Here is a 225,771-nt window from a genome sequence, read left to right as displayed (position 1 = left end):
TGTACTGCTTGACGTCCGGATCGGCCGCATAGACGGCCTTGGAGACCACGGCCGGATAGCCCGGCCCGAAGACGCGGTACCAGATGTTCTGCTGCATGCCGGTCCCCTGGTCCACGTCGAACGGCTCGTTGACCACGTCAAGGGAAGCCAGCTGTCCTTTGAAGTGCCCCACCACTGCGGAGATGTAGTCGAGCAGTGCTGCGCCGCTGGTCCGGCGCTCCGCGTCCGAGCCTGCTGGGAGTTCCTGCATCCAACGGGGCATGGCCTCCGTGAAAGCGATGGTGTGGCCGTGCACCGCCATGCCCTTGCTCCGGGCAATCGCCAGGATCGCATCAGCCTCTTCGAAGGTGTACACGCCCGGCTGCGGGGAGAGGAACTGCGGCTTCATCGCGTTTTCCGGCGTGAGCGCGCCGAAGTTTTCGACGAACTCCCGGGCATAGTCCGTGTCCCCGGTGAGGGGCCCCAGTGCCACGGCCGCGCCTACCGGGAAGTCCGGACGGGTCCTCGCGGCGAGTGCCTGCAGGCCGTCCTTTGACGGCTGGACGCCGGCTGCCGCGGCCCCTGAGGTGCGCAGGCCGGCGCTTCCCGGCGCTACCGCCGTGAGCGAGGTGATCTCGAAGTCGCCGGAATCGCTGGAAAACCCCAGCCACAGTTCCCCGGACGAGAACACCTTGCCCAGGGGGAGGGAAGAAAGGGTGTCGTTGCCGCTGGCGACGGCCAGCGTATCGCCGGAGCGGCGCACGGTGAAGGGCGCCCCCGGGTCCTTTACCGTGACGTGTTCATCATGCACCGGCACCGGCTGGGTCACGTCTTTCTTCTGCGTCCCGTCGAAGACGGCGATCTTCAGGTCGTTTCCCTGAAGGGTAAGCCGCAGGCCCGCCGGCTCCACACGGAACTCATCGGCGATGACGGGCGGCCGGTCGTACAGCGCCCAGGACGCGTCCGCGGTAACGTCCGCGAACGTTGCGCTGAGCGAAAAGTCTCCGCCGACCACCAGGTGCGTGCCGGCGAGGTTGAGCGGGGGGTTCGGCTGGCCTCCCTCCCCGCTCTGCTCCACGATGCGCCTGGCGGTGGGCGTCACCTGGAGTGCGCCGTTCCCGGCCCGGACGCCCGGAACGTCCTGCCAGTCCCCGTGCAGGAGGTCCAGCGTCACGTCGGGCTTGGGCGGGGAGCATGAGGCGAGGACGGCGAGGAGGGCGGACACCAGCACCACCGTCAGTGCGTGCGGGCGCCCGGCCATCCTTCGTCCTCTCCCCTGCTGCCAGGACCTGGTACAGCTAGGACTTGGTCCAGCGGACGTCGTCGAAGTACGCCTGCAGTCCGGAATTGCCCTGGACAATCACCTGAAGGCTCGCCTTCGCCACCGCGGTGCTGCTCGGCGAGTACGTCAGGTCCACATTGGTCACGCCGCCGGCGGAGATCCCGAGCTTCCACTGCCCGGAGATCCACTGCCCGGCGGAGTTGTATTCGTCAATGTAGAAGCCCATCTCGCCGCTGGTCCGCGCCGTGATGTTGAGGTAGCTGGCGATCTTGTAGCTGCCGGCTGCCACCGCCACCTGCGGGGAGAACAGGTGTTTGTTGGCCGTGGTGGCCGTCATCTTGACCGAGTTCACCGGGTTGGCCGGGCTCCCGTGGTTGGCTGCGTCAGCCAGGATGGTGGATGCGGAGTCTGTCCGCCATCCCGAGCCGATGCCGGCGTCAAACGTGCCGTTCGCCACGAGGTTGGGCGACGGCGTGGTGGAACCGCTCCCGAGCGTCATCATCTGCATGTTGTCCAGGTACGCAGTGATGCCGGTGCCGGTCACATAGACCTGCAGGCTGGCGGATGCCACGCTGGTGGAGCTCGGAGTGTAGGTGAAGTTCATCGACTCCACCCAGCGGCTGTTTTCCCGTTTGCGGAACTGCCCGGAAATCCACTGGCCGGCCGCGTTGTACTCGTCCACATAGAAGCCCACTTCTCCAGTGGAGATTGCCGCCACGTTGAGGAAGGCCTTGTACAGGTAGCTGTTGGCCGCCGACACCGGAACCTTCGGCGAGAACAGGTGGCCCGCAGCGGAACCCGACACCAGCTTCACGGACTTGGCAGGATCAGGGTAGCTCCCGTTGGTCCCGGCGTCCGCGGTGATCGTGGCCGGGGCGTCCGTGCGCCAACCGTCGGCGATGCCGTTATTGAACGTCGCGTTCGGCAGGAGGTTGGGGCTGCCGGTTACCAGGCCCTTGCTGACATTGACGTTCCTGATCTGCCCGGCCGCCACTTTGGTCTGCACATACGCTGCCAGCTGGTCCAGCTCAGCCGTACCGTACTGGTAGTCATCCGGGGTCTGGCTCGGCGATGTCCTGACGTCGTGGAACGTGAAGATGGCCCACGTCCTGTTGGCGATGGCCTCGTCAACCTTCGCCTTCAGCGTGGAGACCGGAGTGGTGACTTCCTGCACCGGCGTGTTGTGGAGCAGCAGGTCGCCGAGCGGCCAAATGTTGTTGCCCACGTCCGCAAAACCGCGCATCGACGTGTAGTACTCTGCGATCCGGGCGAGCGCCGACATGTCGTAGTCGCCGTAGGGCGTGGCCAGGGCAGTGGCATTGAACCCGTGGGCCGACAAAGCGGCCCTGCTGTTGGCCAGCTCGGCGTCCACCTGGGCGGCCGTCAGCTTGGTGGCCTGGCAGTCGTTGCCCACGCTGACAAGGCACTGGTGGTCAACGGTGTGCGAGCCGATCTCCCAGCCGTAGGTGTTCTGCAACTGGGTGACCTGGTCCCACGTCATATAGGGAACGTCGGTGTTGGCGCGGCAGGTGTTCGGCACGGATGTCATCCCCACGCAGTTGGTGATGACGTAACTGGTGCCGGTGAGCCCGTACTTCTTAAGGGTGGGGGCAGCCTGCGTTAAGGCACTTTGCATGCCGTCGTCGAAGGTGAAGGACACGAGCGGAGTTGGGGCAGGGTTGTCCACGGCGGCGTTCGCGGCCGCAGGGGTCAGCAGCGCGGCGGCCATGGCCCACACGGCTACCCCAAGGGTCAGGAGCCCGGCGCGGCCTCGCGCCAGGCTGGATCTGGATTTGATCATGACTTTCTCCTTCTTTCGGGTGTCGAAGGCGCCGCGTTTCACCGCCTGGTGGTGGTCACGGGCCCTGCAACTGCTCGAACGCCTGGGCAACCGGTTTCACTTGGATGCCGCTTTCGTCGATGAGCTGCAGCTGGGTTGCGAGGACGTCGCTGGTGATAGTGCTCTTGTCCGCCGCAATAGTGTTCTTCTGGGTCCCCGACGCGTCGGGGGCAGCGATCTGGTGATAGACCAGGATGAGCCAGCCGTTGGACCGAGAGGTCTCGGCGAGCGCTTCCTTCAGGGTTTCCGGCGTGGTTGCGTCGGTTACGTACAGGACCTTCAGGTCATGCGGGTTGAGGTTTTGCCTCGTGTTGATGCCGTCATCCGTCCCCCGCATGATCTTGAAGTACTTGGCCGCATACCAGTCCACCTGCGGGTCGGAGCGTCCGTACGGCGGTGCCAGGTCATCGGTGGGAAGGCCGGCCGCGGCCAGCGCTTCCTCACTCTTGCGCAGTTCCTCATCCAGGCGCTCCGCCCCCACGGAGGTGAGGTCGACGTGCTGGTAGGCATGGGCTGCAATTTCATGTCCCGCCTGGTGCAACTGCTGGACCTCGGCGCCCGTGATGAAGTTCGGCGTCTCAATCGAACTGGCGTTGACGTACTGGGTGGACTTGAACCCATGCTTGTCCAGCAGGGGCAGCGCGCGGTCGTACACGGACTGCCACCCGTCGTCGAACGTGATCGAGACCAAGGGCTGGTTCCACCGCAGCGGCCCGGGCCTGGTGATGTCCGTCAGCGAATAGTCGCGGACCGCGGTGGTCCCGTTCCCATGCGCAACCAAGGTGACCATCGCGTTGGCCGCGCCATCGGGGACCTGGAATGCCTCGCTGATGGTGGTCCACTCCCCTGCCGGCGGCACGGACTCCAGGTTCTTGAAGGTGCGTCCGCCGCCCGCAAGCTCGAACTCGGCCACCACATCCACTTCGCGGTCCGCCTTGTAGGCCGCGCCGAACCTGAAGTAGCGGTCCGGGGTCACCGCGATGGGCTGGTACTGCCACTTCGCCTCCCCGTTCTGGTAGTTTCCGATGCGGGTCCAGAGGAAGCTTCCGCGCCCGTCCTCGCCGCGCCCGGACTCCACTGTTGACGTCCCGGAGGAATAGGGGGACCAGAAGGCCGGCTGGTTCGGCTGGGTACCGGCGAATCCCGGGTTGGGGATCACGTTCGGGCCCACCGCTGCGGGTGCCGGAGGCTGGACGTCGTCCGCTGCCTCGAGGTAGGCGCCTTCCACGCGCGCGGTACCCACTGAGGCGAAGCGGAAGACGTACTCCACGGCCGCGACGGTGTCGCCGCTGTTGAACGCGTCACTCACCGTGAACGCGGTGGTCCCCGGCCGCTCCACCGGGTTCCTCAGCTGCTCCAGGCTGGCGCTGCCGTCCTTGTGGTATTTCCGCACCAGCAGCCGGAAGTCCGCTTCCGTGGTGGCGAACACCTTGAAGAAGTAGGTCTTGCCGGGAACCACGTCCACGCGCGGGCTGGTGAGGGTGACATCGCCCGAGGCGTACTGCGGGATGTTGAGCTTCAGCGCCTGGGCGCCCATCTGCCCGGGCACCAGTTCCAGGGAGGTCTTCGCATCCCCACTGTGGGCCGCGGTCCAGCCGCCTTCCGGAGCCACCGAAGTACCGGCCGACGGCGACGGGCCCGGTGCCGCCGTCGGTCCGGCAACGCCGGGAAAGAGCGCCGGGAGCAGGTTGGCTCCGGGCCGCGCCTGGGCGAAGGTTCCGATCCTGCCCGTATACATGAACCACCCGGCGGTGATCAGGAGAACCAGGACCGCGATGACCACGAGCGGATTCAGCAGGACCTGGCGGACCCGCCGGCGCCTAGGCGGCACGGCTTATCACCGCCACGCTGCCGGCCCGCTGCGGAGATTTCCACGTGTTGATCTCGGGGCGCCGCACCAGCCCTGGCGAACGGACGATGCACCGGACCGCTGCCGCGAGCTGGACCAGGTCCATGATGTAGAACAGGAAATAGGCGGTGGGCGCGTACATGCACAGCCTGGTGCGTTCCCGCGGTGAGAGGTTTTCATCCATCAGGACCGTCAGCAGCGTGTAGGCCGTGATGGTGGCGTAGGACCCGATGATCAGCGCCGGAGTGTAGGTTGCCAGCGACCAATAGACCGCGTACGTCCAGGCCAGGGGTGAGACGAGCAGCGTGAACTCGCTCAGCACGGCCGTGGGCATCCGGTAGTACGCCAGGGTGCGGCTGTACCGGCGGCTGGGGTTCAGGGTCATGCTGCGGTACTTGATGAGGTTCTGGATGCTTCCGTACTTCCAGCGGTAGCGCTGCTTGGCCAGGGCACGGAAGGTGAGCACCCCCTCGGTCTTTGCCACCACGTCCGCACCGTAGACCATGCGGAAGCGCCGGTTGCCCAGGTGGGTGATCTTCGCGCTGAGGCCGATGTCCTCGGTCACGGTGTCCGTATCGTAGAAATCCACCTTGCGCAGCACGCGCATCCGGTAGGTGGAGGCCACCCCACCCACCACGAACTCGCAGTTCAGCAGCGAGTAGAGCTTCTTGGAGCGGTAGCCGATCATGTGCTCAAACCGTTGCAGGATGCCGAGCGCCGTGGTCTCCTCCATGATCTGGACGTTCGCCGCCACGCCGGCCACGTACGGGTCGTCGAAGTAGGACAGCGCCCGGGTGATGGCCTCCGGCTGGATGACCGAGTCGGCGTCGAGCGTCATGACGAACTGGCCGCGCGCGAACCTGCGGAGCACCGAGTTGAGCGCCGCGCCCTTGCCCACGTTCCGGTGCATCCGCACGATCCGCAGGCCCATCGCGGGGTGCCGCAACTGGTAATCGCGGACCAGCCGGCCGGTGAGGTCACCGGAGGCGTCATCGGCCACGAGGACTTCGAACAAGGGGTAGGTGCTGCGCCGGATGGAGTCCAGGGTCCGGACGATCACGGCTTCCTCATTGTGGGCCGCAATGACAATGGAGACCAGCCCCGGTACTTCAGGGATGGCCCGCCGGGTCCAGGTAGCCGTCGCCGCGCACTCGGGCTGGTAGGGGGTGGGAAGCCGGATCCCGCTGAGTCCCTTGCGCCGCTGTTGCCATATGTCGTAGAAGTTGGCACCCGCCAGGTAGAGGCCGAAGTGCACAACGTACAGGATGCTGACGCCCGCGAAGAGCCAAAAGACCAAGAGCGCGATATCCATCGCTCATCTGTCCACGGAGTTGGTTGCCAGCACGTTCGTGAAGGCTTCTGGAAGCGGGACGTTGGCCGGCTGGAGCAGGTCGATGCCCGCCGCGATGGCTGGAACAACGGCGATGGCCGGCTTGACCGCGGCAACGGCGGCCTGCGCGGCGGCGGCCCCGGCCGCCCGGGCAGTCCTGGCGGCGTCAGGAAGGGCCGTACCCGTAGTAGCGGCGGCGGGGGCGTCGATGCTCGCCACTGCGATGGCTGGAACGGCGGTGCCGGCTGCCGCCACCTTGGCCATGGCCCGGCGCGCGGCACGGCGGTAGAACCGGATGCCGATGAAGCGGATGACCACTGTGAGCGTGACCAAGCCCCACAGAACAAGGCTCATCTGGGCCACGAAAGCGAGCAGGCTCTCGAACATGGCCCCGTCCCGGCCGAAGGTGGTCGCTGCAGGCACGGCGAAGGTTCCCAGGTTCGTCACCACAGGCCCTCCCCCGTTCCCCTTGAAGCTTGCGTCATTGCTGAAGGCTGCGTCATTGCCTTCCCCCTGTCTTGAGCAAGATGTCCGTCTTTGGGCTGTGGGGTGTCGCCGCCTGGGGTGCCCATGCACCAGGCGTTGGTGGAAGTTCCTGTCGTCAGCGTCATGGGAGGGCAGCGTCATTACCCTGCGGCTGACTTGATCGGGAGCGCATATGCGCTCCGCATTTTGGGGGTGGCAGGTGGCGCCTCAGGCAATCGGCGTCGCGCACAGCCCGCCCGTTTATAGGTCAAAATTACGTATTCCTGCGCAGGCCCGACACGAGTAACGGGTACTCTATAAAGATTTTTGGGGCTACTTACCGAAAGGGTTTTGGGGGGACCGCCGCCTGCCCGCCGGTCCGGGCGGAATATTAGGTAGTTTGCGCAGTCCGGTGCGGGGGCCTAGGTATCCCCCCATGGCGGGATTTCCCGGGCAACGGAAAAAGGCAGCACCCCGGCGGGGTGCTGCCTTTTTCCGTGGACCGGCTTTGCGGCTCTAGGCGTTGGCCTTGATGGCTGCGGCGAGGACTTCCAGGCCGTCTGCGAGCAGCTCATCGGTGATGACCAGCGGGGGCAGCAGGCGGATGACGTTGCCGTAGGTGCCACAGGTGAGGATGATGACGCCTTCCTTCAGGCAGGCGGCGGCGACAGCCTTGGTGAGCTCCGGGTTGGGTTCCTTGGTTCCGGCCTGGACGAGCTCGATGGCGAGCATGGCACCGCGGCCGCGGACGTCGCCAATGACCGCGGTTCCGGCGTTGTCCAGATCGGACTGCAGTTCACGCAGGCGCGCCGTGGCGATGGACTCGATGTGGCGGGCACGGCCGTTCAGGTCGTACTCCTCCATCGATCCGATCGAGGCCAGGGCTGCTGCACAGGCCACGGGGTTGCCGCCGTAGGTGCCGCCCAGGCCGCCGGGGTGCACGGCGTCCAGGAGGTCGGCGCGGCCGGTGATGGCGGACAGCGGCATGCCGCCGGCAATGCCCTTGGCCATGGTCATGATGTCCGGGACGATGCCTTCGTGGTTGACGGCGAACCATTCGCCCGTGCGGCAGAAGCCGGACTGGACCTCGTCGGCGATGAAGACGATGCCCTTCTCCTTGGCCCAGGCGGCCAGCGCGGGCAGGAAGCCCTCGGCCGGGACGATGAAGCCGCCCTCACCCTGGATGGGCTCGATGATGATCGCGGCAACCTGGTCGCCGCCGATCTGCTTCTCGATCATGGTGATGGCGCGCTTTGCTGCCTCGGCGCCGGTGATCGAGGGGTTTTCCTCGCGGTACGGGTAGCTCATGGGCATGCGGTAGACCTCGGGCGCGAACGGGCCGAAGTTGGTCTTGTACGGCATGGCCTTGGCGGTCAGGGCCATGGTCAGGTTGGTGCGGCCGTGGTAGGCGTGGTCGAAAGCCACGACGGCGTCCCGGCCGGTTGCCAGGCGGGCCACCTTGACGGCATTCTCCACTGCCTCGGCACCGGAGTTGAAGAGGACGGTGCGCTTCTCGTGGTCGCCCGGGGTGAGGCGGTTCAGCTGCTCGGCGACGGCCACGTAGCCCTCGTAGGGGGTGACCATGAAGCACGTGTGGGTGAAGTGCTCCACGGCTTCCTTGACGGCGCCCACGACGGCGGGGTCGGAGGCACCCACGCTGGTCACGGCGATGCCTGAGCCCAGGTCAATGAAGGAGTTGCCGTCGACGTCGTGGATGATGCCGCCGTCGGCGTCTGCAACGTAGACCGGGACACTGGAGGCGACGCCGGCAGCCACCACGGACTTACGGCGTTCGGTCAGTGCCACGGACTTGGGGCCCGGGAAGTCGGCCTGGACGTTGCGCTTCTGCTCCAGGCGGTAGGTGATGTCTGCTGCGGTGGTGGTCATGGTTCTTTTCTTTCTACGATTCCGGGTTTCGGCAAGCTCAACCAGCGGGGAATGGTCAGGCGTCGAGGGCGGACATCACGTGCTTGATGCGCGTGTAGTCCTCCACGCCGTACATGGAGAGGTCCTTGCCGTAGCCGGACTGCTTGAAGCCGCCATGCGGCATTTCGGCGGTAAGGAGGATGTGGGTGTTGATCCAGACGGCGCCGAAGTCCAGGTCCCGGCTCAACCGCATGGCCGTGCCGTGGTTAGTGGTCCAGACGCTGGAGGCCAGCGCGTAGTCCACGTCGTTGGCCAGGGCAACGGCTTCTTCCTCGGTGCTGAACTTCTGGACGGTGATGACGGGGCCGAACGTTTCCTTCTGCACCACGTCGTCGGTCTGCTTGGCGCCGGTGATGATGGTGGGTTCGAAGAAGTAGCCCTTCTCCCCTGCCCGGTGTCCGCCGGTTTCGATCCGGCAGTTGGCCGGCAGGTTCTCCACCACGGAGGTCACGGCGTTGAAGTGGTTCACGTTGTTCAGCGGGCCGAAGTAGTTGTCTTCGTCGTTCTGCGAGCCGGTGTGCAGGGTCCGGGTGTGTTCCACCATGGCTGCAACGACGTCGTCGTGCACGGAATCCTGCACCAGCACCCTGGTGATGGCCGTGCAGTCCTGGCCGGCGTTGAAGAACGCGAATTCGGCGATCGCCGCCGCGCTCTTCTTGATGTCCGCGTCCGCGAAGACGATGGCCGGGGCCTTTCCGCCGAGCTCCAGGTGGGCGCGCTTGAGACCCTTGGCGGCGCCGGAAGCCACCGCGATTCCCGCGCGGACAGATCCCGTGATGGACACCAGGCCGGGGACCTTGTGCTCCACCATCATGGCACCGGTTTCGCCGGTGCCCAGGACCACGTTCAGGACGCCCGCGGGCAGGATGTCGCCGGCCAGGCGGGCCAGGACCAGCGTGGACTCGGGGGTGGTGTCGGAGGGCTTCAGGACCACGGTGTTGCCGGCAGCGAGCGCGGGACCGATCTTCCAGATGGCCATCAGGAAGGGGTAGTTCCAGGGGGCCACCTGGGCCACCACGCCGATGGGTTCGCGGCGGACGTAGGAGGTGTGGCCCTCGAAGTACTCGCCGGCGGACTTGCCCTCCAGGATGCGGGCGGCACCGGCGAAGAAGCGCAGCTGGTCGGCGCCGGCAGCCACTTCCTCGGAGGCGATGAGGGAGCGGACCTGGCCGGTGTTGCGGTGCTGGGCTTCGACGAGTTCATCGCTGTTGGCCTCGATGGCGTCGGCAAGCTTGAGCAGCATCAGCTGGCGCTGGCCCGGGGTGACGTGCTTCCAGGTCCTGAAGGCGTCCTTGGCTGCCGTCATGGCCGCATCCACATCCGCCTGCACGGAAACGGGGGCCTGCGCCACCACTTCCCCGTTGGTGGGGTTGACCACGTCCAGCAGGGTGGTGCCGGCGGGGGTGACGAACTTCCCGTTGATGAAGTTCTGCAAGGTTTGGACCACGGTGTGCAACCTCTTTCGTAAGGGCCATCGGCGGCCGGGCGGAGACCAGGACGGATGGATGGAACTGCCTTGAGCCTATGCCAGCGCCCAAGCGGGGTGAATAGCCACCTGCACACCCTTGCCAAAGGGGTTTAGTGCGGTTGCCCAGCTCACGTTTATCCTTGCTTCATGGCCATTTCCCTTGCTGCCCTGGTGGGCGTGACCTCCTTGAAGCTGTCCAAGGCGGGCGTGGCGGAGACCACCTGGAACCAGGACATCAACTGGGTGGCTGTGACGGAACTGGAGGATCCGCAGCGGTTCCTCAACGGCGGGGAACTGGTGCTCACCACGGGCCTGCGGCTGCGGTCCGCGCCGGAGCAGCGGCGCTTTGTACGGCAGGTGCAGCGTGCCGGTGCGGTGGGCATCGGATTCGGCGTGGGGTTGTCCCATGAGGCGGTGCCCCCGGCCCTCCTGGCGGAGGCCAACCGGTGGGGCCTGCCGGTGGTGGAAGTGCCCTACGAGACCCCGTTCATCGCCATCACCAAGCTGGTGGCGGACGCCCAGTCGGCTGACCACTACGCAAAACTGGAACGGCTCATTGCCGGGCACCAGGTGCTGGCCCGGGCGCTGCTGACCGGCGGCGGGCTGGCAGAGCTGCTGAAGAACCTGGGCGGCATGCTGCGCACCGACGTGGCGCTGACCCAGTTCACGGCGCAGCTGTACAACAGCGGCAGCACCCACCCGTCGGCCGATACGTGGTCCAGCTACCCGGTGCCCACGGGCCGGCGGGACGCCTGCACGCTGTGGGTCCGCCAGCCGTTCGAGGACACCGGCATCATCGGTTACGCGCAGAACCTGATCAGCGTGGAGCTGAACAACATGGTCAGGCAGCGGCAGGCCCAGCGCGCCCTGTGCGGCCAAGTATTGGAGGACGTGATCCACGGGGCGCTGGAGACCAGCGAGGCCCAGCGCCGCCTGGCCGGCGTGGGCGTGAACAGCACCCGCAAGAACGTGGTGCTGCTGGCCGTGTCGGCCGCCCACGGGAAGGCGTTGGGGAGCACCTCGGTGCCGCAGGAACTGGAGAAGGCGGTCGCTGCCGTCGTGGGCAAGGACCTGGTGCTGGTGGTCAATGACGACGGCGGGACGGCGCCGGCGCTGGCACGGAAGCTGAGCGACCACCTCGCCGAAGCCGGGATCCATGCCACGATCGGCATCGGCGGGGCGTACACCAAGCCCAACGGCCTGCGCTGGAGCTATTTCGAAGCCCGGGACGCCGCCAGCCATGGGCTGCCGGTCAACGAACCGGAACGGCTCAGCCTGACATCGCTGCTGCTGGCCAGCGAGGATGTCCCGCTGGCGGACATGGCGCACGAGTCCTTGAACCCGCTGCGGGCGTTCGATGCCGCGCACGGCTCGGAGCTGATGTCCACGCTGGAGAGCTACCTGAACAACAACGGCTCGGTGGCTGCGGTGGCGGAAGAGCTCACGCTTCACCGGAACACGGTCCGGTACCGGCTGGCGCAGATCACCGAGCTCACCGGGTATGACCCCTCCGTCACTGCGGACCGGGTGCAGCTGTGGCTGGCCCTGGCCGTGGCCCGGTTGTCCGCCCGGCAGGGCAAGTAGGCCGGAAACTGCCCGGCAGGCCTCAGAGGACGCCGCGGCCCAACAGGTCGCGCGACTTCTTCCTGGCCTTCCGGTACCCGGCACGGGCCTCCAGCATCCGCTCTTCCTGCTGGTTGAGCAGCTCCGCGTAGATGCCTGCCGTGGCGGGCTCGCTGTGTTCCGCGGCGATGGCTGCCAGCAGGTCGCGGGCCACCACGGCGTCCTGGAACTGGCCCAGGATCTTCTGCTGCCGGCGGGCGGCCTTGGCTACCTTGCCCGCACGCTTGCCGTGCACCAGGGCCGCTGATTCAGCCACGTGGCGCAGCCGCTTGGCGTCTTTGCGGACCCGGTGGAGGGCAAGTTCCTGGTCCCTGCCGCGCCGCGCGCGCTTGGCCGCTTTGCGGGAGCGCTCCAGCCGCCTGGCGGCCTTGTCCACGGCTTTCGCGGCCGCCCGACGTCCCGGCGCTACCGCGTCGGCGCGCACCGGCGGGTTGTCACGGAAATCCTCAAGCTTGTCCAGGAGCCTGAAGTAGCGGCCCGACCCCAGGGCTTCCAGCAGGAGCCGGTACGCGGCGTCATAATCCCCGCCCGTGCGCTGCTCCACCCTTGCCGTGGCCCCGGCTGTGCCATCCCCGGGCTGCAGCGCGCCCAACTGGTCACGGAGCCGGGCCCGCAGGACCTCGGCGTCGCGCGGCTGGCCGAGCAGCTGGCCCAGCCACTTCAGCTCGCTCCGCAGTTTGCGCACCGGTGACGCCCGGTAGAGCTTGGCGTACGCGGCCAGGACCGAGCGGATCCGGCGCGTGGCGGACCGCATGGTGTGAATGGCCTCGGGTTCCTCATTCCGGACGGCAGCGTCGCTGGCGAGGATCTGGTCGATCTGCGCGGCCACATAAACCGTGACGACGGCGGCAGCCGGCGCACGCTTCCCGGCCAGCAGGGCAGGGGTGCCTTCGGGTCCGGCAGCACCGGCGGGCGCCTCGCCCGCGGCGGCACGCTTGCCCGCTTTGGTGTCAGAGCCCAAGGCACGGACCAGCTTCGAGGCATGGCCGGCGGGCCGGGCGCCGGCGGCTGCGAGCAGTTCCTCCACCGGGCCAAAAAGGTCCGGCTGGCCGTGGACCAGCTCCAGCTCCCATTCGCGCCACTCCTGCCTCGTGGCGTTGTCCCCGTCCGCCAGGCGTTCGGCGGTGACCTGGTCGTCCGCGAGGTCGGCGAGGTGGGCGCCGTCGGCCCCGTACAGGGGGTAGGTGGTGCGGCGGGTGTCCAGGCGCACCACCGGCACGGGGACAGCACCCCTGAGGTAGGCGTAAAGGTGGGTAAGCAGGGCGTCCGGTACGACGTCGGGACGGCCCAGGGGTGCATGCAGTTCCGTCCGCTCCTGCGGGCCTTCGCCGCCGGCCGCCGCCTGGGGCGGCAGCTTCAGGTGCCACCCCGCGTCCTTCCCGCCGGTGCGGCGGCGGAGGGTGATGCGGCGGGCGGCCAGGGCATGGGTGGGGGTGTCGAAGTACACCGCCTCCAGCAGGTCGGTGTGGGAATTGCCTGTGCGGGCCACCCCTGCGGCCTGTTCCAGGGGCGGCACCACGGCGCCGGCATCGACGTCGTACTTCTTCTCAATCTCGATTCCCCTGGAAGCCTCCACAGCCGTCCTTCCGCACCGCCTGGTCCGCGCCAGGTCCTCCGACAGTCCGTTGGCAGTCTATTGCAGGCACCGAACACGTGGAGAGGTTGGCCACAAAAGCACAAACATCAAACGTCTAACCTTTAGGCTGGTTCGTATGCCCGCCACTCCCCCCGCTTCCGTTCCCACAGCCACCCAGGCACCCGCTGCGGTGACCGGCACCCCTGCCGGCGGCACCGCCCCGGCAAAGCCGCGCTCCGCCGTCGTCTTCGGCGTCATTGCGCTGGTGCTGATCGGGCTGAACCTGCGCGCGGGCATCACCGGGGCGTCCGCGCTGCTGCACGATCTGCAGGCGGTGCTGGGCTACGGGGTGCTGGTGGCGGCAATCATCCCCTCCATCCCTACCCTCTGCTTCGCCCTTGCCGGGGCCGCCACGTCCTGGCTCACCGGCAGGCTTGGTGTGGAGAAGGCCATCCTCCTGTCCCTGGCGCTGCTGGCCGGCGGGCTGCTGCTGCGCGGCGTCCCCGCCACGGGCATGCTGGTGGCCGGGAGCGTGGTGGGTATGTCCGGACTGGCCATCTGCAACGTGGCCATGCCGTCCTTCATCCGGGAGCACTTCGCGTCCCGGACGTCGCTCATGACCGCCGTCTACACCGTGACCATGACCACCGGCGGCACCCTGACCTCGGTCGCGGTGGTCCCGCTGGCACACGCGCTCGGTTCCCCGTCCGCCGCCGTCGGCGCCGTGGGCATCGCGGCCGTGGCCGCCTTCCTGGGCTTCCTGCCGGTGGCCCTGCACGCCCACCGCCATACGGTGCGGACCACGGCCGGGCATGTGTCGCCCTGGCCGCTGCTGCGGACCCGCAAGGGGCAACTCCTCACCGCGATCTTCACCCTGCAGGCCCTGCTGGCTTACGCCCTGTTGAGCTGGTTCCCCTACATGCTCACCACCATGGGCATGAGCGCCTCGGACAGCGGACTGATGTTCGGCCTCATGCAGCTGGTCTCCGTCCCCGCGGGCATGGTGCTGATTGCCATCGGCGCCAGGCCCCGGATGCTGCGTCCGGCGTTCTACCTGGTGAGTATCACCATGGCCGTGGGAATTGCGGCGCTGCTGGTCCTCCCCGTCGCCCTGGCGGCCGTCCCCGCCGTCCTGCTGGGCTTCGGCCTGGGCATCTTCCCGCTGGTGATGGTGATGATCAGCCGCAGCGGCACCAGCACCGCCGAGACCACCGCACTGTCCACCCTGGCCCAGTCCTCCGGCTACCTGCTGGCCACCGCGGGCCCGTTCGGCATGGGCCTGCTGCACAGCGCCACCGGAGGCTGGTCCCTGCCGCTGGGGCTGCTGCTGGCACTGGCCCTGGTCCAGATCGTGGTGTCGCACATGATCACCGGCCCTGCGATGTCCGGCAAGCCCGCGGAGAGGAAGTAGCCCCATGTCCCTGAGCCCTTCCGTCCGCCCGCCGCTCGCCGCCGAGGTCACCGCCAAGCTGCGGGGCATGGTCCACTCCGGCGAGTGGCCGCTGAACCAGCGCATCCCGTCCGAACCTGAGCTCATGGCCAGGCTGGGGGTTTCCCGCGGCACCCTCCGCGAAGCAGTGAAGGCCCTTGCCCACGGCGGAATGCTGGAGGTTCGCCGGGGGGACGGCACCTATGTGCGGGCCACGAGCGAAATGTCGGGGGCCGCGCGCCGCATGTACCAGGACCACACCGAGCAGCACATCCTGGAGGTCCGGCTGGGCCTGGACACCCAGGCTGCCCGGCTGGCCGCGCGCAACGCAACGGACGACGACGTCGCCGCCCTGGGCGCCCTCCTCGCCACCCGGGACCAGGCCTGGAACAACGGCGACTACGAAGCCTGGGCGGACGCGGACTGGAGCTTCCACGAGGGCATTGCCCGGGCGTCCGGCAACCCGCTGCTGCACGAGCTTTATGCCAGCTTCGGGACTGTGTTCCACCAGGACCTGCTCACGCAGCAGCGCCGGCCGGGCTTCAACGGACTCCCCCGCGACGGCCACGAAACACTGCTCGACGCCATCGCCCAGCGGGACGAAGACGCTGCCGTTGCCAGCGTGAACCGGAACCTGAACTCATGTGCGGAGTGGCTGGCGGAGTAACGCCGCCCTGTTGGCCCCGCCCTGTCCAGCCCTTAGGCATGCCGGCGGCCCGGCACTGTGGTGCCGGGCCGTCGTCGTCCGCTTTATGCCTGGCTGGTCGCGCTAGTCGCGGCGCAGGCCCGAAAGGACGTTCTTGGGGCGCTGCATCTCGCCGTGCTTGGCGCCGAGGATGATCACCAGGGCAGCGAAGCCGGGGATGGCCCACTGCAGTGCCTTGAGCTGCTGCTGGGCCGACTTCAGCTCATCCGAGGCTGCAGCGTGCGGCTCGGTGGCACCCTCGGCACCCTCACCGGCCAGCTTCTCCACCTTCTTGCCCAGGATGCCCGAGTACAGGGTCACCGCAGCGCCCACCACGGTCACGGCCGTCTTGATGACGGTGTCGCGGGCCACGCCCTCCTGCTTGGCAATACGGCCCTTGTTCTCCCAGGCAATGGCCAGGTCCGCCACCAGGTGGGAGGCGAAGGCCGCGGTCTGGAACGGCGCCCACTTCATCCAGCCGGCACTGGAAAGCCGGGTGCGCTCTGCGGGGTCCTTGGCCTGGGCCGCTGCCCCGTTGAGCCCGATGGCGCCCATCAGGGATCCACCGAACCATGCTGCTGCCGTCAGGTCGTGAACTGAACGGGCAATGAGATTTCCTGCCATGATGTGCATTCCTAACGTTGTGGACTGGTTCCGGGTTGCCGCTGTGCCGCGGACTTCACCTGCCGTATTCCTTCGAGGTATGGTCCGCCTATGGTAAGCACACTTACTAATATTACGAAACCCCGTCCCGGAGAGGGGCAACCGCGTAATATCGTCGCCATGGGAAACACAGGGACATTGTTCGGCTGGGCCTTCGGGGACCCCGCCCGTGGAAGTGACGGCGGCTATGTGGACGGACTCCAGCGCGAGGCGCTGGGGAACGCGCGGGAAACGGCAAAGGCCAAGGGCGTTGGCGTTGTAGCCGGCTCGGAGGTGTTCACCGTCCTCAGCGCGGACGATTCCCTGGTGGAACTGGACAACGCCCCCGGCCAGCTGGTGGTCCGCTGCACCGTGCACGTGGAGGGACCCGGCGCAGAGAAGCTGCGGGCCGAAGGCCCCATGAACGGCTAAGAGATGTCCGACGGCGAATCCACCCTCAGCCAGGCAGCGGACGCTGTCGAGGAGGCGTCCAATGCCAAAGCGCTGGACGTCCTGGCCCGTTCCGGATTCGCCGTCATGGCACTGCTCCACATCATCGTGGGGGCCATCGCCATCGCCATCGCGTTCGGCCACCCCGGCGATGCCGAGGCCACCGGCGCCATCGCCCGGCTGGCGGACAACCCGTGGGGTCCCTTGGTCATGTGGGGATGCGTGGCCGCATGCCTGGGCCTTGCACTGTGGCAGGCCAGCGAAGCGACGCTGCGGGCCAGGAGCCTTCCCCGCAAGGAACGGCTGGCCAAGCTGGTGTCCTCGGGATTCCTGGCCATCGCGTACGGCAGCGTGGGGCTGACTTTCGCGGGCTTCGCGTTGGGGCAGCGCAGCGACTCGGGCGACAATACCCGGGACTTCAGCGCCAGCCTGATGGCCAACCCCGTGGGACCGTGGGTCCTCGTCGCGCTCGGCCTGACCATCCTCGGCATCGGCATCTACTTCGTGATCAAAGGACTCCGGCGCGGATTCAAGGAAGAGCTGTTCCACTTCGAGGGTACCCGCCGGGGCAGGCTCATCGACAGCCTGGGCGTCACCGGCCATGTGGCCAAAGGTGTTGCGCTGGACCTCACCGGGCTGCTGTTCATCATCGCCGCCGCCAGGCACCGGCCGGACGAATCCACCGGGCTGGACGGCAGCCTCAAGGCCCTGCAGGGCCACCCGTTCGGGCCCACCCTGCTCGTAGCCATCGGTGCAGGGTTCATCGCCTACGGGATCTTCGCGCTGATCCGGGCCCGCTTTGGCCGCATGTAGTTCAGGAGTTTGTGGGTAGGGAGAAAGTATGACCCAGCAGCTGCGCGCTAGTTCCGCCGTCGCCTCCAGTGCCGGCCAGGCCTTCGCCGGCCTCTTCCGGCTCCTGAAACTCGCCCGGCCGGACCGGCCCATCCATCCGCAGGGGCTGGGCCTGCACGGAACGTTGACCAGGACCGGCAACCCGTCCGGCCCCAGCGGCATTGACTGGCTGGACGCGCCCGGGACGGACCAGGTGGTGGCCCGCTTCTCCCGGTCCCTGGGGCTGCCGCACGTACTGCCGGACATCCTTGGCCTGGCCCTGCGGGTTTCCCCGCCCGGCGCCGGCGGACCCGCGGACGTGCTGTTTGCCTCCACCGGCTGGGGGTTGCCGGGCCGGTTCCTGCTGGTGCCGCGGCTGGATGTTGCAGGTGCCGCCATGACCACGCTGATGCCCTACCGCGGAAGCCGGGGCCCGGTGCTGCTGGGACTGCGGACGCGGATCCTCCCGCCCGGTTCGCTGGCGTCCGGGGCATGGGTGCTGGGACTGCACTGGGCCACACCGGGCGGACGCTGGCGGGAATGCGGCGAAGTGCGGCTGCAGGCCAGTGCCAGTCCCACCGACATCCCGCTGCGTTTCGATCCCCTGGAGCACCAGCCACCTGGGGCGCAGGCCTATAGCTGGACCCGGCGGCTGCGGAAGCCTTCGTACCGGGCCGCACGGCGGCCCGCACCTCCCGCCGTCGGACGTCCGCCTGAGTCCCCCGCGCCGCTCGGGAAAAGCACCACCGCAACCGGAAGGAACTCCATGTCCACCGTCTCGCAGCTGTTCAAAACCCCCTCGGCCGACGTGTGGCGGGTCATCGCCGACGGCTGGCTGTACTCCGGCTGGGTGGTGGGCGCGTCCCGGATCAGGGACGTGGACGCCGAATGGCCAAGGGTGGGTGCCCAACTCCACCACTCGGTGGGAGCCTGGCCCCTGGTGATCGACGACAGCAGCCGCGTGACCGCCGTCGAGCCCGGCCGCTCGCTGGAGCTGGTGGCGCGGGGCTGGCCCATGGGCGAGGCCAAGGTGGAGATGACACTGGAGGACCGCGGCAACCAGTGCCTGGTGACCATCGCGGAGGACGCCATCCGCGGGCCCGGCAAGATGATGCCCAAGTTCCTGCGCGATCCCTTGATTTCCGCCCGGAACCGGGAAACCCTGCGCCGCCTTGAGCTCATGGCCATCGGGGGCGCCGGGAAATAGCGCATCAGGGTTAAAGGTTTGTTAAACGCCGGAACCGCGGGACAATTGCGTCCCGCGGTTCCCGCTTTCAGCTCCCGAAGCCGGGCGTTCTCCTAGACCTGGGCGGAGACGCCGTCGCGGGAGATGTCCACCATGTCCTCGCGCGGCACCACCTTGATGCGCTCACGCTTGACCTCCACGCCGTGCGAGCCGCCGGCTTCGGTGGCCGCTGCGCCGAGGGCCAGCTCGTGGGCGTCCAGCGCCAGCCAGCCTTCCCAGCTGGTGAACTTCACACCGCGGGCGTCGAGGAGTTCGGTGACGGCGTCCTCCTGCGGCACCGAAGCCACCGGCAGGTTTTCGCGGTCTTCGAGGAGGTAGGTGACGGTCTCCAGGGCGTCGCCCTTGGTGTGGCCGATCAGGCCCACCGGTCCGCGCTTGATCCAGCCGGTGGCGTAGAGGCCCGGCACATGCTGGCCGGACGCATCCAGGACGCGGCCGCCGTCGTTGGTGACAACGCCCTTCTTGTGGTCGAACTCCACGTCCGGCAGGGCGGACCCGAAGTAGCCGATGGCGCGGTACACGGCCTGCACCGGGTAGTCCACGTACTCGCCGGTGCCCCGGGCGTTGCCGGTGCCGTCCAGCTCGGTGCGCTCGAACTTGATGCCCGCCACCTTGCCGGGGGTCTCGGCGTCGTCGTAGATCTCCACCGGGCTGTGCAGGAAGTGCAGGTGCAGGCGGCGGGACGCCTTGAGCTCGGAGACGTCCTCGGGCTGCTCGGCGATCCAGTTGGTGAGCGTGCCCACCATGGTCTTGGTCTGGTTGTTCGTCTGGATCTGGCGGTCAGATTCCTGGTCGAACTCGAAGTCCTCCGGGTACAGGATGATGTCCACGTCCTTGGAGTGGGACAGCTCGCGCAGCTCCAGCGGGGTGAACTTGACCTGGGCGGGGCCGCGGCGGCCGAAGACGTGCACGTCGGTGACGGGCGAGGCCTTCAGGCCGGCGTAGACGTTGTCCGGGATTTCGGTGACCAGCAGGTCATCGGCGTGCTTGGAGAGGACGCGGGCCACGTCCAGGGCCACGTTGCCATTGCCGATGACGGCGATTTCCTTGGCCTCCAGCGGCCATTCGCGCGGCACGTCAGGGTGGCCGTCGTACCAGGAGACGAAGTCCGCGCCGCCGAAGGAGCCCTCCAGCTCGACGCCGGGGATGTTCAGGTCCGCGTCCTTGATGGCGCCGGTGGCGAAGATGACGGCGTCGTAGTGGGTGCGGAGGTCCTCGATGGTGAGGTCCGTGCCGTAGTCCACGTTGCCGAAGAAGCGGATGTCGCCGCGGTCCAGCACCTTGTGCAGGGCGTTGACGATGCCCTTGATGCGGGGGTGGTCCGGGGCCACGCCGTAGCGGATCAGGCCGTAGGGTGCCGGGTAGCGGTCAAAGAGGTCGATGCTGACAGTCAGCTCGCCGCTCTTGACGGCTTCGCTCTTGGTGAGGATGTCAGCGGCGTAGACGCCCGCCGGGCCGGAGCCCACGACGGCGACGCGCAGGGGACGCGCAGCAGATCCTACGGTAGTGCTGGATGACACGGCTGTGTTCCTTTTCTTCTGCATCGATTGCTGAGTACTTGTCGTTTTCAACGTTCATAACGACAAGTACGGAGCAATCGATGGGTTTCAGGTGGTGAGGACGGTCTTGCGGGGGCTGTTCGGGGTGGTGGTGCTGTAGTCAGCGGTTTTGAAGTGCGGCGGCGCGAACGGGCTGACGCGCACCACGTCACCGATGACTATGACGGCAGGATTTGCAACGCCGGCCGCCTGGGCCTGGTCGGCGATGGAACCGAGCGTGCCGATGGTGACGCGCTGGTCCGGCAAATAGCCGTTTTCCACGATACCAACAGGGGTGTCTGCGGGCAGTCCGGCTTCGCCCAGCGCGGACGCGGATTCGCGGAGCTGGCCCACGCCCATGAGCAGGATGATGGTGTGGTCTGCGCGGGCCGGAACCTCGGAGAGTTCCTCGTGGCCGGTGACCACGCTGAAGCCCTTGGCCAGGCCGCGGTGGGTGACGGGAATGCCTGCGGCTGCCGGGACGGAGATGGCGGACGTAACGCCGGAGACCACCTCGACCTCGACGCCGTGCTGGCGGCAGTATTCGGCTTCCTCGCCCCCGCGTCCCAGCACGTACGGGTCGCCGCCCTTGAGCCGGACAACGCGGTGGCCCTTGAGGGCTTCCTCCACCAGGATGCGGTTGATGTCCGCCTGCGGCACCGGGTGGTGGCCGGGAGTTTTGCCCACTTCGATGACGCGGACATCCGGTGCGAGTTCGTTCAGCAGTTCGCGGGGTCCCAGGCGGTCGGCGACCACGACGTCGGCCTGGCCCAGGAGCCGGCGGCCGCGGACGGTGATGAGGCCGGTATCGCCGGGGCCGCCACCAACGAGGGCAACGCTTCCCTGGTGGGCACGGCGGCGGCGCAGCGGAAGATCGCCGGTTTCGAGGGCGGTGGCGACAGCATCGCGGACGGCCATGGCACGGCGCGGGTCTCCCCCGGCGTTGATGGCAATCTTGACGTCGTCCACCTCAGCGACCGCGGGGGTCCAGGCGGCGGACGCTTCATGGTTGGAGGCGTTGACGCACCACACCCGCTGCGCCTCGGCGTCGGCAGATACCTGGGCGTCCACCTCCGGGGCGCCCGTTGCGGTCTGGACGAACCAGACGCCGTCGATGTCGCTGGAAAGGTAAGGCCGCGCTTCCCAGGTGAGCAGTCCGGCGTCGGCCATCTCCTGCAGCGCGGGCGAGGCAACGGGGGCCACGACGGTGACCAGGGCACCGGCGTCGAGCAGTCCCTTGGCGCGGCGGACCGCAACGGGGCCGCCGCCCACCACCAGCACGGGGCGGCCGAGCAGCCGCAGCGCCGTGGGGTATATGTCCTGAATTGCCATGAATCAACGGTAGGGCGGCGTCACATTGGCCCACAAAGGGTCAGCAACACCAGTTCACGTAAGGTAACGCTGCGTCACAAAGAATCTGCCGCGCTGCCGGCGAGGAAGGTGCCGCGGTCCCGGATCAGCCGCTCCAGGTACCGGGCGAGGAAGAGGCGCTCGACGGCGCGGCCCAGGACTCCCAGCGGGGCGGTGAACTCCACCCGGTCCGTCATGATGCTGCCCCCGGCTGTGGGTACGAACTCGTGGACGTGCCGGAATGACGTGAACGGCCCCTTGACCTGTTCGTCGGTGAAGCTGCGGGGGAAGTCCACGTGGGTGATCCGGCTGGTCATGGTGAGTGGAATGCCGAAGTGTTTTGCCCGCCAGGTCACCTCCTGGCCTTTTCCGATCAGGCCCCCGGTGACGCCGCCGATCGCCCGCTCCCGTGCTTTCTGCTGGGAGTCCAGATGCAGGTCGATGCTGCGGGCCCGGTCGAAGAGCTGCTCCGCGGGCAGCGGCGACTCGGTGCGGCACTCGAAGCTGACGGTCATGGCGCCAGTCTGCCATGGAGCGATGTGGGGCGCCGCCGTCGTGGGGCAACTGAGCAGTCACTCACACTTCGCAACGATGGCACCAGAATGCGTATCTTTTGGCGCCGGCAGAGACTGGCGGCCGCGCAGTTGCAGGGTGGACTTCTTGTGGCGGGGCCAAAAGTGACGCAGATGCGTCAGGGAACAGCAGAGCCCGACGGCGGGAGGTCGCCGTCGGGCCCTAAGGGTGCGTTGGGGAGGGGCTGGGTCAGCGGGTGCTGCCGGCCAGGAGGCCCCGGCGCCGCAGGAGGCGCTTCTCGATGGGCCCGAAGACCAGCAGCTCGATGAGGATACCGACGCCGAGGATCAGCAGGATGGCAGCCATCACGATGGTCATGTCGGACAGATCGCGGCCCTGGTCCAGCAGGGATCCCAGGCCGAAGCCGATGGTGCCGCCCACAGCGATGATCTCCGCCGCCATGAGGGAGCGCCAGGAGAAGGCCCACCCCTGCTTGAGGCCGCTGAGGTAGCCGGGCAGGGCAGCGGGAAGGATGACCTGCAGCGCCATCTGCAGCCGGGACGCACCCAGCACGGTCCCCACGCGCCGGTACTGCGGCGGGATCTGGTCCACGCCGGAGATGAGGCCGTTGATGATGGACGGGATGGCGCCCATGAACACCACGAAATACACGGTGGCGTCGGTGAGTCCGAACCAGATAATGGCCGCGGGAACCCACGCCACGGACGGCAGCACCTGCAGGCCGGAGATCAGCGGGCCGAAAGCGCGTCGAAGCGGGGCAACCTGGGCCAGCAGCAAACCGACGGGAGTGGCAATGGCCACCGAAATCAGGAAGCCCACCACACCGCGCTGCAGCGAGGTCCAGATCGCCTCCTGGAACTTGCCGTCGCCCCACAGGACACCCATTTGCGCCACCACATCCAGCGGCCCCGGGACCAGGTCGCGCCGCTTCACGCCGAGCGAGACGTAAAACTGCCAGATGAGCACCAGGACCACCAGCGCGGCCACCGGCAGGAGGATGCGGCTCCAGTCGACGCGGTGCTTGCGGTCGGCGTCGGACTGCAGCGAGTCCAGGCCGGATTCGAGCTCCCGCAGGTCCTCGTGGCCGGTGGACGTCCGCGTCAGGGCGGCATGCACGTGCTCGCGGGTTTCGGCCACCTCGGCGAGCGGTGTCGGATTACTTGGCATGGCGGCGAATCTCCTCACGCAGCCGGGCGGTGATGACCCCGGTCAGCTGGCCGGCGAGCCCGGCGTCGGTTCGGTGTTCCTCGGTGACGTCCCATTCCTGGACCACGCGGCCGGGGCGGGAGGAGAGCAGCAGGACGCGCTGGCCCAGCCGGACGGCCTCCCGGACGTTGTGGGTGACGAAGACGATGGTCCGCCCGGTTTCTTTCCAGATGCGTTCCAGCTCATCGTGCAGCAGGTCGCGGGTGATGGCATCCAGCGCGGCGAACGGCTCATCCATGAGCAGCAGCTGCCGGTCCTGGGCCAGGGAGCGGGCCAGGGACACGCGCTGCCGCATGCCGCCGGACAGTTCGTGCGGTCGCTTGTCCCCTGCGGATCCCAGGTGCACCAGTTCGAGGAGTTCCTGGGCCTTGGTGCGGCGTTCGGCCTTGCCCACGCCACGCAGTTTCAGGGCCAGCTCGATGTTCTCCCGCGCTGTGAGCCACGGGAACAGTGCGGCGTCCTGGAACATGAAGGCGGCGCCGTCGCTGGGCACTTCCAGGGCGCCCGACGTCGGTGCTTCCAGTCCCGCGATGATGTTCAGGAGGGTGGATTTGCCGCAGCCGGAGGCACCAAGGAGGGCGACGAACTCGCCCTGCTTGATCTTGGCGTTGACGTCGTCCAGTACCGGGGCGCCGTCGCCGAAGCGCTTGCCCAGGTGTTCCAGTACGACTGGCATGGTGGCGTCCTTAGGTAGTGGTGGGGGTCAGTCCTGGCCGAGGCCGGCTGCGGAGATTTTGCCGGCGCCGGTGTCCTGGTTGAGCGCGGTGAGGTCGAACAGGCCGTTGATGTCGGCCTTCTTGGTGGTTCCGGCGTCCACCCCGTCCTGCAGCAGTTTGGGGTAGCTGCCGGCCAGCGGGTCGAGGGTGAAGGTGATGTTGGCGAGGGAACGGTTCAGCACATCAGCCGGCAGCGCGGCCCCGGCGGATTCCTGCAAGGCCTCATTGACCAGTGCCGCCTTCTCGTCGGCCGGTGCCGAGTTGAGCCATGCGACCGACTTGGCATGCCCGGCCAGCAGCGCCTTGACGGTGTCCGGGTGGTCGGCGGCGAACTTCTGGTTCACGATCAGGATGGTGGTGGGGAACTCCCCCGGTTTGCCGGTGGCTGAGCCGTCCCACAGGTCCTTTTCGTCCACGAGGACCTTGGCTCCGGCCTGGAGCACCAGGCGTGACGCCCAGGGCTCAGGCAGCCACGCGCCGTCGAGCTTTCCGTCCTGGAACAGCTTGAGGGTCTGGGCGTTGTCCGTGGGGTTGATGGCGACGTCGCCGCTGCCGTCCACGTTGGTTTTGTAGCCCTGCTTGGTGAGCCACGCCCGCAGGGCCACGTCCTGGGTCCCGCCCAGCTGCGGCGTGGCCAGGGTCTTGCCCCGCAGGTCCGCGGCGGAGTTGATGCCGGGCTTGACCACCAGCTGGGCGCCGCCTGCCGCGGCTCCGGCGATTACCCGCACGGACTGGCCCTGGCTCTTGGCGAAGGAGTTGATGGCCGGGTTCGGGCCGATGTAGGCCGCGTCGATGGCCCCGGCGTTCAGGGCCTCGATGGCTGCCGGTCCGGCGTTGAAGGTCTCGGTGCTGAGCCTGGTGCCGCCCAAGGCCTCGGCCAGGAACCCTTTTTTGACCCCGACCAGGGCGGGTGCGTGCGTGACGTTGCCGAAGTACCCCAGTTTCAGCTCTGCGGCCGGGGTGGGCTCGGCGGCCTGCGCCTCGGTGTTGCGGGAGATGTTGGACGCAACAATGGCTCCGACAGCGATCAACAGGACCAGCCCTATGGCCAAGGCAGCCTCGACGGCGCGCCTGCGCGTTGGGACCGCGCTTTCGCCTGCCACGATGCGGGTCATCCCGGGCTTGGAACTAGTCATTGTTTCACCATAGGGAGTGGCCCAAACCCGTTCAACGAAGCGGAAACGGGGGGTCACGCACGTTCATCCAGCGTCATATTCCGCCGCACTGCTGCCCGGTTTCGCAAAATCAGTTGCCTTTGACGTTGACCAACTGCCGCAGCTTGTGCCGCACCGTCACCAGGTCCGCGGCGTCCCGCATGACCTGGTCGATCGGCTTGTACGCGGCCGGGATCTCGTCGATGAAGGCCTCCGACGCCCGGAACTCGATGCCCTTCATGGCCCGCTTCAGTTCCTCCAGGGTGAAGGCCTTCCGGGCTGCGTTCCGGGAGTATTCGCGTCCGGCCCCGTGCGGGGAGGAGTTCAATGAGGCCGGGTTGCCCCGGCCTTCCACGACATACGACGCCGTTCCCATGGACCCGGGGATGAGTCCGGGATCGCCGTGCGCGGCTTTGATGGCACCCTTGCGGGACACCCAGACGGGCTTGCCGTAGTGCGTTTCCTGCTGCGTGAAGTTGTGGTGGCAGTTGATCCGTTCGCGTTCCCGAACCGGCCCGCCTACCCAGCGGCTGAACTGGGCAGCCACCCGGTCCATCATTTCCTCCCGGTTCAGCAGTGCGAAGTGCTGGGCCCACCGAAGCTCGGCGATGTACCGCTCGAACTGGGGCGTGCCCTCGTCCAGGTACGCGAGGTCCGGGTCGGGCAGGTATATCTGGTTCTTCCGGCTCACCTGCCGGGCCACTCCGATGTGGTGCTGGGCGATCCTGTTGCCGATCCCGCGCGAGCCCGAATGCAGGAAGAGCCACACGCCGTCGTCCTCATCCGCGGAGATTTCGATGAAGTGGTTCCCGGAGCCCAGGGACCCCAGCTGCAGCTCCCACTTGGGAACATACTGGGCCGGGTTGAACCCGGCGTTGGCGGCCCGCCGCGTCAGCTCCGCAATCCGGGGCTCAGCCGTGGGCAGCACCTGCCTGTTGTTGTGCCCGGCCGAGAGCGGGATGGCCCGCTCGATGTCCTCGCGCAGACGCTTCCTGTCCTTGGGCAGGTCCTTCACGGAGTACTGGGTGCGCACCGCGATCATGCCGCAGCCGATGTCCACGCCCACGGCCGCCGGGATGATGGCACGCAGGGTGGGGATGACGGAGCCCACGGTGGCTCCCTTGCCCAGGTGTGCGTCAGGCATCAGCGCCAGGTGGGGGTAGATGAACGGCAGGGCCGCCGTCATCACGGCCTGCGCGCGGGTCTTGTCATCCAGGATGGACGCCCAGTTGAGAAGCTTCGGGCTGATGGTTTCCATGTCCGCCTCCCGCCGCGGTGACCAGGACTAGGGTAAGTCCTAGGCTAAACCCGCGCTTCGAATGGAGATGCAGCAATGGTCAGTGTCCAGACGGATATCCACATCGACAGGCCGCGTGAGGAAGTCGCGGGCTTTGCGGCGAACCCGGAAAATGCGCCCCGGTGGTACGTCAACATCCACAAATCGCAGCGGCTGGACAACGGTCCCCTCGGCCCGGGCTCGAAGGTGGCGTTCACTGCGAAGTTCCTGGGCCGGGAGCTCAACTACACCTACGAGTTCGTGGAGTACGTCCCCGGCCAGAGATTGGTGATGCGCACCGCCCAGGGCCCCTTCCCCATGCAGACCACCTACACATGGACGGACGACGACGGCGGGACGCGCATGACGCTCGGCAACAGCGGGAGCCCCTCGGGTTTCTCCCGCCTGGCCGGCCTGATTATGGAACCAATGATCCGCCGGGAGACCCGGAAGGACCTGCAGAAACTCAAAGCAATCCTTGAAGGTGACAGCCGGCGCCGGCCACCCGCGGGCGAACCCCAGTAGGAACTTACGCGGGGGCGGTGAGGCGGTGCCGCGGCGCGCGGGCGGCGGCCCGGGCAACCACCAGGCGCCGCAGGTTGAACCAGCAGAACAGCGCGAGCCCCAGGTACAGGGAAAGTTCCATCACTTCGCCATACTCGGAGATGCCGTAGTCGGGTGAGGGCCACACCAGCAGGCGGAAGAGGCGGTAGGCCGCCGCCAGCCCGAAGGCCGGCACCACGCACAGCGGCGGAACCAGCAGGTGTGCAGATTCCAGGTGCTTCCAGCGGCCGCGGACGGCGTTCCACACCAAGGGAGCACACGCGCCGTAAAGGCTTGCCAGCAGCATGGCTGCGGGTACCAGTTCCTGCACCCCGCCGATGTTGTGCACGGTGGTCTCGCCTTGGCGGTTGATCGCTTCCATTTCTTCCGGTGTCTGCCAGCCGAAGATGCGTTGTCCCCAGGAGATCTCCTCCCCGGCCAGGAACCAGACGCCGGCGGCGACCACGCCGTAAAGCAATGCCATGATCTTGTGCCCGGTTCTGGAGAGGCGGAAGGCCAGGAGGGGCAGGAAGATGCCTGCAGCCACCAGTGAGAAGAACTGGAGCCACTCGACCAGGGAGTCCTCATCAAGGAGCCAGATGAACAGTGGCGGGTGCAGGACGGTGGCCGCGGTTGCGAGGGCGATGCCCAACGGCAGCAAAGCGATGATCAGCGCTCGGCGCGGGCGAATTCCCCACTCGCGGGCGTCGCGTGCGAAGCGGATGGCGGCTTTGGTGTTCCACCGGTGGATGGCAGGCATCGTGTCCCCCTCAACGAACAGGCCGGAACCTGGAATCGCGGCACCGGCGAAGCGATCCCTGAGCTTCCCATGCCACCCGCGGCCACGAAAGGTTCGGGGGGAACCTCTGCGGGTTATTGTGCGGATTACCGCAGGCCCTCGAAATCGCCGAAAAGACTGCGGGGCCGCCGTAAAATTACGGCGGCCCCGCAGGGTTTCAGCGATCTGGGCGGAACTAGATGCTGTAACGCTCGTCCTCGTGGTCGCCCGGGTGGTCCTTGACCAGCCCGGCGGCGAGGGTGTTCCCATCGAGCGGGTCGATCACCAGGAACGCGCCCGTGCGGCGGTGGTGCAGGTAGTTCTCCAGCGGCAGCGGGGCGGCGAGGCGGAGCTGAGCGTGCCCAATGTCGTTGAGCTCCAGGCTGGAGGCACCCTCAAGCTTGAAGGTAGCCAGGTCCAGCTTGCCGGAGACACTGCGGACCATCGCCTGGACGGTGCGGGTGCCGTGCTTGACCAGCACCTTCTGGCCCTCGCGGAGCGGCTTCGGGGACAGCCAGCACAGGGCGGCGTAGAGGTCGGCGGAGGCTTCGCGGACCGTTCCGGCGGCCGTGATGGTGTCACCGCGGGCGACGTCGAACTCGTCCGCCAGCCGGATGGCCACGGACTGCGGGGCGGAGGCTTCCTGCAGGGAGGAGCCGGCGAAGTCGATACCCACCACGGCGGTGGTCCGCGGCGACTGGCCCGGCGTCAGCACGGACACCTGGTCCCCCACCTTCACCGAACCTTCGGTGATCTGGCCGGCGTACGCGCGGTAGTCGCGGTACGCTTCCACGTCCAGGCCGGCGGCGACGGCGTCGGGAGCCAGGGCGCCCTGCGGCCGGATGACCAGCTGCACGGGGAAGCGGAAGCTCTCCAGGTGGCTCTCGAGCTCATCGGCGGCGGGAAGGGTCTCGAGGACCTCCAGCAGCGCGGGGCCCGTGTACCAGGGTGTGCGCTCCGAGCGGTCCACCACATTGTCGCCGTCGAGCGCGGACACCGGGATGACCAGCAGGTCGCTGATTCCGTCCGAGCCCAGGCCCAGTTCGCGGCCCACCTGCTGCACGTCGGCTTCGATGTCGCGGAACACGGACTCGCTGAAGTCCACCAGGTCGATCTTGTTCACGGCCACGATCACGTGCGCCACGCGCAGCAGCTGCAGCACGGACAGGTGCCGGCGGGTCTGCTCCAGAACGCCCTTACGGGCGTCAATGAGGACGACGACGGCATCCGCAGTGGACGCGCCCGTCACCGTGTTCTTGGTGTACTGCACGTGCCCGGGGCAGTCGGCCAGGATGAAGCTGCGCTGGTCGGTGGCGAAGTAGCGGTAGGCCACGTCGATGGTGATGCCCTGTTCGCGCTCGGCGCGGAGACCGTCGGTCAGCAGGGCCAGGTCGATGCCGCCCTTGTCCCCGCCGAACCCGCGGTCCGCGGAGGTGCGGGCCACGGCGTCGAGCTGGTCAGCCAGGATGGCCTTCGAATCGTGGAGGAGGCGGCCCACCAACGTGGACTTGCCGTCGTCGACCGATCCTGCCGTGGCAAAGCGGAAGAGGGTGGTGGGCAGGGCTGTTTCCAGGTCCGCCGGGAGAACTGCTTCGGTGGTCATTAGAAGTACCCGTCCTTCTTGCGGTCTTCCATGGCGGCCTCGGAGATGCGGTCATCTGCGCGGGTGGCGCCACGTTCGGTCAGGGTGGAGGCGGCAACTTCGACCACGACGTCTGCCACGGTGAAGGCGTTGGACTCCACGGCACCGGTGCAGGACATGTCCCCCACGGTGCGGTAGCGGACGGTCTTGGTGATGACTTCCTCATCGGGGCGGGGCTGGGACACTTCGCCCACTGCGCGCCACATGCCGTCACGGGCGAAGACTTCGCGCTCGTGGGCGTAGTACAGGCCGGGCAGCTCGATGTTCTCGCGCTCGATGTACCGCCAGATGTCCAGCTCGGTCCAGTTGCTGATCGGGAACGCACGCACATGCTGGCCCACGGTGTGGCGGCCGTTGTAGAGGTTCCACAGCTCGGGGCGCTGGTTGCGCGGGTCCCACTGGCCGAACTCGTCGCGGAGGCTCAGGATGCGCTCCTTGGCGCGGGCCTTGTCCTCATCGCGGCGGCCGCCGCCGAACACGGCGTCGAACTTGTTCTGCTGGATGGCGTCCAGCAGTGGGACGGTCTGCAGTGGGTTGCGGGTGCCGTCGGCGCGCTCGGCGAGTTCGCCGCGGTCGATGAACTCCTGCACGGAGCCCACCACCAGCTTCAGGCCCAACCGCTCCACGGTCCGGTCACGGAAGTCGATGACCTCGGGGAAGTTGTGGCCGGTGTCCACGTGCAGCACGGGAAAGGGGACCTTACCCGGCCAGAAGGCCTTGGTTGCCAAGTGCAGCATCACCACGGAGTCCTTGCCGCCGGAGAACAGCAGCGCGGGCTTCTCGAATTCGGCAACAACCTCGCGGATGATGTGGATCGCTTCGGATTCGAGGGTGTCCAGGCTGGACAGGCGCGTGGATACGGCGGCGTCGGTCACCTGGGTCTCCTCGGTAAGTGAAGTGCTCATACGTGTAGTCCGCATTCTGTCTTGTCGGATCCTGCCCAGCGGCCGGCGCGGGGGTCTTCGCCGGGCGCCACCTTGCGGGTGCAGGGCTGGCAGCCAATGGAGGGGTACCCCTGGGAAAGCAGCGGGTTGACGGGCAAAAGGTTGTCGTCCGAGTACTGGACCAACTGGTCGAACGTCCACGCTGCCATGGGGTTGACCTTGACCAGGCCGTTCTTCTCATCCCAGGTGACCAGCGGCGTGTTGGTGCGGGTGGGGGCTTCGTCGCGGCGGACGCCGGTGAACCACAGTTCGTAGCCGGCGAGGGTCCGCTGCAGCGGGGCCACCTTGCGGAGGGCGCAGCACTGGGCGGCGTCACGGGCGAAGAGGTCCTTGCCCAGCAGCCGGTCCTGCTGCTCCACGGTGGTCTCCGGGAGGACGTCCACCACGTTGACGCGGAGGTTCGCGGCTACCTCGTCACGCGTGGCGTAGGTTTCCGGGAAGTGGTAGCCGGTCTCCAGGAACAGGACGTCGACGCCGGGCATCTGGTCAGCGACCAGGGCTGGCAGGACGGCGTCGGCCATGGAGCAGGCGACGGCGACGGCGGGCAGGTCGAAGTTGCGCTCCACCCAGGCGATCACATCGCGGGCGGGGGCGTCCCAGCCGAGCTCGGCGGCGCCGGCCTCGGCCAGGGCCTTCAGCTCTTCCTGGGGCCGCTTGGCCGGTGCGGGTGCGAGATGCTTTGCCATTACTGGAGTGCCTCCTCATCTGCTGCGTGGGCCCATTCGGCGAAGGTCTGGCCTTCGGCGCGGTCGGCCACGAACCGGCGGACCACGCGCTCCACGTAGTCGGGCAGGTCGTTGACGTAAACCTTCAGGCCGCGGACGGTGCGTCCCAGCCCGGCTTCCTCGCGGTCATTGTTGGCCAGCCCGCCGCCCAGGTGGACCTGGAAACCCGGGGAGGGGTCGCCGTCGGGCGTTGGCAGCATCATGCCCTTGAGGCCGATGTCCGCGGTCTGGATGCGGGCGCAGGAGTTGGGGCAGCCGTTGATGTGCAGCGACAATGCCTGCGGCAGCTGGCCCGAACCGGCGAGGTCCGCCAAGCGGCGCTCGAGTTCGGCAACGGCGGTGGCGGCCGTGTACTTGGTCTCGACGATGGCCAGCTTGCAGTATTCGATGCCGGTGCAGGCAATGGTGCCGCGTCGGAAGACGGACGGGCGGGCGGACAGGCCCAGGCCGTCCAGTTCGGTGATGAGCGGCTCCACCTGGTCCTTCTCGACGTCCAGCACAACGATCTTCTGGTGCGGAGTGGTGCGCAGCCGGTAGGAGCCGCGGGCCTCCAGGGTGTCCGCCAGCTTGACCAGGCCGGAACCGGAAAGGCGGCCTGCGATCGGGGTGGCACCGATGAAGAACTTGCCGTCCTTCTGCTCGTGCACGCCCACGTGGTCGCCGGGGGTGGCGGGCTTGGGCGCGGCGGGGCCGTCGGCCAGCTTGTAGCCCAGGTATTCGTCCTCGAGGATCTGGCGGAACTTCTCCGGACCCCAATCGGCCAGCAGGAACTTCAGGCGGGCCTTGGTGCGCATGCGGCGGTAACCGTAATCGCGGAAGATGCTGGTCACGCCCAGCCACACGTCCGCGGCCTGGTCCGGCTTTACGAACGCACCGAGGCGCTTGCCGAGCATCGGGTTGGTGGACAGCGCGCCGCCCACCCAGAGGTCGTAGCCGGCGCCTAGCTCGGGGTGTTCAATGCCCACGAACGCGCAGTCGTTGATCTCATGGACCACGTCCTGGCTGGGGTGGCCGGTGATCGCGGTCTTGTACTTGCGGGGCAGGTTGGACAGCAGCGGGTTGCCGATGAACCGCTCCCCCAGCTCGGCGATGAGCGGGGTGGGGTCGATGATCTCGTCCTTGGCGATGCCGGCCACGGGCGAACCCAGGATGACGCGGGGCACGTCGCCGCAGGCTTCAGTGGTGGACAAGCCCACGGACTCCAAGCGGTTCCAGATCTCCGGGATGTCTTCGACCCGGATCCAGTGCAGCTGGATGTTCTGGCGGTCGGTCAGGTCGGCGGAGTCCCGGGCGAAGTCCACGGAGATCTGGCCGATGACGCGCAGCTGCTCGGTGGTAAGGGCGCCGCCGTCGATCCGCACGCGCAGCATGAAGTACTTGTCTTCGAGCTCGTGCGGCTCCAGGGTGGCGGTCTTGCCGCCGTCGATCCCCTGCTTGCGCTGGGTGTACAGGCCCCACCAGCGGAAACGGCCGTGCAGGTCCTGGCCGGGGATGGCGTCGAAGCCTTCCTTGGCGTAAATGGTCTCGATACGCTCGCGGACGTTCAGGCCGTCGTCTTCCTGCTTCCAGGTTTCGTTGGCATTCAGCGGCGTCTTGCCGTCCACTTTCCACTGGCCATGCGGCTTCGCAGCGGGGCGGGACGGGCGGGCGGGGCGCTTGGGGGCAGCGGAGTCCGCCGACGCTCCGGCTAGAGCTGTATCAGTCATGCATCGACTGTAGGGCGGCGCCGAATACCGTCACAAAGGCCCGGAAACGCTAAGTCACCTAGGGAAATATTTCGTCACGAAACGCTGGAGGGCCTTGAAGAACCCACCCTGCTGTGCATCGGCGGGAGCCTTGTCCGGGGCTTCGGCGGGGGCCGCCAGGGGTGCTTCCGTGGGCGTTTGGTTCATGGCGGCGACGGCGGCGTCGTACCTGTCGAGCGCGATCTCCGCGAGTGTCGGGGAGGGCAGCAGGGGCTGGGTCACGACGTCGGCACCCGCCTTAGCCAGCTGGTCATGGAAGAAGCCCGGCGCCAGGAGATACGAGGCAATCACCACCCGGCCTCCGACGTCGACCGCTCCGGCGGACTCCCCCGCCCCGGCACCCCCGGCGAGCTCTTCGCGGAGCATGGCGACGGCGTCGGGCACCGACGGCTGGGCGGAGGCACCGTAGGCGGCCACCATCCGGTTGGACCGCAATGCCTGCAGCTGGCCCAGCAGCTCCTCGACGCTCACTGCTGCGTTGGGGTTGGACGAGCCCGCCGCCGCCAGGACAATGACGTCATTGTCGGTAGTGCCGGCCTCCCGCAGCCGCTGGTCCAGCAGGGCCGCGAGGCGCGGGTCCGGGCCAAGCGGCGCTGCGGCGGCACTGCCCGGCCGGCTCTTCACGGCCCGGGCGATGTCGACCTTCACGTGGTAGCCGACGCTCAGCAGCAGCGGCACCACCACGGCAGCCTCCCCGTCCGGCAGGCCGGCCACCACATCCACCAGATCCGGCTGCTGGACGTCCACATAGGCTTCCCGGACATCAAGGCCCGGGCGCAGTTCCGCGATGGCGGCGCGCAGGGCATTGACCTCCGCGGCCCCCTGTGTGTTGGACGTCCCATGGGCACAGGCGATCATGATGGGGCTGTTCATAGGGGCTAGCGTAACGTTGGAGCCGCCCTGTCCGCCCTCTTTGAAATACCGGGACGCCCCATGACATTCGCCTTTGACAACTCCCCGGTCTGGCTGGACCTGCTGGGCGTGTTCTTCTTCGCGGTATCGGGCTCGCTGCTGGCGGCGCGGAAGCAGATCGACATTGTGGGATCCCTGCTCCTGGCCTCCCTGGTGGGCCTGGGCGGCGGCGTGATCCGCGATGTCATCCTTGTCATCGTTCCGGCGGCGTTCACCAACCCGGCGTATCTGGCGCCGCCGCTGCTGGCCACAGTGCTGGTGTTCTTCCTGTTCTCCAGTGTCCAGCGCTACACGTCGCTGCTGGTCCTGTTCGACGCCGCCGGCCTGGCCCTCTTCTGCATGACCGGCACGCTCAAGGCGCTGGCCACCGGCCTGAACCCGGTGGCGTCGGTGCTGCTGGGGGTGACGACGGCGGTGGGCGGCGGCCTGCTCCGGGACATCACGGCCAACGAGGTACCCGAACTGTTCAACCCCAAGGACATCTACGCACTGCCGGCCTTCGTGGGATCCTCGCTGACGGCAGTGCTGTGGGTTCTTGGCGTGTTCAACGTGCTGACCGCAGCCGGCATTGCCGCCCTGGTTTTCACGTTCCGCGTCCTTGCCTGGCGCCGCTCCTGGCAGGCGCCGCTTGCCGTCCGCGGCTGGCAGCGCAGGGCAAGCGATTCAGGGCTGTGACGTTCGCTTCCATGTCATTTTGGGAGCGCCGCGATTAGCTAGGATATGAGCATGACTGACATGTTCCTCGAGAAGTTCCGCGCGCTTGTTCCAAAGTATCTCGAGGACGAATGGCAGGAAGCGGATGGCCTGACGCCCGAGGAGCTGGACAAGGCCCTCGCGGAGCACCAATTCGAGATCCCCCTGGTCCTGCGCGAGTTCTACCTTGCACTGGGCGGCTGCGAGGACCTCATGGAGGCCTACCACTACTTCTGGGACCCCGAAGAGCTCGAGGTCGACGACGAAGGCTTCCTCATGTTCCTCGAAGACGAAGAGGAAGCGTTCACCTGGGGCTTCCGGGTGGGCGACCTCAGCGTCCCGGACCCCATCGTGTACCGCCGCAACAATGCCCGCGGGCAGTGGAAGTCCGAGGAAGGCACCTTCTCCGAGTTCGTCTTCGACATGTTCGAGTGGGCGTTCGAGGACGAAGAGGAAGAGTAAGGGCTCCCCGTCGGCCGTTGACGTAAATGCGTCACTTATGGACTGGACCTTGAGATGTGCCCCTGCGTTTGCAGGGGCACTCGCCGGTTAACAGCCCATAAATCACGCAAACAGGTCGCCAAGCCCGCTGTTCGTCGGCTCCGCCACACCCGCAGCACCGCCTGAACCTCCGCGACCATGGCCTCGGCCGGTAGATAACGACCTCATAGTAGTAGCGCAACACCAGGTAGCCCCCAACTATGCTCCGGTTGTTGCGCCGCTGGTCCCGCTTGATGGACTTCGGCTCGAAATGCGTTGAGCCATCCGTCTCCACCACCAGGCACTCCTCGACCAGGAAATCCACCTCTCCAACTCCGGCAATGTAGACATGCCGCCGAACCCGTACTCCGGCCCGCGCGAAATGGACATTTGCGAGTACCTCCAGCACGGAGTCCGCGCGGGGAATCACCAGGTCCAGCACCGCCCTGGCGCGCCCGTTGCGGCGTCCCTGGCAGCGCGCGTAGAGGAAATCGCGCGAGATGTCACCGGCGCCCACAGCCGACTGCACCATCACCAGCGCCTCCAGCTCCGGCAGGCAGTGCACGGCATGAACAAGCACATCGGCGAGCCCCAGCACGGGCAGCCAGGGATGCCGCGGATGCTTGGGCCGGCCGTGGTCGACGACTCCGGACGTATGGGCGGGGTGGCTCCGGCTTAAGTGCAGGCCTGTTGGGCCGTTGAGAGTCCACAGCCGGTAGATGGGGGCGGCGGACAAACACGTGAGCCGCCCGCCGGCTGCCAGAGCCCCTGCCACCCGTCCGTCGCCGGGCAGCGCATAGACACCGCGCCGGGTTCTGACCACAACGCCCAGCGCCACAGCCTGTCCCACCAGGGTCCGCGTGAAGCCGGCCCTTTGCAGTTCAAGAGAGCGGGCTGCTCCCCCGCGCCTGGCCAGGTAGTCGCAGATGTCCATCCCTCATCGTGTCCGTGCGCAGCCCGCGCACGAACCAGAGGATTCTGTCCATGTGGATAACGCCCGCCGAATCGCTGACGCAATTGCGTGATTTCTCGGCTGCGCAGGCTGCCTGTCCCGCGTACTGAAGGGGTGCGGGACCTGCGTGGCCAGCTAAAAATCACGCAATTGAGCGAGGACGCAGCCACAGCCGGCGGAGCACCCTGAAAAATCTTTGACACCACCAGTTACAGAGGACTTGCGTCTTATGACAAACCTGTCATAAGCTATTCACGGATCCGCTAAACGCCTCCGGCGGGTCTGATGCGAACGGAGAGATAGCCCCGGTTCACAGCAGCTTCGGTTGTTGAGGACCGGGGCTATCCCGTTAAGCCCGGCTGCCCCGGCCGGATCGGCACAACGAAGAAGCCCGGCACCTCCGCAGCTGGATCAACCAGAGGTCCCGGGCTCCTAACGAACAGTAATTAGCTGGCGCGGTCCACCACAGCCAGCGCGAAGTTGGACAGCGACTCCTTAACCACGCCCTCCGGCAGCGGAGCGAGGGCATCAATGGCTTCCTTGGCCCACTGCCGTGCCACCACCCAGGACTCGGCGGTGACAGGGTGCTCGCGCAGTCCGGCCACGGCGGCAGCCAGCGCCTCGTCGGAGGACAGGTCGCCGTCAATCAGCTTCAGGAGGTCGACGGCGGACTGGTCGCCATCAACGGCAGCCTTGCGCAGGAGCAGCACCGGCAGGGTGGGTACCCCTTCGCGCAGGTCGGTTCCCGGGGACTTGCCGGATTTGACCTTCACCCCGGTGACATCGATGACGTCATCGGCGAGCTGGAAGGCCACGCCCACCTTCTCGCCGTACTCCACCAGGACGTCCTCGTAGGCCTCGTCGGCGCCGGAGAAGATGGCACCGAACTGGCCGGAGGCGGCGACCAGTGAACCGGTCTTGTCGGCGATGACGGACAGGTAGTGCGCCACCGGATCCTCGTCCGGCCGCGGACCGACGGTCTCGTGCAGCTGGCCCAGGCACAGGCGTTCGAAGGTGCGCGCCTGGATGCCGAGTGCGCGGCCGCCGAGCTCGGACACCAGGATCGAGGCACGGGCAAAGATCAGGTCACCGGTCAGGACGGCGACGGAGTTGCCCCACACCTCGTGAGCCGTGGGAGCGCCGCGGCGGAAGGGCGCGGAGTCCATGACGTCGTCGTGGTACAGGGTTGCCAGGTGCGTCAGTTCCACCACGACGGCGGCCTGCACCACGGCGGGCAGGGACGCGTCACCGAGGTGGGCACACAGCAGCGTCAGCAGCGGACGGATCCGCTTGCCGCCGGCCTCCACCAGGTGGCGCGACGTTGCGTCAGCCAGGGGATCCGAGTTGGCGATGGCTTCGCGGAGCTTCTTCTCCACCTTGGCCAGGTTGTTGGTGATGGCCGGGCCCAGCTCGGCATCCCCCGCGATGGCCGCAAAGCCTGCAGGGAGTTGAAGTCCCGTGGCGATGGCGGTGGTGTTGAGGCTGGGTTCGGAGTCCGGCAGGCCGTGCCCGGCGTGCGTCCAGCTGTGGTCTGCGGAGTTGGTCACGGGTTAACCCTAACTTTTTGTTGCGGATACCGCTGGTTCGGAGCTGACGGGGTATTGGATGTGGCCGGAACCAGTGATTCCAGGACGCGGATCACCCGGTCCTCGAAGCCCTTCGCGGCGGGATCCGTGAGGTTGGCAAGGAGCCGGACCACGAACCGCATCAGCACCGGGATGGGCATGCCGGTGCGCAGTGCGAGCTTCATGACGGCAGGCTTCCCGATCAGCGCGGCGAAGGCCCGCCCAAGCGTGAAGTGCGAGCCCCACTGGTTCCGCACATAGTCCGCGTACCGCGCAAGGTGCGCATCGGCGTCATACGTTCCGCCTGAAGCAGCCGTGCGTGAGGAGGCGTCGATGATGAACTCGGCGGCGAAGCGCGCGGACTCCATGGCGTAGGAGATGCCCTCGCCGTTGAAGGGCGAGACCATGCCGCCGGCGTCGCCCAGCAGGAGCAGGCCGGGCGAGTAGTGCGGGGTGCGGTTGAAGCCCATGGGCAGGGCTGCGCCGCGGATTTCGCCCACCTGGTTCTCCGGCCTGAAGCCCCAGTCGGCGGGCATCCCGGCGGTCCATTCGCGGAGGACCTGCTTGTAATCGAGCTTGCCGAATTCCTTTGAGGAGTTCAGGATGCCCAGGCCCACGTTAGAGGTGCCGTCGCCCACGCCGAACACCCAGCCGTAGCCGGGCAGCAGCTTGCCGTCGCGGCCGGGGAGCTCCAGCCAGCCTTCCATCCAGTCGTCATCGGTGCGCGGGGAGGTGAAGTAGGTGCGGACGGCGACGCCCAGGGGGCGGTCGTCACGTTTCTGGATCCCAAGGGACACGGCGGTGCGGGTGGAGTTGCCGTCGGCAGCGAGGACGACGTCGGCGCTGAACTCGCGCGTCTCCCCCGTCTTGCGTCCGGCCCCGTCCAGGAGCGCCGCGCGGACGCCCGTGACGCGGCCGGCGTCGTCCCGCAGGGCCTCGGTGACGCTGTGCCGCTCAAGGATTGTGGCCCCGGCCGCCTCCGCATGCCGCGCCAGCTCCTCGTCGAAGCCCAGGCGCGTGCGGATCAGCCCGTACTGCGGAAAGTCGGACACCTCGGGCCAGGGCAGCTCGACGGTGCGGCCGCCGGCGATCAGGCGCAGGCCCTTGTTCCGGCGCCAGCCCTCGTTCTCCGGGTGCGGCAGGCCGAGCTTCTGGATCTCGCGGACGGCACGCGGTGTCAGCCCGTCACCGCAGACCTTCTCGCGCGGAAACTGCGTCTTTTCCAGGACTGTGACCTCGAGGCCGGCCTTGGCCAGGTAGTACGCGGCGGTGGATCCGGCCGGACCGGCGCCGACAATCAGTACCTTCACAGGTCAGCGGACAGTGTTGCGGCGCAGCTTGGCCACCGGGCCCTTGTGCGCAGCGATGGCGGCAGCAGCGCCGTCGGGCGAGGAATCGGCAGGCTTGAACGCGCGGTGCACGGCCACGATGCCGCCGGTGAGGTTGCGGTAGGTGACCTTCTCCCAGCCGCTCTCCTGCAGCCATGCGGCCAAGTGGTCCTGGTCCGGCCAGGCGCGGATGGATTCGGCGAGGTAGACGTATGCGTCCGGGTTGGACGCGACCTTGACGGCGATGGCCGGCAGGGCGCGCATCAGGTATTCGGTGTACATGGTGCGCCACAACGGAACCACCGGCTGCGAGAACTCTGCGATGACCAGGCGGCCGCCGGGCTTGGTGACGCGCAGCATCTCGGCCAGCGCCTTCTTGGGTTCGTTCACGTTCCGCAGCCCGAAGGAGATGGTGGTGGCGTCAAACGTGTTGTCGGCGAACGGCAGGTTGGTGGCGTCACCGGCAATGAAGTCGATGTCAGGGCGGCGGCGCTTGCCCACCTTGAGCATGCCCAGGGAGAAATCGCAGGCCACCACGTCTATGCCGGCGTCGGCATACGGTTCGCTGGAGGTACCGGTTCCGGCCGCGAGGTCCAGGACCCGCTGGCCCTTGGAGACTTCCATGGCATCCACCACGATCTTCCGCCAGCGGCGGGTCTGCCCCATGGAGAGGACATCGTTGACGACGTCGTATTTAGGTGCGACGTCGTCAAACATCGTGGCTACTTCGTCCGGACGCTTATCCAAGGATGCTCGGTTCACCATGACATTGTCTCAAATGTTCCTGACGGTGCTGACCAGTACGGATTCGACGTGGCCAGGGGCGGAAAGTTACTGCGAAGTACTGTGAATTACTGTCGGGGGTACTGTTGATCCATCATGACGAGCACGTTCCGCACCCTGACGGTCCCCCTGGATGGCAAAGCATTCCCCGGGGGACTGCCTTCGTTTCTGGTCCGTGACGATGTCCTCTGCTGGACCCGCCGCGAAGCCGGGCTGGCCGGTTTCGGCGAGATCGCACGCTTCACCGCCACGGGGCCGGACCGGTTCCTTGAGGCGGACATCTGGTGGCGGCACCTGGTCCTGGAGGCCGAGGTGGCGGATTCCGTGGAGTTGCCCGGCACCGGTCCCGTGGCTTTTGGTTCCTTTGCCTTCTCCAAGACGTCAGCCCACGAGTCACGGCTGATCGTGCCGGAGATCGTGGTGGGCGTGCGGGACAACCAGGCATGGCTCACCCAGCTGACGTTCGACGGCGGCCCGCTCACCGAAGAGACGGCCCTCGCCGCGCTGGACCGCTGGCTCGGCGGCGGTTCCGACGCTGCCTCCGCCACGGAAGGCACGACGCCGGCAGCGGACCCAGCCGGGGACGCGTCGGTTGGTGACGTGCCCGGCCAGGCGCGCGGCGCCGTCGTCCGCCCCCTCCCACTGGCAGCCGGCGCAACGCTGAACACCGGCTCGCTCAGCGAGGAAGCCTGGATGGAGGCCGTGGCCGCCGGTGTTGCCGAAATCCGCACGGGCGCACTGGAAAAGCTGGTGCTGGCCCGGGACGTCGTGGCAACTATTCCTTCCGGCGTACATGCCGCAGACGTGCTCCGCGAGCTCGCCGCCAGGTACCGGGAATGCTGGACCTATGGCGTGGACGGCCTGGTAGGGGCCACGCCCGAGATGCTGATCCAGGTGGAGGGTCGGACCGCCCAGGCCCGCGTGCTGGCCGGCACCCTGGACCGCCGCGATGCGCACGGCGAGGACGGCCCGCCGATGGACTACGCCACACGCGTCCTGGCCGGCTCGGAGAAGCAACGGCATGAGCATGAGATCGCCATCCAGTCGCTGACCAAGCAGCTGGCGCCGTTCTCCGAGGCGATGAATGCCCATGATGAACCCTTCATCCTGGAGCTGCCCAACGTCTGGCACCTGGCCTCCGACGTCAAGGCCGAGCTCACCGAGGTGGAAGGCCACGTGCCCACCTGCCTGGCCCTGATCAACGCGCTGCACCCCACCGCCGCGGTCTGCGGGACGCCCACACTGGTGGCCGGTGAACTGATCCGCAAGCTGGAGCACCTGGACCGCGGGCCGTACGCCGGGCCGGTGGGCTGGCTGGACGCAGCCGGCAACGGAGAGTGGGGCATTGCCCTGCGCGGCGCGGTCATCGAGTCCCCCGAAACCGTGAGGCTGTATGCCGGCTGCGGCATTGTTGACGGCTCGCAGCCGGAGGCCGAACTGGCCGAGACCTGGGCCAAGTTCCGGCCAATGCTGGAGTCCCTGGGCATCAGCAGCTGAGGTTCTTTTTGCGCCTTCCTAGGTAGGAGTCTGGGATGACAGACGACTGCTGCTCTGGAAGGCTTGATTTTGTCACCGTTACAGTTATCCAATAGTGAAACTTAGTTGCGTGTGACGTACCTCTCTTGTTGAGCGTTACACTATAAGCCGCGTTAGTACCTCATAGCCCCTGCAACAAAAGGTAAGAAATGCAGACTCCCCGTACCCTCCTGGGCACTTCCAAGCTGACCGCCGCCACTATGATCGCCATCAGCGCCCTGGCCCTCTCAGCATGCACCAACGCCTCGGAAACGGGTCCCTCGAGCGCGGCCACCTCGTCGGGCAGCGCCAGCGCCAGCTTTGATCCCACCACCGTCAAGAAGGACGACGCCCTGGCCGCCATGGTCCCGGACGCCATCAAGTCCAAGGGCACCATCACGGTCGGCTCCGACACCAGCTACGCCCCCGCCGAATTCCTCGGTACGGACGGCCAGACACCCGTCGGCTACGACGTGGACATCGCCAAGGCCATCGGCGCCACCCTGGGACTCAAGGTCCAGGTCCAGACCGCAGAGTTCACCGGCATCCTCCCGGCCCTCGGCCCCAAGTACGATCTTGGCATCTCCTCATTCACCATCAACCCGGAGCGTCTGGGTGCAGTGAACATGGTCAGCTACTTCAACGCAGGCACCGCCTGGGCCGTGAAGAAGGGCAACCCCAACAAGTTCTCCCTGGACGACGTGTGCGGCAAGTCCATCGGTGTGCAGACCGGCACCGTCCAGGAAGATCCGGACCTGGCCGACCGCAACAAGAAGTGTGTTGCTGACGGCAAGAAGCCCATCGACATCGTCACCCTGAAGAACCAGACGGATGTCACCACCCGCCTGGTGAACGGCAGCATCGACGCCATGGCTGCCGACTCCCCCATCATCGGCTACGCCCTGACCCAGACCAACGGCCAGCTGGAGAAGCTGGGCGACGTCTACGACTCCGCTCCGCAGGGCATCGCCGTGGCCAAGGCTGACACCGCCTGGGCAGAGGTCATCCAGAAGACTGTCACCAAGCTGATGGAAGACGGCTCCTACAAGAAGATCCTGGACGGCTGGGGCAACTCTGAAGGCGCCATCACCAAGTCCGAGGTCAACCCGGCGGTCAAGTCTTGAGTTTTCGCGTTACCGACGACAAGTCAGGTGTGCACATGGACGGCCAGCATAAGGACGACGCACCGGTACTGAACAAAGCCGTGCCGGTGCGGCACCCGGGCCGATGGATCAGCGCGTTCATCATCCTGGCGCTGGTCGTTCTGTTCCTGCAGAGCCTGTTTACCAACCCCAACTTCCGCTGGGATGTGGTGGGCACCTACATCCTGGACGTCAAGGTGGTCCAGGGCGTGGGCTGGACGCTTCTGCTGACGGTCACCTCCATGGTCCTGGCCATCGTCCTGGCCATCCTGCTGGCGTTCATGCGCCAGTCTGACAACCCTGTGTTCCGCTGGTCCAGCTGGGTGTGGGTGTGGTTCTTCCGTGGAACACCCGTCTACACCCAGCTGGTGCTGTGGGGCCTGATTTCGGTTCTGTACCCCAAGATCAGCGCGGGCGTGCCGTTCGGACCCGAGCTCTTCAGCCTGGACACCGCGGCAGTCATCAACGCCACCGCGGCAGCCATCCTCGGCCTCGGCCTGAACGAATCGGCCTACCTCGCGGAAATTTTCCGCGCGGGCCTGAAGTCCGTTGACCGCGGGCAGATGGAGGCGGCCGAGGCATTGGGCATGGGCAAGACGAAGATCATGTGGCGGATCATCCTGCCGCAGGCCATGCGCGTCATTGTTCCGCCCACGGGCAACGAAACCATCGGCATGCTGAAGACCACCTCGCTGGTCCTGGCCGTGCCGTTCACCTTGGACCTCACCTTCGCCACCAACGCCCTGGCCAACCGGACCTACCTCCCGGTTCCGTTGCTGATCGTGGCCGCCATTTGGTACCTGGTGATCACCAGCATCCTGATGGTGGGACAGCACTACATTGAGGCGTACTACGGCAAGGGCGTCGACAATCTCGCGCCGGCGGGCAAGCCAGTGGCCAAGTCGGCCCGCGTGGCCCTGAGCCAGGACGGCGGACGGTCAATAGAAACGGACTTCCCCGAGGAGAGTGCACGATGACCGTCACAGCAGAGAAGCCGCTGGTCAAGATCGAGGGCCTCCACAAGTACTACGGGCACCACCATGTACTCCGGGGCATCGACATGACCGTGAACCAGGGCGAAGTGTCGGTGGTGATCGGGCCGTCGGGTTCCGGCAAGTCCACCATGCTGCGCTGCGTGAACCTTCTGGAGAGCATCAGCGCCGGCCGGATCTCCGTGGGTGGCCAGCTGATCGGCTACCGCGAGGTCAACGGCAAGCTCCACGACCTCAAGACCAAGGAAATCGCCGCCCAGCGCCGCGAAATCGGCATGGTGTTCCAGCGGTTTAACCTGTTCCCTCACAAGACCGCGCTGCAGAACGTCATGGAAGCGCCGGTGCACGTGAAGGGCCAGTCCAAGGCTGCCGCCCAGAAGCGTGCGCTGGAACTGCTGGACCGCGTAGGGCTGGCGGACCGTTCCGGCCACTACCCCTCCCAGCTCTCCGGTGGCCAGCAGCAGCGCGTTGCCATCGCCCGGGCCCTGGCCATGGACCCGGAACTCATGCTGTTCGACGAGCCCACGTCCGCCCTGGACCCGGAGCTGGTGGGCGATGTCCTGAACGTGATGAAGGACCTGGCCAAGTCCGGCATGACCATGATCGTGGTGACCCACGAGATCGGCTTCGCCCGCGAAGTGGGTGACACGCTGACCTTCATGGACGGCGGTGTGGTGGTGGAGTCGGGCGATCCCCGCGAGATCATCGCCAACCCGCAGCATGCGCGCACCAAGGAGTTCCTGGGCCGCGTGCTCTGACACGGTTCCTCACTTTCGACACGCAAATGCCCTGTCGCCGCCGGTATATCGGCAGAGGCAGGGCATTTCCGTGTCACAGCGGATTGTGCGCGTCGGCAGCTACTGCCCCGACAACACAGCCTCCACGGCGGCAGAAACTGCTTCCTTGATCCGGGCGTGGAGCTCCCGCAGCGCCCCGCGGTCCGCGCGGACCTCCACGATGCTGCGCCCCTGCACAGGCCGGCCCAGCACCTCGGCGAGTCCCGCCGTCGTACTGACCAGGGAATGCCCGACGCCGTACGCCGCCGCGAGTGCCGCGATGTCCACCGAGTGCGGGGTGCCAAAGAGGCGCTCGACGGCGTCTCCGTAGCGGCCGCCTTCCTCCACTCCCCCGTGCTCGAGCAGGCTGAAGATGGCGCCGCCGGCGTCGTTCAGGACCACGATCCGCAGGTCCGGCTCTTCTTCCCCCGCGCCGAGGAGGAGCCCACCGGCGTCGTGCAGGAAGGTCACGTCGCCCAGCAGGACAGTGGTCTGCTGCCGGCCGCCCAAAGCGATGCCGGTGGCGGTGGAAATGGTGCCGTCGATGCCGGCCAGGCCCCGGTTGGCGTACACGGTGGCGGCTGGATCCGCGGCGGGAAGTCCGGCGAGGTCCACGTCGCGGATGCCGTTGGAGGAGCCGAGCAGCAGCTGGCCGCGCGAATGCTTCCAGACCAGCGAGGCCACCGAGGGGCCGGTGGCAGCGGGGTCGGCGGACACCACCTGGTCCAGTGCGTGCTGCGCGGCCGATCCGGCAAGCAGCCACGTGTCCAGCCAGCTGGAGCTGCCGCGGCCGGCGAATCCGGCGAGGTCCGCGAGGTTTTCCAGCGGCAGTTCGGTGCGGCGCCCGGGCTCGTACCAGGCGACCGGAACCGGCTGGTACAGGGCCGATTCGACGTCGGCACTGGCGAGCAGCGCGGCCACCGGACGGGACAGCGTGGGCCGGCCGAACAGCACCACGCGTTCGATCGGTTGCGCGGAACCGGCCCGGAAGTGCTCCAGCAGCAGCCGGTACGGGCCCACGGCGTTTGGACCGAAGCGGGAGTTGGAGGATGGCTCAGCGAGCAGCGGCAGGTTGTGGGCGCGGGCAAATGCTTCGGCAACCGGACCGGCGTCGTGCCCGGCGAGCACCACTGTGCGCCGCTCGGGCAGGGTGTCCGGCGCCGCCGGCAGGTTCATGACCAGGGGCTCGGATCCCACCCGGTAGCGCTGCCGCTCCACGGCGTCGGGCAGCCGGTCCCCGGGGGCCGGAACCAGCGGGTCGCGGAACGCGAGGTTGAGCTGGACCGGGCCCGGCGCAAGGTCCGGGAATGCGCCGGTGGCTGCGGAGAGTCCGGTCTGGACGGCCCGCTCTGGGTTGCTGCCGGCGGGAACATCGGCGGCGAACCGGACGTGCTCGCCAAAGAGGTCCGGCTGCACCGTGGTCTGGTTGGCCCCCGTTCCGCGCAGCTCATCGGGCCGGTCTGCTGACAGGACGATCAGCGGGACGGCGGCATGGTTGGCTTCCATCACCGCGGGCATGAGGTTTCCGACGGCGGTTCCGGACGTGGTCAGGACGGCTGCGGGCGAGCCACTGGACAGGGCCAGGCCAAGCGCGGTGAATCCTGCGGAACGCTCATCGATGCGGACCAGCAGGTCCACCCGGCCCGCGGCGGAGGCCTCGGCGAGGGCGTATGCCATTGGCGCCGACCGCGAACCCGGCGATACCACCACGTGCCGCACGCCGCCGTCGAGCAGGACGTCGACGGCGATCCTCGCCGCAGCGAGCGCACTCAGCTCAGCGTCGGGGGCGTCAGGGCTGCCCAGCCCGGGGGTGTCCGGAGTTGGTTCGTTCAACGAAGTCACCAACCCAGTTTGCCACCCTCCAACGCCCCATCACCTCCTTCCCCAATCCACCACACGCCCCATCACCTCCTTCCCCAATCCACCACACGCCCCATCACCTCCTTCCCCAATCCACCACACGCCCCATCACCTCCTTCCCCAATCCACCACACGCCCCATCACCTCCAGCCCCAATCCACCACACGCCCCATCACCTCCTGCCCTGATAGGCCCGAAAGGTGATGGGGCGTTCCCGAAAAGGGGGCTAAAGGTGATGGGGCGTTCCCGGAAAAGGGGCGGGACGTGATGGGGCGTCGGGAGAGAGCGGAAGCTCACACGAGTTAGGTAAACTGCACCCAAGCAAGAGATCCCAGCATCCGAAGGACGACCATGAAGCGCAAGGCCACCGCCCTCGACGTCGCCAAGCTGGCGGGCGTTTCGCGCAGTGCCGTGTCGCTCGTGCTGAACGGACGCGGCGACGGAAACGTGGCCCTGGAAAGCCAGCAGCGGATCCGGGAAGCGGCGGCAGCGCTCAACTACTCCCCCAACAAGATCGCCCTGAGCCTGCGCAACCAGCAGTCGCGCATCATCGGAATCGTGTCCGACCAGGTGGTCACCAGCCCCTTCGACGGCAACATTATTGCCGGCGCGGATGCGGTGGCCCGGGAACACGGATTCGTGACCGTGGTGATGGACACCGAGCTGGACGAGTCCCGCGACGAGAGCGCCGTGGAAACCCTGCTGGACCGCCAGGTGGACGGCCTGATGTACGTGACCGTGGGCCTGCGGCCGCTTCATGTGCCCGCAAACATGGCCCGCGTCCCGTCGATCCTTGCCAACTGCTTCGATGACCGGCCGGAGGCAGGGCTTCCGGCCGTGATTCCTGACGAAGTGCGCGGCGGCCGGGAAGCGGCGGAGCACGTAATGTCGCTGGGCCACCGGGACATCGCGTTCCTCGCCGGCGACTCCCTGACACCCGCGGCGCCCCGCCGGATCGAGGGCTACCGTGCGGCCTTCAGCGGCGCGGGGATGCCCGTCAACGAGGACCGCGTCATCCAGGTGGGCTGGGACATCGACGCCGGCTTCCACGGGGCCATGAAACTCCTCGAAGGCGTGGAACCGGCCGCCCGGCCCACCGCCATCCTGTGCGCCAACGACCGCCTGGCTATCGGTGTGGTGCTGGCCTGCTACCGGCTGGGCCTGAGCGTCCCGCAGGACGTGTCCGTCATGGGGTACGACGACGAGTTCCGCATCGCGAAGGCCATGGTCCCGGCGCTGAGCACCATGGCCCTGCCGCTCCGGGAGATGGGGGCCGCCGCCATGGCGTCGCTGCTCGCCGAGGTGGGGTCTGCACCGGAGGGAACGTCCGACGACGACGGCCCGGCTGCCGCCGCCGTCTCCGGCACCGCAGGGGAAACGATGGTTCCTTGCCGGTTGGTGGTCAGGGAATCCACCGGCCCGGTCCCGGCCGGACGCTGACCACGCCGCGGCCGGGACCCGCCGGGCCGGTTTGGAGGGGGCTACGCGGGCCTGGCCAGGCTCCAGACGTCCGCCGTTGCCCCTGCGGGAAGGCTCAGTTGCCACTCCTCCCCCACAGCCGGGTAAGCACGCAGCGTGGTTGCCACCGACCCGGAACGGTACACCTCAACCAGGGAGGCATCCACGAACATTCGCAGCTCCTCCCCCGCGTCGACGCTGCCGCTGAAGACCACCTGCCGGCTTCCGTTCCCCACCAGGAGCAGCTCCACAGCACCGCCCATTCCTGCGGTGACCACAGCCTCGGCGAAGGCAGGCAACCGCACCGTCCCGGATGCCTGGCCGGCGAGCAGCTCTCCGCGATAGGCATCAATTTCCGGGGCTGGGCGCACTGCCAGGGCGCCGTCCACAATCGACAGCTCGCGCGGGAAGGTCAGGACTCCGGCCCACCCGGCGGCGTCGATCTCTTCCTGGCTGCGGCCGCGGCGCCCGTCCCGCCCCGGGCCTTCGTTGGCCCATCCCCACAGCAGGGCCCGGTTTTCCAGGGACACCACCTGCGGAGCGTAGAAGTCGCGGCCCAGGTCGGACTTTCCGCCGGTCCGCGGCGTGAAGACGGGCAGCCCGGTGGCGGGGTCCTCGGCCAGCGATCCGATCAGGTGGCCCACCCCGTTGGCGTGTTCGTGTGAGTCGCCGGCGAGCCAGAGGGAGAACATCATCAGCCAGGTGCCCCCGCCCGGGGCATCGTTGTCTGGCACCTGCACCAGCTGCGGGCACTCCCAGATCTCGGCCGGCGTGAACGTAGCGGCAACCGGGTTCTCCGAGGTCAGCCAGATGCCCTGGTACTTCCAGTCGGACAAATCGTCCACGGTGTAGAGCAGCAGGGCGGCGTGCCCGTTGGCCAGTCCGGCGCCCTGCATGGCGTACCGCTTGCCGTTGAAGCGGAAAATGAACGGGTCCCGCACGGCGGTGACCTGTCCGTCGGCGGGCATGGTGGCGGCCACGTGGCCTGCCTGCTCCCAGTGGATAAGGTCCTCCGAGCCGCGGGCGATGACCACCTGTGAGTGGCCCCCGTCGCCGCGGACGCCGGAGTACGCAGCGGTGGAAACACCGTCGTCGTCCGTGACCACCCCGGTCCAGCAGCCGTACTCGTCGGGGCCGCCGTCCTGCGGGCGAAGCGCCACGGGGTGCTCCTCCCAGCGGACCAGGTCCGCCGAGCTCACATGTCCCCAGGCGATCCGGTGGTGCCGGGCCGAGTCCGGGTTGTACTGGAAGAAGACGTGGTACCGGCCATTGACGAAGCTGATGCCGTTGGGGTCGTTGATCCAGCCCTGACCGGGGCGCGGGTGGAAGCGGGGGAAGGCGGGGTCGGGGTGGGCGGCGGCAACGTCGTCGAAGGTGACGGTGCCGGGGTGGACGGCGGCGAGGTCCGGGGAGGTCATGGAACGGCCTTTCGGGCTGGAGGGAAGGAGGTTTACTTGCCGGTTCCGGCCGTGAGGCCGTCCTGCAGGGCGCGTTGGCCGAAGATGAAGACCACCAGCGCGGGGATCATGGACAGGACTACGCCCGCCAGGACCACCGAGATGCTGCCGGTGCCCAGGTTTCCCTGGAGCGACACGAGACCCAAGGGAAGCGTGAAGTTCTGTTCGGAAATGGTGAGGATGAGCGGGCGGAAGAACTCGTTCCAGTGGAAGTTGAACGCGAGGATTCCCACGATCGCCATGCCGGGCATCGCCAGCGGCGCGTACACGGAACGGAATGTCCGCCACGGGCTGGCGCCGTCGATCGAGGCGGCTTCGGCGAGTTCGGCCGGCAGCCCCATGAAGTACTGGCGCATCAGGAACGTGCCGAATGCCGTCGGGATGGCCGGCAGGATCAGGGCGAGCAGGGTGTCGGACAGGCCCATGCCGCGGATCAGCATGAAGACGGGGACGATCGTCACCTGCACGGGTACCATCATCGTGGCCAGCACGATCGAGAACAGCGCCCCGCGTCCGCGGAATTTCAGGTGCGCGAACGCGTAGCCGGCCAAGGCGGCGGAGACCATCTGGCCCACCGCGATTATTCCGGTGACCAGGGCGCTGTTGAGGACCAGCAGGAAGATATTCAGCTGCTTGAATACCTCCCCGTACGAGGTGAAGTCCGGGTTCCAGGGTATGAACGACGGCGGCAGCTTGAACGATTCCGACGGCGACCGCAGCGACGTGGACAGCGTCCAGAGCACCGGACCGAGCGTGAGGGCGGCCGCGAGCAGCAGCAGGAGGGTCCGGACGGCGAAGCTCCAGTTGAACTTCTTCCGGTTGGGCGTGGTGACGGGGAGGCCTTGGGAGAGCCGGGGTGAATGTCCGGCCAGGCCGTGGTCAGTTGTGGTTGTCATGGCTGGCCTTACTGGTAGAAGACGAATCGTTTGCTGAGCCGGAACTGTGCGGCCGTGATGGCCATGATGATCAGCGTGAGCAGCACGCCGATCGCGGACGCCTGGCCGAATTCGAGCCGCTGGAACGCCGATTCGAAAATCACCATGACGGCGGTGCGGGTGGAGTCGCCGGGACCGCCGCGGGTCAGGACGTAGGGCTGGTCGAAGACCTGCAGGGCGCTGATGATGGCCATGACGGAGGCGACGAGGGTGGTGGGGCTCAGCAGCGGCAGCGTCACGTGGAGGTGCTTGCGCCAGCCGGTGGCGCCGTCGATCGCGGCAGCCTCATATGTCTCGACCGGTATGGAGGCCAGGCCGCCGATGAACAGGAGGAAGGAGAAGCCGAAGTTCTGCCAGACGTACACCAGGATCACGACGGCGGCCGATCCGCCCGGTGTGGTCAGCCAGGGTACGGCGGGGATGCCCACCAGGGACAGGAACCAGTTGACTACGCCGAACTGTTCATTGAAGAGGTACCGCATGAAGATGGACACCGAGGCGGCGGACAGGATCAGCGGGAAGAAGAACGCGGACCGGAAGAACACCCGCAGCCACGCCGGCATCTTCTCCTGCACCATGACCGCCAGTGCCAATGCCAGTCCCAGCTGGAGTGCCACGGCCACCACCACGAATACGAGGGTGTTCAGGAAGGACACCCTCACGGTGGGGTCCTGGACCACCTCCGAGAAGTTGTCGAAGCCCACAAAGCTGGGGGCCGAGATGATGTCCCAGCGGAAGAAGGCCAAGACAACCGAGGCCACGATGGGGACCAGGGTGAACAGGCCCATGCCCAGGATGGTGGGTGCCAGGAAGATCCAGGCCAGCCAGCGCTGGTTATGCCTGGCTCCGCTGCGGCCTCCGGCGTTGTAGGCACCGCTGGTGCCGCCGACGCCGCTGGTGCGGGCCGTCGTCGTACTTGCCCGGCCGGCCGCCCGCTCGGGCCGTTCCCGGGGCGGGGTGGTGGTGCTCATGACTGCCTCCTCAGGGCAAGTTCAAGGTCGCGCTGCATGGATGCGAGGGCCTGCTTGAGCTGCTGCTCGTCCCCGCTGACGGCAAGGGATACGTTCTTCATCAGGGCCGTTTCGACGGCGGCCTGCTGGGGTGGTGCCGGGATGGGGCCTGTGGTGGGGAACCGGTCCAGGGTGTCGTAGAAGACCTTCCAGTGGGCGGGGCCCTTGCCGGCGTACAGCTGTTCGTTGACCATGGAGCGGCGCGCCGGCGTGGTGATCGGGTTGGGGAAGATCAGTTCCATTGCCTCGCGGCTGGAGCTGAACTTGATCCATTCCCAGGCGGCGTCCTTGTCCTTGGCGGTCTTCATGATCGCGTAGCCGGCGGTGCCAAACTGGTGGCGCTGGGTCTTCCAGCGCGGGAAGAACTGGACGTCGAAGTCGTTGGCGCCCATGCCGGCCTCGTGCAGCCCCTGCACCCAGTAGCCGCCGGCGGGAGTGGTTCCAATGCGGTTGGAGGCGAACAGGCCCACCAGGGAACTGCCGCCGCCTTCTTCCGGCCGGACGCCCAGTCCGTCCTTAACCAGGCCCCGGAGGTAGTCGAAGGACTCGAACACGCGGTCGTCGTTGGCGTTCGGTTCCAGCCACTGGTAACCGCCGGAGCGGAGGCTGCGGGAGGGGTCGTTGGCGTAGAAGCCGTCCCAGAGCCAGTCGCCGCCCGCGGACCTGGTCTCCTTGAGGAAGCTGGTGTCGTTGGCGTAGAGCCACGGCACCACGCCGCCGAAGAGCCTGTTGGTCCAGTAGTAGGGCGTGAAGTCAGAGGTCCGGGCCTTGCGCATCGCGGCGAGGCTGTTGCGGAAATCGATGTGGGTCCAGTCGTCCGCTGGCCGGTCCAGGCCTGCCTGCGCAAACGCGGCGGTATTGTAGTACATGTTGGCCGCGTTCCAGTCCATGGGGAGCTGGTAGAGGCTGCCCTTGTACATGAAGGCTTCCACCAGGCTGGGGTGGACATCATCGAAGAATTCGCGCATGTCCGCGGCGTCGCGGCGGATGTATTCGTCCAGCGGGTGGGCCAGCTTTTCGGCGAACAGCTGGGCGCCCTCGGTGGCTACGTACACCACGTCCGGCGGCGTGCCCGCGGCCACCATGGTGAGGATCTTGGTGAAGAAGTCTTTCCAGTCCACGGCCTGGATGGCCTGGACCTTGACCCGGATGTCCGGGTGGAGGCGGGTGAATGCGTCGATGGCGCGCTGGCGGGCGGCGGCGTCCGCGGCGGTGCCCATGATGGCGATGCTGAGGCTGTTGTCTCCGCGGCCCGGAATGTCCGTTCCGGAGAGCCGCGGCCACGACGCCACGGTTGCTCCGATGATTCCCGCGCCGAGGGCACCAAGGGCAGTACGGCGGGTGATGTCCCGCAGGTGCCCGTTTATGGCTCCGGTCATGTCATTTCCTTCCTAACACGTGTTAGGAACTGTAGATGACGGACCTAACACGTGTCAAGCATCACATGGAGCGCTTCCCCGGCAGCTGGGTAAGGCGGGCGTTTAACCCCGGAACGCCCGCCCACCGTTCCGCCGGAAGGGGCAGAAAGTGAGCGGGCGTTGATGGAAAAGCGGCCAAAAGTGATGGCGCGTCCCCGGAAAGCCGGCCAAAAGTGATGGCGCGTCCCCGGAAAAGCGGCCAAAAGTGATGGCGCGTCCAGGATGGGCGGGGGTTAGCCGCGGAACACCTGGACCACTGAGGGACGGGGCGCGCGCACCTGGCCGGGTGCCGGCGTCGTGCCTGCCGGGACGTAGTCCGGGAAGAACGAGTGCGGCGCCTCGAAGGTGCCCTCCTCGCCCGGGTGCTGCACGGAGACGAACACGGTGCGCTCGTCATCGTGGATGACCGGGCCGCAGGTTTCGGCGTCGCGGGGAACGGAAAGGAACTGCTCCACCTTGCCGCGCTCGGCGCCGTCCAAGGTGACCTTGAAGAGGCCGTCGTTGTAGCCGATGCCGGAGGGGGCGCCGTCGGTGGAGATCCAGAGGTTGCCCACGGAGTCGAACGCCACGTTGTCCGGGCAGGAGATGGGCGAGACCTTGTCCGCCGGGTAGCCGGAGAAGTAGGTGACATCGCCCTGCGCCGGATCGCCGCAGACCATCAGGAGGGTCCAGTTGAACTTCGTGGAGGTCTGGTCGCCGGTTTCGGTGATTTCCACGATGTGGCCGTCGCGGTTTTGCGTGCGCGGGTTGACCTCCGTGGCGCCTTCCTTGGTGCCGGTGCCGCGGTCGGAGTTGTTGGTGCAGACCACGTAGACCTTGCCGGTGTGCAGGCTGGGCTGGACGTCCTCGCAGCGGTCCATCTTGGTGGGGCCCACTTTGTCCGCGGCCAGGCGGGTATACACCAGGACCTCTTCGACGGACATGCCGGGGACTGCCGACTTTCCACCGACCACCAGGGGCAGCCATTCGCCGGTCCCGTCAAACGCGCCGTCGGACGGAAGCGCCCCGGTCCCGGTGATCTCCGCGGCGGGCGAGTTGCCGGTGAACTTGGCAACGTAGAGGTCGCCCTCGGAGAGCAGGTTCATGTTGTTCCTGCGGTCGCCTTCCACGTACTTGTCCTTGGAGACGAACTTGTAGAGGTAGTCGAACTTCTCGTCGTCGCCCATGTAGGCCACCACGTGGCCGGATTCCGCCACGATCACGTTGGCGCCCTCGTGCTTGAAGCGGCCCATGGCGGAGCGCTTCTTGGGGGTGGAGGTGGGATCGAACGGGTCGACTTCGACGATCCAGCCAAAGCGGTTGGCCTCGTTCTCGTAGCCGGCATTGCGGGTGTCGAAGCGGGGGTCATCGAGTTCCCACTTGCGTGCCGTGGGCTTGGCGGTGAGGCCGTAGCGCTTGTCGCTGGCTGAGGTGCCGCCGGCGACGAAGTAGCCGTTGAAGTTTTCCTCGCCGGAGAGGATGGTGCCCCAGGGGGTGGTGCCGCCGGAGCAGTTGCCGAACGTGCCCTTGATGGCGCGGCCGGACGGGTCGGCCACGGTCTTCACCAGCGCCGAGCCGGCAACCGGGCCGGTCAGTTCGTAGGTGGTGTTAGAAAGGTAGCGGCGGTTCAGCGGCGCGCCCTTCACGTAGTTCCACGGCTTGGTGGTGTTCTTGCGCTCCAGCTCCACCACGGCCAGGCCGTGTGCGGCGCGGCCGATGGCACGGGTTTCCACAGGGTCGTAGCCGGCCGGCACCATGATGTTTTCGTTGGTGTACTCGTGGTTGGTGAACAGCACCGCGCGGCGGCCCTTGCTGCCCGGGATTTCCACGATGTCCGTGTAGTCGTTGTTGTAGCCGAACTGGCGGGCCTGGGCTGCTGCCGTCTGGTTGTTCAGGTCGAACTCGGGGGAATCGCTGAACAGCGGGTCGCCCCAGCGGATGATCGGCTGCCAGGTGAAGCCCTCCGGCACGGTGAAGGCGTCGACGGCCTTGTCGACCGGCTTGATGGCCGTGAACTGAAGCTTGGAGTTGCCGAAGCCTTCCTTGGCGGCCTTGGACAGGCCCGCGGCGGAGGCAGGTTCGGCGGAGCTCACGGCTGAACCGAGGGCGACGGCGAGCGCACCGGCGGCGCCAAGGCCCAGGGCGGCGCGGCGGGACAGGGTCGCGGAGGCGATGTCGCGGAAGTAGCTGTTGGAGCTGGTGTTGCAGACGTCGCCGGCGCAGGCGTTGTCGCACTTGAGCGCACAGGTGACGGGGCTGCGCTTGCCCTTGGTATGGCCAAGCATGGGCAGCAGGGTGAACTTGCGGGCGGTTTCAGACATGGGGAACCTTCCAAGGAATCTCTCTGGGGTGCCCGATCACCCTTCCAGCCGCTTCCTACAGGAACCCATCCAGTTGATGAAGTTAGGGTTAACCACCCGTGACCTGCAGGAACGTTGCCAAATCCCTCATCGACTGCTGCGTAATTGTCGTTGTGGAGCCCCACAACGACAATTACGCAGCAATCGATGGTTTAGGCGGGAAGAAGGCGCGGGCCGGCAGCAGGAGCCCGGTCAGCGAAAGGGCGATGAAGACCATCTGGTGGATGTGGTCGTCGCCCGGAGGGAGGTTCCCTATGAGATGCGCCGCCCAGAAGAACGGGTAGAACCAGAGCGCGTACCAGGCCCATCGTTCACGCCGCCGGTAGGGCACCAGCACGATCAGCACACCGAAAAGGCCCAGTCCCGCCGAAGCCAGCCCGTCCGCCCGGTACAGGCCGGCGGAAACAGGGCAACCACCACACCGAACACCAGGATGCCGGCGCTGACGGCAGCAAGGCAGAGCCAGCCCACCCGCATTGTCAGCTTCTCCCCGCGCACGGCGACACCCTACCTACTCGGCAATCGACGGGGTGAGGAGGGCGTGGACGCGGCGGAGCCGGTCCAGCCACCAGTCCCGCCGCTCAGCGGGAGCCGCTAACCGCTCCAGCAGCCCGGCGTCGGCGGCCACGTCGCGGAGGCGGATGGCGCCGTCGTCGGCCACCAAGGGGTCCAGCGTGATATCCGATTCGAACAGCGACACCGTGCCCAGGCCGCAGGCGTACGGCAAGTCCGGCAGGGCGGCGGCCAGCGCCAGCCCGGCGCGGATGCCCACGGACGTGTCCAAAGCTGAACTGACGACGGCGGGAAGTCCGGCCTGTGCCACGATGTCCAGGGCGCGCCGCACTCCCCCAAGCGGTGCCACCTTGACCACGATCAGGTCCGCCGCGCCCGCCCGGGCCACGCGGAGGGGGTCGGTCTCCCTGCGGACACTCTCGTCCGCGGCGATCAGCACGGGAGTTCCGGCGTCACGGAGCCGGGTCCGGACCTCGGCCAGGCCTTCGATGGACGGCACCGGCTGCTCTGCGTACTCAAGCCCCACCGGCGCCAGCCGCGTCAGTGCCTCCACGGCGCCCGGAACATCCCACCCGCCGTTGGCATCCACGCGGACGGCAGCATCCGGCAAAGCGGCGCGGACGGCGTGAAGCCGTGCAACGTCGTCGTCCAGTGACTGCCCCTTCTCGGCCACCTTGACCTTGACGGCGTCCACCCGGCCGAACCGCGCCAGCACGTCCGCAACCCGGTGGGCGGCGACGGCCGGGACCGTGGCATTGACCGGAACCGACGTCCGCAGCGGGGCCGGGAAACCCTGCCACCCCGCCTCGATGGCGGCAGCCAGCCAGCGGGAGGCTTCGGCGTCGCCGTACTCCGGGAACGGGCAGAACTCGCCCCAGCCCGCGGGACCCTGGAGCAGGAGGGATTCGCGCTGCATGATCCCGCGGAACTTCACCCGCATGGGCAGGCTGACCACGCGGGCTCCCGCCAGCAGTTCCGCCAGCGGGGGAACTGCTTGGGGCGGGTTGGCAGGAGCGGGCGGGAGACCGGGGTTGGGCATGCCGTTTACTGTACGCGGCAGGCCGGGTACGGCCTGGTCACTCCCGCACCACCCGGATGGTGCCCAGCGACGGGTCGGCCGGATCGGGCAGGACCATCCCGGCCTTTAGCCCCGATTCCAGGTACTCAATGACGGCTTCGTTGATCCTTTCGCCCGGAACAACCACCGGGATGCCGGGCGGGTAGGGCGTGATCTGCTCGGCAGCGACCCGTCCCACAGCTTCCCGGGCGGGCACATCCTCGCGGGGACCGAAGAAGGCGTCCCGGGGAAGGGCAACCGTTTCCAGTTCCAGGTCCGACGGCGAGGGCACGGAAACCTCCGGCGGGGCCGGAAGTGACGGGGCGGCGTCGATAAGGGCCCGCAACGCCCCCAGCAGCCGCTCCGCCGAGGCGTCGTCGTCGGCCATGGACATGGTGGCCATGATGCGGCGGTGGTCGCTGAGCCCCATGTCGATCCGGCAGTTTTCCCGCAGCCAGTCCGCCGCCTGGTAGCCGCTGATCCCCAGTCCCGAAAGGTCCATGAGGATCTGCAGCCGGTCCAGGTCGTGCGAGGATTCCTCGGCGAGGAGCTCGTCCTCGAGCACATGGATCCCGGGGAGCGCGTCGATGTCGCTGCGCAGCCTCCTGGCCAGGCCCAGGGCGTTGCCAAGGAGTTCGGTTCCGTGCTGGACCATCTGGCGGCGCCAGCCGTCGATGGCCGAGTACAGGATGGCGTTGGGGCTGGTGGTCATCAGCAGGTCCGCGCACTGGGACAGGTGCGTGGCGTCCACCAGGTCCCCCTGGACGTGGTAGACGGAACCCTGCTCAAAACCGGCGCCCATCTTGTGCACCGACACCACGCAGACGTCGGCTCCGGCGCTCATTGCCCAGGTGGGCAGGTCCGCGTGGAACGGCAGGTGTGCACCCCAGGCCTCATCAACGATCAGGGGCTTCCCGCGGTCGTGGCAGATCTTCGCGATGGCGGCGATGTCCGCGCAGGTGCCGTAGGGTGTGGGGCTGACGATCAGGGCGCCGGCCGCATCCGGGTAGCGTTCCCACATCTCCTCCACATCCGCGGGTGACGGCGGGTGGGCGATATGCAGGTTGGGGTCCCAGCGCGGCCGGATCCAGCGCGGCTGGATGCCGGAGAACACCAGTCCGGCCGTGATGGATTTGTGGGCATCGCGGCTGACCAGCAAATCACCTTTGCCGGCGGCCACGGCAATGACGGCTGCCTTTACGGACAACGAGCTGCCGCAGGTGGAGAAGAAGGCCTGGTCGGCGCCCACGGCATCAGCCATCAGCTGCTCTGCCTTCTTCAGGTATCCGCCGGAAGAGGAGCGGTCGTCCAGCCCTGCCGAGGCGAGGACGTCCGCGCGGAAGGTGTCGGCCCCGAGGATGTCCCTGACGCGGGGATCCGCGCCGCGGCCCTGCCGGTGGCCGGGCGGGGTGAAGCCGTAGCGGTCCAACTTGTGATAGCTGTCCAGTGCGTCCAGCAACGGCGCTTCGTTGTGGTCCATGCTGTTGTTCCTTCCGTTGGATCGGTCAGTAGGGTCGCGGTACGGGTTTCAAAGGGGCGCGTACGACGGCGGCAGTACCGTGCGGCGGCCGGGCTACGCTCCGGTGAGGGTCGTCCAGACGCCCACGGCGCCTGCCACCACCATGACTGCGGCGGTGAACCAGCCCAGCGTGGCTGCGAGCCTGCCGTTGCGGTACTCGCCCATGATGGCTTTGTCCCGTGAGATCAGCATGGTGACCACCAGGAACGGGGCTGCGGCAATGCCGTTGACGGTGGCGCTGAAGACCAGGAGTCCGATGGGGTCGGAGGAGAAGAAGCTGATGAGGACACCGGCCACAATGCCCACCCCCAGCAGCGTGTAGAACAAGGGGGCGCGCCGCGGGCTGAGGTCAAGGCCCCAATCCCTGCCGAGCAGGCCGGCCAGCCCCGCTGCCCCGGAGGCTGCGAGTACCGGAACGCCGAGGATGCCGGTGCCGATGAAACCGGCGGCGAACAGGACGGTGGCGGCCGGCCCCACAACAGGGTCCAGCGCCTTGGCCACGTCGGCTGCCGTATTGACCTCGGTGCCGTCCCTGCCCAGGGTTGCTGCCGTGGCCGCCATGATGGAGAACATCACCAGGACCGAGAAGACCATGCCGATGAAGACGTCGGCCCGGGCCTTCCGGAGGGTGTGGGCGGCGGCGGCAGCATCGGGCCGGTCCTTCAGGCCCACGGCCTCGTCACCGCCGTGGTCCTCGGCCCGCAGTTCCTGGACCCGGTGGGCGCTCTGCCAGAAGAACAGGTACGGCGAGATGGTGGTGCCCAGCACGGCGACCACCAGGCCAAGGTATTCAGGGGCGAAACTGAACTTCATGCCCAGCATGCCTTCAAGGACGTCGGGCCAATCCACGTTGGCCACGAACAGCACCGCGACGTACGCCAGCAGGGTGAGGCAAAGCCATTTGAAGACCCTCGCAATGAAAGCAAACGAACCGCTGATGAGCGCCACGGCAATCCCGATTCCCGCTACAGCACTCCAGAGGTGGTCAGGGCCGGCGCCAAGCATTTGCATGCCCTGCCCGATTGCCATGAGGTCCGCTGCGGCATTGAGGATGTTGCCCACCAGCAGGGCGATGATGAGTACGGCGATCACCACCCGCGGGCGGCGGGTGAACTTGCGCCGGGCCAGCCTGCCCAGGCTTTCGCCGGTAGCCAGCGCGGTCCGGTCGCAGATCTCCTGGACCGCCATCATCATGGGCAGGACCACCGGCGCGGTCCACAGCATGCTGTTGGAGAAGGTGGCGCCGGCCTTTGCATAGGTGGCAATCCCCGATGGGTCATCGTCCGCGGCACCGGTCACCAGGCCGGGGCCGAGGAGTGAACTGAAACGGCGCAGGAGGGACCTGCGTGCTGCGCCAGGGGCCGTGCCCTCAACGTGGGGTGGCACGGTGGTTTCGGCCTTGCTCATCCGGTCTTCTCCGCTCGCGATCGGCTGCCAAGCCCCCCACTACTAAGCAAGCTTAGGATTCGTAGCCCATGGTAGGGCATGAATCTGGGAAGAGCGTTTCAGGAAAGGCGGCTCAGATCCATTTGTTGTGCTTGAACGCCAGGTAGAGGACCAGGCCCATGGCCACCATCAGGCCCAGCGCATACGGGTAGCCGTAGGTCCAGGCCAGCTCGGGCATGTTGGCAAAATTCATGCCGTAGATGGATGCCACCAGGGTGGGGGCGAACAGGATGGCGGCCCAGGAGGAGATGCGCTTGACCTGCTCGTTCTGTTCAAAGCTGGACTCGGTCATGCGCTGCATCTCGTCATTTTGCCGCTGCGCCACCAGGGCGGCGTTGACGGCGAGCGCGTTCTGGAGCAAGGCGCGGAACGAAGCCACCCGTTCGTTGAGCCGGATGACGTGGTCCAGGACGTCCCGGTAATGGTCCCTGAGTTCGGTGGCCTGATCGCGGTCCGGGGTTCCGGCCATGAGGGCCTGCAGGATTCCCGCGAGGGGACTCGTGGCCCGCTGGAAGGTGATGACCTGGCGGGACAACTCGTAGATCCTGCGGGACACATCGGGGTCTGCGCCGAAGAGGTCGTCCTCGATTTCGTCAATGTCGTTTTCCAGGCCGGCCACCACGGGCTCGTATTCGTCCACCACCTGGTCCAGGATGCCGTACAGCACGGCATCGGGTCCCAGAGCCAGGAACTCCGGCATGGCCTCCATGCGCCGGCGGACCTTGGCCAGGTCCGGCGACTCGGCATGCCGGACGGTGACCACGTACTCATCGCCGACAAAGACGTGGATCTCGCCGAAGTCCACCTTCTCGACGTCATCCCGGTACCGGGCCGGCCGGAGGACCAGGAACAAGCACTCCCCGTAATGCTCCAGCTTGGCCCGCTGGTGGCCGGCGAGCGCGTCCTCGATGGCCAGGGCGTTGAGGTCGAATTCCTCGCCCACGGACTGCAGTTCTTCCGCGTCCGGCCGGTAGAGGCCGATCCACGCCATCCCCTCGCGCTGGCGGAGCAGGAAGTACGTCTCGTCAAGGTCTTCCGGGTCCTCGGTGCGCAGCCCGTTCACGTAGACGGCGTTGTCGATGATGGTCACCGCTCCCCCTCCCGCTCGCGCTCCCATTCGTCCAAAAGTGCCGGCATCCGCGCTTTCAGGAAGCGGTAGAACCTGGCCATCTCCGCCACCCTGGCGCGTGCCGGGGAGCCCTCCGGGAGTGTTTCCGCCGTCGCATCGGTCAGTGCCGCCAGCTTCTCGTAGACGGGACTGTTGCGCATGGACACCACGTACCACTCGTCCTCGTGCAGGGCATAGAGGTCGCGGCGGCTGCCGGGCTGCGAGATCCGGTGCACAAAGCCCACGGTCTGCAGGTACCGGACGGCGCCGGACACCGCGGCGGCGCTGGCGCCCAGCCGGTCCGCGAGTTCGGCGGCCGTGAGGCTCCCCTGTTCGGAGGACACCAGCGCCAGCAGCGTCCTGGCGGGCATCTTGGGGAACCCTGCTGCGGCGAACGCGGCCGCAGTCCGTTCGGCCGCGGCGGCGGTGGACGCCGCGGTGGCCAGCGTGTCCCTGGCAGCCGCCACCTCAGGGCCGGCGCTCATGCCGAACCCACCTCCCGCCGCCGCATCACCGCAACGGCCAGCGCGGCGGCAAAGGCGGAAATCAACAGCATCCACCATGCTCCGCTCCAGTCCGTCGCGTCGCCGCGGGGCACTGGTGTGTGGGCGAACGGCGAGAGGTCGCGCAGGCTTTGGTCAATGCCCAGCATGGCCCCGAAGATTCCCAGCATCACCCCAAGGGCCAGCAAGGCCCAGCTGGCGGCGATGGTGGCGGCGGGCCACAGGACAAACACCAGTGCCGGAACCGACAGGTAGATCAGTGCCGCCGGCAGCTGGGCGGCGGCGGTCTGCCAGAGGGCGTCGGCAGGCATGGATTCATCGCCGGTGCCGGTGAGAGTGGCCCACGCGCCCACTCCGGCCAGGCCCACCACCAGCACCACGGCAGCCCCGCCGAGCAGCAGGTAGCCGGCCAGCCACCGGACCCGTCCCACCGGGGCGGACAGCAGGAGTTCAGCGGTCCCTGCCGCTTCCTCCTGCCGCAGCCTGATCACCGCCTGCAGGGCGCACGCGGCAGCCAGGACCCCGGCCATGGAGAACAGCACCGACACCATGAGCTGGGTGAGTGAGGTTCCCTGCGACTGGAGCATCGCGCGCAGCATCGCCGTGATGTTGGTGTCCGGGGTGTCGACGGCGGCAATCGCCTTTCCGAGCGACCCCGCCAGCAGGCCCAGGGCCAGGCCGCTGAAGCCCCAACCGATGATGGATCCCGCCTGCAGCCGCAGGGCAAGGGCCACGGGACCGCTCAGGCCCCGCCGGGCGGCTGCCCGTCCCGGCAGCGCTTCCCAGACGCTGGCCCCGCTGTCGCGCGTGCCCAAGAGGAGCCACGCCCCCGCGAGGCAGCCTGCGCCCAGCCCCACCGGCAGCAGCAACGGCCAGCCACGGTTGCCCGAGTACGCAAAGGTCTGCTGGCCCCAGCCGATGGGTGAGAACCAGCTGGCCGCCCCTTCGGTCATCGTGGTCCCGCTGGCGCCGGGCGTCCCCGTGGCGTCCCCGATCCCGCGCAGGACGTAGGCCAGGACCACCAGCGCGGCGGAGACGCCGTTCGCTCCGCGTGAGGTCCCCATGAACTGGGCCACCAGCAGCCCCACGCCCAGGAAAGCGAGGCCGACGGCGCCCGTCGCGGCGCCGGCGAGCAGGGAACCCTGGGGCTCCAGGCCCTGCGACATGAACCCGGCAAAGACTGCGAGCGCCACCAGGATGTTGGCCGTGATGCCGTGCAGCAGGGTGGCGGTGTTGGGCAGCAGCCGTCCGGCAGGTGTGGCGGCCACCATTTCCGCGCCGCCGCTTTCCTCGTCGGCCCGGGAGTGGCGTACCGCCAGGAAGGTGCTCATCAGGCCTGCCAGCAGGGCGATGAACGCGTAGATCAGGAAGAACGTGAAGGCGCCCTGGTCTGCGCCCCGGGGCAGGCCGCGCAGCATCAGGATGGCGGGCGTGGCAATGGCCACCTGCAGGATCTCGGTCCGGCTCGCCACGTTGCCGTAGGTCTGGGTGACGGCGGCGGCCGCGAACATGGCAAACGCACCGATGGCCACCACCCAGCTCAGCAGCTGCCAGCGGTCCCGGCGGATCCGCTGGCCCCAGAGGACCAGGAGGACGCCCATGTCAGCTCCGCCCCCTCGCGCCCAGCAGGTGCCGCCGGGAGCCGTGGGTGGATTCGGAAGGCGTTTCGGCCCCGGTTTCAGCGCCCAGCGAGGTATCCCCGTAGTGCCGCAGGAAGAGCTCTTCCAGGGACGGCGGGACGATCGTCAAACCTTGCACGCCCAGGGCGCCCAGGGCGGGAAGCACCTCTGCGATCCGGTCCGAGTCCGCGCTGAACCGGACCCGCCCGGCGTCGAGCGCCAGGTCATGCACCGCACCCAGCCGGGCCAGGGCCTCCGGGTCCAGCCCGTCCGCGGCGAAGGAAACTTCCGACCTGGTGAGGTGCCGCAGCGAGTCCAGCGTGCCGCCGTCGACAATCCTGCCTGCCCGGATGATGCTCACGCGCTGGCACAGCACCTCCACCTCGGAGAGGATGTGGCTGGACAGCAGCACGGTGGCCCCGCGGTCGACGGCGGCGAGCAGCTCCCGGCGGAACACTTCCTCCATGAGCGGGTCAAGGCCGCTGGTGGGCTCGTCCAGCAGGTAGAGCTCGGCTTCGGTGGCGAGGGCGGCGATCAGCGCAACCTTCTGCCGGTTGCCCTTGGAGTAGGCGCGGCCCTTCTTCGCCGGATCAAAGTCGAACACCTGGCACAGGTGGTCCTTCCGCCGTCGGTACGCGGCACCGTCCGCCGCGCCGCCGCGCAGCCGCGACAGCAGGTCGATGGTTTCACCGCCGGAGAGGTTGGGCCAGAGCCGGACGTCGCCGGGCACGTAGGCCAGGCGGCGGTGCAGTTCCACGGCCTGGGTCCAGGGCTCGTATCCCAGGACGGTGGCAGAGCCGGAGGTTGCCCGCGCCAGGCCCAGGAGGACGCGCAGGGTGGTGGACTTTCCCGCGCCGTTCGGGCCAAGGAATCCGTGGATCTCCCCGCGCTGGACTTCCAGGTCCAACCCGTCGAGGGCCCTGACGTGGCCGAAGTGTTTGTGCAACCCCACTGTTTGGACAACGGTATTCATGGTCCAAGTCTTAGAAGTTTTCACAACTTTGTGAAGGTACTAAAGTCCCAGCTATGACCCCCGACGGATCCGTGCCAGGCGCGCAGGCCACCCGCTCGTCAACGGCACCGCTGTATGCGGCGGGCTTCGTCACGGCTTTCGGCGCCCACAGCATCGCGGCGGGGCTGGGCGCGCAGAGCGAAAACATCGGCCTGACCCTGCTGAACCTCGGTATCCTGCTGGCCCTCTACGACGTGGCGGAGGTGTTCCTCAAGCCGGTCTTCGGCGCCCTCAGCGACCGCATCGGCGCCAAACCTGTCATCGTCGGCGGCCTGTTCGCCTTCGCGGCACTGTCGCTGATTGGCCTCGGCGCCGCCGATCCGTTCATCCTGGCCCTGGCCCGGCTGGGACAGGGGGCCGCAGCGTCGGCCTTCTCGCCGTCGTCGTCCGCCATGGTGGCAAGGATGGCCCGCGGCGGAAAGGCCGGGACCTACTTTGGCCGGTACGGGTCCTGGAAGAGCCTTGGCTACATCATTGGGCCGCCGCTGGGCGCCGGCCTGATCCTGGCCGGCGGGTTCTCCCTGCTGTTCGGCACGCTGTCAGCGCTGGCGGCGGCCACGGCCGTCTGGGTGCTGGTGTCGGTGCCGCACCTGGCGCCGCTGCCGCGCAAGCGGTATACCGTGATGGACCTGGCCCGGCAGGTGGGCGAGCGCCGTTTCCTGGTCCCCACGCTGGTGCTTGCCGCCTCGACGGGTGCCCTGGGTGCCGCCGTCGGCTTCCTCCCCGCGCTGGCCACCCGCCACGGCCTGGACGCCTTCGCCGGGACGGCGGCAGTGAGCGTGGTGGCACTGGGCTCGGTGCTCACCCAGCCGTGGATCGGCCGTCTGCGGGACCGGCACGCCGTCACCGACAACAAGGGCACGACGACGGGCCTGCTGCTGATTGCCGCGGGCATCGCTTTGGTGGCGGCCGCCCCGGGAGTGGTCACCATCTTCCTTGCGGCTGCACTGGTTGGCTCGGGCATCGGCGTGGCCACCCCGCTGGGGTTCGCGCACCTGGCGGACACCACGCCGCCGGAGCGGATGGGCCGGACCATGGGCTCGGCCGAGCTGGGGCGCGAACTGGGCGACGCCGGCGGACCACTGCTGGTGGGCGCCATTGCCACAGCCACAGCCCTGCCGTTCGGGCTGGGCGCGTTGGCACTGCTGGTGGCCGCCGCCGCCGTCCCGCGGCTGGACCCTGTCAAGCCCACCGCCTGAGCGGCCTTCCAGCTTTTTGTGTCACCCTTAATCGCGATGACTTCCTCACGGCAACTCTCCATCAGGACTCCGGCACGGCCTGCCCCGGGCTCGGCGTTCCTGTTTGTGCTGTCCACGGTGGCGTGCATTGCCGGGCTGGTTGCCACCTATTACTTCTTCGTCCAGACCACCACGGGCCAGTTCATCGATGAGTCCGCGCTGGTGGAAGCGGTGGAGATCCACGGGCCCGCGGGCAAGGCCGCCACCCAGTTCCTTGACTGGCTGCCCACCATCTCCCTGGTGATGGCCGCCGTCGTGGTCCTGTTTGTCACCGTGATCCGGCGGCACTGGGCGGAGGCCGGGATTGCCGTGGCCGCGTGCATCGGCGCGAACGTGGCGACGCAGATGCTCAAGGACCTGCTGCCGCCGCGCCCGGACAAAGGCGTGCTGACCCTGGAACTGAACTCGTTGCCTTCCGGCCACACCACGCTGGCGGCGTCGGCTGCCGCCGCGGTGTTCCTCATGGCGTCGCCGCGCTGGCGACCCATGGCCGGCTTCGTTGGCGGCTCCTTTGCCATAGCGTCCGGGGTGTCCACCCTGATCAACCAGTGGCACCGGCCCGCGGACGTGGTGGCGGCGTTCCTGCTGGTGGGTGCCTTCATGATTCCGGCGGGCTGGCTGATCCTCCGGCGCGGGTCCTGGAACGAGTGGGACGGGTTCGGCGACCACCTCGGCTCGGCCCGGATCTGGCTCACGCTGCCGGTGCTGATCGGGCTGGGTTCGGCCGGGGTTGCCGTGTATTCACTCATCCGGATTGCGCCCAGCCCGTGGCAGGAAACCAGCACCACCAACTACTTCTGGGCCGGCATCTCGCTGATCGTCATCGCGGGATACCTGGCCACGGTGGCCACCACGTCGCTGTTCGCGTACGCCGCACGGCGGCAGGGGGCGCCCAGGCGGTAAACCCCTCACCCGGGCGCTTCCTCCCCCACTGGGCACACGTGTCAGTTGCCCTCGCCGAGGTCCGTCGTATCCAACTGGGCACTGTCACGGCCGATGCTTTCCTGCATGGCGGCGGCGAGTGACAGTTCGTCCAGGTAACGTGCGGCGGGCTGCCCCGTGGCCTGGGCCAGGCGGTCCAGCGTGGCCAGGTGCTGGCGTGCCAGCTCGATGGCCAACTGCTCAACGATGTTGGGCCCGTTGCGCACCACGAGGTCGCTGAGGTAGGCCTGGAGGCGGCCCGCAGGCATGCCCTGGCTCCGGGCATCCGCGGCGACGAGCCGGGTGAGGGCAGCCGCGGCAAGCGCGGGTTTATCGCTGAAAAGTTCCATGTCGCCCCCTAGTGGCAAAACAGGCTCGGATGGGAAGCGCCCGCATGCGTGGCAACAATGTAGCGGTTCCGCGCCCGGCCCGTAAGGGTCATGGGCCCTAAGTTATTGGTGGGCCTGGGACTCCGTTTGGGCGGGCAATGCCCGGCCCTCGTCCCGCGCTCACGCAAATCGCTCTTTATCGAGGAACGCCTTCAGGATGGCGCCCCGCGCTAGCTCGATCCAGCGTCCTGCCGGGAAGTCTTGCGGCAACCTTGATGCATTGGAGTGCCGCAACTTGATCGGCGCGGTGAATAGTTGCAGGTGCCAGGGCGGCGTTTTGAAGTGGGCGCCACCCGGCACTCCCCTCCCCGCCCTTTCCGTTGAGGCGCGCGGCGACCCCGTTTCAGGAACTGAGGCGCTTGCGCAGGAGGCAGAATTCGTTGCCTTCGGGGTCCTGCAGGACGTGCCACTGTTCGTCCCCGGTCTGCCCCACGTCGGCCGGCCGGGCACCAAGGGCCAGCAGCCGTTCCAGTTCGGCGTCCTGGTCCCGGTCCACCGGGTTGACGTCGATGTGCAGGGGAAGCCGCCCCACCCGCGGGTTGCTGCTGGCGCTCAGGATGATGGTGGGCTGCAGGCCGCCGAACCCGGCGTCAGCCGGACCGATCTCAATCATCCCGTCCTCCCTGTCCAGCTCGACATAACCAAGGACGTCACCCCAGAACCGCGCAAGCAGTTCCGGGTCGTCGCAGTTCAGGACCAGTTCACTGATTCGGCATGACATGGTGCCAGTGTACGGATCGCCTCACGCCACCGGCCGTACGGACACGAGGGAAGGCACAACGGCGGCACACACCTTCCGCTGGCCCCCGGCCCGACGTCCGTCCCCGGCGCACCCGGTCCCCTCGACGCGGAAATGCATCCGCGACCTGCATCCTCCCCAAACACCCAAATTGCCAGCTCGGCAGGAGACGGTGCCACTGCATGGGGGGATGCAGCGGCACCTTCTTCCGCCGAGCTGGCGGGTGGAAAGCTCAGGCACAGTAGATCTTCTTGTTTCCCGTGCCGATCTCCAGGCTCACCTTCACGTACGCGGTGGCCTGGGCACCGCCTGCGAATGTGGCCACGATCCTGACCGTCGCCGGGGTGGTGGTGACCTGGGTGAAGATCGCGGAGTCTCCAAAGAGCGATACGCTCCCGGAAGTACCGAACGGGCCAGCCAGGTCCGAACTTGCCCCGTAGACCCCGTTGGTTCCGGCTGCCGAGAAGGCGAGTTTCGTTGGAGTCTCGGAGAATCCCGAGTAGGCCAGGGATACGTACTTGTTCGCGTTATCTACGTTGCTGCAGACGGGGGTGTTGAACACGGGTGGCGGCCAGGTTCCGGAGGCAGTAACCGTCATCGACGCCGTCGCGCCCTGTTGCCAGAGTGCCGACGCCGTGGCGCCGCCAACACCCAGCAGCACCGTGAGCACGAAGGCCCCGACGGCGGGCGCCGCACCTGGGAGGTCCCGGAACCGTGCCATTTACCCAGCCTCGGCAGCCGGGGTATGGCGCTTGCGGGTCTTGCGGACGGATTTGTAGAGCGTGATGGCTCCGTAGCCGATGAGGGCGACGGCGGCGATGACGGTCCACGTTCCCCGGTCGGAGTTCCCCAGGAAGTTGGCCACGAAACCCACGTACGGGACGGCATAGAACAGCCTGCCTTTGACTTGGATGGCACGCACCGGATTGGGATCGTTGGCGCCATTGTTGTCACCCTTGGTAATCAGCGTCTTCTCGCCCTGTTGGGTGGAACCGAAGCCCACAATCCGGTGTGTTTCCACCTCCGGCCGGCCGGAGTACAGCTGGAACGTGATGACGTCGCCGTACTTGAGCTCTTCAAACGGCACCGGCTTCATCACCATGAAGGTGCCTGGCGGATACTTCTGCGCCATGGACTTGGTGAGGATCGTGTAGGTCTGCGAACCCGTCGCCACCGGCACCACAATCAGGACCAGGGCGGCGAACAGCGCCACCAGCATGGCGGCCATGCTCAAGAAGCGTCCGACGGCGGCCCAGACGGCTTTGCGTTTGCTTCCTCTTGCTGGCGTGGTTGCCGCAGTCCCGGTCCACTGCTTTGAGGGTTCGGCTGCGCCGCCAAGCAGGCGTTCGGTCAGGTCAGCAGCCACTGGGTACCCCGCAGAGCTGACGTGCGGTGAGTGTGGTTTGGATTGTCACTGCTTGTCCTTTCACTGTTGATGGAGTGCCGGACACGAGGCTGACCTGGAAACAGAAGACGGTTGACCCTGCCTTGGCGACTGTGGGCGAGACGAGACCGGCCGCACCAATCGCCGTGTAGCCGGTGGCGGTGCTGCATTCGGTGGGTGACGCTGCCACCTTTGCGTTGACGATGATGTAGGTGGCAAGGGCTCCCCCGTTGAGGTTCGCCACGCTCGGTTGGCTTGCGGTGAGGGCGGTGTTGAATTGGCCGCCGGCGTTGGTGTTGTTGGTGACCACCACGCCCCCGTAAACCGATGTGCCCGGCCCCAACGTTCCCGCGGGAGACAAGGTCAGATTTGCCGAGGTCTTCCCGTCCGCAAGCGTCATGTTGGTCGTCGCACCTGTGTTGACCGCCTGGAGGGCCATATCGAACGATGCGGACGTGATGGTCCCCGGGGAGGCCGACGCCGCCGCACTCCACAATGCATAGGTTCCCTGTACCGTGAACAGGCCCAGGACCACTGCCAGGGCGGTCAGTGCCGCCGCCTGCAGCCTGCGCTTGGTGCGCATGGTCCCTCCTGGTTATGGTCCTGTCGCCTGCTCATTTATGCGGGTGGCGGTAGAGCCACCCGCATCCATGGACTACGCGCCTGCAGGGAGCACCTGGGAGAGGGTGAACTCGACGTTATTGAAGTTGTAGGTCTTGTTGACGTCAACCCGGTCCTTCGTGCCCGACTTGAATTCGAACGTGATAGTCGCAGTGACCTTCTTCGAAGTGGTGAGAGGATTCGCCACAGCATCAGTGCCAACAGTGAGGACCGGCGCAGAGACATTGACGCTGTCCCCGACGAATCCGTTAGTGGCATTCGCGCCGCTTGCCGTGATGTTCGCGGCCATTTTGGCTCCCGTGAGCGTGACGTCCAGATCCTGCTTGAACGTGAGCAGGTCGCCGGGAACTACCAAGTACGAGCCGTCCTTAATCTTGGCGGTGATGTCCACGCCGGCCCGGTCGGTCCAGACGCCCGGAGCGCTGTTCAACCCAACCTTCAGGTCGCCTGAGACGATGTTCCCGGGAGCCGCGGTTGCCTGGTCGTTCCATGCGGCCAGGGTTCCCCCGCCGCCCAGCAGCAGTGCTGCGCCCACGGCGATGGCAGCGGTGCCCTTGATCAGAGTGCTGTTCTTCATGATGTGTCCCCTCAGACTTGGTTGGCGTGCGGTGGTCTAACTGAGGACCACTTTGCCGGGCCTACCTCAGGAAGCGGGGAGGAAAAACGTCAACAAAAGCTCAAGGTATTTGAAAGTTCAACCGAGGCCTGACCTGCGCTTCTATCCCAAATACTGCTGTTGGCGCCTCGCCTGCCGGGGCGCCGCGGCAGCTACTGGTGCCGGCCCATCTCGGCGTCAAGAATGTCCAGGGCGTTGGCACGCATGGCACTGAACGCCTGGTCCGGCGGGAGACCCGCCACATCCCGCAGCCAGACGTAGGGTTCAATCCCGGCAACCGCACGGAGCCGCACGGCAAGCGCAGGGATGTCGATCCCGGATCCGGCGGCTTCCAGCGGAGACAGGGCGTCGCGGTACCAGCCCACAGCCCGGCCCCCGCGAAGAGTGGGTCGGGCGGTCCCCGGGGTAAGGGACAGCCGCAGCGATGCCCGCAACTGCGGTTCCCAGGCCCGGATGAACTCGAAGTGCGCGTCCAGGGTGCGCACCAGGCGGGCACGGACGTCCGACGGCGGCTCCTCGCCAAGCAGCGACGCCAACCCGGTCTCGGGGAGGGCCGCGTGCAGGAGGGCTTCCTTGTCCGGGAAGTACCGGTAGGCAGTCGTCCGCGAAATCCCGGCGATGGCGGCGACTTCGGCAACCGACGGATCCTGCCCGTCCTTCAAGAGGTCCCGGAGCGAGGACACCAGTTCTTCCCGGGTGCGCGACTTCTGCCGGGTCCTGCCGGTCTCCAGATATTCTTCATTGTGGCGTACGGACACAGGATTTATGATACAGACGTACCGTTATGGTACGGATGTCCCACAAAAAACTCACCTAGGGGTTCCCGTGGCCGATCCCATTGCAGTGAATCCGCAGCACTACCGACTCGTCTTCGAAAACGACCGGGTCCGCGTCCTCGAGTACAGCGACGGTCCTGGAGACACCACCGGCACCCATTCCCACCCGGACAGCGTGATGGTCACACTCAGTTCCTTCGCCCGCCGCCTCCGGTCAGGGGACCGTGAAGCGGACGTCGAGCTGCAGGCGGGGCAGGCACGCTGGCTGGACGCGCAGGAACATTCCGGCACGAACACCGGCTCTTCCCCGACCCACTGCCTCTTTATCGAACTGAAGGAACCCCGTCGGGAGAACCCAGGCGTGGATGAGCAGGCCGCCCACACAGGCCGCCTTGGTCCTGCTGAATCCTAGTCGTCGGGCAGCCCCCTAGGACCGGTCCCCTGCCAGCAGCAGCCTGCACCAGGCATCGGCCAGCCACTCAGCGAACTGCCGGGGACCCCACCCCCGCTGGTCCACCAGGAGCACCCAGTACTCGGGCCCGTTCATGCTCCAGACCGCATCGGCGAGTTCGGCCGCGGGGCGGTCCGTTCGCAACTCCCCGGTGGCGGCGAGGTCCCTAACAAACAGCCGCATGTTTGCGGCACGGCGGTCGGAAATCTCGATCCACAGCGCAGCGCAGTCGGGATCAGTGCCGGCGGCGTCGCGCAGCGCCAAATAGACCGGCGCCAGGCGGGGCTGGATGCCGGCCAGCGCGTGGGCGTAGATCGAGATTTTCTCGGACGCTGCCTTCGCCTCCCGCAGGCGGACCACGTAGTCCCGTTGTTCAGCGGGCACGGCCTGGCCGGTGCCCGAGATGGCCGCTTCCACCACCTCCCGCAGCAGGTCCGGCTTCCGACCGATGGTCGCATAGATGGTGTCGACGGCGACTCCGGCCCTCCGCGCAATGCCCGCCACCGTAGTGGCCCGGTACCCCTCCCCCACGAAGAGCTCGCGGGCGGCGGCCAGCACGGCGTCGCGGGTGGCGGCCGCCTGCTCCTTCCGCAAGGGCGAGTGGTAGCGGCGTGCGGGGGCATTGACTTCACTCATCGCCGGGCCTAGCCTTAATTCATCCGAATACTATTCGGATGAATTATAGCAGGAAGCCCCGGACAGCAACGCAGGGTGTCAACGCAGCGGAACAGGGGACGGAAGGGCAGGGCATCATGTCAGAGCACTTCGACACCGTGGTGATCGGCGGCGGCCAGGCAGGCCTGGCAATGGGCCACCACTTGTCCCGCGCCAAGCGTTTGTTCGTCATCCTCGATGAGAACCCACGGACCGGAGACAGCTGGCGCACCCGCTGGGATTCCCTCAGGCTCTTCACCCCTGCCCGGTACGATGCCCTTCCCGGAAGCCGCTACCCTGCCCCGCCCTGGTCTTACCCGTCGCGTGAAGAGTTTGCCGAGTACCTCAGCAGCTACGCGGAGAAGTTCGGGCTGCCGGTCCGGAACAACGTTCGGGTCAACCGCCTCAGCCACAACGGAAACAGCTTCGCCATCGAAGCCGGCGGCCTATACCTGGAAGCCGACAACGTGGTGGTGGCACCCGGCTGGGACAGAACACCCAACGTGCCGGCCTTCGCACGGCAGCTCACCCCGGACATCAAGCAACTCACGGCGGGAAGCTACAAGAACCCGAAGGACCTCGCGCCGGGCCCCGTCCTGGTGGTGGGGGCCGGCAACTCCGGCGCGGACATCGCCCTGGAGCTTGCCCGCAGCCGCACGACCTACCTCTCCGGCCGGCACCCCGGCGAGATCCCCTGGCCCATCGACGCCGTGGCGGCCCGGCCCCTCACCCTCGCTGTCTTCTTCGCGTTCTCCCACGTCCTCAACCTCAACACTCCCGCCGGCCGGAAGGCCCGCCCGCAGATCCTTGCCCACAGCGGGCCACTGGTCAGGGTGAAGAACCGGGACCTGGTGCGTGCCGGCGTCGAACGCGTCCCCAGGACGGAAGGCGTCCGGGACGGCCGGCCGCGGCTGGCAGACGGACGAACACCGGACATCGCCAACGTCATCTGGTGCACCGGCTTCCGGCCGGACCTGGCGTGGATCGACCTGCCGGTGTTCGGCCCGGACGGCGAGCCGGACCACGCCCGCGGGGTGGCCAAAGCCCAGGCGGGACTGTACTTCCTGGGAGCCACGTTCCAGCAGTCGCTGGCATCCTCCATGGTGCACGGCGTGGGCAGGGACGCAGCCTTCATAGCCCGGTGCATCGCCGCCAAAGCGCCAAGCGGATCAGGGACAACGCAACTGCCCGGGGACGTCAGGCCGGAAGGTTCAGCTGCTCCACAATGATGCGGGCGGTCGCGGGGTCGCCGAGGATGCGGAAATGCCCGGCCACCGGCAGCTCGATGTTGGTGGCCCCGGGCAGGACGCTCCCCTCCGGAATGTGCGGATCGAACGGTCCGTAGAGCGACGTGATGCGGCTGTTGATGGCCAACTCGCGGGACATCTGGAGGGTCAGGGCGTTCCGCGGCGAGAAGATCCGAAGGCTGGGCAGCAGCATGTACCGGGCGTAACGCGAGCCGGAAAAGGGCGAGCACACAGCGATCATCCGGTCGATCCGGTGCTCGGGATCCAGGGACAGCATGGTGTACTTACCGATCAGGCCGCCCTTGCTGTGCGCCACCAGGATGGCATCGCGCAGCCCCGCCTCCTCCAGGTGCTGTGCCACCAGTTTGGCGGCGTCCGGCACCTTCAGTTTGTTGCGTTGGAGCACCGTGACCACATGCACCGGATGCCCGGCGTCGTGGATGGCCTGGATGAGCGGCATCATGAACTGCCAGTTTTCGTACACGCCGGGGATGATCACCACAGGCGGGCGGGTGCCGTTGCGGAAGGACGCCGGCTGCACGCGCGAGAGGAACCCGCGGACCTGCCAGCCCGCGGCGTACACGTAGTCCTGCGCCCACCACACAGCCTTCTGCAGCGGACTGATGCGGGCAGCGGCGCCGGGATCACTCATGAGTCGAGAATAACCTCGGCGGGGCGCCTACCCACCAACCGGGCCCGCAAACACGCCTCAGTAGTTGCGGCGGTGCTTCAGGCGGGGAATCACGACGGCGAATACGGCCGCCGCGGCGAAGCCCAGGACGCCCGTGGCGGCGATCCCCGGACCCAGGGAGGCGAGGGCCGTCACCCCGGAGAGGAGCACCGGTCCCCCGGTGGAGCCAGCGTCCGCCATGAATCGCCAGAGGCCCAGGAACTGTCCCCGACCGCGGTCCGGTGAGAAGTCGGCGCCCAGGGTCATCACCAGCCCGGAACTGATGCCGTTGCCAAACCCGATCAGCAGCGCAGCCAGCAGCAGCCCCACAAAGGACCCGGTCAGCGGAATGAGGAGCAGCGCTGTCCCCATGAGCAGCGTGGATGGAACCGCCACCCACTGCCGCCCCTTGCGGTCCATGAGTTTTCCCGCCGGGTAGAACACCAGCATGTCGATGGCGCCGGACAGCCCGTAGATCAGGGACGCTGAGGTGGCATCCATACCCAGGTGGTCGGACCAGAGCGGGATCACCACTTGCCGGGAGGACCGCAAGGCGCTGAGCAGCAGGATGCCCATCCCCAGTGAGAGGAACACGCCGGCATGGGACACCGCGACGCTGCGGAGCGTGGGCTGGGGGCCTGCGTCCGCGCCCAAGCGGACCTCCGGCGTCGTAAGGTCCGGGATGGTCAGGGATAGCATCGCGGCTGCCGCCATGGCCACCACCCCCACCCAGTAGGCGCCGGCGATGCCGAAGAACTGCATCACCGCTGCCCCCGCAAAGGGGCCGATGAAGACCCCGATCCGGTTCACGCCGCCCAGCGTGGACAGCGCGCGGGCGCGGAATGCCACGGGCACGGCCTCGGTGAGGTACTTTTGCCGCGCCAGGCCAAAGACCGCACCGGACATCCCGACGACGGTCATCGCCACGGCGAGGAGCCATAGTCCGTTCGGGGCGAGGGAGGAAGTGGCGGCGGCCGCCAGGGCCAGGCCGGCGGCGACGGCGGCGCCCACGATGGACCAGCGTTCGCCGAAGCGCAGGGTCACCAGGGAGGCGGGCAGGTTGAAGAACCAGGACCCCAGTCCGATCAGGGTGACGATCAGGGCTGCCACCGCCACCGAGGCGCCCAGGTCGCGGGCAGACAGTGCCACCACCGGGAGGATGGCGCCCTGCCCGATTCCGAAAAGCAGTGTGGGGCCGAAGGCGGCCACCGCAATACTGCGCAGGTTGAAGGGCTCGGGGTCATCCGGGGAAGTCATCAGATTTATCCTATGACCGCCGGATCCGCACCCCCTTCATCGCCGGCTGTCCGCGGCGCCTCCGGCGTCTTAGCGGGCCCGCGGCTCGAGCCCGGCAAGGGCACGGAGCAGGTTGACCAGCTCAACAATGGCGCCGATGACCGAGCCCACGATCCCAAGAACCAGGAGCACCCTTACCACAACGGGCCAGCCGGACCAGCTGGTGCCGAAGTCGAACGGGAAGACCTCCCAGAGACGCATCATGGCGGCCACGCCGACGCCCATGACCACCAGGTTTCCCAGTGCCAGCAGTGCCCTGGCGCGAATCACCGCGCAAACCAGGTTCACGATGATGCCCGCGATCAAGGAGGCATTGATGAGGTCCAGGGCGCGGGGCATGTCCGCCGTCAGGAACGGCAGCACCCGCCACCCGGGCCAGACGTTGATCCCGTACAGCAGCAGGGCGTTGACTATGGCAGAGCCAATGCTGCCGCTACGGCTGATGGTCCTGTCCGCCATGCCCACCAGCGTGGCCCGGAGGTTAGCCTGCGGGAAGTGCCGAAGGTCCCCTGAGCCGGGCTCAGTAACCGGCCAGGAGTTCGGCGGCCTTGCCGTCCGCCGCCGCGTTGACCAGTTCCTCTGCGACGATATGCAGTTTGGTGTTGGCGTGCTGGCTTCGGGTGGCCAGGACCTGGAAGGCCGCCTGGCCGTCCACACCCCGCAGTGCCATGACGATGCCTTTGGCCTGCTCAATGAGGGCCTTGTGCCCGTACGCACCCTCAATCGCTTCCTCCGCCGCGTGCTGGGATTCGATGCGCAGGCTCTGGGTCACGTCCACCATGAATCCGCGGACATACTCCACCTGCCCCGACGGCTCTGCAACGGCCTGGACCGCGGAGAAGACACGCCGTTCCCTGCCGCGGACGTCTATCACCCGGTGGAGCAGCGCCCCTTGGCCTCCGCCGTCCATCAGGTTCGTCCAGAGGGCACGGACCGGCTCCCGGTCCAGCGGGTGCTTGTGGGCCATGAACAGTTCCCAGGTAGGCACTACGTCGCCCTTCTTGAGCCCGTGGATGACGTACATGCCTTCGGACCATTCCATCTTTCCGGAGGGGACGTGCAATTTAAAGGTCCCCGAGGGACACTGCGCCGGAGGCTGGAGTGGAAAGAGATACGTATCCAGTTTTGACCACATATTGTCCTTCTCAAGTCAGCCGAACCCAGCCGGGGTGCACGGCACCACCCTAACTTTACTTGCCGGCCATATGTCACTTTCCATGGCAGGCTCCCCAAAATTGTGGGGGTCACAAAGGGCCCGGCGAGGAGTAGCGTTCGCCTTATGGGGTGCTGAAGCGCGTCCCAATCCAAGGGGAGGTCAGTTCATGGGTGAAGTATGGATCCGCACGCTGGGCAACGGGCTGGTCCGGTCAGACCGAGTCACCGAGATTTCATCCACCCGGGGATCCCTGCACGAGGACCGCGGGTATTCACTGAAAGTCATCGTGGACGGCAAGGGCCACGTACTGATTGACGACGGCGGGCTGCAGGGTTCGCTGCCCGAGCGGCTGGAATATGCCAGGCACATGGAGGACGCCCTGCTGCTGGCCATCGACGAGGCGCGCGAAAGCGACGCGTCCATGGTGATCTCGTACGAGCCGGAACGCGAGCGCTGGTCATCGGCCCCCGTTTCCGTATTAACGGGAAGACTCCCCGAAGTCGTCTGACCTGGGGAGCGTTCCCGCTGCACACTGTTCAGCTGTGGGTCGGCTCCTCCACCAGCGCCGTGGCGATGCTTGCGGCATCCTCCAGCGCGGCCAGGAAGCGCTCGGCGTCCAGGGCAGCGGCGCAGCCGGTGCCGGCGGCGGTGATGGCCTGCCGGTAGCGGTGGTCCACGGCATCGCCGCAGGCGAAGACGCCGGGCAGGTTGGTGCACGTGGTGGGCGCGTCCACCTTGATGTAACCTTCGTCGTCCAGGTCCACCTGGCCTGCCACGAGTTCCGTGCGCGGCAGGTGGCCGATGGCCACGAAGATGCCGGTGGCGTCCTGGTGACGGGTCTCACCGGTGCGGGTGTCCGTGAGGGTGACGCCGCTGACTTTGCCGTCGCCGTGAATGGCGGTGACGGCGGAGTTCCAGGCGAAGCGGATCTTGGGGTTGTCCTTGGCGCGCTGCGCCATAATGCGGGAGGCCCGCAGTTCGCCCTTGCGGACGACGACGGTGACGGACTTTCCGAAACGGGTCAGGAAGGTTGCCTCCTCCATGGCGGAGTCGCCGCCGCCCACCACAATGATGTCCTGTTCACGGAAGAAGAATCCGTCGCACGTGGCGCACCAGGAGACGCCGTGCCCGCTGAACTTCTTCTCCTCCGGCAGGCCGAGCTCCTTGTAGGCGGAGCCGGTGGCCAGGATGACGGCCTGGGCCTCGTAGGTCTCCCCGCCGCCGGTGACCACGCGCTTGACGGGACCTTTCAGGTCGACGGACGTGGCGTCGTCGTACTCAATGCGCGCGCCGAACTTTTCCGCCTGCTGCTGCAGCCCGTCCATCAGTTCGGGGCCCTGGACGCCGGCCGGGAAACCTGGGAAGTTTTCCACCTCGGTGGTGTTCATCAGCGCGCCGCCGGCGGTGACGGAACCGGCCAGGACCAGGGGGTTCAGTCCGGCACGGGCGGCGTAGATGGCGGCGGTGTAGCCCGAGGGGCCGGAGCCGATGATGATCAGCTGTTCTTTGCTCATTGCGTGTCCTTCGGTGGCGGTACTGCGGTGCGTCCGCGGGCTGCGCGGGCAGGAGTCAGGTGGTCAGTAGATCTGTGCGTGCCCTGATCACCCCGTCCGATTGTTTCATTGCTTGGCGGGCCACGGCCAAGCCGCCGTCCGGGCTGCCCACTGGCGAACCCCAAAGTGATAGGAAACTGCGGTCGATGTAATAAACGTCACTGTGTTGCGCACGTCACATCGGTTGCCTAATCTGGTTGAGGCCTAAGCAAACAGGCCATGCAAGAAGCTGCAGCGTCGCAGCCAATGCCGGGGAAGGCTTTACATCTTGAACTCTAAGCTGAACATCGTGGTCCGGATCGATCTGGACCACAGCAAGGCCCAGGTGATTGCAAAGGGGCATATCACCATCCACAGCATCAACGCCCTCTACGTAGTGGCAAAGCGCGCCAACTCCCTCAGGGGAGGCCTGGACCTGGAGCTCGATATCTCCAGCGCCTGGGTGGATCCGGAAGCGCTGGATATGCTCCACGCCGCTTCCGAGAGCGGGCAACTGCCAGCAATGATCGATCCGGACCAGGCACCATGCACCATCAGCGTGCTGGCCGACCGCCGGCATCCACGCACCGCGCCGTCCCGCCTCGCCGCATAGGACTCCCGGCCGCTCGCCGCGCCCATGCTTCGGGCCAGAGCAGGCCGCCAACCACTTCTTCCACCGCTCCAACAACCCGAAGTGCAGCTGCATCTGAACAGACGGATGGCTGCACTTCGGGGCTGTGCGGAGCCCCCGGGCCCCCGCGGGGCCCAAAACTTACATCAGCGGTGATCCGCCATCCAGGAATTCCCGGAGCTCCACCGCGCTCAGGCCGGCAGCCCTGCCCAGGGCCCCCTCCCCCGCGCCGTGCTTCGAGGCGTTCCTGACTGCATTCCCGAACTGCTCCTGCGCAGCGTCGAGCTCCCACTGAAGGCTCTCCACCCGTGCCGAAGCCAGCCGGACTGCTTCCAGGGGGTCGCCGGCCGGGCTGCCGTCCTCCGTGTAGCCGCAGGTACAGGACCATTCCGATGCACCGAGCTCAAGCGGCGCCCACCCCAGGGACGCGATCGGAACCGGGCCGGAGGTCATTGCCACGCCGCAATGGAAGGGTGCGGCCGGACCGTCAAGGTCCATGGCCGGCGCCGGACCGTCCAGCAGCGCGGACACCGGGGATTCATCGAACGCACTGGGTGCAGTCGGCTGGAGTTGAAATTCGTCATCGGCCTGGACGTGGATCCGTTGTCCCGCTGCCTGAGGTTCAAGTACTGCAGTCATGCGATCCGCCATCCGATAGTTTCTAAACAATGTAGCTAGTCTAACTAGGATTAGCCGCTTGTCTAGCGCAAGCCCACCACGTCACCGGGTACCACCGCATCCACAGCCTCGCGCATGCAACCCAGGAAGTGCATCACCGCTTTGATCTCCTCCACCGACAGCGACTCGGCGGCCTCAAGCATGCGCTTGTGCATCTGGTTAAGGTTGTGCCGCACCTCCTCGTCGGCACCGGGCGTGGGCCGGATGATGACAGCCCGCCGGTCGGAGGGGTGGGGCTCACGCGTCACATGGCCGGCTGCCACCAGGCGGTCAACGAGGCTGGTCATGGACGCGGAGGTGATGCCCAGGCGGGCCGCAAGCTGGGTGGGGCGGATGCCAACGCCGGCAGCTTCCGCATCGATCAGGTACCGAAGCGCCAACAGGTCGGTCTCCCCCATCGCGGCGGAGGAGCGGGTGCGCCTTCTCATGGCACTTTCAGAGGTCCGGAACTCCCTGAGGGCGTTAATGACGTCAACAGCACCGGGCTGCGCGCCCTCGCGGGGTGGGTACCAGTAGCCTTCGCTTGCACCGTGCGGGTTCATGCGAATTCCTTCGATATCCTACTTGCTTGGCCGTCTAACAAACCCATCGTAGCCCACTTGCCGCGGCGGTGGCTCCACGGGTCAACGGCCGAACGGGTACCCGCGGAGGGCCTGCAGGAAAAGTAGAGTACCGGCTACTCGTGCCGCTGCCGCGCGGGCCCAATAGGTTTTTGTGCAACCCCCAAGGCAGTACGGCCACGGGGCAATCGCAGATGGGGGTGCAGGGTGGCTTTTGGCCCGGCAGATAATAAGGGGCCCGACCGGCAAGGGTTCCTGCTGGATTTAGTGACAGGGGCCGACGGCGAGGCAGAGTCCCTGCAAAAACTCGCCGGCGCAGCGGCCCGCTGGATGAGCACCACGGCGGGCACGCCGGTTGAGTGCGCAGCCGTGCTGCACCGGCAACGGTCCTGTACCGTCACAGCCGGAAGCACGGCGGGCACCGCCGCCCTTGCAGCCTCGGAGGACGAGCACGTGGACGGCCCCACGGCACTGGGCTCCGCCTTGGCCGCTCCGACAGTGATCGGCCAGGCAGGCGCACGCTGGCAGGCCTACCGGAAGCGGTTACTGGAGCACGGCCTCGGCGCAGCCCTTGCCCTCCCCTTGGAACTGCAGCCCGGCTCGTCCGCGGCCCTCGTTTTCCTGGGCCCACCCGACTACGGTTTCCCCGCCAGGATCCTCGCTGACGCGTCATGGTTCGGCGAGGTGGCATCGCAGAGCCTGAAACTGGCCCTCGACGTCCACGGCGTGATCCGTGCGGGTGACAACCTCAAGCAGGTACTGGAGAGCAGGACCAGCATAGACGTTGCCTGCGGCGTGCTGATGGCGCAAAACCGCTGCTCCTACGCCGAAGCCTTCAGCAGGCTCGCCGGCACCTCACGGAACCGCAACCTGAAGGTGCGCAGCGTGGCAGACGGCATCCTGAAGGCGATGCCCAGTGGTGCGCCCAGAACCCGTTTCGAACCCCCGGCGATTGCCTAGGAACTGCTGCGCACCTTCCTTGTGGTCCGCGGGAGCTATGCCTGGTGCCGCGACCGCGCCCTGATAAGTCCGGCCGCCACGAGTCCTGCACATCCGAGTGAAGCCAGCATGCCGCCGAGAGCCACGATGTAATCGGTGATGGTCATTGTCCTGCGCTCCTTCCGTCCTGCCTCCGTACTGCCTGATCCGCCCAAACTACGCGGCGAAACTCAGTGTTCGCTGAAGAATCGCCAGCAGCTTTGGTCAAGATCCGGTCACGGGGCATGCGGAAATCCACATGGTTTAGGCGTGCAATCTTTCCTTTATCACGGTGTTCCGTATTATTCATGCATGTGGACTAAACAAAGCCAGAGCTTCTGCCCCACCTGCGGCAGGACCACCAATCACGTCACCCACTTCCAAAAGGACGACGCCGGTTCCCTGGTTGCGGACGTTCGCTGCGCTGAATGCCCCGAGGTCGCCGGAGCGGTCGCCTAGGAAGGTTCGTTCCCCGAAGACTGCAGCCCCGGGCGCACGGCATGAGGACGGACGACGGCGAAGATCACCATGGCGGCTGCCTGCACTGCCGTGACGGTGATGGCCAGGGCAGGGATTGAGTACTCGTACAGCACACCGATGAGGAAGCTCCCGGCCAGCCAGGCGAGGCCGTAGCACGCAGTGAACATTCCATAGGCGCTCCCCCGCCGTGCCGCCGGAGCCAAGCCCGCCACGCCTGCCCGCATGGTGCTTTCCTGGACGCCCATGGCCGCTCCCCACACCAGCATGCCCGTGACCGCGAGCGCCGTGTTGTTGCTAAAGCCCAGCCACGGCACCGCAGCCGCCAGGACGGGCAGGACCAGGAGGACTTTCAGCCCCACCCGGTCAAAGAGCCAACCGGAGGCCAGGGCGGCCACGGCGTCCACTCCCATGGCCGCGGCGTAGAGGACAGGGACCACCGCCGGCGGGAGGAGCCCGGTGGCCACCAGGTGGAAGGACAACAGCCCGAACGTTGCATAGCCGAACATGGTCAGGCTGCTGAACGCGGCATACAGCCAGTACTGCCGGGGCATGGGAACAGCCTTCACGGAAGCGGGACCGGGTCCGCCAGGAGCAGGGAGCGCGGTGGCCGGTGATGCGTCCGCCGCCTCGTAAACGGCCGGCTCCGGGACCCTTCGCCGCAGCCGGAAGAGAATCAGCATGGCCGCCAGGCCTGGAACAGCAAGCAGCAGGAACCCCGGACCATAACTGCCCGACAACGCCAGGGCCACCCCCACCAGCAGCGGCCCCAGCAGCGCTCCCACCTGGTCCAGCGCCTCGTGCAGTGCGAACGCCTTGCCCTGGCCCAGCGCCGAACCTGCCTCGGCCAGCATGGTGTCCTTCGCCGGGCTCCGGACGGCCTTGCCCAGCCGTTCCGCCAGGACCAGGAGGCAGGCAACCCAGAGCGCGTCAGTGATTCCCAGCAACGGCACGGACACGGCCGTCAGCGCGTACCCGCTGATCGCCAGTGCCCACCGCAGCCCGGGCCTGTCCGCCAGCCGCCCGAACACCAGGCGAAGGACCAGGGCCACAGCCTCCCCGGCGCCGGTGACCACGCTGACCAGGAGCGCGGACGCGCCCAGCGCACCGAGGAACGGGCCGGTAACACTCCGTGCGCCCTCGTACACCATGTCCATCAGCGCGCTGATGATCCCGAAGACCAGGATGAAGCGGATGGCGGTCATGGGCGCCGCGGGAACGCTCCCGGCGGCGCTAGCGCTGGTGGGCATACTCCCGGACCTGCTTCACCGCACGATCAGCCACGGCACCATTCTGCCCGCCACCGTTCTGTCCGGCACCGTTCTGTCCGGCACCGTTCTGCCTGGCACCGCGCGAGCGGGCCCGGCGCACGCGGGCGCCGCGGCGCACGGGGGGAACAGTTCCTTCCGGACGGGTCACGGCAAGGATCACCCCAATCCCGGCCAGGGAGGAGACCATGGCTGAACCGCCGTAGGAGATGAACGGAAGCGGCACGCCGATCACGGGCAGCAGCCCGCTGACCATGGCGATGTTGATCACGGCCTGGCCCAGGATCCACGTGATCACGCTGCAGGCCACGGTCCTCGAGAACGTGTCCGTGGTGCGGGCAATGGTCTTGAACACGGCAATGGCCAGGATGGCGAACAGGCCCAGCACCAGGAGCGAACCGGCCAGGCCCAGTTCCTCGCCGAGGATTGAGAAGATGAAGTCGTTGTGGGCTTCCGGGATCCAGTTCCATTTCTGCCGGCTCTGCCCCAGGCCCACGCCGAACCAGCTGCCGGAGGCCAGGGCATAGGCGCCGTGCTGCGCCTGGTAGCCCATGCCCTGCGCGTCCTCGTCGGAGCCCATGCCCAGCCAGGAGGAGATCCGGCCCATCCTGTTGCCGCTGGTGGCTGCGAGTACCAGGGCGCCCGCCGCGCAGATCAGGCCGGCCACGGAGAACACCTTCATCCGCACGCCGCCGTAGAACATGGTGGCGGCGAGGATCATCATGATGATCATGGTGGTGCCAAGGTCGTGCCCCAGCGCCACGATGCCCATGATCAGTGCTCCGGCTGGTCCCAGCGGGATGACCGCGTGCTTCCACTGCCCCAGCAGGGCCTGCTTCCGGTCCAGGATCCCGGCGCCCCAGACAATCAGCGACAGTTTGGCGAACTCGGACGGCTGCGCGGTGAAGCCTCCCACGCTCAGCCAGTTCCGGTTGCCGTTCACGGACATGCCCAGCGGCGTGAACACCAGCACCAGGGCAAACAGGGAACCGATCAGCAGCGGCCAGCCCAGCCAGCGGATCCGCCGCACGGACATGCGCGCCAGCACCAGCATGATCACCACGCCGGCCACGGTCCACATGGCCTGCTTCAGGGGAAGATCGTACGGATTGTTTCCTGCCGCCACGGATTCCACGGACGACGCCGATGCCACCTCCACGAGTCCGATCGCCGAGAGCGTGAGGACCACCGCCAGGATCAGCGGCCGGAGGCGTCCCGGGGAGTCGTCCTCCAGCCACACCGCCAGTTTGCCCAACCCGCGCCGGGCAGGACGGCCCGTCCCGCGCTGCTTTTGTCCTGTATTCATCTGTCCGTTCCTCAGCCTGCACACCAGGGCTTCCCCCATGGCCGGGCCCACCTCCGGGGCGGGTACCGCCGAGAAGAAAGAGTACGCCCCTGCGCCCGGTGCACGGCACCGGGACACCCGCCAGCCCAAGTGTTCTGGGCGAATTGCCAGCTTGGGCGTGTAGCGTAGCGGAAACCTGTCCCCTCCCGAAGGTCATTTTGTCGTGTTCGGTTCCAAAAAATCCCCCGGCCCGGAACAGGAAGCCGCCAGCCCCGCCGCCTACCCAGGCCAAGGCGAGCTGTACGCGGCCAGTTCCCGCCGCCGTCGCCCCTTCCGCCGTGCCCCGCGCTGGGTCAAGGCCGTCACCGCACTGGTGTCGGTGCTGCTCCTGGGCGTCCTGGCGTTCGGCGGCTACTGGGCTTGGCGCCTGCAGTCCAACATCAGCACCTCGGAGCTGACCGCCGGCGGCCAGCGCACCGAGGGCGCCGTGAATGACAGCACCGACCGTCTGCAGATTTTGGTGCTGGGCTCAGACACGCGGGAAGGCAACAACAGCCAGTTCGGCACGGCGGACCAGTCCTCCGGCTACGGGCAGTCGGACGTGATGATGCTGCTGGATATCTCGGCGGACAACAAGCACGTCAACGTCATCAGTTTCCCCCGTGACCTGCTGGTGGACGTGCCCGCGTGCACGGATTCCAAGACCAACCAGAAGTATCCCGAGCAGAAGAGCGCCATGATCAACAGCGCCATGGCCCAGGCCGGCATCGGCTGCGCCGTCGACACGGTGAACAAGCTCACGGGCCTGGAAGTGGACCACTTCATGATGGCTGACTTCAACGCCGTGAAGGAGCTCTCCAACGCAGTGGGCGGCGTGGAGGTCTGCGTCACCGCCGCCGTCAACGATCCCGATTCGCACCTGACGCTGCCCGCTGGCAAGTCCCAGGTGCAGGGCGACCAGGCGCTGGCGTTCCTGCGCACCCGGCACGCCTTCGCCAACGGCGGAGACCTGGGCCGCATCCAGGCCCAGCAGGGCTTCCTGGCCTCACTGAGCCGCAAGCTCAAGTCCGAGGGAACCCTGGGCAACCCGCAGAAGACGCTGACCATCGCCGATACCATCACCAAGAACCTGACGGTCGATTCGGGATTGTCCTCCATCCCGTCGCTGCTCACCATCGCCAACCGGCTGAAGAACATCGATCCAGCCAACATCAACTTCATTACCACCCCCACGGTGCCGTCGCCGCAGGACCCCAACCGGCTGACCCTCGATGAACCGGCGGCGTCCAACTTCTTCGCCGCCCTGCGCAACAGCCCGGACCTGAGCCAGCCTGCCCCCGAGGCGCCCACGGAGACGCCCGCAACACCCGCCGCCCCGGCCTACGACAAGTCGCTGCAGCCGGTCTCCATCGCCAACGGCACCGGGGTCACGGGCCGGAGCAACGCGATTGCCGGCCTGCTCTCGGATGCCGGTTTCACCAAACTGACCAAGTTGCAGGCCCAGGCGCAGAGCCAGACCATGGTCTATTACTCCGCCGGGTTCGAGGACGTCGCTGCCGATGTGGCAGCACTGTTCGGCCTGCCGGCCACCAGCGTCCAGCAGGTGGCGAACATCCAGGGCGTGCAGCTGTACGCCGGCACGGACTTTGCCACCGGCGACAAGCCCGCTGCACCGCCGTCGTCCGCTGACTCCTCCGGCAGCGTGGTGGCGCAGACCGGCAGCGACCAGACCTGCCAGTCAGCCAACCCCACCGGCTACTAAACCAGCCCACGCAAGGGATCCATTTTTGCCTGAATACAGCAACGGCTGTACTTTGGGAGGATGCAGACACTCACCCATGCGCCCGTGCTGGCCCGCTTCGGCTATGCGGTCTCGGACCCCACCCGTGCGCGGGTGCTGTTGGCTCTTGCAGAGTCGCCGTCCTATCCCTCGGACCTGGCGGACAGCCTGAAGGTGTCCCGCCAAAGCATGTCCAACCACCTCACCTGCCTGCGTGGCTGCGGCCTGGTGGTTGCCGTGCCGGATGGGCGGCGGAGCCGGTACGAGCTGGCGGACGCGCGGATCGGTCATGCCATCAAGGACCTGCTGAACGTTGTCCTGGCTGTTGACCCTGCGTGCTGCGCGCCTGACGGGGAGTGCCTGGCGTGACCGGGGCACCTACTGAACCCAGCACGGATCGCCGGCGGATTCTGACCCGGCGGATCAGGCTCTTGGCAGCAGCCACCATCACCTACAACATCATTGAGGCCATCGTGGCACTGTGGGCCGGCGGCGCGGCTGATTCCTCCGCGCTGATCGGCTTCGGCCTGGATTCCGTGATCGAAGTGGCCTCCGCCGTGGCGCTGTCCTGGCAGTTCTCTGCCAAGGACCCCGAGCGGCGCGAGCATCTGACGCTGCGAATCATCGCCGTTTCCTTCTTCGCCCTGGCCGCCTTCGTGGCGGTGGATGCCATCCGGTCGTTGGTCGGGGCCGGGGAAGCGCAGCATTCGGTGCCGGGCATCATCATTGCGGCATTGAGCCTGGCCATCATGCCCATCCTGTCCTGGGCGCAGCGCCGTGCCGGGCGGGAACTTGGCTCCAGGACGGCTGTAGCGGACTCCAAGCAGACGCTGTTGTGCACGTACCTCTCCGCAGTGCTGCTGGTGGGCCTGGTCCTGAACAGCAGCCTGGGCTGGTGGTGGGCCGACGCCGGAGCAGCACTTGTCATCGCCGCCATTGCCGTCCGTGAAGGCATCAACGCCTGGCGCGGGGACTCCTGCTGCGCTGTTCCGCCCCGCGTGGACGCGTTGGAAGAAAGTACGGGCTGCTGCCCGGGCTGCTCCGCGTCCAGTCCCGCGTCCGCTTCTGCCGTCGGACAGCCCCTGGGCCTGCCAACCTTCAGGAAAGACGGGTTTTCAGGCAGCGGACAGAGGACCAGCGGCACTTAGCCTGCTGACGCCCCTACGGATGCCCGGGAAGGGCCGGCGGAGGAAGGCACGACGGCGGGCTCCAGCTTCCGGTTCGCCCAGAGCCGGAGCGGCCGCTCAACGAAGCGGAAGGACGCGTACGCCAGCAGCACGGTGAAGGCTGCGGTCAGGGCGATGCGGAGCGGAAGGGCCGGGATGAGGGGCATCAGCAGCAGGTAGACCGGCAGGTGCCAGAGGTACATGGCGTAGGAAAGATCGCGGCCCGGGCGGGCCAGCCAGGGATGGCTGAGGATGCGCGACAGGAAACCGGCAGGCTGCAGGACCAGCGAGCCGATCAAGACGGCCGAGATCAGCGCGAGCGCCGTGGGGCCCACCGTCCAGAACGTGTTGAACCAGGCTCCGGGGGTATCGGGCTCCTTCAGCAGGAACAGCGCGGCCACCAGGGCCAGGCCGGCAAGCGGGGCACCCCAGCGGGCCACCGATGCCATGGCGTTGTGCAGCCGGGAACCCTGCCGCACCGCGGTGAACAGCAGCGCCAGCGCGCAGCCGATCAGCAGTTCGTCGGCCCGGGTGTCCGGGCCGTTGTAGATGCGGTCCAGCGGCTTGCCCGCGTTGACCAGCAGGAACCGGTTCAGCACGAAGCCTGCGGCCAGGGCCACGGTGGCGATGGCTGTGGTGCGGACCTTCCAGAACCGGAGCATCACCAGCAACAGCAGCGGCCACACCAGGTAGAACTGCTCCTCCACGGCCAGCGTCCACGTGGGGCCCAGGGTTTCGCCGGCAATGGAGTCGCCGAACATGCCAAAGTGCGCCAGGTTCATCACGTAGCCGGCAGCGGGTAGGACAAACCCCGCCTGCCCGCCCCAGCCTGAGTCGGGAAACACGACGCCTGCCGCCACGATCACAGCGCAAAGGGTCAACAGCGCCGGCCAGAGGCGGGCCAGGCGCTTGGCGTAGAAGATGCCCAGGTGCAGCCTGCCGGTGGCGATCCGTTCCTTCATGATCAGCAGCGTGATCACAAAGCCGCTGAGCGTGAAGAACACGTCCACGCCGATGGAGCCACCCGGCATGGACTCGGTTGCCGTATGGAAGAAAAACACGCCGGCAACGGCGATGATCCGGAGCCCGTCCAGGGCATGCTTGCGCCCGGCGAGGAGCCCTGTTCCGGGCGCCGCCGGACCTGCTGGTGCTGACAAATTTGCGCTGCTTGACCTCAAAACCACTAAGCAAGCATATATAACGTTTCCATAACTGCGCTGTACGGCAGCTGGGCGGCGGCTGGCAAGAGAGGGTCCAGAGCGCCCTTGTGGAGGCTGGCCGCCGCTTCTACATTGAAGGCATGGTGGACCAGGACATGGCAGAAGACCTCGAAGAGCTTGTGGACCTCATCGCCGGAATGGAGGACATCAAATCCGTCCTCGACGACCTCACCGGATATGCGGCGGCCACCATGACCAGCACCACGGGAGAGCCCATCGAGTGCGCCGTTACCCTGCACCGCCGCAAACGCACCGCCACCATCGGCGGCAGCAGCAGCAGGGCCGTGGTGCTGGACCGGATTGAACAATCGCTGGGAGACGGGCCCTGCATCGAGGCCCTCGAAACCGGGGTTCCTGTCCTGCTGGATGACGTGTCCTCGGACCCGCGGTGGCCTGAGTACCGCACGGCGCTTTCCGCCGCGGGCGTCGCCAGCTCGCTGGGCGTACCCATGAAACTGGATAACGACGCCGGCGCGGTCCTCGATTTCTTTGCTCCCGTCAGCGGACTCTTCAGTGAGCGGGCGGTCGCCGACGCGGCGAGGTTCGGCGACATGGCGGGCAAGGCGCTCCGGCTGGCCGTGCGGATCGCATCAGCGGAGCAGCGCGCCGACAACCTGAAAGCCGCGATGGACACCAGGACCGTCATCGACCTGGCCTGCGGGATCATCATGGCGCAAAACAAGTGCACCAAGGACGAAGCGTTCGACGTCCTCCGCAGCGCCTCCAACAGCAGGAACCAAAAGCTCAACGAGCTCGCCGAGGGACTGGTGAACCGCTTCTCAGGCCGCAAGGATGCGAAGGCCCACTTCGACGACTGAAGAGTCCGTGGCCCGGGGGCCAGCGACGCTGCTGGTCCCCGGAGTGTAAGACGGGATGTGGCCCACCCCCGAAAATTGGATACCCTGGGCCACATCCGCGTCGGCTTCACGGACGGTCACATGCCTGGGAATGGTTGGCCAGCGGCCCGGAGCGAGTCGGGGTGGCGGTGGAGAAGGGTTCCTTAGGCAGCAACAGATGGGCCGTCTGCCTGACCCGGGGATCAGCCTAACAAACCCGTGCCGCCGGGCAATAGGGTGCGGTCCCGCAGTTTTTGCTCAACTTCCTGCGATTAATGCATCCGTGGCGCCCGGATGGCTCATGAACGCTTCACCGCCCCAATTTGCCGAACCACGTGCCGAGGGCCTCGGTGAGCCCGTCCGCTGATCCCTCGCCCACCCAGGCCACGTAGCCGTCGGGCCGGACCAGGACTGCCGTTGGCGGGGCAACCGCGCCCAGCACGGGAAGCTGCCACGCGCCGTCGTACGTTGCCTTGACATGCTGCACGTATTTGGCCCATGCGCCAGGTTCCAGCCCCGGGCCACCGAATTCCAGCAGCACCGGACGGCCCCGGTGCAGTAACCCGTACACCCTGGCCGGCCCGGCGCCAGTGGTGATGTCCAGGTCCGGCATCCGGCGGCCCAGCAGCGGGTGGCCCGGACCCAGGTCGTAGGCGACGTCGAGCCCGGTGATGAGTGCCGCGATCGGAGCTCCCGCACCGTCAACGCGGAGCACCTCGCCGAGCAGGTCGCGCAGGGCTTCCTGCCGCGGATCGGACTTCTGAAAGAGGGACTGGGCCATGGTGTACTTGAGCGCCCGCTCCCCCGCCGGGTGGCGCTCCGCGTGGTAGGTGTCCAGCAGCCCGGCGCCGGAGATGCCCTGCAGCACCTGCCCCAGCTTCCAGCCCAGGTTGACGGCGTCCTGCAGCCCCAGGCCGATGCCCAGCCCGCCCGTGGGTGAATGGACATGGGCGGCATCACCGGCCAGCAGCACCCGGCCCTTCCGGTAGGACTCCGATTGCCGGGTGGCGTCCGTGAAGCGCGACAGCCACGTGGGGCTGTGGACCCCGAAGTCGGTGCCGAACACGTCCGTCAGTGCCTGGCGCAGCTCCGCCAGGGTCGGCTCGGTGGCCGGGCCGAGGGAGCCTTCGGTCACCACCACCCGGACCACACCGCCGCCCATCGGGTACAGCCCATGAATACCGCGCCCGTCCACCTTCCCCTGCTGAACGGGTTCCCCCGCCACCTCCACCTCCGCGATCAGGCTGCTCCGCGTCGCGTCCGGACCCACCATCGGAATGCCCGCCGCCCGCCGCACCATGCTGCGGCCGCCGTCGGCACCCACGACGTAGCGGGCACGCACAGGTCCGCCGGCGGCAAGCTGGACCTCCACGCCGTCGTCGTCCGCCGAAACTCCGGTGACCTCCACGCCGCGCCGGATCTCCACGCCCAGCTCCTCCACCCACGCCAGCAGCAGCCGCTCGATGTGGTTCTGGAACAACGCCAGCGTGTAGGGGTGGCGCGTGGGCAGCCCGCCCAGGTCCAGCTGTGTGTTGCCGAAGGAGGCCGTCTGGACAGTCTTCCCCGCGGCGAGGAAGCGCTCCGCGATGCCGCGCTGGTCCAGCAGCTCAATAGTGCGCGAATGGATTCCGCCGCCGCGCGAGCCGGCCAGCTCCTGGGAGGCCCGGCGCTCCAGGACAACCGCGTCCACTCCCGCCAGCCGCAGCTCCCCCGCCAGCATCAACCCCGTGGGCCCGCAGCCCACAATCACCGCATCATGCATACCGTCCCCGTTCTGTTCGACGGCCAGTATGCGGCCGGGCGGGGGCCTTGCGGCAAGGCCCCCACTGCGAGGTACCTTGGAAATGCGGGGAGATTTTGCGTGCTGTTGTCGATTTGTGCGTCCCGTGCACGTCGTATGGGTAGGAGCCCGGTGAAGGGGCTCTGCACAAACGGCAAAGGAGCATGACATGTCCAAGTATTTGATCCTGATCTACCAGGACGAGGCCGTGGCCCGGCAGGCCGAAGGGGAATCCATCAGCGCCAGCTATCAGGAGTTCCAGCAACGGCGCGGCGCGTCCCTGCTCGGCGGCGCAGCCCTGCATCCCTCCTCCACGGCGACGTCAGTCCGCCGCGACGGGGCCGGCGGGTTCCTGGTCACGGACGGCCCGTTCGCCGAGTCGAAGGAAACCCTGGGCGGCTATTACCTCATCGAGGCAGCTGACCTCGATGAGGCGCTTGAGATCGCCATGGAAGTTCCGGCCGGCGTCGGAGTTGAGGTGTGGCCCGTACGGGTGGCGAACTGATGCCGGAGGCCGCCAGCCCGGAGGTTGCCGCGGCGGTCGCTGACGCGCACCGCCGTGAATGGGCCTTCGTCCTGGCGGCCACCGTCCGTGCTGCCGGCAGCATCGATGCCGCCGAGGAAGCCGTCCAGGAGGCGTACGCCAGCGCGTTGGCCACCTGGGGAACGAGCGGCATTCCCCGGAACCCGGGGGCGTGGCTCACGGTGGCGGCACGACGGCGGGCCCTGGACATGCAGCGGCGTGCGGCCACAGCGCAACGGGCGCTGCCCAAGCTGCTTGGGCGGGAGGATGACGACGGCGGCCTGCCGGACATGGCGCCCGAAGAGGTCACCGACGACCGGCTCCGGCTCATCTTCACCTGCTGCCATCCAGCCCTGGCACTCGACGCCCGGGTGGCCCTGACGCTGCGGCTGCTGTGCGGGCTGTCCACGGCCGAGGTGGCACGGGCGTTCCTCGTCCCCGACGCCACGATGGCGGCCCGCATCACCCGTGCCAAGAAGAAGATCGCGGCGGCCAATATCCCGTACCGGGTGCCGCCGGCAGGCGAGCTGCCCGGGCGGCTGGATGGCGTGCTGTCGGTGGTGTACCTGGTGTACACCACCGGGCACACCGCTCCGTCGGGCGCTGACCTGATGCGCCGGGACCTCGCCGACCGCGGGCTGGAATTGGCCAGGATGCTGCGCGTCCTGCTGCCCGGGGACCGCGACGTGGCCGGACTCCTGGCCCTGGTCCTGCTCACCGGGGCCCGCACGGACGCTCGGGTCGATGACCAGCATGACGTGGTTCTCCTGGAGAACCAGGACCGGTCCAAGTGGGACCGGCAGGCCATCGCGGAAGGCGTGGCGCTCCTGCGGGAGTCACTTGCCGGACGGCCTCCGGGGCGTTTCGCCCTCATGGCGGCGATCGCAGCCGTGCATGACGAGAGCCCGTCCTGGCTGGACACCGACTGGCAGGAAATCCTGGGTCTCTACGACTTGCTCATGGACAGGTGGCCGTCCCCGGTGGTCCGGCTCAACCGCGCCATCGCCCTGGGGTTCGCGGTGGGTTACGCGGATGGCCTGGCGGAACTTGACGTCCTGGGAGGCGACCCTCAGCTGGCCCGCTACCCGTATCTGGCTGCCGCACGCGGGGATTTCCTGGTCCGGCTTGGCCGCCCGGAGGAGGCACGGGTGGCGTTCGAGGAGGCGCTGATCCTCACGGACAACGACGCTGAACGCCGGTTCCTCCATGGCCAGTTAGACGAACTGACTGGTTAGCGCCCGGTAAGGAGCCTGTTACACAACAAAGGGAAGGCCCCTCCTAGGAGGGGCCTTCAACGTAGTAGTCATTTGTCTTCTGATATCGGTCAGCGGTGATGCGCAATCCCCCTTCCCGGACGCCCCCGGCGCCCATCCGGACTATGACGCGTTCCACTTTAATAAGCTGCTGCCAGTGCGTAAAGACCCTAATCAAGAAAATAAAGCACGACGGCGGTGGGCTGGGCGCTGGAAAGAGGTCTGGCGACCGCGGCTCCTTTGTTCTATAACTAATAGAACAAAGGTAAGAAGGTGAAGGGCGTTGATCCTGAACGTCGATCTGGCTGCTGATCTGCCGATCTACCAGCAGATCCGGGACCAGATCGTGGAAGCAATCGCACACGGCGCACTGACCGAAGGCAGCCCGCTGCCGCCCACCCGGACGCTCGCCGCCGATTTCGGCATCAACTTCCACACCGTCAACAAGGCCTACGATCTCCTTCGCCAGGAGGGGCTGATCCGTCTCAGCCGCGGTACTGGGGCTGTAGTGACCGCGGCGGCCACCGACCAGCTCCTTCCGTCCGACTGGACCGCGAGGGCCAGGACGCTCCTGGCGGAGGCCGTGGCCCGCGGAATGCCCGCCGACGACGTGCTCCAGGCCTGCCGGACCCTGCTCGATTCATTTGGTGCCGCGGATCAGGAGGACACGCGATGATTGTTTCCGCCGTTCTGGGCTTTGTACTGCTGGGGTTGGTTCTCCTGCTGGCATTGGTGCTGCCGTCCGTCACCAGCAACACCATCCCCTTCGGAGTCCGGATCCCGTCCCGGTATGCCGCCGATCCGGTCATCACCGGGCAGGCGCACTTGTACCGGCGGCGCGTCCTGATCTGCGGGGGCATCATTGCGGCAGCCGGCGTGATCAGCGTGGCGGTGACCGGGCAACCCCTGCTGCTGCCGTTGTCGGTACTGGTGCTGGTGGCCACCTGGTACGGCTGCTTCTTTCTGGCCCACCAGGAGATCCGGTCAGCGAAGCTTGCCGGCGGCTGGTTCGAAGGCCTGCACCAGGGCATCGCCGTGGACACGGAACTAAGGACCAATCCCCCGCGGTTCCCCTGGCTCTGGTTGGCACCGGCCGCGGTCATCACGGCCTCCACCGCCGTGATTGGCATCCTGATGTACCCGTCCATGCCCCAGACCCTCGCCGTGCACTTTGGCGCCAACGGTGTCCCCAACAGGATGGAAGCGAAGTCGGTGGGGGCGGCCTTTTCCCTGGTCTTCCTGCAGCTGGGCCTCACAGCATTCCTGGCGGGCATTGCGGCGGCCATCGTCCGCAGCAGGCCCGACCTCGACCCGGCGCGCCCCATGGGATCCTCGCGCTGGGCCCGGCACTATATGACATTGGGCGCCAAGGCCCTGCTCGGACTGGTGGCCATGATTGATCTGGGCCTGTTGGGCTCGTCACTGCTGATGTGGACCGGAACGGTGACCCGGTGGGCGCCGCTGGTGATCGTGATCCCGGTCCTGGCTTCCGTGGCTGCAACCGTTGCGGTCCTGGCCAGGAACAACAGGGACCGCAGCGAAAATGGGGAGGACACGGGCCTGACCCACCGCGACGATGACAGGTATTGGCGCGGCGGTCTGATCTACGTCAACCGGGAGGACCCGGCGCTGCTGGTGCCCCGCCGGTTCGGCATTGGATGGACATTGAACTTCGGGAACCCCAGGGCCTCGATGTTGCTGGCTGGAGTGGTTGCGCTGATCGGCTTGGTGCTTGCCCTTCGCTTCGGCGGCTGAGGTCATACAGCGGCGGCATCCGCCTCGAAACGGCGGAAGCGGCCGTCACACACTGCGCTGTCACGGTGGACGCTCAGCAGCCAACCTTCGGCCATCATGATTCCGACGTTATTTTCGGTGGCTCCGCTGAAGAAGGTTGCGTTCATGTAGTCGTAACTTGTTCCGGATTTCCCTGATGGAAGCCGGGGTCGCGCGGCAAGTTCGCCCGAGGGATACCTGCTGTGACCCCTAATTTCACTTGCCTGAACTTTCTGAATTGCTGCAATCCGTCGAATTTCGAGAAACTCCCGTTGCGCACCAGCCCCATGAAACGCCCCTGCACCAGTATCTCCACACGGTTCCTGATGTTCACCAATCACTTCAATCTACTCAGTGAACATCCCAAGCTGAACATCCCCTAATTTCCAAGACAGGTAGGCAGCCCACACCCCCTAATTTCCAAGACAGGTAGCCAGCCGATATTCCCTTGATTGACCACTCGGCCTAAGTTATTCCCATTCGACGAGGCCGTCAGCAGACGGGCACGTAGCTTTCATCGCCAGGGTGTGAAAAAACAGAGCTGTTTATCATCCCGCAAAGGCTTAAATCGAAAGTATTCCTCAAGCCGCGGGGAACTTTAACTCACGCACTTTAGAGGAGCATCATGCCTAATTACCGAAAGGTTGTCTCGCTAGGCACTGGATTTCATTGTCCGGCAAGCCGCTACGGGTTGAAAGTAAGTTCCTTATGTAGTTCCACTGAAGCCAATAGGGTGCTTGCGCCGATGGCAAGCCCACCTGTTGCGTGGCAGTGCCACGGACCGAGCCTGCACCGCCTCTATGTATAAGCACATGCCTAACGGAAGCCGCATTGTCGCCCTGGTTCCTGCTCACAACGAAGAGGCGCTTATCGTCGCCGCTATCCGCGGCTTGCTCAAGCAAACGGTGCCCCCGAACGAAATCGTCGTTGTGGCAGACAACTGCACTGACGGAACCGTTGCCGCAATTGGAGCCTTACATCACCCCAAGGTCGTTGTCATGGAAACATCCGGGAACCAACATAAGAAAGCTGGAGCGCTCAACCAGGCACTCGCTGTTCTACTTCCCGGTCTGCAAGATGACGATGTCATCCTCGTTCAAGATGCGGACAGCATTTTGAACGACGACTTCGTCCAGAACGCTGCCAGACACCTGTTCGCGGACAAGGGCTTAGGTGCAGTTGGGGGAACATTCAGGGCGGTCCCATGCGTCAAGGACGCATCACCTATGACGCGTTTCCTGGTACATCTCCAGGATAACGAGTACGCACGATATGCCCGTGATGTTCGTCGTCTTCAGGGAAAGTGCTTAGTGGTAACCGGGACGGCAGCAATGTTTCGTGCGGGGACATTGCGAAGAATCAGTGCAGCCCGAATACAGGGGACGTTGCCACCTGGCGACAGTAATGGTGGCGTGTACGACACAACGGTCCTAACCGAAGACAACGAGCTGAGCTTCGCAGTCATGACGATGGGAATGCGGATTTCCGCGCCAAAAGACTGTTTGCTCATAACCGATGCAATGACGACCTGGTCGCAGTTGTGGGCCCAGCGCCTGCGCTGGAAGCGGGGAGCTGTTGAAAACTGTGTTCAATACGGATTTACTCGCGTCACGGCACCCTACTGGTGGCGGCAGGCTCTAAGCATCGCTGGAGTTCTTGTGACGGCGGCCTACATCGGCTCCCTTATCTGGTCCCTTGCCTTCACGGGCGCTATTGTCGTCCTTCCGTTCTGGCTGGCAGTCACTGGGATCTTTGTAGTCGAAAGGGCTGTGACCTTGAAAGACAAGGGGCTCTGGCGAAGGGTTCTCGCAGCCACAATGTACGAGCTTCCGTACGACCTATTCCTACAGGCAACTCATGCACGCGCATACCTGGATAGCGTGCTGAAAACCAAGAAAGTCTGGTGAGTCATGTACAACAACCCAACTTCCGCACTGAGCGCAGGGAGCGTCTCAGCATCTGGAGCCATCATGGCCAGCGGCGCCGACGCCTTTTGGGCAGTTCTGGCAGGATTCGCTATTTTCGCAGCAACCACTGCTGTCTGGCGCATAGTCCCAAGAAAGGAAGGCTGAATTCATTCAGATGTTCCTCCGCGTCAGCCGAGTCAGGAGTTGATTCAGGTGGATTCAGAAGGGAAGCAAGGCCATCCCCGGTTGCTGACTATTGCAGAAGTTGCTTCTGTGACGCGACTTTCCACGGCCACGGTGTATCGCTTGGTACAAGCAAATAGAATTCATGCCTTTCGGTTTGGACGGTCTTATCGCGTGCCGGAGATCGCGGTGGACCAGTACATTGCCCACTCAAGTATCTCCGAAAATACTCATCGATCATCGACCCGCCGCTTTGATGAACGCTAGGGATGCACCGCCGATGCCACTCCGGCGCGCCCCCGCTCAGAGCGAAACGCGCTACAGCGTCCTTCCCCAGTCCCAGGCGCTATCACTGCTCGAAATATATACATCATATTTCTTGAGATGTCTAAGGAACATATGAAACTTCAACTGCCTGCAACCGGGTTCTTAGACCTTGTACAACGGCTGCGCCGCAGATCGAAATCACTTGCCCTTGCCTGCGCTGCCAGCGCACCACGCGTGGCCGCACAGGTTGTCGTAACTGTTGGAGCAGCAACACTTTTGGTCATCGGGGCTCTGCACGCCGCAGGCTCTCCAGGGGGGCAACAAGTGGCAGCAAACCCTGGGCCCGCTGGGGATTTTACGTGGAAAGGGTTCAACTGGAAGAAAAGGGACTGGAATGGTCCACCACAATACAATGAACGTTTCGACGCAAATAATGTGGGCGATCCTGACGCAAAGGGCTTCATTTCGCTCAAGATTACTAATTCGTCTGGCAAGTCGCCCACCGCTGCAGAGTTCCGATCTACGCGCCGAGGATTCGGCTATGGAACATATACCGTGACGGTTGAGAAGAACATAAATCAGCTGCAAAAAGAGGTGGTATGGGGCTGTATGTATACCTACGACCCAGATGTGATCCCCGGATACACCGAGATAGACCTTTGCGAGGCTTCCGCTTGGGGGGGAGGTGGAACTTACGGTGTGTCCTGGCCCGTAACACAGGGACACGGATACTGGCTCGACGCTACGAAGCCTAACGGCGAGGGAAACCGGAAAGTTGATTTTGAGGTCTTCGATAGCCTCATCCTCACTCACAAAATGGTGTGGGAACCTGGAAAGCTCACATTTGAGACATACGCCGGTGAGACTTCAAGCCATCGTTTAGTCCGGCGCACTGTACTGGACGGGCCAACCGTGCCTCAGCCCTCCAAAGAAGCTGTCCATTTTAATTTGTGGGTAATCGACGGAGGTGGGGGCAATCCGGACACGGTAAAACCAGAAACTGTCGTCGTTCGAGACTTTTCTTTCATTCCTTCCTCAAGATGAATATGGCATATAGATCGCCAAAGGCTGGACAGAGGTTTCTTCCCCCTAAAGTTCGTACACACACCATAAGGAGCACAGCCAGTGAGGCGCCAGCTTGTATTCTCCTTTATCTTGGTTCCTCTCATCGCGCTTGGATCGCCCTCCGGCACTGCGACCGAGGTTGGGAAACACCCCAGTTTTCCGGGCAACGGAGGCTTCTCACGAGGGCTGGTGAGTGTAACCTTCGACGATGGATGGGTTAGCCAATACGTCAACGCTCACCCAGTACTGCGAGAAACGGACATACCGGCCACCTACTACATCACTTCAGGTTGTGTTGACGCTGACCCAGCATGTATGACGCATGAACAGATACGCACCCTCGAAGATCAGGGGGATGAGATCGGTTCGCATTCCCAAACCCACCCTCATATGCCCACTCTGTCCGCAGCGGAGCGCAACGTAGAACTGGCTGACAGCAGGACCACTCTGCGCCGTATGTTCGGGCCAACAGTCGCAGCCAACTTCGCTGCTCCCTTCGGTGAGTACGACGATCTCACAATTGGGGCAGCGAAACGCTACTACGGCTCGCAACGCACAACAGACAGCGGATTCAACACCAAGGCCGGATTCAATCGCTACAGGCTGGTCGGGCAAAATGTCCTGGCGCACACGCCGTCTGACTTGGTCAGAGGTTGGATAGAGAGCGCAAAAGCTAACGGCTACTGGTTAATATTGGTCTACCACGAGGTAGGTGAAAACAGGAACGGCGGAGTTTTTCACATTGATACCGCCACATTCAGGGACCAAATGCTAGCTATAAGAAACAGCGGTTTAGCTGCTGTGACAGTGGCTCAAGGCCTCGAAGAATCCACCTTTCAACTCATTGGGAGTGACCGTCAGCCTCCGCAATGACTCCCGTTTTGGCATGCTCAATCGGGGACTTCGTATGCGACCGCCAGAGTGCTTTATGTGACGCACAGCGCTTCAACGTTCCAACAAGTAGCTCAATCATTTGTCTACACCCCTAGATGTCCGCCAGGAGGGACGTGGGGTTTTCGATGGCATCGGCCACGAAGCGGAGGAAGCCCCCGGCCGTGCCGCCATCGCAGACCCGGTGGTCGAAGGTCAGGGTCAGCTCGGTGACCTTGCGGACGGCCAGCTCCCCGTTGACCACCCACGGCTTGTCGATGATCCGGCCCACGCCGAGGATGCCCACCTCCGGGTGGTTGATGATCGCCGCTGAGCCATCGACGCCGAACACGCCGTAGTTGTTCAGCGTGAACGTTCCGCTGCCCAGCTCAGCCGGGGTCGCCTTGCCGTCGCGCGCCACCTGGGTGAGCCGGCGGATCTCCGCATCCAGCTCCCTGGCGCTGAGCTTCTCGGCCCCGCGCACGGAGGGCACCACCAGGCCGCGGTCGGTCTGCGCCGCGAAACCCAGGTTGATCCCGTCGAAGGCCACGATATCCTGCGACCCGTCGTCGGCAGTCTCAATGCGGGTGTTCAGTTCCGGATACTTCTTCAACCCCGCCGTGACGAACCGTGCGATGAAAGCCAACAAACCCGGGACCTCCACACCGCTGGCTTTCATCCCCTCGCGCAGCTCCATCAGGGCCGTGGCGTCCACATCAACCCAGACCGTTGCTTCCGGGATCTCGGACCGGCTGCGGGCCATGTTCGCGGCAACGGCCTTGCGCACGCCGCGGACAGGCGTGCGGGCCGCGACGGCAAGACCCGTCCGTGCGTCGCGGCCCTGGGCTTCGGCGGACTCAGCAGGACGCACCGGTGCTTCCACAGGTGCTCCACCCGGACCGGCAACCGGGGCTGCGGCCGGTGTGGCTGCAGGCGCGGTTGTCCGCAGGGCGGCCTCCACGTCACGGCGCATGATCAGTCCGCTGTCACCGGAACCCGAAATGTCCCCCAGATCCACGCCATGCTCCCGCGCCATCCGACGGACCAGCGGAGAGATCACGGCGCCAAGCTTTCCGGGCACCCGGGTACGCAGGAGGGCAAGCTCGTCTTCCTTGGACAGGCTGACCGGCGTGGTCTCGGCAGGCTCAGCCACGGCCACGGAAGACTTCCGGGCACGGGTGCGTCGCACCTGGCCATGGCCGCCGGGAGTTCCATACCCGATCAAAACATTTCCAGATCCAGCTTTTTCTTCCTCCCGGTACGTTTCCGCCTCAGCCGACGCGGATGATGCCGCCCCGGGAGTGGCATCTAAGGAACCGGACGAGGGACCCGATGCGAGCTTGCGAGCATTGGGAAGTCCGGTGCCGCTGTCGGAGCCGGCAGCATCGTCCGCAGGACGAATGCTGCCCGGCGAAGGGGCGGGGGCGGCATCATCCGCGGCCCCTCCCGAAGGCACCAGTTCCGGCAGAGGCGTCACCGAGATCAGCGGCTTCCCTACGTCCAGGGTCTCCCCCGGCTTCCCGTGCAGCTCGGCCACAATCCCGGCATACGGAGACGGCACCTCCACCGCGGACTTGGCGGTTTCCACCTCGGCGATCGGCTGGTCGACGGCGATCTCATCACCAACAGAGACATGCCAGGCCACCAGTTCAGCCTCGGTGAGGCCCTCACCCAGGTCCGGCAGCAAAAATACGCGTGGTTCGCTCATGGTCAGTTCTCCCACTGAAGGTCGTCAACGGCGTCGAGGATGCGGTCCACGCCGGGCAGGTAGTACTTCTCGAGTTTGGGCGCCGGGTACGGGACGTCGAACCCGGTCACGCGGCGGATCGGTGCAGCCAGGTAGTGGAAGCAGCGCTCCTGCACCCGGGCCACGATCTCGGAGGAGACGGACGCGAAGCCATGCGCCTCCGCGATCACCACGGCGCGGCCGGTCTTGCGCACCGATTCGCATACGGTCTCATCGTCGAACGGGACGATGGTCCGCACATCGATCACTTCCAGCGAGCGCCCCTCCAACGCCGCCGCCTCGGCGGCAGCCAAAGCAGTAGGCACGGACGGACCGTACGCAATCAGCGTCGCGTCAGTGCCGGGACGCGCGACGGCGGCCCTCCCCTCCGAGGTGCGTCCCGCCGTCGTACCTTCCTCATGAAGGCGCCGCAGCTCACCCAAGTCCACTGAGTCCTTGGTCCAGTACATCTTCTTCGGCTCCATGAAGACCACCGGGTCGTCGGAGTCGATGGCCTCGCGGAGCATGCGGTAGCCGTCCGCGACGGTGGCCGGGGTGTAGACCTTCAGCCCGGCGGTGTGGGCGTAGTAGGACTCGGAGGAGTCGCAGTGGTGCTCCACTCCCCCGATCCCGCCGCCGTACGGAATCCGGATCACCATGGGCAGCTTGACCATGCCGCGGGTACGGTTGTGCATCTTGGCCACGTGGCTGACGATCTGCTCGAACGCCGGGTAGGCGAACGCGTCAAACTGCATCTCGATGACGGGCCGCATGCCGTTGATGGCCATACCCACGGCCATGCCCACGATCCCGGACTCGGCCAGCGGGGTGTCGAAGCAGCGCTGTTCGCCGAACGTGGCGGTGAGGCCGTCGGTGATGCGGAAGACGCCGCCCAGGAGCCCTACGTCCTCGCCGAACACCAGGACGGAGGAGTCCGCGGACATGGCGTCGGCGAGCGCCGTGTTGAGGGCCTTGGCCATGGTGACCGGCTGCGGGCCGGCGGCCTCCGCGGACGCCGCTGCCGAGGCGGCCGCACGGGCGGTGGCGGCGGAAACGTTCCCGTTGGCCTCGGACGAGGTGGTGATGGTGGGGCTCACTTGCCGGCCTCCTTCGAATCAGTGCCTGCTGCGTCGCGGGCCAGCTCGTCAGCGAGCATGGCGGACTGTTCCTTCAGCTGCGGGGTCTGCACCGCGAACACGTGACGGAAGAGCTCCTGCGGGTCCACGGGCACGTCCTCGCCAAGGCCCTCGCGCAGCTGCGCGGCAACCGCCTCAGCGTGCGCGGCGATCCTCGCCTCGCCGTCGTCGTCCAGCAGCCCACGGTCCGTCAGGTAAGTGCGCATCCGGTTGACCGGATCCTTGGCCCGCCACTCCGCAACCTCGGCGCTTTCCCGGTAGCGGGTGTCGTCGTCGGCATTCGTGTGGGCCTGCATGCGGTACGTGTTGGCCTCCACCAGCAGGGGGCCGGAGCCTTCCCGGGCCAGTTTCACGGCGCGGTCCAGGACGGCGAGGAGTGCCACCACGTCGTTGCCGTCCACGCGTTCGCCCGCCATGCCGTAGCCCACGGCCTTGTGCGCGAGCGACGGCGCCACGGACTGGTGTGCCAGCGGCACCGAAATGGCGTACTTGTTGTTCTGGACGAAGAAGATGACCGGCAGGTGGAAGACGGCGGCGAAGTTCAGGGCTTCGTGGAAGTCGCCTTCGCTGGTGGCGCCATCGCCGCACATGGCCAGCACCACAGTGTCCTCACCGCGCAGCTTGGCGGCGTGGGCAACGCCGACGGCGTGCAGCAGCTGGGTGGTCAGCGGGGTGCACTGGATGCCCACCTTGTACTTGAGGGGGTCGTACCCGCCGTGCCAGTCACCGCGGAAGATGGTCATCACCTGGACGGGGTCCACGCCGCGGGTCATCACGGCCACGGCATCGCGGTAGGTGGGGAACATCCAGTCGCCGTCGGACAGGCACAGGGCGGCGGCCACCTGGCAGGCTTCCTGGCCGTGGCTGGAGGGATAGACGGCCATGCGGCCCTGCCGGACCAGGGCGGAGTTTTGGTCATTGACGCGGCGGCCGACGACGAGTTGTTCGTACGCGGCGAGAAGTTCCTTGTCGCCGGGCACGGGGTATTCGTGGCCGGGCTGGGTGCCCTGCTCGCCCTTGGGTTTCAGGCTGCCGTCCGGGTCCACCATCTGGATCTGGTGCCGGGCGGGGAGCATGTAGTCCTCCACCGTGATGCCGAACTTCTTCACAGCTTCCGTCAGCGCATTGTCTGGCGCTGCGGTGCTGGTGGTGTCCGGCGCGGTGTGGTCTGCGGAGATCGTCATTGGTCCGTCCTTCGGTAGCCACTATTCCCTCCCAGTATTGTCCTGACGCAGGTTTCGTATCCAGCACCTGCGCGAATCGTGGAGAAGCTGCTCAGAACTGCCTATTATGGGAGACGATTTGTAACTGTGACGTGGATTACCGACGGGAGTCGTGGACAAAATGCCGGGCAAAGATGCTGCTGCCGAGGTTCCGCTGGACGAGATTGACCGCCGCATCATTGCCGAGCTCACCCGGGACGGCCGGATGTCCGTCACTCAAGTGGCGGAAAACGTTCACATCTCGCGGGCGCATGCGTACTCGCGGATCGCCCGGCTGACCGGCGACGGGGTGCTGACCCGGTTTACGGCGCTGGTGGATCCCATCAAGGCGGGGCTGAAGTCCTCGGCCTACGTGACGCTGAAGCTGAAGCAGGATTCCTGGCGTGAGCTCCGCGACCAGCTGGGCGCCATCCCGGAGGTGCACCACATCGCGCTGGTGGGCGGCGACTTCGACGTCATCCTGCTGGTCCGGGCCGTGGACAACATCGACCTCCGCCGGGTCATCTTCGACCAACTTCAGACCATGCCTGGAGTCCTGGACACGCAGACGTTCCTGGTGTTCGAGGACGTGGATACGCGGTAGAAAATTCAGCGCCCAGGTCAGTACTTATTCCCGAAATTGATGTTCCAGGTGCGCAAGATTTCCTCAATGTGAGCGCTCCATAGCAGTACCCGAAGTCAGCGGGGACTACTACTTGGATTGCCCCTTTCCGCCTTGAGTCTGCACGGTGTGGGAAGAATCTTCCACGGAATTGCAGCGCGGAGAACGCAGGTAGTGGCAGCGCTTACCGAGTACCCGGCTTCTTGAGGTTTCAGAAACTCAAGTACCGGTACGTGTTGTTGCTCCTTTTCGCTCCGGCAAATATTGGGTCATCGATCCACCGGAAGGCACCTGGATGGAGCCACCAATGGGGGAACGGGTTCTCAACCACACATTCAAGGAGTCTCTCCATGCGCAAAATGACCAAGAAAAACAAGATCGCCGCTGTTGCCCTGTCCGCGACGCTGCTGGCAGCCGGCGGCGGCGCCGCATACGCCTACTGGAGCACCACCGGTTCGGGTGGCGGTTCAGCTGTCGCTTCGTCCGGCACCACGACGTCCACTATCAAGATCACTGCAGCCTTTGCGGACGGTTTGACGCCTGGTGCCACCGAGGACATCACCTACACCGCAACCAACCCGAATTCCTCAAGCACCACGGTGACCTTGGACAAGGCCGTGGTCAGCGCTGACAACGGGTGCGACGCCAGCTGGATCACTGCCTCGGTGCCGACCAACACCACGACTATCGCCGCCGGAGCCACTGAGACGCTCGGTGCGGGCAAGCTGGTCTTCGCTGACACTGCCGGAAACCAGGATCTCTGCAAGGGCGCCAAGATCACCGTAGCGGTCACCAGCCACTAGGCAAACAGCGGGCCGGGGGCGGTGCGAATCCGCCCCCGGCTTGCCGTCATTTGCACCGAAGAAAGAGGGGCACAGGGTGCACGAGCAGGACGGGCATGCGCGGCGTCGCAGGCGGATCGGTATCAAGGCAGCGCTGGTGGCGCTGGTGCTGCTGCTGGCGGGGGCCGGATCGCTGATTGCGGCGGCAAACAATCCAAAGCCCGGCATTACGGTGCAGGTCTCCCCCGCAAGCCAGTCCGTCCAGCAGGGCCAGTCAGCCTCCTACACGGTCACGGCCACCTCTACTGGAGGCTTCAGCGGCGCAGTCAACCTGGCCGCCGCGGGACTTCCGGCCGGGGCAGCGGGTGCCTTCACGCCGTCGTCCATCACCCTCAACTCCGGCAGCAGCGCAACGGCCACCCTGAACGCCACCACCGCCGCGACCACACCGGCGGGAACCAGCTCCATCACCATCACCGCGGCAAGCGGCAAGGTCTCCGGCAGCGTGACGGCCAGCCTCACGGTGAACTACAAGATCTCCAGCTCGTTCTCGATGACGGCCACCCCTGACTCCGTCAGCATGCCGCCGGGAGCCACCGCCGTCTACACGCTGCAGCTCAGCCGCAACAACTTCACCGGCCCCGTCACCTTCAGCGTCCTGGGCGGAATGCCGGCGGGAGCAACGGCGTCGTTCTCGCCCAGCCCGGCCACCGGGACCTCCACCACTCTCCAGGTGGCCACCATCAGCGCCTCCCCCACAGGATCCTCCAGCCTGTACCTGGTGGGCACCGGCAAGGACTCCTCCGGGAAGGCGCAGTACGCCTACGCGAATGTCCAGTTGGTCCTGGACTCCACCATCAAGCAGTTCGGCATCTCCGGGAACGTCCCCGGAACCCTGTCCCCCGGCACGTCGGCCGGACTGAACCTGCAGATCAGCAACCCCATCAACAAGCCGCTGTCGCTGACCAACCTCTCGGTCGCCGTCGCGGGCGTCACCCGGAGCGCGGCCGCCGTGGCGGCCAACCTGCCCTGCACGCCGGCCGACTTCACCGTCACCCAGTACAGCGGCCCCTACCCGCTGGCCGTACCGGCCACGGGCGGTTCGCTCCAAGGGCTCAACGTCGCCCAGACTGCGTGGCCGCGGGTGGGAATGCTGGATACCTCCACCAACCAGGACGGCTGCAAAGGCGCCACCCTCCAGCTCAGCTACTCAGGATCAGGACAGGGGAACTGAGATGACCAACACCAGCAGAGGCCGGGGCCTCAAGGCAGCTGCCCTCGCAGGGCTCCTGGCCACCGCCGGCGCCGGAACCGCCTACGCCTACTGGACTGCGTCCGGGACAGGGGCAGGATCCGCGGCCGCCGCCACCATGCAGGCCGTCACCGTGGACGCCCTCGTCGCCAGCGACAACCCCAAGACCGCTCTCTATCCTGGCGGCAGCGCCGACGTCGTCCTCCGCCTGACCAACCCCAACCCGTACTCGGTGCAGGTGTACAGCGTGACCGGCAACGGCCCCGCGGCGGCCGACCCGTCGCACCCCGGCTGCACCACCACCGGCGTCAGCTTTACCGGGACCGCCGCGCCGCTGTCTCCCGCCACATACGTTCCCGCTAATTCGTCAGCACTCATCACCCTCCCCGGAGCGGCCGCCATGGATACCACCTCGCTCGCAGCCTGCCAGGGCGCAACATTCAACCTCCCCGTCACGGCGGAGGTCCGGAAATGAGCCTCGCCATCCGCAACGCGTCCCTCTTCACCGGCCGCCCATCCCGCAGGCTGGCCTGGATCATCACCGCGGTCCTGCTCCTGCTCGGCACGGGCACCGCGGCCTACGCATTCTGGGCCTCCACCACCAGCAGCAACAACGCCATCGCCGCAGCCGACGCGCTCTCACCCGGTTCCAAGCCCTCGGTCACCGCGAGCAACACGTCCCTGACCGTCACCTGGGCCAACGGAACCACCGTCAACGGCCGTCCCGCCACCGGCTACACCGTCGCCCGCTACTCAGCAGCCACCGGCGGGACCGCCATCCCGGCCACGGGCGGCTGCGCGGGAACCGTCACCACGCTCACCTGCACCGAGCAGAACGTCCCGGGCGGCACCTGGTACTACACCGTCACCCCGGCCATCGCGCTCTGGACCGGGGCCGAGAGCCCGCGCAGCAACGGCATCAGCAGCGATGCCACCGCGCCCACAGCATCAGCCACGGTTTCGCCCACCCCGAATGCGGCCGGCTGGAACAACACCAGCCCCGTCACCGTAACCATCTCGGCCGACGACGGGACGTCCGGTTCCGGCGTCGCCTCCATAACGTACGCGGTCGACGGCGGCGCGCAGCAGACGGTGAACGGCGCCGTCGCCACCATCCCCGTCACCGGCGACGGGACGCACACTATGTCCTACTTCGCGACGGACAAGGTGGGCAACGCCGGGTCCGCGCAGAGCCAGACGGTTAGGATCGATACCCAGGCGCCGGCTGCTCCGGCCTTCACCACCGTTCCCGCCTACGTAAGCCAGGCGACGGTTTCCGGGGTGACGGTCAGCGGCACCGCCGAAGCTGGGGCCACGGTCAACCTCGTAGCCAGAGATGGCGCCGGGCATTCAGTGCCGGCGACGGCCACCGCTGCGCTGGGCTCCTGGTCCGTCAAAGTTGACCTGACCAGCCTGGACCAGGGCACCGTTACCTATTCGGTCACCGCCACGGATGCCGCCGGCAACACAGGCCCCGTCAGAACGGCCACGAGCGCGAAGGACACCGTCGCCCCGTCCCCGGCGGCTGGCGTGGGCGTGCCCACCTACGTCTACACGGGCAACGTCTTATCCGTCCCCGTCACCGGCAGCGCCGAAGCCGGGTCTACGGTGACCGTAAGCGCTGCCGACACCGTCGGCACCACCCCTGTCACGGGCACCGCCACTGCTTCCGGAACTGGTGCCTGGTCGCTGAACCTGAACCTGGGAACACTGGGCCAAGGGGCAATCACCTACACCATCAACGTCGCCGACCCTGCGGGCAACACCAGCAGCGCTGTCACTGCATCGGACACAAAGGACACCGTGCTGTCCCTAAAGCTCAATCCCCTGCCGACGATCTTTTCGGGCAACGTGAAAAACTACCCGGGCAGCGGCACCACCGATTCCGGTTCCACCGTGAACCTCACGGTCACCGACTCGGCCACGGGCGTCCCGGCAACCGCATCGGGCTCCGCCTGGACCACGCCCGCATTGGACCTCTCCAGCCTCCGGGACACCTCAACAAGCAATCCAATCGTCACGGTGACGGTCACAGCCACTACGAGTGACGCCGCGGGCAACACCGCTTCTGTCAGCGCCACTGTCACCAAGGACACCGCCGCGCCGTCCGTCACAGGCGTTGTCCTCACCAACGGCGGGCCGAAGCAGAATTCCGCGGACAAGGGCGACACCCTGACCATCACGTACTCCGAGGCCCTGGATCCGGCCAAATTCTGCACCAGCACCAGCGGTGCCACCACCTTCAACGGCATCGCAACGCTGTCTGACAACAACCTGAACGACACCCTCAGCTTCTCAACGACCGACTGCACGGGGCTCAACATCGGCAACATCTCACTGGGCGGCAACTACGTTTCGGCAACAGCCACCTTTGGGCCCAACGGTAACGGATCCGGTGGGGCGTCCACTCTTACGTGGAACCCCACTGCGAAGACGTTCACCATCAAACTCGGGAACTCTGCCAACGGCAGCACCCTGCAGAATGTGACCGCGGGGCAGCCCTCCTATACGCCGTCGTCGAACCTCACTGACGTGGCGGGCAACGCGGCCGTACCTGGACTGGGCACCTGGGGAACTTCAGGTTTCTGACGGTCCGGGCCGCAGGAGGATGCCATTTATCCGTGGGAGGAACCGCCGCCCCAGTACTGGAAGCTGTCATAGCAGTGGCGGGAGCAAAATGCCGCCGATGGAGATGGGGGCAGGGCCATCCCGCAATACCTGCACTTTGGCTTGGATCGCAGGATCTGCTTCACGATTTTCAGCATGAAAGAACGGTAGGTGCCCGCCCCGCAGATGTGACCAGTAATCAATACTTCAATCCAGATTGCCGCCATACCTACAGGGCTCCTTCCGCGTTGGCGGCCGTGGGAAAAGTGAGGCGACCTTGATGCATTCTTGAGCAAATCCAAGCCCACCCTTGAGGCGGTCCGGGCAAAGTGATGCCCAAGGGGACGGAATGCAGCGTTGCTGCAACTGGGTACTGGGGCCCAGTCAACCGCACCCCGCGTCGGCTACTGCCGATGGTCTCAGACGCCTGGCGGCACCACCAGTGGCGCCGCCAGGCAACCCATTCCACGTTCACCACGGACCAGGGGCCGGCGGCGGAGGCAACGGATCAGCGTCGATTCGAATAAAGCTGCCGGCCCCCACTTTTACCCGGCGCCCGAAGTGGGCGCCGGCGCCGGGGTCTCGCCCGTCCCGTAGTCCGTGCCGGGTGCCGGCGTCGCATAGCCAACTGACGACGTCGGCTGCGGGCCTTCCGTATATTGCCCCGTCGGCGGCGTGGCCACCCCAGTCGGAGCTGGGTCAGGAGCGAAGGTTTCTGCCGGTACCCCCGCCGGAGCGGACTGGTTACCAGGGGACGATGATGAGGTAGGACCAAGGCCGGGTCCGCCGCTGGGGACGGAGGTGGCTGGAGACGATGCCCCGGAAGTACCCCCGGCAACCGAAGCACCCTTGACGATGGCCGTGATCTGTTCCTTATACCCGTTGAGCGTGGCCTGGATATCGGAGAGCGGTACGTCGCGGATGTTCCGCCCGTATTCGGCGATTTTGGCCCAGAGCGCTTCGAGCTGCTTTTTGCTGTCCCCGTCCAGCGGCCCGTCAAGTGTCAGGACCAGCTGGCTGGCCAGGGCGTAGGTGAGGCAGTCCAGGCAGTTGTAGTTGGCCGCCGCCGAAAGGTTCTGTGGCACGATCACGTCCGTCTGTCCCACCACCAGCACCACCTGGAACCCTACGGCCACCGCCGCGCAGCCCGAACAATTGGCGAAGGCGTAGGCCTCGTTGGTGGTGGTGACGGGCTGGCCATCCTCGGCCCACACGAGGGCGAACGCCACGCTGTACTGGACGGAGCCGTCGGTGGTGTTGACGGCGAGCGCCTGGTTCCCGTCACTCTCGGGGGCAGCCGGCCGGTCGAACGGGAACACCCAGGAGGGCGCCGCAGCAGCGGGACCTGCATCGGAACCGCCGCCGGAAGATGGAGCGGCGGAAGAACCCGCCGGGACCAGCACCATGCTCAGCTGCGGGTTGTCCCGGGTCGGTTTCGCAGCCCCGGCGGGCCACAGCACAACGGTTCGTCCGGCAGCGCCCTGCCGCAATGCCGCGCCGTCGCGCGCGGGAAGGATTGCCCGTGTGGCATCCCCCAGCGTCCCGCGTTCATAGGCCTGTACCGGGCGGTACGTCCCGCCGTCAGGCCACCATGCCCAGGCGAGGCAGCCCAGAAGGACTGCCACGGCGGTCATCGCAGCGGTGCGCTGCAGGGCCTTGCCGCGGGTTTTCTGCCAAAGCCCGGTAACCAGCTGCCGCAGCAGCCGCGCCACAATATACAGCACGCCCAGCACCGGGACGGCCACCACGATCATGGCCAGTGCCCGCACGGCCACGCCCAGGAAGTCCCCGCTGGCGAGCGACGCCGAGAGCGCCTCCTGCTGTTTGCCCACGCTGGCCCAACCGGTGGCCAGCAGCCTCGGCAGGGACAACACCATCATCACCATGCTGAACAGCAGCACCGGCACCGTGACCAGGACCCAAACGGTGACCACGGCCCGCGCCCACGGTTTCAACACCTTGCTTTCCGGGTTTCCCCACCGCCACGGAAGGATCCCCAGAAGGGTCGGCTTGATCCGCTGGAACAGGTCAGGCACTCCGGTGGCGTCGGCCAGGATGTGGTAGCCGTCGTATTTCACCAGCGGGATCAGTTGCCGGACCATCTGCAGGATCTGCGTGACCACCACCAGCAGGAGCGCGTCGAAGCCGGTGGCCCACCACAGGCCCATGATGGCCACCGCCACGATGGCATTGAAGTACAGTCCGCCCAGGTCGGTGCGGATCCTGCCGCCGCGGCCCAGCCGGTACGAATCCGTGACGTCCGTAAAGAACGCGGGCCACAGCAGGTACAGCCCCGCTCCCATGGCTCCGGGCGTCGCCCCGCCCTTGCGGGTGGCTGCGGCGTGGCCGAATTCGTGGAACCCGGCGGAGAGGATGGTGACCGCGAGGATCAGCAGCAGGAGGGCCGGCTGCTCGAAGGCCTCGTGAGTGGCCGAACCCAGTCCCTTCACCATGAGCACCCACCAGCACGCGGCAAGGAACGCGGCCGTCACGGCCACCACGATCAGCGGATTGAAGAGCACGGCGAATGGCGCCGTGATCCGGCGCGTGCGCTCGGGGTCGGAAACGACGTAGCGGAACCGCAGGCCCAGCAGCGGGTTCGCCTTCTTGACCTCGGGCTGGCTGCCGTCGGCGAGCCGGAGCAGGCCCATTGGCAGCAGCTGGGAGTCCATCAACGTGCGGACGTTGTCTGCGCTGACCAGGCGCCCCGAGCCCTCGCTGGCGTGCTTGGCGATAGCGTCAAAGTTACGGGTGCCGTCGGCACCCTCCAGCACCAGGTACAGCAGCCGGGTCAGCTGCAGGGTCTGGCCGTCGGCGCGGCGCACCAGAGCCGGCGGCTCCCGGTAGCCGGAGCCTTCCGCTGGGCCAAGCAACTGCACGCCGTCGGCCAGGGCAGGAAGGTGGGCACCCGCCGTCGTGATGGTCCGGTCCGGCGGGTCCTGGGAAAGGGCAGCGGTCGACGACGGCGGGCCCGCCTGGGAAGGCGGGCCGCCTTGGGTCTGGGTCATCTGGGCTTACTGCTGCAGGTCGGACTGCTGGCCGGCCGCGGCGTTGGCGGCGCCGTCGATGTGCTGCGAGATGGTGGCGCTCTGATCCGAGATGGCGTACGCCTGGCTGTCGATGGAGCCGATGTTGGCGGCCACGGCCGCGTCGATCGGGGCTGCAACGTTGGCGTTCGCCGCGACGGCACCGTTGATGGGCGCTGCAATGGCGGCGTCGGCATCGAGGTTAACGTCCACGTTGAGCAGGTTCCCGTTCAGTGCGCCGGCGGCGTCGGTCAGGCCACCGGTGCTGGTGGGATCCGTCACGGCGCCTGCCCCGCCGTCCGTGGTCCCGGCGTCGGTGGTGCCCGCGTCCGCGGTGCCGTCGCCCTGGCCGATCACGCTGTCCTGGGTGGAGTCAGCGTTGGCGTCGGCCGTGATCCCCTGGTCAATAGCAGCGTCCTGGCTGGACAAAGCCTGCGCGTCCGAGCCAAAGGACAGGATGTTGGCTGACGCGGCGGCGTCGATGGGCGCGGCCACGTTCGCATTGGCGGCGACGGCCAGGTCAATCGGGGCCGCAGCGTTGATGCCCAGGTCCAGGTCCGCGTTCAGGTCCAGGACGGATGCTACTTCCTTGTCCGGCAGGGCGGTGGCCTGTTCGGACATCAGTTCATCATCGGTAAGGGGACGCATTTCGTTGTCCATGCTTAGAGACCTCCGGTGCCGCGCGGGTGCTCTGCCCCCAGCGGGCAGCCCGCGCCCCACAATGGTAAGCATGATTAGTAGTTTTGCGAAGCTATCCGGGACAGCTTTGCACCGGCCGGCGCAGGCCGATGACCTGCGGCGATAGCGTCGGAGCACCAGGAACACGATGGCAGTCCCCGCATTGAGGCCGTTCCTGGACTCCCGCGGGACGGGCGGAACGGGGAACGTCAAGAAGCCCGGAGGCGGCCTCTGGCGGGAACTGCGGCACCTCCTTAACGCGCCGCCTCACCTCTTCAGGAAGCCTTCAGGACCTTTACTCAAATCATTGGATGTTTATTAATCGATTCAATGGTCCGTTCTTGATGTAGGGCCTTTATTGTCGTGTCCGGGCCGCTCCTCCCTGGAGCGGAACGCGTTCCGCGCACCCAAAAGCTTCCGGGTTTCCCCGCAGGGGTCCACCCGGGTTTGACCGGGGCCGGCGGCGGTGTGTGCCCTCCTGAGACCAGGGCGCATCCCCCCAGTCGCCGTCGGCCCCCCAGCTCCTGGCCACCATCCACACCCCTTACGCTTCACGACGCTGGCGTCACCCCCTGCCCTGGGCGCGGCTGATCGGCCGCGCGTGTTCCCGGGGCAACAGGTTTCGCAGCTCCCGCCTGCCGCCCGAAGGAAGACATGACGTCACTGAAACATCTGCTGCAAGACACCTATGCCCGCCAAATGTTCGTGTTCGTTGTTGTCGGCCTGGCCTTGTCCGCCATGGTGCCGTTCGGCAGCAGGTTCCTTACCGGCGGCTCACCCGTCCTTGTCCTGGCGGCGGCAGTGCTTCCCCTGCTGCTGGCGGTAGCGCTCATCGTCACGCCCCGGATCTCCAAGGCAGACCAGCAGGCCGCAGGCGGTTCCCAGGAACGCCTGGGCGCGGCCCTGCTCCTGTACCTGTCCCCGGTGCTCCTGCTGAACGCCGTCTACCCGCTGGTGAGTCCCGCCATGGCCGGCATCAATGTTGCAGGGGTGCCGCTGACCTACGTGGTCCTGGCATCGTCAGTCACCGTGCCGTGGCTGGCCCAGGCTGCGTGCCTGCCCATCTACCGCGTGCTCGGAGACCTCATGGCCGAGCGCAACCTCGGGGAGATCACCCGCCGGTTCTGCCAGAACTGGCCGCTGATGTTCGTCCAGTCCCTGCCACTCGTTGCGGTGTTCGCGGTTCCCCTGTGGCTGGCCACCGGCTGGTCCTGGGACGCCATGATGCACTACGTGGTCCTGTGCGTCCTGCACCTGCTCTTCGTGCAGTCACTGGTGCTGGCCAACGTGGCCAACCGACGCGGCTTGTGGGCTGCCGCCTGGTCCGGCTACGCGGCCGCACTGTTCCTCGCTCCTGCCGCCTGGTGGCTGCCGCCTGTGGTCGGAACCGCCACGCAGCTCGTCGCCATGCGCTCGGGCCTGCGCCACATGAGCATCACCAAGCACCTGGGCGCACGGGTGTTCGGTGCTGACCTGGTCCGCGGCCTGCTCATGGGTGCGGTCCTCTGGGCTGACAAGTATGCGCTGTTCCTGGTGACAGGCGGGGCATTCCAGGTTGTGGCTGTCTTCGCGGCCATGCTCCCGGCAGTCATCGCCTACAACTTCTACTTCGTCCACCTGGCACCCGGCGTGGACCGGGCCCTCGGCAGGCTGCACAAGGACATCGCCACCGCCCCGGTCAGCGTCCTGAAGGGCAGCTCCAGCCGGCTGGTCCGCGTCCTGGACCGCTCGGTGGTCCTCACCGGAGCCATCGCCGGGCTGCTGACCCTCTCGGTGTCGCTGGCAGTGTCCGGCCTGGACCCGGCCAACACGTTACTGACGGTTGCCGCCGCCCTGGCCTCGTGGTCCTTCATGATGCTCACGCTCCTGAACTACGAGCTGGACTTCATCGGGGAGAAAATCACGCCCCAGATCCTCGGCGCCGTGCACCTTACCGTGTGCATCGCAGCCTTCGCCGGCGGAGCCCACCTAATCGGCACCTCGGTGCACTCCGCCAGCTACCTGATCCTGGGGGCCGCTGACTTCGTCCTCATCGCCGTCGGCTGGACGCTCTACAAGCGGCACTGGAGCCAGCCCGAATACACCCTCTTTTGGCGGCACGCCACCACGTGGTGACGCGGCTCCCGCCACCGCACGTCCCTCAGTCAGTCCGAAACTCTTGAGCCTTCAGAACACCAGGTGAGGAAACAACCATGTACTCGACCCTTAAGAACCTAAAGACCCGCTGGAACAGCAACCCGGCCCCGTCAGTGCTTTCGGCGGGACCGGCAGCCGCCCCGGCGCCCCGCGATGTCGAGTACCAGGACGTAGACGTGGCCATCGTGATGGAGTCCACCTACCCCTACCTCAAGGGCGGCGTCTCGGCAGTGGTGCACGACATCGTCACGCACAACCCGGACCTCAGCTACGGCATCATCCACATCACCTGGGACTCCAGCGCGCCGCTGACGGACCTCTACGGCATGCCCGGGAACGTCCGCTGGGTCCGGACGGTCTTCCTCAGCATGGAGGAACACCGGCACGACTACATGTCGGTGACCGTCAAGGACCTGGGCATGGACACCAAACAGCGCGAAGAACTCTCTCACCGGCTTTTTGACGCCATCTACGCCCTGTCAGAACACGGCGAAGTGGAGCCGCTGTGGGACCTGATTGACGAGGGCCTCAACAAGCGGACCCGGCAGTACCCCCTGTGGGCCCTGCTCGGATCCCGGGAATTCATGCAGGCCCTGCAGGACCGCATGCCGCAACTGAACCTGCCGTTGGCCGAATCCTTCTGGGTGCTGCGCAACTTCTTCTCCCTGGCCTATGCCATCACCGGCGAGACCATGCCCCGCGCCAAGGTCTACCACGCACACACCACCGGGTACGCCTCGCTGCTGGGGGCCGCGGCCGCCCGGGACCACGACACCGCCTTCCTGCTGACCGAACACAACCTGTATGTCCGGGACACCGTGAACACCCTGCTGGACCGCAACATGGCCCTGTCCATCACGGCCGACGATTACCGGCTCTTCGACGTCACGGCGGAACAGCGCGCCTGGATGGCGTGGTGGACGGAAATGGGACGCTTCTGCTACCCCAGCGCCCGGCTGATCACCTACCTCTACCCCAGCGCCATCACCGAGGCAGCCCGCCTGGGAACGGACATCGACAAGTCCGTGGTGGTGCCCAACGGCATGGTCATCGAGGAGTTCGACGGGAAGTACCGGGCGCGCCGGCAGGTCCTGGAAAACCTCCGGCAGGACTCCGCGGAGCACGTCTGGCGCCTCGTCTACATCGCCCGCGTGGTGCCCATCAAGGGGCTGCTGGACCTGCTTTCGAGCATGGAGGTCCTCACGCAGCGCGGCTATCCCAACCTGCACCTGGACGTCCTGGGCCCCACCGAGCACGTGCCCGAATACTACGAAGCATGCCTGGCCAAGATCCAGGCCCTGGGCCTGCAGGACAAGGTCACCATCCACGGCACCGTCAACGTCCGGGAGATGCTTGACCAGTTCGACCTGCTGGTGCTCCCCAGCTACAACGAGGGCCAGCCCATCGTCATCCTGGAGGCCATGGCCGCCGGCATTCCCACGGTGGGCTCCGATGTTGGCGGCGTAGCCCAGCTCATCGCCGATGACCTGCTGACCACGGACGGGAAGACCATCGGCGCCTGCGGCGAAACGGTGACCCCGGGCAACGTGGTGCAGATGGCGGACGCCGTCCAGGCCGTCATCGGCAACCTGGACGCCTACGGCGAATATGCGGCCAACGCCCGCACCCGCGTGCAGGAGTTCTTCCAGATGCACGAGGTCATGTCGTCCTACAACCAGATCTACCGCGCCCTGGGCGACCTGCCGGTGGTGGAGCCGGCTGCGGCGGACGTAACCGCAGCGGACATGGAAACCGTGGACGAACTGCCCACCGAAGCCCTCACCGTGGTGCCGCTGTGACCGGAGTGGGTGCGTGGATCCGCTACGGCGATCCCATCTCTCCGGCGCAGATCGATTTCGCCGCTGAGCACTACCGCGCGGCCATCCTCCAGCCGTGGGAGCTGGACGCGGCAGCCGAGCTCAAGCGCCGCCGCCCGGACATGACGGTGCTCTGCTACAAGTGCTTGTCTTCCACCCGTGCCTATGAACCGGGGCCCATCTTCAGTTCCGGGGTGACGTACCGGGAGGCAGAGGACGACGGCGGCACATGGTTCGCCACGCGGCTGGACGGTGCGCGCATCGAGTGGAACGGCTACGGCGGCCATTGGCAGATGAAGGTGTGGGACCCGGAGTACCGTGCCCGCTGGGTGGAGAACGTCACCAGCGAACTGGCCGGCTCTCCCTTTGACGGCGTGATGGCGGACAACGACGTGTTTGACGACTACTACGGCATCCGGCCGCCGGTGCAGGACGCGGCATCCATGGCCGACTTCCGGGACGGCCTGGACAAACTGGTCCACGCTGCGGGGGCTGCATTGAACGGCGTGGGCAAGGTCCTGGTGCCCAACATCGCCGAATCCCGGCGCCTGCCGGGCCGCTGGGATTCCCACGCGGCGTACGGCGGCGGCTTCGAGGAGGTGTGGCTGGGCTACGGGCCGGCGAACCTGTTCGATCCCCGGACGGCCGAGGCGCAGCTTTCGCAGGCAGACGGGCCCGGAATTTCCATCCTGCGCGTCCCCACCGACGGCGACGACGCCCACCCCAACTTCCGGTATGGGCTGGCGGCGTTCTGGATCTTCGGCGGCGGCGCGGGTTCCTACACCGCGACCGGCCACGACGACTACAGCCGCACCCAGCACATCGAGGAACTGGACTGGCCTCTTGGGCACCCCGAGGGGCAGCCCCAGGGGCGCCGGCACGTATGGTCGCGGACCTTCAGCGGCGGCTGGGCGGCAGTGAACTTCAACAACGACGGCCGCAGCCGGCGCCGCATCAAAGTCCCTTCCGGGCTGGTTGATGCCGCCGGGCAACCGGCACCCCACCACGTGGTCCTGGCCCCGCAGAGCGGGGTTGTCTATCAGCGAGGGCAGAGACATTAAGGTTCTAGTTACCGGCGGCGCCGGGTACATCGGGTCCCACACCATCCTCCAGCTGCTGGAGGCCGGGCACCACGTCACGGCGGTGGACAACCTCAGCAATTCCCAGATGGAGTCGCTGCTGCGCGTCCAGAAACTCGCCGGACGCAGCCTGGCCTTCCACGAGGCCGACATCACGGACCCCGCCGCGCTGGACCGGGTGTTCGCGGCCGCCGGGGCTGAGGCGGTGATCCACTTCGCGGGTTTGAAGGCCGTGGGCGAATCGGTGTCCCAGCCGCTGCGCTACTACCGGAACAACGTCACCGGGACGCTGAACCTGCTGGAGGCCATGGACGCCCATGACGTGCGGACCCTCGTCTTCAGCTCCTCCGCCACGGTGTACGGGAGCAACCCGCAGATGCCCCTCAAGGAGGACAGCAGGCTGGGGGCCACCAACCCCTACGGCCGGACCAAGCAGCAGATTGAAGAGATCCTCACGGACGTGCAGGCCTCCGACGGCCGGTGGCGGCTGGCCCTCCTCCGCTACTTCAACCCGGTGGGCGCCCACCCGTCCGGCCAGATCGGCGAGGACCCGCAGGGTCCCCCGAACAACCTCTTCCCGTACGTCACCCAGGTGGCAGTGGGCCGCAGGGACATGCTGAACGTCTTCGGCGGCGACTACCCAACATCCGACGGCACCGGGATCCGCGACTACATCCACGTAATGGACCTCGCCGCCGGACACCTGGCGGCACTGGATTACCTCGCTGCCCGCGAGGGGGTCCACACCTGGAACCTGGGCAGCGGCAGCGGCCACTCCGTCCTGGAAATCATCCGCGCCTTTGAAAAGGCTGCGCAGACTGCCATCCCCTACAGCCTGGCGGAGCGGCGCCCGGGAGACGCCCCGGTCAGCCTGGCGGATCCGACGGCGGCCTTCCGCGACCTGGGGTGGAAGGCTGCGGAGACGCTGGAGAACATGTGCGCCGATGCCTGGCGTTGGCAGCAGAACAACCCGAACGGGTACCGCGTGGAGGCGGCAGCCAGTTAGCAGCCGGCGGCCGCGGCTTGGCTGTGGTCGGTGTCAGGCTGTGGTCGGCGGTCAGGATGCGGGGAAGTAATTGCGCCCCAACGTCAGCCACCCGGGCAGCGTCCGGTCCTGGTCAGCGTTGGCAAAGCGCAGCGGGACACCGTTGGCCAGCGGGTTCACGGGCCGCAGCACCAGCGTGTAGTAGCCGGCGGGGAGGCCGCCGGTGCTGAGGGGCGCCCCCAGCGTGGGTGCCATGCCCGGTTTGATCGAGGTGAGCCGCCAGGAAGTGGTCCAGGTCCTGGCGATCTTCCCGTCGCCGCCCACGGCAGCCACCTGCACCGGCCAGTCATAGTAGAACGGCGCAACCCCGGTGTTGCGGATGGTGACACTGAGGTCACTCTGGCCCTTCACGGCTCCTGGGGCCAGGGAGAAGCCGGTGGCTTGGAACCGGTAGCCCAGCGACTGGGACGCTGCGGCAGCATTGCTTTGGGCAGCCCCTGAATACGTTGGACTGAAGGCGTACTGGTTGAGCAGCCACGAGGCGTGGGTTGCCGCCACGCTCCCCGGGAAGTCCTTCTGGGCCGGGTCGGCCACCCAGGGGCACGGGACGGCGTCGAAAAGGCAGGGCTGCAGCTCGGGGCGGAGTTCGCCGCCCACCGGCTGGGTGAGCCATTTGCCGGTTGCGCCGGCCTGCTGCAGTTTGTCCACGAAGCTCCAGCCGGTTCCGGGCATGGTTTCGGCGGCAAACGAGTCGTCGTGGTAGCCCACGCTGAGGCTGCTGTTCGCGGTGGTGGGGTACCGCACCTGCAGCTTGGTCCTGGTGAAGGCGGCCGTGTAGGCCTGCAGGACAAGTTGTTGCTCGGTGGCCGAGGCAGACCAGTTTTCCGGCGAGGCCCACCCGTCGTGGGGGTAGGTGTGCCATTCGCCCCAGAACCCCAGCAGGCCCGCCTGGATGAAGCCGATGCGCCGGTCGCCGTCGTATTTTGACCCAAAGGCCGCGATGAAGCTGTCCAGCGCCTGTGCCATGCGCGGGTCGTCGTAGTCGGGGGAAACGCTGATGCCCTGGTTGCCGTAGTCGGTGTAGGAATGGGTGGCCAATCCGGCGTCCAGGAGGTATTTGGGAACGCCGGTTGGCTTGCCGGGGTAGTCGAGGTAGAACCTGAAGACGGCCTGGTGCCCGCGGGCGGCAATGGCGTTCAGCCGGGATTCCAGGGCGGACCAGTCGTAGGTGCCGGGTCCCGTGACCACTGCGTTCACCGGAATGTAGAACCATTCCATGGAATAGGGCAGGGAACCGTACTTCCCGGTGTAGGGGACAAAGCCCTGCAGCGGGTTGCTGGCCGGCGCCGGACCGGCCGCCAGGGAAACCCACTCCCCCGGTTTGATGTCTGCGGCTGTCGCGCTGGGTACAGTACCGGCGGAAGGGATGGTGAGGGATATCAGCCCTGCCAACAAGGACAACGCCGCGGCAGCGTTGGCTATCCCTTTGGCCTTTCCGCGCGGGCGGACAATATTCGGAAACGGAACAGCACCCAGCCTGTGCAACGCTTTCACTGAAGCTTCTTCCTAAGGGCGGTGCCAGGGCACCTGCGAGACCAAGAACTGCACGAAAGTCGCCCGGTGCGACGGCGCTAATTCAAACTGAAAACGCAGGGCTCCACAAGTGGCCAAGGGGTTTTCGTCATTTCTCAACGCGCCCCGGTCCCCAACACGATGAGCCTTCCGGCCTGCCGATGGTCCTTCCTGGCTGGGCCATGGCCCAATTTTTCAATCGGTTCGTGGTCCGGCAGCAGCACTGATGGAGGGACGCTGCCCGGACCTGTAGGCAGAGGCTATGACGGGTTCGAGTTCGTCCATCACCGTATGGTTCCCGGGGAGCACCACATGGGCCAGAAATTCGGATTCGAGTGTTGCAACACCGGCTGCCGCCGCTGCGAGTTTGGCGTCGGTCGACAGGGCGAAGGCGTGCCAGAACCTCCGGGCATCGAGTTCGAGCACTTTTGCGCTAACCTCCTTGCCGGGGACGTCGGACACTCCACCCGGAACAGCAGGGCTTCGCTCGGTCTGGGGCAATGAAAGGACAATCCGAAATTGCCTCCCGCTGGCTCTGAACGAGATGGCGTTGAGGTGGCCACGTTGGCTGAAGAGAACATCGGTTGCCCCGAAGTCAAGAAGCGAGCGTTCCACGTGTTCCCGCGAAGCTCCAACACTGAAGGAATCACCGCGCGTGTAAAAACTCCGGGAATCGTAGGTTGCCATACTCCAACTATGCCCCGCCCGGCCCCCTTTCGGTCACAGGGGCCTCGCCCAGTACGTTAATGGCTGGGACCCCGGCCCGGTTTGGGTGGCCGGGGTCCCGTGGGTTTAGGGCTGTACAGAGTCGAAGAACCGGTAGGTCGGCTGTGCCGGGGACGGTTCTTCCTGGCGTGTTTTGGACCGGATGAACTCGATGTTTTCCGGTGACAGGACAGTTTCGCCGTGACTGTCAGAATCAGCGTCCTCTCCGGATTCGGCATTTATTTCCGCCGAGATGGTCCGGGGCAGAATTACACAACCAGGATTGTCGAGGAGCCACTGCTTGCTGGCCGGGGACAGCCGGTGCCAGTACTTCTCAAGGTGCATGGAAGTCATTGTTTCCTTTGCGGGTTTGGGTTCGTGCGGAGACTTTGAGGAGGCGCGCCTATGCGCGTGTCCGTACTGTCGACTCCGCGGTGCTGGTTACGGGTGTTAGTCGAAGTGGATTTCTGCCGCGGATTGACGGATAGCTTCAAGTCGTTGTTCCTCAAGCAGCCCCAGGGCATCCAGTTCTTCAGACCTGTGGGCGCGCTCGGCTTCGGTCTGCACGGAGATGTCCCTCAGTATCGTGCCCACGAGGTGGGCAAGCCCTGACTTGAGGTCCTGCAGATTGGTGTTGGTGATCAAAAGGCGGCGGTCGGAGACCCGCAGTTCGACGTCGCTGTACCCTTCCTCCGCCAGGCGCTTGGTGACGCTCTTGTCGTGCAACAAATCGAGTTCCCGCGGCTGGGGTCTGCGGGAAAAAACGACGGGGACGGTGTACCGGGAGGCGGCCGTTGCCGTACCGAGGTCGTGAGGCAGGGCGGAAGCGAGGACGCCGCTGAGCGCGAGGCGCCCCTCGACGTGGACAGGCTGTTCTTGGGTGGTGGTCATGGCATTGCGCCAACGTTTCTTGGAGATGCACTGTCAGAACCGCAGAGACGGGCGGATCGACTGTGACTGGGGTTCAAGGGACCCGAAACCGGGCCCCTATAAGGGGAGGGCACGGGCTGAAGGGCCGGCCTGCGTAGCAGGACGGCCAGGGCCGCCCTCGTTGTCCCAACTCATCACCACGTGTTCAGCGCAGTGACGGGATGTCACAGTCGCCGATGTGCCGGCGGCGCACGCGGAGTTGGTTTCATTGCCCGGGAAACCGGATGTCCAGTCACGGCGTCCCGATACTCTGACTGTACGCCCTCGTGGGCCGCGACCGGTCAAAACCCACCAATCAGTTCTGTCCGCTTCCAAACCCGGGCCTGCCCCTGGCTACGTCCCGTTCCCACAATCCACAGACACAGCAAGGGTGCCCAGGGTCAGATAACAGCCAGGGCGCCCGTCGCGCTCTCCACCAGCACCTGCGTGGCCGCTGGAAGGTGGATGACTTCGCCGTCGATCTGGCAAGGAACAGCATCCCGCGTTGTGAAGGAATAGCTGCTGACGCTGGGCTGGTGGCCCAGTCCCAGCGTCACAGCCCGCAGGGTCATCAGCGCCATCTTCCAGCGCCCGGCATGCGGCAGCGTCACGACCTCGAACAGGCCATCGTCGGGGCTGCCCATCTCGCTGACCGTCCCGTACTTGGCCATACGCGAAATGTTGGCGAGGATCAGGCTGTCGAAGCGCGCGGTGGCCCCGTCTGCACGGACAAGTTCAAAGGGCCTCAACGCAGAGAGTGTGCGGGCGACGGACAGGAGTTCGAGGATTTTCCCCTTGCCGCCCCGCTCGATGCCGATCGCCATCAACGGTGTGAGCCCGAAACCTATGTAGGAGTGGGCGTACTGAATCCGCTCGCGGTGTTCCCCGCCGAACGTCATGCGCAACAGGTCGATGTGGCGGACCGGGCCTTGGCGGACGGCCTCCGGCAACGGCGGCGCGGGCATGCTGCGGTGATGGTCATTGGCGTTGCCTGCCGCAACAACAGTGCACACCGCCCTGCTGCCGGGAACGTCCATTACCCCGTTGACGACCTCGTGGTATCCGCCATCACCACTGACGGAAACAATGAGAGGGGTTCCCTTCGCCGCCACGGAGCGTGCAAGGTCACGGGCGTGCCCGGCAAACTCCGTTGGCAGCAACTCAATCGGCAGCCCCGGCAATGCCGCAGTCAGACCCTGTTGTAATTCGTCGATCCTGGCAACCATGCCGGGCTTACCCGGATTGAAGACCAGGACTACCCGATCAAAACGGTCCACGGGCGCCCGCTCACTCGACATAGCCGCCCTTCCAACCGCTGTCACCCAGATTCTGCTCCGGCAGAGGAGTGCCAGTGGGAAACTGTCCGGCCCCTTAGTTCTGGCCCCGCTCGGGAGCGTTGTCAGTGCCCCGCGGGGTTGGCATTGAGGTGGTGGCCTCAGGCCCATGCACGTTCGTCGGTCGTTCCTGCAAGAGTCTAACGGCGTGAGGCCGGGCGCGGGTAGCCGCCAGGGAATCAGCAAGTCGCATGGCGTCCAATAAGAGCATTCTGTTGGACGGCGGAACACTGCCCGCCTCGCTGGTGCAGATAACCAGCGCCGCGGTGACTTCCGCGATCAGGTCTGTGTCACGGCTGCGCCGGTACTCCTGTGCGAGGTCCCCTGTGTGCTCAAGTTCCCCGGAGACGAGCACCGCGACCTCGGTTCTGCGCGACATGTCGAATTTCATCAGCACCGATGAGACCATGTTTTTCACGGTCTTTTCGGCCAAAAACATTTCCTGGCCGATCTGGCCGTTGGTCAACCCCCGGGCAACCCCGCCCGCCACCTTCATTTCCTGCTTTGAAAGCATTCCCAACCGGGCGTCGGGCCCGTTCGTTCCGTCAGCCTGGATCGGAGCCAGGATGCCGTTCTGGAAACGACGGCTGTAGGCTGTGTACCCCTGGATGGCCCGCCGGATCAGCCTGAGCTGCTCCTCATTGTCATCCTGTTGTGACAGACACCCCCATGCGCCGGCCAGGATGGCCCCGATCAGCACCGATTCGTCAGTTTCACCCGTCATCAGGACACACCGGATGCTGGCATCGGCAGCTGCGATAGTTCGGCAAAGCCCGGCACCGGAACCATCGGGAAGATCATCGTCGATGATGGCCAGATCCGGGCGTACCGCAGGGATCCGCCGCGCCGCCTGGTGAGCAGACGCCGACTCACCGGCAAGGCTGAACCCGTTAACCTCCAGCAGCCTCCGCAAACCCCGCCGGACGAGCTCTTCGCCAGTCACGACATACACGCTCCCAGAAGAAGCCGCTGAACCGGGCTTATGGCCAGTCGCCATATTCGCTTCCGTTCATTCGCCCTTCGAAACCCCAAAGGCGCTTGTTAGTCTCCTGCTGCCACTCTGGCCCACCACTAAAAAGGAGAACAGCCACCTGCCCCACAGGTATCTGTTGGAAAAGCGAACGAACTTGCCGACTCACTTACAGGCTAGCCCCATAAGCAGAGTCCCAGCACCCCGTCCGGAACGTTATTTAGTTCTCCTGGTCCATGGGTGCTGCCAGCCGGTAGCCAAATCCGTGAACTGTCTCGATCCAGCGGGGCTTTGCTGCACTGTCGCCCAGTTTCCTGCGCAAATTGGCGATGTGCACCTGGATTACCTGTTCATCCGGGGCACGGTCCATGGCGTCGTCCACGCTTTGTCCCCCGCGCATCGACTGGGCAAGGTCTTCCTTGCTCAGAACCACCCGCCCGTTGATGAGGATGGTGTTCAGCAGCTCGAACTCGGAGGCGGTAAGTCCGCGAATTTCCGCCCCGTCCACGCTGACGGTCCTGGTGGAGACGTGCAGGTGCAGGCCGTTGTGGGCCAGGGCTGCAGGGCCGTCCTGGACATCAGGCGGCGCGTCCGGGCCGGTTGCCGGCGCCGGCTGCAGGGACGAGGCCGTCAGGTGTGGAGTGTCGGTGCGGAGCCGGGGGCGCCGCAGCAGTGCCTCCACCCGGTACCTCAGCTCGCGGGCGCGGAAGGGTTTGGTGAGGTAATCGTCGGCGCCGGCCTCCAGCGCCAGGATGGTGTCCAGTTCCTGGCTGCTGGCTGTCAGGATCAGCACGTAGGCATTGCTGAATGTACGGATGCGCCGGGTCACTTCAAATCCGTCGATGTCCGGCAGTCCGAGATCAACCACCACCACTTCGGGGCTGTGTTTATTGACGGCGTCAACTCCGGCCTGCCCATGGTCGAATGCATGGATGCCGAATCCTGCCTCACGCAGAATTCCGGACACCACAACACTGATGTCCGGATCGTCCTCCACAACCACTACCGTCCCGCGCTCCAACAATTCCCCCGATCAAATCCTTGGCCAAACCCGGCTGATTTCCGCAGACAACAAATTCCAAAACTTAATGTGCCCGCGGCCAAGCTCTTTTTGGCCCTTTTCTACGGTAGTAGGCATTCGAAGCCGTGCATGTGGCGGATCGGTCCAAAGTTATGCAACTCACGCAATTCGTCATTTCCGCCTGTCCCGCGCCCCTGCGCCGGCGCATGCCGGAGCTCCATCGAATTGCAGAATAAGGGCATTTGCCGGGGACGGGCCCCCGTAGTGGCTACCTGTCTTCCGGGAGGGGACTACTTGCCCGCACGCGCACTCACACCATGAAGCCGCAGGTCAACCGGCAGTTTACCCAATGGTAAGCAGGGTTACTACGCAAGCGAAGTTGATGACGTGGCGGCCGGGCAAGATGGCGCCCCTACCTGCCCTGGCCCATCCTGGAAGGGGTCTCCGCGTCCACGTTCCGGTTGCTGGGTAATTGCTGGGAGCCGCCGCAGGAGGGGGATAAGGAATGGCCATATTGAATACTGGTGCATTTGAGAATCGCCGTGGTTCAATGGCCACTGTGCCCCACGGCACAATGAGGCCCCAACGAGCACCAGGAGGACAGACAGTATGGCTGGAATCAACGCGAAGTTCGACAAGGAATATCTCGACAAGGGCATCGATGATCTGGCTAAAGCGCCGGTGGAGGCTCTGAAGGGACTGTCCGAGAGCGACGCCCAGAAGCTCAAAGAGGCCCTGAATATCAAGACCGTCAAGGATCTGGGCACCAACAAGTTCTTCATCTGGGCGCACTCGGTCGCCAAGCTCGCGGAGTAGCGCGCCCCCTCGCAGTTCGAAGCAAAGCCCCTGGCCTCCACCAGGGGCTTTGCTGTTTTAACCCCGCAGCCAGCGCTCCGGGCCTCCTCCACATCCTGAAGTTGATTACCCGCCCATGGGGGTGGTTCCTTACAGTGGAGGGTGGCAACCGTAAAGGAAAGGGTGGCGAGTGGCATGAGTGCTCCGTTCCGCGTCCCCCGTGCCATAGCGTTCACCGCAGCCATGTTCGCCCTTGCCGCGGGAGCCCACGTTCTCGCAGGGGGCCTGCTGCCGCAGCCGGCCATCGTCGCAGGAATCGCAGCGCTGGTCCTGGCGCCGGTCACGATCCTGTCAAAGACCAAGATCAGCATGCCCGCGATGATCGGCCTCCTGGGCTCCAGCCAACTGGTCCTGCACTGGGCCTTCGACGCGTTGTCGGTGTCCGCTTCGTTCACTCCCACCGCCGGCAGCCACGTCCATGACGCCTCAGCGGTGTCGCCTGCGGGCGCGGCCCTGATGCCGGACCATGCCGCCGTACCGGGCGCCCTGATGCTTGCCCTGCATGCCGCGGCAACCCTGGCCACGGCGTTGGTCCTGGCCAAGGGCGAAGCAGCCGTCTGGGCCTTGGCCGCCTGGCTGCGGCCACTGGTCCGTATCCTGTCCGCCGCCGCCATTCCTGAGTGGCCGCACCTTCCCGCGCCGGCCGCCGTCGTGATTCCGTCCCGGTGGCGGAACCTGCGCCTGCCTGCGCTGCGCGGGCCGCCGGCCGTCCACGCCGCAACCTAACGCGGCTTCCGACTTTCCGCGCCGCCCCCACCTGCCCACAGGCACCTGCCCCTGGCAGGCATGGGCGGGCCGCGTTGTCCCTATTTTTTGCGCCGCCGCCGTACGCGGTCCTTTTTGGCGCACCCTTTGGAAGGCTTGCTTTGAACACCTCATTCCGCCGTACCCTCAAGTCCCTCACCGCCGCCGCTGCCACCGCGGGAATCATTGCCGCAGGCGCCACCGCCGCGTCCGCCCACGTGAGCGTGGACCCGGATGAGACCGCCGCGAACGGCTACTCCCACCTGACGTTCAACGTCCCCAACGAGTCCCCCACCGCGAAGACCACCAAGCTCGAGGTCACGCTGCCCACCGATACACCGTTCACCTCCGTCTCGGTCAAGCCTGTGGAGGGCTGGACCGCACAGGTGGTCACGGGAGACCTTCCCAAGCCGGTCACGGTGGCCGGTGCCACTGTCACCAAGGCGCCGGTCTCGGTGGTCTGGACCGCGGACGATGCCCACCAGCTGGGCCAGAACCAGTATCAGTCCTTCTCGCTGTCCGTGGGCCGGTTGCCCGCCGAGGGCACCAAGGTCACCCTGAAGGCAGCCCAGAGCTACACCGACGGCAGCGTGGTGAAGTGGGACGAAGAGAGCGCTGAGGGGCAGCCGGAGCCCAAGCATCCGGCCCCGTCCTTCGTGACAACGGCCGACGACGGCGCTGCCGCCGCCGGTGCGTCAGCGGCACCGGGCGCCGAGGCAGTGTCGGAGACGAAGCAGGTCTCCACCGACGCCACGTCCGTGTGGGGCCTGGTCCTGGGCGCGGCAGGCTTCGTGCTCGGCGCAGCGGCCCTGGGGCTGGTCCTTGCCGGGCGCCGGACCCGCACTGCCGGCAAGTAGGGCGGGAAACCGAATGAAGACAACGTCCCGCAAGAGCCCGGCGGCGTGGCTGGCATGGGTGCTGCTGGCGCTCACCACAGCGGCGTTCGTGCTCGCTTCATCGGCACCGGCGCAGGCGCATGACTCCCTCGAATCCAGCAACCCGGCCGATGGTTCCACGGTCAGCGCGATGCCGGCGAAGATCGAGCTGACCTTCGACCACACCCCGATCGCCATCAACTCGATCGTGCGGGTGGAGGACGCCACCGGCACCGACCAGGCGGACGGGCCGGTTCAGATCGTGGACAACCAGGTCAGCCAGCCGGTCAAACCGGGTGCTCCCGAAGGAAAGTACACCGTGGTGTGGCGGGTGGTGTCCTCCGACGGGCACCCCATCGAGGGAACCTTCACCTTCACAGCCGGCGGACCGAACACCGCACCCGCCGCCGCCGTTGCCACGCCTGCTGCTGCGGCGAGCTCCGGGCTGCCGGGGCAGCTGGTTGTGGTGGGGATCGTCGCGGGCGTGCTGGTCATCGGACTGCTGGTTGCCGGGGTCATGATCAGGCGCCGGCTGCGGAACCCGGAAAACAAGGCCTGATAATGGCCAGCGCCGGCACGGCAACCGCCAGAAATGTAGCCGTGCCGGCGCTCCTCGGCTTTTGGGGCGTGCAGCGTTAGGGTGGGCCTTGCCCGGTCCACACCTGCACACATCAGGAGTCCCCATGCCCAAGCCCACTATCGCCCCCGGTGATCCCTGCTGGATCGACCTCATGACGTCCCGCCCGGAAAGGTCCCGCGAGTTCTACACCCGGCTGTTCGGGTGGACCTATGAAGAGGGCGACCAGGAGACATACGGCGGCTACATCACGGCCTTCGCCAATGGATCGCCGGTGGCCGGGATGATGAAGAACGACGACGACTCCGGATATCCCGACGTCTGGACAACGTACCTGCGCGTAGAGGACATTCACGCCACGGCGGAGGCGGCGCTGGCCGCGGGCGGCCAGGTGCTCATGCCGCCCATGGAGGTTCCCGGACAAGGACACATGGCGATGATCGCGGACGTGGGCGGAGCAGCAGTTGGCGCCTGGCAGTTCGGCGGCCACACCGGATTCCAGTCCACGGGCGAACCCGGGACCCCGTACTGGCATGAACTCCACACCCGCAACTACGCCCCGTCCGTGAAGTTCTACCAGGACGTCTTTGGCTGGGATACCGACGTCATGAGCGACACCGAGGACTTCCGCTACACCACGCTGGGGTCCGGACGGGACTCCCGGGCCGGCATCATGGACGCCTCCAGCTACCTGCCGGAGGGGGTGCCGTCCAACTGGCAGACCTACTTCGCGATTGAGAACACCGACGCGGGCGTTGAGATCGCCACGTCACTGGGAGGCCAGGTGGTCCACCCCGCCGAGGACACCCCGTTTGGGCGCATTGCTGCCCTGACCGACCCCACAGGTGCACTGTTCAGGATCGCCCAGCGGTAGGTCCGGGTTTCCTCCGGTCCTGCAGGGGGTAAGGTCTGTCCATGATCCAGGCTGCGGCCGTGTCCGCGCTGACGTCCTATCACTGGCTCGGGATTCCCATCGCCGCCGCCGGCGCCGTCCTGCTTGCCCTGGGAACGCTGTTCCAGCACCGCGCCGTGGAAAACCAGCCGGCGGCATCCGGACGCGCGGCAGGCAGTATGGGCGGTGGCCGCCTCCAGGCGCTGGTCCGGAAACCAGCGTGGCTGGCCGGGACGGCGATGCTGGGCGCCGCGATCCTGCTCCAGCTGACCAGCCTCCGGTTCTCGCCCCTGATCGTGGTGCAGCCCATCGGTGCCGTGGCCCTGGTGGTGACCACGCTGGCCACCGCCCGGATGACCCGCAGGTCCCCCGGGCGCCGGGCGCTCACCGCGGTCGCCCTCTGCGTTGGCGGGGTGGGGGTGTTCGTTGCCGTGGCGGCGCTGTCCGCGGAGGACGTGGAGATCAGCGACCGGCACCTGGTGACCATCCTGATCGTTCTCGCCGTGGTCCTGGTGTGCGTGGCCGTGGCCTATCTCTTGTGGCGGCACCGCTCAGGTGCCGTGGTCTTCACCGCCGGTGCCGGGATCCTGTTCGGGTTCGTCGCGGCACTGGCCAAGACCGTGATCGCCCGGCTGTTCCAGGGCGACTTCGAATGGCTGTCCCTGACCTGCCTGGCGGGGCTGGTCATTGCCGGGCTGGCCGGCAGCTTCCTGGTCCAGAACGCCCACACCCGGGGCACGCCCGAGCTGGTGGTGGCCGGGCTGACCGTCATCGATCCACTCGTCGCCGTCGCCATCGGCATCACCATCCTGGGCGAGGCGGACGCAGCCCCGCCGCTGGCGATCGTCCTGTTCCTCCTGTCGGGGGCCACCGCCGTCGCCGGTGTCCTGCTGCTGGCTACCGTCAAGAAGCCCGTCGAGCCAGGAATCATGCGGTAACACCACCCAGGGTTTTATTCGTGCTCGCGGACGTATTCCTCGGGGCTTACATCCTGCGTTTCAATCCCCGCGGCATGTTGTGATTCGAAAATGCTGAACGCCAGGCCCAAGCGGTGCCGCAGCTCCAGCGACGCGTGCTGCCGGAAATCGGTCAGGCCTTCACGTTCCTCCTCTGCCATGTGGTCGCCGTTGGCTTCATTGGCCTTCGCCACCGCCGCCCACCACTGCGGAGTACCCGTTGGGTGCTTGGAAACGTCAGCGATGGCGTCCCGGATTTCGTTGTGGTCGTGGATGGCATCGGTGGTTTCGTCCTCGGCGGAGTCTTTTCCGCCTGCGCCCTTCCCCAGTTCCAGCAGTTCCGGGTAGAAGAGCTCCTCTTCTGCCTTGGCATGGACTTCCAGCAGGATGCGCATCCGCTTCCACACCGCTTCCAGGCTGGATGTTTCGCTGGTATGCATTTCATCGAGCAGGGCGAACAGGCGGCGTTGCTCGTGGTGGTCATTCAAAATCACTTCAACGATGTCCAATGGGGATCCTTTCGCAGGGCAGGTACGCAACAACCCTTACCCCCAACGAGCCCATCTGCCACCACCTGCCACCCGTCGGAACACGATTCCCAGCGCATTCCCAGCAAACAACCACGGATGCGGGCCGCCCGCTGGGTACGTCTTCGCCGAGACGCTGATAAGAACCACGCAGGGAGGACGAGACATGGACGCACTGCCCCTGGCGGTACTGCTCCTCATTTTCGCCGGTGCCGCGGCGGTGATCTGGGTGGCCGGCATCCAGCTGTCGAAACAGACCGATGTCCTGGATGACCGGCTGCACCTTGGTTCGGCGTTGGGCGGCCTGATCCTGCTGGCCATCGCCACCAACCTGCCGGAGATCGCCATCACCGTCAGCGCTGCCCTGTCCAACAACATCGGAGTGGCGGTAGGGAACATTTTGGGTGGCATCGCCATCCAGACTGTGGTGCTGGTGATCCTGGACGTTTTTGGAACCAAAGGCACCGATCCGCTCAGTTACAAGGCGGCGTCCCTGACCCTGGTCATCGAAGCCGTCACGGTCATCGCGGTGCTGGGCGTGGTGATCGCCGGCAGCCAAATGCCGGGCTCGCTGGTGGCCTTCCGCCTGACTCCTGCCGCGGTGCTGATCGCCGTGATCTGGATCCTGGGGCTGGTCCTGGTCCAACGCTCCCAAAAGGGGCTGCCCTGGCACCAGCAGGGCGACGCCCCCGGCGGGCAGGACCAGCCCAAGGGCCACTCCAAGAAGAAGTCCGCGGACAAGAGCCGGCACATCAGCACGGCTAAGTCAGCCCTGATCTTCACTGTGGCGGCGCTGGCAACCCTGGGCGCCGGCGTCGTCCTTGAGCGCAGCGGCGATGCCATCGCCGGGCATATCGGTCTATCCGGCGTCCTGTTCGGCGCCACCTTCCTGGCCCTGGCCACGTCCCTGCCCGAGATCTCCACCGGCCTGGCATCCGTGAAGCAGGGCGACTACAAGCTGGCCTTCAGCGACATCTTCGGCGGCAACGCGTTCCTCCCGGTCCTGTTCCTGGTGGCGGTCCTGATCACCGGCAAACCGGTCCTGCCCCAGGCGCAGGCGACGGACATCTACCTCACGGCCCTGGCGATCCTGCTGATTCTGGCCTACCTGCTGGGCCTGCTGTTCCGCCCGAAAAAGAAGCACCTGGGCATGGGCATGGACTCACTGGTGGTCCTGATCCTGTACCTCGTGGGAGTCGCCGGACTGTTCGCCGTAGCCACCATGTCCTGACCGCCGGATCCGGTATTCACGCCACGAGATCCAGGCGATGAAGATGCCCAACGCGGTGAGGACATAGACAGCGCCAAACAACGACGCCGGCCCCGGGAGATTTGCGATCAGGTGCACCAGGCTGTTGGCCAAGAAGTCCGCGCACTCAGGTCGAGTCCATGATTGAGACGGTGTGCGTTTGAATAGGCACGTAAGTGGTATTTCTCATTACCCAATCGCCCGGCCTACAGTTGCCGGGTGCTGCAGAGTTGCAGCGCGTTGAAGATCCCCCGGATTTATCTGTGGCCCGTGAAGCCTCCGGCTCCGCGTGAAGGCCTGGATGTGAAAGAGAGTCAATGGTGACTAGAACCGCATATGACGTCCAGGACGTCATCGACAACACACCTATGGGGGTGAAGCGCTGGACCACCGTGGTGTTGTGCTTCGTGATCGCCCTCCTGGACGGGTTCGATACCCAGTCCATCGCTTTCATTGGGCCCGCCATCGCCGATGACTTCGGCCTCCAGGCCACGGATATGACCTGGGTTATTACCGCCAGCACGATCGGCATGTGCCTCGGCGCCATGACCCTTGGCACCTTCGGCGACAGAATCGGCCGGAAGAAGACCATCCTGCTGGCGCTGATCATCTTCGGCGTCTTCTCCGTGGCCGGCGCCTTTGCACAGACCCTCGAGCAAATCGTCATCCTGCGCTTCCTGATCGGGCTGGGCATGGGCGGCGCCACGCCCGCACTGCTGGCGCTGACGGCCGAGTTCAGCCCGAAGAACCGCCGCGGCACCTTCATGACGCTCGTCCTCCTGGGACTTCCGGGCGGGGCCCTGCTGGGCGGCCTGGTGGCTGCAGCCTGGCTTCCGGTCATGGGCTGGCGGGGCATCTTCCTGGTGGGCGGCCTCCTGCCCATGGCCCTGCTGCTCGTCTGCCTCAAGATGCTGCCCGAATCACCGGTGTTCCTTGCCACCAAACGCACCCCGGCGGCCCAGGCGCAGGCACGGAGGATCATGGAGTCCATCTCCGGAGAGCCCATCGACGCGGACGCCGAGCTGTTCACCGAGGACCGGAAGGAGGAGCGCAGTTCAATCGGGGCCCTCTTTTCCCGGAAGTACCGCATGGTCACTGTCGCCGTGTTCGCAACGTATCTTCTGAACTGGATCGCCTGGTACCTGCTGCTGCTGTGGATGCCCACGGCATTGAAAACCCTCGGCCTCGCCGCTTCGCAGGCAGCCATGGGAACGGTGACCGTCAACGGCGCCTTCATCCTCTTCGCAATCCCGCTGTCCATCATCCTGCCCAAGGTCAACCCCCGCACGCTGCTGCTGGCCATGTTCGGCGCTGGCATCCTCGTGGCCATCGGCCTCGGGCTGGCGGGATCCAACTTTGGCCTGGTTTTTGTCCTGATTGGTTTGGCCGGGTTCGGCATCGGAGGCCAGCAGCTGGCGCTGAACTACCTGATCGCAAACGCCTACCCCACTCAGCTGCGTGCCACGGCCACGGGATGGGGCATCGGCATCGGCCGCCTGGGCTCGATCGTCGGCTCCGCACTGGGCGGCCTCATTCTTGCCGGGCTAGGTGTTGCCGGCTACTTCATGGCACTGGCCGTGCCGTTGGTCCTGGCAGCAGTAGCCACGCTGCTTGTGCGCTCTTCGCCCGCATCCCGGTCCGTGGATGCCGCCCAGGCAGCTGCTCCGCGCGAAAGCGAGCCGGCAACACCCGGCACCTAAGCGGTCAGGACGTTTGCGACGCCGCCGCGGACGGATCCAGGTCGGCGAGCGTGAGCGGGTGGGCAGGTTGGTCCGGGAACGGGAAGGTGCAGGTCACCGCCAGGTCCGGACCAACGTGGACCAGCTCCCCCGGTGCCAGGGGACGCCAACCGGGATTGTGATCCATGGGTTCGGTGGCAAAGAGCACTGAACGGGATCCGGATAGTTCGGTGCTTCGCGAGTGGATCCGGTGGCTCCGCGCATCCAGCGGTGCCGCCGGGGCCGGCTCCGCCGACGGATCGCGTTCCAGGATGAACAGCGGGTGGGTTGCCGGGTAGCGGAGCGCCCAGAGATCGGTGGCCGTGGTGACGATGAGGTTCAGGGCCAGCACGGGGAGCTCCGCAGCGATCCAGCCCACGGCGCGTGCGATGCCTTCCGTCACGTTCCCGCCGGCCCGGCGGCTCTCCCCCGTGATCAGGGCGAAGAGCCGTTCGCTGTCGGTCTGGCCCTGCACCAACCCGGCCACGCCCAGCTCTACCAGCCGCGCGTCGAGCCGGTCCAGCCCGTGGAAGGCGCCGTTGTGGGCGAACAGCCGCCCGTCCTGCTCGAACGGGTGCGTGTTCACCAGGGTGTGTGCGCCCGTGCTGGCGTACCGGACGTGGGCCAGGAAGGTGGTGCTGACCAGCTGCCGTGCCTCCCGCGCGAAGGCGTGGTCCTCCCATGCGGCGAGCGCCCGTTTGCTGACCCGCGCGCCGCCGTCGGCCTCAAACGTGCCGATCCCCGCGCCGTCGGGCTCCCTCCTGCTCTGCTCGGACAGGCTGTCCGGGGCGTCCAGCAGCCAGAAGGTGGCGCGGACGGGCCGGGACCCGGCGTGGAGCCCGAACAAACGGCACATGTGCGCTCCTTGGACAAAGCTAGTGGTGGAATGCTTCCTTCTGCTGCTCCGTGGGCATGGGCGCCGTCAGCGCATCCAGGTAGGCCACTTCCTTCTGGAGGTCGGCCAGGAAGCTGGCGGCGAGGTCGCGGGTGAAGCCGTTGCGGACCACGATCCGCTGCACCGTGATGCTGCTCATCCCGTCCGGCAGCGGATAGGCCGGGACCAGCCAGCCGTTCATGCGCAGGCGCTCGGAGAGGTGGTGCAGGTTCCAGTTCTTGGTGTGGCCGTCGGTGAGCTGCCAGGCGAAGACCGGGATGTCGGAGCCGTCGCTCCAGAGGGTGAAGGCGTCCATGGCGCCGATCTCGTGGGACAGGTACCGGGCCACGTCGCGGCAGCTGGCCTGCACGGACCGGTAGCCGGCAAAGCCCAGCCGGAGGAACAGGTAGTACTGCAGCAGCACCTGGGCGCCGGGCCGGGAGAAGTTCAGGGCGAAGGTGGGCATGTCCCCGCCCAGGTAGCTGACGTGGAACACCAGGTCTTCGGGGAGCGCCTGTTCGTCCCGCCACACAATCCAACCGAGGCCCGGGTACACCAGCCCGTACTTGTGGCCGGAGGTGTTGATGGAGGCCACCCTGGGGAGCCGGAAGTCCCACACCAGTTCCGGCTGCAGGAACGGCGCCACCATGGCCCCGGATGCGCCGTCCACATGGATGGGGATGTCCAGGCCGGTGCTGGCCTGGATGGCGTCCAGCGCGGCGGAGATCCGTTCCACGGGTTCGTAGGCGCCGGTGTAGGTGACGCCCAGGATGGCCACCACGCCGATGGTGTTCTCATCCACGTAGCGTTCCAGGTGGTGGCCGTCCAGCGTGGGGTGGTCGGCGGACACGGGCACGTAGCGGGCTTCCACCTCGAAGTAGTTGCAGAACTTCTCCCAGCACACCTGCACGGCGGAGCTGAGGACAATGTTGGGTGATTCGGTGGGCTGTTTGGCGCCACGACGGCGGTGTTGCCACCGGCGTTTGAGCGCCAGGCCACCGAGCATGCATGCCTCGGAGGAGCCAACGGTTGAGGTGCCGACGGCGGCGGCAGGGTCCGGGGCGTTCCACAGGTCCGCGAGCATGCGCCAGCACCGGGTTTCGATCAGCGCCGTCTGCGGGTATTCGTCCTTGTCGATCATGTTCTTGTCGAACGTTTCGGCATACAGCTGGGAGGCTTCCCGTTCCATCCAGGTGCCCACGAACGTGGCCAGGTTCAGGCGGGAGTTGCCGTCCAGCATCACCTCGTCGTGGACCACCTGGTATGCGGTGCCCGGCAGGGACTCCCCGTCCGGAATGGTGAAGCGCGGGAAGATGGTGGACTCCCCCGGCCGGCTGAAAAGGGGGTTTAGCTCAACGCTCGCCTCGGGCTCATGCCCTGCGCTCCGGTGTGACCTGGCCATGTCCGCTTCCTTCGCCCGCCGTCGTGGCAGGCTTGCGCCTGCCGTTGCAGATCCGCTGTTCCCAGCACTCCGTATTATTCATGCGCGCGGGGAGAACGGCAGCAGGCACGGCGTTGATATCAATCCAAAATCCGCTGTTCGCGGCTTGAAGACTTTTGCTTGTTCTTACAACCGAAAAGGGCTTGATAGCATCACTAGGCTCCAGTATCACAATTTTCCGCGAAAGTAGACCCATGCCGCGAATCCCGCAGTCCACGACGGCCGTGCTGAACACAGCCCGGCCGAGGCTTCTCCTCCTCGACTGCCTGCGTCTCACGGCGGCCATGGGGGTGGTGCTCTACCACTACACAGCTTTCGCCGGCTCGGAATTCTGGGGTGTTCCTGCCAGGGAACTGTTTCCGCGCCTGTCTGGAATCACTGCTTACGGTGCGCTGGGGGTCCAGCTGTTCTTCATCATCAGTGGATTCGTGATCCTCATGTCTGCTTACGGGCGGTCTGTAGGCCAATTTGCCGCTTCCCGCATCTCCAGGCTCTTCCCGGCCTATTGGGCTGCCGTGATCCTGGCGGCAGTTCTGCTTCTCGTCATCAGCCCCGGGAACCTGAATACGGTGTCTTGGGCTGATGCCGCACTCAACCTCACCATGCTGCAGCAGGCCGTCAATGTCCCGTCCTTGGACGGGGTTTATTGGACCCTTTGGGTCGAGTTGCTGTTCTACGTGACCATTGCGTTCTTTCTCTGGCGCGGGATGACGGAGCGGAAACTGCTCGCATTCATTTTTCTCTGGCCACTCCTTGGGTTGCTCTCCATCCAAGCGGACGCCGAAATGGTTCAGGCACTCCTCATACCCGTTTATTCGCCGCTTTTTGCCGTCGGCATGGGCATCTACCTGATCCATGCTTATGGGCATAACCTGGTTCGTTGGCTGGCCGTCGCCGTCAATGTCCTGCTCTCCTGCCACCAGACATCGGTGGGTTTCCTCCCCGCCATGTCTCACAGCACAGGCCAGGACCTTTCGCTTGGGGTGATGTGGCTGGCGATCCTGGCCTTCGTCGCTGTTGTGGTTCTGATCACCACCACCCCGCTGCGCCACCGCGGCTGGAAATGGATGAGCGTGGCCGGAGCGTTGACGTACCCCCTGTACCTGGTCCACGAGATGTGGGGCTGGTGGATCATCAGGACCGTGCATCACGCCTTGGGCCCTTGGCCTTCCGTTGCCCTCGCCGCGGCCTTCGCCGTCACGCTGGCGTGGCTAATCCACAGACTGATCGAGCGGCGCTTCGCATCACCGTTCAAAAAGGCCCTCAGCCGCGGGCTCTCACCGGCACCAGCTCATCCCGATCGATCCCTGAGCGACGCAAACGCAACGCCGGTCATGAGCTCTTCCTTAAGCTGAAGGCCATGGACGATCGCGCTAGGTTTCCCCTTGGCGATGATGCGGGCTCCACGGAAGACACCGGCGACTGACCGGGCCGGCGGAAAGTAAAACGTGCCGCCGCCTCAACTTGGGGGGTTATGAGGCAGCGGCACTGCATCCAAGGTACTCCCAAGCACACCCGATCAGCCGGGATCCGGCCGTCACGACCAAAACCTTGACGAATTTTTTACGCCGCGGTTTCACGTCCGGCACTCCGCACCATTGGCGCGCTGGAATGGGCGGCAGCATGCACAGCGCCTGCACAGGGCCGCCCTAAACCGGTGACAGGCAGGGCCCCGATGCTTGGTGTATTCCCTCCAGCGGGAGGGCCAACATCTAAGGAGCCCCCATGAAAAACAGCATGAAGTCAACGCTGGCCGGCCTGGCCCTCGCGGCAGCGATCGGCGGCGGTGCCCTGGCAACCACGGCGTTGCCGGCGAATGCCGCCAGCAGCGACTCCAGCCAGGCGGGCTCGAGCCAGTCCACGGCCCAGGCGTAGCCGCGCGACGAGTCGGAGGGCGGCCACCAGGCCAACGGGATCACGGAAACGCTGCTGACGGGTGATTCGGCAACGAAGGTCACCGACGCCGCGCTGGCCGCCAACCCCGGCGCCACCATCCAGCGGGTGGAAAACGATGCCGAAGGTGCCGTGTACGAGGCGCACATCATCACTGCGGACGGCACGCGCGCCACCGTCTACCTGGACGCTTCCTTCACCGTGACCTCCACGGAAACGGGCGGTCCTGGCGGTGGCATGAAGGGCTGACTAAACGCGTGCGGAACGCCGGATGATGCTGATCCGGACGGCAACTCCCGCGATAACCATGAAAACTCCCAGGGCCATGAGGGTCCAGACGGGGACGGAATCGGCGTCGATGTTCTTGTAGCAGACGGCCGCCGCCCCGATGCCGGCCTTCTGCAGGCCGATCAGTTCCGCCGCGTGGCTCTCCCGCAGGAGCGGGCTGCCGCAGAGTGGGCCCGATGGCTGGAGTCCGATGACGAAACCGAGGATGTACACGTCCAATCCGGCAGCAACAATCCACATCCACATCCGCCGCCGCCATAGGCCTTGGTTCCCGGCGGTGGTGGGCTTCGCGGAAGAATGGTGCATTGCCATGGTTCGAGCATAATCGGCCCTCGAGACGGGCGGGTAAGGACCGGGTGAAAGTCAGAGCCTGCATTCAGCTTTTCCCCAGCCTGCGCTCTTACAGTGAACCCGTGCCGGTCCATGCAGTCGGGCCTGGGCGCACGCGCAAATTGTGGAAGGACACACCGTGGTGAAGCCATCAATCCCGTCAATGAAGACCCGCATCGGAGTCGGAGCGGCAGCTCTCCTGGCCGCCGGCGCCATGGCCGCGGCGGGCGTGGGTGCCGCGTCCGCATCACCCAGCACAACGGCGCCGGTCTCGGCCGCCTCACCCTCCCATGCCGCCACGGGCGGGGCAAACGCGGCAAAGGGCGCCGGAGGACTGCAGGCGTTCCTGAGCCTGGACGCGGACAGCCCGCAGGCTGCCGGGGACCGTGCGGCCAAGGCAGCCGCAGCCCTGGTCAAGCACCCGCAGCTGTTCGCCAAGCTGCCCGCGGCCGTGCAGGCGGACGTGACCACGCTGAAGGATGCCGCCCCGGCGGACCGGGTGAAGGACGCCTACAAGATCAAGACCACCGCCCTTTCCGGCGGCTACGGCGCCGAGATCCAGAAGCGCGCCGAGGCGCTCGAGAAGACCGCCACCGGCCTGGCCGGCCTGCGCCAGGAGCTGCGGACCGCGTTCAGCTCAGGCAACCCCGGCGCCGGGCTGCAGCAGGTGGCCGACCAGCTCATCAGCCACCCGAAGGTGTTCGCCAAGCTCCCCGCGAATCTGCAGGCTGACCTGACGGCACTCAAGAACGCCGCCCCGGCAGACCTGGACGCCCAGGCGAACAAGATCAAGGACACCGCGCTGAACGGTGGCTACGGTGCCAAGGTGCAGAAGATGGCGGAAGCGCTGCAGAAGAAGGCCGCCACGCCCAGCACGTAGGGACGCGGCGCAGGGAAAGTTCGACGGCGGGTCCCCGGCTGAGGCCGGGGACCCGCCACGCGTCGCCGCATTACCGCGGTGCAGCAGGAATCGTCCAGTCACTGAAGTGCTTGGACCGCGGCAAAATGCCCTAACTGTCCGGTGGCTCGACCCTGAAGATCGGTGTTCAGATCCTAGGCCGCAGTTTGGGCAGCTTCACCCTGGTAGGCAAGTCTCTCGGGAAGTCGGTCGTCAATTCGGCGAACACTTCCCCCACCATCCTCGCCCGCTTCGAGTCCTTGAGTACCGGTCACATAAATCATGACAAATTCCTTGTCAGAGAGAAGGAAGGCCCCGCAGCATTGTGACTAGCGCGGGGCCCTCTGGTCTTCTCCACTCAACTGATGAGTACGTGTGAAGCCGACCTGGTCAACTGTAATGCAGTAGAAACGGAGTTCCCAAAATCCGGTAGTTTACCGCCGCATCACAATGATGACTACCGGTACCCGTCCACAATGGCGGCAGCGATCTCCTTGTAAGCCCGCCGCGTCTCGGGCTTCAGCACATCAAGAGTCACCAGGTCACCGTCTGCAACGCCGCGGTCGTGCGGTACCGCAATCAACTCACGGCAAATCCCAGCCAGATGTTCCTCGATGGCGTCCTTGTCCACGCGGGAAGAGACCTCGTCCTTGTCCGTGATCACCACGATCGCGTTGCGGGCCAGATCCTCGTAGCCGTGGCTGGCCAGCCAGTGGAGAGTGCTGCGGGCACGCTTGGCGCCTGACACCGCGTAGCCGGCAGCAATCACCAGGTTGTCTGCCGACTGCAGGATCCCGCTCATCGCGTTGTGGGTCACGCCGGTGCCGCAGTCGGTCAGCGCCACGGAGTAGTAGCCGGAAATGAGCTTGCGGATCCGTAGGTACTCCTCAGCCGTCAGCGAGTCCGAGACCTCTGGGTCCTGCTCCCCCGCGATAAGGTGCAGCCGGCCGGCGTGGTGCATGTAGCGTGCAAGGGCCGTCAGAGAGTCGATGGACTCGATGTTTTCCAGCAGGTCCGTGATGGTGCGCGGACTTGACTGCTGATAGATGCCCTCACCCAATGCCCGCTCCACGAGGTCACCCGAGTCGGGGTTGGCGTCAATGGCACAGGGCGCGTCGCCGCGGTATTCGGCTAGGGTCAGGCCAACGCCTACCGTGGTGGAGGTCTTGCCGATGCCGCCCTTGAGGCTCAGGATCGCCGTGTTGTAGCTGCCCTGGAGCTGGCGTGAGATCCGGCGGCCCAGCTCGTCCTCTTGGCGTTGTTTGGGGCCTGGTCCCAGGTTCCAGGCGCCGCCGGTCAGCTTGTAGAGGGCACCGCGGATGCCGCCCTTGGGGCGCGGCTTCTGCTCCTTGACGAACAGGCCGGGCGAACTAATGAAGTCCGGCATAGGGCTGTCAGCGATCGCGTCGGCTACTGTGGGCCGGCCGCGGCGGAAGGCTGGAGCCTCGGCAGGGACGTTCGACGGCAGCTCGGCAGCCTCGGGGGCAACCTCACTGTGGGTCGAGAACGACATCTCGGGAGCAGAAGCGGGAACGGACGCGATGGGTCCCGGCGCGGGCGGTGCTGGGACCGGTGCGGCCGGAGCACCGGGAGCAGCAGAGGCTGGCGCACGGGACGGCTTGTTGGCGTCGGCCGCGGCGGCGGCTTCCGCCCAAGAGGATCGGCGTGTCACCGGCTTACCGGGTTCGCTGGTGCTGGACATTTCAGGGGTTACTGTTGGCATGGTTCCTGTCCAGGCATCCTGCGCTGAGCCTTCGGCACGACGAAGATCGCGGCGTCGGCGCAGCTGCGGCTGCCCTGCATCCTCTGCTTGGGCGCCTGCATTCTGATCCGCCGGTTCTGGCATGTCTGTCCCCCCGGACGTTTCGGCAAACGGTTCTGCGGCACTGGTTCAATGAGTAAGTCTAGGGGGTCCGGCGGAAGGCCCTGCCAGGTATCCGCTGGTCAGTGGTGGATGAGCGCGGCCGACACCACTGCTGCGGTGAGCACCAGGAGAACTGCGAGGATGGCGTGGCTGACCCACCTGGGACGGCCTTTGTGGGGGTTTATGTCGACATATGGCATATTCAGCGTGGATAACCTTTGGTGCGAACCGGGCGGGGATAAGGAGTGCGCGGCGCTTGAGCCACAGCACTTGATTGAGGACGGCGAAGAGAACGGGCAATGAGCCCAGTAGCGCGTTCAGTGCCAGGGCGTAGTCCATATAAGCCTTACCTGCCTCGATTGGGAAGTAGTCTTTCTGTTCCCGTACTCGCTGAACTCAATCACGAGTCATCGTACTTGACAAATTTCGTCAAGGGCCGGAAGGTAATTGCGCCACAGATGACCGGCTCAGCAATACATTTCCAGGACGCGGGATTGGGTGGTGGCGACACTTTGAGGAAGCAGCAGGTGCGTCTGAGACTGGGCTGAAACCGCAGTCAAGTAAGGGCTGAATTACGGTCCCGGCATTAGTCCTTAGCGCCGCTGCCAACCCGCGTGACATTGTTCTAATAGCTGACCCACTGCCGGCCGCTGTTCCTGATTACTACTGCTAGGAGCCCGTGCAGGAGACACCGACGGCAACATCGGCAGCCACACTTCGGACTGTCGGGCTGCACTCGAGCAGGTCATTGCCGGCACTCCTCGCACCGGGGACATCTGCCACAACGAGTCAGGCGGGCACGTGGCGACAGTCACCAGCCTCGGAAACCGCCAATGTCACCCTGGGAGGGGGGCTAACCGACGCTGACAGGGTTCCGGCTGACCAGGGAGGACGAGTAGTTCTTGCGGCCCAGCGCCGGCTTCTCTACGAAGTTCCACGACGCTGCGGCGATTAGCATGGACCCAACCAGAACTCCAGTGACGAGGACAGTGCCCGGGACATCCCAGTTCCGGGCACCGACCGCCACGAGTGTGTTGACTACGATCATGTGCCAGATATACGTGCCGAAACTCAGGTCACCTATCCGGTCCGTGATGCCCCTGAATGCACGGGGCGCATTATAGCCGAACCAGATTGCAGCGTAGGACAGCGGCAGGGCGGCAAGGCCCGTCATGATCGCACCGATGCCGGAGCCGCCATTCTGGGGCAGGTTGATAATCACGAAGTAAGCCGCCGTGCAGACGAGGGCGAACCAACCGCTCTGCCGGACCTTATCCCAGTAGCGCGACCAAAAGATCCCAATCACGAAGTACCAGAGGAACGGCAGGAACGTCACTCCGAACAGCTTCCACGCCATCGCTGAGGCGTCGGCGCCACCAGTTAGGCCATAGATAGCCAGCGCACCGGCGGCCAGCGCACCGGCGGCGACGAGCGCACGGTTCCACCCGACCCTGGCCGCAAGGATCACAAGCAGCGGCACAACCACGTAGAAGGACACCTCAACCGGGATTGTCCATAGGCTCCCGTTCAGCACTCCGATACCGAAGTCACCAAGCGATCCCGGACTGTAAACCGGTGCCAAGAATAGGTTGCTACCAGCGAAGATTGCGAAGTCGAGGGATAGTAGCGACTTGAACGTGAGCGCCCCCGTGGCGAGCAGGAACACGACCGTGACGGCGAAGTAGGCGTAGAGCGCCGGCACGATCCTCAGCGCCCGGTTCCGGTAGAAGTCCCGCCAAGGCCTTGCCTCGCGGTGGCACTTCTCCGCTGAGCGGATGATGAGGAAGCCGCTGAGAATGAAAAACAGCGACACCCCCCCGTGGAACCATGGCCCGGCGTCCTTGGAATGCCAGAGGAACGAGGCGTCCAAATGGATGACTGCGTGATGGATCAGGACCATCACCGCAGCGGCAAGGCGCAGGAAATCAAAGGCGTTTGCACGCGAAGTTGTTTGCAACTCGGGTCCCCCAGAAGAGTTCAAGTATTGGCCCAAGTCTACAAGCGGCGCGTAGCGCCCTGCTTAGCTCGGACCTTGGACGCACGGTTCACCCAATCCCGTGCCGCGACCATGTTCGGCGCTTCCTTGCGCTTAGCTGGACCGTTATTTCCAAGGACGAACGCCAGCCCGAGCACAACCCACATCAGCTTCTGATCGTTAATGTCGCCTGACACCATCGCGTTTGTCAGGGCGAACGCTAAAAGGCCGAGGAACGTGGCAAGTGCGGGTGTCGTTGCATGTTTCTGCATCCGGCGGATGGCAACGATGACAAACAGGAGGAGCAGTGAACCGATGATCCAGCCGCCCTCCACATAGCCTTCAAGGAAGAGATTGTGGGCGTACATGCGCCGGTCGCCGTTTGTCATCTGGCTCACGTCGGCAAATTGCGGGAATGATCCCCACCCGATGCCTTGCGGGTGCGCGCCAATGATGGAGAAGGCTCCGTCCCAGATTTGCCCACGGGCCACAGTGGAGGCGTCTTCATCACCGTTAAGGAAGGACAGGACCCGTTCGGATCCTGCGGAACCGTCCTGAATGGAGTACCATCCGGCCGCGCCTAGGGCCAGCACCCCAGCCACCAAGGCCCGTACCCGGTACTTACGGAAGACAGGCGCGAGAGCAAGTGCCGCAACCACGCCCACAACAACGGCAAGCACAGGGCCACGGCGGCCGGACGCAAAGATCATCAGCAGCAGCCCACTTGCAGCCGCAAACATCGCGAACCGCCAAATGACCTTGGTGCCCTTCGCAAACGCCAGAACGAGAAGGACAACCACACCGGTCCCCATGAGCCGGGAGATACTGATCGGACTGATGTCGGAGAACGCCGACCCTGTCAAGGATTCAAGAGCACCAGCCTGGTAGGACATGACGCCCACGACTGCCGAGAGCACGACCAGCGTGATCAAGAACAACCGGCGCTGCTGTTCGGTTCGGAGGATGAAGAACGGAGAGGCAGCGGTGATGAGGGTAAACGTGAAAAGGGTCAGGACCTTCTGCATCCCATAAGGGGTCGGCGCAATCATGAATGCAGGGAAAAGGAAACACCACCACAGACCGAGTATGACTAGGATGCGGGGAGTGGGCCCCTTGGTGAGGAACATCAGCGCAGAACACCCTGCTGCCATGGCGGCAGTCAATAGCGTCAGGTCTACCGGTATCCAGCTCATCGCAGGCAGCGATTTGACCTGCCCTGCATAGGTCAGAACGGCTAAAGCGATGGCACCAATGAACTCCAGAAAACGCCCCAATGGACCATTCCCCCCTTGTTTTGACCGACACCCAAGAGTACCCGCTCGCCAGCGCCCCACAGGGGTCGGACAAATCCGGTAAGCACTACCCCTAGCGCGACCTGGCCGCCCATGGCACGGTGCACGCGGTGAAGGCAGGGCGTCCTGACTCGGGGAGGCAAGAAGCCTCAGCATTCCCTCAAGGCGGGCGTTGTGCTATGACGCGTTCTGACTGCTGCCCCAGTTCTCCTGCAGGCGCTTGATGAACCAGCGGGACTGCTCCGGCCCGTACGGCAGCACTGGGATAGCCTTGGTGGCGTCGTTAGGGCTGTCACGGATGGACTGCTGGGCCTGGCGGACGGCAGTGCTCATTGTGTTGGCCATGGTCTTGACGAACTCGTCAGTGCAGGGCTTCCCATGTCCGGGGATGAGGAATTCGTAGCGGTGGCGCAAGGCTGAGAGGTGCCGAAGTGCGTCTGCCCATTCCTCCGGATAAGAGTCCTCGAAGGAGGGGTGGGATCCCTGTTCCACAAGGTCCCCGACATAGAGGGTTGTGGAAGTGCCAACCAAAAGGTCGCCGTCGGTGTGGCCGCGGCCCAGGTAGAACAGAGTTGCGGTCAGGGCCCCGAGGTCGACGAGGACGGGTTGATCCTTGACAACGGCGTTGGGAACCACGATCTCGACGTTATCCCCTTCCCCGGCGGCCATCTCAGGCTCCAGCGTTCCAACGTGTTGGCGCTGGACGTCACCGTGCTGGTGGATCTCCCTCGCACAGTTCTGGTGCGCCCAGAATTCGGTAACGCCGGCTTCGGCGAAGACGGCGTCACCGAAGAAGTGGTCGTAGTGGGCATGGGTGTTGACGACGACAAGGGGCAGGTCTGTCTTTTCGCGAACTGCATTTAGGATCTCGCGCCCCTGACGGGGCCCGCTCCCGGTATCGAGGACCATGGCGCGCTCTGAGCCGACGATCAGGCCCGTGTTCAGCAGAGATCCTTCTGTGACCAATACATAGTTATCAGCGCCGACTTGGAGCCATCCCGACATTGTTTCTCCGTACCTCCGGCAAAGCAGCGTGCGTTCCCTTAGATGACCGATTGTACCCACTGGGCGAGGACGCGGTGGGAGCCATGCGTGCTGGGACCGATTCACTTTGACCCTCATCCGGCCCCCATCAGCGGCATGAGAAATCTTCCCTGGACCGGGCCGAGTTCAAGGTGGGAGGCAGAGATAGGCGCTAATGGAGCGCTGAACAGCACGCCCTTGCAGGACTTCTCATTGCCTTCCGTCCTGCGGGTCAATCGCCAACTCATTGAGCTTCACCCATATGGCGTGCATAAAGGTGTCACAGGTCTTCGTCACGGTTGCAGATCGTATCCCCCGACCGTCCCAGCGTTCGACAAATATCGCGCCGGAGTGGGATCGGGTAATGAAGACATCGTCGGCTACCCAAGCGACCCCGTTCGAGTACCCGAACAACGCGTCTCGATGAGTCTTTGAGGACAGAACTTCTGCCGATGTGTACCGCTTATGAGCTTCCATGCCGAAAAACTATTACCAAGTCTGGAGCGCCGCACGAGTAGGTGGTACTCATCTTTAGACAACACAACCCCTGCTGAGAATGTGAAGGTGGCACAAACCGTTGCCGACAACCCTCGTTGGATTCCTCAGTACCGGGATGGTGAGTTCGTTCGCGCCGCCTTTCGTTCAGCGTGCGCCCTGCTCACAGCGCCTATAAGGCGGCCATCGCACTCGCAGCACCACCCAACGCAGGTGTAAAGAGCTGTGCGGGCATATTAAGTAGCCGTCCGGGAGCGAACTAAGCCACCTGCTCACGCTCATCTAGTGACTGTATGCTGCAGAAGAAAGAGCCGGACGGCTCCCCTTGCAGGGCGGAAGGAATATGATCATTTCCCCGAGGGCCGGGATCAGAGGTGCTTGCAGACGCGGGCTCATGTCGCCCCTATTGAACAAAGGGCGATTGAAGAAGGCAGGTTGGAATGCGGCCGCCGGGGCCGTTACTTTGGTCCTGGGCCTGTGCGTACTCGCAAACCATTTGTACGTTATTCCCAGTGTTGATAAGCCAACATCCTCCGACGTACTTTTCGTGCTTGCGCCTTCGTACGATCGCATTTCGCTAGCAGAAAACATGATGGAGACTGGTTTTGCCGAAACTCTTGTCGTGTCCAGTCCTACCTCGTCAGAGTCAGGACGACCAGCAATCTGCGATGAGAAGCTTAAGTACAAAGTCATATGTTTCTCGCCCGAGCCCATCACCACTCGGGGCGAAGCTCGGGCGCTGCGAACTCTGTCCCAGGAATACGGGTGGGACACGGCCAGTGTCATAACAGCAAGATTCCACGTGTCGAGGGCCCGCCTAATCTTCCAGCGCTGCTTTGCTGGCGACTTAAACATCATCGCAATAGACACGACGATGCCAGTTCTATCGCTACAGGACCCGAAGCGGACGTGGCTTTACCACTTTGCCTACGAGACTGGCGCGTTCGCGAAGGCAGCTATTGACCCAACCTGCTGAGGACGATAGCCGCGGGCAGACACCGCCAGGAGTTCAAACTTGATCCGAGTATCCAGCCTGACTACTTCAATTTACAGCCGGAAGAGTCGTCCTGGTGCGAACCGGTTATTCGACGGTGACGCTCTTGGCGAGGTTGCGGGGCTGGTCCACGTCGTAGCCCTTGGCTGCGGCGAGTTCCGCGGCGAAGATTTGCAGCGGGACGGTGGTCAGCAGGGGCATCAGCAGGGTGGGGGTCTCGGGGACGTAGAAGACGTACTCGGCGTAGGCCTTCACGGCTTCGTCGCCTTCTTCGGCGATGACCAGGGTGCGGGCGCCGCGGGCGCGGACTTCCTGGATGTTGGAGACCACCTTGGCGTGCAGCGAGTCACGCCCGCGCGGGGACGGGACCACCACGAACACGGGCTGGCCTTCATCGATCAGCGCGATGGGGCCGTGCTTGAGCTCACCGGCGGCGAAGCCTTCGGCGTGGATGTACGCGATTTCCTTGAGCTTCAAAGCGCCCTCGAGGGCCACGGGGTAGCCCACGTGCCGGCCCAGGAACAGCACGGACTTCTCGTTGGCCATCGACCGGGCCAGCTCGCGCAGCGGGCCGGCGTTGTCCAGGATGGTCTGGATCTTCGCGGGGATCTTGTTCAGGTCCGCCAGGACGTCCTTGATCTGGCCCGAGAAGATGTTCCCGCGCAGCTGCGCCAGGTACAGGCCCAGCAGGTACGCGGCCGTGATCTGGGCCAGGAACGCCTTGGTGGAGGCCACCGCGATCTCCGGGCCCGCGTGCGTGTAGAGCACGGCGTCGGATTCACGCGGGATGGTGGAGCCGTTGGTGTTGCAGATCGAGATGGTCTTCGCACCCTGTTCCCGGGCATACCGGACAGCCATCAGGGTGTCCATGGTCTCCCCGGACTGGGAGATGGAGACCACCAGGGTCTTCTCGTCCAGGATCGGGTCCCGGTAACGGAACTCGTGCGCGAGCTCCACCTCGGTGGGGATCCGGCACCAGTTCTCAATCGCGTACTTCGCCACCATGCCCGCGTACGCGGCGGTACCGCAGGCCAGCACGATGATCTTGTTGACCTGCTTCAGCAGCTCCGGGTCGATCCGCAGCTCATCCAGGGTCAGCTTGCCGTCCAGGTCCGACCGGCCCAGCAGGGTCTGCGCGACGGCGTCGGGCTGGTCATGGATTTCCTTCTCCATGAACGAGGAGAACCCACCCTTTTCCGCCGACGCCGGATCCCAGTCCACGTGGTATTCCTTGCCCTGGGCCGGGTTGCCAAAGAAATCAGTGATCGTGACGGTGTCGGCGGTGATCGTGACGATCTGGTCCTGGCCCAGCTCCACCGCGCGGCGGGTGTAATCGATGAACCCGGACACGTCCGAACCCAGGAAGTTCTCCCCCTCGCCCAGGCCCACCACCAGCGGTGAGTTACGGCGCGCGGCCACGACGACGTCGGGCTGGTCCGCGTGCACGGCCAGCAGCGTGAAAGCACCCTCAAGGCGCTGGCACGCCAGCTCCATGGCCCGGGTCAGGCCACCGTTGGCGGTATCCCCGCCCAGCTGGTTGCGCAGAATGTCCGCCAGCAGCGCCGCGGCGACCTCCGTGTCCGTCTCGGACAGGAACGTCACACCCTTCTCCAGCAGCTCAAGCTTGAGCTCAGCGAAGTTTTCAATGATGCCGTTGTGAATCACGGCGAGCTTGCCGCCATCAGCCAGATGCGGGTGCGCGTTGCGGTCCGTCGGACCACCGTGCGTCGCCCACCGCGTGTGGCCAATACCGGTCAGGGTCTCCGGCAACGGCCGGGCCTCCAGCTCACCAATCAGGTTGCTCAGCTTCCCCGACTTCTTCCGCGACTCGATAGCCCCCTGGGACACCACAGCCACACCGGCAGAGTCATAACCGCGGTACTCCAGACGCCGCAGCCCCTCCAGGACAACATCCAACGCACTGTGACCATTAATTGCACCGTCAACCGAACGGCCTACGTAACCCACGATTCCACACACAAGGCAACACCATACAGCCTGCGTATCCAAGGCAGAATTACAGTGACGTCGATACTCGGCGACGGCCTCCAGCAATCCCGACAACGCACCTTTTCGGCAACTCGTCGGTAGAGGTCTTTTACACGGGCCTCACGATCAATCGCTGTCTTCATCTCACGTAACTGTGGAGTTGGACTCGTCATTTGTCCACCGGTGCGGTAAGGCCTAAAGCTCCGAGCCGGCACCGCCTGAAGATCGAGTCTGAGAGCAAAAGGTTAGACTGAAGTATCGTGTAAGGAAGTGCCTAGGAAGCAGGAACAGTAATTGCGGAGTAAAACTAATGCCACCTTCCGCTCTGTCGAAACAGATCAGTGGATGCTCGAAATTTCGGAGAATGCCTCTGAGACCTCACCCCTCATCTGCATCCCCACAATCCACCCCAGAGGCGATCAAAGAGTCCTAAGGTGCGCACAGGCGGCCCTTAGATGCGGGTACAGAGTTAAGTTTTTTTGGCTCGGCGAGGGGAATGCAAGCACTGATCCAATTGCTGCTGAAGAAATTTTCAGTCGCGCGACATCCTTCAAGCAACGCCTCATCCAGCTTCCTAGGGTTGCACTTCGAGCCCACAAAGAAAATGCGCAAGCTTGGCATATTCACGACCTCTACATGCTTCCAATTGCATTAGTCTGGGCCACCCTAACAAGGGGCCGCGTCGTTTACGATGTCCACGAGTATTATTCATCCTACTATGTCTCAAAAATATCGGCGCCAAAGACCATTAAGACGCTCGCCAGTAAAATGATTGACAATTTTCAAGTGTGGGCCACGAAGCGTATTGGCGGAGCGAACGTTGTTGCTACCGCCATGTCGGTCAAATACATTAACGCTGGGGCTCCGGTTTCCATATCTCCAAATTTTCCTTTAAGGAAAGCTTACGACAAAGCCACATTTGCCAATGATATGGAACGCTTCCGGCGAGTAATTCATACAGGCACCCTAAGCGAACCCTACGGTATGAAAAGCATTGTGGACCTTGCCGTACTTTGCGAACAGCGCGGCTATGAAATCGCCATTGACCTCGTGCGAAGGTTTCCCAATGCACACCAAGAGAAACTCTTCGTGGACTATGTCAACGAGCGCGGACGCCCAAGCAACCTACGACTGATCCCGGCGGTTACTGCCGATAAGATTCCCTCACTTCTTACTCCATATGGAATCGGACTGTCCATGATCACAAAAACGGGCCAAAACGATCTTGCCGTTCCAACCAAACTATATGAGTACGCCCTGATGGGGCTTGCTATAGTGGGTACCGACAGAACGGCCCAGAAAGAATTTGTCGAGGAGCACGCTATCGGTAGATTGTGCGGGGAGCAAGATATTGAAGGTCTTGCAGATGCCATTTATCTATTCAGCCGCGCGGAGCAAGAACAAATCGTCAAAATTGAAGAGGCGGCCGCTTTGGCGAAGACTAAGCTCTTCTGGGATGACGGACCTGAGGCTGACGTTCAAAGACTCCTGGCTGAGATCTTTCCCCCCGCTCAGTTTGATGAGGCGGGAAATCGCGGCTAGACGGCGCTCGGGGAAGTTCGCTGCTCTCCGCCACCCCTCAATACAATTACTGCGTATGCGCAGTAAAATAGGGTCAGGACGATCGAGGCCGCCCAGATCATTGCCACAGGGTTCCGCGAGAGAGCAGCTGTTGCCGAAGTAACTGCCAAGAGCCCCACAAGCCGACTGGCATCCCAAAGGAGTTGGTGCCGCGAACGCCCTTGCAATACCAGCAACAATCCAAAGGGGCCAATTACGACTTGGGCGGCCACCATGAGTCCCATAGCCGATAGATAGTCTCGCGACAATGACCAGTCCCCTCCTAAAACAAATTCGAGCCAATTCTTCGGAACTACCAACATCGCTATAAATGCCAGGCATCCGAGTGGTGAGAGACGAATAAGCCACCGTTTGAACTCAAGTCCTACTGAATGTCCCTCGCGTATAAGCTCAGACATGCGACTGATGACGACCGGGCTAAGTGATGCAACAATCAATGCCGCTGGAGCAAGGCCAATCCGCTGGGCAACGGTGAGCTGACCAGTGACTTCAACACCGAAATATGCTTGGGTAAGGAGCGGGTACATCCACACTGTGCAGATGTTTATGAGGGCTGCAACCACCAGTACCGATGCCTGTCGGAACAGTTGACGTTTTCGAGGGCGCCGATTCCAGCCAGGTTTCTCAGGCTCGAAGGTATCTGCCCTGCGCAAAAAGAGCATTTGTGCTGTCACGCTAAGAATGTACCCAGCAGCGATCCCCAGTTGCATTCCGAGACTCGTGATGGCCGAGATTCCGGAGGCAAGTTGAATCCCAGTTTGCCCTGCACCTTGGAGAGCTTTCGCTGTGGGAATACCCTTGAGATTCTTCCTTCGTGCGGCAATCTGCATTAGTAAGCTAACTCCTGCAAGCCCCAGCACAGTTAGGCCAAACAAAAACGCATTTAGCATGTCGAATCCAGACACAATCCAGAAGGCTAATACTGCAAAGCTGGTCGTTATCGCAGTGGAAACGAGTGCGCAGTGAATGAGCCATGTTACTGCTCTTCCTTCAGCGGCCGGGATTAGGTTTTCAAAACGAAAAGTTGCCACAGTACCTAAAATACTTGCAGCCGCCAGGAAGGTGCCTGATACCCCTATTTCATACGGCGAGTACAGACGCGTCAACAATGGGGTGCTCACTAGCACGATGCCTTGACCGAAAGCGAGCCCCAAAAATATATGGAGGCTCGGCAGTCGGCCCCACAAAGCCCCTATCTTTCTCATTTTTTCAACTTTCCTAGGGGCGGCCTCGCATACCTTCGGCAGGGATTTACACCATAGTCAAAACGACAGGTCCGCTGGCGCTCGCGGATCAACATGAGTAAAAGCGTCGTATGCTAGAAATACGGGTGTATATCTCGACCAATGACTTGCAAACGAGCAGGCGCCTAATCGTTGGGCGCTGGCTGAACAACTTATTTTCAGGCAGGTACCCTTCTTTAGCCGAGTGGCTCTATGTCTACCACGCGCCGAGTTACTGCCGACTCGAGGACTGCTTCAGCTACACGCAGTGTGTTCAAGCCGTCTTCCATTGTCACAATGTCGCTGCGTATACCAAGCACTGCATCCCGGAACGCCTCATGTTCGGTTCTGAGCGGCTCCGGCTTCGCAATTGCCAAGCGGGTCACGTTGCCCTCCGAAACGCCCCTAAATGCCGCCATGGAATCCCACTGAGTGGCAACGGTTCCGTTTTCGAAAAATGTCAAATCCGCAGTCAAGGTGTCAGCAACAAAGGCGCCCTTTTCGCCAGTTACTATTGTCAGCCGTTCTTTCATAGGCGAAAGCCAGTTGACCAAGTGATTGGTTATGATGCCCCTTGTAAGATGACCCGTGGCAGCAACCATATCCTCATGCGCTCGACCGCTGCGAGTTGTCGTCCGGGCAAAAATGGATTCAAATTTGCTCCTGGCTAGCCATGCCGTCAGGTCGATGTCGTGAGTTCCTAAATCCTTAACGACACCAACATCAGCAATACGGGCAGGAAAGGGCCCTTGCCGGCGGGTAGCAATCTGGTAGACCTCGCCCAATTCACCCGCTTCAATTCTCGCCCGCATTGACTGTAGCGCTGGATTGAACCGTTCGATGTGTCCGACGGCTCCTACAAGGTCTCTCGCCTTGAACGCTTCCACCAATCGCTGCCCCGCCTGGACGGTCGAGGCGATGGGCTTTTCAATAAGGGCGTGGATGCCGGCCTCTGCCAATGCCAGTCCAACCTCTTCGTGAAGCCCGGTTGGGACTGCGACCACTGCCATATCAATACCAACGGCGACCAGCTCGCTAACGGAAGAGAGGACCCTAAGATTTCCCGCAGCACCATGAACATCCCCCTGTCCGTCCGCTACCCCTACGAGCTCTATTCCTTCTACTTCCCTGATCACACGAGCGTGATGACGTCCCATCATGCCTAGACCCACAAGACCAACTCGTAGATTTGTCATTACGAACCAGCCTCGACTAAGGCATTTACCGCGGTGACGATTCTCTCCAAATGTTGCGAGGTTAGAGATGGGTGAACTGGCAGTGAAAGAACTTCTTTAGCGGCAAGTTCTGTGTTGGGTAGGTCTTCCTGTCGAGCGAACGACGGCAAGCGGTGATTGGGGACTGGATAATATACACCCGAGCCAATGTTGTACTCGTCTCGTAGGGCCTTAGCCAGGCCGTCCCTGTCTTCCGGCACACGGATGGTGTACTGATGGTAGACATGCTCCGCCCCCTGCGCCACTTTAGGGAGACCGACCCCGCTCAGGTTCTGAGACAAGAACTCTGCGTTCGCCTGCCGTTTCTTGGTCCACGCCAGAACTTTTGTAAGTTGAACTCTCCCAATGGCGGCATGGAGATCAGTCATGCGAGCGTTAAACCCCACGAGTTCGTTTTCGTACTGCTTGTGCATGCCCTGGTTGCGGAGAAGTCGCAGGCTCCGTACAACATCTTCGTCCGCTGACGATACCATTCCGCCTTCGCCCGAAGTCATATTTTTGGTCGGGTAAAGACTAAACATTGCGAATTTCCCAAAGGTGCCCACCATGTTCCCCTCGAAACTAGCCCCATGGGCTTGTGCGGCATCCTCGTAAATATCGATTCCATGCTCATCTGCCAACGATAAGAAGCTGGGCCCATCAAACGGATGGCCGTAAAGGTGGACCGGCATAATGCCCTTTGTTCGCTCGTTGATGAGTGATCTCGCATGATGAACATCCATCGTGTAGTGGTCCAGCTCGATGTCTGCGAAGACCGGCGTCGCACCTGTGAGGGCCACGGAATTAGCCGTCGCGGCGAATGTGAAGGAGGGGACAACGACTTCATCCCCCGGTCCCACGCCGGCGGCAAGGAGGCCGAGGTGGAGACCGGAAGTACCTGAATTCACGGCCACGGTTGGACGTCCGTCGAGCAGTACTTGCGAAAACTCCTTTTCGAAAGCAGCAACTTCTTCCCCCTGCGCGAGCATCCCTGATGCCAGGACAGAGTCAACTGCCGCCCGTTCCTCTTCACCGATCAACGGCCTAGCCGCCGGTATGAAGTCCTCAGTCATCATTCCTGTTCCTGTACCTCTCTCAACGTTTCTCCGTCTTCGACATATCTGTCACCAGTGGAAGGACAGACCCAAAATTGCTCATGAGGGAAAAGAACCTGTCCGGCTTTACCCACCCAGCCGCGTCTTTTCGCCGGTACACCGACCATCAGGGCAAAAGCTGGAACGTCTTTCGTTACAACAGCACCGGCTGCGATAGTCGCCCAGCGTCCTATGGTTAGCGGAGCCACACAGACCGCCCGCGCACCGATAGAAGCGCCCTCCCTGACAATGACACCGACTGGCAACCAATCATCCGAACTCTTCTGTGATCCATCTGGGTTTACAGAACGCGGGTATGTGTCGTTAGTAAGAACTACACCTGGTCCAACGAAGACCCCGGACTCTAGCAAGGCGGGTTCGTAGACCAGCGCGTAATTTTGGATCTTGGTGTTCTGGCCGATGCTAACTCCGGGGCCAACGTAGGCTCCTCGTCCAACTATGCAGTTTTCACCGATTAATGCTCCCTCGCGCACTTGGGCAAGGTGCCAGACTTTTGTTCCGGCCCCGAGCGTCACCGCCTCAGAAACATCAGCGCTCGGGGCAATGCTTGTCGTCATAGTGATCCTCTTGTGAAAAATATGTGTCGAATCTGTACCGGGTACGCATGATGGGGTCGCTTCAGAGCTGGCCAATCACACGATACGTCGCACTCTTCCAATTCTCTTTCGCACTCACACGCCGGCCGTCTACGACCACCTTGACGCCAGGCAAATCGGTTTCGGTTAGGTGTCGGTATTCGGCGTGGTCTGCCTGTATCACGGCGGCATCCACCGGTTGCCCGAGGGTGTGGGCTCGAAAACCCATCTTTTCTAGTTCCTCATCGTTGTAAAGAGGATCATGAACTGAAACAGAGGCACCTCTTGCTTCAAGGGAACTAACAGTGTCAAAAACTCCCGAGAAAGCAGACTCCTTTACACCGCCCCGGTAGGCGGCGCCCAGAACAACGACCTTTTGGTCCTTCAACTCCCCGTACGCACCCTCCAGCAAACCGACGGTATATTCCGGCATGCCAGCATTTGCTTCACGAGCAGCGCTAACCACCGTCGCGTGAGGATCGTTCCAGAGATAGAGTCTCGGGTAGACAGGAATGCAGTGCCCTCCAACAGCGATACCCGGAGTATGAATGTGGCTATAGGGCTGAGAGTTAGCGGCCTCGATCACACTATATATATCGATGCTTTTGGTAGCAGCGAAACGTGCGAATTGGTTCGCTAAACCGATATTCACGTCGCGGTAGGTTGTCTCGGCCAGCTTCGTCAGCTCGGATGCCTCCGCGGAGCCCAAGTCCCATACGCCGTTGGGCCTGCCCAAGTCATGTCGTTCATCAAAGTCCAAAACGGCCTCATAAAATGAGACAGCTTTTTCAGCCCCGAGTTTGGAAAGACCTCCAACGAGCTTGGGATACTTTCGCAGATCCGCGAAAACCCGCCCGGTGAGCACACGCTCGGGCGAAAAGACCAGATGAAAATCCCGGCCCTCGACCAAGCCTGAACCAGCTTCTAAAGCTGGTTTCCATCGAGTACGGGTCGTTCCAACAGGCAGCGTAGTTTCATAAGAGACCAAGGTGTCTGGGCGCAAGTACTTTGCCAGCTCCGCCGTCGCATCATCCATCCACGTGAAGTCCGGCTTGGCATCTTTGTCGACGAAAAGTGGTACCACCACGACAACTGCGTCCGCGTCTGGGACGGCGTCTGCATAGTCCGTAGTAGCTCGAAGGTTTCCATTCCCCACCACTTCGGCTAGCTTCTGCTGTAGGTGCGCCTCGCCTGGGAACGGTTCGAGCCCAGCATTTATGAGATCGACTGTCGTTCGATTCACATCGACGCCCACGACTTCATGGCCCTTGGACCCAAACTGCACTGCCAGTGGCAGCCCGATCTTTCCTAATGCAATCACTGCAATTTTCATAGCTTGACCCGCTTTCATTGATGCAAATTCGATATCCGCGACTAGTCAGCATCTAGCGTGCGGGAACGCCTTTCACTATGGACCCAGGAGCAACATCCCTAACTACGACGGCACCTGCTCCAACAACGGCACCAGCTCCGATGCGGAGTCCTTGGAGGACTACAGCACCCGCACCTATCAAGACGCCCTTTTCGATCTCGACATCCCCTGAAATCACAGCACCGGGGTTCACGGACACAAAATCAAATATCTTGACGTCGTGACCGATAACAGCGGCTGGATTCAGATGCACGTGCGCTCCCAATGTGACATTGGTTGAAATCTGTACGCCGGCGCACACGACAGAACCCGCACCTATCGCTGAAGCAGAGCCCACCGCCGATTTCGGGTGAACTAGAGCGATGCTCGACATACCGAAGTCCATAAGTCGGCCCGCAACAAGCTCCCGCACGCTTGGCTTTCCTATTCCTACAACAAACATCGCATCGCCGTGAGCAGAAGGCAGATCTTGAACAGGGCCCAGGTAGGTGTATCCCTGGCGTGCGAGAGCCGCGAGGTGTACCTGACTTGGTCGATCATCGACAACTCCAAGCAAGTCAAGCTGTAGCTCCTCGCCGTCGCCATTGATAGCCGTTACTACATCAACTGTTTCTCGACCAAAGCCCCCGACGCCCGCAATGACAATCCGCTGCGCATATCCCGATTCTGCATGTTGGGCATTCTCTTCGACAGGGCATGAGAGGTTCCCTGCATACAAGAAGTTGGGTTTGCTAGGCACCTGCACGCCGTATGCCTGTGCGTTGGAGATGGCTATGAGACGTTGACCTTATGAAGTTGAAGGCACGTCGAGAGGCATCATTGATGGAGTATTCAGCGGGGACTGAAGGTGGTCCATCTGCGTCGAACTGGGCAAGCGTGACCCGAACTGAGTCAATTATCGCGGCCGTGCTTAACCCGGTAGTTATGATCCCACCCACGTCCAAAGACTCGGGCCGCTCAATGAAATCACGCAAAGTAACTGCAGGGAATTGTAGAAGGAGTGACTCTTCACTGATCGTTCCACTATCCGATAACACCAGCCGTGCAGACTTTTGAAGGCGGACGTAGTCATTGAACCCAAAAGGCGGATGAAAACGAAGCCCGGCTTTAAGATCGTCTGACTGAGTTTCAAGGCGTAGTCGTGTGCGAGGATGGGTTGAGATCAATACCGGCAGATCGTAGGCTTGCGAGAGCGCGTTCAGGGCTCGAAGTACTTCTTCCAATCTCGCCGGGTTGTCCACGTTTTCCTCGCGATGAAGGCTTACAAGGAAATATTGTCCCTCCTGCAAACCTTGGTCAGCCAGAACGGTACTCGCTTCGAAGGCTGCAGCATTCGCCTCGAGAACCTCGCGCATCGGAGACCCGGTAAGCAGTATCCGAGAAGGATGGATACCTTCGGCTAGTAAGTTTCGACGCGCGTGCTCTGTGTACACCAGGTTGTAGTCCGAGACATGGTCTACCAAACGTCGATTGACTTCCTCCGGAACGTTCTCATCGAAGCACCTGTTCCCGGCTTCCATGTGGAAGACAGGGATCTTGAGCCTTCTCGCCATAACGGCTGAGATACAGCTGTTGGTATCCCCGAGAACGAGCATGGCATCCGGCTTTTCTTGAAGCAAAACCTTCTCCACGGAGGACAGAATGGAGCCCAAGACCGCGCCCAGCGAGGTGGTGTCCGCGTTCAAGAAATAGTCAGGACGTGGCAGTCCCAGGTCCTCGAAAAATACTTCATTAAGTTCATAGTCATAGTTCTGGCCCGTGTGCACCAAAACATGCTCAGTAAAACGATCCAGTCGACGAATGGTAGCAGCGAGTCTGATAATCTCCGGCCGGGTCCCGACTACAGTGAGAACCTTGAGCTTGTCGCTCTGCTTAGTCATACGTCCTCCGCAAAAGTATCCGGTGATTCAGGGTCGAACAATTCATTTATCCAAAATGCGGTGTACAAGATATCAGTGCCTATATTCGTGATGCTATGGGCCCACATCGTGGGCATATCGATAGCAACGGGCTGTAGCCCATCAACCTTGACTCGAATTACCTCATCGTCAAATAAACGACGTAAGGAGATCTCGCCGGCGCCAGACAAAACGGTAAACCGCTCGATCTTACGGAGGTGAAAGTGCTGACCGCGTGTAACCCCCGGAACTGTGGTGGAGAAGGACGTTTGACCGGAGCTCAACTCAGACTTTACTATCTCAAAAAAAGAACCGCGTTTGTCTGCATGCCGACTAAGCCCGAATACCCTGTCTTCGGGGCGTAAATACGACCTATACGTATTAAAGATGTCACGATCGAATGCTGTATTCAGCTTGGGGATAGTGCCGTCTCTATAGGTATCTGCAACAGTTTTGAGATGCGAAAGCAGCTCACTTACATATAACTCGACAACGCATGAACCCATAGAATCAAGTCTGCGTACACCAACGGCCAGTTCAGCGGCGTGCTGCGCATGCATGAGGGAAAGTAACTTGTCTCCCTGGATCTGGGGCTGCTCTCCGCGGGCCAGCAAGTGACAGAATGTAGCAGTCACAGAGTTGTAGAAGGGCTTTCCGTGTTCACCAAATAGGTTGGGTAGCTTTAGATCAACGAACTCTACTCCCAGCCTGTCAGCGGCCTCTCCTAAAAGTCTCCCGGCCTCTTCTTTTGCAACGCCATAAACGCTTCCGTTACCAGCTTGAATAGAGTTAGCGTAAACGACTACGGAAGGCGGTATTTTGCAGCGTGTCAGAATTCGCACCAATTGCTCAGCGAATCTGACGTTACCGCTGGCCACTTCGGCTTCGGTACCTCTGTTGACGCCAGCCAAGTGAATGAGACGGTCAGCACCGTCCAGCCGACCGAGTGCCTCGTCTTCGTCGAATGCATCTCCAACTAAGACTGCATCTACTTCTTGACCCAAACTGTGAAGCAAGGCGCGGGTGTGGAAGCCCAAAAAACCGCCAGCACCGGTTAGCGCGGTGCGAGACGACCCCGTCATGCTATTGGCTCAAGTCTTTTGACGAGATTTGCCGCCTTCAGTTCATCCCGAACTTCCGGCAGCGTTAGCAGAAGCTTTTCAATCTCAGGAACGGTCAACTGATTCGTCGTGTGAGAATCATAATCAGCATAAGCAGCCTGCTCCCGGACGCCCTCGGTAAAGTAGAGCTTGTAATTCAGGTCGCGCTTATCCGCCTTAATCCGAAAGTATTCATCAAGGTCCTCTGCGCGCGTTAGCTCCTCGCGTGTTGCAAGGGCTTCCGACGCCTTCTCAGCATGCCTGGTTCCTATAACTTCGATATCCGGAGCTACTTCGAAGAGGTTGCAGATGGCCGTAGCAAGGTCACCAATTGTTGAGGCGGGCGCCTTTTTCACGAACAGGTCGCCCTGCGAGGCATGGTGAAATGCGAAGTCTACGAGATCGACAGAATCTGCAAGGGACATCAGAAACCGGGACATGGAAGGGTCCGTAATGGTGATCTTCTTGCCGTGCTTTATCTGACGAATAAATAGCGGAATCACCGATCCGCGTGAGTACATTACGTTCCCGTAGCGAACACACGACACGACAGTTTCAGTGTCAGGATTGTTTAGGCCGTACGACTGAGCAACCTTCTCCATAAGGGCCTTGGTCATACCCATTGCGTTCACCGGGTAAACAGCTTTGTCTGTTCCCAAGCAAACAACAGACCGCACGCGGTTAGCATCCGCGGCGCGAACTACATTTTCGCTGCCCGCAATGTTCGTCCTAACAGCCTCCATTGGAAAAAACTCGCACGAAGGCACCTGCTTTAACGCGGCTGCATGGAAGATGAAGTCAACATCCCGGCTGGCTCGGTAGACGCTGTCATAGTCACGCACATCACCGACGTAGAATTTCAACCTTGAATCACTCATTTCGTGACGCATGGCGTCCTGTTTGGCCTCGTCACGACTAAAAATTCGAATTTGTTCGACATCGCTTGCAAGAAGTTGGGCAGCGACCGTGTGGCCAAAAGAACCGGTGCCCCCGGTAATTAGCAGCTTCTTGCCCGAATAATCACTACGACGCATTTGCTCGTTCCTCAAACTTCCGACTCAGGGTCCTGGTTTTCTTGTTTTCATCTGCAACCGTCGACAGACGGGCGATAATCTGATCAGTGCCGCTACGGGCACTAAGTTCATCTCGATAAAGCTGTTGCGCCCTTCGGGACATGGAATGGCGCTCGGCAGGGCGCTGCGCTACTGCAGCTCGAAACGCCTGGGCTAGCGACGAAGGATCCTCAGGTTCCGCCACGAAGCCCACCTCGTATTGTCGACAAATTTTCGCGAGGTCACCGCCCACTGTTGTGATCACCGGAACTCCATGAGCCATCGAGGCCTGGAACTTGGAAGGGATCGTCATTCGGAAAACGTCCCGGTTCTTTAGGGTGACTAGTTGGAAGTCAGAGCTCTGATAGACCTCCGGCATAGCCTTCGCATCGATCCGGCCCATGAACGTCACGTTGTTCGCACCCAATTGTCGGGCAAGCGATTGCACCTCCCCTTGAGCAACTCCTGAACCATAGATACTCACGCGGATTTTGAGCTCATTTTGAACCGAAGCGGCAGCGCGAACGATGGTTTCGACGTCCTGCATCGCTCCTATGTTTCCTGCGTATACGAAGTGAAGAGGCTCGTCTGTAGCCCCTGCAGCGGCGGGGGGGATTGAATCTGCGTCAGAGACATGCCAGTTGTAGGTAACGCTTACTTTGTGAGCAGGTACTCCCCTGTCGACTAGGGCCCGTTTCATACCCGGGGAAATGACGACTATGTGGCTTGCATGGTCATACAGCGGCTTTAGTCCGGAACCGATGGCACTCTGCAGCAGCCGGCGGAGGATTTCCGGTCTCACCATCCCTGAATCGACTACCGACTCGGGCCACAAGTCTTGTATGTGAATGACGTAGGGCACTCGCCGAGTGACCTTTAGGAGCAGGGCGGCTACGGCCGCGGTCATCGGCGTTCCGTAGACGTACACAACATCACATGAACGCAAAAACCCACTGCGTCGAGTGGAGCTAAGCGCGAAACTGAGAAATGAACAAATTCTTTTAACGGCGCTTCGGTCATGACTCAGGAAGCTTTTTACTCGAAGCACATCCGCTTCTTCGCGAGATTCGAAGGAGGATCCTAGTGGTTTGAATCCAGGATAGATCTCACCCGTCGGGTAACTTGGATAACCCGTCAGAACATTCACTTTTGAACCAGTATGGACGAGCGCCTCTGCGAGTGTTTTTGGTATGAGCACAGGTTCAGGATCGTACCATTGCGAAACAATTCCTACTAACACGCGTTCTTCCCCACTACACGTCCTGCGCTTCGCTATGAGCGGATCTTCTCTGGAATTCTGGCATTGTGACGCTCCCATCAGCTGATATGCCGTGGCGACCGACTACAGATTTAATAGTCAAAAATAGAATATGCAAATCCATCAGAAGCGTTCTGTTATCGACATAGATAACATCTAAGCGAAACTTCTCATCCCACGACAACAGATTGCGACCTCTTACCTGAGCCAGGCCGGTTATACCAGGGCGCACAAGATGGCGACGGCTTTGCTCGGGCGTATATCTATCCAAGTAACTGACGAGCAGTGGCCGCGGACCCACCATGCTCATGTCGCCTTTGAGAACGTTCAGTAGCGTAGGAAGTTCATCGAGGCTTGTCGATCTGAGAAAGATACCGAATCGAGTTAGGCGTTCCGCGTCGGTCACACGTCCACTTGAGGCATCGACTGGCATCATGGTTCGAAACTTCATGAGCATGAAGGTTTGACCGAAGCGCCCGGGGCGTTCCTGTTTGAAGAGAACAGGTCGGCCTAGCTTACGCCAAACGAGAGCGGCCACCACCATCTGGACAGGGGCAGTGATGATCAGACCGGTGGCCGATAAGATGACGTCAGTTAACCGTTTTGCACTCTCAGACAACGGATTGCGCGGAGACGTATTCACTTACGATGTCTCTCAAAGAAATCCGTCAGAGCTTGGGTTACAACCCTTATGCTTTCTGGCCTGAGGGCAGAGCCGCTCGGCAACGTAAGACCGTTCCTAAAAAGCCGCTCGGAAGTTCCATTCGACAGGGAACGGAATGACTCAAAGACAGGCTGTAAGTGCATGGGCTTCCACAGCGGTCGGCATTCTACATTGGACACTTCTAAGGCCTCTCGAAGCTCAATGGGGGAGAATCCCGCCACTTGAGGATCAATCAATAACGAGGTCAACCAGAAGTTGTCATCGTCATCCCTGTCTCCCCCAAAAATGGAGACACCGGGAACCTCAGCCACGAGCTGTCGGTACGTATCGCGATGCTGCCTGCGCTTCTCAATCATGCTGTCCAGCCGGACCAGCTGAGCTCTGCCCAGGGCAGCCAACAGATTGCTGAGCCTGTAGTTATACCCAACCTCTGTATGTTCGTAATGAACTACCGGCTGTCGTGCTTGAGTGGCAAGGTAGCGGACTCTCTCTGCAACTCTTCCGTCATCAGTCAGGAGCATACCGCCCCCTGACGTGGTAATGATTTTGTTCCCGTTGAACGAAAAAATGGCTATGTCGCCCCACGCACCCGCAGGGCGCCCTGCATGTAGTGCCCCCAGGGATTCCGCAGCATCGGCGATGAGCGGAACACCATACCTGACGGCTAAAAGTTCAAGGGATGTGTAGTCCGCGGATTTGCCGAGTAGGTCGACAGAGACAATTGCTCCAACCCTCTCTCCTGAATCCGTGAGCACCTTAAGCGCATGCTCAAGTAGTACTGGATCGATATTGCCGCCGTCTTCTAAAGAGTCGATGAAGTATGGTTCGGCCCCTGTGTACATGATGGCGTTCGCTGTCGCGGCAAACGTCATCGTGGAGGTAAGAACCACGTCTCCTGGTCCTACTCCCTTGGCCAACAAGGCCAGGTGAAGTGCAGCTGTTCCCGAGCTGAGGGCGACTGCAAAGCGACGCCCCACCCTGGACGCCACTTCTCCTTCAAATGAATCAACGTCGGGACCCAACGGCGCTACCCATCCAGAGCGCAAAGCCCGCAGTAAGTACTTTTCTTCAAGCTCCCCGATGTCAGGAGAAGACATGAGAATGCGTTCACTCATTGGATGTTCCTATCGATGAAGCTGAGTAAGGCTTAGACGCAGTAGTCCTCCGAAGGCTCGTTTTTTCCCATTTTTCGTGGTCGAGACCATATGGACTGAGAGGGGGAACCTCAGTATGGGTGATTTGCGGATGAAAGGGACGATTGTCGTGCTCGGTCTCCCCCATGAGCTCCTCGTGCAACTTCTCGCCTTCCCGTAGGCCCGTGAAGACAATGTCTATTGCGCGCCCGGACATAGAAATCATGCGCCGAGCAACGTCCAGAATCTTGACAGGTCTTCCCATGTCCAAGATCAGGACCTCACCGGGGCGGCCTATTGCGCCAGCCTGGATTACCAATTGGCAAGCCTCGGGGATCGTCATAAAGAATCTAGTAACTTCTGGATCAGTAACAGTGAGAGGCCCCCCCGATTCAATTTGCGCGATGAATGTCGGGAGCATCGATCCTCGACTACCGATCACGTTGCCGAAGCGTACGGACAGGTAGTTTTCACATGACTCCGCTGCTGCCCATGCAGTGAGTCTTTCGGCGACTCTTTTGGAGTGGCCCAAGACACTGGTAGGGTTGGCTGCCTTATCCGTAGAGATGTTGATGAAGGTCTTGACGCCTACGCTTCTGGCTGCTGACAGTACGTTCAACGTGCCGATCACGTTCGTCTTCCAAGCCTCTTCTGGATACTGCTCAAGCATCGGAAGGTGCTTCAGCGCTGCGGCATGAAATACGACCTCAGGACGGCGCCGACTAAAGATTTCTTCGAGGGAAGGGGTGTCGCGAATGTCGGATAGGACAACATCATCGCTATCTAGTAGTCCATGACCGGAAATGCTCATCTGAGCGCCGTGCAGACCCGACTCATCCCGGTCCAACATGATCAACTCCGAGGGCGAGAATCGGGACAACTGGCGACAGAGCTCAGAGCCAATAGACCCCCCTGCTCCTGTCACAAGTACTCTTTTACCAGCAATGTACCCAGCAATGGATTCGACTTCCGTGTCAACAGGGTGACGGCCGATAATGTCTTCTATCGCGACATCCCGCAGATCGGCGAGCCTCATACCGCTCTCGAGTATTTCCGACAGTAGCGGTAAAACCATCATTCGTAGACCGGCTTTGTCGGCGCGATCTGATATCCCCCGGATGAATTCCGCGTCTGCGCGCGCAATGCAAAGAACCAAAGCGACCGCTCCCGTTTTTTGGGCTACGTGGTCCAGATCAGCCGCACCCCCTAGAACGGGTACGTTGGCTAGACGTAGACGACGCTTGTGAGGGTCATCGTCGATGAGACCCACGGGAAGGTACGGGGAAGACGGATCACTTAACATCCTCTTGACCAAGTACGCGCCGGTTTGTCCTGCGCCGTATATCAATGTCGGTTGAGCTGATTCCAAAGGCCGAGTACGCCGTTCAGAAAGCAACCTTTGCACGTATCGACTTCCCCCCATGAGGACAAATACGAGTGGCATCGCGACGAGGGCCGTACTTCGAGGCAGTCCAGCCGGCGTCAGAAGGAAAAAATTTACTCCGAATAGTACTGCGGACACAGCTACGACCGTGGCCAGGAGAGTTTGTGCTTCGTGGAAGGCGCCGTGCTGGTGTCGGCCTCTATAGAGAGCCAATGTCCATCCGAAGAGAGCCTGGAAGATGGCCGCCAACACGGCCAGAATACCTACCGAACCCCAACTAATTCGGTCCGCCACGAAATCGAAGCGAAACAGAACGGCGAAAGCGATGGCAATAATCCAAGCTTCGGCGTCTACTGAATATTGAAGTACGCGGAAGGCCCAGCGCTGCGGCCGGTCAAGGTCGGCCTTTGGGCGTCCAGCCACCACTGTTGATCCCATTAGAGATAGTCCCCCATATGTATTTCCATCCAACGCATGCCGGTTCGCGGCAAGGTGGAAGAGCGTGGGGTTGCTTGAAATCAATCAGCCCTCGGCAACTGCCACCGGGCGGCACTAAGGCCCGTCGTCCCCCTGCTGCTCTGTCCCAGAACATTAAAGCACCTCACAGGACAAGCTCTGTCAGCCGGCGATTGTGGGCGATATTATTTCAACAAGCTGGAGCCTTGCCGCCTAAACTGCAGATTGTGTCAGATGACAGTCAAACTTGGCGGTTTGCTACGCCATGCAACAGGATCTGTTACTGCCGTGACGAAGTCACTTTCGATGCTTTCGGTATTCGTGGGTCAGGAATGATGGGGTCGGCGGGGCGCCCGCTCCATAAATCGTGTCGGCCAATTGTGACCGAAACCTCGTGAGCCTGCTTCCGATCCCGCTTCAGCCCTCGTCGACATGTGCACCGTAGTCGGTAGTTACAAGCTTGGGCCGGTTGGATCCTGAAGTACCCAGTCCTGGACCGGGTGGAGATTGTCTACTACCCCTGCTTGCGTGCCGGTTTCGTTCACTCTGCGATGGACCACCGATACGCCCCCAGACGGTGTAAACGGGTAGGATACCGAGTAAATATGCCATAAACCACATTGAGAGGTGGCCCCCCCTTTGGAGCTGAAAGACTACTGGCGCGTTTTCCGGCGAAATTGGATGGTTGTTGTCTCAGGCGTGCTAATAGGGCTATTAGGCGCGGGTGGCGCCACTATTCTCATGCGGCCTACGTATCAGTCCGACACGAAGCTCTTTGTGGCCCTCCAGAATTCAGAGACCGTAACCGAACTTCAGCAAGGCAACGTCTTCACGCAAGCCCGTGTCCAGTCTTATGTCAAGACTGTGAGGACCCCCGTTGTCCTTCAACCTGTTATCGAGGCCCTAGGTTTGGAGACCACTCCTGGCGCGCTTGCGGGGAAGATAGCCGCGACCTCAGATGTCAGCACCGTCTTGATAAGCATCTCCGTCACAGACGAGTCACCGGTACAGGCGGCGGCTATCGCGCAGGCGGTCAGCAACAGTCTTATCAATGTGGTAGATGAGCTGGAAAGGCCCTCAGTAGGAGGAAGGTCGCCAGTCAAGCTTTCGATCATAACGCCTGCCACTGCCCCCGCCAGTCCCACTTCACCTAACGCAAGGCTAAATCTTGCCCTAGGAGCGCTCATCGGCCTCGCCGTCGGTTTCGCTGTAGCTACGCTCCGGGCACTCCTTGATACTCGGATTCGGGGCGAAGACGATCTGCGACGAGTATCGGCCGCTCCCGTACTTGGAGGTCTCAGCTACGACGCGGACGCCACGAAGAAGCCCCTGTTGACGCAAACTGCTCCACAGAGCCCTAGAGCTGAGTCCTATCGTCAGCTCCGTACAAACCTTCAGTTTGCCCACGTGAGCCATGAGTCCAAAACTGTTTTGGTAACCTCCTCTGTCCCTGGTGAAGGGAAAAGCACGACGGCCACAAACCTGGCGATCGCGCTAGCGCAGTCTGGCCAAAGCGTGGCTCTAGTGGATGCCGATCTTCGGCGTCCGATGGTAGCGGAGTATCTTGGTCTTGAGCGAGGAGCGGGCCTAACCACTGCACTCATTGGCGCAGCAGATCTCAGCGACCTTCTCCAGCCATGGGGCTCGGATAACTTGTATGTACTGGCCGCGGGGCAAGTACCGCCAAACCCAAGTGAGTTACTGGGTTCACTAAAGATGAAACAACTCATTAACGAGTTGGAAAGCGACTTTGACGCCGTTGTCATAGATGCTCCGCCTCTTCTCCCCGTTACGGATGCCGCCGTCTTGGCCCAGCAGGCCGGCGGAGTCGTAGTCGTGGTCGGTGCCATGAAAGTCAGGACTACTGAGCTCCAGAAGGCTTTGGATGCCCTCGATATGGTCAAAGCCGATTTGCTCGGGATAGTGCTCAACCGGCTTCCGGCCAAAGGCCCCGATGCTTACTCATACAGCTACCAGTCCTACGAGAGTGCGAAATCATCACTCAAACCTGGACCACGAGCCCATTCATATGCTGAAGAACGTCAAACTCTCCAGCAGGAAGCCATCGACCGAGAAATAATGCGGGGAGAAGCTCGCCAAGCCTCACATTTCCCGGCCGGTGGCAGCCGAGACCGCAGTGTCCGCTAGTGATATGACTGCCGGCCCCCGGGATGTCGGTAGGGCAAAAACCTCGCTCGACAAGAGTGTGCCCTCTCGAAGAAGATCCAAAAGCCCTCGTAACCTAACTTTGAAGCGGTTTCTTGTGGCACTTTGCGCCCTGGCCATCATGCTTGCGCTCGGGTCCGCTTGGCTGGCGCACCGCGCGAACGAGGTGCGGACCGAACTAACTGCCGTCAGTAGTCTGTTTCCCGAGCTAAAGTCCGCTCTACTGGCAAAGGACCCCGGGGCGGCATATGACACGCTGGAACGAATCCGTCGTCACTCTGAAGCGGCCCAAATAGCGACCGCAGATCCAGTGTGGACGTCCGCAGGCGCTCTCCCGTATATCGGCGCAAATTTTACTTCACTCACTGAGGTGGCGCTCTCAACTAACGACTTGATCGCCGGCGCAGGTGAGCCTCTACTTGGTGCCTTCAATGCGTTGGATTGGACGACACTCTCGCCGATGCACGGCAGAGTGGATCTCACGCCCCTTGTCTCAGCCTCGCCTTCCATATCTACTGCCGCTAACACTGTTCAACTCACGTACGAACGTCTCTCGGCAATCGACCGCTCGCAGCTCGTTCCTCAAATCTCGGAACCTCTTAGTCGCGCGCTCGGCACCTTGGACAACTTCCGAATCCCCCTGCGCGCCGCAGCTGACGCTTCACGCGTCCTTCCGAGCATGATGGGTTCGGACGGGCCAAGAGAGTACCTTCTATTGATCCAAAACAATGCCGAGTTACGAGCTACGGGAGGATTGCCGGGCGCATTGGCGCAGCTTCATATCGACAAAGGCGTCATGCAACTTCGCAGCGAAACCAGCGGCGCTTCGCTCGGAAGATTTCAGCCCCCGGTATATATGGATCCTGCTGAACGCTCCATATATACAGACAGAGTGGGCACGTTCATCAGCGATGTTAACCTAACCCCGAACTTTCCTACGGCGGCATCAGCTGCGAAGGCAATGTGGGAGCAACGATATGGAGAACATATCGACGGCGTAGTCGCCATCGATCCAGTGGTGCTAGCTCATCTCCTCGAATCATCTGGCCCCATCCCCGTCGCGGCATCTAAAGGTCAAAGGGAAGATACTGCCAAGTTACCCTCAGCGCTTTCGGCTGATAACGTCGTTCAGGTACTCCTTTCCGATGCATATTTGAACATCGCCGATAACTCCAGCCAAGACGCGTATTTTGCTGCTGCGTCGAAGTCAGTATTTGATTCTTTATCTTCGGGAAAGATTTCTGGTGAAGGACTAGTGCAAGCACTAGTGAAGAGCGCACAGGAAAACAGACTCTATGTATGGAGTGACCATAAAGAGGAACAAGAGGTCTTGAAGTCTAGTGCTGTAGGCGGTGCAGTCTTAGGGGCAACTGCAGGGGGAGCTTCCTTCGGCGTCTACTTCAACGATGGCACCGGAGCGAAAATGGATTATTACGTCCGCCGAGAGGTGCAGCTCATCAAATCCTGCTCTGAGGATGGATACAGCAACTATGTTGTCAGGGTCAAGCTCACGAATACAGCCCCTTCCAACGCTGCTGTGGTTCTACCGGAAGCAGTGACAGGCGGGGGTAGATACGGTGTGTCGCCAGGCTCTGTCCAAACGAATATCGTTGTTTACGGGCCGTCACAATCTCTGCTGAACGGCGCCAGCCGCGACGCTGAACAAATCAGCTTCGGTTCCTATACCCACAGCGATCGCCCGGTCGGCATCGTGACAACCAAGTTGAGTCCCGGACAAACGGGTGAAATTGAGATGAAATTTGTTAAGGTAGTTCAATCTGCCCTTCCCTCGCTCGTGGTCACACCAACAGCGCAGCCCGTCGACCAAGTGAAACTGCCGGTGCAAGTTGCGGAGTGTGAGTGAACGCGAGAACGTTACGGCCAGCCGAATGCTCTTTATGACATTGCTGTCATAGCTCATTCGATGATAGATTCTGCTGTGGTACAGCACCGTGTTTCCGCGAATGGTCTCTTGCGGAGAGGTTTCCTCAAGATGCGGTCAAACAAAATTTAAACGTCTCCGGGGGGACACATGAAAAAAACACTCGCAACACTCGCGCTTGCTGGATCTATTGCTCTTATCGGCTCCGCGCCGGCAATGGCTGCAACATACCCGCCGCTTCCGCCGCAGGCAGCCGTTTCTGACGGCGTTGTTGGACCAGGCGAAACTTTCGTTTTCCGCGGACGGGGCTTCCTTGCCGGGGAAACATTGACCATCCGCGTGACTCCCGGACAGGCTCCTGCATCCAATGGAGCAAACATTGCCGGTAGCCGCGCTGTTGCTGCGCGCATCAGCGTGGTCACGGAAGGACAGACTCTGAGCACCACCGCGGACGCACAGGGCGCTTTCGCTCTTCCGATCGCTATCAACGAGGCAGGTACGTACACGCTCACGGCAACGGGTAACACCTCGGGTGTCACCGTTGGACCCGTTACGGTTACCGTTGCAGCCTCTTTGGCTAACACCGGGGGCAACGCCGCCGGCGGCGCTCCTCTGGCCAACACTGGCGGCCTGGCGAACACGGGTGCAGACGCAAGTCTTCTTCTGTGGGGGGCGGCGGGCGTTGGTGCCCTGGGCCTGGGCGCAGCAGGCGTGATCTTGGTTCGTCGCAACAAGGCAGGGACTGCTGCATAGCACCAGCGCTATACAGCACCATGAAAGGTGGGTGCTTCTCCCGACACGGAGAAGCACCCACCTTTTGCTCTATGTGATATCAATTTGATGTATGGGAAGACATTGGCGCAAAGAACCGCAGGTGTACAACTTCTTTATCCCACTCCCCCGGCGCCAAATGCTGCGCTATGCACTTTTTGTCCTTTTGGCCGTATCTGCACTCGGGACGGCAGCATTCGCCGTTCTACGGACCACCTAGCTCTCGTTTGAGACTCCTCAACAACCATCGTCTTTGGCAACTGGTCCTCGCAGCGATGGCCATACCCTTGGCCTTCATCGCGTTTTGGCCATCACCGGTGGACAAACCAGTGTCAGGGCAACTTGCAGGAGTCCTCAGTTTTCTCCACCAACACAACGTTCCCCTCTGGTTCAACTACCAATTCATAGAGGCTTCAGCCAACGTCGCGCTCTTTATGCCCGTCGGATTCGTGGCTGCGCTAGCATTTCCGGCCAAACGCTGGTGGCAAATTGGCGCTTTTGGTCTGCTGGTTTCTGGCTGCATCGAGCTCGGTCAGCTCTGGTTTCTTCACGACCGCTTTGAAAGCCTGTCAGATATCGTTACCAACACATCAGGAGCTGCCGCCGGGGCACTGCTGGCCGCCTGGGCCACGAAAAAGGGAAGGCCCACCACCTTTCGGCAGCAGGCCTCCCCAGAGCGCTAGGAGCTGATTTAGCCAACGAAGCTCTTCATCCAGGTTTTCAAGTCCTCACCGAATTCCACTCGCTCGGAAGCGAGCGTAATGACGGCCTTCAGGTAACTCAGCTTGTCGCCGGTGTCGTAACGGCGGCCCTTGAACACTACGCCGTATACACCCGAGCCTTCACCGTCGCCGGCAGCGAGCGTCTGAAGGGCATCGGTCAGCTGGATCTCGTTGCCGCGGCCGGGCGCGGTGTTCTCCAGAACGCTGAACACAGAGTGGTGCAGCACATATCGGCCGATCACGGCCAAATTGGACGGCGCCTCTCCGACGGCCGGCTTCTCCACCAGGCTGTTGACTCGGACGTAGTCCTCACCCTCGACAGCAGTAATGTCCGCGCAGCCATAGGCACTGATCTGCGACGGATCGACCTCAATGAGCGCGATCACCGAACCGCCGGTCTTCTGCTGCACCTCCATCATGGTGCCCAGCAGGTTCTCCGCCTCATCGATGAGGTCGTCACCTAGAAGCACCGCGAACGGCTCGTCGCCCACATGCTGCTGGGCGCAGAGCACAGCGTGGCCCAGGCCCTTCGCCTCGCCCTGGCGAACGTAGTGGATGGGGCCCAGATTGGAGGCGTACTCCACCATCCCCAGTTTGTCCCTGTCCCCCTTGGCCTCCAGCGCAGCCTCCAGGCCGGGCTCGCGGTCGAAGTGGTCCTCCAGCGCACGCTTGTTGCGGCCCGTGATCATCAGTAGGTCTGTAAGGCCTGCGTCAACCGCTTCCTCCACCACATACTGGATGGCCGGACGGTCAACCACCGGCAGCATTTCCTTCGGCATTGCCTTGGTTGCGGGCAGGAAGCGAGTTCCCAATCCGGCAGCAGGAATGACGGCCTTGGTAATTGCTTTCCGCTTAGTCATAGCTGAACCCTACAAATCAGCAGCGGACAAAGGCAATTTCTTGCCCGTGAACTTCGGCTCGCGCTTCTCCTGGAACGCGCGGAAACCCTCTGCATAGTCCTCGGTCTTGCAGAGCCGCGCCTGTTCCTCGTTCTCCTCCTGCATGGCCTGCCACAGGCCCAGCCGCTGGTCGCGGATGTGCGCCACCAGCTCCTTGGAGGCGACAAAGGCGCCCGTGGCGCCGGCAGCAACCCGCGAGACAATCGCCCGCGTCGACTCCAGCAGGGAACCAGCAGGCATGGCGCGGCTGAACATGCCCTGCGCCACCGCCTCAGTTCCCGAGATCAGGTCCGCCGTGTAGATCAGGTCCAGCGTCCGGTGCATGCCCAGCCGCTCAGTGAAGTACCAGTGCCCGCCCGAATCCAGCGTCGCCCCCAGCTTGGCGAACGGCGAGCCGAACTTCGCGTTCTCCGCCACGTACACCACATCCGTGGCCAGCAGCAGCCCCAGCCCCACACCCAGGCAGGCGCCCTGCGCCGCAGCGAACGTCGGCGCCGGGAAAGCGGCCATCTTTTTCAGCAGAGGCTCCACCAGCCCGCCCAGGTACGCGGCGGCGTCGTCATTCTCCGGGGTAACCCCGGCGATGTCCCGGCCCGCGCAGAACGCCCGTCCCTCTCCCCTCAGCAGCAGCGCCCGCACCTCACCGCGTGAGGCGGCGGCAGCAGCGTCGTCGTACGCCTGTGCTAAATCCCGCAGCGCCTGCTCATCCAGCGAGTTCAGCTTGTGCGGCGCGTCCAGCACTACCTCGGCGATGCCGTTGCTGATGGAAAGGGAAATCATGGGGCTCCTTCTGGTGAAAACGGATTAGACGTCGAAGTCGACCGTGACTTCCTTGCTGGTGGGGTGGCTCTGGCAGGTCAGGACGTAGCCCTTGTCCAGCTCATCCTGCTCCAGCGCGTAGTTCTCGTCCATGGTCACGCTGCCGGTGACCACCTTGGCCCGGCAGGTGCCGCACACTCCCCCGGCGCACGCGAACGGCACGTCCGGGCGCACCCGCAGCGCCGCGTTCAGGATCGATTCGCGGGCGTGCGTGGGGCTGGCCACCTCGCCCTGCAGGCCGTCCAGCTTGAACGTGATCTTGTACGTCTCCTTGGACTCGTCCACCACCACGGGACGGCCGGCGTGGCCCTCCGGGCGGTCCGGCTTGCCGGAGGTGAACAGCTCGAACCGGACGTTCTCCGGCTTCACGCCGCGTTCGGCCAGGGTGTCCCGGCACAGCTGGACCAGCTCGAACGGGCCGCACAGGAACCACTCGTCCACATCGTCCGCGTGCAGGGCGGTGCCCAGCAGCTGCTGCAGCTTCTCCGAGTCGATCCGCCCGGAGAGCAGCGGCGCGATCCGTTGCTCGCGGCTCAGCACGTGGTGGATGGCCAGCCGCTGCGGGTACTTGTCCTTCAGGTCCGCCAGCTCCTCCAGGAACATCACGTCCATGGCGGCCTTGTTGGCGTAGATCAGGTCGAACCGGGTCTCCGGGTTGGCGGCCAGCAGCGTCCGGGCGATGGCGATCACCGGGGTAATGCCGGACCCGGCTGCGATGGCAACGAAGTTCCCCGCCTCCCCCGCGAGCTCCTCCGGGTGGTTCATGGAGTTCATGACGTTCTGGTCCACGGCCACGCCGTCCCGGCCGTGCTTGGACACGAACGCGCCCATGGGGCTCATCACCTCAAGGGTGTCCCCCGCCTTCAGCTCGGCGTTGGCCCACGTGGAGAACAGCCCGCCCAGGTCCTTCTTGATGGCCACGCGGATCTCGCTGGTGCCGTCCGCGAAGCTGCGCGGCTCGGCGCAGATGGAGTAGCTGCGGCGGATTTCCTTCGGCTCGCCGCTCTCATCCGGCAGAGTGGTGCGCAGGGCCACGTACTGGCCGGGCAGGTAGTCGAACTTGCCGGCGAGCTCGGCCGGCACATGGAAGCTGACCTCAATGGCATCGTCGGTGAGCCGGCGCACCTCCTTCACCTCAAGGGTGTGGAAGGACGGACGACGGCGGCCGGTCACCTCAGCCTCTTCGGCGGCGGTCTGGCGGACAACAGGCATGGGGGCTTCCTTACAGGACTTTGAAGTAGTCGAACGGTTCCTTGCAGTCCTGGCACACATACAGCGCCTTGCAGGACGTGGAACCGAAGCGGGTGAGTTCCTTGGTGTTGAGGCTGTTGCACTGCGGGCACTTCACGGCCAGGCTCAGCCGGATGGGGCCGGAGTGGCCGCCGGCCCGGGAGTTGCCGCTGGGCGGGGCGATGCCGTATTCCTGCAGCTTCTGCTTGCCGGCCTCGGTCATCCAGTCCGTGGTCCACGCCGGGGCCAGGACCAGGTCCACGTGCACGTCCCCGTACCCTTCCTTCTTGAAGGCGGTGTGGAGATCGTCACGGATGGCGTCCATGGCCGGGCAGCCCGAGTACGTGGGGGTGATGGTGACAGTAACCTCGCCGCCCGCCACGTCCACCTTCCGCAGGATGCCCAGGTCCGCGATGCTGAGCACCGGGATCTCCGGGTCCACCACGGTGGCCGCGATGTCCCACGCCTTCTGCTCCGGGGTGCGGGTCCGGGACTCAAAATCCGAGATGTACACGGCAGTCACCAGCTGGCCCCGGGATGCTCGCGGGCCAGCACCTGCATCTCCGCGAGGATGTAGCCCAGATACTCGGAATGCTTGCCGTACCGGCCGCCGCCCGGGGCTGCGGGCACGTCCGGGACCTCGATTTCGGCTTCGGCCAGGACCTCGGCGATGAGGCGGTCAAAGTCTTCCCGCAGGCTGGAAGGCGCGACGGCGGCACCCGCCTCAGCGAGGCGCTGCGTCAGGTCATCGTCCTGGAACAGTTCGTTGACGTACGGCCACATGGTGCGCAGGCCGTGGATCATCCTGGTGCGCGATTCGTCCGTGCCGCCGGCGAGGCGCAGGACCCACTGGGTACTGTGGTCGCGGTGGTAGTCCACTTCCTTGACGGCCTTGGCGGCGATGGCGGCCAGGGTGGCGTCCGTGGATTCGGTGAGGCGGCGGTAGAGCTCGTACTGGTAGTAGCTCACCACGAACTGGCGGGCGATGGTGGCCGCGAAGTCCCCGTTGGGCTGCTCGAACAGCTGCACGGAGCGGAACTCGTGCTCGCGGCGGAAGTAGGCCAGGTCATCTTCTGACTTGGCCGTGCCGTCTTCGGTGGGCATGCCGGCGCCGGCGTAGGTGAGGAAGCTGCGGGCGTGGCCCAGCTGGTCGAGGGCGATGTTGCCCAGGGCGATGTCTTCTTCGAGCTCCGGTGCACGGGAGATCCAGTGGCCCAGGCGCTGCGCGAGGATCAGGGCGTCGTCGCCCAGGCGCAGGGCGTACTCCGCGACGTCTTCGGTGGGCTTGGCCAGGCCGGTCTTGACCTCGAGCGCGATGTCCTCCGGGCGGAGGGCGTTGCCGGGGGTGATCCGGGTGGCGGAGGCGTTGGAGTCTCCGCCGGCAACACCGGTGGAGATGTCGCCGTGGCCTTCAGTGTGGGTGGAGCTCACAGGTGCTTCACCCCTTCGCTCTTAGTGTAGTACGTGGCGTGCCGGTAGTCCTTGCCCTGCGGGGACTCGAAGAAGGAGCCCTTGGAATCGGGGTCGCTGGCGGCGATGGCGTCAGCGGGGACCACCCAGATGGAGACGCCCTCGTTGCGGCGGGTGTAGAGGTCCCGCGCATTCCGGAGGGCCATGGCGGCGTCCGGTGCGTGCAGGGAGCCGGCGTGGACGTGGCTCAGGCCACGGCTTGACCGGACGAAGACCTCCCAGAGGCCCCACGTGGAGCGGTCGTGGTGATCCGGCGCCGGGCTGGCTTTGGGGGCTTCGCGGTTGATCTCGACTGCACCGCTTGCGGGGGTTTCCGGGTTGCCGTGGGGGCTCATGCTGCGTATTCCTTCGTCTTCTTTGACTGTTTTGCTGCGTAGGCGGCTGCTGCCTCGCGGACCCAGGCGCCGTCGTCGTGCGCTGCCCTCCGGCGCTCAAGGCGTTGGGCGTTGCAGGGGCCGCGGCCGGCCAGGACTTCGTGGAACTCATCCCAGTCCAGCGGACCGTGCTCCCACTTCTTGGTGTCCTCGTTGAAGCGGATCTGGTCATCGGGGAGGGTGAGGCCCAGGACCTTGACCTGCTCCACCATCATGCCCACGAACCGGCTGCGGAGCTCGTCATTGCTGAACCGCTTGATGTTCCAGGCCATGGACTGCTTGGAGTTGGGAGAATCGTCATCCGGCGGCCCGAACATCATCAGGGCCGGGGCGTACCAGCGGTTCACGGCGTCCTGGGCCATCTGCTTCTGCGCGGGGGTGCCGTTGGAAAGTTCCAGGAGGATCTCGAAGCCCTGGCGCTGGTGGAAGGACTCTTCCTTGCAGACGCGCACCATGGCGCGGCCGTAGGGGCCGTACGATGCCCGGCACAGCGGGACCTGGTTGCAGATGGCTGCGCCGTCCACCAGCCAGCCGATGGCGCCCATGTCCGCCCAGGTGCGGGCCGGGTAGTTGAAGATGCTGGAGTAGCGGGCCTTGCCGGCAATGAGGTCGTCCATCATCTTGTCCCGGGACTGGCCCAGGGTTTCCGCGGCTGAGTAGAGGTAGAGACCGTGGCCGGCCTCGTCCTGGACCTTGGCCATGAGGATGGCCTTGCGCTTCAGGCTGGGGGCGCGGGAAATCCAGTTGGCCTCCGGCTGCATGCCGATGATCTCCGAGTGCGCGTGCTGGGAGACCTGGCGCAGGAGCGTCTTGCGGTACGCCGCCGGCATCCAGTCGCGGGGCTCGATGCGCGAGTCCTCGGCGATGATCCGGTCGAAGTGGGCCCGGCCTGCGGCGTCCTCTTCCGGGGTTAGCTCAGCCGGCACTGACTGCAAGTTCTGCGCTGCCATGGTTGCTCCTATGCAAAGACCTGTCGGGCGTCTCGGAATTATTTACCGACCGTTCGTTCAGGATATGCGGGAGCGTGTGCGGGCGTCAAGCGTGTCCCCCTCTTTCAACGCCCCATCACCTCCCGCCCCCTTTCCGCCAACGCCCCATCACGTCCCGCCCACTTTCCACCAACGCCCCATCACGTCCCGCCCCCTTCCCACCAACGCCCCATCACGTTGCGCGCGAAAGGCGCGGACCGACGTCGTACGTTCCCCCACTTCACCTGCAGCCCCCTGCACTGTCGACACCGATACTCGCCCACGCCGGCAAATATGGGGTGCGCGAATGAGTCTGCGCAGCGGAAAGAGGCGGTGCCTTCGGGGAGCCAGTTTCCCAGGAAGGATGAGCCGGGCCGGCCCTCAAGCGCCAGACTGCGCGAAAGCCGGAGCTCCGGGATTATTTCTTCCAGGCCCGCCCGGGGGTCTTGGACAATGTAGCGGCCACAGCCAGGGCACCGGCCACCTGCACCACACCAAGCGTCCGGGTCAGGCCCGGGCGCTGCTTGAACCAGCCCAGCAACGGAGCCCAGGGACCGAACTCCCACCGTGCGCAATGCTCCACCGGGTACAGGGCGGTCAGCACGCCGTCCCCGATCTCCGCCATGACCAGCGACTCCACGACCCGAACGTCCATCAGAATTCCTCCCGCGCCTGGTCCGATCCCGACTGATCGGGCCCTTGGAAACAGTGTGCGGCGGGCAGCCACGGCAGCTTAGGGCTGAAAGCCCTGGATGGGGCCGGCCCGCGCCAATTCGAAGCGGACGTTCATCACGGAGGCGGGCACTTCTTAAGCCTTTCTTAAAGCCCCAGGGGGAAAGTGGAAAGACGGGCCGGACAGCGCCCCACGCCACGCCTCCCCAAGGAAAAAATGCACCGATCAGCCCACGATGACCGCCTGAACCAGCACACCGCGCCCACGGCACCCCCGGCCGTCGGCACCCAGTTCAGGGCACTCCCCCAGCCCCGGCACTGGCTGCCCGTGGGCGTAATGCTGGGCGCCGCCGTCGTGGTGCTGGGCCTTGCCGTGCAACTGGTCCCCGGCGACACCACCGCAGAACTGGGCGTTGACCAAAACCTCAGCCTGCACCACGTAGCCGTGCTGACCGCGGTGGCGATGGGGATCAACCTGCTGTTCGGCCCGGTGGTGGGCCTGCTCCTGATCGCGGTCACAGCCCTGGCCATCTGGCTCTTCCGGCGCGACCTGGTGACTGCCGTTGCGTTCGGGCTCACCGCGTGCTCGGGCTGGGTGGCGAGCGAAGCTTTCAAGCTCCTGTTCGCCCGGCAGCGGCCCAACCCGGCGCTGCTGTTCGACCCGCTGGCACCGGAAACCGGATCCAACAGCTTTCCCAGCGGGCACGTCAGCTTTGCGGTGGCACTGGCCTTCGCCCTGTACTTCCTGGCCCGCGGGACCCGGTGGGCCAAGCCGGTTGCTGTGGCCGGGGCCGCCATGGCGCTGATCGTCGCCTGGTCCAGGCTGTACGTGGGGGTCCACTACCCCACCGACGTCGCGGCCTCCTTCTTCGCCGCCAGCGCCGCCGCCGTCCTGCTCGCCGGGCTCTGGAACCGTTTTGCCCCCGCCCTGGTGGAACGCGTTCCCGCCAGGATCCTCCGTCCCTCCCGCCGGGCGTAAGGAGCAGCCATGCACAGCCTCCTGACATCCCTGGCAGCCTCCGGCCCGCCGTCGTTGCTTGACCCCGCCGGCCTGCTGGAGGGCTTCGGCCCGGCCGCGCTGGGCGTCATCGCCGCGATGGTGTTCATCGAATCCGGCGTCCTGTTCCCCTTCCTGCCCGGCGACTCCCTCCTCTTCACCGCCGGCCTCCTGCACCAGCAACTGAACCTGGCACTGCCACTGCTGATCGGCGTGATCACCGCAGCCGCGGTCGGCGGCGACCAGGTGGGGTACCTGCTGGGGCGCAAATTCGGCCGACGCTGGTTCAAGGACGATGCCCGCATCCTCAAAACCTCCCACCTGACCGTCACGGAAGAGTTCTTCCGCCGCCATGGAGGCGCCGCCGTCATCCTGGCCCGCTTTGTGCCCATGGTGCGGACCTTCGCGCCGGTCACCGCCGGCATTGCCCGCTACGAATACAAGGCGTTCACGCTCTGGAACATCGTGGGCGCCCTGGCCTGGGCGACGTCCGTGACCCTCCTGGGCACGTGGCTGGGACACTACGAGATCATCGCCAAGAACATCGACGTCATTGCCGTGGTGATGGTCCTGGTCTCCGTGGTGCCGTGGATCGTGGAGTACCTGAAGCGCCGGCGGAAGAACCGGCTGGCCGCCGCGGAACAGCCCAGTGACGAAACTCTGGAAGCCGCTGCGGAAGAATAGGCGGCATGACAACAGGTGAGGGGCTGGCCCTGCTGCTGGTGGAGGACGATCCCGTCCTGGGTCCGCTGATTGCCGAGCTGCTGGAGCCCGACTTCACGGTCCGGCTCGCGGCGAACGGGCAGGAGGGCCTGCACCTGGGGCTGACGCAGCCGTGGGACGCGATGGTGATCGACCGCGGCCTGCCCGTCATGGACGGGATCAGCCTCATCACCGCCCTGCGGGCCAAGGGCATCGGCACGCCCATCCTGATCCTCACCGCACTGGGCGACACCAACGAAAAAGTCCGCGGCCTGGACGCCGGTGCCAACGACTACCTGACAAAACCGTTCGACGGCGGCGAGCTGGCTGCACGCCTGCGCGCACTGACGCGCAGCTACGGTCCGCCCGCGGGACAGGGTGCGCCCGCCGGGCAGGTGGGCATCGGCACCTGGGAATTCCACCCGGCGTCGCGCGCTGTCCGCTCCCTGTACGGCGACACCGTCTCGCTGACCGCAAAGGAAGCCGAGGTGCTGGCCGCGCTGGCGTCGGAGCCGGACCGGGTGTTTACCAGGGACGAACTGCTCGCCGCGCACTTCCAGGGGACGGACCAGCCCGGCGTGATCGATACCTATGTCCACCACCTGCGCCGCAAGATCGACAGGACCGTGATCCGCACCGTCCACGGCGTTGGCTACCAGATCGGCAACCCCTCATGACTGCTCCCGGAACAGGCACCCCGCCTCCTGCCGCCGGCGACCCGGACCGGGACATCCTGCGCCGCGCGTCGCTGAAGGTGGCACTGCGGATCAGCGCCGGGGTTGCCGCGCTGGTGCTCATCCTCCTGGCCGCCGCCACCGCGTTCCTGATGTACAAGCTGGCCCATCCGGTCCTTCCCGGCGCCACCGAGCCCGGGAAGCCCTACACCTACCTCGATTCCAGGGACCTGATCGAGGGGATGATCCTTGCCGGCCTTGGAGGCGTGGTGCTGGCCGGCGTGGTGGGGTGGCTCAGCGCGCGCAGCGCCATCCGGCCCCTGGGGGAAGCACTGGCCCGGCAACGGCGGTTCGTCCAGGATGCCAGCCACGAACTGCGGACCCCCCTGGCCATCCTTGACACCCGCATCCAGCTGGCCCAGCGCAAAGCCGAACCCGGATCCGAACCGGCGCAGGCCCTGGCGAAGATCCGGGAGGACGCGTCCACGCTGACCGGGATCGTAAACGAGCTGCTCCTGGCGGCGACCGCGGCCGAGCCCGGACCGGAGCTTGCGCCAGCGGATGTGGCTTTGGCTGCCGGGTCCGTGGCCGGCAGCCTTCAGGATCTTGCCCGCCAACAGGGCGTCCGGATAACGTTCGACGGCGGCGGGCCGGCTTTGGTGCGGATTGATCCAAGTTCGTTCCGGCGCGCCGTGCTGGCCCTGGCGGACAACGCGCTGGGGCACACGCCGGCGGGCGGAAGCATCACCATCTCCACCGCGGTTGAGGGTTCCCGCGCGCTGGTCCGGGTCTCCGACACCGGATCCGGGATCAGCGGCGTGGACCCGGACCGGATCTTCGACCGGTTTGTCCGCACCGGCCGGACCGGTGACGCGCATGGCCGGCGGAGCTTCGGGATCGGCCTGGCCCTGGTCCGCGAAATTGCTTCCGCGGCAGGCGGCGCCGTGAAAGTGGTCCGCACCGGGCCGGACGGGACCACCATGCAGCTGACGCTTCCCCTGGCCCGGGACTGACGCTTTCCGTCTCGCGGCGTGGCCCGCTTTTCCATCATCCTGGCGCGGAAACCCTTGACTCGAGACGCTTGACCCGAGAAGCTGAGCTGCCCCTTGGCCCGCCACTGAATGGAGCACTGCGATGACCAAGACCCAGGAAACAGGCACCGTGTCCACCGTGGTGTCGCCCGACGGCACCTCCCTCAGCGTCGAGCGGATGGGTACCGGACCCAGCCTGGTCCTGGTGGACGGGGCCTTCTGCGGCCGGAACTTCGGGCCCTCGCGTGCGCTGGCGAATGCACTGAAGGATTCCTTCACCGTCTACTTTTACGACCGGCGGGGACGCGGGGACAGCGGCGAGACGATGCCCTATGCCACCGAACGGGAAATCGAGGACCTCCAGGCGGTACTGACCGAGGCAGGCGGCAACCCCTACGTATACGGGATTTCCTCAGGCGCCGCCTTGGCCCTCGAAGCGGCAGCAGCGGGAGTCCCGATGCGCGGGCTGGCCACCTACGAGGCGCCCTACACCGGCGTGCAGGGGCCGGACGGCTCGCCCGGAAGCCACCGCGAGCACCTGGAGGCGCTGCTCAGGGACGGTAAACGCGGCAGCGCCGTGTCCTACTTCCTGGTCAAAATGGTGGGCGCACCGGCTTTCCTCCCCTACCTCCTGCGCATCATGCCCGGAGTGTGGAAGAAACAGACGGCGGCCGCGAACACCCTGCCGTACGAAACCCGGGTCACCAACAACTTCACGGCGCCGGTGGAAAGGCTCCGCACCATTACCGTGCCCACCCTGGTCATGGTGGGCGGGAAGGCCGCCGGCCCCATGGCCCAGGGGCAGAAGACCATCGCCGGCGCCATCCCCGGCAGCGAACACCGCGTCCTCGAGGGCCAAACCCACCAGGTTTCGGCTGCTGCCATCGCCACCCAGCTCAGGAGTTTCTTCGACGGCGGCAAGTAGCCCGCCCGGGTTACTCCCAACGCCCCACCACCTCCCCCCCCTTCCTCCCAACGCCCCATCACTTCCCGCCCCCCTTCTCGCCAACGCCCCATCACCTCCCGCCCCCTTCCCACCAACGCCCCATCACTTTCCAGACCTGCGGGCCGCGCGGGGGAATGAACGCAGCGGTCGTGAGGATGCGCGTCGTCAGCATGGCTGGGCCACGCCGGTTATGCGGTGGAGAACCGGTTGTATGGGTCAAGGGCCGGCAAGTAGCCCGCAGGGGTTGCTTCCGCCGCGGGAGGCCACGGGGCTAGCCTGAACCATGGCCACCGAAGGGCCCGGTCCCGGCCTGCAGCTGCAGGCGGGGCTGCAACCCGAGCTGCGCGCGCTGCCCGGCCTGCTGAGGGCACTGGGCATGCTGGCCATGACGCACGCGGAAGTGCAGCTCGCCACCGAACGAGCCCTTGCCGACAATCCCGTCCTGGAGCGCGCCGAGGGCCACCCCTGTCCCGGGTGCGGCCGGCATGTGGCGTCCGGAACCTGCTTCCGCTGCCGGGGCCAGTCGGGCGTCTCGCAGTTCCGTGATGGCCCCGAGCCGGCCGTCAATCCGTTCGCATCGCTGGAAGCAGACGCAGGCGTTGAAGTCCACCCGGACTGCCGGCACGCGCTGGACCTCGTGCTGGCGCACCTGACCTCCCGCGGACTCCTGGACTGCGAACCGGAGCAGATCGCCCGGCAGCACGGCCTGCGTCCCGACCAGGTGTACGAGGCCCTCCGCGCCATCCGGGCCGTGGGCCCGCCAGGCATCGCCTCCACCAGCGTCGTGGAGCTGCTCGCCATCCAGGCCGAGACGCTGGTGGACGCCGGCGAGGCTCCGGACTGGCTCCCCCACCTGGTGCGCGCGCACCTATCGGACCTCGCCGCGGGAAGCACCGCCGTCGTCGTCCGTGCCATGGGTCTTCCCGAGGAACAGGTCCTTGCCGGACTGGCCATGGTGAGGGAGCGGCTGCGGCCCTTTGTGGCAGTGGACACCGGTGCCACTGCAGCCGGCGTTCCTACGGCGGACGTGTTCCTGTACCGCCGGCCGGACGGGTCCCTGGAGGTGGAGGTTCCCGCGAGCGCCTGGTTCGGCCTCCAGATAGTGGACCTCTCCGCCGGCCTCCCCGCGGCCTCCGGGGCGAAGCAATGGCTGACGGACCACGAACTGGCTGCCCGGCGGCTCCTGTACCAAATCGACCGTCGCGCCGGCGCCCTCCTCCGCATCACCGAATGCGCCGTCGCGCACCAGAAGGACTTCCTGGACCACGGCGACGCCGGACGCCACCATCCCTTGACGCGGACCGCCGTCGCGCAGGAAATCGGGCTGCATCCTTCCACGGTGAGCAGGGCCGTGAGCGGCAAGCGGCTCCGTCTGCCCTCCGGAACCGTCACCGACCTGGCCTGCCTCTTCGGGAAGGGCATGGCCGCCCGTGCCGCACTGCAGGAGTCCATCGCGGCGGCCGGCGCTGCCTCCGACGAACAGCTCCGCGCCGAACTGGCCCGCAGCGGGTTCGTCATCGCCCGCCGGACCGTGAACAAGTACCGGCGCTCGCTCCAGCTGGACTCGTAGGCGATCCCGCAGGCACCGCAGGCAACCGCGAATTCCTTTTCGCGCCGGCGAAATCCGGTTCGGGCCAGCGCTGCCGGCCGCCGCCGTTTCTCCCCCGCTTCCGCCCCGCCTGAGCCCCGCCCGGGTTGGCACGAATTGTGCAGTAAGAGGGTATGCGGTGTTCCGCGGTGGTGCCTCCCAGGGCACCTGCAACTCCGGAAAGGAAATACTCATGCACGACATCGATAGGGCACTGTTCGAAGGCCAGGACGAGGGCACCTGGGGCGAGGTGATGGATGAGGGGCCCGGCTACTCCTACGAGGACGAACAGTCACCCTTCCAGGGCGAAGACGCCAGCGAAGCCGGGGGGCTCTGGGGCGAGGCCGACAGCCAGGAAACCGACGAGCTTGCCCTCGCCGCCGAACTGCTCGAAGTCACCGACGAGGACGAGCTGGACCAGTTCCTGGGCGACCTGGCCCGGAAGGCAGTCTCGGCTGCCAAGGACTTCGCCGGGAGCGCGGCGGGACAGGCCGTGGGCAAGGTCCTCAAGTCCGCCGCCCGGAAGGCCCTCCCGCAGCTGGGCCAGGCCGTAGGCAACTACTTCGTTCCCGGCGCGGGCGGGCAGGCCGGGCGCCAGGTGGGCAAGTGGCTCGGCAGCAAGTTCGAATCCGGGCTCCAGCTGGAAGGCCTGTCGCCGGAGGACCGCGACCTTGAAACCGCCCGCGCCTTTGTCCGCTTCGCAACCTCCACCGCCCAGCGCGCCGCGGCCACGCCCCGGAGCATCCCCGCTGCCCAGGCAGCACAGCAGGCAGCCACCGCCGCAGCCCGGCAGCACCTCCCCGGCCTGCTCGGCCGCCCAGGCCAGAACGGCCCCGGCCAGTCCGGCCGGCCTGCCAGCGGCCGCTGGATCCGCCGCGGCCGCAACATCGTGATCCTCAACGCACGCTAACCACCCGCCACCACCCAACCCGAAGGACATTGCCATGAGCACCAACTACTACGAGACCGAGTCCGCACCCTGGGCGCAGGAAGACGAAGACGAAGGGAACTTCAGCGGCTACGAGGGCGGATCCGACCGAGAGGAAAACGTCGAAACCGAGCTGGCCATGGAACTCCTCAGCCTCAACTCCGAGGACGAACTGGACCAGTTCCTGGGCAGCCTGGCCCGCAGCGTGGTGAAGAACGCCTCCCGGTTCATCAAGTCACCCATCGGCAAGGCCCTGGGCGGCGCCCTCAAATCCGTCGCCAAGACGGCGCTGCCCATTGTGGGAGGTGCCATCGGCTCCTTCGTCGCTCCCGGCGTCGGGACCGCCATTGGCAGCAAGCTTGGCTCCATGGCCGGCGGCCTGCTCGAGGCCGAGGAAGCCGAAAATATGGACGAATCAGAGGCTGAGGAAGAGGCCGCCCGCCGCTACGTCCGGTTTGCCCGCGCCGCCTACCGCAACGCCGCACGGACCCCCGTCTCGGTCCCGCCCAACGCGGCCGCCCGCGCCGCGGCCACCGCCGCCGCCCGCCGGTACGCCCCGTCCCTGCTCCGCGCCCGCCAGGCAGCCCGGCGCGGGACCCGCAACTACCGCGGCGGCGGCACCCGGATCTACAACACCCAGTACTCCGGTGCCGTGTGGGGCGCCCCGGACGAAGGCTGGGACAGCCAGCAGGACGGCAACGGCAATTCCGGGAGCGGCGCCGACGAAGGCCGCTGGATCCGCCGCGACGGCCGCGTCATCCTCCTGGGGATATAACCTGCCGGCGGCTGACGGCAGGCTATCGGGATGGAAACGAACACCATCAGCACCGCGCTCATCGAGAGCGAGGCGGACGGCCTGGTGTCCCGGCTGGACCAGATCAAGCCGTTCGTCATGCAGGAAACCATGGTCCTGGCCGCCGCACTGCCCCGGGACGCCCAGCTGCTGATTGAACGCTTCCTCCACGCCGGACGCCACGAGCTCCGGGTCCAGGTTGCCGAGTTCCTGGACTGGCTGCATGGCGACGGCAGGACCGCCAGTCCCGCCGAACAGCAGCGCCGGTTCGTCCTGATCCGCCTCCAGTTCAACGTTGTGCTGGCCCAGTTCGACCTGTTCACCGAGGTGGTCACCCAGCGCAGCGAGCACTCCACCGGCGTCTGGCTTTCCGGGCTGGACATCCTGGCCCAGGACGCCTTGCGGCTGGACGGAAACCACGACGACGGCGACGCACGGCTGGTGGTCTACCTCGCCAGGGGTGCGGGTGCTGCCATCCGGCGGGCCAAGACCCGCCTGCCCGGCGGCAAACCGAACCCGGTGGGGATCATCAGGCTGCCCCGGGAGCGGATGGTGGGCAGCGGGATCGCCTCCTCCCTGGCCCACGAGGTGGGCCACCAGGGAGCGGCGCAGCTGGACCTGGTGACGTCCCTCCGCGCTGAGCTCGACCGCCGTGCACAGCAGGACCCGGACGGCGGCTGGGACGTGTGGTCCCTGTGGATCAGCGAAATCGTGGCGGACATGTGGTCCGTCGCCACCGTGGGCATCACCTCCACCGTGGGCCTGCTCGCGGTGGTCAGCCTCCCCCGCTACTTCGTCTTCCGGCCCGGCGGCACCGATCCGCATCCGATGCCCTACCTCCGGGTGCTGATCTCCGCGGCGCTGGGCGACGCCCTCTACCCGCACCCCCAGTGGCGCGGGCTGGCATCCGTGTGGCGGGCCATGTATCCGCCCGCCGGGCTGCCGGCGGAGCACCTCGCCTGGATCGGCAAGTGCGAGGCCCACATCGGCAACCTGGTCTCCCTGCTCATGAACCACCCCGTCCCGGCGGCCGGCGGCCGGAAACTCGGCACCCTCTGGCCCACCCGCGAACGGCGGCCCGAGCGGCTGCTCCGCCTGCACCAGGACTGGGGCGGCGACTTCGGGGTCATGGCCCGGCAACGGCCCGCACTGGTGTTCGCGGTCCTGGGCCAGGCCAAAGCCGCCGGCCGCATCACCGCCGAGGAGGAAAGCTCGCAGCTGTCCTCGCTGCTCACCGCATGGGCGGTCCGCAGCAGCCTGGACGACATGGGCGCCCCCGCACCCCTGGCCGGCAGCCCGGCACACCACCCCACCACACCAGCACTAACAACAAGGAGATAGCCATGGATTTCAATCGACGGCCGGTTGCACCGGTGTATGCCGGACAGGATGTGGGAATCCGTTTCCAGCTGGAAAGCTCGGACCCCCTGGGCGACTACAACTTCCAGGTCCTGGACGAACGGGGCAGGAGCATCCCCATCGGCGGGAACAAGGGCGGCATTTTCACCAAGACCATGAGCCGGGGCAAAGCGTTGGAGCTGAAGGTACGGCTCCCCGACCCGCTGGAATACCGGGTGCGGTTCCGCCCCAACATGCGCGGCATCGTGGGGAACTGGACCATCATCGACCGGATCGACGTCCAGGCACCGGACTCCGAACCGGTCATCAAGGTGGCCCTGGAGCCCAACGCCGCCCCCAACAGCGGACACGCCCAGCTGTGGGACTTCATCTCCGGGGTGGCCGGGAACCTGACCTACACCAACTTCGCTGCCTTCGCGAAGACCAAGGCAAAGACGTTCGGCTCGCTCCCGCCCTTCGGCGGCCTCACCTACCAAAACCTGCACGCGCTGTCCGTGGAATTCATCTCCAAGGGCGCCCTGGGGAACAAGTTCGATCCGCTCCGCAAGAAAGGGTCCGGATGGGGGCCCGCCAACCACAGCGCCCAGGCCATCCCCCTGTCCTACGTCAGCGACCAGGACAACGACCTCGCCCGGCCCTTCCCGGACGGCATCCCGAACGGCCAGTACCCGCTGGAACAGGTGCCGTTCGTCGAGCTGATTTACGTGTACTGGCTGGAGGAAGGCATGCTCTTCCAGTCCCTGAACAGGATCCTGGCCCGCTTCCAGAACCGGCGGTCACAGCCGGACGGGGACCCGCTCTCGCGGCTGGCCGTCAGCCCGCTGCTGCCGCTGCGCGGGCTCCTGTGGGGACTGGCCGAGGCCGAGAAGGACAGGCTCTCGCTGCGCCGCCGCGCCGCGGAGTACGAGTACCAGTACGGCCTGCAGCTGATCGGCCGCGCGATTCCCCCGGCGGAACTGCTGGTGGAGCGGCGGACCCAGTTCCTGGACGCGTTCCACAGCCTGCTCAATGCCTGCCATCGTTACTACAAGGAGTTCAGCGACAAGACCGTGGACGCGGACGCGTTCCCGCTCCTGAGCAACCTGCAGGAACTGCACCTGGTCCTGGCCGCCGGCGCGAACAACCAGTTCGCCGACGTCTCGCTGTCCGCCCGGATTGAGACCCTGGACGTGCAGTGGATGCTGGCCCAGCCGGAAATGCGCGAGTTCCTGGGCGGCCGCACCATGGTCCCCTACCAGGAAGAGTGGATGGGCCGGGTGGACACCATGAAGCTGATGCAGGAATGGTCCGACGCCAGCGTGACCCACTTCTACGACCTGGCCGTCCACGGAGAGCAGCTGCTGCTGTCCGTGCGGCATGGCCGGTGGAACGAGTCCGGCATGACCAGCGACGACGCCAAGAACTGGGCCCTCAAATGGAAGCCGTCCGTCCAGCGCTACATCCACGCCTACCGGGCCGTCACCGGGGTGGACCTCAGCGAACGCGTGGACACCACCATGCCGTCCGCGCTGCTGCAGCGCCGGCTGGCCCGGAAGCTGGTCCGGTACTAGGACATGGCCAGGTCAGGAAAGGGCTAGGTACAGGAGATGGCCGGGTCACCGGGCGGAACGGATTTCACGTCCGCACTGTTCCTGGGCCAGCACCACCCCAGCACCGGGCTCACCCCGTGGGCGGAGTTCACCACCGGAGTGCCCGCCGCGCTGGGGGAGCTGCCGGCGGCCGCGGAGCTGGCCTCCCTGGTTGCCGCGCAGCAGCATGCCGACGGCGGCCTGGTGGCCAGGTCGGCGCTGCACGGAATGATGGATGTACTGCAGTCACTCCCCCGGCCCGGGGATGTGCTCCTGGTGGATGAGGGAGCCTACCCGTTGTCCCAGTGGGCGTGCCGGGCATCCCTCCCCCGGGGTGTGCGGGTGGTGACGTACCCCCACTTCCGGCCGCCCGCCGTCGTACCTTCCAACGGACCGGCGCCTTCCGCCAAAACCTGGGTGGTGACGGACGGATGGTGCCAGGGGTGCGGGCGCCCCGCACCCCTGGCCCAGCTGCAGGCCATCGCCGCGAAGACCGGCGGCCAGGTGATCGTTGATGACTCCCTGGCGTTCGGTGTCCTGGGCCGGACATCCGGTCCCGGCGGCTTCGGTGACGGTACCGGCACGGCACGCTGGCTGGGCCTGTCCCACGACCGGCTGCTGTGGCTCGGTTCGCTGGCCAAGGCCTACGGCACGCCCGTCACGGTGATCACGGGTGACAGCACCACGGTGGGGGTGGTGGCCCGAAGCGGCGGGAACCGGATGCACAGCAGCCCGCCGTCGGCGGCAGACCTTGCCGCCGGGATCGGGGCCCTCCGCAGCGGCGGCCTCCCCCGGTTGCGGCGGCGGCTGTGGCGGCTGACCCTCTGGCTGCGGACGGCGTTCGCTGATCTTGGCCTTCCGCCGATGGGGCTTCCCTTCCCCATTGTCGGAACCCGGGTGGGCTCCCTGCCGCTGGCACGCCGGTGGCGGACCGCGCTCGCTGCCCGGGGCGTGCAGGCGCTGGTGCAGCTTCCCCGCTGCCGGCCCGGCGCCGTGCTGTCCGCCGTGGTGCGCGCCGACCACAGCCAGGCCGACCTGGACCGGCTGGTGCGGGGACTGGCCGCGGTGACGCGGGACAGGCGGGCGGCCTGATGATCGTGGATTCGCACATCCATGTGGGGACCGCCGGTGTACCGCTGGGCCCGGCCGGCCCCGCCGCTTCCTTTGCACTGTGGCGGAAGCGGGCTGCCGCCGTCGGAATTTTCCGTGGTGTGCTGATGGCCGCGCCGGGTGGCACCTACGCGGCCGCCAACCGGGCCGTGGCGCAGCTTGCCCTGAGGGAGCCTGGCGGGTGGCTTTGGTATGTGTTCGTCAATCCCGTGGCCGACCGCGGGCGGGTGGGCGCCATGGTGGCGGCCGCCCACGCGCGCGGCGCCTGCGGGATCAAGGTGCACTGGTCCGACGGACCCGCAACGGATGAGGTAGCGCTGGCCGCGGAACGCCATCAGATGCCGGTGCTTTTTGACCCGGGCGGGGACGTGCAGCTGGTCTGCCACCTGGCCGGGCGGCATCCCGGGGTCGCCTGGATAGTTCCGCATTTGTCGTCCTTCAACGACGACTGGCGCGCCCAGAAACGGCTGACCGATGCGCTGGTCCAGCTGCCCAACATCTTCACGGACAGCTCAGGAGTGCGGTACTTCGACCTGCTGGAGGAGGCCGTGGCCCGGGCCGGATCGCGGAAGGTGCTGTTCGGCAGCGACGGACCGTACCTGCACCCCGCGCCCGAGCTCGCCAAAATATTCGCGCTGGAGCTGCCGCCGGCTGACCGCGACCTCATCCTGGGCGGCAACGTCCTGAGGCTGACGGGACCGGCCCGGAGCGGGCGCTGCTGCACCGATGCAGGACAGGACAGGAGGAAGAAGGCATGGCTGTAAATGTGCCGGCCGCGGGTCCGGAGCCGATCAGGGCGCCGGGGATGGCCGAGATAAAACCGGACAACGGGCCGGCGATCAGGGGCGGCCTCAACCAGTTGCGCGCCTACCTCCGGCAGAGCGAGGCCGCCCGCCGGGCGGGGCCTGGCAGCAGGACGGCACGGCCCGCATGGATGGCGGGCAACGAGCCCCGGCGGGAATCCGTGTGGTTGATTACCTACCGGCCCTGGCCGCCCGGGCTATCGCCCAGCCAGGTGCGCATCTTCGCCCACGAAATCGCCGGGGACCGGCTGGTGGCCAGGACCAGCAGGGATGACCGGCTGCCGGCCACGAAGGACCTGGTGAAGTCCCGCCGCGAACTGCCGCCCGTCCAGCTGGCAAAATTCATTCCGTTTCCGTCACCGGACAAGCAGCCGGACATGTTCGGGCTCGCCGTGGAGGACCTGGTCCGCCAGCAGTTCGGCAGGATCTATAAACGTGCCAACTACCGGGGCCGGCTCCCCGGACGGAAGGGGCCGGACGTGCTCTGGCGGGAGCTTGGGGACCTGTTCCGGGAACTCGCCGAGGAGACCGGCGACGGGTACTGGCACGAGGTGGCGGAGGAGCTGGACCGCGGGGCCTAGCCGGAGCTAGGCACCGCCGGTGTCCGTCCTGCGGGCCTGCCGCTGCTGGACGGCACGGTCCGTGAGCCCCAGCATGGTGGCGGCCGAATGGACGTTCCCGCCGCTCCGCTCAACCGCCACAGCCACGGCCGCCTCCGCCGCGCGTTCCTTGATGTCCCGCAGCCCAAGGCCGGCGTCAACTGCCCAGGCCACCGCCCTGGCGAGCGGATCGACGGCGAGCGGATCGACGGCGCCGGCCGGGCCGCCGTCGTACGCGTTCTGTCCCTGATCCGCTCCCAGGTGCCCTGCCTGCGGCCTGTCCTCGCGGGGAAGGTCGCCCGGGGTAATGGCCCCGGGCCCGACGTGCCGCGCCGCGATGCGGAAGGCCAGCTGCCGGAGGTCGCGCAGGTTGCCCGGGTAGCTGCGGCGGAGCAGGACATCCTGGACGGCCGGATCCACGTCCGGATCGGTCCGGGCGCCGGTGGCCTCGCGGCAAAAGCGGGCGAAGAGGCAGAGGATGTCCTCCAGCCGGTCCCGCAGCGGCGGCATGGTGACCACCGAGGCCGCTATGCGGTGGTAGAGGTCGGTGCGGAAACTACCGGCGGACACTTCACGGGCGAGGTCGCGGTTGGTGGCGCAGATCAGCCGGAACTTGCTGTGCAGCCACCTGTCGCCGCCCACGCGTTTGTAGGTGCCTTCCTGCACCACGCGGAGCAGCTCGGGCTGGAGTTCCAGGGGGAGTTCGCCTACCTCGTCGAGGAACAGGGAGCCCTGGTCGGCACCGGAGCAGGCGCCGGTCCGCACGCTCACCGCGCCCGTGAAGGCACCGCGTTCGTGGCCGAACAATTCGCTGCCCATCAGCGTGGGGACGATGGTGGTGCAGTCCACCACCACCAGGTTGCCCCGCTGGCTGCTGACCGCGTGGGCCACCCGGGCCGCCAGCTCCTTGCCGGTCCCCGTCTCCCCCTGGATCAGGATGGGTGCATTCCCGAACTTCGCGGCCACCACCAGGTCCCGGAGCGCGGACCGCAGCGCCGGGCTTTGCCCCGCCAGCTTGTCCCGGACGGCAACAGAGTCGATCACCGTTTCCACGTCCTCGATCCGCTGCAGCCACGCCGCCACCGGCTCCACCTGGCCGTGCCAGGCCATGCATTCCGCCGCACCCGCCTCAAGCACCGGCCAGGGTTTCAGCCTTCCGTCCGGCGGCCCGAACACCAGCACCCTGCACCTGCCGTATTCCGCCATCCCCAGGGCCGAGACCAGGTCCTGCGACTGCGCCGCGGCAAAGATGATGCCTGCGGTGGCGGCAGTTTCTGGAGCATCCGCCAGCTGGAGGGGGACGTGTGCGGCACGGAGGGTTTCGATGGCCTCCCTGGCCCAGGCCTGCCGGCCACTGAGGTCCATTACCCACGGCATAGAGCCCCTCGCAGATCCGCTGCCGGCACTTCGCCTGCGCAACGAAGCTGACCATGCCCGGCGTTACAGCCCCGTTACTGCCACTGCTACTGCCGCGGCGCCAGAGGATCTTGCGCCAATCTTTCAGGAAAAACCGCGGGTTGCTGATGGTTTTTCACGCATGATCAGGGTCAACGGATGAGGAGTCAGATAACACCATGACCGACCACAGCGTCCCTGACGGGCCCGGGATCCCCGCCAGCGGCGGCACCTTGGTGATCCGCACGTGGACCGAGCCCGACGGCGAACACGGCTTCCGCGCGCGTGTCACCTACAGCGAGGGGTCCGGGCAGCACGGCAGCCTCTCCACCGTGGACCGGGAGGAAGTCCTCCACGCCGTGCGTCAGTGGCTGGCTGCCCAGGACGGGTGAAAACCGCGCGGGTGGATACCCCGGCTGCACGGCGTCGATGAGTTTGGTGAGCGCTTCCGATGGCAGGACGCCCAGGTCCCTGCGCAGGGCCGTCGTGTAGTTCCCGTAGGCGTGCAGAGCGGAAACAGGGTTCCCCATTTCCAGTTCCGCGGTGACCAGGGCCCGCACGGCGCTCTCATAAAGGGGTTCGATTTCCAAAGCAGCGCCCGCCGCTTCCGCAGCGCCGCCGCAGTCCCCCGCCTGCAGCAGTGAACGCGCCAGGAGCGTCAGGGCGCGCAGCCGGTCCTGGTGCAGCCGGCTTTGCTCGAACAGCACCCAGTCCTCGTACCAGCCGGGCAGCAGCTCGGCGTCCCGCAGGTCCAGCAGAGCCCTGGTGGCTGCCCCGCTTCCTGCCGGACTGTCCTGAAGCAGGGCCCGCACCCGGTACAGATCCACCTGTACCGACGGGTCGAGGGCCAGCACCGGTCCGTCCTTCACCAGGATCCCGGGGATCTGGCGCGTTGCCAGGTGGACGCTGACCCTGAGGCTCTCCAGTGCCCGGGGCTCGGGGCAGTCCGGCCAGAGGAGCCCGGCAACGTAGTTCCGCACCCTGGGGCCGCGGATGGCAAGCGCGGCGATCAGGCGCTGCTGGCGGACGGCAACATGGACAATTTCTCCGTCGCGGCGCAGTTGCCAACACCGGAGCAGGTCCAATTCCACATGTCCACAGCCACCACCGCCCACGGGACACCTCAGCCGGGTTGAAGTACCTGAACTACGTAAAAATGAGGATCCTCAGCTTGAAAATGAATGTCAATGTAGCGGCGCCCCTAATCGGGTTGGGAGGGCGCGCTCTCGAAAGCTGCCCGTGACGCGCCATCACCTCCTGCCCTTTTTCCTGAGACGCCCCATCACCTCCTGCCCCTTTCCCTGAAACGCGCCATCACTTCTGGCCCCTACCCCGGCAATCTCCCATCACCCGGCGTGCGAAAGGCGCGGGCCGCCGTCGCACTTTCCTGCCGGGCTGCCCGCGCCTGACGCCTGTACCTAAGCCGCCCGCCTCTTCGGCACGGTATGCGGCTTCGGCACGGCCACAGCCTCAGTGGCCGGAGGCGTTTCACCGCCGGCGCGGCCCGGAGGTGTGGATTCCTGCAGCCGGGCCCGGGCGTCGAGGACGTCGCCGATGAACCAGTCGTAGATCAGCACGCCGATCACACCACCGACCACCGGGCCCACGATGGGAACCCAGAAGTACCAGCTGAAGGCCCCGTCCACTGTGCCAGGCAGCGCCGTTTGGCCCCATCCGGCCAGCCATGCGAAGAGCCGCGGCCCGAAGTCGCGGGCAGGGTTGATGGCGTAGCCGGCGTTGGCGCCGAGGGAAATGCCGATGGCGGCGACCGCGAGCCCGATCATGAACGGGCCCAGGTTCGCCTGGACGGCGGTGTTGCGCATATCGATGATGGCCACGACGAAGATGACCAGGAACGCCGTGCCCACAATTTGGTCAATCAGCGGGCCCGTGGGGTTGCCGTTGAAGTACGGTGCCGGGAACGTGGCGAAGATGGAGTAGCTGGCCAGCCCCTTCGCGTCGGCGCGGCCGGTGCCGACGGCCTTGTTGTAGGCGTCGATGGCGTTGTAGTAGAGCAGGTATACCAATGCAGCCCCGGCGAAGGCGCCCACCACCTGGGCCGCGATGTACGGCCCTACCTTGCGCCAGGGGAACTTCCGGCGGACGGCGAACGCAATGGTCACGGCCGGGTTGATGTGGGCGCCGCTGACGCCGCCGGCCACGTAGACGGCCAGCGCCACGGCCAGGGCCCATCCCCAGGCAATGAGCAGCCAGTCGCCCGCGGCCATGAAGATGGTGGTTGAGGTGGCGGCGCGGCCGGATCCGGGCAGCGCGGCGACCGCCATGGCCACCACGCCGTCGCCGAACGCAATCAGCACAAAGGTGCCCAGGAACTCGGCAAGGAGCTCGCCCCAGGTTCCACCCAGTTGTTTAAGTCCGCTGCCGTTGCGGACGGCATTTCGTAGCGGACTGATATCACTCATCGCGCGTACCTTCTTTGCGATTTTGGCTTTGTCCTTGGCTTCATCCGGACGGATTGACAATCCGGGTACTTTTATGCTACGCCGAAAGTGTCCCTAGGCAACAGTCTGAAGAAACGGCAGCCCCCATAGGCTCAGGACCGCACCCTGGAGACATGGAGTTCGTTCGAAAGGCAAGATCATGAACGACAACGGCAGCATCGACAAAACCCCGGTCCCGGATGAGGCACCTGAGGAACGTGACCTGCGCGGACGGTACGTCGAAGGCAACTTTGGCAAAGCCGGTGCCCAGCGCGGCCGCCATGCTGAAGACGACGAGGGCCAGTACATCGAAGGGGACTACGGTCCCGCGGGCAGCGAAGGCGGACTGCCCGAACCCCTGGGCGACAGGACCGTGGGAGCCGGACGCTACGTCAAGGCCGACTACGGCCAGGCCGGCCCGGTGCCCGGCCGGACCGCGGCTTCCGAAACCGGCCGGTACCCGGAAGGCGATTACGGCAAGGGCGGCGCCGTGGATCCCACGCGCAAGCCGGGCACCCATGACGCCCACGCGGAGCCTTAGCACCTGACGTTGGATCGCGGCCTGCTTGCCTGCACAAGGCGGGCAGGACGCTCTGGTGTGGACCGGCGTCGTACCTTTCGCCTCCTACCTCGTCAGTTGCCTTCCATTACGTCCATTTGAGTTAGGTTAGCCTCACCTTCTAAAGTGCTCCGGTGACGTTAGAGACAAAGCTCGCCGGAGTCCCCTTCGCGGCCAATCTGGCAAGGTTCGGGGACCGCGTTGCCGTCAGCACCGGCAGCGCGTCGCTGAGCTACCGGGAACTGGGCCGCCGTGTGGAGGAAGTGGCCGCCTCCTTCGGGTACGGCCGGCGGCTTGTCGCGTTGCAGGCCGACAACACGCTCCCGGCCCTGGTTGCGTACCTGGCCGCGCTGTCCTCCGGAAATCCCCTGCTGGTCCTGCCCACCAGCCCCGCAGCCGCGGAAGCGCTCACGGATGCCTATGATCCGGACATCGTGGTCCACACGGGGAACGGGCAGGCACTACTGGACGTGCGCCGGGACGAAACGCTCCACGATCTGCACCCTGAACTCGCGCTGCTGCTCAGCACCTCCGGGTCCACCGGTTCACCGAAGCTGGTCCGCCTGTCCGCCGACGGCATCCAGGCCAATGCCGCCGCGATCGCGGAATACCTGCAGTTGCGCCCCACTGACAGGGCCGCCACCACGCTCCCCCTCTCCTACTGCTACGGGATGAGTGTGGTGAACAGCCACCTCCTGGCGGGAGCGTCGCTGGCCCTGACCGATCTCTCCGTGGTGGACCCCTGTTTCTGGGACCTGGTCCGGGCGGAGAGCGTCACATCCTTCGCCGCGGTGCCTTACACGTTCGACCTCCTGGACCGCGTGGGCTTCGCGGACATGGACGTGCCCAGCCTGCGCTACATCACCCAGGCCGGCGGACGGCTTGCGCCGGAGCGGGTGCGTTCCTACGCGGAGCTGGGCCGGCAGCAGGGGTGGGACCTGTACGTGATGTACGGGCAGACGGAGGCTACCGCGCGCATGGCCTACCTGCCGCCGGACCAGGCATTGGAGCATCCGAACGCCATCGGCGTGCCGGTGCCGGGCGGCTCCTTCCGGCTGGAGGCTGTTCCCGGGCTGGATGCCTGCGAACTCGTCTACAGCGGCGCGAACGTGATGCTGGGGTACGCCGGACGGCCGGCGGACCTCAGCCTGGGCCGCGTTGTTGACGAGCTCCACACCGGGGACCTTGCCCGGCGCGGCGCGGACGGCCTCTACGAGATCGTGGGCCGGCGGAGCCGCTTCGTGAAGATCGTGGGACTCCGGGTGGACCTGGGGCAGGTGGAGCGGCAGTTGGCGGACCTCGGCGTGACCGCGGCCGCGGCAGGGTCCGACGATGCGGTGGTGGCCGCCGTCGAAGGCGACCACGATTTGGGCCTCCTTGCCAAAACCCTGGCGCAGGACCTCGACCTGCCGCGCGCCGCCGTCGAACTTCACCCCGTGGAGGCCATCCCGCGCCTGGGCAACGGCAAACCGGACTATCCTGCCGTCGCCGCACTCGCCGGCGCAGGGGCAGCGGCCGGTGAAGGCGGAGGGGACGACGGCGGCCCGACGGTCCCGGACGCGGGCTCCATGGACGTGGGGCGCATCTTCGCCGAGGTGCTTGAGGTGGGCAGCGTGTCCGCCACGGACACGTTTGTGTCCCTGGGCGGCGATTCCCTGTCCTACGTGGCGGCGTCCATCCGGCTGGAGGATGCCCTCGGGTACCTCCCCGAAGGCTGGCACCTGATGCCGGTCTGCGAACTGTCGTCCGCGCGGCACCGGATGCGTCAGGCCGTTGCGCCTCCCGAGGGCCGCGCCGGAACCAATAGAACGCGGCGGCTGTTCGCGCCCATGGAAACCGGGATCGTGCTGCGGGCGGTGGCGATCGTTGCCATCGTCTCAACGCACATCGGGTTCTTCCACTGGCAAGGCACCGCGCACGTGCTCATGGCCGTGGCCGGCTACAACTTTGCGCGCTTCCAGCTCGCCGGCAGCCGCACGGAACGGTTCCGGCGGCACCTGCGGAGCATCGCGCGGATTGTGGTGCCCAGCGTGGCGGTGATCGGGCTCGCGTTCGCCGTGACGGACAAGTACGCGTGGCACAACCTGTTCCTGCTCAATACGCTTTTGGGGCCTCCGGGGTGGAGCGACTACTCCCGCTTCTGGTTTGTGGAAATCCTGGTCCACATCCTGATCGGGCTGGCTTTCCTGCTCGCGGTCCCGGCGGTTGACCGCGTGGTGCGGCGATGGCCGTGGGCGTGTGGCGTGGCCCTGGTGGTTGTGGACATGCCGCTGCTCTTCGGCCTGGTGGACAGCCGGTACCCGGGCCAGGGGCCGGTCCTGTGGCTGTTTGGCCTTGGCTGGGCAGCCGCCGCCTCCCGCACGGTGTGGCAGAGGTCGGCCGTGACGGCGCTCGCCTTCCTGACCGTTCCGGCCTCGTTCGACAATCCGTACCGGAGCGCCACCATCCTGGCGGGCTGCCTGCTTCTGCTCTGGCTGCCGGCCCTCCGGGTGCCCCGCGGGCTGCACCGGACCACGGCTCTGTTGGCCAGCGCGTCGCTGTACATTTACGTCACCCACTGGCTGGTGTACCCGCTGTTCGAGTCCGTGGACGTTGCGGAGCCGCTTGCCAAGGGGATTGCCGTGCTGGCGTCGGTGGTGTGCGGGATCCTCTACTGGGCGGTGGCCACGCGGGCAATGGCTGCGGTGGAGCGGCACCTGAAGGGCCGGCGTGCGTTGCCGCCCCGTATTGCCGTGGGCCGTGAAGCACCAGCAAAGTAGAAGGCATGGATGACGTCACCGGCACCATCGAGCTCTCCGGGAAACTGCTGCACCTCAAGTGGGAGCACGGGGACGTGGTCACCGAGCGCGACGCGGAGGCGCTGATGAAGCGCGCCAAAGTCCTCAGCGCAGGCCGCACCCTGCCGCTGCTGGTCGAGATGACGGGCGTGGCGTGGATTGACCAAGGCGCACTGAAAGCTTTCGCCGGCACCTGGCCCCTGACGCGCGCGGCTGTGGTGGGCACCTCCCCCGTGGACCAGACCATCGCCGACTTCTATACCGGGCGGCACAAACCAGTGCACCCCACCCGGTTCTTCACGTCCATGGACGAGGCAATGGCGTGGCTGGAGGAAGAACACCGGCCGTAGGTTCTGCAGCCGCCTTCAGCTGTGGCCGCGTCTTGCCTGCGTCCCGGGCTCCCCGGCTGCGGGCTGCGCCCCTCCGCCCGGCGCGGCTGCGCGCTGCGTCGCGGCCCAGCTGGCCAAGACCTTGAGCGCATCCTCCGAGGGCGTGCCGGGCTCGGCCGTGTAGATGTTGATGCGCAGGCCCGGGTCCGCGGGAAGCTCCATCGCCTCATAGGTCAGGTCCAGGTCCCCCACCACCGGGTGGTGCAGCCGTTTCCGGCCCGTGCGGTGGTACTTCACATCGTGCCGCGCCCAACGGACCCGGAACTCCTCGCTGCGCGTGGACAGCTCGCCGATCAGGTCCGAAAGGTCTTTGTCGTACGGGTTCTTCCCGGCCGTGGAGCGCAGGACGGCCACAATGTCGTCCGCGCTGCGCTCCCAGTCGCGGAAGAACCCCCGTGCCTTCGGATTCAGGAACGTGAACCGTGCACTGTTGGGCGGGGTGCCGGCGTCGGCCATCATCTCCAGGTACAGGGCCCGGCCCAGCTCATTGGAGGCCAGGACGTCGCCGCGGTCGTTGCGGACCCAGGCGGGCGCCGTCGTGATCGCGTCGATCACCCGCTGCACGCTGGGGCGCACGGTCAGGGGGCTCCGCTTCCGCCGCACCCGCGGGGCTGCGGTGGCCGCGCGGGCCAGGTCGAAAAGGTGGGCCGTCTCGGCGTCGTCCAACTGCAGTGCCCGCCCCAAGGCCTCCAGGACGCTGTCCGACGCGCCCGAAAGGTTCCCCCGCTCCAGCCGGATGTAGTAGTCGATGCTGAGCCCCGCAAGCATGGCCACCTCCTCCCGCCGGAGCCCCGCCACGCGCCGGTTGCCGCCGTACGCCGGCAGGCCCGCCTCCTCCGGGGTGAGCCGGGCGCGGCGGGAGGTCAGGAATTTCCGCACGTCCTCGCTGTTGGTCATGCCCCCCACGCTACGCCCCGGGCACCAGACGAAGGAGGGACTGGCAAGCCCTCCCACAAACCCGCACGCCGAAATAGCGTGGAGGCATGGAACTGAAACTCAACAACGGCGTCACCATGCCCGCACTCGGCCTGGGCGTTTTCCAAAGTCCCCCGGAAGAGACGACGGCGGCCGTCCAGACAGCGCTCGAGGTGGGCTACCGGCACATCGACACCGCCGCCGCGTACGGCAACGAACGCGAGGTGGGCGAAGGGATCCGCCGGGCCGGCCTGCCGCGCGAAGAGGTGTTCATCGAGACGAAGGTCTGGGTCAGCGATTACGGCTACGACCAGGCCCTGCACGCGTGGGACAAGGCGGCGGGCAAGCTCGGCGTGGAGCAGCTGGACCTGTTCATCCTGCACCAGCCCGCGCCGGACCGGATGGAAAAGACCATCGCCGCGTACAAGGCCCTGGAAACCCTGCTCAAGGACGGGCGGGTGCGGGCCATCGGCGTCAGCAACTTCATGCCGCACCACCTTCAGCAGCTGCTCGCCGAGACGGACACCGTCCCCGCCGTGAACCAGATCGAGCTGCACCCCTACTTCCAGCAGCGGGAGGTCCAGTCAGCGGACGCGGAGCACGGCATCCTGACCCAGGCGTGGTCGCCCATCGGCGGCATCACCTTTTATCCGGGGTGGGGCGAGAACCGGAAGAACGTCATGCGGGACCCGGCGATTGCCGCCGTCGCGAAGGCCCACGGCAAGACGCCCGCGCAGGTGATGCTCCGCTGGCACCTGCAGCAGGGCCGCTCCGCCATTCCCAAATCCACCAACCCGGCCCGCATCGCGGAGAACTTCGACGTGTTCGGCTTTGAGCTGTCCCCGGCGGAGCTCCAGACCATCGACGCCCTGGATACCGGCGTCCGCAGCGGACCGGACCCTGACGTGGCCCGCCCGGAGCGGTTCGCCATGGTCATCCCGGAAGCCTAAAGGAGAAGCAACAATGGAATACCGCCCGCTCGGCCGCACCGGTGTGCAGGTCAGCCCCCTCTGCCTCGGCGCCATGATGTTCGGCCCCTGGGGCAATGACGACCGCGCCGACGCCACCCGCATCATCCACCGTGCCCTGGACGCCGGCATCAACTTCATCGACACCGCGGACGTCTACTCCGGCGGGGCCTCGGAAGAGATCGTCGGCGAAGCGATTGCGGGTAAGCGCGACGACGTCTTCCTGGCCACCAAGTTCTTCATGCCCATGGACGAAAAGGACCCCAACCAGCGCGGCGGCTCGCGGCGCTGGATCATGCGGGAGGTGGAGAACTCACTGCGCCGGCTCAACACCGACCACATCGACCTCTACCAGGTCCACCGGCCCAGCCCGGACACCGACGTGGAGGAGACCCTGGGCGCCCTCACCGACCTGGTCCGGCAGGGCAAGGTCCGCTACATCGGCTCCTCGTCCTACTCCGGCTCCCAGATCGTGGAGGCGCAGTGGGCGTCCCGCGAGCGCAACCTGGAGCGGTTCGTCACTGAGCAGCCGCCGTACTCCATCCTGGCCCGCGGCATTGAGGAAGACGTCCTGCCCACGGTCCAGCGGCACGGGATGGGCACCCTGACCTATAGCCCGCTCGCCGGCGGCTGGCTCTCCGGCCGGTGGCGGAAGGACTCCCCGTCCCGGCCCACCTCCAGCCGCCGCCCCAGCGCCCGATTCGACATGACCCAGCCGGCCAACCAGCGCAAGCTGGACATCGTGGAGGAGCTCGCCCAGGTGGCCGAATGGGCAGGCGTGACGATGATCGAGCTGGCCATCGCGTTCGTCATCAACCATCCCGGCGTGACCTCGGCCATCGTGGGCCCGCGCACCATGGAGCAGCTGGAGTCCTACCTCCCGGCCGCGGACACCGTCCTGGCACCTGCGGTGCTGGACCGCATCGACCAGCTGGTGGCCCCCGGCGTCACGGTCAACCCGGACGACAACAGCTACGGCACCCACGAACTGACAGCACGCGCACGACGGCGGCACCGGGCTTAGGTGCCCGGCTCCGCCTTACTACCCACTACTCCCCTATGAAAGGAAAACCCATGGCAACGTGGCTCATCACAGGCTGCTCCACCGGACTTGGCCGGGCACTCGCGGAAACCATGCTCGCATCCGGGCACAACGCCGTCGTCACCGCCCGGAACGTCGAGGCGGTCCAGGACATCATTGCCGGCTTCCCCGACACCGCACTCTCCCTCTCCCTCGACGTGACGGACAAGGCGCAGATCACCGCGGCCGTGAAGGCAGCCGAGGAGAAGTTCGGCAGCATCGACGTGCTGGTGAACAACGCCGGCTACGGCTACCGCGCGGCCGTGGAGGAAGCGGACGACGCCGACATCCGCCGCCTGTTCGACACCAACTTCTTCGGCGCAGTGGACATGATCAAGGCCGTGGTCCCCGGCATGCGCGCCAACAAGTCGGGGTCCATCCTGAACATCTCCTCCATCGGGGCGCGCATCACGCCGGCCGGCTCGGGCTACTACGCGGCCACCAAGGCAGCGCTGGAGGGCATGTCCGGATCGCTCCGCAACGAACTGAAGCCGCTGGGCATCAACGTCACCGCCATCGAGCCGGGCGGCTTCCGCACCGACTTCGCCGGCCGCTCGCTCACGCAGTCCGCGACGGCGATCGGTGACTACGCGGACACGGCCGGCAAGCGCCGCAAGGAAGTCGACACCGCCCACGGCAACCAGCCCGGGGACCCGGACAAGGCAGCCAAGGCGATCCTCGCCGTCGTCGATTCCCCCAACCCGCCGGGCCTGCTGGTCCTGGGCACGGACGCCTTCGGCGCGTTCGGCATGGTGGCGGACGCCCAGCGTGCCGAGCTGGACGAGTGGCAGGAGCTGAGCACCAGCACGGACATCACCGACTAACCCAACTAGGTCGCAGTTGTTGTCGTTCTGGGGCGTCAAAACGACAACAACTGCGACCCAGTTGGGGAACTGCAAACCCTGGGCCGCAACGAAATCGGGCATCGCAAAATCGAGTAGCCACTACTCATGACAGGGCGCACGCCCGGTGCGAGAGTGAATTCCTCACGTTCCACCACTCCGCAAGAGGAACCAGCATGGCAGCCAAACGACGTCGGTCAGCCGGCAAGGGCGGGGGCGCAGTCGGGTGCGCCCCCTTCCTCGTCCTTATCGTCGTAGCGCTCATCATCCAGTACTGGTGGGTGCTCCTCATTGCTGCGGGGGTGGTTGCGCTGACCGTGGCGCTGGTCCGCTCCGCAAATGCCCCGGCACGGCCAGCCCAGATGCCGCCGCCCAGGCCGCAACCCGTTGTGCCTCCGCCCCCGGCGGTCCCCAGCGGCGAGGAGCTTACGGCCCAAATGCGTGCCCACAAGCGGATCAGTCGCGTGCGGGACATGCAGGAATGGGACTACGAGTGGATCCGGCTGGCCCACCCCGGGAAGAGCGTCCGCGAAGTCAACGACATCGCGAACGCCCATTTCGCCCGCGGCCGTTCCATCGGCATCAACTGGGGTGACCCGTCCGCTCCCTAAGGCACGCCTACACGTCCGCCGGCTCGCTGCTGCGGCCGTGCTGCAGCCCGGTAGCGAACCCGATCGTCACCGGTACCGGCGCCGGGGCGGAGCAGCAGGTGTCCGCGGCAGCATCCCCGGCATCGTCCGGGATGCTGGTGGAGCACACGCCGGTTTCCGGAAGTTCAAGTTCGACGGCGTCCGCGGCTGCGGTGTCCCCGGCCAGGGCGGCGGCGATGGAGCGGACCTGCTCGTACCCGGTGGCCATGAGGAACGTGGGCGCGCGGCCGTAGGACTTCATGCCCGCCAGGTAGAAGTCCTTTTCCGGCTGCTCAAGGATCCGGGCGCCGTGGGCAGGAACGGTGCCGCAGCTGTGGAAATCCGGGTCGATCAGCGGGCCCAGGGCCTTGGGTGCCTCGACGGCGGGGTCCAGGTCCAGCCGCAGCTCGGACAGCATGGCCAAATCCGGGCGGAACCCCGTGGCGGGAATGACCCGGTCCACCGACACGGACCGGCCGTCCGCCGCGTGCACGGTCAGGGCGTCGCCTTGAACGTCGATGGACGCCGTGTGGAAGCTGGTCAGGAGCCGGACAGCGCCGCTCTCGACGGCGGTGCGGAGCCGGGCCCCGAGCTGGCCGCGGGCGGGCAGCTGGTCGGCGTCGCCGCCGCCGTAGGCCCGGGCCGGGGTGGCGGCGCGGATGGCCCACAGGACTTCAGTGCCGGGGTTGGCGCGGGCCACGCGGGCCAGGTCCAGCACCATGTTGGCGGCCGAATGCCCGGAGCCGATGACCAGCGTGCGGCGGCCGGCAAAACCACCAGCGGAAACGTCCGGCAGGGGGCCTGTGACCAGCCCGGCTGCACGCGCCTCGGCCTCACCCGGAACGGCAAGCCCGGACGAACCCAGCGGCGCCGGGCTGCTCCAGGTCCCGGACGTATCAATCACGGCGCGGGCCAGCACCTCGGTGACCTGTCCGCCGTCGTGCCCTATGCGCAGGAGGAACGGGGCACTGTCCCGGCCCTGGCTGCGGCCCTTGTCCATGCCCTGCCGGGTGACCGCCACAACCCGAGACCCGGTCCGGATCCGGTCCTTGAGCTCCGGCGTCGCGGCAAGCGGCTCAAGGTATTCGGAGACGATCTGCGACCCGTACGGCAGCGCGGTGGGCCGTGGAGCTTCCCAGCCGTGGCGCTCCAGCAGCCGCACCGAGGCGGGGTCCAGGTTGTACTTCCAGGTGGAGAACACGCGGACGTGCCCCCATTGACGGATGGTTGCCCCGACGGCGGGACCGGCCTCGAAGACGAGCGGTTCCAGCCCGCGTTCCAGCAGGTTCGCGGCGGCGGCCAGCCCCACGGGACCGGCTCCGATCACGGCAACGGGGAGGGATTCCAGGGATGCCATGGCGTCAACAACCTTTCAGGCCGAAGCAGGGATAAGGGAGGCAATGAGGGATTCGACGCGGGTCTTGATCTCGTCGCGGATGGGCCGGACGGAGTCCACGCCCTTGCCAGCGGGGTCCTCCAGGACCCAGTCCTCGTAGCGCTTGCCCGGGAAGTAGGGGCACTCGTCGCCGCAGCCCATGGTGATCACCACGTCGGAATCCTTCACGGCCTCAGTGGTGAGGACCTTGGGGATCTCGGCAGACATGTCGATGCCCACCTCGGCCATGGCCTCGACGGCGGCCGGGTTGACCTTCTCGGCCGGCTGCGATCCGGCGGAGCGGACCTCGATGGCGCCCTTGGACAGCGTGGTGAGGAAGGCGGCCGCCATTTGGGACCGGCCCGCGTTGTGGACGCAGACGAACAGGACGGAGGGCTTCTGGCTCATGAGAGCACCTTTCGGTCAGCCGTGGCGACGGCGGGAGTTGCGAGGGGTGGGTAAAGGAACCGGACCAGGACGTACCCGGCGGCGCCGCCCAACAGTTGGGCGAGGATGAAGGCAGGGGCCGACGACGGCGCGATGCCGGCGAAGGTGTCCGTGACCGTCCGGGCGATGGTCACGGCGGGGTTGGCGAAGCTGGTGGAGCTGGTGAACCAGTACGCTGCGGTGATGTAGCCGCCGACGGCGAAGGCGACCCGGTCTGCCCGGCCGGAGCGGACGGTGCCGAAGATGACCACCAGAAGCCCTACGGTGGCGATGACCTCGCCCAGCCAGAGCGCGGGACCGGTGCGGACGTGAGTTGAAAGCGTGACCGCGTCCAGCCCGAACATCAGGTTCGCCGCCACGGTGCCGGCCAGGCCGCCCAGAACCTGGGCGGCCACTAACGCCGCGGTGGTCCCTGTATCGATCAGGCCCAGGGCCCGTTCCACCAGGGTCACCACGGGGTTGAACGACGCCGAGACCGGCTGGAGTGCCACGATCAGGGCCACCAGCGCGGCACCCGTGGCGAGGCTGTTCTGCAGAAGCTGCAGCCCGGCGTCGTCCGGTGAAAGCCGCGAGGCCATGACGCCCGAGCCCACCACCGCCATGACCAGGAACGCGGTGCCCACGAACTCCGCAGCAGCTTTGCGGCCCAGCACACTCACGCTGCCTGCCCGCCGATCAGGGCCGCCAGGTTCTGCAGCGCCTCGGTCCGGGCCCGGTAGTAGACCCACACGCCGCGCTTCTCCCGGTCCAGCAGCCCCGCCTCGTGCAGGATCTTCAGGTGGTGGCTGATGGTGGGCTGGGACAGCTCGAAGGCATCGTTCAGGTCGCAGACGCAGGCCTCGCCGCCCTCATGGGAGGCAACCAGGGACATCAGCCGCAGCCGGACAGGATCGGCCAGCGCCTTCAGCAGTGGGACGACTCCTTCCGCTTCCGGCTCGGTCAACGGCTCGCGCGCAAGCGGCGAGCAGCACGCCGCGGCTTCCACAGGGGTCAGCTTCAGGGACATAGACACACATAAATATTTACATTCATCTATGTCTTTGGCAATCCCCATATTTTCCCGCTGATTACGCTCTTCCCTTGCGGCGCGCGGAGAAAGGACAAATAGGATGGCCCGTAGATTTACCGGCCGGAGATGAAGGGCGCCACCATGATCGAGATCCTGAACCCCGCTGAAGTGGCCCGCGCCCGGGAGACCGGCGCCCTGGTGGCGGACATCCTGCAGGCCATGAAGAGCCGCGCCACGGTGGGCACCAACCTCCTGGACATCGACCAGTGGACCAAGGAGATGATCACCGAGGCCGGGGCCGAATCCTGCTACGTGGACTACGCCCCGTCGTTTGGCCGGGGCCCGTTCGGGCACTACATCTGCACGGGCGTCAACGATGCCGTGCTGCACGGACTCCCCCACAACTACGACCTGGCCGACGGCGACCTGCTGACCCTGGACCTCGCCGTCGTCAAGAACGGGATGGCCGCCGACGCCGCCATCAGCTTCATTGTGGGCGAATCACGCCCGGCGGAGAGCGTGGCCATGATCGAGGCCACCGAGCGGGCACTGGCCGCCGGAATAGCCGCCGCGGGGCCGGCCGCGAAGATCGGCGACATCTCCTACGCCATCGGCCGGGTCCTCAGCGATGCGGGATATCCGGTCAACACGCAGTTCGGCGGCCATGGGATCGGGTCCACCATGCACCAGGATCCGCACGTCCCCAATACGGGGCGGCCGGGCCGCGGCTTCAAGCTGCGGCCCGGGCTGCTGCTGGCACTGGAGCCGTGGATCATGGCGGACACGGCAGAGCTGGTAACGGACGACGACGGCTGGACCCTCAGGAGCGCCACCGGCTGCCGGACGGCGCACACCGAGCACACCATCGCCATCACCGAGGACGGCGCCGAGATCCTGACCCTGCCCTCGCGGTAGGAGCTGTTCCGTCCCCACCACGTTCACCTCGGGCATCGACCAACCGCCGCCTCCTAAAATGGGGAGGTGAACCTTTCGCATCTCGGCGTGCCCGTCGGGCCGATGATTCGCGTCCATGGCGGGTTCGCCAACCGGATGTACCGGCTCGACACTGACGATGGGTCGTTCGCGGTGAAGGAGTTGAACCTGGTCGATCGCCGCTGGCCCTATCGCATCAAGGACGTGCTCCGGTTTGAGCGGGCCGCCTTCGCTGCCGGCATTCCGATGCCAGAGCCGATTTCGGCCGACCACAACACACTCGTTCACCGATGGGTCGATGGCGGGAAGGCCGAAGCGCCGGTGTCGGCGAGCTACGCGTTTGAGATCGGTGAGATTCTCGCGCGTATCCATTCGCTTGACGTCGCGTGGAGCGACGCGTTGATCGAGGAGCAGGCGTCAAGGGACTGGGCTGAGCTCGCCGTCCAGGCGGCGGCGACCGGACAACCGTGGGCTGCAGAGCTCGCCTCCCAGGTCGAAACGTTCCTCGCGATTGCCCGCTTCGTTGACACCTGCAATCGGCCAGGCCCAGTCGTTCTGACGCACAGAGACATCCAACCGTGGAACCTGCTGGCTCGAGAAGGCCGGCCGGTGGTGCTCGACTGGGAACTCTCGGGGATGCTCGACCTGTCCGGCGAGCTCGGATCGACCGCGCTGAGCCTTGCGAAGGGGCCCGGCGTCGATGACATCAGGCCCGCCATTTTCCGCTCGGTTCTCGACGGCTATGTGGCAGGGGGCGGAACGCTGCCGCCGCCGGGTCCAAGCTGGTTTGCGTTCATAATCGGCGGCTGGCTGGGGCACACGAGGTGGAACATCCTCCGGTGCCTCGCCGGTGTTGAGGCAAGCACCGGGCCAGACCTCGCGCTGTCGCATGAGTCCGTGCGCGACGGGGTGCGCGGCCTCCCCGACTTGTTCTGCCGGCTTCCGGATCTCGAGGCGTTGCTGGGGTGACGTGAACTGCGCCGCCGGCAATTCCGCATGCTTCGATCACCCCTGCGCCGCAGCAGGTGAGTCGGCTATCGCGTGCTGAACCTGGGCGGACGCGGCGCAGAGATCCTGACCCTGCCCTCGCGGTAGGAGCTATTCCATCCCCACCACGCCGCTGCGGCGCTCCAGCAGCAGTGTGTCCTGCCAGTGCCCGGCCTTGGGGCCATGGCTGATCTGCGCAATCCGCTCCCGGGTCCCCACCACCCGGAAGCCCAGCTTTTGGTGCAGCGCCAGGCTGGCGGCGTTCTCGGGAAAGATGCTGGACTGGATGGTCCAGATGGCCGCCGCCTCCGTGGATTCGATCAGGGCGGCCAGCAGGAGCCGGCCCACGCCCCGGCCCTGGGCCTGCGGGTCAACATAAATGGAGTGCTCCACCAGGCCCCGGTACACCTCGCGGGAGGAAACCCGGGACACGGCGGCCCAGCCCAGGACCCGCCCCGCATCCTCGGCGACGATCCGGTGCTCAGGCAACCGCACGCCGTCGAACGCTTCCCAGGTGGGCGGCTCGCTCTCGAACGTCGCCTCCCCCGTGGCGATGCCGGCGGCGTAAATTGCGTGGACGGCGTCCCAGTCATCGGGGCACATGGGGCGGATGGTCACGGGGCTGTCCATGGATCCCATTATGGTGTGGCGCCCGCGGGCCACCGCCCAGGCAGGCGGCGGCGTAAAAAATTCGTCAATAAAACAGCCCGCCCGCCCCGATTCCACCCGTGCGGCCCTTTGATGGAGGCATAGGAGCCAGGGAGGGCAGATGCGGTGGGATGAGGAGCCAGCGGACCGCGGCAGGGTCAAGTTCGCCGCGTCCGCCGACGCCGTGGAGGGCTACGGCGGACGCGGGCTGAACGGGCGCGCCCTTCATCCTGTGGCCGGCTACACCTTCCCGGACCAGGACGGGGACCCGTGGTGGGTCATCTTCCAGCCCTGGCCCTCAGCCGGCCCGCATCCGCACCGGGTTCCCGGCGACATCCTTGCCTGCAACGATTCCTACGGCGACATGGTGCACGTTGTGGTGCTAGCGGCAGGCGTCTGGGAGGACGACGCCGAGGCAGCCTTCAGCGCGAACGCCCCGTCCAGCCTGGCTGACGCCGCCCGGGTTGCGGCCGCGGTGGAGCCCATCAGCCCACGTGGACCCAGGGCCGCTGGGTGACGTCCGGTACGGCCTCGCGCAGCACCTCACGGGTCACCGGCGCGATCTCGCCCTCGCCCAGGAACAGGAACCGCACCAGGTTGGTGATGGGGTTGCCCTCGGTCCAGCGGAAGTAGATGTGCGGCATCAGGCCAGTGACGTCCCTGATGTGCAGCAGCACGGAGGCGATGGTGTTGGGCACCACCGGACCGTGGACTTCCAGGATGTGGTACCCGTGCCGGTTCACGCCGCGGACGTGCAGTTCGGTTTCGAAATCCGAGGAGTCGTCCACGACGACCTCCAGGAACAGGGCGTCACCTGCCAGCGGGAGATGGCTGACCTCGATGGCTGACTCGAGTTTGTCCCGGTAGGCCTCCGCGGACATCCGCAGCGGCTCGTGGGCGATGATGGCGATGGGCCCGTCCAGGGCGCTGGACATGAACTCCAGGGCCTGCTGGTCCAGATGAACCCGGGTCGCATGCAGCTCGAAGGAACGGCGGACCCGGGACAGCAGCGAGATGACGATGATGCCGAGGATGAAGATGGCGGCGATCCGGATGCCCTCGGGCCGTTCGAAGATGTTGGCCACCGTGGTGTACGCGAACACGACCGAAATGACGCCGAAGCCCACCGTGAGGTTCCGCTGCCTCCGCCGGCGCGCCGAGAGCGTGACGGCCACCGCGGCGGAAGTCATCAGCACCAGGACGCCGGTGGCGTACGCGCCGCCCTGGGCGTCGACGTCGGCGTTGAAGATGAAGGTGATCAGGAAGCCGATCAGGGTGAAGACGAGGACCAGGGGCCGCACAGCCTTGGCCCAGGCCGGAGCCATGCCGTAGCGCGGGAGGTACCGCGGCACCAGGTTCAGCAGCCCTGCCATGGCCGAGGCGCCGGCGAACCAGAGGATGCCGATGGTGCTGATGTCATACACGCTGCCGAAGCCCACACCCAGGTATTCGTGCGCCAGGAAGGCCAGGGCACGGCCGTTGGCCTGGCCGCCGGGCTGGAATTCCTGTTCCGGGATCAGAACCACGGTGATGAAGCTGGTGGTCAGCAGGAAAACGCTCATGATCACAGCGGCGGTGGTGAGCATGCGCCGGGCGCCCCGGATGCGGCCTGCGGGGTTCTCCTCCGTGTCGTCCTCAGCGCCCCGCACCTGCGGCATCACGGCCACGCCGGTTTCGAAGCCGGAGAGGCCCAGGGCCAGCTTGGGAAACACCAGCAGCGCGATGGCCACGGCCATGACCGGGTTTCCGTGCGACACCCACAGGTTGGTCCACCAGTCCCCCGTGGCCGCGGGGTGCGTGAGCACCTGCGCCAGGGTGGCGACCACCACCACGGCGTTCAAGCCCAGGTAGAGAACCACCAGGACCACCGCGACGCCGATGGCTTCCTTGAATCCCCGCAGGAACACCGCTGCCAGCAGGGCCAGCAGGAAGAGCGTCACGGGGACGTTCTGGGTCTGGAGCCAGCCCGGCGCCACGGGATTGCCCAGCAGGTGCGCGGTGGCGTCGGCGGCCGAGAGGGTCATGGTGATCATGAAGTCGGTGGCGGCGAACCCCAGGAGGACCAGCACCAGGAGCTTGCCGCCCCATCGGGGCAGCAGCCGCTCGAGCATGGCTATGGAGCCTTCACCGCGGGGGCTTTCCCCGGCGACCCTGCGGTACACCGGCAGGGCGCCGAGCAGGGTCACCGCCACCAGCACCAGGGTGGCCAGCGGGGAGATGACCCCTGCGGCCAGCGCGGCGATGGCCGGCTGGTAGCCCAGGGTGGAGAAGTAGTCCACGCCCGTCAGGCACATGACCTGCCACCACGAATGCTTCTTCTCGTGCTGCGTCGGCACGCCGCCGGGACCCGGGTGGGCGCCCTTGCTGTCCTGCAGCCCAAACAGCAGCCAGTCCTGGAGCGCCTTCCTGCCGTGGGCGTGGGGCGCGGACGGATCCGCCGGGGGCCTGCTCAACGTGGTCATGTCTGCCTTTCCGCGCTGCCCTTTGCATCGCGACCCTTGCGAAGCTAGCACCGGCCAAAAGGGCGGGAGCGCCGAAAAGGCATTTCTTAATGATTCCTTGACGCGTGATCTACGACGCAGTGCGGTCAGTAAGCTGGCGGCATGCCAACCCTCGCCGCGCTGCTGCCCACCCTGGTGGCCGTTGCCATCCTGGCGGCACTCACGGTGGGCATCCTGTGGGGCGCGCGGACGCCGTCGTACCTCTCCCCCGCCCTGGCCATCCTCCGCGGCGCGGCCCAGCTGGCGGTGATCAGCCTGGTGCTGGGCGGTGTCATCACGAGTCCCCTGTGGGTTGGGGTGGCCCTGCTGGTGATGTTCAGCGTGGCGTCCGTGACGGCGGCGCGCCGGCTCACGTGGTCCTGGCGGCGCTTTGCGCTGGTGGCGGCAACCATGGCCGCGGGCATCCTGGTGACGCTGGGGGTCGTGTTCGGAACGGGCGCCATCGAGTTCTCCCCGCGGTACGCGCTGGCGGTGGGCGGAATCGTGATCGGCAACTCCATGACCATTGCCACCCTGGCCGGCCGCCGCTTCTTCGAGGCAGTAGTGGAGCAGTGGGACCAGGTGGAGGGCTGGCTGGCGCTGGGCGCAACACCCCGGCAGGCCACCCTGATCCAAGCCCGGCAGGCGGTGCATTCGGCGTTGATCCCGTCCACGGACCAGACCAAGACCACCGGCCTGGTCACGCTGCCGGGCGCGTTCGTGGGCGCCATCTTCGGCGGCGCCTCACCCCTGGAAGCGGGCCGGTTCCAGGTGGTGGTGCTCGCCTCGATCATGGCCGCCGGGTCCATCACCGCGGTGGCGCTGATCCGTTCGCTGGGCAACGTGAAGGTCCGGCCCGCGGCGCCCTAGCAGACGGGCGCCGCGGAACTGCTGCGTCAGCCCTGCTTGACCAGGGCCGCTTCCAGGCTGATCTTCACCTTGTCGCTGACCAGCAGGCCGCCGGCCTCCAGCGCAGCGTTCCAGGTGAGCCCGAATTCCTTCCGGCTGATCTCTGTCTCGGCGGAGAAGCCGGCCCGCGTGGCGCCGAACGGGTCAACGGCAACGCCGGTGAACTCGACTTCCAGCTCGATGGGCCGGGTGACGCCCTTGATGGTGAGGTCCCCGGTCAGGGTGTACTCCTCGCCGTCCCCTTCGATGGAGGTGCCGCGGAAGGTCATCTCGGGGTACTTCTCGACGTCGAAGAAGTCTTCGCCGCGTACGTGGGCGTCACGGTTGGCGTCGCCGGAGTTGAAGCTGGCGGTGGATACCGTGGCGTGCACCGACGAGTCCGACAGGGACTGGCCCACGCGTGCCTCGGCCTGGGCTTCGGTGAAACGGCCCCGGACCTTGCTGATCCCAGCATGGCGGACGCTGAAGCCGATCTCGCTGTGGGACATGTCCAGGGTCCAGGTACCAGGCGTGAGTTCCTTGGGAAGGGTCATGGCAGTTCTCCTTACTCGTAGGGCCGCAGGCTCAGCCGCCCGCTACAGGCGCAAGACTGCGGATGCCCCTAAATATTCCCCCCAAAACCCACACGGAAAACAGGGCCGTATGAACCGGAAGGGAACTTCCGGCGTATACATAAGCGTGGCTCTACGATTACTGACCGCCCTGGCGCTGTTCATTGATGCCGGCGTCCACCTCTTCCTGGCCCCGGGCTACCAGAACGCGCAGCCTGGCACTGTCAGCCAGGGCACCCTGTTCGTGCTCGAAGCCGCCGCGGCGCTGGTGGCCGGCGTCTATGTCCTGGTCCGCGGCAGCAGGGCTTCCTATGCCGTGGCCCTGGTGGTTGCCCTCAGCGCGTTCGCCGCCGTCGTGCTGTACAGGTACGTGGACATCCCGGCCATCGGACCCATACCCGCCATGTACGACCCCGTCTGGTTCTTCTCGAAGACCCTCAGCGCTGTTGCCGAGGGAGCCGGCGCGGTGCTGGCCTTCGCCGGCCTGGTCCGTGGCGGCAGCAGGAGAACGTCCGACGACGGCGCCAGGCTTCGGGCCCGGCGCCGCCGCCCGTGACCATCACCCCCGCCGTTGTTAGCATGCAAGGGGAGGTGGCACATGGGCGCGGCTGAACGGGCGGTGCCGGATGCGTTCGGCGCCGTTTCCATCTATGTGCTGTCGGCCCTCTGGCTGACGTCCCTGTCCCCCACCGTGCCGGTCCTCCAGCTGGCCGGACTGTGCGCGGGCGCCCTGGTGGCCGTGGCCGCCGCCGGTTCTGTCCTGCGCCGTATCCCCCGGTTCTCAACGCCGGCAGACCGGGTCACCCTGCTGCGCGCCATCCTCGTGGCCCTGTGCGCGGTGCTGGCCGTCCCGCAATTGTTCACGGGCCGCCGCGCAGACCTGCTCCTCCCCGTCCTGGGCGGCGCCGCGTTCCTGCTGGACGGGCTGGACGGTGTGGTGGCCCGGCGCACCGGAACCTCGTCGCCTGCCGGGGCGCGGTTCGATTCCGCCACCGACGCCGCCCTGGTGCTGGTACTGTCCGTTGCCGCCGCTCCCGTGGCGGGCCCCTGGACGCTGGGCATCGGGGCCATGTACTACGCGTTCGTCGCCGCGGGGCTCGTCCGGCCGCACCTTCGGGTGGCGCTGCCGCCCAGCGCATCCCGCAAAGCCATTGGCGCGTTCCAGCCCTTCGCGCTGCTGTTCGCGCTCCTCCCCGGGGTCCCTGCGGTTGCCGCGGCGTCGGTACCGGCACTCGCCCTGGCCCTGCTCGCGTTGTCCTTTACCCGCGACGTGGTCCAACTGGAACACCGGCACCGCGCCGGACTCCAGGGTGTGCCGGCCGCGGTTGCCTAGTTGGTGTGGGTACGCTGCCGCCCGGTCGCGTCACAGCAGCCCGTCCCGTTACAGCAGCCCCGCGGCGGCGAAGCCTCCGGCAGCGGCGGCCACGGCGGCCGCTGCCGTGCCCAGGGCGTTGAGGAGGGCCAGGCCCGCGCGGCCGGACTGGACCAGGCGGACGGTTTCGAAGCTTGCCGTGCTGAAGGTGGTGTAGCCGCCCAGGAATCCGGTACCGGCGATGGCCTGCAGCTCGGGCGGCGCTGCATGCATAATCACGGCGCCGGCCACCAGGCCCAGCAGGAACGATCCCGTGACGTTGATGGCGATGGTCCCTACCGGCAGGGCGGTCCTGATCTTGGCGCGCACCAGGCCGTCGACCATGAAGCGGGTGGCAGCTCCCAGCCCGCCGGCGAGTCCCAGCAGGATGATGGCCAGGGGGCTCACCGGTTTCCCTCCTTCGGGGGGCCGGCTGTGCGTGGCCGGGAGCTGGTCCGGGCATGCTGGGCTGCTGCCAGCCGGATGCCGGCCACGGTGGCCACGGCTCCAACCAGCACGGAGGCTGCCACATAGATGATGGCGTCTGCGCTGCGGCCGGCACTGAACAGGGTGGTGGCTTCCACGGCCAGGGTGCTGTAGGTGGTGAAGGCGCCCAGAAAACCGGTGCCCACCAGCAGCCGGACCAGCCGGAGCCGTCCAGCGTCAGGGCCCCGGCGGACCAGTGCCTCAAGCAGGGCACCCAACAGGAACGCCCCCGCCAGGTTGATGACCAGGGTGGGTACCGGCCAGCCGCCCGGCGCGGGCAGGATGCTGCCCAGCCCGTAACGGGCCAGGGCGCCGAAGGTGCCGCCAAGGATGACCACCAGGACGAATCCGGGGTGCAGGTGGACCGGCCGGTGGATGCGTGCCTCGCCCAGCGTGCCTTGGTCTGCGCCGGCGGCTGCTGTGGTCCTGGGGACGGGCTGCTCCATCAGTGGTCCGCTTTCGGCTGGTGCCTGGGGTGCGGGGCCAGCGGGACCACCAGGACGGGCCGGTGCTGGCGGTGGGTGAGATGGACTGCCACGGATCCCACGAGCAGTTCCTCCAGCCGCGCCCCGAGTCCGCGTTCCCGGGTGCCCACCACAATGACGGACGCGTCAGTGGTTTCCGCCAGCCGTCCCAGCGCCCTGGCAGGGTCCCCGGCCAGCGTCACGAAGGACCAGTCGATCCCTGTGGCGTCCAGGGCTTCGCGGAGGTGGCCGGCGATGGAGGCGCTGATGCCTTCGATGTCGTCATCAATCCCGTCGGGGTCGATGGGGCGGGCTTCCACCCTGCCGTCGGGCTCTTCAGCCAGGTAGGTGGTGACGTCCACGTAGGCGCAGACCAGCTTCACGCCCAGGCTGTACGCCAGCTCGGCGGCGCGGTGGGCGACGGCCAACGGCTGGCCCGGAACCACCCCCATGAGTACCGGGCCGCTGATCTTCTGAGGAACGTATGGCATGCCGCCGGTACGGGGGTGTGGTTTCTCGGGCTCAGTCATGCGTTCTCCTGTTCGGGGTGGGGCAGGAAGACTGGGCCGGGTGCGGGCATGGGTCACCTGCCTTCGTTTCAGCAAAGGCAGGAACCATTAGCCAGGCGGCGGTTCGAAGACCGTGCAGTTGCGCGGGTCTTCCGGCGGGATCCATCACCGTGCACAGAGACTACAGGCATTCCCGAGGCGTCCGCCACCGTGACGGCAGCCCAGGTTTACGGAGCGCCGGCGAGGTGATCCAGGATTGCTGTTGCGATGGCATCCGGTGAGTCTTCGGTGGGGATGTGCTTGCCTTCCACCTGAACGAGGTCCGCGTTGGGAATCTCGTCCATGTACCGGCGGGCAAACGCTATTTTCTGGAAGTCGTCGTCCCGTCCCCACACCAGGCGCGTGGGTATGGCCGCTTCCTTGAGGGCAGGCACCAGTTCCAGGGTGTACCGGGAATCCGCGGCCGCTGCCATGGCCATCCAGGAACGCGCGCGGGCCGGGGATTGCCAGGGTGACAGGTAGTCCGCCAGCTCCTCGTCGCTGAAGGTGCGGCTGGCACACGCCTGGGTGGACTTGCGGCGCGCGGCGAGGAGATCCTCCCCGCTGGTGTTCCTGCGCACGGCGGGGTCCCGGAAACGTTCGACGGCGGGCACCGGCCAGGAATCGAACATGACAGCGTTCATGAGGACCATTTTGCGGACCCTCCCGCTGGTGGCCGCGAGCTGCTGCGCCACGCCACCGCCGATGTCATGGGCGGCGACGTCGAACTGCCCCACGCCCAGGGCATCCGCGGCGTGGAGCACTGTCTGCGCGAGGGCAGGGACCGTGGCCTGCTCGACGGTTAGTTCTCCCCCGCTGCGGCCGAACCCCGGAAAGTCCAGTGCGTAGCAGCGGCTGCGTTCGCCAAGTGCCGGCAGGACGGGCTGCCACACGCGGCTCCAGAAGGTGCCGTGCAGCAGGATCAACGGCGGGGCGGCGTCATCCCCCGCGGCAAGGTAGGACAGCGGAACGCCGTCCACCTCAACAGTGCGGCGCTCGACGGCGTGTGCTGCCATGGGTGGTCTCCGTTTCCGTGCGTGCGGGTTGTGCCTACGCGGCGAGTGCCGGCGGCAGCGCGGTGAGCGCCGGGATGACGAAGTCCGGGGCCTGGAAGTACGACGGGTAGCGGGCGCCAGTCCGGTTGATCCAGGCAGTCCGAAGTCCGGCCCTGGCTGCGCCGTGGATGTCCCAGGGGTGCACGGCGACCAGCAGCATCCCGGCCGGATCCGCCCCGGCCGACGTTCCCGCATACTCATACGCGGCCTTGGCCGGCTTCCAGGCAGGGGCGTCCTCCACGGAGAGGAGGAGCTCGAATTTGTCCCTGACGCCGCCGGCAATTAACAGCTTGTTGGTGTTGGCCGCCGCACCGTTGGTCAGGGTTACCAGCCGGTGCCCGGCGGCGGCCAGGGCCCGGATGCCGTCCGGGACATCCGGGTGAAGGGAGAGGTTCTGCATGGCAGCCATGACGCGTTCGACGGCGGTGTCCAGGTTCCCGGAGACCCCTTCGGCTGCCAGCAGGGTACGGAGTGCGTCGGCGCCGATGGCGGCGAAGGCCGTGTTGTCCCCGCTGGCGGTGAGGGCGAATCCGTCCCGCAGGAGCGTGGCGAACCAGAGTTTGGCCAGTTCGCGGCGTGCCCCGACCTGAGCGAATGCTTCCCCGAGCGGGGCCATGTCTGAGAGGGTCTCGTTGACATCAAAAACGATGACCAGTGGTGCCGGCATAAGTTCCCCCTCCTCTTCCGCGTGCGGTTCCCGCGTGCTCCTTCACAAGCGCGCGCGGGTTCCCCTGATATCTACCCAACATTCCGGGACGCTACCCAAATAATCCGTGCGCCATGGAATATGGGCGTCACGGATATCTATGGGTGTCGCCAGAGGGGGCCACTGCGGGGCGGCCGGTGACTCCTAGGCTCCTGCTTGGCCCAGGCTGGCGAGGGCCTTGCGCAGGCGGGTGCCGGCGTCGTCCGCCACTTCCTTGACCGAAGGGGCTTCGCTGAGCTGCACCATGGTCTGCGGGTCGATGGCCTCAACGGTCGTCTCGGCGGCATCAGCCGCCCGTCGCACCACCACGTTGCAGGGCAGGAGGGCCCCCATTTGGGGTTCGGCGGCGAGGGCGCGGCTGGCAAGGGCGGGGTTGCAGGCCCCGAGGATGACGTAATCCCCGACGGCGTCCGCGGCTTCGGCGCCAAGCTTGGCTTCGAAGGTGGACCGGACGTTGATTTCAGTCAGGATCCCGAACCCCTGCGCGGCAAGGGCCTCGCGCGTGCGTTCCAGCGCTTCGGCCCAGGGAAGGGAGACGGTGGTGGCCAGGGTGTACGTCATGGTGCTCCTCAAATGTGCAGGCGGTCCGGTGTTTCGGCGGGCTGGTTAGGCGAGGGAGAGGAAGAGCTTCTCCAGGTCCTTCCGGTCCATGGTTTCGTCCTTCTGGACGATGCACTGCTCCAGCCCGGTGGCGATGATGGCGAAGCCGGCCCGGTCAAGGGCCTTGGACACGGCCGCCAGCTGGGTGACGACGTCCTTGCAGTCCCGGCCTTCCTCGAGCATGCGGGTGACGGCGGCGAGTTGGCCCTGGGCGCGCTTGAGGCGGTTGATCACGGGTGTGAGTTCGGTTGGGTTCAGTTCCATAAGGGGGTCTCCATCGATGAGGTGCTGCCCCAACTATATACCCCCATGGGTGTTTTGACTACCCCCGGGGGTATCTGTAATACTCGGTGGGGTATTCACCCGACCCCTTCCGAGAGGCCACTTATGACTTCCCCCTCCAAGGCAACCGCCGTCACCGCACTCGCCCCCGACACCCTGCAGTCCTGGATCAAAGAGCACCAGGACCTCGTGGTCATCGACGTGCGGTCCGCCGCTGAATTCGAATCCATGCACATCCGCGGCTCCTACAACGTGCCGCTGCCGCTGCTCTCCGAGCACACCGACGAACTCGCCGCCAGGCTGGGGTCCCGCGTGGTCCTGGTCTGCCAGTCCGGCGTCCGCGCCGAACAGGCCCGCCAGCGCATGGCCACCGTTGGCCTGGACACCGCCTACGTGCTCACCGGCGGGGTTCCCGGCTTTGCTGCCGCCGGCGGCGACGTGGTCAAGGGCAAGGACCGCTGGGACCTGGAACGCCAGGTCCGCATGGCCGCAGGCTCGCTGGTCATGCTGGGCCTGATGGGGGGCAAGTTCGTTTCCCCCAAAGTCCGCATGCTGGCCGGCGCCATCGGCACCGGGCTGACGTTCTCGGCCGCGACCAACACCTGCGCCATGGGCAAGGCCCTCTCGGCCATGCCGTGGAACAAGGCCGCCCAGGAACCCACCCGCGAAAGCGCCATCCTGCAGCTTCCCGTGCAGACGGCTGAAGAGGGCGCTGCGGCATGATCCCGGCCCTGGGACTGGGGCTCGTCGTCGGCGTCGTACTGGGCGTTGTGGGCGGCGGCGGGTCCATCATCGCCGTTCCGGCCCTGGTGTACGGCGTGGGCATGAGCCCCGCCCAGGCCATTCCCACCTCACTGCTGGTGGTGGGCATCTCCTCGCTGGCAGCCCTGCTTCCCCGGACCCGGGAGGGCTTGAACTGGCCCGTGATCGCCATGGTGGGCGCCGCCGGCATCCCGGCAGCCTGGGCCGGAGCGGCCGTAGGCAAGCTGCTGGACCCGAACATCCTGATGCTGGCATTCGCCGTGATCATGGTGGCCGCGGGCATCCGGATGCTCAGCAAACCCCGCGAAAGCGAAGGCTCCTGCAGCACCGGACCGCACCGGGCCTTCCGGTCCTGCGCCCCGAAGGCCGTGGGGGTGGGCCTGCTCGTCGGGTTCCTCACCGGGCTGCTTGGCGTGGGGGGCGGCTTCCTCATCACCCCCGCGCTGACCATCTTCCTGGGCCTGCGCATGAAGCAGGCCGTTGGAACATCTTTGGCGATCATCGTGGTCAATTCCGCCGCAGGGTTCAGCGCCCACGCGGCCGGCTACACCATCGACTGGGCCACCACCCTGGCGTTCGCCATCCCGGCCATCGTGGGATCGGTGGTTGCCGCCCGGTTTGCCCGCCACCTGCACGACAAGCACATTCGCATCTCGTTTGCGGTACTCATCTTCGCCGTCGCGGCGTGGGTCACCGCCGGCACGGTCACCGCCTGACCCATCCATAGAGGAGAACACCATGGGACTGATCGATTCCCTCAAGAAGGCCTTCAGCAAGCCCTACAAGACAATCTCCGTAGCGCAGGCCAAGGACCTCCTGGGTTCCGGGGCCACGCTCATCGACGTCAGGTCAGCGCAGGAATGGCGGACCGGCCGCGCGCCGCAGGCCAAGCATGTCCCCCTGGACAGGCTGCAGGCCAGCACCGCCGGCATCCAAAAAGCCCGTCCGGTGATCGCCGTCTGCGCCTCCGGCGTCCGCTCGGCCTCAGCAGCCCGGCTCCTGGCCGCCAAGGGCTACGACGCCTACTCGGTGCGCGGCGGCATGGCCGCCTGGCGCCAGGCCGGCGAACCCGTCCGCTAGGCAACCACCACCGCTTTAACACCAGCCAAAAACCACTTCGAAGGAGAAACACCATGGCTGAAATCACCATCACCGAAGCCGAACAGCGCCGCTCCACCGCCCGGATCCTCGACGTCCGCGAGGACTTCGAGGTCGCCGAGGGCATGATCCCCGGCGCCCTGCACATTCCCATGGGCCAACTGCAGGCCCGCCTGGGCGAGCTGGATCCGGCCGTCCCCGTGATCGCCGTATGCCGCAGCGGCAACCGCAGCGCCGCCGTCGCCGATGCCCTCAACGGAGTCGGCTACAAGGCAGACACCATGGCCGGCGGCATGACCGCCTGGACCCGCGCCGGACTCCCCACCACCTAGCCCCCGGCCGCAGGGCACCCACCCCCAACCGCCCGAAAGGACACGACAGATCATGGCAACCATCGACATCACCGACCAATCCTTCGCCCAGACCCTGGAGGACAACGACATCGTCTTCGTCGACTTCTGGGCAGCCTGGTGCGGCCCCTGCCGCATGTTCGCCCCCACCTATGGCGCCGCCGCCGAACGGCACCCGGACACCACCTTCGCCAAGGTGGACACCGAGGCCGAACAGGCCCTCGCCGCCGCAGCGAACATCACCTCCATCCCCACCCTGATGGCGTTCAAGGACAAGACCCTGGTCTTCTCCCAGCCCGGAGCACTCAACGCCACCGGACTCGAGGAAGTCATCCAGGCCGTGAAAAACCTGGACATGGACAAACTCCGCACCGAAGCCGGGCACCAGCACGCCTGACCCACCATGGCGGCCCAGACAGTCGCATACGCCCCGTTGCGGGATACCCCCCGGGGTATCTATACTGATTGCAGAACAACTTCCCAATCCCCTTTCCCGAAGGAGAGCACCAGATGCTTATCGAGCGCATTTACGACGAAGACCTCGCCCAGGCCAGCTACCTGATCGGCTGCCAGGCCAAGGGTGCAGCGATCGTGGTGGACGGCCGCCGCGACATCGCCGTCTACCAGGACCTGGCTGCGAAGAACGGCATGAAGATCGTGGCCGTCACCGAGACCCACATCCACGCCGACTACCTCTCCGGCACCCGCGAGCTGGCCGCTGCCACCGGCGCCAGGATCTACGTTTCCGGCGAGGGCGGGCCCGACTGGCAGTACGAGTTCGACGGCGAGCGGCTGTACGACGGCGACACCATCGCCCTGGGCAACATCAGCATCAAGGCAGTCCACACCCCCGGACACACCCCGGAGCACCTGTCCTTCCTGGTCACCGACGGCGCGTTCAGCGACCAGCCCGGCTACCTGCTCTCCGGAGACTTCGTCTTCTCCGGCGACCTGGGCCGGCCCGACCTGCTGGACGAAGCAGCAGGCGGCATCGACACCCGCTTCAAAAGTGCCAAGCAGCTCTTCGCCAGCCTGCGCGACAAGTTCCTCACCCTGCCGGACTACGTCCAGGTCCACCCGGCCCACGGCGCCGGCAGCGCCTGCGGCAAGGCACTCGGTGCCATCCCGTCCTCCACGGTGGGCTACGAACGCCTCTACGCCTGGTGGGGCCCCTACATGGCCGCCAACGACGAGCAGGGCTTCATCGACGAGCTCCTGGACGGCCAGCCCGACGCGCACGCCTACTTCGGCCGCATGAAGCGCGAAAACCGCGTAGGCCCGGCCGTCATGGGCGAACGCACCCCGCTGCCCGAGCTCTCCACCGAAATCGTCGCAGCAGGCCTGGCAGAAGACACCCTGACGTTCATCGACACCCGCTCCAACGCCGAGGTCCACCAAGGCACCGTGGCCCGGTCCCTGAACGTCCCGGCCGGCAAGTCAGTAGCCAGCTACGGCGCCTGGGTGGTCAATCCGGAGACGGACAAGAACCCGCTGGTGCTGCTGGCCAAGGACCAGGAGCAGGCCCAGGAGATGTGGGACCACCTGGTCCGCGTGGGCATCGACAACGTGGCCGGCTACGTCACCGGGATCGAGGGACTGCCCACTTTCACCCCGAAGCTGATCCAGCCCGAGGACCTCGAAAAGTTCGACGCCGTCATGATCCTGGACGTCCGCAACAAGACCGAGCACAAGGCCGGGCATGTCCCGGGTTCGTACCAGCTCAGCGGGGGCCGCGTCATGTGGCACCTGGATGAACTCCCCGCCGGCGGCACCATCGTGTCCTACTGCCAGTCAGGCGTGCGGAACTCCGTAGCTGCCAGCGCCCTGCGCCGTGCCGGGTACGACGTCGTCGAACTCGACGGCAGCTACGCCGCATGGAACGCCTGGCAGAACAGCGTCCCCGCCGTCTAACCAGGCCACCCGCAAGACCACCCGGGCAGGACCCCCCTCCTGCCCGGGCTTCCGGCCCGGGCGCGTCCCCCTCCTGCCCGGGCCACCCTTTTGCCCAAAACAGAACGGAAACCACCGATGCCCGGCACAGCACTCCCCCGCCGCAGCATGGATGCAACGCCAGCAGTGCTGGGCCTGCGGCAGAACCTGGCGCAGTTCATGCTGCTGGTTGCCGTCAATGCCCTGGTAGGCGGCACGCTGGGCCAGGAACGCACCGTCCTGCCCCTGCTGGCCTCCCAGGAATTCCACCTGGACCTCTACACGGGCGCGCTGACGTACATCCTGGCCTTTGGCCTGTCCAAGGCCGCGATGAACTACTTCGCCGGCACGCTCTCCGACCGGTACGGCCGCAAGCCGGTCCTCATCGCCGGCTGGCTGGCGGCTGTTCCCGTGCCGCTCATGCTCATCTTCGGCCCGTCCTGGGGCTGGATCGTAGCGGCCAACGTGCTGCTGGGCATCAGCCAGGGCCTCACCTGGTCCACCGCCGTCATCATGAAAATGGACCTCGTTGGCCCCAGGCAGCGCGGCCTGGCCATGGGCTTCAACGAGGCCGCGGGCTACCTCGGGGTGGCCGCCACCGCGCTGGCCACCGGCTACCTGGCCACCGTATACGGCCTTCGCCCCGCACCCTTCCTGCTCGGAGCCGCCTACATCGCGCTCGGCCTGGGCCTGACGGTCCTGGCCGTCCGGGAAACCTACCACCACGCCAAAACCGAAGCGGCCCGGCACGTCACGGGCCAGGACAGCGCCCACGCCGGCCTCACCACCGGCCAAGTGTTCACCCTCACCAGCTTCAAGGACCGTTCCCTGTCCGCAGCCAGCCAGGCCGGCCTGGTGAACAACCTCAACGACGGCCTGGCCTGGGGCCTCTTCCCCGTCCTGTTCGCCGGTGCCGGGCTGAGCCTTGGCCAGATCGGCGTCCTGGCCGCCGCCTACCCGGCGGCCTGGGGTGCCGCGCAGCTGGTCACCGGCGCCGCCTCCGACCGCTGGGGCCGCAAATGGTTCATCACAGCCGGCATGCTGGTCCAGGCCGTGGCCCTGGGAATCGTCGCATCAGCCCACAGCTTCGGACCGTGGCTCGCGGCCGCCGTCGTCCTGGGCCTCGGGACCGCCTTGGTGTACCCCACCCTGCTGGCCGCGATCGGCGACGTCGCCCATCCTGCCTGGCGGGCGCGCTCCGTGGGCGTGTACCGGCTCTGGCGCGACGGCGGATTCGCCGTGGGCGCACTCCTCTCCGGCATCCTCGCCGACCTCTACGGCATCCCCGCCGCCATCGCCGCCGTCGCGGTGCTCACCGCAGCCTCCGGCGTGGTGGTTGCCGTGCGGATGCGCGGGAACGACCACGCCGGCTGAGGGCTGTCCGCCGAAGTCAGCCCGCGGGGGCAACGAACCGCCGGATCTCCGCCGCCATCCGTTTGGCCTGCGTCCAGTGCAGGTAGTGCCCGCCGTCAAGGGGCAGGACCTGGTGCCGGCTGACGTTCTTCAGCAGCTCCTCAGCAGCGGCCGTTTTGGCAGCAGCCCTGCCATCCTTTTCATCGGCGATGAAGGCCAGGACAGGCAGGTCATCGGGATAGCCGACGCCCCGGAGGGCAGCCGCGTTGTTGGCGATGCGGGCGGTTTCATCGGCCACGGCGGCATTGCCGAAGTTCCAGATCGCCATGGTGCGCATGCGCTGGAGCTCCTGGTGCGAATAGGCGCTGCCGTCCGGCTCCACCAGGCCCGGCGCAAGGGTGGCTACCGCGCGGACCAGTCCGGCCGCGCCCAGCAGCTTCACCCAGTTGATGCCGGGCTCCGGCTCCGCCACCGGCTCATTGCCGGGCTTGGGTATGGTCGCGTCGATCCCCACCACCGCAGAAACTTCCGGACGGTACCGGTTGGCGTAGTCCAGCATGTAGAACCCGGCAATCGAGTGGCCGGCCAGGACATAGGGCTGCCGGACCTGGAGCTTTGACAGCACCTCATGAAGCTCGTTGCTGATGTGCTCGTTGGTCCGGGCGCTGGCTTCCAGATCGCTGTAGCCATAGCCAAACCCTTCCACCACAACGACGTCGAAGTCGCCGAGTTCCCCGATCAATGGGGCGAAGTCCAGGCCGGGCGCCGCTGTTCCGAGACCACTGAGCAGGATGATCGCCTGGCGGCCGCCTGCGGTGGCGGCCCCGCCGTCGCTCCCGTTCCGGACCACGTTCAAGGAGCCCCCGGCCACCGCGACCCGCTCGCCGTAAGGCGCGGTGGTAGCCTTCTCCCGCTGCTCCAGGAGCAGGTTGGCGGCGGTTGAAACGAGGACCAGGCCAAGGATAACCAGCGCCGCGATGCCCAGGCGGCGGGGCCAGCGCCGGCGCCTCCGCCTCGGCTTTACCGGGTTCTCCACCTGGCGTCACCCGTGCCCGGCGACGTACATGACCAGCCCATCCACGGTGGCCACCGCCGGATAGTCCGCCTCGGGGATATCCACTCCGGTGGCCTGCGCGATGACCTCCACCAGGTGGAGGAAATCCAGCGAGTCCAGTTCCAGGTCCTGGCGCAGCCTTGCCCCGCCTTCCAGGTCTTCGGACTCGACGTCGGGGGCTACTTTGCCGATCGCCGCCGCCACTGCCTGGCGCGCGTCCTGTTCGTTCACGGTTCCTCCTCGCTACGGGGTTGACGGCTCACAGCTTCCCCGGTTCCTGCAGCAGCTCGTCGATGCGGGTCAGGAAACGGCCGCCGCGGAGCCCGTCGCTCACCCGGTGGTCGGCGGACAGCGTGGCGATGGCGGCATGCCGGATGCCCAGCATCCCGTGGTGTGCCCACGGCTGCTCCAGGACCTTGCCGAAGCCCACCATGGCAACCTGCGGCGGGTAGATCACCCCGTACACGCTTTCGACGCCGAGATCGCCCAGGTTGGTCACCGTGATGGTGGGGTCGGCCATCTCCGCCCGCTGCAGCCGGCCCGCCCTGGCGCGGCCTACCAGGTCGCGCAGCTGGACCATGAGCTCATCGAGCGTCAGGGTGTCGGCGTCGTGCAGGGCGGGGGCCACCAGGCCGCCATGCCGGAGGGCCACCGCTACGCCGAGGTGCACACTGCTGCCGGGATGGAAGGCGCCCTTGGTGAAGAAGCCGTTCATGTCCGGCACCTCCTTGGCCGCGAGCGCCGTGGCCTTCAGCAGCAGGGCCGACGGCACCAACCGGGCTGAGACCGGCCGCTGCTGGTTGGCTGCCTGCATCCACGCCATCGCCGCCGCCAGGTCCAGGGTGGTGGACAGGTAGTAGTGCGGGATCTCCTTCTTGGACCGGGACATCAGTGCGCCCACCGCCTGCCGCAGGCTTTCCGCCTTGCCACCGGCCGCCGTCGGGCGTTTCAGCGTGGGCGCCTCTCCGGCGTCGTGCAATGGTTCCGGTGGCTGGGCTTCCGGCTGTTGAGCCTCCGACGGCGGCGCTTCCGCCGGCTTTTCCGCGCCGGGTTCGCTGGGTGGCATTTCCGTGGACGGCCGTCCCCTGGGCGGGACAGCGGCCAGCACGTCCTCCTCCGTCACCGCGCCGCCGGGACCCGTCCCCGTGATTCCCGGCAGGTGGACGCCGAGCTCCGCGGCCAGCCGCCGGGCCAGCGGCGATGACCGCACGCGGCGGGTTTCGTCCCGCCCCGGCGCTTCCGGCTGTTCTGCTTTCTCCGGACTCGTTGGGGTGGCTGGAGCAGCCGCGGCGCGTTCGACGTCGGCCCTGGTCACCTCGCCATCCTCACCGCTGCCGCTGATGCGTCCGACGTCGACGCCCAGGGTGTGCGCCAGGTGCCGCACCGGGGGCGGGGCCTTGGTGCCCGGCTCCGGTTCCGGTGGCGGGACCTCTGCCGCCGGCGGGACCTCTGCCGGGGTGGCGGTGATCCTGGCGATGGGGGTGCCTACGTCCACGGTGTCGCCGATGTCCACCAGGAACTCGGCCACCACGCCTTCCTGGAACGACTCGATGTCCATGACGGTCTTGTCCGTGTCCACGGCCGCCACGAGGTCGCCCTTGTGGACGTAGTCCCCGGGTTTGACCAGCCACTCCACCACCTTGCCGTGCTCCATGTCCGCGCCCAGGGACGGCATCCGGAACTCATCCACCGGCGCCCACGGCCCTTCGTGCGGCGGCCATGACCCGTTCCACCGACGGCAGCGCCGCCTGCTCCAGGTGCTTGGCGTAGGGGACGGGGACCTCCAGGCTGCACACCCGCTCCACGGGGGCGTCCAGGTCGAAAAAGGCCTGTTCACAGATCCGGGCCGCGATCTCGGCGGAGATGCTGCCGCTGCGCCAGCCCTCGTCCACCACCACGGCCCGGTGCGTCCTGGCCACGCTGTCCATGATGGTGTGGGCGTCCAGGGGGCGCAGGGTGCGCAGGTCGATGACATCGGCGTCGATGCCCTCCCCGTCCAGCTGTTGCGCGGCCTCCAGCACCAGGGGCAGTGTTCCGCCGTAGGTGATGAGCGTGATGGCGTCCCCTTCGCGCAGGACCGCTGCCTTGTCGATGCCCACGGCGCCGGCATCGTCGTCGAGCTCCCCCGCGACGTTGTACAGCGAGCCGTGCTCGAAGATCAGCACCGGGTCCGGATCCTGCAGCGCGGTCCACAGCATCCCGCGGGCGTCCGCCAGCGTGGCCGGGGCCAGGATGCGCAGCCCCGGGATGTGCGCGTACCAGCCTTCCAGGCTGTGGGAGTGCTGCGCCCCCAGCTGGCGGCCGGCGCCGGTGGTCATCCGGATGACGATGGGCACGTTGAACTGGCCGCCGGACATGTGCAGCAGGGTGGCGGCGTTGTTGATGATCTGGTCCAGCGCCAGCAGGCTGAAGTTGACGGTCATGATCTCGACGACGGGCCGCATCCCGCCCAGCGCCGCGCCGATCCCCGCGCCCACGAACCCGGACTCGGAGAGGGGTGTGTCGCGGATCCGGTCAGGCCCGAATTCCTCCAGCAGGCCCAGGCTCACGGCGAAGCTGCCGCCGTACCGGCCCACGTCCTCGCCCATGAGGAACACCCGTTCGTCGCGCGTCATGGCATCACGGAGGGCCGCGCGCATGGCTTCCCGGTACGTGGTTTTCATCCTGCAGCCCCGCCTTTCCCTGCTGTCGTGCCCTGCTCCTCCGGACCCCCGCCGCCTGCGCTGCCGTCGTCCGGCCGGTCGCTGTAGACGAACCGGCTGAGCTCGGACACCGGCTCCGGTGTTCCGTTCTCGGCAAAGCCGACGGCGGTGCTGATCTCCGCGTCCACTTCCGCCTGCAGCGCGGCCCAGTCTTTGTCCGGGAGCTGGCCCGCCGCCTGCATGGCGGACTGCAGCAGGCTGATGGGGTCCCGTTCCATCCACCGGGCCACCTCGGATTTCTCCCGGTACAGCTCGGGATCGAACATGGAGTGGGCGCGGAACCGGTACGTGCGCAGCTCCAGGAAGTGTGGGCCGCCGCCGGCCCGCACGGCATCCACGGCGCGCCGGGCGGCCTCCTCGACGGCGAGGACGTCCATGCCGTCCACCGCCCACGCCGAGATCTCGTAGCCGGCGGCTTTGAGGGCGATGTCCGTCTGGGATTCGGAGCGGCCCAGGGCGGTGCCCATGGCGTAGAGGTTGTTTTCGCAGCAGAACAGCACCGGCAGCTGCCACAGCGCGGCCAGGTTCATGCTTTCATGGAATTCGCCTTCGGCCACGGCGCCTTCGCCGAAGAAGCAGACGGTCACCCGTTGGCGCCCGGCCATCCGGTCCGCGAGGGCCAGGCCGACGGCGAGTGGCAGCCCGCCGGCCACGATCGCGTTACCGCCGTAGAAGCGGGTGGCGGCATCGAAGAGGTGCATGGAGCCGCCCCGGCCCCGGCAGCAGCCCTCCGCATGGCCGTACATTTCGGCGAGGATGGCCCCGGCGGAGACGCCCCGCAGCAGGGCGTGCCCGTGTTCGCGGTAGGTGGCCACCACGGCGTCTTCCGGTTCCAGGGCTTCCATCACCCCTGCCGCCACGGCTTCCTCGCCGATATAGACGTGCAGGAAGCCGCGGATCTTGGCGGCACTGTAGAGCTCGATGCATTTTTCCTCGAGCCTGCGTACCCGCAGCATTTGCCGCAGCAGGTGCACGGCGTGCTCCGCGTCCGGGATGCCCCGGCTCCTCAGCGTGGTCATGGCTGGTCCTTCAGAGGTACGGCAGCCCCTGCCGGGGATTCAAGCGTTGAGGTGTCGCCTTCCGGGAGACCGAGCTCGCGGGATTTCAGGAGCCGGCGCAGGATCTTGCCGCTGCGCGTCTTGGGCAGGGTGGTGGTGAAGGCCAGCAGCCTGGGTGCCACGGCGGCGCCCAGCCGTTTCCGCGCGAAGCCGATGATCTCCAGCTGGAGCTCCTCCGTGGGCTCGTTGCCGGGTTTGAGTTCCACGAAGGCCTTGACCACCTCGCCGGCCACGGGGTCCGGCACGCCGATCACGCCTGCTTCGGCCACGGCCGGGTGTTCCATGAGGCAGCTTTCCACCTCGAAGGGGCCGATCAGGTGGCCGGAGGACTTGATGACGTCGTCGCCGCGGCCCACGAACCAGAAGTAGCCGTCGCCGTCGCGCTTTGCCAGGTCGCCGGTGAGGTACCAGCCGCCGGCAAAGCAGCGCCGGTAGCGCTCCTCCTCGTTGAGGTAGCCGCGGAACATGGACGGCCACCCGGGGCGCAGCGCCAGCTCGCCCATGGTGTCCGGCCCGGTGACCAGGACTGCCTGGCCGTCTTTGACGATGGGTTTGCCGTCGGCGTCGCGGGCCACCAGGGCCGCCTCGATGCCGGGCAGCGGCCGGCCCATGGAGCCGGGCCGGATGTCCATGGCCGGGTAGTTGGCGATCATGATCCCGCCGGTTTCGGTCTGCCACCAGTTGTCGTGCACGGGCAGGCCCAGGACGTCCTGGCCCCACACCACGGCCTCCGGGTTCAGCGGCTCCCCCACGCTGGCGATGAAGCGCAGCGCTGACAGGTCATGGCCCGCGGCCCGCCCGGCGCCGGCCTTCATGAGCATCCGCAGCGCCGTGGGCGCGGTGTACCAGACGGTGACGTGCTGCTCGGCGAGGATCCGGT

Annotated in this window: 221 protein-coding genes, 1 pseudogene and 1 riboswitch (2 of these 223 cut by a window edge); of the genes and pseudogenes, 94 read left to right on the top strand and 128 right to left on the bottom strand. The window is 65.7% G+C overall.

All coding sequences use genetic code 11. The annotated features are described in order from the left end of the window. The 7 genes from MRBLMD1_RS02185 to MRBLMD1_RS02155 all read right to left on the bottom strand — a co-directional run. A protein-coding gene (locus tag MRBLMD1_RS02185; RefSeq protein ID WP_364397121.1) for an endo-1,4-beta-xylanase crosses the window boundary here: on the bottom strand, positions 1–1,240 show its 5' portion. 443 nt of this gene lie to the left of the window's left edge; 1,240 of the gene's 1,683 nt are visible here — the first part of the coding sequence; the start codon lies at positions 1,238–1,240; its stop codon lies off the left edge, out of view. A gap of 37 nt (positions 1,241–1,277) precedes the next feature. Then, positions 1,278–3,062, bottom strand: a complete 1,785-nt coding sequence (locus tag MRBLMD1_RS02180; protein ID WP_364397118.1) for a polysaccharide deacetylase family protein — start codon at positions 3,060–3,062, stop codon at positions 1,278–1,280. A 55-nt stretch (positions 3,063–3,117) separates the two neighbouring features. After that, positions 3,118–4,932, bottom strand: a complete 1,815-nt coding sequence (locus MRBLMD1_RS02175) for a polysaccharide deacetylase family protein (RefSeq protein WP_364397115.1) — start codon at positions 4,930–4,932, stop codon at positions 3,118–3,120. Further along, positions 4,922–6,262: a glycosyltransferase family 2 protein gene (locus MRBLMD1_RS02170; RefSeq protein ID WP_364397112.1), complete on the bottom strand. Its 1,341-nt coding sequence runs from the start codon at positions 6,260–6,262 to the stop codon at positions 4,922–4,924. The genes MRBLMD1_RS02175 and MRBLMD1_RS02170 overlap by 11 nt, the downstream gene beginning before the upstream one ends. A gap of 3 nt (positions 6,263–6,265) precedes the next feature. Beyond that, positions 6,266–6,730 carry a hypothetical protein gene (locus MRBLMD1_RS02165; RefSeq protein WP_224026736.1) on the bottom strand — a complete coding sequence of 155 codons (465 nt, stop codon included), beginning with the start codon at positions 6,728–6,730 and terminating at the stop codon, positions 6,266–6,268. A gap of 531 nt (positions 6,731–7,261) precedes the next feature. Continuing rightward, positions 7,262–8,632, bottom strand: a complete 1,371-nt coding sequence (gene gabT, locus MRBLMD1_RS02160; protein WP_364397109.1) for a 4-aminobutyrate--2-oxoglutarate transaminase — start codon at positions 8,630–8,632, stop codon at positions 7,262–7,264. Between the two features lie 55 nt (positions 8,633–8,687). After that, on the bottom strand, positions 8,688–10,118 hold the full coding sequence (locus tag MRBLMD1_RS02155) for a gamma-aminobutyraldehyde dehydrogenase (protein ID WP_224026738.1): 1,431 nt from the start codon (positions 10,116–10,118) through the stop codon (positions 8,688–8,690). Between the two features lie 168 nt (positions 10,119–10,286). Here MRBLMD1_RS02155 and MRBLMD1_RS02150 point away from each other — a divergent pair, with 168 nt between their 5' ends. Further along, positions 10,287–11,723 (top strand): PucR family transcriptional regulator, encoded by a 1,437-nt coding sequence (locus tag MRBLMD1_RS02150; RefSeq protein ID WP_364397105.1) that lies wholly within the window; start codon positions 10,287–10,289, stop codon positions 11,721–11,723. A 22-nt stretch (positions 11,724–11,745) separates the two neighbouring features. Here the strand turns inward: MRBLMD1_RS02150 and MRBLMD1_RS02145 are convergent, their stop codons facing one another. Further along, positions 11,746–13,338: a CYTH and CHAD domain-containing protein gene (locus tag MRBLMD1_RS02145; protein WP_159631188.1), complete on the bottom strand. Its 1,593-nt coding sequence runs from the start codon at positions 13,336–13,338 to the stop codon at positions 11,746–11,748. A gap of 136 nt (positions 13,339–13,474) precedes the next feature. Here MRBLMD1_RS02145 and MRBLMD1_RS02140 point away from each other — a divergent pair, with 136 nt between their 5' ends. After that, positions 13,475–14,749: a CynX/NimT family MFS transporter gene (locus tag MRBLMD1_RS02140; protein ID WP_307492532.1), complete on the top strand. Its 1,275-nt coding sequence runs from the start codon at positions 13,475–13,477 to the stop codon at positions 14,747–14,749. Between the two features lie 4 nt (positions 14,750–14,753). Next, positions 14,754–15,434, top strand: a complete 681-nt coding sequence (locus MRBLMD1_RS02135; protein ID WP_364397101.1) for a FadR/GntR family transcriptional regulator — start codon at positions 14,754–14,756, stop codon at positions 15,432–15,434. A 102-nt stretch (positions 15,435–15,536) separates the two neighbouring features. Here the strand turns inward: MRBLMD1_RS02135 and MRBLMD1_RS02130 are convergent, their stop codons facing one another. Further along, a complete protein-coding gene (locus tag MRBLMD1_RS02130) occupies positions 15,537–16,076 on the bottom strand; it encodes a hypothetical protein (RefSeq protein WP_159631182.1) in 540 nt (179 codons plus the stop codon). A 159-nt stretch (positions 16,077–16,235) separates the two neighbouring features. Here MRBLMD1_RS02130 and MRBLMD1_RS02125 point away from each other — a divergent pair, with 159 nt between their 5' ends. From MRBLMD1_RS02125 to MRBLMD1_RS02115, 3 genes are read left to right on the top strand one after another with little or no spacing between them, the layout of a single operon-like run. Continuing rightward, positions 16,236–16,526: a hypothetical protein gene (locus tag MRBLMD1_RS02125; RefSeq protein WP_159631180.1), complete on the top strand. Its 291-nt coding sequence runs from the start codon at positions 16,236–16,238 to the stop codon at positions 16,524–16,526. A gap of 3 nt (positions 16,527–16,529) precedes the next feature. Further along, a complete protein-coding gene (locus tag MRBLMD1_RS02120) occupies positions 16,530–17,357 on the top strand; it encodes a DUF1206 domain-containing protein (protein WP_159631178.1) in 828 nt (275 codons plus the stop codon). A gap of 28 nt (positions 17,358–17,385) precedes the next feature. After that, on the top strand, positions 17,386–18,582 hold the full coding sequence (locus tag MRBLMD1_RS02115; RefSeq protein WP_364397096.1) for an SRPBCC family protein: 1,197 nt from the start codon (positions 17,386–17,388) through the stop codon (positions 18,580–18,582). A 92-nt stretch (positions 18,583–18,674) separates the two neighbouring features. On the opposite strand, the gene MRBLMD1_RS02110 is transcribed toward MRBLMD1_RS02115, so the two are convergent. The 7 genes from MRBLMD1_RS02110 to MRBLMD1_RS02080 form a co-directional block, all read right to left on the bottom strand. Further along, on the bottom strand, positions 18,675–20,141 hold the full coding sequence (locus MRBLMD1_RS02110; protein ID WP_364397093.1) for an FAD-dependent oxidoreductase: 1,467 nt from the start codon (positions 20,139–20,141) through the stop codon (positions 18,675–18,677). A gap of 87 nt (positions 20,142–20,228) precedes the next feature. Continuing rightward, entirely contained in the window at positions 20,229–21,491 is a 1,263-nt protein-coding gene (gene cobA / locus MRBLMD1_RS02105; RefSeq protein ID WP_364397090.1) for a uroporphyrinogen-III C-methyltransferase, read from the bottom strand. Between the two features lie 74 nt (positions 21,492–21,565). After that, positions 21,566–22,024 (bottom strand): SRPBCC family protein, encoded by a 459-nt coding sequence (locus MRBLMD1_RS02100; RefSeq protein WP_159631172.1) that lies wholly within the window; start codon positions 22,022–22,024, stop codon positions 21,566–21,568. 247 nt (positions 22,025–22,271) lie between these two features. Further along, a complete protein-coding gene (locus MRBLMD1_RS02095) occupies positions 22,272–23,210 on the bottom strand; it encodes an ABC transporter permease (RefSeq protein ID WP_159631170.1) in 939 nt (312 codons plus the stop codon). Continuing rightward, a complete protein-coding gene (locus tag MRBLMD1_RS02090) occupies positions 23,200–23,925 on the bottom strand; it encodes an ABC transporter ATP-binding protein (RefSeq protein WP_364397085.1) in 726 nt (241 codons plus the stop codon). Before MRBLMD1_RS02090 ends, MRBLMD1_RS02095 begins: the two co-directional genes overlap by 11 nt. A gap of 27 nt (positions 23,926–23,952) precedes the next feature. Then, a complete protein-coding gene (locus MRBLMD1_RS02085; protein WP_364397980.1) occupies positions 23,953–25,080 on the bottom strand; it encodes an ABC transporter substrate-binding protein in 1,128 nt (375 codons plus the stop codon). A gap of 130 nt (positions 25,081–25,210) precedes the next feature. Beyond that, complete coding sequence (locus tag MRBLMD1_RS02080; protein WP_364397082.1) at positions 25,211–26,377, bottom strand: RtcB family protein; 1,167 nt, start codon at positions 26,375–26,377, stop codon at positions 25,211–25,213. Between the two features lie 75 nt (positions 26,378–26,452). On the opposite strand from MRBLMD1_RS02080, the gene MRBLMD1_RS02075 reads away from it, so the two are divergent. Continuing rightward, entirely contained in the window at positions 26,453–26,920 is a 468-nt protein-coding gene (locus MRBLMD1_RS02075) for an SRPBCC family protein (RefSeq protein ID WP_364397079.1), read from the top strand. 4 nt (positions 26,921–26,924) lie between these two features. On the opposite strand, the gene MRBLMD1_RS02070 is transcribed toward MRBLMD1_RS02075, so the two are convergent. From MRBLMD1_RS02070 to MRBLMD1_RS02045, 6 genes are all read right to left on the bottom strand, one after another. Beyond that, positions 26,925–27,698 carry a hypothetical protein gene (locus MRBLMD1_RS02070; RefSeq protein ID WP_275179708.1) on the bottom strand — a complete coding sequence of 258 codons (774 nt, stop codon included), beginning with the start codon at positions 27,696–27,698 and terminating at the stop codon, positions 26,925–26,927. A 214-nt stretch (positions 27,699–27,912) separates the two neighbouring features. Then, positions 27,913–29,319 (bottom strand): sulfate adenylyltransferase subunit 1, encoded by a 1,407-nt coding sequence (locus MRBLMD1_RS02065; protein ID WP_364397075.1) that lies wholly within the window; start codon positions 29,317–29,319, stop codon positions 27,913–27,915. After that, positions 29,319–30,263, bottom strand: coding sequence for a sulfate adenylyltransferase subunit CysD (gene cysD / locus MRBLMD1_RS02060; protein ID WP_224026752.1), 945 nt, complete (start codon positions 30,261–30,263; stop codon positions 29,319–29,321). Before cysD ends, MRBLMD1_RS02065 begins: the two co-directional genes overlap by 1 nt. Continuing rightward, positions 30,260–30,988 (bottom strand): phosphoadenylyl-sulfate reductase, encoded by a 729-nt coding sequence (locus MRBLMD1_RS02055; RefSeq protein WP_224026753.1) that lies wholly within the window; start codon positions 30,986–30,988, stop codon positions 30,260–30,262. The genes cysD and MRBLMD1_RS02055 overlap by 4 nt, the downstream gene beginning before the upstream one ends. Continuing rightward, positions 30,988–32,733 (bottom strand): nitrite/sulfite reductase, encoded by a 1,746-nt coding sequence (locus MRBLMD1_RS02050; RefSeq protein ID WP_364397071.1) that lies wholly within the window; start codon positions 32,731–32,733, stop codon positions 30,988–30,990. Before MRBLMD1_RS02050 ends, MRBLMD1_RS02055 begins: the two co-directional genes overlap by 1 nt. A 54-nt stretch (positions 32,734–32,787) precedes the next feature. Beyond that, a complete protein-coding gene (locus MRBLMD1_RS02045) occupies positions 32,788–33,645 on the bottom strand; it encodes a sirohydrochlorin chelatase (RefSeq protein ID WP_364397068.1) in 858 nt (285 codons plus the stop codon). 60 nt (positions 33,646–33,705) lie between these two features. On the opposite strand from MRBLMD1_RS02045, the gene MRBLMD1_RS02040 reads away from it, so the two are divergent. Both MRBLMD1_RS02040 and MRBLMD1_RS02035 read left to right on the top strand, forming a co-directional pair. Continuing rightward, on the top strand, positions 33,706–34,359 hold the full coding sequence (locus MRBLMD1_RS02040) for a trimeric intracellular cation channel family protein (RefSeq protein ID WP_224026756.1): 654 nt from the start codon (positions 33,706–33,708) through the stop codon (positions 34,357–34,359). Positions 34,360–34,410: 51 nt separating this feature from the next. Next, the gene (locus MRBLMD1_RS02035) at positions 34,411–34,839 is read left to right on the top strand and encodes a hypothetical protein (protein WP_159631150.1); all 429 of its coding nucleotides are present in this window, start codon (positions 34,411–34,413) and stop codon (positions 34,837–34,839) included. 31 nt (positions 34,840–34,870) lie between these two features. Here MRBLMD1_RS02035 and MRBLMD1_RS02030 read toward each other — a convergent pair whose 3' ends face one another. The 4 genes from MRBLMD1_RS02030 to MRBLMD1_RS02015 form a co-directional block, all read right to left on the bottom strand. Beyond that, positions 34,871–35,791, bottom strand: a complete 921-nt coding sequence (locus MRBLMD1_RS02030) for a DUF559 domain-containing protein (protein WP_364397063.1) — start codon at positions 35,789–35,791, stop codon at positions 34,871–34,873. Between the two features lie 464 nt (positions 35,792–36,255). After that, positions 36,256–37,356, bottom strand: a complete 1,101-nt coding sequence (locus MRBLMD1_RS02025) for a polyprenyl synthetase family protein (protein WP_159631146.1) — start codon at positions 37,354–37,356, stop codon at positions 36,256–36,258. Next, entirely contained in the window at positions 37,353–38,684 is a 1,332-nt protein-coding gene (locus MRBLMD1_RS02020; RefSeq protein ID WP_159631144.1) for a geranylgeranyl reductase family protein, read from the bottom strand. The genes MRBLMD1_RS02025 and MRBLMD1_RS02020 overlap by 4 nt, the downstream gene beginning before the upstream one ends. Positions 38,685–38,687: 3 nt before the next feature. Further along, positions 38,688–39,464 (bottom strand): demethylmenaquinone methyltransferase, encoded by a 777-nt coding sequence (locus MRBLMD1_RS02015; RefSeq protein WP_275179967.1) that lies wholly within the window; start codon positions 39,462–39,464, stop codon positions 38,688–38,690. A 117-nt stretch (positions 39,465–39,581) separates the two neighbouring features. Here MRBLMD1_RS02015 and MRBLMD1_RS02010 point away from each other — a divergent pair, with 117 nt between their 5' ends. The 4 genes from MRBLMD1_RS02010 to MRBLMD1_RS01995 all read left to right on the top strand — a co-directional run bounded on the left by MRBLMD1_RS02010 (position 39,582) and on the right by MRBLMD1_RS01995 (position 43,892). Further along, complete coding sequence (locus MRBLMD1_RS02010) at positions 39,582–40,982, top strand: isochorismate synthase (protein ID WP_364397059.1); 1,401 nt, start codon at positions 39,582–39,584, stop codon at positions 40,980–40,982. A 188-nt stretch (positions 40,983–41,170) separates the two neighbouring features. Then, entirely contained in the window at positions 41,171–42,124 is a 954-nt protein-coding gene (locus MRBLMD1_RS02005) for an ABC transporter substrate-binding protein (RefSeq protein ID WP_159631138.1), read from the top strand. Between the two features lie 35 nt (positions 42,125–42,159). Then, positions 42,160–43,119: an amino acid ABC transporter permease gene (locus MRBLMD1_RS02000; RefSeq protein ID WP_159631136.1), complete on the top strand. Its 960-nt coding sequence runs from the start codon at positions 42,160–42,162 to the stop codon at positions 43,117–43,119. Continuing rightward, complete coding sequence (locus MRBLMD1_RS01995) at positions 43,116–43,892, top strand: amino acid ABC transporter ATP-binding protein (protein WP_141182203.1); 777 nt, start codon at positions 43,116–43,118, stop codon at positions 43,890–43,892. Before MRBLMD1_RS02000 ends, MRBLMD1_RS01995 begins: the two co-directional genes overlap by 4 nt. A 99-nt stretch (positions 43,893–43,991) precedes the next feature. On the opposite strand, the gene menD is transcribed toward MRBLMD1_RS01995, so the two are convergent. Beyond that, positions 43,992–45,743 (bottom strand): 2-succinyl-5-enolpyruvyl-6-hydroxy-3-cyclohexene-1-carboxylic-acid synthase, encoded by a 1,752-nt coding sequence (gene menD / locus MRBLMD1_RS01990; RefSeq protein WP_201302501.1) that lies wholly within the window; start codon positions 45,741–45,743, stop codon positions 43,992–43,994. 378 nt (positions 45,744–46,121) lie between these two features. Between menD and MRBLMD1_RS01985 the strand changes: the two genes are divergently transcribed. Then, positions 46,122–47,210, top strand: a complete 1,089-nt coding sequence (locus MRBLMD1_RS01985) for a LacI family DNA-binding transcriptional regulator (RefSeq protein ID WP_364397054.1) — start codon at positions 46,122–46,124, stop codon at positions 47,208–47,210. A gap of 41 nt (positions 47,211–47,251) precedes the next feature. Here MRBLMD1_RS01985 and MRBLMD1_RS01980 read toward each other — a convergent pair whose 3' ends face one another. The 14 genes from MRBLMD1_RS01980 to MRBLMD1_RS01915 all read right to left on the bottom strand — a co-directional run bounded on the left by MRBLMD1_RS01980 (position 47,252) and on the right by MRBLMD1_RS01915 (position 63,125). Beyond that, positions 47,252–48,646, bottom strand: coding sequence for a glycoside hydrolase family 32 protein (locus MRBLMD1_RS01980; RefSeq protein ID WP_364397052.1), 1,395 nt, complete (start codon positions 48,644–48,646; stop codon positions 47,252–47,254). A gap of 32 nt (positions 48,647–48,678) precedes the next feature. Beyond that, positions 48,679–49,581 (bottom strand): carbohydrate ABC transporter permease, encoded by a 903-nt coding sequence (locus MRBLMD1_RS01975; protein WP_159631128.1) that lies wholly within the window; start codon positions 49,579–49,581, stop codon positions 48,679–48,681. Between the two features lie 8 nt (positions 49,582–49,589). After that, positions 49,590–50,591 carry a carbohydrate ABC transporter permease gene (locus MRBLMD1_RS01970; RefSeq protein WP_224026765.1) on the bottom strand — a complete coding sequence of 334 codons (1,002 nt, stop codon included), beginning with the start codon at positions 50,589–50,591 and terminating at the stop codon, positions 49,590–49,592. Next, the gene (locus tag MRBLMD1_RS01965; protein ID WP_224026766.1) at positions 50,588–52,009 is read right to left on the bottom strand and encodes an extracellular solute-binding protein; all 1,422 of its coding nucleotides are present in this window, start codon (positions 52,007–52,009) and stop codon (positions 50,588–50,590) included. Before MRBLMD1_RS01965 ends, MRBLMD1_RS01970 begins: the two co-directional genes overlap by 4 nt. A gap of 272 nt (positions 52,010–52,281) precedes the next feature. Next, positions 52,282–54,348 carry a PhoX family protein gene (locus MRBLMD1_RS01960; RefSeq protein ID WP_364397047.1) on the bottom strand — a complete coding sequence of 689 codons (2,067 nt, stop codon included), beginning with the start codon at positions 54,346–54,348 and terminating at the stop codon, positions 52,282–52,284. A 172-nt stretch (positions 54,349–54,520) separates the two neighbouring features. Next, positions 54,521–54,733, bottom strand: a complete 213-nt coding sequence (locus tag MRBLMD1_RS01955) for a hypothetical protein (protein ID WP_364397045.1) — start codon at positions 54,731–54,733, stop codon at positions 54,521–54,523. Further along, the gene (locus MRBLMD1_RS01950) at positions 54,727–54,885 is read right to left on the bottom strand and encodes a hypothetical protein (protein ID WP_364397042.1); all 159 of its coding nucleotides are present in this window, start codon (positions 54,883–54,885) and stop codon (positions 54,727–54,729) included. The genes MRBLMD1_RS01955 and MRBLMD1_RS01950 overlap by 7 nt, the downstream gene beginning before the upstream one ends. Positions 54,886–54,898: 13 nt before the next feature. Then, positions 54,899–55,939, bottom strand: a complete 1,041-nt coding sequence (locus MRBLMD1_RS01945) for an o-succinylbenzoate synthase (RefSeq protein WP_364397040.1) — start codon at positions 55,937–55,939, stop codon at positions 54,899–54,901. Positions 55,940–55,976: 37 nt separating this feature from the next. Continuing rightward, complete coding sequence (locus tag MRBLMD1_RS01940) at positions 55,977–57,437, bottom strand: aminotransferase class I/II-fold pyridoxal phosphate-dependent enzyme (protein WP_364397037.1); 1,461 nt, start codon at positions 57,435–57,437, stop codon at positions 55,977–55,979. Positions 57,438–57,530: 93 nt separating this feature from the next. Then, positions 57,531–58,883: an Nramp family divalent metal transporter gene (locus MRBLMD1_RS01935; RefSeq protein WP_364397035.1), complete on the bottom strand. Its 1,353-nt coding sequence runs from the start codon at positions 58,881–58,883 to the stop codon at positions 57,531–57,533. Between the two features lie 112 nt (positions 58,884–58,995). Beyond that, entirely contained in the window at positions 58,996–60,012 is a 1,017-nt protein-coding gene (gene corA, locus MRBLMD1_RS01930) for a magnesium/cobalt transporter CorA (protein WP_159636203.1), read from the bottom strand. Beyond that, positions 60,009–60,515 carry a GbsR/MarR family transcriptional regulator gene (locus MRBLMD1_RS01925; RefSeq protein ID WP_224026770.1) on the bottom strand — a complete coding sequence of 169 codons (507 nt, stop codon included), beginning with the start codon at positions 60,513–60,515 and terminating at the stop codon, positions 60,009–60,011. Before MRBLMD1_RS01925 ends, corA begins: the two co-directional genes overlap by 4 nt. Then, the gene (locus MRBLMD1_RS01920) at positions 60,512–62,134 is read right to left on the bottom strand and encodes an ABC transporter permease (protein ID WP_364397032.1); all 1,623 of its coding nucleotides are present in this window, start codon (positions 62,132–62,134) and stop codon (positions 60,512–60,514) included. Before MRBLMD1_RS01920 ends, MRBLMD1_RS01925 begins: the two co-directional genes overlap by 4 nt. A gap of 1 nt (position 62,135) precedes the next feature. Next, positions 62,136–63,125 carry an ABC transporter ATP-binding protein gene (locus MRBLMD1_RS01915; protein WP_275179725.1) on the bottom strand — a complete coding sequence of 330 codons (990 nt, stop codon included), beginning with the start codon at positions 63,123–63,125 and terminating at the stop codon, positions 62,136–62,138. 53 nt (positions 63,126–63,178) lie between these two features. Between MRBLMD1_RS01915 and MRBLMD1_RS01910 the strand changes: the two genes are divergently transcribed. Both MRBLMD1_RS01910 and MRBLMD1_RS01905 read left to right on the top strand, forming a co-directional pair. Beyond that, entirely contained in the window at positions 63,179–64,363 is a 1,185-nt protein-coding gene (locus tag MRBLMD1_RS01910) for an MFS transporter (RefSeq protein ID WP_364397029.1), read from the top strand. A 36-nt stretch (positions 64,364–64,399) separates the two neighbouring features. Beyond that, entirely contained in the window at positions 64,400–65,305 is a 906-nt protein-coding gene (locus MRBLMD1_RS01905; RefSeq protein WP_364397027.1) for a phosphatase PAP2 family protein, read from the top strand. Positions 65,306–65,346: 41 nt separating this feature from the next. Here the strand turns inward: MRBLMD1_RS01905 and MRBLMD1_RS01900 are convergent, their stop codons facing one another. The 7 genes from MRBLMD1_RS01900 to MRBLMD1_RS01870 form a co-directional block, all read right to left on the bottom strand. Further along, positions 65,347–65,673 carry a hypothetical protein gene (locus MRBLMD1_RS01900; RefSeq protein ID WP_364397024.1) on the bottom strand — a complete coding sequence of 109 codons (327 nt, stop codon included), beginning with the start codon at positions 65,671–65,673 and terminating at the stop codon, positions 65,347–65,349. 382 nt (positions 65,674–66,055) lie between these two features. Then, complete coding sequence (locus MRBLMD1_RS01895; RefSeq protein ID WP_159636221.1) at positions 66,056–66,433, bottom strand: VOC family protein; 378 nt, start codon at positions 66,431–66,433, stop codon at positions 66,056–66,058. 250 nt (positions 66,434–66,683) lie between these two features. After that, positions 66,684–67,172 carry a hypothetical protein gene (locus tag MRBLMD1_RS01890; protein ID WP_364397020.1) on the bottom strand — a complete coding sequence of 163 codons (489 nt, stop codon included), beginning with the start codon at positions 67,170–67,172 and terminating at the stop codon, positions 66,684–66,686. Beyond that, positions 67,173–67,817 carry a signal peptidase I gene (locus tag MRBLMD1_RS01885; RefSeq protein ID WP_364397017.1) on the bottom strand — a complete coding sequence of 215 codons (645 nt, stop codon included), beginning with the start codon at positions 67,815–67,817 and terminating at the stop codon, positions 67,173–67,175. Continuing rightward, a complete protein-coding gene (locus tag MRBLMD1_RS01880) occupies positions 67,807–68,418 on the bottom strand; it encodes a hypothetical protein (protein WP_364397014.1) in 612 nt (203 codons plus the stop codon). Before MRBLMD1_RS01880 ends, MRBLMD1_RS01885 begins: the two co-directional genes overlap by 11 nt. A gap of 72 nt (positions 68,419–68,490) precedes the next feature. Then, positions 68,491–69,033, bottom strand: coding sequence for an alternate-type signal peptide domain-containing protein (locus MRBLMD1_RS01875; RefSeq protein ID WP_159636233.1), 543 nt, complete (start codon positions 69,031–69,033; stop codon positions 68,491–68,493). A gap of 191 nt (positions 69,034–69,224) precedes the next feature. Continuing rightward, the gene (locus MRBLMD1_RS01870) at positions 69,225–69,830 is read right to left on the bottom strand and encodes a TetR/AcrR family transcriptional regulator (RefSeq protein ID WP_364397012.1); all 606 of its coding nucleotides are present in this window, start codon (positions 69,828–69,830) and stop codon (positions 69,225–69,227) included. A 67-nt stretch (positions 69,831–69,897) separates the two neighbouring features. Between MRBLMD1_RS01870 and MRBLMD1_RS01865 the strand changes: the two genes are divergently transcribed. Beyond that, complete coding sequence (locus tag MRBLMD1_RS01865) at positions 69,898–70,260, top strand: cytoplasmic protein (RefSeq protein WP_159636239.1); 363 nt, start codon at positions 69,898–69,900, stop codon at positions 70,258–70,260. A 15-nt stretch (positions 70,261–70,275) separates the two neighbouring features. On the opposite strand, the gene MRBLMD1_RS01860 is transcribed toward MRBLMD1_RS01865, so the two are convergent. Next, positions 70,276–70,935 carry a TetR/AcrR family transcriptional regulator gene (locus MRBLMD1_RS01860; RefSeq protein WP_364397009.1) on the bottom strand — a complete coding sequence of 220 codons (660 nt, stop codon included), beginning with the start codon at positions 70,933–70,935 and terminating at the stop codon, positions 70,276–70,278. Between the two features lie 38 nt (positions 70,936–70,973). Between MRBLMD1_RS01860 and MRBLMD1_RS01855 the strand changes: the two genes are divergently transcribed. Then, positions 70,974–72,182, top strand: coding sequence for a flavin-containing monooxygenase (locus MRBLMD1_RS01855; RefSeq protein ID WP_364397007.1), 1,209 nt, complete (start codon positions 70,974–70,976; stop codon positions 72,180–72,182). Here the strand turns inward: MRBLMD1_RS01855 and MRBLMD1_RS01850 are convergent. From MRBLMD1_RS01850 to MRBLMD1_RS01835, 4 genes are all read right to left on the bottom strand, one after another. Next, positions 72,151–72,852 carry an esterase/lipase family protein gene (locus MRBLMD1_RS01850; RefSeq protein ID WP_224026787.1) on the bottom strand — a complete coding sequence of 234 codons (702 nt, stop codon included), beginning with the start codon at positions 72,850–72,852 and terminating at the stop codon, positions 72,151–72,153. The genes MRBLMD1_RS01855 and MRBLMD1_RS01850 overlap by 32 nt on opposite strands. A 57-nt stretch (positions 72,853–72,909) precedes the next feature. Further along, positions 72,910–74,127 carry an MFS transporter gene (locus MRBLMD1_RS01845; RefSeq protein WP_364397004.1) on the bottom strand — a complete coding sequence of 406 codons (1,218 nt, stop codon included), beginning with the start codon at positions 74,125–74,127 and terminating at the stop codon, positions 72,910–72,912. 69 nt (positions 74,128–74,196) lie between these two features. Then, positions 74,197–74,625: a hypothetical protein gene (locus MRBLMD1_RS01840; protein ID WP_364397001.1), complete on the bottom strand. Its 429-nt coding sequence runs from the start codon at positions 74,623–74,625 to the stop codon at positions 74,197–74,199. 61 nt (positions 74,626–74,686) lie between these two features. Beyond that, positions 74,687–75,208, bottom strand: a complete 522-nt coding sequence (locus MRBLMD1_RS01835) for a PAS and ANTAR domain-containing protein (protein ID WP_364396998.1) — start codon at positions 75,206–75,208, stop codon at positions 74,687–74,689. A 280-nt stretch (positions 75,209–75,488) separates the two neighbouring features. Here MRBLMD1_RS01835 and MRBLMD1_RS01830 point away from each other — a divergent pair, with 280 nt between their 5' ends. Next, positions 75,489–75,830: a hypothetical protein gene (locus MRBLMD1_RS01830; RefSeq protein WP_159631106.1), complete on the top strand. Its 342-nt coding sequence runs from the start codon at positions 75,489–75,491 to the stop codon at positions 75,828–75,830. Between the two features lie 28 nt (positions 75,831–75,858). Here MRBLMD1_RS01830 and trxB read toward each other — a convergent pair whose 3' ends face one another. Next, positions 75,859–76,836, bottom strand: a complete 978-nt coding sequence (trxB, locus tag MRBLMD1_RS01825; RefSeq protein WP_159631104.1) for a thioredoxin-disulfide reductase — start codon at positions 76,834–76,836, stop codon at positions 75,859–75,861. A gap of 307 nt (positions 76,837–77,143) precedes the next feature. On the opposite strand from trxB, the gene MRBLMD1_RS01820 reads away from it, so the two are divergent. After that, positions 77,144–77,467: a hypothetical protein gene (locus tag MRBLMD1_RS01820; protein WP_159631090.1), complete on the top strand. Its 324-nt coding sequence runs from the start codon at positions 77,144–77,146 to the stop codon at positions 77,465–77,467. Between the two features lie 159 nt (positions 77,468–77,626). On the opposite strand, the gene MRBLMD1_RS01815 is transcribed toward MRBLMD1_RS01820, so the two are convergent. Both MRBLMD1_RS01815 and MRBLMD1_RS01810 read right to left on the bottom strand, forming a co-directional pair. Then, the gene (locus MRBLMD1_RS01815) at positions 77,627–78,124 is read right to left on the bottom strand and encodes a hypothetical protein (RefSeq protein WP_275179740.1); all 498 of its coding nucleotides are present in this window, start codon (positions 78,122–78,124) and stop codon (positions 77,627–77,629) included. Between the two features lie 62 nt (positions 78,125–78,186). Beyond that, positions 78,187–78,705 (bottom strand): MarR family winged helix-turn-helix transcriptional regulator, encoded by a 519-nt coding sequence (locus MRBLMD1_RS01810; protein ID WP_159631088.1) that lies wholly within the window; start codon positions 78,703–78,705, stop codon positions 78,187–78,189. A 285-nt stretch (positions 78,706–78,990) separates the two neighbouring features. Here MRBLMD1_RS01810 and MRBLMD1_RS01805 point away from each other — a divergent pair, with 285 nt between their 5' ends. Both MRBLMD1_RS01805 and MRBLMD1_RS01800 read left to right on the top strand, forming a co-directional pair. Then, positions 78,991–79,683: an ANTAR domain-containing protein gene (locus MRBLMD1_RS01805; RefSeq protein WP_236560739.1), complete on the top strand. Its 693-nt coding sequence runs from the start codon at positions 78,991–78,993 to the stop codon at positions 79,681–79,683. Positions 79,684–80,013: 330 nt separating this feature from the next. Next, positions 80,014–80,160: a hypothetical protein gene (locus MRBLMD1_RS01800; protein WP_159631085.1), complete on the top strand. Its 147-nt coding sequence runs from the start codon at positions 80,014–80,016 to the stop codon at positions 80,158–80,160. Here the strand turns inward: MRBLMD1_RS01800 and MRBLMD1_RS01795 are convergent. Next, positions 80,157–81,428, bottom strand: coding sequence for an MFS transporter (locus MRBLMD1_RS01795; RefSeq protein WP_236560738.1), 1,272 nt, complete (start codon positions 81,426–81,428; stop codon positions 80,157–80,159). The genes MRBLMD1_RS01800 and MRBLMD1_RS01795 overlap by 4 nt on opposite strands. Beyond that, positions 81,412–82,752, bottom strand: coding sequence for a putative lipid II flippase FtsW (gene ftsW, locus MRBLMD1_RS01790; RefSeq protein WP_236560736.1), 1,341 nt, complete (start codon positions 82,750–82,752; stop codon positions 81,412–81,414). The genes MRBLMD1_RS01795 and ftsW overlap by 17 nt, the downstream gene beginning before the upstream one ends. Positions 82,753–82,954: 202 nt before the next feature. On the opposite strand from ftsW, the gene MRBLMD1_RS01785 reads away from it, so the two are divergent. The 3 genes from MRBLMD1_RS01785 to MRBLMD1_RS01775 are packed head-to-tail and all read left to right on the top strand — an operon-like array spanning position 82,955 to position 85,659. After that, on the top strand, positions 82,955–84,493 hold the full coding sequence (locus MRBLMD1_RS01785; RefSeq protein ID WP_224026797.1) for an LCP family protein: 1,539 nt from the start codon (positions 82,955–82,957) through the stop codon (positions 84,491–84,493). A 60-nt stretch (positions 84,494–84,553) separates the two neighbouring features. After that, positions 84,554–84,880 (top strand): ArsR/SmtB family transcription factor, encoded by a 327-nt coding sequence (locus tag MRBLMD1_RS01780; RefSeq protein WP_275179743.1) that lies wholly within the window; start codon positions 84,554–84,556, stop codon positions 84,878–84,880. Beyond that, entirely contained in the window at positions 84,877–85,659 is a 783-nt protein-coding gene (locus MRBLMD1_RS01775) for a cation diffusion facilitator family transporter (RefSeq protein WP_364396989.1), read from the top strand. Before MRBLMD1_RS01780 ends, MRBLMD1_RS01775 begins: the two co-directional genes overlap by 4 nt. Here MRBLMD1_RS01775 and MRBLMD1_RS01770 read toward each other — a convergent pair. Then, positions 85,656–86,834, bottom strand: a complete 1,179-nt coding sequence (locus MRBLMD1_RS01770; protein ID WP_364396986.1) for an acyltransferase family protein — start codon at positions 86,832–86,834, stop codon at positions 85,656–85,658. The two genes, MRBLMD1_RS01775 and MRBLMD1_RS01770, sit on opposite strands and share 4 nt — an antisense overlap. Positions 86,835–86,944: 110 nt before the next feature. Here MRBLMD1_RS01770 and MRBLMD1_RS01765 point away from each other — a divergent pair, with 110 nt between their 5' ends. Beyond that, positions 86,945–87,715, top strand: coding sequence for a GAF and ANTAR domain-containing protein (locus MRBLMD1_RS01765; RefSeq protein ID WP_364396983.1), 771 nt, complete (start codon positions 86,945–86,947; stop codon positions 87,713–87,715). Between the two features lie 328 nt (positions 87,716–88,043). Here MRBLMD1_RS01765 and MRBLMD1_RS01760 read toward each other — a convergent pair whose 3' ends face one another. Further along, positions 88,044–89,495, bottom strand: coding sequence for an FAD-dependent monooxygenase (locus MRBLMD1_RS01760; RefSeq protein WP_364396980.1), 1,452 nt, complete (start codon positions 89,493–89,495; stop codon positions 88,044–88,046). A 187-nt stretch (positions 89,496–89,682) separates the two neighbouring features. Here MRBLMD1_RS01760 and MRBLMD1_RS01755 point away from each other — a divergent pair, with 187 nt between their 5' ends. From MRBLMD1_RS01755 to MRBLMD1_RS01740, 4 genes are all read left to right on the top strand, one after another. Beyond that, positions 89,683–90,018: a YciI family protein gene (locus MRBLMD1_RS01755; RefSeq protein ID WP_364396977.1), complete on the top strand. Its 336-nt coding sequence runs from the start codon at positions 89,683–89,685 to the stop codon at positions 90,016–90,018. Continuing rightward, on the top strand, positions 89,994–91,271 hold the full coding sequence (locus MRBLMD1_RS01750; protein WP_364396974.1) for an RNA polymerase sigma factor: 1,278 nt from the start codon (positions 89,994–89,996) through the stop codon (positions 91,269–91,271). The genes MRBLMD1_RS01755 and MRBLMD1_RS01750 overlap by 25 nt, the downstream gene beginning before the upstream one ends. 301 nt (positions 91,272–91,572) lie before the next feature. Further along, positions 91,573–91,965, top strand: a complete 393-nt coding sequence (locus MRBLMD1_RS01745; RefSeq protein WP_364396971.1) for a GntR family transcriptional regulator — start codon at positions 91,573–91,575, stop codon at positions 91,963–91,965. Then, positions 91,962–93,044, top strand: a complete 1,083-nt coding sequence (locus MRBLMD1_RS01740; RefSeq protein ID WP_364396968.1) for a DUF1648 domain-containing protein — start codon at positions 91,962–91,964, stop codon at positions 93,042–93,044. The genes MRBLMD1_RS01745 and MRBLMD1_RS01740 overlap by 4 nt, the downstream gene beginning before the upstream one ends. Positions 93,045–93,046: 2 nt before the next feature. Here the strand turns inward: MRBLMD1_RS01740 and MRBLMD1_RS01735 are convergent, their stop codons facing one another. After that, entirely contained in the window at positions 93,047–93,190 is a 144-nt protein-coding gene (locus MRBLMD1_RS01735; RefSeq protein WP_364396966.1) for a hypothetical protein, read from the bottom strand. 684 nt (positions 93,191–93,874) lie between these two features. Here MRBLMD1_RS01735 and MRBLMD1_RS01730 point away from each other — a divergent pair. The 4 genes from MRBLMD1_RS01730 (at position 93,875) to MRBLMD1_RS01715 (ending at position 97,357) form a co-directional block, all read left to right on the top strand. After that, positions 93,875–94,969 carry a glycosyltransferase family 2 protein gene (locus tag MRBLMD1_RS01730; protein ID WP_364396963.1) on the top strand — a complete coding sequence of 365 codons (1,095 nt, stop codon included), beginning with the start codon at positions 93,875–93,877 and terminating at the stop codon, positions 94,967–94,969. A 213-nt stretch (positions 94,970–95,182) separates the two neighbouring features. Next, positions 95,183–95,419, top strand: a complete 237-nt coding sequence (locus MRBLMD1_RS01725) for a helix-turn-helix domain-containing protein (RefSeq protein ID WP_364396960.1) — start codon at positions 95,183–95,185, stop codon at positions 95,417–95,419. Positions 95,420–95,536: 117 nt separating this feature from the next. After that, on the top strand, positions 95,537–96,463 hold the full coding sequence (locus MRBLMD1_RS01720) for a glycoside hydrolase family 16 protein (protein WP_364396957.1): 927 nt from the start codon (positions 95,537–95,539) through the stop codon (positions 96,461–96,463). Positions 96,464–96,544: 81 nt separating this feature from the next. After that, complete coding sequence (locus tag MRBLMD1_RS01715; protein ID WP_364396955.1) at positions 96,545–97,357, top strand: polysaccharide deacetylase family protein; 813 nt, start codon at positions 96,545–96,547, stop codon at positions 97,355–97,357. 112 nt (positions 97,358–97,469) lie between these two features. On the opposite strand, the gene MRBLMD1_RS01710 is transcribed toward MRBLMD1_RS01715, so the two are convergent. Genes MRBLMD1_RS01710 through pdhA (MRBLMD1_RS01700) form a run of 3 tightly spaced genes read right to left on the bottom strand, consistent with a single transcriptional unit; the run spans position 97,470 to position 101,400 of the window. Continuing rightward, the gene (locus tag MRBLMD1_RS01710; protein WP_364396952.1) at positions 97,470–99,062 is read right to left on the bottom strand and encodes a dihydrolipoamide acetyltransferase family protein; all 1,593 of its coding nucleotides are present in this window, start codon (positions 99,060–99,062) and stop codon (positions 97,470–97,472) included. A 2-nt stretch (positions 99,063–99,064) separates the two neighbouring features. After that, positions 99,065–100,177: an alpha-ketoacid dehydrogenase subunit beta gene (locus MRBLMD1_RS01705; protein ID WP_364396949.1), complete on the bottom strand. Its 1,113-nt coding sequence runs from the start codon at positions 100,175–100,177 to the stop codon at positions 99,065–99,067. Further along, entirely contained in the window at positions 100,174–101,400 is a 1,227-nt protein-coding gene (gene pdhA, locus MRBLMD1_RS01700) for a pyruvate dehydrogenase (acetyl-transferring) E1 component subunit alpha (RefSeq protein ID WP_364396946.1), read from the bottom strand. Before pdhA (MRBLMD1_RS01700) ends, MRBLMD1_RS01705 begins: the two co-directional genes overlap by 4 nt. A gap of 160 nt (positions 101,401–101,560) precedes the next feature. Here pdhA (MRBLMD1_RS01700) and MRBLMD1_RS01695 point away from each other — a divergent pair, with 160 nt between their 5' ends. The 5 genes from MRBLMD1_RS01695 (at position 101,561) to MRBLMD1_RS01675 (ending at position 106,663) form a co-directional block, all read left to right on the top strand. Then, entirely contained in the window at positions 101,561–102,022 is a 462-nt protein-coding gene (locus tag MRBLMD1_RS01695; RefSeq protein WP_275179969.1) for an Lrp/AsnC family transcriptional regulator, read from the top strand. A 368-nt stretch (positions 102,023–102,390) separates the two neighbouring features. After that, complete coding sequence (locus MRBLMD1_RS01690) at positions 102,391–102,843, top strand: hypothetical protein (protein WP_224026811.1); 453 nt, start codon at positions 102,391–102,393, stop codon at positions 102,841–102,843. Between the two features lie 76 nt (positions 102,844–102,919). Then, positions 102,920–104,056 carry a hypothetical protein gene (locus tag MRBLMD1_RS01685; RefSeq protein WP_364396943.1) on the top strand — a complete coding sequence of 379 codons (1,137 nt, stop codon included), beginning with the start codon at positions 102,920–102,922 and terminating at the stop codon, positions 104,054–104,056. Position 104,057: 1 nt separating this feature from the next. Further along, positions 104,058–104,549 (top strand): hypothetical protein, encoded by a 492-nt coding sequence (locus tag MRBLMD1_RS01680; protein WP_364396940.1) that lies wholly within the window; start codon positions 104,058–104,060, stop codon positions 104,547–104,549. After that, on the top strand, positions 104,546–106,663 hold the full coding sequence (locus MRBLMD1_RS01675; protein WP_364396937.1) for a beta strand repeat-containing protein: 2,118 nt from the start codon (positions 104,546–104,548) through the stop codon (positions 106,661–106,663). The genes MRBLMD1_RS01680 and MRBLMD1_RS01675 overlap by 4 nt, the downstream gene beginning before the upstream one ends. A 563-nt stretch (positions 106,664–107,226) precedes the next feature. On the opposite strand, the gene MRBLMD1_RS01670 is transcribed toward MRBLMD1_RS01675, so the two are convergent. After that, positions 107,227–109,689, bottom strand: coding sequence for a hypothetical protein (locus MRBLMD1_RS01670; protein WP_364396934.1), 2,463 nt, complete (start codon positions 109,687–109,689; stop codon positions 107,227–107,229). Positions 109,690–109,695: 6 nt separating this feature from the next. Beyond that, positions 109,696–110,367, bottom strand: coding sequence for a peptidoglycan-binding protein (locus tag MRBLMD1_RS01665; RefSeq protein ID WP_364396931.1), 672 nt, complete (start codon positions 110,365–110,367; stop codon positions 109,696–109,698). 672 nt (positions 110,368–111,039) lie between these two features. Here MRBLMD1_RS01665 and MRBLMD1_RS01660 point away from each other — a divergent pair. The 4 genes from MRBLMD1_RS01660 to galE all read left to right on the top strand — a co-directional run bounded on the left by MRBLMD1_RS01660 (position 111,040) and on the right by galE (position 116,423). Further along, positions 111,040–112,500 carry a hypothetical protein gene (locus MRBLMD1_RS01660; RefSeq protein ID WP_364396928.1) on the top strand — a complete coding sequence of 487 codons (1,461 nt, stop codon included), beginning with the start codon at positions 111,040–111,042 and terminating at the stop codon, positions 112,498–112,500. Positions 112,501–112,577: 77 nt separating this feature from the next. After that, a complete protein-coding gene (pelF, locus tag MRBLMD1_RS01655; protein WP_364396925.1) occupies positions 112,578–114,320 on the top strand; it encodes a GT4 family glycosyltransferase PelF in 1,743 nt (580 codons plus the stop codon). Continuing rightward, a complete protein-coding gene (locus tag MRBLMD1_RS01650) occupies positions 114,317–115,399 on the top strand; it encodes a putative glycoside hydrolase (RefSeq protein ID WP_364396923.1) in 1,083 nt (360 codons plus the stop codon). The genes pelF and MRBLMD1_RS01650 overlap by 4 nt, the downstream gene beginning before the upstream one ends. Continuing rightward, positions 115,395–116,423, top strand: coding sequence for a UDP-glucose 4-epimerase GalE (gene galE / locus MRBLMD1_RS01645; RefSeq protein ID WP_364397978.1), 1,029 nt, complete (start codon positions 115,395–115,397; stop codon positions 116,421–116,423). Before MRBLMD1_RS01650 ends, galE begins: the two co-directional genes overlap by 5 nt. A 51-nt stretch (positions 116,424–116,474) precedes the next feature. Here galE and MRBLMD1_RS01640 read toward each other — a convergent pair whose 3' ends face one another. The 7 genes from MRBLMD1_RS01640 to MRBLMD1_RS01610 all read right to left on the bottom strand — a co-directional run bounded on the left by MRBLMD1_RS01640 (position 116,475) and on the right by MRBLMD1_RS01610 (position 122,916). Beyond that, positions 116,475–117,956: a DUF4832 domain-containing protein gene (locus MRBLMD1_RS01640; RefSeq protein WP_364396920.1), complete on the bottom strand. Its 1,482-nt coding sequence runs from the start codon at positions 117,954–117,956 to the stop codon at positions 116,475–116,477. A gap of 213 nt (positions 117,957–118,169) precedes the next feature. Then, positions 118,170–118,661: a hypothetical protein gene (locus tag MRBLMD1_RS01635; protein WP_159631023.1), complete on the bottom strand. Its 492-nt coding sequence runs from the start codon at positions 118,659–118,661 to the stop codon at positions 118,170–118,172. 105 nt (positions 118,662–118,766) lie between these two features. Next, the gene (locus tag MRBLMD1_RS01630) at positions 118,767–119,033 is read right to left on the bottom strand and encodes a hypothetical protein (RefSeq protein ID WP_224026821.1); all 267 of its coding nucleotides are present in this window, start codon (positions 119,031–119,033) and stop codon (positions 118,767–118,769) included. 96 nt (positions 119,034–119,129) lie between these two features. Further along, a complete protein-coding gene (locus MRBLMD1_RS01625; protein ID WP_364396916.1) occupies positions 119,130–119,570 on the bottom strand; it encodes a hypothetical protein in 441 nt (146 codons plus the stop codon). Positions 119,571–119,989: 419 nt separating this feature from the next. Then, positions 119,990–120,886, bottom strand: a complete 897-nt coding sequence (locus MRBLMD1_RS01620) for a diacylglycerol/lipid kinase family protein (RefSeq protein ID WP_364396913.1) — start codon at positions 120,884–120,886, stop codon at positions 119,990–119,992. A gap of 73 nt (positions 120,887–120,959) precedes the next feature. Further along, entirely contained in the window at positions 120,960–121,865 is a 906-nt protein-coding gene (locus MRBLMD1_RS01615; protein WP_364396910.1) for a response regulator transcription factor, read from the bottom strand. 247 nt (positions 121,866–122,112) lie between these two features. Further along, positions 122,113–122,916: a response regulator transcription factor gene (locus MRBLMD1_RS01610; protein ID WP_275179777.1), complete on the bottom strand. Its 804-nt coding sequence runs from the start codon at positions 122,914–122,916 to the stop codon at positions 122,113–122,115. Positions 122,917–123,522: 606 nt separating this feature from the next. Here MRBLMD1_RS01610 and MRBLMD1_RS01605 point away from each other — a divergent pair. The 6 genes from MRBLMD1_RS01605 (at position 123,523) to MRBLMD1_RS01580 (ending at position 127,794) form a co-directional block, all read left to right on the top strand. Continuing rightward, positions 123,523–123,729, top strand: coding sequence for a hypothetical protein (locus MRBLMD1_RS01605; protein WP_159631017.1), 207 nt, complete (start codon positions 123,523–123,525; stop codon positions 123,727–123,729). Positions 123,730–123,903: 174 nt separating this feature from the next. Further along, positions 123,904–124,494 (top strand): hypothetical protein, encoded by a 591-nt coding sequence (locus MRBLMD1_RS01600; protein ID WP_364396906.1) that lies wholly within the window; start codon positions 123,904–123,906, stop codon positions 124,492–124,494. A 140-nt stretch (positions 124,495–124,634) separates the two neighbouring features. After that, positions 124,635–125,369 (top strand): YcnI family protein, encoded by a 735-nt coding sequence (locus MRBLMD1_RS01595; RefSeq protein ID WP_364396903.1) that lies wholly within the window; start codon positions 124,635–124,637, stop codon positions 125,367–125,369. Between the two features lie 13 nt (positions 125,370–125,382). Further along, positions 125,383–125,946, top strand: a complete 564-nt coding sequence (locus tag MRBLMD1_RS01590) for a copper resistance CopC family protein (RefSeq protein WP_364396900.1) — start codon at positions 125,383–125,385, stop codon at positions 125,944–125,946. Positions 125,947–126,070: 124 nt separating this feature from the next. Beyond that, the gene (locus MRBLMD1_RS01585; protein WP_224026828.1) at positions 126,071–126,838 is read left to right on the top strand and encodes a VOC family protein; all 768 of its coding nucleotides are present in this window, start codon (positions 126,071–126,073) and stop codon (positions 126,836–126,838) included. Between the two features lie 41 nt (positions 126,839–126,879). Further along, positions 126,880–127,794, top strand: a complete 915-nt coding sequence (locus MRBLMD1_RS01580; protein WP_364396897.1) for a DMT family transporter — start codon at positions 126,880–126,882, stop codon at positions 127,792–127,794. A 14-nt stretch (positions 127,795–127,808) separates the two neighbouring features. Here the strand turns inward: MRBLMD1_RS01580 and MRBLMD1_RS01575 are convergent, their stop codons facing one another. Continuing rightward, on the bottom strand, positions 127,809–128,321 hold the full coding sequence (locus tag MRBLMD1_RS01575; RefSeq protein WP_364396894.1) for a hemerythrin domain-containing protein: 513 nt from the start codon (positions 128,319–128,321) through the stop codon (positions 127,809–127,811). Between the two features lie 184 nt (positions 128,322–128,505). Here MRBLMD1_RS01575 and MRBLMD1_RS01570 point away from each other — a divergent pair, with 184 nt between their 5' ends. Next, entirely contained in the window at positions 128,506–129,570 is a 1,065-nt protein-coding gene (locus MRBLMD1_RS01570; protein WP_364396891.1) for a sodium:calcium antiporter, read from the top strand. A 338-nt stretch (positions 129,571–129,908) separates the two neighbouring features. Further along, positions 129,909–131,288 carry an MFS transporter gene (locus tag MRBLMD1_RS01565; RefSeq protein ID WP_364396888.1) on the top strand — a complete coding sequence of 460 codons (1,380 nt, stop codon included), beginning with the start codon at positions 129,909–129,911 and terminating at the stop codon, positions 131,286–131,288. A 4-nt stretch (positions 131,289–131,292) separates the two neighbouring features. Here the strand turns inward: MRBLMD1_RS01565 and MRBLMD1_RS01560 are convergent, their stop codons facing one another. Further along, positions 131,293–132,162: a class II glutamine amidotransferase gene (locus tag MRBLMD1_RS01560; protein WP_364396885.1), complete on the bottom strand. Its 870-nt coding sequence runs from the start codon at positions 132,160–132,162 to the stop codon at positions 131,293–131,295. Positions 132,163–132,181: 19 nt separating this feature from the next. Continuing rightward, positions 132,182–133,582 (bottom strand): glutamate decarboxylase, encoded by a 1,401-nt coding sequence (locus MRBLMD1_RS01555; RefSeq protein WP_364396882.1) that lies wholly within the window; start codon positions 133,580–133,582, stop codon positions 132,182–132,184. A 263-nt stretch (positions 133,583–133,845) separates the two neighbouring features. On the opposite strand from MRBLMD1_RS01555, the gene MRBLMD1_RS01550 reads away from it, so the two are divergent. From MRBLMD1_RS01550 to MRBLMD1_RS01540, 3 genes are all read left to right on the top strand, one after another. Further along, complete coding sequence (locus tag MRBLMD1_RS01550) at positions 133,846–134,976, top strand: acyltransferase family protein (RefSeq protein ID WP_364396879.1); 1,131 nt, start codon at positions 133,846–133,848, stop codon at positions 134,974–134,976. 370 nt (positions 134,977–135,346) lie between these two features. After that, a complete protein-coding gene (locus MRBLMD1_RS01545) occupies positions 135,347–135,496 on the top strand; it encodes a hypothetical protein (protein ID WP_364396876.1) in 150 nt (49 codons plus the stop codon). A gap of 126 nt (positions 135,497–135,622) precedes the next feature. Next, positions 135,623–135,763 carry a hypothetical protein gene (locus MRBLMD1_RS01540; protein WP_364396873.1) on the top strand — a complete coding sequence of 47 codons (141 nt, stop codon included), beginning with the start codon at positions 135,623–135,625 and terminating at the stop codon, positions 135,761–135,763. Here the strand turns inward: MRBLMD1_RS01540 and MRBLMD1_RS01535 are convergent, their stop codons facing one another. Beyond that, positions 135,764–136,114: a hypothetical protein gene (locus MRBLMD1_RS01535; RefSeq protein WP_364396870.1), complete on the bottom strand. Its 351-nt coding sequence runs from the start codon at positions 136,112–136,114 to the stop codon at positions 135,764–135,766. A 157-nt stretch (positions 136,115–136,271) separates the two neighbouring features. Between MRBLMD1_RS01535 and MRBLMD1_RS01530 the strand changes: the two genes are divergently transcribed. Beyond that, positions 136,272–137,012, top strand: a complete 741-nt coding sequence (locus MRBLMD1_RS01530; RefSeq protein ID WP_364396867.1) for a hypothetical protein — start codon at positions 136,272–136,274, stop codon at positions 137,010–137,012. A 475-nt stretch (positions 137,013–137,487) separates the two neighbouring features. Here MRBLMD1_RS01530 and MRBLMD1_RS01525 read toward each other — a convergent pair whose 3' ends face one another. The 5 genes from MRBLMD1_RS01525 to glmS all read right to left on the bottom strand — a co-directional run bounded on the left by MRBLMD1_RS01525 (position 137,488) and on the right by glmS (position 146,653). Continuing rightward, a complete protein-coding gene (locus MRBLMD1_RS01525; RefSeq protein ID WP_414703653.1) occupies positions 137,488–138,876 on the bottom strand; it encodes a MinD/ParA family ATP-binding protein in 1,389 nt (462 codons plus the stop codon). An 871-nt stretch (positions 138,877–139,747) separates the two neighbouring features. Next, on the bottom strand, positions 139,748–140,851 hold the full coding sequence (locus tag MRBLMD1_RS01520; RefSeq protein WP_364396862.1) for an acyltransferase family protein: 1,104 nt from the start codon (positions 140,849–140,851) through the stop codon (positions 139,748–139,750). Between the two features lie 38 nt (positions 140,852–140,889). Further along, the gene (locus tag MRBLMD1_RS01515; protein WP_364396859.1) at positions 140,890–142,143 is read right to left on the bottom strand and encodes an O-antigen ligase family protein; all 1,254 of its coding nucleotides are present in this window, start codon (positions 142,141–142,143) and stop codon (positions 140,890–140,892) included. Positions 142,144–142,338: 195 nt separating this feature from the next. After that, positions 142,339–143,166 (bottom strand): MBL fold metallo-hydrolase, encoded by an 828-nt coding sequence (locus MRBLMD1_RS01510; protein ID WP_364396856.1) that lies wholly within the window; start codon positions 143,164–143,166, stop codon positions 142,339–142,341. Positions 143,167–144,760: 1,594 nt separating this feature from the next. Then, positions 144,761–146,653, bottom strand: coding sequence for a glutamine--fructose-6-phosphate transaminase (isomerizing) (glmS, locus tag MRBLMD1_RS01500; protein WP_364396850.1), 1,893 nt, complete (start codon positions 146,651–146,653; stop codon positions 144,761–144,763). A gap of 645 nt (positions 146,654–147,298) precedes the next feature. On the opposite strand from glmS, the gene MRBLMD1_RS01495 reads away from it, so the two are divergent. Further along, positions 147,299–148,204 carry a hypothetical protein gene (locus MRBLMD1_RS01495; RefSeq protein WP_364396847.1) on the top strand — a complete coding sequence of 302 codons (906 nt, stop codon included), beginning with the start codon at positions 147,299–147,301 and terminating at the stop codon, positions 148,202–148,204. Here the strand turns inward: MRBLMD1_RS01495 and MRBLMD1_RS01490 are convergent. The 14 genes and pseudogenes from MRBLMD1_RS01490 to MRBLMD1_RS01425 all read right to left on the bottom strand — a co-directional run. Then, positions 148,201–149,364, bottom strand: coding sequence for a lipopolysaccharide biosynthesis protein (locus MRBLMD1_RS01490; protein ID WP_364396844.1), 1,164 nt, complete (start codon positions 149,362–149,364; stop codon positions 148,201–148,203). The two genes, MRBLMD1_RS01495 and MRBLMD1_RS01490, sit on opposite strands and share 4 nt — an antisense overlap. 299 nt (positions 149,365–149,663) lie before the next feature. Continuing rightward, complete coding sequence (locus MRBLMD1_RS01485; protein WP_364396841.1) at positions 149,664–150,662, bottom strand: Gfo/Idh/MocA family oxidoreductase; 999 nt, start codon at positions 150,660–150,662, stop codon at positions 149,664–149,666. Continuing rightward, positions 150,662–151,753, bottom strand: coding sequence for a DegT/DnrJ/EryC1/StrS family aminotransferase (locus MRBLMD1_RS01480; RefSeq protein ID WP_364396838.1), 1,092 nt, complete (start codon positions 151,751–151,753; stop codon positions 150,662–150,664). The genes MRBLMD1_RS01485 and MRBLMD1_RS01480 overlap by 1 nt, the downstream gene beginning before the upstream one ends. Then, on the bottom strand, positions 151,753–152,352 hold the full coding sequence (locus MRBLMD1_RS01475; protein WP_364396835.1) for an acyltransferase: 600 nt from the start codon (positions 152,350–152,352) through the stop codon (positions 151,753–151,755). The genes MRBLMD1_RS01480 and MRBLMD1_RS01475 overlap by 1 nt, the downstream gene beginning before the upstream one ends. A 61-nt stretch (positions 152,353–152,413) precedes the next feature. After that, positions 152,414–153,703 carry a nucleotide sugar dehydrogenase gene (locus MRBLMD1_RS01470; RefSeq protein ID WP_364396832.1) on the bottom strand — a complete coding sequence of 430 codons (1,290 nt, stop codon included), beginning with the start codon at positions 153,701–153,703 and terminating at the stop codon, positions 152,414–152,416. 52 nt (positions 153,704–153,755) lie between these two features. Then, complete coding sequence (locus MRBLMD1_RS01465; protein ID WP_364396830.1) at positions 153,756–154,481, bottom strand: NeuD/PglB/VioB family sugar acetyltransferase; 726 nt, start codon at positions 154,479–154,481, stop codon at positions 153,756–153,758. Continuing rightward, positions 154,474–155,622 (bottom strand): non-hydrolyzing UDP-N-acetylglucosamine 2-epimerase, encoded by a 1,149-nt coding sequence (wecB, locus tag MRBLMD1_RS01460; protein WP_364396827.1) that lies wholly within the window; start codon positions 155,620–155,622, stop codon positions 154,474–154,476. Before wecB ends, MRBLMD1_RS01465 begins: the two co-directional genes overlap by 8 nt. Further along, positions 155,619–156,722: an NAD-dependent epimerase/dehydratase family protein gene (locus MRBLMD1_RS01455; RefSeq protein WP_364396824.1), complete on the bottom strand. Its 1,104-nt coding sequence runs from the start codon at positions 156,720–156,722 to the stop codon at positions 155,619–155,621. Before MRBLMD1_RS01455 ends, wecB begins: the two co-directional genes overlap by 4 nt. Next, the gene (locus MRBLMD1_RS01450) at positions 156,719–157,774 is read right to left on the bottom strand and encodes a polysaccharide biosynthesis protein (protein WP_364396821.1); all 1,056 of its coding nucleotides are present in this window, start codon (positions 157,772–157,774) and stop codon (positions 156,719–156,721) included. The genes MRBLMD1_RS01455 and MRBLMD1_RS01450 overlap by 4 nt, the downstream gene beginning before the upstream one ends. Then, complete coding sequence (locus tag MRBLMD1_RS01445) at positions 157,764–159,110, bottom strand: glycosyltransferase family 4 protein (RefSeq protein ID WP_364396818.1); 1,347 nt, start codon at positions 159,108–159,110, stop codon at positions 157,764–157,766. The genes MRBLMD1_RS01450 and MRBLMD1_RS01445 overlap by 11 nt, the downstream gene beginning before the upstream one ends. Next, positions 159,046–159,693: a sugar transferase gene (locus MRBLMD1_RS01440; RefSeq protein ID WP_364396815.1), complete on the bottom strand. Its 648-nt coding sequence runs from the start codon at positions 159,691–159,693 to the stop codon at positions 159,046–159,048. The genes MRBLMD1_RS01445 and MRBLMD1_RS01440 overlap by 65 nt, the downstream gene beginning before the upstream one ends. After that, positions 159,690–160,829, bottom strand: coding sequence for a DegT/DnrJ/EryC1/StrS family aminotransferase (locus MRBLMD1_RS01435; RefSeq protein ID WP_364396812.1), 1,140 nt, complete (start codon positions 160,827–160,829; stop codon positions 159,690–159,692). Before MRBLMD1_RS01435 ends, MRBLMD1_RS01440 begins: the two co-directional genes overlap by 4 nt. Then, on the bottom strand, positions 160,822–161,883 hold the full coding sequence (locus MRBLMD1_RS01430; protein WP_364397976.1) for a UDP-N-acetylglucosamine 4,6-dehydratase family protein: 1,062 nt from the start codon (positions 161,881–161,883) through the stop codon (positions 160,822–160,824). Before MRBLMD1_RS01430 ends, MRBLMD1_RS01435 begins: the two co-directional genes overlap by 8 nt. A gap of 120 nt (positions 161,884–162,003) precedes the next feature. Next, positions 162,004–162,483: pseudogene (locus MRBLMD1_RS01425) on the bottom strand (nucleoside-diphosphate sugar epimerase/dehydratase); the annotation flags it as partial. Between MRBLMD1_RS01425 and MRBLMD1_RS01420 the strand changes: the two are divergent. From MRBLMD1_RS01420 to MRBLMD1_RS01400, 5 genes are all read left to right on the top strand, one after another. After that, positions 162,403–162,588 carry a hypothetical protein gene (locus MRBLMD1_RS01420; protein WP_364398038.1) on the top strand — a complete coding sequence of 62 codons (186 nt, stop codon included), beginning with the start codon at positions 162,403–162,405 and terminating at the stop codon, positions 162,586–162,588. The pseudogene MRBLMD1_RS01425 and the gene MRBLMD1_RS01420 overlap by 81 nt on opposite strands. Positions 162,589–163,326: 738 nt before the next feature. Further along, positions 163,327–164,835, top strand: a complete 1,509-nt coding sequence (locus tag MRBLMD1_RS01415) for a polysaccharide biosynthesis tyrosine autokinase (protein WP_364396809.1) — start codon at positions 163,327–163,329, stop codon at positions 164,833–164,835. 388 nt (positions 164,836–165,223) lie between these two features. Then, positions 165,224–166,717 carry a DUF4012 domain-containing protein gene (locus MRBLMD1_RS01410; RefSeq protein ID WP_364396806.1) on the top strand — a complete coding sequence of 498 codons (1,494 nt, stop codon included), beginning with the start codon at positions 165,224–165,226 and terminating at the stop codon, positions 166,715–166,717. Positions 166,718–166,885: 168 nt separating this feature from the next. Next, on the top strand, positions 166,886–167,488 hold the full coding sequence (locus tag MRBLMD1_RS01405) for an LPXTG cell wall anchor domain-containing protein (RefSeq protein WP_364396803.1): 603 nt from the start codon (positions 166,886–166,888) through the stop codon (positions 167,486–167,488). Positions 167,489–167,793: 305 nt separating this feature from the next. Beyond that, a complete protein-coding gene (locus MRBLMD1_RS01400) occupies positions 167,794–168,189 on the top strand; it encodes a VanZ family protein (protein WP_364396800.1) in 396 nt (131 codons plus the stop codon). Between the two features lie 8 nt (positions 168,190–168,197). Here MRBLMD1_RS01400 and galU read toward each other — a convergent pair whose 3' ends face one another. From galU to MRBLMD1_RS01360, 8 genes are all read right to left on the bottom strand, one after another. Further along, positions 168,198–169,088, bottom strand: a complete 891-nt coding sequence (galU, locus tag MRBLMD1_RS01395; RefSeq protein ID WP_364396797.1) for a UTP--glucose-1-phosphate uridylyltransferase GalU — start codon at positions 169,086–169,088, stop codon at positions 168,198–168,200. A 9-nt stretch (positions 169,089–169,097) separates the two neighbouring features. After that, positions 169,098–169,907 carry an enoyl-CoA hydratase/isomerase family protein gene (locus MRBLMD1_RS01390; protein ID WP_364396794.1) on the bottom strand — a complete coding sequence of 270 codons (810 nt, stop codon included), beginning with the start codon at positions 169,905–169,907 and terminating at the stop codon, positions 169,098–169,100. Positions 169,908–169,931: 24 nt separating this feature from the next. Then, entirely contained in the window at positions 169,932–171,158 is a 1,227-nt protein-coding gene (paaE, locus tag MRBLMD1_RS01385; protein WP_364396791.1) for a 1,2-phenylacetyl-CoA epoxidase subunit PaaE, read from the bottom strand. Between the two features lie 10 nt (positions 171,159–171,168). Further along, a complete protein-coding gene (gene paaD / locus MRBLMD1_RS01380; RefSeq protein WP_224026869.1) occupies positions 171,169–171,699 on the bottom strand; it encodes a 1,2-phenylacetyl-CoA epoxidase subunit PaaD in 531 nt (176 codons plus the stop codon). After that, entirely contained in the window at positions 171,696–172,607 is a 912-nt protein-coding gene (paaC, locus tag MRBLMD1_RS01375) for a 1,2-phenylacetyl-CoA epoxidase subunit PaaC (protein ID WP_364396787.1), read from the bottom strand. The genes paaD and paaC overlap by 4 nt, the downstream gene beginning before the upstream one ends. Next, positions 172,604–172,981, bottom strand: a complete 378-nt coding sequence (gene paaB / locus MRBLMD1_RS01370; RefSeq protein WP_224026871.1) for a 1,2-phenylacetyl-CoA epoxidase subunit PaaB — start codon at positions 172,979–172,981, stop codon at positions 172,604–172,606. Before paaB ends, paaC begins: the two co-directional genes overlap by 4 nt. Continuing rightward, a complete protein-coding gene (gene paaA / locus MRBLMD1_RS01365) occupies positions 172,978–173,970 on the bottom strand; it encodes a 1,2-phenylacetyl-CoA epoxidase subunit PaaA (protein WP_364396784.1) in 993 nt (330 codons plus the stop codon). The genes paaB and paaA overlap by 4 nt, the downstream gene beginning before the upstream one ends. A gap of 436 nt (positions 173,971–174,406) precedes the next feature. Then, a complete protein-coding gene (locus MRBLMD1_RS01360; protein ID WP_364396781.1) occupies positions 174,407–174,643 on the bottom strand; it encodes a hypothetical protein in 237 nt (78 codons plus the stop codon). 234 nt (positions 174,644–174,877) lie between these two features. Between MRBLMD1_RS01360 and MRBLMD1_RS01355 the strand changes: the two genes are divergently transcribed. The 13 genes from MRBLMD1_RS01355 to MRBLMD1_RS01295 all read left to right on the top strand — a co-directional run bounded on the left by MRBLMD1_RS01355 (position 174,878) and on the right by MRBLMD1_RS01295 (position 187,740). Then, positions 174,878–175,639, top strand: a complete 762-nt coding sequence (locus MRBLMD1_RS01355; protein WP_364396778.1) for a phosphatase PAP2 family protein — start codon at positions 174,878–174,880, stop codon at positions 175,637–175,639. Positions 175,640–175,648: 9 nt separating this feature from the next. Then, positions 175,649–176,341, top strand: a complete 693-nt coding sequence (locus MRBLMD1_RS01350; protein WP_364396775.1) for a DedA family protein — start codon at positions 175,649–175,651, stop codon at positions 176,339–176,341. Positions 176,342–176,346: 5 nt separating this feature from the next. Next, the gene (locus MRBLMD1_RS01345) at positions 176,347–177,036 is read left to right on the top strand and encodes a response regulator transcription factor (RefSeq protein WP_364396772.1); all 690 of its coding nucleotides are present in this window, start codon (positions 176,347–176,349) and stop codon (positions 177,034–177,036) included. After that, a complete protein-coding gene (locus MRBLMD1_RS01340) occupies positions 177,033–178,046 on the top strand; it encodes a sensor histidine kinase (RefSeq protein WP_364396769.1) in 1,014 nt (337 codons plus the stop codon). Before MRBLMD1_RS01345 ends, MRBLMD1_RS01340 begins: the two co-directional genes overlap by 4 nt. A 121-nt stretch (positions 178,047–178,167) precedes the next feature. Then, on the top strand, positions 178,168–178,989 hold the full coding sequence (locus MRBLMD1_RS01335; protein ID WP_364396766.1) for an alpha/beta fold hydrolase: 822 nt from the start codon (positions 178,168–178,170) through the stop codon (positions 178,987–178,989). 304 nt (positions 178,990–179,293) lie between these two features. Beyond that, positions 179,294–180,580 (top strand): hypothetical protein, encoded by a 1,287-nt coding sequence (locus MRBLMD1_RS01330; protein ID WP_364396764.1) that lies wholly within the window; start codon positions 179,294–179,296, stop codon positions 180,578–180,580. 211 nt (positions 180,581–180,791) lie between these two features. Further along, positions 180,792–181,508: a hypothetical protein gene (locus tag MRBLMD1_RS01325; RefSeq protein WP_364396761.1), complete on the top strand. Its 717-nt coding sequence runs from the start codon at positions 180,792–180,794 to the stop codon at positions 181,506–181,508. Between the two features lie 34 nt (positions 181,509–181,542). Then, the gene (locus tag MRBLMD1_RS01320) at positions 181,543–182,301 is read left to right on the top strand and encodes a hypothetical protein (protein ID WP_364396758.1); all 759 of its coding nucleotides are present in this window, start codon (positions 181,543–181,545) and stop codon (positions 182,299–182,301) included. 30 nt (positions 182,302–182,331) lie between these two features. Beyond that, entirely contained in the window at positions 182,332–183,660 is a 1,329-nt protein-coding gene (locus MRBLMD1_RS01315) for a hypothetical protein (RefSeq protein WP_364396755.1), read from the top strand. Between the two features lie 2 nt (positions 183,661–183,662). Then, on the top strand, positions 183,663–185,228 hold the full coding sequence (locus MRBLMD1_RS01310; protein WP_364396752.1) for a hypothetical protein: 1,566 nt from the start codon (positions 183,663–183,665) through the stop codon (positions 185,226–185,228). A gap of 36 nt (positions 185,229–185,264) precedes the next feature. Next, a complete protein-coding gene (locus MRBLMD1_RS01305; RefSeq protein WP_364396749.1) occupies positions 185,265–186,338 on the top strand; it encodes a hypothetical protein in 1,074 nt (357 codons plus the stop codon). After that, complete coding sequence (locus MRBLMD1_RS01300; RefSeq protein ID WP_364396746.1) at positions 186,338–187,120, top strand: amidohydrolase family protein; 783 nt, start codon at positions 186,338–186,340, stop codon at positions 187,118–187,120. The genes MRBLMD1_RS01305 and MRBLMD1_RS01300 overlap by 1 nt, the downstream gene beginning before the upstream one ends. Next, positions 187,111–187,740, top strand: coding sequence for a hypothetical protein (locus tag MRBLMD1_RS01295; RefSeq protein WP_364396743.1), 630 nt, complete (start codon positions 187,111–187,113; stop codon positions 187,738–187,740). The genes MRBLMD1_RS01300 and MRBLMD1_RS01295 overlap by 10 nt, the downstream gene beginning before the upstream one ends. Before the next feature lie 6 nt (positions 187,741–187,746). On the opposite strand, the gene MRBLMD1_RS01290 is transcribed toward MRBLMD1_RS01295, so the two are convergent. The 3 genes from MRBLMD1_RS01290 to MRBLMD1_RS01280 all read right to left on the bottom strand — a co-directional run bounded on the left by MRBLMD1_RS01290 (position 187,747) and on the right by MRBLMD1_RS01280 (position 191,576). Continuing rightward, on the bottom strand, positions 187,747–189,135 hold the full coding sequence (locus MRBLMD1_RS01290; protein ID WP_364396740.1) for a sigma-54-dependent transcriptional regulator: 1,389 nt from the start codon (positions 189,133–189,135) through the stop codon (positions 187,747–187,749). Positions 189,136–189,320: 185 nt separating this feature from the next. Next, the gene (locus tag MRBLMD1_RS01285) at positions 189,321–190,244 is read right to left on the bottom strand and encodes an AfsR/SARP family transcriptional regulator (protein WP_364396737.1); all 924 of its coding nucleotides are present in this window, start codon (positions 190,242–190,244) and stop codon (positions 189,321–189,323) included. Between the two features lie 327 nt (positions 190,245–190,571). Continuing rightward, positions 190,572–191,576, bottom strand: coding sequence for an MIP/aquaporin family protein (locus MRBLMD1_RS01280; RefSeq protein WP_307488981.1), 1,005 nt, complete (start codon positions 191,574–191,576; stop codon positions 190,572–190,574). A 178-nt stretch (positions 191,577–191,754) separates the two neighbouring features. On the opposite strand from MRBLMD1_RS01280, the gene MRBLMD1_RS01275 reads away from it, so the two are divergent. The 3 genes from MRBLMD1_RS01275 (at position 191,755) to MRBLMD1_RS01265 (ending at position 195,280) form a co-directional block, all read left to right on the top strand. Further along, entirely contained in the window at positions 191,755–192,135 is a 381-nt protein-coding gene (locus tag MRBLMD1_RS01275) for a hypothetical protein (protein WP_364396734.1), read from the top strand. Between the two features lie 152 nt (positions 192,136–192,287). Continuing rightward, positions 192,288–194,912, top strand: coding sequence for an AMP-binding protein (locus tag MRBLMD1_RS01270; protein WP_364396731.1), 2,625 nt, complete (start codon positions 192,288–192,290; stop codon positions 194,910–194,912). 5 nt (positions 194,913–194,917) lie between these two features. Then, positions 194,918–195,280, top strand: a complete 363-nt coding sequence (locus MRBLMD1_RS01265) for an STAS/SEC14 domain-containing protein (protein ID WP_275179847.1) — start codon at positions 194,918–194,920, stop codon at positions 195,278–195,280. 15 nt (positions 195,281–195,295) lie between these two features. On the opposite strand, the gene MRBLMD1_RS01260 is transcribed toward MRBLMD1_RS01265, so the two are convergent. Then, on the bottom strand, positions 195,296–196,216 hold the full coding sequence (locus tag MRBLMD1_RS01260) for a helix-turn-helix transcriptional regulator (RefSeq protein ID WP_364396728.1): 921 nt from the start codon (positions 196,214–196,216) through the stop codon (positions 195,296–195,298). An 86-nt stretch (positions 196,217–196,302) separates the two neighbouring features. Between MRBLMD1_RS01260 and MRBLMD1_RS01255 the strand changes: the two genes are divergently transcribed. The 4 genes from MRBLMD1_RS01255 to MRBLMD1_RS01240 all read left to right on the top strand — a co-directional run bounded on the left by MRBLMD1_RS01255 (position 196,303) and on the right by MRBLMD1_RS01240 (position 199,736). Continuing rightward, on the top strand, positions 196,303–197,184 hold the full coding sequence (locus MRBLMD1_RS01255) for an aldo/keto reductase (protein WP_364396726.1): 882 nt from the start codon (positions 196,303–196,305) through the stop codon (positions 197,182–197,184). A 13-nt stretch (positions 197,185–197,197) separates the two neighbouring features. After that, entirely contained in the window at positions 197,198–198,226 is a 1,029-nt protein-coding gene (locus MRBLMD1_RS01250) for an aldo/keto reductase (protein ID WP_364396723.1), read from the top strand. Positions 198,227–198,276: 50 nt separating this feature from the next. Continuing rightward, on the top strand, positions 198,277–199,107 hold the full coding sequence (locus MRBLMD1_RS01245) for an oxidoreductase (protein WP_364396720.1): 831 nt from the start codon (positions 198,277–198,279) through the stop codon (positions 199,105–199,107). A gap of 194 nt (positions 199,108–199,301) precedes the next feature. Next, positions 199,302–199,736 (top strand): hypothetical protein, encoded by a 435-nt coding sequence (locus MRBLMD1_RS01240; RefSeq protein WP_364396717.1) that lies wholly within the window; start codon positions 199,302–199,304, stop codon positions 199,734–199,736. Positions 199,737–199,743: 7 nt separating this feature from the next. Here MRBLMD1_RS01240 and MRBLMD1_RS01235 read toward each other — a convergent pair whose 3' ends face one another. From MRBLMD1_RS01235 to MRBLMD1_RS01220, 4 genes are read right to left on the bottom strand one after another with little or no spacing between them, the layout of a single operon-like run. Further along, positions 199,744–201,111 (bottom strand): FAD-dependent oxidoreductase, encoded by a 1,368-nt coding sequence (locus MRBLMD1_RS01235; RefSeq protein ID WP_364396714.1) that lies wholly within the window; start codon positions 201,109–201,111, stop codon positions 199,744–199,746. Between the two features lie 15 nt (positions 201,112–201,126). Next, positions 201,127–201,537, bottom strand: coding sequence for an arsenate reductase ArsC (locus MRBLMD1_RS01230; protein ID WP_364396711.1), 411 nt, complete (start codon positions 201,535–201,537; stop codon positions 201,127–201,129). Then, positions 201,534–202,235: an aquaporin gene (locus tag MRBLMD1_RS01225; RefSeq protein WP_364396709.1), complete on the bottom strand. Its 702-nt coding sequence runs from the start codon at positions 202,233–202,235 to the stop codon at positions 201,534–201,536. Before MRBLMD1_RS01225 ends, MRBLMD1_RS01230 begins: the two co-directional genes overlap by 4 nt. Further along, the gene (locus MRBLMD1_RS01220) at positions 202,232–202,582 is read right to left on the bottom strand and encodes an ArsR/SmtB family transcription factor (RefSeq protein ID WP_255175643.1); all 351 of its coding nucleotides are present in this window, start codon (positions 202,580–202,582) and stop codon (positions 202,232–202,234) included. The genes MRBLMD1_RS01225 and MRBLMD1_RS01220 overlap by 4 nt, the downstream gene beginning before the upstream one ends. Before the next feature lie 144 nt (positions 202,583–202,726). Here MRBLMD1_RS01220 and map point away from each other — a divergent pair, with 144 nt between their 5' ends. Both map and MRBLMD1_RS01210 read left to right on the top strand, forming a co-directional pair. After that, positions 202,727–203,500 (top strand): type I methionyl aminopeptidase, encoded by a 774-nt coding sequence (gene map / locus MRBLMD1_RS01215; RefSeq protein WP_275179974.1) that lies wholly within the window; start codon positions 202,727–202,729, stop codon positions 203,498–203,500. Between the two features lie 66 nt (positions 203,501–203,566). After that, positions 203,567–204,487 (top strand): phosphotransferase family protein, encoded by a 921-nt coding sequence (locus MRBLMD1_RS01210; protein ID WP_224026904.1) that lies wholly within the window; start codon positions 203,567–203,569, stop codon positions 204,485–204,487. Positions 204,488–204,616: 129 nt separating this feature from the next. Here the strand turns inward: MRBLMD1_RS01210 and MRBLMD1_RS01205 are convergent, their stop codons facing one another. Further along, the gene (locus MRBLMD1_RS01205; RefSeq protein WP_364396706.1) at positions 204,617–205,135 is read right to left on the bottom strand and encodes a GNAT family N-acetyltransferase; all 519 of its coding nucleotides are present in this window, start codon (positions 205,133–205,135) and stop codon (positions 204,617–204,619) included. A 139-nt stretch (positions 205,136–205,274) separates the two neighbouring features. Here MRBLMD1_RS01205 and MRBLMD1_RS01200 point away from each other — a divergent pair, with 139 nt between their 5' ends. Then, a complete protein-coding gene (locus tag MRBLMD1_RS01200; RefSeq protein ID WP_307489000.1) occupies positions 205,275–205,670 on the top strand; it encodes a hypothetical protein in 396 nt (131 codons plus the stop codon). Here MRBLMD1_RS01200 and MRBLMD1_RS01195 read toward each other — a convergent pair. After that, complete coding sequence (locus MRBLMD1_RS01195) at positions 205,639–207,615, bottom strand: amino acid transporter (RefSeq protein ID WP_159633205.1); 1,977 nt, start codon at positions 207,613–207,615, stop codon at positions 205,639–205,641. The two genes, MRBLMD1_RS01200 and MRBLMD1_RS01195, sit on opposite strands and share 32 nt — an antisense overlap. A gap of 141 nt (positions 207,616–207,756) precedes the next feature. Between MRBLMD1_RS01195 and MRBLMD1_RS01190 the strand changes: the two genes are divergently transcribed. Continuing rightward, positions 207,757–208,503, top strand: a complete 747-nt coding sequence (locus MRBLMD1_RS01190; protein WP_364396702.1) for an ABC transporter permease — start codon at positions 207,757–207,759, stop codon at positions 208,501–208,503. A 26-nt stretch (positions 208,504–208,529) separates the two neighbouring features. Here MRBLMD1_RS01190 and MRBLMD1_RS01185 read toward each other — a convergent pair whose 3' ends face one another. Then, positions 208,530–209,075, bottom strand: a complete 546-nt coding sequence (locus MRBLMD1_RS01185; protein WP_364396699.1) for a YceI family protein — start codon at positions 209,073–209,075, stop codon at positions 208,530–208,532. A gap of 145 nt (positions 209,076–209,220) precedes the next feature. Between MRBLMD1_RS01185 and MRBLMD1_RS01180 the strand changes: the two genes are divergently transcribed. Both MRBLMD1_RS01180 and MRBLMD1_RS01175 read left to right on the top strand, forming a co-directional pair. Beyond that, positions 209,221–209,649, top strand: a complete 429-nt coding sequence (locus MRBLMD1_RS01180) for a hypothetical protein (RefSeq protein WP_364396696.1) — start codon at positions 209,221–209,223, stop codon at positions 209,647–209,649. A 42-nt stretch (positions 209,650–209,691) separates the two neighbouring features. After that, positions 209,692–210,426: a CDP-alcohol phosphatidyltransferase family protein gene (locus MRBLMD1_RS01175; RefSeq protein ID WP_364396693.1), complete on the top strand. Its 735-nt coding sequence runs from the start codon at positions 209,692–209,694 to the stop codon at positions 210,424–210,426. Between the two features lie 48 nt (positions 210,427–210,474). On the opposite strand, the gene crcB is transcribed toward MRBLMD1_RS01175, so the two are convergent. From crcB to MRBLMD1_RS01140, 7 genes are all read right to left on the bottom strand, one after another. After that, a complete protein-coding gene (gene crcB / locus MRBLMD1_RS01170; RefSeq protein WP_364396690.1) occupies positions 210,475–210,852 on the bottom strand; it encodes a fluoride efflux transporter CrcB in 378 nt (125 codons plus the stop codon). Beyond that, positions 210,849–211,376 carry a fluoride efflux transporter FluC gene (locus tag MRBLMD1_RS01165; protein ID WP_364396687.1) on the bottom strand — a complete coding sequence of 176 codons (528 nt, stop codon included), beginning with the start codon at positions 211,374–211,376 and terminating at the stop codon, positions 210,849–210,851. The genes crcB and MRBLMD1_RS01165 overlap by 4 nt, the downstream gene beginning before the upstream one ends. After that, positions 211,376–211,924, bottom strand: coding sequence for a universal stress protein (locus tag MRBLMD1_RS01160; RefSeq protein ID WP_364396684.1), 549 nt, complete (start codon positions 211,922–211,924; stop codon positions 211,376–211,378). Before MRBLMD1_RS01160 ends, MRBLMD1_RS01165 begins: the two co-directional genes overlap by 1 nt. 71 nt (positions 211,925–211,995) lie before the next feature. Continuing rightward, a riboswitch (Fluoride riboswitch) is annotated at positions 211,996–212,082 on the bottom strand. Between the two features lie 48 nt (positions 212,083–212,130). Next, complete coding sequence (locus MRBLMD1_RS01155) at positions 212,131–212,958, bottom strand: alpha/beta fold hydrolase (RefSeq protein WP_364396681.1); 828 nt, start codon at positions 212,956–212,958, stop codon at positions 212,131–212,133. A 34-nt stretch (positions 212,959–212,992) separates the two neighbouring features. After that, on the bottom strand, positions 212,993–213,664 hold the full coding sequence (locus tag MRBLMD1_RS01150; RefSeq protein ID WP_364396678.1) for a haloacid dehalogenase type II: 672 nt from the start codon (positions 213,662–213,664) through the stop codon (positions 212,993–212,995). A gap of 183 nt (positions 213,665–213,847) precedes the next feature. After that, positions 213,848–214,264 carry a DUF302 domain-containing protein gene (locus MRBLMD1_RS01145; protein ID WP_364396675.1) on the bottom strand — a complete coding sequence of 139 codons (417 nt, stop codon included), beginning with the start codon at positions 214,262–214,264 and terminating at the stop codon, positions 213,848–213,850. A 45-nt stretch (positions 214,265–214,309) separates the two neighbouring features. Continuing rightward, positions 214,310–214,567 carry a metal-sensitive transcriptional regulator gene (locus MRBLMD1_RS01140; protein WP_043452296.1) on the bottom strand — a complete coding sequence of 86 codons (258 nt, stop codon included), beginning with the start codon at positions 214,565–214,567 and terminating at the stop codon, positions 214,310–214,312. 123 nt (positions 214,568–214,690) lie between these two features. On the opposite strand from MRBLMD1_RS01140, the gene MRBLMD1_RS01135 reads away from it, so the two are divergent. From MRBLMD1_RS01135 to MRBLMD1_RS01105, 7 genes are all read left to right on the top strand, one after another. Beyond that, complete coding sequence (locus MRBLMD1_RS01135; RefSeq protein ID WP_364396672.1) at positions 214,691–215,308, top strand: rhodanese-like domain-containing protein; 618 nt, start codon at positions 214,691–214,693, stop codon at positions 215,306–215,308. Next, positions 215,305–216,063, top strand: a complete 759-nt coding sequence (locus MRBLMD1_RS01130) for a sulfite exporter TauE/SafE family protein (protein ID WP_364396669.1) — start codon at positions 215,305–215,307, stop codon at positions 216,061–216,063. Before MRBLMD1_RS01135 ends, MRBLMD1_RS01130 begins: the two co-directional genes overlap by 4 nt. A 22-nt stretch (positions 216,064–216,085) precedes the next feature. Then, positions 216,086–216,427 (top strand): rhodanese-like domain-containing protein, encoded by a 342-nt coding sequence (locus MRBLMD1_RS01125; protein ID WP_364396666.1) that lies wholly within the window; start codon positions 216,086–216,088, stop codon positions 216,425–216,427. A 53-nt stretch (positions 216,428–216,480) separates the two neighbouring features. After that, positions 216,481–216,777, top strand: coding sequence for a rhodanese-like domain-containing protein (locus MRBLMD1_RS01120; RefSeq protein WP_142117518.1), 297 nt, complete (start codon positions 216,481–216,483; stop codon positions 216,775–216,777). A 52-nt stretch (positions 216,778–216,829) separates the two neighbouring features. Further along, the gene (locus tag MRBLMD1_RS01115) at positions 216,830–217,192 is read left to right on the top strand and encodes a thioredoxin family protein (protein WP_364396663.1); all 363 of its coding nucleotides are present in this window, start codon (positions 216,830–216,832) and stop codon (positions 217,190–217,192) included. A 113-nt stretch (positions 217,193–217,305) separates the two neighbouring features. Beyond that, positions 217,306–218,706: an MBL fold metallo-hydrolase gene (locus MRBLMD1_RS01110; protein WP_364396660.1), complete on the top strand. Its 1,401-nt coding sequence runs from the start codon at positions 217,306–217,308 to the stop codon at positions 218,704–218,706. Between the two features lie 117 nt (positions 218,707–218,823). Continuing rightward, positions 218,824–220,098 (top strand): MFS transporter, encoded by a 1,275-nt coding sequence (locus MRBLMD1_RS01105; protein ID WP_364396657.1) that lies wholly within the window; start codon positions 218,824–218,826, stop codon positions 220,096–220,098. Positions 220,099–220,114: 16 nt separating this feature from the next. Here MRBLMD1_RS01105 and MRBLMD1_RS01100 read toward each other — a convergent pair whose 3' ends face one another. The 6 genes in view from MRBLMD1_RS01100 to acsA are tightly spaced (at most 28 nt apart) and all read right to left on the bottom strand, a layout consistent with a single transcriptional unit that may run on beyond the window. Then, complete coding sequence (locus tag MRBLMD1_RS01100; RefSeq protein WP_364396654.1) at positions 220,115–221,113, bottom strand: alpha/beta fold hydrolase; 999 nt, start codon at positions 221,111–221,113, stop codon at positions 220,115–220,117. A 6-nt stretch (positions 221,114–221,119) separates the two neighbouring features. Continuing rightward, the gene (locus MRBLMD1_RS01095) at positions 221,120–221,362 is read right to left on the bottom strand and encodes an acyl carrier protein (RefSeq protein ID WP_364396651.1); all 243 of its coding nucleotides are present in this window, start codon (positions 221,360–221,362) and stop codon (positions 221,120–221,122) included. A gap of 28 nt (positions 221,363–221,390) precedes the next feature. Beyond that, complete coding sequence (locus tag MRBLMD1_RS01090; protein WP_364396648.1) at positions 221,391–222,821, bottom strand: 2-oxo acid dehydrogenase subunit E2; 1,431 nt, start codon at positions 222,819–222,821, stop codon at positions 221,391–221,393. Then, a complete protein-coding gene (locus MRBLMD1_RS01085; RefSeq protein ID WP_364396645.1) occupies positions 222,814–223,794 on the bottom strand; it encodes an alpha-ketoacid dehydrogenase subunit beta in 981 nt (326 codons plus the stop codon). Before MRBLMD1_RS01085 ends, MRBLMD1_RS01090 begins: the two co-directional genes overlap by 8 nt. Next, positions 223,791–224,852 (bottom strand): pyruvate dehydrogenase (acetyl-transferring) E1 component subunit alpha, encoded by a 1,062-nt coding sequence (gene pdhA, locus MRBLMD1_RS01080; protein WP_364396642.1) that lies wholly within the window; start codon positions 224,850–224,852, stop codon positions 223,791–223,793. Before pdhA (MRBLMD1_RS01080) ends, MRBLMD1_RS01085 begins: the two co-directional genes overlap by 4 nt. Beyond that, a protein-coding gene (gene acsA, locus MRBLMD1_RS01075) for an acetate--CoA ligase (RefSeq protein ID WP_364396639.1) crosses the window boundary here: on the bottom strand, positions 224,849–225,771 show its 3' end. The gene runs 931 nt beyond the window's last position; only the last 923 of its 1,854 coding nucleotides appear in the window; its start codon lies off the right edge, out of view — the gene reads right to left on this strand; it ends in the stop codon at positions 224,849–224,851. The genes pdhA (MRBLMD1_RS01080) and acsA overlap by 4 nt, the downstream gene beginning before the upstream one ends.

Source organism: Pseudarthrobacter sp. LMD1-1-1.1, assembly GCF_040676255.1.
Classification (GTDB): Bacteria; Actinomycetota; Actinomycetes; order Actinomycetales; family Micrococcaceae; genus Arthrobacter.
This window is presented reverse-complemented; position numbering and strand designations above follow the sequence as displayed.

Coding starts and splice junctions, on each gene's coding strand:
- MRBLMD1_RS02075 (WP_364397079.1), top strand. CDS start 26,453: ATGGTCAGTGTCCAGACGGATATCCACATCGACAGGCCGCGTGAGGAA.
- MRBLMD1_RS02180 (WP_364397118.1), bottom strand. CDS start 3,062: ATGATCAAATCCAGATCCAGCCTGGCGCGAGGCCGCGCCGGGCTCCTG.
- MRBLMD1_RS01740 (WP_364396968.1), top strand. CDS start 91,962: ATGATTGTTTCCGCCGTTCTGGGCTTTGTACTGCTGGGGTTGGTTCTC.
- MRBLMD1_RS01295 (WP_364396743.1), top strand. CDS start 187,111: ATGGCTGTAAATGTGCCGGCCGCGGGTCCGGAGCCGATCAGGGCGCCG.
- MRBLMD1_RS01435 (WP_364396812.1), bottom strand. CDS start 160,829: ATGAGTGAACGCATTCTCATGTCTTCTCCTGACATCGGGGAGCTTGAA.
- MRBLMD1_RS01890 (WP_364397020.1), bottom strand. CDS start 67,172: ATGGCACGGTTCCGGGACCTCCCAGGTGCGGCGCCCGCCGTCGGGGCC.
- MRBLMD1_RS01450 (WP_364396821.1), bottom strand. CDS start 157,774: ATGCGTCGTAGTGATTATTCGGGCAAGAAGCTGCTAATTACCGGGGGC.
- MRBLMD1_RS01265 (WP_275179847.1), top strand. CDS start 194,918: ATGGATGACGTCACCGGCACCATCGAGCTCTCCGGGAAACTGCTGCAC.
- MRBLMD1_RS01635 (WP_159631023.1), bottom strand. CDS start 118,661: ATGGCAACCTACGATTCCCGGAGTTTTTACACGCGCGGTGATTCCTTC.
- MRBLMD1_RS02100 (WP_159631172.1), bottom strand. CDS start 22,024: ATGACCGTCAGCTTCGAGTGCCGCACCGAGTCGCCGCTGCCCGCGGAG.
- MRBLMD1_RS01485 (WP_364396841.1), bottom strand. CDS start 150,662: ATGACAAATCTACGAGTTGGTCTTGTGGGTCTAGGCATGATGGGACGT.
- MRBLMD1_RS02115 (WP_364397096.1), top strand. CDS start 17,386: ATGACCCAGCAGCTGCGCGCTAGTTCCGCCGTCGCCTCCAGTGCCGGC.
- MRBLMD1_RS01335 (WP_364396766.1), top strand. CDS start 178,168: ATGACCAAGACCCAGGAAACAGGCACCGTGTCCACCGTGGTGTCGCCC.
- MRBLMD1_RS02070 (WP_275179708.1), bottom strand. CDS start 27,698: ATGCCTGCCATCCACCGGTGGAACACCAAAGCCGCCATCCGCTTCGCA.
- MRBLMD1_RS01670 (WP_364396934.1), bottom strand. CDS start 109,689: ATGACCCAGACCCAAGGCGGCCCGCCTTCCCAGGCGGGCCCGCCGTCG.
- MRBLMD1_RS02035 (WP_159631150.1), top strand. CDS start 34,411: ATGACTGACATGTTCCTCGAGAAGTTCCGCGCGCTTGTTCCAAAGTAT.
- MRBLMD1_RS01345 (WP_364396772.1), top strand. CDS start 176,347: ATGACAACAGGTGAGGGGCTGGCCCTGCTGCTGGTGGAGGACGATCCC.
- MRBLMD1_RS01845 (WP_364397004.1), bottom strand. CDS start 74,127: ATGACTTCCCCGGATGACCCCGAGCCCTTCAACCTGCGCAGTATTGCG.
- MRBLMD1_RS01230 (WP_364396711.1), bottom strand. CDS start 201,537: ATGAGCCAGAAGCCCTCCGTCCTGTTCGTCTGCGTCCACAACGCGGGC.
- MRBLMD1_RS01545 (WP_364396876.1), top strand. CDS start 135,347: ATGAAAAACAGCATGAAGTCAACGCTGGCCGGCCTGGCCCTCGCGGCA.
- MRBLMD1_RS02130 (WP_159631182.1), bottom strand. CDS start 16,076: ATGGCAGGAAATCTCATTGCCCGTTCAGTTCACGACCTGACGGCAGCA.
- MRBLMD1_RS01290 (WP_364396740.1), bottom strand. CDS start 189,135: ATGCCGTGGGTAATGGACCTCAGTGGCCGGCAGGCCTGGGCCAGGGAG.
- MRBLMD1_RS02120 (WP_159631178.1), top strand. CDS start 16,530: ATGTCCGACGGCGAATCCACCCTCAGCCAGGCAGCGGACGCTGTCGAG.
- MRBLMD1_RS02040 (WP_224026756.1), top strand. CDS start 33,706: ATGACATTCGCCTTTGACAACTCCCCGGTCTGGCTGGACCTGCTGGGC.
- MRBLMD1_RS01260 (WP_364396728.1), bottom strand. CDS start 196,216: ATGACCAACAGCGAGGACGTGCGGAAATTCCTGACCTCCCGCCGCGCC.
- MRBLMD1_RS01900 (WP_364397024.1), bottom strand. CDS start 65,673: ATGGAACTTTTCAGCGATAAACCCGCGCTTGCCGCGGCTGCCCTCACC.
- MRBLMD1_RS01985 (WP_364397054.1), top strand. CDS start 46,122: ATGAAGCGCAAGGCCACCGCCCTCGACGTCGCCAAGCTGGCGGGCGTT.
- MRBLMD1_RS01920 (WP_364397032.1), bottom strand. CDS start 62,134: ATGGGCGTCCTCCTGGTCCTCTGGGGCCAGCGGATCCGCCGGGACCGC.
- MRBLMD1_RS01155 (WP_364396681.1), bottom strand. CDS start 212,958: ATGGCAGCACACGCCGTCGAGCGCCGCACTGTTGAGGTGGACGGCGTT.
- MRBLMD1_RS01800 (WP_159631085.1), top strand. CDS start 80,014: ATGTGGACTAAACAAAGCCAGAGCTTCTGCCCCACCTGCGGCAGGACC.
- MRBLMD1_RS02085 (WP_364397980.1), bottom strand. CDS start 25,080: ATGACCCGCATCGTGGCAGGCGAAAGCGCGGTCCCAACGCGCAGGCGC.
- MRBLMD1_RS01140 (WP_043452296.1), bottom strand. CDS start 214,567: ATGGAACTGAACCCAACCGAACTCACACCCGTGATCAACCGCCTCAAG.
- MRBLMD1_RS01720 (WP_364396957.1), top strand. CDS start 95,537: ATGTCTAAGGAACATATGAAACTTCAACTGCCTGCAACCGGGTTCTTA.
- MRBLMD1_RS01680 (WP_364396940.1), top strand. CDS start 104,058: ATGACCAACACCAGCAGAGGCCGGGGCCTCAAGGCAGCTGCCCTCGCA.
- MRBLMD1_RS02080 (WP_364397082.1), bottom strand. CDS start 26,377: ATGGAAACCATCAGCCCGAAGCTTCTCAACTGGGCGTCCATCCTGGAT.
- MRBLMD1_RS01475 (WP_364396835.1), bottom strand. CDS start 152,352: ATGACGACAAGCATTGCCCCGAGCGCTGATGTTTCTGAGGCGGTGACG.
- gabT (WP_364397109.1), bottom strand. CDS start 8,632: ATGACCACCACCGCAGCAGACATCACCTACCGCCTGGAGCAGAAGCGC.
- MRBLMD1_RS01695 (WP_275179969.1), top strand. CDS start 101,561: ATGCCGGGCAAAGATGCTGCTGCCGAGGTTCCGCTGGACGAGATTGAC.
- MRBLMD1_RS01330 (WP_364396764.1), top strand. CDS start 179,294: ATGGCCACCGAAGGGCCCGGTCCCGGCCTGCAGCTGCAGGCGGGGCTG.
- galU (WP_364396797.1), bottom strand. CDS start 169,088: ATGACTAAGCGGAAAGCAATTACCAAGGCCGTCATTCCTGCTGCCGGA.
- MRBLMD1_RS01965 (WP_224026766.1), bottom strand. CDS start 52,009: ATGACCGGAGCCATAAACGGGCACCTGCGGGACATCACCCGCCGTACT.
- pdhA (WP_364396946.1), bottom strand. CDS start 101,400: ATGACGATCTCCGCAGACCACACCGCGCCGGACACCACCAGCACCGCA.
- MRBLMD1_RS02065 (WP_364397075.1), bottom strand. CDS start 29,319: ATGACCACCGAAGCAGTTCTCCCGGCGGACCTGGAAACAGCCCTGCCC.
- pelF (WP_364396925.1), top strand. CDS start 112,578: ATGTACTCGACCCTTAAGAACCTAAAGACCCGCTGGAACAGCAACCCG.
- MRBLMD1_RS01560 (WP_364396885.1), bottom strand. CDS start 132,162: ATGTGCCGTTTGTTCGGGCTCCACGCCGGGTCCCGGCCCGTCCGCGCC.
- MRBLMD1_RS01665 (WP_364396931.1), bottom strand. CDS start 110,367: ATGGACAACGAAATGCGTCCCCTTACCGATGATGAACTGATGTCCGAA.
- MRBLMD1_RS01630 (WP_224026821.1), bottom strand. CDS start 119,033: ATGACTTCCATGCACCTTGAGAAGTACTGGCACCGGCTGTCCCCGGCC.
- MRBLMD1_RS01570 (WP_364396891.1), top strand. CDS start 128,506: ATGGACGCACTGCCCCTGGCGGTACTGCTCCTCATTTTCGCCGGTGCC.
- MRBLMD1_RS01195 (WP_159633205.1), bottom strand. CDS start 207,615: ATGACCACGTTGAGCAGGCCCCCGGCGGATCCGTCCGCGCCCCACGCC.
- MRBLMD1_RS01310 (WP_364396752.1), top strand. CDS start 183,663: ATGGATTTCAATCGACGGCCGGTTGCACCGGTGTATGCCGGACAGGAT.
- MRBLMD1_RS01875 (WP_159636233.1), bottom strand. CDS start 69,033: ATGAAGAACAGCACTCTGATCAAGGGCACCGCTGCCATCGCCGTGGGC.
- MRBLMD1_RS01280 (WP_307488981.1), bottom strand. CDS start 191,576: ATGAGTGATATCAGTCCGCTACGAAATGCCGTCCGCAACGGCAGCGGA.
- map (WP_275179974.1), top strand. CDS start 202,727: ATGATCGAGATCCTGAACCCCGCTGAAGTGGCCCGCGCCCGGGAGACC.
- MRBLMD1_RS01995 (WP_141182203.1), top strand. CDS start 43,116: ATGACCGTCACAGCAGAGAAGCCGCTGGTCAAGATCGAGGGCCTCCAC.
- MRBLMD1_RS01960 (WP_364397047.1), bottom strand. CDS start 54,348: ATGTCTGAAACCGCCCGCAAGTTCACCCTGCTGCCCATGCTTGGCCAT.
- MRBLMD1_RS01220 (WP_255175643.1), bottom strand. CDS start 202,582: ATGTCCCTGAAGCTGACCCCTGTGGAAGCCGCGGCGTGCTGCTCGCCG.
- MRBLMD1_RS02055 (WP_224026753.1), bottom strand. CDS start 30,988: ATGGCAAAGCATCTCGCACCCGCACCGGCCAAGCGGCCCCAGGAAGAG.
- MRBLMD1_RS01760 (WP_364396980.1), bottom strand. CDS start 89,495: ATGCATGATGCGGTGATTGTGGGCTGCGGGCCCACGGGGTTGATGCTG.
- MRBLMD1_RS01115 (WP_364396663.1), top strand. CDS start 216,830: ATGGCAACCATCGACATCACCGACCAATCCTTCGCCCAGACCCTGGAG.
- MRBLMD1_RS01205 (WP_364396706.1), bottom strand. CDS start 205,135: ATGGACAGCCCCGTGACCATCCGCCCCATGTGCCCCGATGACTGGGAC.
- MRBLMD1_RS02095 (WP_159631170.1), bottom strand. CDS start 23,210: ATGCCAAGTAATCCGACACCGCTCGCCGAGGTGGCCGAAACCCGCGAG.
- MRBLMD1_RS01795 (WP_236560738.1), bottom strand. CDS start 81,428: ATGCCCACCAGCGCTAGCGCCGCCGGGAGCGTTCCCGCGGCGCCCATG.
- MRBLMD1_RS01810 (WP_159631088.1), bottom strand. CDS start 78,705: ATGAACCCGCACGGTGCAAGCGAAGGCTACTGGTACCCACCCCGCGAG.
- MRBLMD1_RS01555 (WP_364396882.1), bottom strand. CDS start 133,582: ATGGCCAGGTCACACCGGAGCGCAGGGCATGAGCCCGAGGCGAGCGTT.
- trxB (WP_159631104.1), bottom strand. CDS start 76,836: ATGAGCAAAGAACAGCTGATCATCATCGGCTCCGGCCCCTCGGGCTAC.
- MRBLMD1_RS01305 (WP_364396749.1), top strand. CDS start 185,265: ATGGCCGGGTCACCGGGCGGAACGGATTTCACGTCCGCACTGTTCCTG.
- MRBLMD1_RS01830 (WP_159631106.1), top strand. CDS start 75,489: ATGGGTGAAGTATGGATCCGCACGCTGGGCAACGGGCTGGTCCGGTCA.
- MRBLMD1_RS01175 (WP_364396693.1), top strand. CDS start 209,692: ATGGGCGCGGCTGAACGGGCGGTGCCGGATGCGTTCGGCGCCGTTTCC.
- MRBLMD1_RS01145 (WP_364396675.1), bottom strand. CDS start 214,264: ATGACGTACACCCTGGCCACCACCGTCTCCCTTCCCTGGGCCGAAGCG.
- MRBLMD1_RS01980 (WP_364397052.1), bottom strand. CDS start 48,646: ATGACCTCCCCGGACCTCGCCGCCGTCCACCCCGGCACCGTCACCTTC.
- MRBLMD1_RS01340 (WP_364396769.1), top strand. CDS start 177,033: ATGACTGCTCCCGGAACAGGCACCCCGCCTCCTGCCGCCGGCGACCCG.
- MRBLMD1_RS02030 (WP_364397063.1), bottom strand. CDS start 35,791: ATGGACATCTGCGACTACCTGGCCAGGCGCGGGGGAGCAGCCCGCTCT.
- MRBLMD1_RS01905 (WP_364397027.1), top strand. CDS start 64,400: ATGACTTCCTCACGGCAACTCTCCATCAGGACTCCGGCACGGCCTGCC.
- MRBLMD1_RS01735 (WP_364396966.1), bottom strand. CDS start 93,190: ATGAACGCAACCTTCTTCAGCGGAGCCACCGAAAATAACGTCGGAATC.
- MRBLMD1_RS01660 (WP_364396928.1), top strand. CDS start 111,040: ATGACGTCACTGAAACATCTGCTGCAAGACACCTATGCCCGCCAAATG.
- MRBLMD1_RS01430 (WP_364397976.1), bottom strand. CDS start 161,883: ATGAGGCTCGCCGATCTGCGGGATGTCGCGATAGAAGACATTATCGGC.
- MRBLMD1_RS01625 (WP_364396916.1), bottom strand. CDS start 119,570: ATGACCACCACCCAAGAACAGCCTGTCCACGTCGAGGGGCGCCTCGCG.
- MRBLMD1_RS01600 (WP_364396906.1), top strand. CDS start 123,904: ATGAGTGCTCCGTTCCGCGTCCCCCGTGCCATAGCGTTCACCGCAGCC.
- MRBLMD1_RS02140 (WP_307492532.1), top strand. CDS start 13,475: ATGCCCGCCACTCCCCCCGCTTCCGTTCCCACAGCCACCCAGGCACCC.
- MRBLMD1_RS02150 (WP_364397105.1), top strand. CDS start 10,287: ATGGCCATTTCCCTTGCTGCCCTGGTGGGCGTGACCTCCTTGAAGCTG.
- paaB (WP_224026871.1), bottom strand. CDS start 172,981: ATGAGCCCCCACGGCAACCCGGAAACCCCCGCAAGCGGTGCAGTCGAG.
- MRBLMD1_RS01850 (WP_224026787.1), bottom strand. CDS start 72,852: ATGAGTGATCCCGGCGCCGCTGCCCGCATCAGTCCGCTGCAGAAGGCT.
- MRBLMD1_RS01455 (WP_364396824.1), bottom strand. CDS start 156,722: ATGACGGGGTCGTCTCGCACCGCGCTAACCGGTGCTGGCGGTTTTTTG.
- MRBLMD1_RS02005 (WP_159631138.1), top strand. CDS start 41,171: ATGCAGACTCCCCGTACCCTCCTGGGCACTTCCAAGCTGACCGCCGCC.
- MRBLMD1_RS01355 (WP_364396778.1), top strand. CDS start 174,878: ATGCACCGATCAGCCCACGATGACCGCCTGAACCAGCACACCGCGCCC.
- MRBLMD1_RS01200 (WP_307489000.1), top strand. CDS start 205,275: ATGCGGTGGGATGAGGAGCCAGCGGACCGCGGCAGGGTCAAGTTCGCC.
- MRBLMD1_RS01915 (WP_275179725.1), bottom strand. CDS start 63,125: ATGAATACCGTTGTCCAAACAGTGGGGTTGCACAAACACTTCGGCCAC.
- MRBLMD1_RS01525 (WP_414703653.1), bottom strand. CDS start 138,876: ATGCCAGAACCGGCGGATCAGAATGCAGGCGCCCAAGCAGAGGATGCA.
- MRBLMD1_RS01315 (WP_364396755.1), top strand. CDS start 182,332: ATGGAAACGAACACCATCAGCACCGCGCTCATCGAGAGCGAGGCGGAC.
- MRBLMD1_RS01275 (WP_364396734.1), top strand. CDS start 191,755: ATGAACGACAACGGCAGCATCGACAAAACCCCGGTCCCGGATGAGGCA.
- MRBLMD1_RS01945 (WP_364397040.1), bottom strand. CDS start 55,939: ATGCCCAACCCCGGTCTCCCGCCCGCTCCTGCCAACCCGCCCCAAGCA.
- cysD (WP_224026752.1), bottom strand. CDS start 30,263: ATGAGCACTTCACTTACCGAGGAGACCCAGGTGACCGACGCCGCCGTA.
- MRBLMD1_RS01135 (WP_364396672.1), top strand. CDS start 214,691: ATGACTTCCCCCTCCAAGGCAACCGCCGTCACCGCACTCGCCCCCGAC.
- MRBLMD1_RS01535 (WP_364396870.1), bottom strand. CDS start 136,114: ATGGCAATGCACCATTCTTCCGCGAAGCCCACCACCGCCGGGAACCAA.
- MRBLMD1_RS01445 (WP_364396818.1), bottom strand. CDS start 159,110: ATGGGAGCGTCACAATGCCAGAATTCCAGAGAAGATCCGCTCATAGCG.
- MRBLMD1_RS02170 (WP_364397112.1), bottom strand. CDS start 6,262: ATGGATATCGCGCTCTTGGTCTTTTGGCTCTTCGCGGGCGTCAGCATC.
- MRBLMD1_RS01480 (WP_364396838.1), bottom strand. CDS start 151,753: ATGACTGAGGACTTCATACCGGCGGCTAGGCCGTTGATCGGTGAAGAG.
- MRBLMD1_RS01780 (WP_275179743.1), top strand. CDS start 84,554: ATGCAGACACTCACCCATGCGCCCGTGCTGGCCCGCTTCGGCTATGCG.
- MRBLMD1_RS01150 (WP_364396678.1), bottom strand. CDS start 213,664: ATGCCGGCACCACTGGTCATCGTTTTTGATGTCAACGAGACCCTCTCA.
- MRBLMD1_RS01880 (WP_364397014.1), bottom strand. CDS start 68,418: ATGCGCACCAAGCGCAGGCTGCAGGCGGCGGCACTGACCGCCCTGGCA.
- MRBLMD1_RS02010 (WP_364397059.1), top strand. CDS start 39,582: ATGACGAGCACGTTCCGCACCCTGACGGTCCCCCTGGATGGCAAAGCA.
- MRBLMD1_RS02135 (WP_364397101.1), top strand. CDS start 14,754: ATGTCCCTGAGCCCTTCCGTCCGCCCGCCGCTCGCCGCCGAGGTCACC.
- MRBLMD1_RS01815 (WP_275179740.1), bottom strand. CDS start 78,124: ATGACTGCAGTACTTGAACCTCAGGCAGCGGGACAACGGATCCACGTC.
- MRBLMD1_RS02125 (WP_159631180.1), top strand. CDS start 16,236: ATGGGAAACACAGGGACATTGTTCGGCTGGGCCTTCGGGGACCCCGCC.
- MRBLMD1_RS01620 (WP_364396913.1), bottom strand. CDS start 120,886: ATGTCGAGTGAGCGGGCGCCCGTGGACCGTTTTGATCGGGTAGTCCTG.
- MRBLMD1_RS01110 (WP_364396660.1), top strand. CDS start 217,306: ATGCTTATCGAGCGCATTTACGACGAAGACCTCGCCCAGGCCAGCTAC.
- MRBLMD1_RS01120 (WP_142117518.1), top strand. CDS start 216,481: ATGGCTGAAATCACCATCACCGAAGCCGAACAGCGCCGCTCCACCGCC.
- MRBLMD1_RS01235 (WP_364396714.1), bottom strand. CDS start 201,111: ATGGCATCCCTGGAATCCCTCCCCGTTGCCGTGATCGGAGCCGGTCCC.
- MRBLMD1_RS01940 (WP_364397037.1), bottom strand. CDS start 57,437: ATGGACCACAACGAAGCGCCGTTGCTGGACGCACTGGACAGCTATCAC.
- MRBLMD1_RS02090 (WP_364397085.1), bottom strand. CDS start 23,925: ATGCCAGTCGTACTGGAACACCTGGGCAAGCGCTTCGGCGACGGCGCC.
- MRBLMD1_RS02045 (WP_364397068.1), bottom strand. CDS start 33,645: ATGAACAGCCCCATCATGATCGCCTGTGCCCATGGGACGTCCAACACA.
- MRBLMD1_RS01755 (WP_364396977.1), top strand. CDS start 89,683: ATGTCCAAGTATTTGATCCTGATCTACCAGGACGAGGCCGTGGCCCGG.
- MRBLMD1_RS01910 (WP_364397029.1), top strand. CDS start 63,179: ATGACCCCCGACGGATCCGTGCCAGGCGCGCAGGCCACCCGCTCGTCA.
- MRBLMD1_RS01580 (WP_364396897.1), top strand. CDS start 126,880: ATGATCCAGGCTGCGGCCGTGTCCGCGCTGACGTCCTATCACTGGCTC.
- MRBLMD1_RS01840 (WP_364397001.1), bottom strand. CDS start 74,625: ATGGCGGACAGGACCATCAGCCGTAGCGGCAGCATTGGCTCTGCCATA.
- MRBLMD1_RS01510 (WP_364396856.1), bottom strand. CDS start 143,166: ATGTCGGGATGGCTCCAAGTCGGCGCTGATAACTATGTATTGGTCACA.
- MRBLMD1_RS01360 (WP_364396781.1), bottom strand. CDS start 174,643: ATGGACGTTCGGGTCGTGGAGTCGCTGGTCATGGCGGAGATCGGGGAC.
- MRBLMD1_RS01470 (WP_364396832.1), bottom strand. CDS start 153,703: ATGAAAATTGCAGTGATTGCATTAGGAAAGATCGGGCTGCCACTGGCA.
- MRBLMD1_RS01250 (WP_364396723.1), top strand. CDS start 197,198: ATGGAATACCGCCCGCTCGGCCGCACCGGTGTGCAGGTCAGCCCCCTC.
- MRBLMD1_RS01935 (WP_364397035.1), bottom strand. CDS start 58,883: ATGAGCAAGGCCGAAACCACCGTGCCACCCCACGTTGAGGGCACGGCC.
- MRBLMD1_RS01325 (WP_364396761.1), top strand. CDS start 180,792: ATGCACGACATCGATAGGGCACTGTTCGAAGGCCAGGACGAGGGCACC.
- cobA (WP_364397090.1), bottom strand. CDS start 21,491: ATGGCAATTCAGGACATATACCCCACGGCGCTGCGGCTGCTCGGCCGC.
- MRBLMD1_RS01185 (WP_364396699.1), bottom strand. CDS start 209,075: ATGACCCTTCCCAAGGAACTCACGCCTGGTACCTGGACCCTGGACATG.
- pdhA (WP_364396642.1), bottom strand. CDS start 224,852: ATGACCACGCTGAGGAGCCGGGGCATCCCGGACGCGGAGCACGCCGTG.
- MRBLMD1_RS01405 (WP_364396803.1), top strand. CDS start 166,886: ATGAAAAAAACACTCGCAACACTCGCGCTTGCTGGATCTATTGCTCTT.
- MRBLMD1_RS01085 (WP_364396645.1), bottom strand. CDS start 223,794: ATGAAAACCACGTACCGGGAAGCCATGCGCGCGGCCCTCCGTGATGCC.
- MRBLMD1_RS01925 (WP_224026770.1), bottom strand. CDS start 60,515: ATGAGCGCCGGCCCTGAGGTGGCGGCTGCCAGGGACACGCTGGCCACC.
- MRBLMD1_RS01130 (WP_364396669.1), top strand. CDS start 215,305: ATGATCCCGGCCCTGGGACTGGGGCTCGTCGTCGGCGTCGTACTGGGC.
- MRBLMD1_RS01605 (WP_159631017.1), top strand. CDS start 123,523: ATGGCTGGAATCAACGCGAAGTTCGACAAGGAATATCTCGACAAGGGC.
- paaA (WP_364396784.1), bottom strand. CDS start 173,970: ATGGCAGCGCAGAACTTGCAGTCAGTGCCGGCTGAGCTAACCCCGGAA.
- MRBLMD1_RS01190 (WP_364396702.1), top strand. CDS start 207,757: ATGCCAACCCTCGCCGCGCTGCTGCCCACCCTGGTGGCCGTTGCCATC.
- MRBLMD1_RS01160 (WP_364396684.1), bottom strand. CDS start 211,924: ATGACTGAGCCCGAGAAACCACACCCCCGTACCGGCGGCATGCCATAC.
- MRBLMD1_RS01590 (WP_364396900.1), top strand. CDS start 125,383: ATGAAGACAACGTCCCGCAAGAGCCCGGCGGCGTGGCTGGCATGGGTG.
- MRBLMD1_RS01690 (WP_224026811.1), top strand. CDS start 102,391: ATGCGCAAAATGACCAAGAAAAACAAGATCGCCGCTGTTGCCCTGTCC.
- paaE (WP_364396791.1), bottom strand. CDS start 171,158: ATGCCTGTTGTCCGCCAGACCGCCGCCGAAGAGGCTGAGGTGACCGGC.
- MRBLMD1_RS01245 (WP_364396720.1), top strand. CDS start 198,277: ATGGCAACGTGGCTCATCACAGGCTGCTCCACCGGACTTGGCCGGGCA.
- MRBLMD1_RS01860 (WP_364397009.1), bottom strand. CDS start 70,935: ATGAGTGAAGTCAATGCCCCCGCACGCCGCTACCACTCGCCCTTGCGG.
- MRBLMD1_RS01970 (WP_224026765.1), bottom strand. CDS start 50,591: ATGAGCACCACCACCCCGCCCCGGGAACGGCCCGAGCGGGCGGCCGGC.
- MRBLMD1_RS01240 (WP_364396717.1), top strand. CDS start 199,302: ATGGCAGCCAAACGACGTCGGTCAGCCGGCAAGGGCGGGGGCGCAGTC.
- MRBLMD1_RS01350 (WP_364396775.1), top strand. CDS start 175,649: ATGCACAGCCTCCTGACATCCCTGGCAGCCTCCGGCCCGCCGTCGTTG.
- MRBLMD1_RS01320 (WP_364396758.1), top strand. CDS start 181,543: ATGAGCACCAACTACTACGAGACCGAGTCCGCACCCTGGGCGCAGGAA.
- MRBLMD1_RS01855 (WP_364397007.1), top strand. CDS start 70,974: ATGAATTATAGCAGGAAGCCCCGGACAGCAACGCAGGGTGTCAACGCA.
- ftsW (WP_236560736.1), bottom strand. CDS start 82,752: ATGAATACAGGACAAAAGCAGCGCGGGACGGGCCGTCCTGCCCGGCGC.
- MRBLMD1_RS01730 (WP_364396963.1), top strand. CDS start 93,875: ATGCCTAACGGAAGCCGCATTGTCGCCCTGGTTCCTGCTCACAACGAA.
- MRBLMD1_RS01255 (WP_364396726.1), top strand. CDS start 196,303: ATGGAACTGAAACTCAACAACGGCGTCACCATGCCCGCACTCGGCCTG.
- wecB (WP_364396827.1), bottom strand. CDS start 155,622: ATGACTAAGCAGAGCGACAAGCTCAAGGTTCTCACTGTAGTCGGGACC.
- MRBLMD1_RS01390 (WP_364396794.1), bottom strand. CDS start 169,907: ATGATTTCCCTTTCCATCAGCAACGGCATCGCCGAGGTAGTGCTGGAC.
- MRBLMD1_RS02000 (WP_159631136.1), top strand. CDS start 42,160: ATGGACGGCCAGCATAAGGACGACGCACCGGTACTGAACAAAGCCGTG.
- MRBLMD1_RS01125 (WP_364396666.1), top strand. CDS start 216,086: ATGGGACTGATCGATTCCCTCAAGAAGGCCTTCAGCAAGCCCTACAAG.
- MRBLMD1_RS01975 (WP_159631128.1), bottom strand. CDS start 49,581: ATGACAACCACAACTGACCACGGCCTGGCCGGACATTCACCCCGGCTC.
- MRBLMD1_RS01710 (WP_364396952.1), bottom strand. CDS start 99,062: ATGAGCGAACCACGCGTATTTTTGCTGCCGGACCTGGGTGAGGGCCTC.
- MRBLMD1_RS01675 (WP_364396937.1), top strand. CDS start 104,546: ATGAGCCTCGCCATCCGCAACGCGTCCCTCTTCACCGGCCGCCCATCC.
- MRBLMD1_RS01585 (WP_224026828.1), top strand. CDS start 126,071: ATGCCCAAGCCCACTATCGCCCCCGGTGATCCCTGCTGGATCGACCTC.
- MRBLMD1_RS01495 (WP_364396847.1), top strand. CDS start 147,299: ATGCTTCCAATTGCATTAGTCTGGGCCACCCTAACAAGGGGCCGCGTC.
- MRBLMD1_RS01835 (WP_364396998.1), bottom strand. CDS start 75,208: ATGGAATGGTCCGAAGGCATGTACGTCATCCACGGGCTCAAGAAGGGC.
- MRBLMD1_RS01300 (WP_364396746.1), top strand. CDS start 186,338: ATGATCGTGGATTCGCACATCCATGTGGGGACCGCCGGTGTACCGCTG.
- MRBLMD1_RS01165 (WP_364396687.1), bottom strand. CDS start 211,376: ATGGAGCAGCCCGTCCCCAGGACCACAGCAGCCGCCGGCGCAGACCAA.
- MRBLMD1_RS01895 (WP_159636221.1), bottom strand. CDS start 66,433: ATGTCATGCCGAATCAGTGAACTGGTCCTGAACTGCGACGACCCGGAA.
- MRBLMD1_RS01105 (WP_364396657.1), top strand. CDS start 218,824: ATGCCCGGCACAGCACTCCCCCGCCGCAGCATGGATGCAACGCCAGCA.
- MRBLMD1_RS02050 (WP_364397071.1), bottom strand. CDS start 32,733: ATGACTGATACAGCTCTAGCCGGAGCGTCGGCGGACTCCGCTGCCCCC.